This is a genomic window from Tardiphaga sp. GW822-FHT04G09 (assembly GCF_058800725.1).
In genome coordinates, this window is sequence record NZ_JBXAMO010000001.1 from 559,409 (window position 1) to 780,810 (window position 221,402).

214 protein-coding genes and 2 pseudogenes are annotated in these 221,402 nt (G+C 62.3%); 129 read left to right on the plus strand and 87 right to left on the minus strand.

The genetic code is table 11. The features are described from left to right. Positions 1-446: 446 nt before the first annotated feature. Positions 447-1,940, plus strand: a complete 1,494-nt coding sequence (locus AC1RLZ_RS02670; RefSeq protein ID WP_493187355.1) for a porin — start codon at positions 447-449, stop codon at positions 1,938-1,940. Positions 1,941-2,088: 148 nt separating this feature from the next. On the opposite strand, the gene AC1RLZ_RS02675 is transcribed toward AC1RLZ_RS02670, so the two are convergent. Beyond that, on the minus strand, positions 2,089-4,311 hold the full coding sequence (locus AC1RLZ_RS02675; protein WP_493187526.1) for a lytic transglycosylase domain-containing protein: 2,223 nt from the start codon (positions 4,309-4,311) through the stop codon (positions 2,089-2,091). Positions 4,312-4,603: 292 nt separating this feature from the next. On the opposite strand from AC1RLZ_RS02675, the gene dapA reads away from it, so the two are divergent. The 4 genes from dapA to AC1RLZ_RS02695 all read left to right on the plus strand — a co-directional run bounded on the left by dapA (position 4,604) and on the right by AC1RLZ_RS02695 (position 7,167). Continuing rightward, complete coding sequence (gene dapA / locus AC1RLZ_RS02680) at positions 4,604-5,497, plus strand: 4-hydroxy-tetrahydrodipicolinate synthase (protein WP_493187356.1); 894 nt, start codon at positions 4,604-4,606, stop codon at positions 5,495-5,497. Between the two features lie 99 nt (positions 5,498-5,596). Continuing rightward, the gene (gene mscL / locus AC1RLZ_RS02685) at positions 5,597-6,013 is read left to right on the plus strand and encodes a large conductance mechanosensitive channel protein MscL (RefSeq protein WP_371422749.1); all 417 of its coding nucleotides are present in this window, start codon (positions 5,597-5,599) and stop codon (positions 6,011-6,013) included. Between the two features lie 66 nt (positions 6,014-6,079). Then, on the plus strand, positions 6,080-6,553 hold the full coding sequence (gene smpB / locus AC1RLZ_RS02690; RefSeq protein WP_068732465.1) for an SsrA-binding protein SmpB: 474 nt from the start codon (positions 6,080-6,082) through the stop codon (positions 6,551-6,553). Positions 6,554-6,591: 38 nt separating this feature from the next. Further along, positions 6,592-7,167, plus strand: coding sequence for a peroxiredoxin (locus AC1RLZ_RS02695; RefSeq protein WP_371422748.1), 576 nt, complete (start codon positions 6,592-6,594; stop codon positions 7,165-7,167). Here the strand turns inward: AC1RLZ_RS02695 and AC1RLZ_RS02700 are convergent. Both AC1RLZ_RS02700 and AC1RLZ_RS02705 read right to left on the minus strand, forming a co-directional pair. Continuing rightward, positions 7,164-7,874: a uracil-DNA glycosylase gene (locus AC1RLZ_RS02700; RefSeq protein ID WP_493187357.1), complete on the minus strand. Its 711-nt coding sequence runs from the start codon at positions 7,872-7,874 to the stop codon at positions 7,164-7,166. The two genes, AC1RLZ_RS02695 and AC1RLZ_RS02700, sit on opposite strands and share 4 nt — an antisense overlap. After that, positions 7,855-8,481 (minus strand): LabA-like NYN domain-containing protein, encoded by a 627-nt coding sequence (locus AC1RLZ_RS02705; RefSeq protein ID WP_068732474.1) that lies wholly within the window; start codon positions 8,479-8,481, stop codon positions 7,855-7,857. Before AC1RLZ_RS02705 ends, AC1RLZ_RS02700 begins: the two co-directional genes overlap by 20 nt. 72 nt (positions 8,482-8,553) lie before the next feature. Here AC1RLZ_RS02705 and AC1RLZ_RS02710 point away from each other — a divergent pair, with 72 nt between their 5' ends. The 17 genes from AC1RLZ_RS02710 to parC all read left to right on the plus strand — a co-directional run bounded on the left by AC1RLZ_RS02710 (position 8,554) and on the right by parC (position 25,004). After that, positions 8,554-8,715 carry a hypothetical protein gene (locus tag AC1RLZ_RS02710; RefSeq protein ID WP_493187358.1) on the plus strand — a complete coding sequence of 54 codons (162 nt, stop codon included), beginning with the start codon at positions 8,554-8,556 and terminating at the stop codon, positions 8,713-8,715. A gap of 135 nt (positions 8,716-8,850) precedes the next feature. Beyond that, positions 8,851-9,243 (plus strand): DNA-directed RNA polymerase subunit omega, encoded by a 393-nt coding sequence (gene rpoZ, locus AC1RLZ_RS02715; protein ID WP_068732476.1) that lies wholly within the window; start codon positions 8,851-8,853, stop codon positions 9,241-9,243. Positions 9,244-9,396: 153 nt separating this feature from the next. Then, complete coding sequence (locus tag AC1RLZ_RS02720) at positions 9,397-11,718, plus strand: RelA/SpoT family protein (protein ID WP_493187359.1); 2,322 nt, start codon at positions 9,397-9,399, stop codon at positions 11,716-11,718. Positions 11,719-11,749: 31 nt separating this feature from the next. Then, positions 11,750-12,514 carry a pyridoxine 5'-phosphate synthase gene (locus tag AC1RLZ_RS02725; RefSeq protein WP_493187360.1) on the plus strand — a complete coding sequence of 255 codons (765 nt, stop codon included), beginning with the start codon at positions 11,750-11,752 and terminating at the stop codon, positions 12,512-12,514. After that, entirely contained in the window at positions 12,511-12,930 is a 420-nt protein-coding gene (gene acpS, locus AC1RLZ_RS02730; RefSeq protein ID WP_371422743.1) for a holo-ACP synthase, read from the plus strand. Before AC1RLZ_RS02725 ends, acpS begins: the two co-directional genes overlap by 4 nt. Positions 12,931-13,237: 307 nt before the next feature. Then, a complete protein-coding gene (gene lepB, locus AC1RLZ_RS02735) occupies positions 13,238-13,996 on the plus strand; it encodes a signal peptidase I (RefSeq protein WP_371422742.1) in 759 nt (252 codons plus the stop codon). Beyond that, positions 13,993-14,814: a ribonuclease III gene (gene rnc, locus AC1RLZ_RS02740; protein ID WP_371422793.1), complete on the plus strand. Its 822-nt coding sequence runs from the start codon at positions 13,993-13,995 to the stop codon at positions 14,812-14,814. The genes lepB and rnc overlap by 4 nt, the downstream gene beginning before the upstream one ends. Further along, entirely contained in the window at positions 14,804-15,757 is a 954-nt protein-coding gene (gene era / locus AC1RLZ_RS02745; RefSeq protein ID WP_371422741.1) for a GTPase Era, read from the plus strand. The genes rnc and era overlap by 11 nt, the downstream gene beginning before the upstream one ends. A 33-nt stretch (positions 15,758-15,790) precedes the next feature. Beyond that, the gene (locus AC1RLZ_RS02750; protein WP_371422740.1) at positions 15,791-16,183 is read left to right on the plus strand and encodes a hypothetical protein; all 393 of its coding nucleotides are present in this window, start codon (positions 15,791-15,793) and stop codon (positions 16,181-16,183) included. Positions 16,184-17,161: 978 nt separating this feature from the next. Continuing rightward, the gene (gene recO, locus AC1RLZ_RS02755; protein ID WP_371424957.1) at positions 17,162-17,914 is read left to right on the plus strand and encodes a DNA repair protein RecO; all 753 of its coding nucleotides are present in this window, start codon (positions 17,162-17,164) and stop codon (positions 17,912-17,914) included. 81 nt (positions 17,915-17,995) lie between these two features. After that, complete coding sequence (locus AC1RLZ_RS02760) at positions 17,996-18,469, plus strand: hypothetical protein (protein ID WP_493187361.1); 474 nt, start codon at positions 17,996-17,998, stop codon at positions 18,467-18,469. A gap of 164 nt (positions 18,470-18,633) precedes the next feature. Then, the gene (locus AC1RLZ_RS02765) at positions 18,634-18,840 is read left to right on the plus strand and encodes a hypothetical protein (RefSeq protein WP_493187362.1); all 207 of its coding nucleotides are present in this window, start codon (positions 18,634-18,636) and stop codon (positions 18,838-18,840) included. Between the two features lie 9 nt (positions 18,841-18,849). Further along, complete coding sequence (locus AC1RLZ_RS02770) at positions 18,850-20,313, plus strand: TolC family protein (protein ID WP_493187363.1); 1,464 nt, start codon at positions 18,850-18,852, stop codon at positions 20,311-20,313. Positions 20,314-20,326: 13 nt separating this feature from the next. After that, positions 20,327-21,712, plus strand: a complete 1,386-nt coding sequence (locus AC1RLZ_RS02775) for a multicopper oxidase family protein (protein ID WP_493187364.1) — start codon at positions 20,327-20,329, stop codon at positions 21,710-21,712. A 50-nt stretch (positions 21,713-21,762) separates the two neighbouring features. Then, a complete protein-coding gene (locus AC1RLZ_RS02780; protein ID WP_493187365.1) occupies positions 21,763-22,224 on the plus strand; it encodes a cupredoxin domain-containing protein in 462 nt (153 codons plus the stop codon). A gap of 39 nt (positions 22,225-22,263) precedes the next feature. After that, a complete protein-coding gene (locus AC1RLZ_RS02785; protein ID WP_493187366.1) occupies positions 22,264-22,566 on the plus strand; it encodes a copper-binding protein in 303 nt (100 codons plus the stop codon). A 179-nt stretch (positions 22,567-22,745) separates the two neighbouring features. Beyond that, positions 22,746-25,004, plus strand: a complete 2,259-nt coding sequence (parC, locus tag AC1RLZ_RS02790) for a DNA topoisomerase IV subunit A (protein WP_371424951.1) — start codon at positions 22,746-22,748, stop codon at positions 25,002-25,004. 146 nt (positions 25,005-25,150) lie between these two features. Here the strand turns inward: parC and AC1RLZ_RS02795 are convergent, their stop codons facing one another. Both AC1RLZ_RS02795 and AC1RLZ_RS02800 read right to left on the minus strand, forming a co-directional pair. Continuing rightward, positions 25,151-26,452 (minus strand): hemolysin family protein, encoded by a 1,302-nt coding sequence (locus tag AC1RLZ_RS02795; protein WP_493187367.1) that lies wholly within the window; start codon positions 26,450-26,452, stop codon positions 25,151-25,153. 124 nt (positions 26,453-26,576) lie between these two features. Continuing rightward, complete coding sequence (locus tag AC1RLZ_RS02800; protein WP_493187368.1) at positions 26,577-26,804, minus strand: hypothetical protein; 228 nt, start codon at positions 26,802-26,804, stop codon at positions 26,577-26,579. 436 nt (positions 26,805-27,240) lie between these two features. Between AC1RLZ_RS02800 and AC1RLZ_RS02805 the strand changes: the two genes are divergently transcribed. Genes AC1RLZ_RS02805 through AC1RLZ_RS02815 form a run of 3 tightly spaced genes read left to right on the plus strand, consistent with a single transcriptional unit; the run spans position 27,241 to position 32,936 of the window. Beyond that, a complete protein-coding gene (locus AC1RLZ_RS02805; protein WP_493187527.1) occupies positions 27,241-28,458 on the plus strand; it encodes an efflux RND transporter periplasmic adaptor subunit in 1,218 nt (405 codons plus the stop codon). Further along, entirely contained in the window at positions 28,455-31,622 is a 3,168-nt protein-coding gene (locus AC1RLZ_RS02810) for an efflux RND transporter permease subunit (RefSeq protein WP_493187369.1), read from the plus strand. The genes AC1RLZ_RS02805 and AC1RLZ_RS02810 overlap by 4 nt, the downstream gene beginning before the upstream one ends. Positions 31,623-31,673: 51 nt before the next feature. After that, positions 31,674-32,936 carry an adenylate/guanylate cyclase domain-containing protein gene (locus tag AC1RLZ_RS02815; RefSeq protein ID WP_493187370.1) on the plus strand — a complete coding sequence of 421 codons (1,263 nt, stop codon included), beginning with the start codon at positions 31,674-31,676 and terminating at the stop codon, positions 32,934-32,936. On the opposite strand, the gene AC1RLZ_RS02820 is transcribed toward AC1RLZ_RS02815, so the two are convergent. The 3 genes and pseudogenes from AC1RLZ_RS02820 to AC1RLZ_RS02830 all read right to left on the minus strand — a co-directional run bounded on the left by AC1RLZ_RS02820 (position 32,933) and on the right by AC1RLZ_RS02830 (position 35,733). Continuing rightward, on the minus strand, positions 32,933-34,159 hold the full coding sequence (locus AC1RLZ_RS02820) for a multidrug effflux MFS transporter (protein ID WP_493187371.1): 1,227 nt from the start codon (positions 34,157-34,159) through the stop codon (positions 32,933-32,935). The two genes, AC1RLZ_RS02815 and AC1RLZ_RS02820, sit on opposite strands and share 4 nt — an antisense overlap. A 97-nt stretch (positions 34,160-34,256) precedes the next feature. Further along, a pseudogene (locus tag AC1RLZ_RS02825) lies at positions 34,257-34,417 on the minus strand (TRAP transporter large permease subunit); the annotation flags it as partial. Between the two features lie 41 nt (positions 34,418-34,458). Further along, positions 34,459-35,733 carry an MFS transporter gene (locus AC1RLZ_RS02830; RefSeq protein WP_493187372.1) on the minus strand — a complete coding sequence of 425 codons (1,275 nt, stop codon included), beginning with the start codon at positions 35,731-35,733 and terminating at the stop codon, positions 34,459-34,461. A 202-nt stretch (positions 35,734-35,935) separates the two neighbouring features. Here AC1RLZ_RS02830 and AC1RLZ_RS02835 point away from each other — a divergent pair, with 202 nt between their 5' ends. After that, the gene (locus tag AC1RLZ_RS02835; RefSeq protein WP_493187528.1) at positions 35,936-37,282 is read left to right on the plus strand and encodes an Nramp family divalent metal transporter; all 1,347 of its coding nucleotides are present in this window, start codon (positions 35,936-35,938) and stop codon (positions 37,280-37,282) included. Between the two features lie 348 nt (positions 37,283-37,630). Here the strand turns inward: AC1RLZ_RS02835 and AC1RLZ_RS02840 are convergent, their stop codons facing one another. The 5 genes from AC1RLZ_RS02840 to hemB all read right to left on the minus strand — a co-directional run bounded on the left by AC1RLZ_RS02840 (position 37,631) and on the right by hemB (position 44,493). Next, a complete protein-coding gene (locus AC1RLZ_RS02840) occupies positions 37,631-38,311 on the minus strand; it encodes a peroxiredoxin-like family protein (RefSeq protein WP_371424942.1) in 681 nt (226 codons plus the stop codon). A 19-nt stretch (positions 38,312-38,330) separates the two neighbouring features. Further along, the gene (locus AC1RLZ_RS02845; protein ID WP_493187373.1) at positions 38,331-41,657 is read right to left on the minus strand and encodes an adenylate/guanylate cyclase domain-containing protein; all 3,327 of its coding nucleotides are present in this window, start codon (positions 41,655-41,657) and stop codon (positions 38,331-38,333) included. A 185-nt stretch (positions 41,658-41,842) separates the two neighbouring features. After that, a complete protein-coding gene (locus AC1RLZ_RS02850; protein WP_320444493.1) occupies positions 41,843-42,619 on the minus strand; it encodes an arginyltransferase in 777 nt (258 codons plus the stop codon). Positions 42,620-42,709: 90 nt separating this feature from the next. Next, positions 42,710-43,291 (minus strand): RDD family protein, encoded by a 582-nt coding sequence (locus tag AC1RLZ_RS02855; protein WP_493187374.1) that lies wholly within the window; start codon positions 43,289-43,291, stop codon positions 42,710-42,712. A 143-nt stretch (positions 43,292-43,434) separates the two neighbouring features. Beyond that, a complete protein-coding gene (gene hemB / locus AC1RLZ_RS02860) occupies positions 43,435-44,493 on the minus strand; it encodes a porphobilinogen synthase (protein ID WP_493187375.1) in 1,059 nt (352 codons plus the stop codon). A 230-nt stretch (positions 44,494-44,723) separates the two neighbouring features. Between hemB and AC1RLZ_RS02865 the strand changes: the two genes are divergently transcribed. The 6 genes from AC1RLZ_RS02865 to AC1RLZ_RS02890 all read left to right on the plus strand — a co-directional run bounded on the left by AC1RLZ_RS02865 (position 44,724) and on the right by AC1RLZ_RS02890 (position 48,948). Next, on the plus strand, positions 44,724-45,218 hold the full coding sequence (locus tag AC1RLZ_RS02865; RefSeq protein WP_371424939.1) for a DUF6163 family protein: 495 nt from the start codon (positions 44,724-44,726) through the stop codon (positions 45,216-45,218). Between the two features lie 57 nt (positions 45,219-45,275). Further along, positions 45,276-46,841 carry an AMP-binding protein gene (locus AC1RLZ_RS02870; RefSeq protein WP_493187376.1) on the plus strand — a complete coding sequence of 522 codons (1,566 nt, stop codon included), beginning with the start codon at positions 45,276-45,278 and terminating at the stop codon, positions 46,839-46,841. Positions 46,842-47,180: 339 nt separating this feature from the next. Beyond that, on the plus strand, positions 47,181-47,693 hold the full coding sequence (ldtR, locus tag AC1RLZ_RS02875; RefSeq protein ID WP_371424937.1) for a transcriptional regulator LdtR: 513 nt from the start codon (positions 47,181-47,183) through the stop codon (positions 47,691-47,693). A gap of 201 nt (positions 47,694-47,894) precedes the next feature. Next, positions 47,895-48,251, plus strand: coding sequence for a hypothetical protein (locus AC1RLZ_RS02880; RefSeq protein ID WP_493187377.1), 357 nt, complete (start codon positions 47,895-47,897; stop codon positions 48,249-48,251). Positions 48,252-48,460: 209 nt separating this feature from the next. Next, entirely contained in the window at positions 48,461-48,691 is a 231-nt protein-coding gene (locus AC1RLZ_RS02885; protein WP_493187378.1) for a hypothetical protein, read from the plus strand. A gap of 35 nt (positions 48,692-48,726) precedes the next feature. After that, positions 48,727-48,948 carry a hypothetical protein gene (locus AC1RLZ_RS02890; RefSeq protein WP_493187379.1) on the plus strand — a complete coding sequence of 74 codons (222 nt, stop codon included), beginning with the start codon at positions 48,727-48,729 and terminating at the stop codon, positions 48,946-48,948. Positions 48,949-49,665: 717 nt separating this feature from the next. Here AC1RLZ_RS02890 and AC1RLZ_RS02895 read toward each other — a convergent pair. Next, the gene (locus AC1RLZ_RS02895) at positions 49,666-50,034 is read right to left on the minus strand and encodes a nuclear transport factor 2 family protein (protein WP_493187380.1); all 369 of its coding nucleotides are present in this window, start codon (positions 50,032-50,034) and stop codon (positions 49,666-49,668) included. A 237-nt stretch (positions 50,035-50,271) separates the two neighbouring features. Between AC1RLZ_RS02895 and AC1RLZ_RS02900 the strand changes: the two genes are divergently transcribed. From AC1RLZ_RS02900 to AC1RLZ_RS02960, 13 genes are all read left to right on the plus strand, one after another. Then, positions 50,272-50,898 carry a glutathione S-transferase family protein gene (locus AC1RLZ_RS02900; protein WP_493187381.1) on the plus strand — a complete coding sequence of 209 codons (627 nt, stop codon included), beginning with the start codon at positions 50,272-50,274 and terminating at the stop codon, positions 50,896-50,898. A 54-nt stretch (positions 50,899-50,952) separates the two neighbouring features. Then, entirely contained in the window at positions 50,953-51,201 is a 249-nt protein-coding gene (locus AC1RLZ_RS02905; RefSeq protein WP_493187382.1) for a BrnT family toxin, read from the plus strand. A gap of 20 nt (positions 51,202-51,221) precedes the next feature. Further along, positions 51,222-51,506 (plus strand): BrnA antitoxin family protein, encoded by a 285-nt coding sequence (locus tag AC1RLZ_RS02910; RefSeq protein ID WP_493187383.1) that lies wholly within the window; start codon positions 51,222-51,224, stop codon positions 51,504-51,506. A gap of 202 nt (positions 51,507-51,708) precedes the next feature. Next, positions 51,709-53,010, plus strand: coding sequence for a serine hydroxymethyltransferase (glyA, locus tag AC1RLZ_RS02915; RefSeq protein ID WP_371424200.1), 1,302 nt, complete (start codon positions 51,709-51,711; stop codon positions 53,008-53,010). 182 nt (positions 53,011-53,192) lie between these two features. Continuing rightward, on the plus strand, positions 53,193-53,669 hold the full coding sequence (gene nrdR / locus AC1RLZ_RS02920; RefSeq protein ID WP_371424199.1) for a transcriptional regulator NrdR: 477 nt from the start codon (positions 53,193-53,195) through the stop codon (positions 53,667-53,669). Next, on the plus strand, positions 53,666-54,826 hold the full coding sequence (gene ribD / locus AC1RLZ_RS02925; protein WP_493187384.1) for a bifunctional diaminohydroxyphosphoribosylaminopyrimidine deaminase/5-amino-6-(5-phosphoribosylamino)uracil reductase RibD: 1,161 nt from the start codon (positions 53,666-53,668) through the stop codon (positions 54,824-54,826). The genes nrdR and ribD overlap by 4 nt, the downstream gene beginning before the upstream one ends. A gap of 151 nt (positions 54,827-54,977) precedes the next feature. After that, entirely contained in the window at positions 54,978-55,589 is a 612-nt protein-coding gene (locus tag AC1RLZ_RS02930) for a riboflavin synthase (RefSeq protein ID WP_493187385.1), read from the plus strand. A 91-nt stretch (positions 55,590-55,680) separates the two neighbouring features. Further along, positions 55,681-56,172: a 6,7-dimethyl-8-ribityllumazine synthase gene (gene ribH / locus AC1RLZ_RS02935; RefSeq protein WP_371424196.1), complete on the plus strand. Its 492-nt coding sequence runs from the start codon at positions 55,681-55,683 to the stop codon at positions 56,170-56,172. Positions 56,173-56,175: 3 nt separating this feature from the next. Further along, positions 56,176-56,679: a transcription antitermination factor NusB gene (gene nusB / locus AC1RLZ_RS02940; protein WP_493187386.1), complete on the plus strand. Its 504-nt coding sequence runs from the start codon at positions 56,176-56,178 to the stop codon at positions 56,677-56,679. Between the two features lie 178 nt (positions 56,680-56,857). Continuing rightward, positions 56,858-57,841: a thiamine-phosphate kinase gene (thiL, locus tag AC1RLZ_RS02945; protein WP_493187387.1), complete on the plus strand. Its 984-nt coding sequence runs from the start codon at positions 56,858-56,860 to the stop codon at positions 57,839-57,841. 412 nt (positions 57,842-58,253) lie between these two features. Beyond that, the gene (locus AC1RLZ_RS02950; RefSeq protein ID WP_493187388.1) at positions 58,254-60,374 is read left to right on the plus strand and encodes a sodium-translocating pyrophosphatase; all 2,121 of its coding nucleotides are present in this window, start codon (positions 58,254-58,256) and stop codon (positions 60,372-60,374) included. A gap of 213 nt (positions 60,375-60,587) precedes the next feature. Then, the gene (locus tag AC1RLZ_RS02955; protein WP_493187389.1) at positions 60,588-61,121 is read left to right on the plus strand and encodes an REP-associated tyrosine transposase; all 534 of its coding nucleotides are present in this window, start codon (positions 60,588-60,590) and stop codon (positions 61,119-61,121) included. A 90-nt stretch (positions 61,122-61,211) separates the two neighbouring features. After that, positions 61,212-61,634 (plus strand): hypothetical protein, encoded by a 423-nt coding sequence (locus tag AC1RLZ_RS02960; RefSeq protein ID WP_493187390.1) that lies wholly within the window; start codon positions 61,212-61,214, stop codon positions 61,632-61,634. Between the two features lie 130 nt (positions 61,635-61,764). On the opposite strand, the gene AC1RLZ_RS02965 is transcribed toward AC1RLZ_RS02960, so the two are convergent. Continuing rightward, the gene (locus tag AC1RLZ_RS02965; protein ID WP_493187391.1) at positions 61,765-64,137 is read right to left on the minus strand and encodes a xanthine dehydrogenase family protein molybdopterin-binding subunit; all 2,373 of its coding nucleotides are present in this window, start codon (positions 64,135-64,137) and stop codon (positions 61,765-61,767) included. Between the two features lie 206 nt (positions 64,138-64,343). Here AC1RLZ_RS02965 and AC1RLZ_RS02970 point away from each other — a divergent pair, with 206 nt between their 5' ends. Next, positions 64,344-65,423, plus strand: a complete 1,080-nt coding sequence (locus AC1RLZ_RS02970) for a Ppx/GppA phosphatase family protein (protein WP_493187392.1) — start codon at positions 64,344-64,346, stop codon at positions 65,421-65,423. A 90-nt stretch (positions 65,424-65,513) separates the two neighbouring features. Then, positions 65,514-66,224 carry an RlmE family RNA methyltransferase gene (locus tag AC1RLZ_RS02975; protein WP_493187393.1) on the plus strand — a complete coding sequence of 237 codons (711 nt, stop codon included), beginning with the start codon at positions 65,514-65,516 and terminating at the stop codon, positions 66,222-66,224. Positions 66,225-66,302: 78 nt separating this feature from the next. Here AC1RLZ_RS02975 and AC1RLZ_RS02980 read toward each other — a convergent pair whose 3' ends face one another. The 3 genes from AC1RLZ_RS02980 to AC1RLZ_RS02990 all read right to left on the minus strand — a co-directional run bounded on the left by AC1RLZ_RS02980 (position 66,303) and on the right by AC1RLZ_RS02990 (position 69,158). Further along, on the minus strand, positions 66,303-66,617 hold the full coding sequence (locus AC1RLZ_RS02980) for a hypothetical protein (RefSeq protein WP_493187394.1): 315 nt from the start codon (positions 66,615-66,617) through the stop codon (positions 66,303-66,305). Between the two features lie 3 nt (positions 66,618-66,620). Beyond that, the gene (locus tag AC1RLZ_RS02985) at positions 66,621-68,096 is read right to left on the minus strand and encodes an MFS transporter (RefSeq protein ID WP_184517596.1); all 1,476 of its coding nucleotides are present in this window, start codon (positions 68,094-68,096) and stop codon (positions 66,621-66,623) included. A gap of 168 nt (positions 68,097-68,264) precedes the next feature. Then, complete coding sequence (locus tag AC1RLZ_RS02990; protein WP_493187395.1) at positions 68,265-69,158, minus strand: LysR family transcriptional regulator; 894 nt, start codon at positions 69,156-69,158, stop codon at positions 68,265-68,267. Between the two features lie 109 nt (positions 69,159-69,267). Between AC1RLZ_RS02990 and AC1RLZ_RS02995 the strand changes: the two genes are divergently transcribed. From AC1RLZ_RS02995 to curA, 4 genes are all read left to right on the plus strand, one after another. Further along, entirely contained in the window at positions 69,268-70,107 is an 840-nt protein-coding gene (locus AC1RLZ_RS02995; protein WP_493187396.1) for an SDR family oxidoreductase, read from the plus strand. A gap of 219 nt (positions 70,108-70,326) precedes the next feature. Next, the gene (gene guaB / locus AC1RLZ_RS03000) at positions 70,327-71,814 is read left to right on the plus strand and encodes an IMP dehydrogenase (protein ID WP_371424185.1); all 1,488 of its coding nucleotides are present in this window, start codon (positions 70,327-70,329) and stop codon (positions 71,812-71,814) included. A gap of 258 nt (positions 71,815-72,072) precedes the next feature. Next, on the plus strand, positions 72,073-72,699 hold the full coding sequence (locus tag AC1RLZ_RS03005; protein ID WP_493187397.1) for a hypothetical protein: 627 nt from the start codon (positions 72,073-72,075) through the stop codon (positions 72,697-72,699). 88 nt (positions 72,700-72,787) lie between these two features. Beyond that, positions 72,788-73,810 (plus strand): NADPH-dependent curcumin/dihydrocurcumin reductase, encoded by a 1,023-nt coding sequence (gene curA / locus AC1RLZ_RS03010; protein WP_493187398.1) that lies wholly within the window; start codon positions 72,788-72,790, stop codon positions 73,808-73,810. A 24-nt stretch (positions 73,811-73,834) separates the two neighbouring features. Here curA and AC1RLZ_RS03015 read toward each other — a convergent pair whose 3' ends face one another. Next, entirely contained in the window at positions 73,835-74,686 is an 852-nt protein-coding gene (locus tag AC1RLZ_RS03015) for a metallophosphoesterase family protein (RefSeq protein ID WP_493187399.1), read from the minus strand. A gap of 69 nt (positions 74,687-74,755) precedes the next feature. Beyond that, positions 74,756-75,397, minus strand: coding sequence for an acriflavin resistance protein (locus AC1RLZ_RS03020; RefSeq protein WP_493187400.1), 642 nt, complete (start codon positions 75,395-75,397; stop codon positions 74,756-74,758). 220 nt (positions 75,398-75,617) lie between these two features. Between AC1RLZ_RS03020 and AC1RLZ_RS03025 the strand changes: the two genes are divergently transcribed. Both AC1RLZ_RS03025 and AC1RLZ_RS03030 read left to right on the plus strand, forming a co-directional pair. Further along, entirely contained in the window at positions 75,618-75,968 is a 351-nt protein-coding gene (locus AC1RLZ_RS03025) for a hypothetical protein (protein ID WP_371424180.1), read from the plus strand. Between the two features lie 40 nt (positions 75,969-76,008). Continuing rightward, positions 76,009-77,316 carry an RsmB/NOP family class I SAM-dependent RNA methyltransferase gene (locus AC1RLZ_RS03030; RefSeq protein ID WP_493187401.1) on the plus strand — a complete coding sequence of 436 codons (1,308 nt, stop codon included), beginning with the start codon at positions 76,009-76,011 and terminating at the stop codon, positions 77,314-77,316. A 108-nt stretch (positions 77,317-77,424) separates the two neighbouring features. Here AC1RLZ_RS03030 and AC1RLZ_RS03035 read toward each other — a convergent pair whose 3' ends face one another. Beyond that, positions 77,425-77,799: a nuclear transport factor 2 family protein gene (locus AC1RLZ_RS03035; protein ID WP_493187402.1), complete on the minus strand. Its 375-nt coding sequence runs from the start codon at positions 77,797-77,799 to the stop codon at positions 77,425-77,427. 128 nt (positions 77,800-77,927) lie between these two features. Between AC1RLZ_RS03035 and guaA the strand changes: the two genes are divergently transcribed. Then, positions 77,928-79,535, plus strand: coding sequence for a glutamine-hydrolyzing GMP synthase (gene guaA, locus AC1RLZ_RS03040; protein WP_493187403.1), 1,608 nt, complete (start codon positions 77,928-77,930; stop codon positions 79,533-79,535). Between the two features lie 128 nt (positions 79,536-79,663). Here the strand turns inward: guaA and AC1RLZ_RS03045 are convergent, their stop codons facing one another. Continuing rightward, positions 79,664-80,569, minus strand: coding sequence for a LysR family transcriptional regulator (locus AC1RLZ_RS03045; RefSeq protein ID WP_493187404.1), 906 nt, complete (start codon positions 80,567-80,569; stop codon positions 79,664-79,666). Positions 80,570-80,692: 123 nt separating this feature from the next. Here AC1RLZ_RS03045 and AC1RLZ_RS03050 point away from each other — a divergent pair, with 123 nt between their 5' ends. Both AC1RLZ_RS03050 and AC1RLZ_RS03055 read left to right on the plus strand, forming a co-directional pair. Next, positions 80,693-81,115 (plus strand): DoxX family protein, encoded by a 423-nt coding sequence (locus AC1RLZ_RS03050; protein WP_493187405.1) that lies wholly within the window; start codon positions 80,693-80,695, stop codon positions 81,113-81,115. Positions 81,116-81,160: 45 nt separating this feature from the next. Further along, positions 81,161-82,033 carry an NmrA family NAD(P)-binding protein gene (locus AC1RLZ_RS03055; RefSeq protein WP_493187406.1) on the plus strand — a complete coding sequence of 291 codons (873 nt, stop codon included), beginning with the start codon at positions 81,161-81,163 and terminating at the stop codon, positions 82,031-82,033. Positions 82,034-82,167: 134 nt separating this feature from the next. On the opposite strand, the gene AC1RLZ_RS03060 is transcribed toward AC1RLZ_RS03055, so the two are convergent. Then, on the minus strand, positions 82,168-82,767 hold the full coding sequence (locus AC1RLZ_RS03060; RefSeq protein ID WP_493187407.1) for an NADPH-dependent F420 reductase: 600 nt from the start codon (positions 82,765-82,767) through the stop codon (positions 82,168-82,170). A gap of 109 nt (positions 82,768-82,876) precedes the next feature. Then, a complete protein-coding gene (locus tag AC1RLZ_RS03065) occupies positions 82,877-83,611 on the minus strand; it encodes an SDR family NAD(P)-dependent oxidoreductase (RefSeq protein WP_493187408.1) in 735 nt (244 codons plus the stop codon). 268 nt (positions 83,612-83,879) lie between these two features. Here AC1RLZ_RS03065 and AC1RLZ_RS03070 point away from each other — a divergent pair, with 268 nt between their 5' ends. From AC1RLZ_RS03070 to AC1RLZ_RS03080, 3 genes and pseudogenes are all read left to right on the plus strand, one after another. Next, positions 83,880-84,776 (plus strand): LysR family transcriptional regulator, encoded by an 897-nt coding sequence (locus AC1RLZ_RS03070; RefSeq protein WP_493187409.1) that lies wholly within the window; start codon positions 83,880-83,882, stop codon positions 84,774-84,776. A gap of 313 nt (positions 84,777-85,089) precedes the next feature. Beyond that, the gene (locus tag AC1RLZ_RS03075) at positions 85,090-87,876 is read left to right on the plus strand and encodes a bifunctional aconitate hydratase 2/2-methylisocitrate dehydratase (protein WP_493187410.1); all 2,787 of its coding nucleotides are present in this window, start codon (positions 85,090-85,092) and stop codon (positions 87,874-87,876) included. Positions 87,877-87,949: 73 nt separating this feature from the next. Next, positions 87,950-88,012, plus strand: a pseudogene (locus AC1RLZ_RS03080) (GMP synthase (glutamine-hydrolyzing)); the annotation flags it as partial. A 146-nt stretch (positions 88,013-88,158) separates the two neighbouring features. Here AC1RLZ_RS03080 and AC1RLZ_RS03085 read toward each other — a convergent pair. Further along, positions 88,159-88,812: a glutathione S-transferase family protein gene (locus AC1RLZ_RS03085; protein ID WP_493187411.1), complete on the minus strand. Its 654-nt coding sequence runs from the start codon at positions 88,810-88,812 to the stop codon at positions 88,159-88,161. A gap of 369 nt (positions 88,813-89,181) precedes the next feature. On the opposite strand from AC1RLZ_RS03085, the gene AC1RLZ_RS03090 reads away from it, so the two are divergent. From AC1RLZ_RS03090 to AC1RLZ_RS03115, 6 genes are all read left to right on the plus strand, one after another. Continuing rightward, positions 89,182-90,435, plus strand: coding sequence for a serine hydrolase domain-containing protein (locus AC1RLZ_RS03090; RefSeq protein ID WP_493187412.1), 1,254 nt, complete (start codon positions 89,182-89,184; stop codon positions 90,433-90,435). A gap of 108 nt (positions 90,436-90,543) precedes the next feature. After that, positions 90,544-91,200, plus strand: coding sequence for a phospholipase A2 family protein (locus AC1RLZ_RS03095; RefSeq protein WP_493187413.1), 657 nt, complete (start codon positions 90,544-90,546; stop codon positions 91,198-91,200). Between the two features lie 107 nt (positions 91,201-91,307). Further along, a complete protein-coding gene (locus AC1RLZ_RS03100; RefSeq protein ID WP_493187414.1) occupies positions 91,308-92,465 on the plus strand; it encodes a substrate-binding protein in 1,158 nt (385 codons plus the stop codon). A gap of 94 nt (positions 92,466-92,559) precedes the next feature. Then, positions 92,560-92,904 (plus strand): Lin0512 family protein, encoded by a 345-nt coding sequence (locus tag AC1RLZ_RS03105; protein ID WP_493187415.1) that lies wholly within the window; start codon positions 92,560-92,562, stop codon positions 92,902-92,904. Between the two features lie 10 nt (positions 92,905-92,914). Continuing rightward, complete coding sequence (locus AC1RLZ_RS03110; protein WP_493187416.1) at positions 92,915-93,574, plus strand: TenA family protein; 660 nt, start codon at positions 92,915-92,917, stop codon at positions 93,572-93,574. A gap of 27 nt (positions 93,575-93,601) precedes the next feature. After that, a complete protein-coding gene (locus AC1RLZ_RS03115; RefSeq protein ID WP_493187417.1) occupies positions 93,602-94,201 on the plus strand; it encodes a YdeI/OmpD-associated family protein in 600 nt (199 codons plus the stop codon). Between the two features lie 22 nt (positions 94,202-94,223). Here the strand turns inward: AC1RLZ_RS03115 and AC1RLZ_RS03120 are convergent, their stop codons facing one another. After that, complete coding sequence (locus AC1RLZ_RS03120) at positions 94,224-94,862, minus strand: Vgb family protein (protein ID WP_493187418.1); 639 nt, start codon at positions 94,860-94,862, stop codon at positions 94,224-94,226. A 31-nt stretch (positions 94,863-94,893) separates the two neighbouring features. Further along, positions 94,894-96,114, minus strand: a complete 1,221-nt coding sequence (locus tag AC1RLZ_RS03125) for a helix-turn-helix domain-containing protein (RefSeq protein WP_493187419.1) — start codon at positions 96,112-96,114, stop codon at positions 94,894-94,896. Between the two features lie 122 nt (positions 96,115-96,236). Between AC1RLZ_RS03125 and AC1RLZ_RS03130 the strand changes: the two genes are divergently transcribed. Next, complete coding sequence (locus AC1RLZ_RS03130) at positions 96,237-96,986, plus strand: DUF899 domain-containing protein (protein WP_493187420.1); 750 nt, start codon at positions 96,237-96,239, stop codon at positions 96,984-96,986. After that, the gene (locus AC1RLZ_RS03135) at positions 96,979-97,254 is read left to right on the plus strand and encodes a hypothetical protein (RefSeq protein ID WP_493187421.1); all 276 of its coding nucleotides are present in this window, start codon (positions 96,979-96,981) and stop codon (positions 97,252-97,254) included. Before AC1RLZ_RS03130 ends, AC1RLZ_RS03135 begins: the two co-directional genes overlap by 8 nt. Before the next feature lie 30 nt (positions 97,255-97,284). Here AC1RLZ_RS03135 and AC1RLZ_RS03140 read toward each other — a convergent pair whose 3' ends face one another. Together AC1RLZ_RS03140 and AC1RLZ_RS03145 are read right to left on the minus strand one after the other, a co-directional pair. Beyond that, on the minus strand, positions 97,285-97,776 hold the full coding sequence (locus AC1RLZ_RS03140) for a peptide deformylase (protein ID WP_493187422.1): 492 nt from the start codon (positions 97,774-97,776) through the stop codon (positions 97,285-97,287). Further along, entirely contained in the window at positions 97,773-99,353 is a 1,581-nt protein-coding gene (locus AC1RLZ_RS03145) for a winged helix-turn-helix domain-containing tetratricopeptide repeat protein (RefSeq protein WP_493187423.1), read from the minus strand. Before AC1RLZ_RS03145 ends, AC1RLZ_RS03140 begins: the two co-directional genes overlap by 4 nt. Positions 99,354-99,608: 255 nt before the next feature. On the opposite strand from AC1RLZ_RS03145, the gene AC1RLZ_RS03150 reads away from it, so the two are divergent. Next, positions 99,609-100,607 carry an alpha/beta fold hydrolase gene (locus AC1RLZ_RS03150; RefSeq protein ID WP_493187529.1) on the plus strand — a complete coding sequence of 333 codons (999 nt, stop codon included), beginning with the start codon at positions 99,609-99,611 and terminating at the stop codon, positions 100,605-100,607. A gap of 12 nt (positions 100,608-100,619) precedes the next feature. Then, positions 100,620-101,126 carry a cytochrome P460 family protein gene (locus tag AC1RLZ_RS03155; protein ID WP_493187424.1) on the plus strand — a complete coding sequence of 169 codons (507 nt, stop codon included), beginning with the start codon at positions 100,620-100,622 and terminating at the stop codon, positions 101,124-101,126. Between the two features lie 9 nt (positions 101,127-101,135). On the opposite strand, the gene AC1RLZ_RS03160 is transcribed toward AC1RLZ_RS03155, so the two are convergent. Continuing rightward, on the minus strand, positions 101,136-101,798 hold the full coding sequence (locus tag AC1RLZ_RS03160) for an HD domain-containing protein (protein WP_493187425.1): 663 nt from the start codon (positions 101,796-101,798) through the stop codon (positions 101,136-101,138). 162 nt (positions 101,799-101,960) lie between these two features. Between AC1RLZ_RS03160 and AC1RLZ_RS03165 the strand changes: the two genes are divergently transcribed. After that, positions 101,961-103,541, plus strand: coding sequence for an ABC-F family ATP-binding cassette domain-containing protein (locus tag AC1RLZ_RS03165; RefSeq protein ID WP_493187426.1), 1,581 nt, complete (start codon positions 101,961-101,963; stop codon positions 103,539-103,541). A 26-nt stretch (positions 103,542-103,567) separates the two neighbouring features. Here the strand turns inward: AC1RLZ_RS03165 and AC1RLZ_RS03170 are convergent, their stop codons facing one another. The 3 genes from AC1RLZ_RS03170 to AC1RLZ_RS03180 form a co-directional block, all read right to left on the minus strand. Next, positions 103,568-104,116, minus strand: coding sequence for a disulfide bond formation protein B (locus AC1RLZ_RS03170; protein WP_493187427.1), 549 nt, complete (start codon positions 104,114-104,116; stop codon positions 103,568-103,570). 7 nt (positions 104,117-104,123) lie between these two features. Then, positions 104,124-104,282 (minus strand): DUF5993 family protein, encoded by a 159-nt coding sequence (locus tag AC1RLZ_RS03175; protein ID WP_493187428.1) that lies wholly within the window; start codon positions 104,280-104,282, stop codon positions 104,124-104,126. Between the two features lie 72 nt (positions 104,283-104,354). Further along, on the minus strand, positions 104,355-104,828 hold the full coding sequence (locus AC1RLZ_RS03180) for a MarR family winged helix-turn-helix transcriptional regulator (RefSeq protein ID WP_493187429.1): 474 nt from the start codon (positions 104,826-104,828) through the stop codon (positions 104,355-104,357). A gap of 179 nt (positions 104,829-105,007) precedes the next feature. Between AC1RLZ_RS03180 and AC1RLZ_RS03185 the strand changes: the two genes are divergently transcribed. Together AC1RLZ_RS03185 and AC1RLZ_RS03190 are read left to right on the plus strand one after the other, a co-directional pair. Continuing rightward, positions 105,008-105,583 carry a DUF308 domain-containing protein gene (locus tag AC1RLZ_RS03185; RefSeq protein WP_493187430.1) on the plus strand — a complete coding sequence of 192 codons (576 nt, stop codon included), beginning with the start codon at positions 105,008-105,010 and terminating at the stop codon, positions 105,581-105,583. A 141-nt stretch (positions 105,584-105,724) separates the two neighbouring features. Then, a complete protein-coding gene (locus AC1RLZ_RS03190) occupies positions 105,725-106,072 on the plus strand; it encodes an ArsC family reductase (RefSeq protein WP_493187431.1) in 348 nt (115 codons plus the stop codon). Between the two features lie 3 nt (positions 106,073-106,075). Here the strand turns inward: AC1RLZ_RS03190 and AC1RLZ_RS03195 are convergent, their stop codons facing one another. Continuing rightward, positions 106,076-106,678, minus strand: a complete 603-nt coding sequence (locus AC1RLZ_RS03195) for a PAS domain-containing protein (RefSeq protein WP_493187432.1) — start codon at positions 106,676-106,678, stop codon at positions 106,076-106,078. A 405-nt stretch (positions 106,679-107,083) separates the two neighbouring features. On the opposite strand from AC1RLZ_RS03195, the gene AC1RLZ_RS03200 reads away from it, so the two are divergent. The 9 genes from AC1RLZ_RS03200 (at position 107,084) to AC1RLZ_RS03240 (ending at position 115,655) form a co-directional block, all read left to right on the plus strand. Next, the gene (locus AC1RLZ_RS03200; RefSeq protein ID WP_371425069.1) at positions 107,084-107,839 is read left to right on the plus strand and encodes an ABC transporter ATP-binding protein; all 756 of its coding nucleotides are present in this window, start codon (positions 107,084-107,086) and stop codon (positions 107,837-107,839) included. After that, complete coding sequence (locus tag AC1RLZ_RS03205; protein ID WP_493187433.1) at positions 107,832-108,578, plus strand: ABC transporter ATP-binding protein; 747 nt, start codon at positions 107,832-107,834, stop codon at positions 108,576-108,578. The genes AC1RLZ_RS03200 and AC1RLZ_RS03205 overlap by 8 nt, the downstream gene beginning before the upstream one ends. A 71-nt stretch (positions 108,579-108,649) precedes the next feature. Continuing rightward, positions 108,650-109,870, plus strand: coding sequence for an ABC transporter substrate-binding protein (locus AC1RLZ_RS03210; protein ID WP_493187434.1), 1,221 nt, complete (start codon positions 108,650-108,652; stop codon positions 109,868-109,870). A 51-nt stretch (positions 109,871-109,921) separates the two neighbouring features. Then, on the plus strand, positions 109,922-111,142 hold the full coding sequence (locus AC1RLZ_RS03215; protein WP_493187435.1) for an ABC transporter substrate-binding protein: 1,221 nt from the start codon (positions 109,922-109,924) through the stop codon (positions 111,140-111,142). Between the two features lie 66 nt (positions 111,143-111,208). Beyond that, positions 111,209-112,084 (plus strand): branched-chain amino acid ABC transporter permease, encoded by an 876-nt coding sequence (locus AC1RLZ_RS03220; RefSeq protein ID WP_371425065.1) that lies wholly within the window; start codon positions 111,209-111,211, stop codon positions 112,082-112,084. A 1-nt stretch (position 112,085) separates the two neighbouring features. Further along, positions 112,086-113,054: a branched-chain amino acid ABC transporter permease gene (locus tag AC1RLZ_RS03225; RefSeq protein WP_493187436.1), complete on the plus strand. Its 969-nt coding sequence runs from the start codon at positions 112,086-112,088 to the stop codon at positions 113,052-113,054. A gap of 7 nt (positions 113,055-113,061) precedes the next feature. Next, positions 113,062-113,736, plus strand: coding sequence for a class I SAM-dependent methyltransferase (locus AC1RLZ_RS03230; RefSeq protein ID WP_493187437.1), 675 nt, complete (start codon positions 113,062-113,064; stop codon positions 113,734-113,736). 243 nt (positions 113,737-113,979) lie between these two features. Further along, positions 113,980-114,624, plus strand: a complete 645-nt coding sequence (locus AC1RLZ_RS03235) for a DUF47 domain-containing protein (RefSeq protein WP_493187438.1) — start codon at positions 113,980-113,982, stop codon at positions 114,622-114,624. A 14-nt stretch (positions 114,625-114,638) separates the two neighbouring features. Continuing rightward, positions 114,639-115,655 (plus strand): inorganic phosphate transporter, encoded by a 1,017-nt coding sequence (locus AC1RLZ_RS03240; RefSeq protein WP_371425062.1) that lies wholly within the window; start codon positions 114,639-114,641, stop codon positions 115,653-115,655. 120 nt (positions 115,656-115,775) lie between these two features. Here AC1RLZ_RS03240 and sugE read toward each other — a convergent pair whose 3' ends face one another. Next, positions 115,776-116,090: a quaternary ammonium compound efflux SMR transporter SugE gene (gene sugE / locus AC1RLZ_RS03245; RefSeq protein ID WP_371425061.1), complete on the minus strand. Its 315-nt coding sequence runs from the start codon at positions 116,088-116,090 to the stop codon at positions 115,776-115,778. Between the two features lie 181 nt (positions 116,091-116,271). Between sugE and AC1RLZ_RS03250 the strand changes: the two genes are divergently transcribed. Then, positions 116,272-117,891 (plus strand): peptide chain release factor 3, encoded by a 1,620-nt coding sequence (locus tag AC1RLZ_RS03250; protein ID WP_493187439.1) that lies wholly within the window; start codon positions 116,272-116,274, stop codon positions 117,889-117,891. A gap of 378 nt (positions 117,892-118,269) precedes the next feature. Continuing rightward, complete coding sequence (locus AC1RLZ_RS03255; protein ID WP_493187440.1) at positions 118,270-119,490, plus strand: GGDEF domain-containing protein; 1,221 nt, start codon at positions 118,270-118,272, stop codon at positions 119,488-119,490. Between the two features lie 52 nt (positions 119,491-119,542). Here the strand turns inward: AC1RLZ_RS03255 and AC1RLZ_RS03260 are convergent, their stop codons facing one another. Together AC1RLZ_RS03260 and AC1RLZ_RS03265 are read right to left on the minus strand one after the other, a co-directional pair. After that, positions 119,543-120,004: an SRPBCC family protein gene (locus AC1RLZ_RS03260; protein WP_493187441.1), complete on the minus strand. Its 462-nt coding sequence runs from the start codon at positions 120,002-120,004 to the stop codon at positions 119,543-119,545. Between the two features lie 45 nt (positions 120,005-120,049). Then, positions 120,050-120,715 carry a VOC family protein gene (locus AC1RLZ_RS03265; protein WP_493187442.1) on the minus strand — a complete coding sequence of 222 codons (666 nt, stop codon included), beginning with the start codon at positions 120,713-120,715 and terminating at the stop codon, positions 120,050-120,052. 196 nt (positions 120,716-120,911) lie between these two features. Here AC1RLZ_RS03265 and AC1RLZ_RS03270 point away from each other — a divergent pair, with 196 nt between their 5' ends. Then, the gene (locus tag AC1RLZ_RS03270) at positions 120,912-121,517 is read left to right on the plus strand and encodes a UCP034077 family protein (protein ID WP_371422901.1); all 606 of its coding nucleotides are present in this window, start codon (positions 120,912-120,914) and stop codon (positions 121,515-121,517) included. Continuing rightward, a complete protein-coding gene (locus AC1RLZ_RS03275) occupies positions 121,517-121,957 on the plus strand; it encodes a hypothetical protein (RefSeq protein WP_493187443.1) in 441 nt (146 codons plus the stop codon). The genes AC1RLZ_RS03270 and AC1RLZ_RS03275 overlap by 1 nt, the downstream gene beginning before the upstream one ends. A gap of 59 nt (positions 121,958-122,016) precedes the next feature. Here AC1RLZ_RS03275 and AC1RLZ_RS03280 read toward each other — a convergent pair whose 3' ends face one another. After that, positions 122,017-123,012: a Bug family tripartite tricarboxylate transporter substrate binding protein gene (locus AC1RLZ_RS03280; protein ID WP_493187444.1), complete on the minus strand. Its 996-nt coding sequence runs from the start codon at positions 123,010-123,012 to the stop codon at positions 122,017-122,019. Positions 123,013-123,162: 150 nt separating this feature from the next. On the opposite strand from AC1RLZ_RS03280, the gene AC1RLZ_RS03285 reads away from it, so the two are divergent. From AC1RLZ_RS03285 to der, 6 genes are all read left to right on the plus strand, one after another. Further along, complete coding sequence (locus AC1RLZ_RS03285) at positions 123,163-123,747, plus strand: NnrU family protein (protein ID WP_371422904.1); 585 nt, start codon at positions 123,163-123,165, stop codon at positions 123,745-123,747. Positions 123,748-123,751: 4 nt separating this feature from the next. Next, on the plus strand, positions 123,752-124,600 hold the full coding sequence (panB, locus tag AC1RLZ_RS03290) for a 3-methyl-2-oxobutanoate hydroxymethyltransferase (RefSeq protein WP_371422905.1): 849 nt from the start codon (positions 123,752-123,754) through the stop codon (positions 124,598-124,600). A 95-nt stretch (positions 124,601-124,695) separates the two neighbouring features. Continuing rightward, positions 124,696-124,950, plus strand: a complete 255-nt coding sequence (locus tag AC1RLZ_RS03295; RefSeq protein WP_493187445.1) for a hypothetical protein — start codon at positions 124,696-124,698, stop codon at positions 124,948-124,950. Positions 124,951-125,121: 171 nt separating this feature from the next. Continuing rightward, on the plus strand, positions 125,122-125,775 hold the full coding sequence (locus AC1RLZ_RS03300) for a tetratricopeptide repeat protein (RefSeq protein ID WP_493187446.1): 654 nt from the start codon (positions 125,122-125,124) through the stop codon (positions 125,773-125,775). A gap of 81 nt (positions 125,776-125,856) precedes the next feature. Then, entirely contained in the window at positions 125,857-126,408 is a 552-nt protein-coding gene (locus AC1RLZ_RS03305) for a hypothetical protein (protein WP_493187447.1), read from the plus strand. Positions 126,409-126,461: 53 nt separating this feature from the next. Beyond that, positions 126,462-127,847 (plus strand): ribosome biogenesis GTPase Der, encoded by a 1,386-nt coding sequence (der, locus tag AC1RLZ_RS03310; RefSeq protein ID WP_493187448.1) that lies wholly within the window; start codon positions 126,462-126,464, stop codon positions 127,845-127,847. A gap of 24 nt (positions 127,848-127,871) precedes the next feature. Here the strand turns inward: der and AC1RLZ_RS03315 are convergent, their stop codons facing one another. The 5 genes from AC1RLZ_RS03315 to radA all read right to left on the minus strand — a co-directional run bounded on the left by AC1RLZ_RS03315 (position 127,872) and on the right by radA (position 133,988). Continuing rightward, complete coding sequence (locus AC1RLZ_RS03315) at positions 127,872-129,005, minus strand: NHL repeat-containing protein (RefSeq protein WP_493187449.1); 1,134 nt, start codon at positions 129,003-129,005, stop codon at positions 127,872-127,874. 218 nt (positions 129,006-129,223) lie between these two features. Then, a complete protein-coding gene (locus tag AC1RLZ_RS03320; RefSeq protein WP_493187450.1) occupies positions 129,224-129,964 on the minus strand; it encodes an SDR family NAD(P)-dependent oxidoreductase in 741 nt (246 codons plus the stop codon). A gap of 164 nt (positions 129,965-130,128) precedes the next feature. Continuing rightward, positions 130,129-131,622: an amidophosphoribosyltransferase gene (purF, locus tag AC1RLZ_RS03325; protein ID WP_493187451.1), complete on the minus strand. Its 1,494-nt coding sequence runs from the start codon at positions 131,620-131,622 to the stop codon at positions 130,129-130,131. 35 nt (positions 131,623-131,657) lie between these two features. Beyond that, a complete protein-coding gene (locus AC1RLZ_RS03330; protein WP_068731040.1) occupies positions 131,658-132,290 on the minus strand; it encodes a CvpA family protein in 633 nt (210 codons plus the stop codon). A gap of 237 nt (positions 132,291-132,527) precedes the next feature. Next, entirely contained in the window at positions 132,528-133,988 is a 1,461-nt protein-coding gene (gene radA, locus AC1RLZ_RS03335; protein ID WP_493187452.1) for a DNA repair protein RadA, read from the minus strand. Positions 133,989-134,380: 392 nt separating this feature from the next. Here radA and AC1RLZ_RS03340 point away from each other — a divergent pair, with 392 nt between their 5' ends. The 3 genes from AC1RLZ_RS03340 (at position 134,381) to AC1RLZ_RS03350 (ending at position 137,013) form a co-directional block, all read left to right on the plus strand. Continuing rightward, on the plus strand, positions 134,381-135,157 hold the full coding sequence (locus AC1RLZ_RS03340) for a hypothetical protein (RefSeq protein WP_493187453.1): 777 nt from the start codon (positions 134,381-134,383) through the stop codon (positions 135,155-135,157). Between the two features lie 3 nt (positions 135,158-135,160). Beyond that, positions 135,161-136,387: a glycosyltransferase family 4 protein gene (locus AC1RLZ_RS03345; RefSeq protein WP_493187454.1), complete on the plus strand. Its 1,227-nt coding sequence runs from the start codon at positions 135,161-135,163 to the stop codon at positions 136,385-136,387. A gap of 263 nt (positions 136,388-136,650) precedes the next feature. Further along, positions 136,651-137,013, plus strand: a complete 363-nt coding sequence (locus AC1RLZ_RS03350; protein ID WP_493187530.1) for a hypothetical protein — start codon at positions 136,651-136,653, stop codon at positions 137,011-137,013. An 89-nt stretch (positions 137,014-137,102) separates the two neighbouring features. Here the strand turns inward: AC1RLZ_RS03350 and AC1RLZ_RS03355 are convergent, their stop codons facing one another. Continuing rightward, positions 137,103-140,579 (minus strand): bifunctional diguanylate cyclase/phosphodiesterase, encoded by a 3,477-nt coding sequence (locus AC1RLZ_RS03355; protein ID WP_493187455.1) that lies wholly within the window; start codon positions 140,577-140,579, stop codon positions 137,103-137,105. A 328-nt stretch (positions 140,580-140,907) separates the two neighbouring features. Next, positions 140,908-141,636, minus strand: a complete 729-nt coding sequence (locus tag AC1RLZ_RS03360; protein WP_493187456.1) for a sulfite exporter TauE/SafE family protein — start codon at positions 141,634-141,636, stop codon at positions 140,908-140,910. Positions 141,637-141,712: 76 nt separating this feature from the next. On the opposite strand from AC1RLZ_RS03360, the gene AC1RLZ_RS03365 reads away from it, so the two are divergent. After that, entirely contained in the window at positions 141,713-142,099 is a 387-nt protein-coding gene (locus AC1RLZ_RS03365; protein WP_493187457.1) for a tautomerase family protein, read from the plus strand. Here AC1RLZ_RS03365 and alr read toward each other — a convergent pair. The 4 genes from alr to AC1RLZ_RS03385 form a co-directional block, all read right to left on the minus strand. Further along, positions 142,096-143,283: an alanine racemase gene (alr, locus tag AC1RLZ_RS03370; protein ID WP_493187458.1), complete on the minus strand. Its 1,188-nt coding sequence runs from the start codon at positions 143,281-143,283 to the stop codon at positions 142,096-142,098. The genes AC1RLZ_RS03365 and alr overlap by 4 nt on opposite strands. 99 nt (positions 143,284-143,382) lie before the next feature. After that, entirely contained in the window at positions 143,383-144,882 is a 1,500-nt protein-coding gene (locus tag AC1RLZ_RS03375) for a replicative DNA helicase (RefSeq protein ID WP_371422918.1), read from the minus strand. A 328-nt stretch (positions 144,883-145,210) separates the two neighbouring features. After that, complete coding sequence (locus tag AC1RLZ_RS03380) at positions 145,211-145,453, minus strand: hypothetical protein (RefSeq protein ID WP_493187459.1); 243 nt, start codon at positions 145,451-145,453, stop codon at positions 145,211-145,213. A 9-nt stretch (positions 145,454-145,462) separates the two neighbouring features. Then, positions 145,463-146,713: a cyclopropane fatty acid synthase gene (locus AC1RLZ_RS03385; protein ID WP_493187460.1), complete on the minus strand. Its 1,251-nt coding sequence runs from the start codon at positions 146,711-146,713 to the stop codon at positions 145,463-145,465. Between the two features lie 256 nt (positions 146,714-146,969). On the opposite strand from AC1RLZ_RS03385, the gene AC1RLZ_RS03390 reads away from it, so the two are divergent. After that, positions 146,970-148,172, plus strand: coding sequence for a hypothetical protein (locus AC1RLZ_RS03390; protein WP_493187461.1), 1,203 nt, complete (start codon positions 146,970-146,972; stop codon positions 148,170-148,172). Positions 148,173-148,262: 90 nt separating this feature from the next. Here AC1RLZ_RS03390 and rplI read toward each other — a convergent pair whose 3' ends face one another. The 4 genes from rplI to rpsF all read right to left on the minus strand — a co-directional run bounded on the left by rplI (position 148,263) and on the right by rpsF (position 150,704). Next, the gene (rplI, locus tag AC1RLZ_RS03395) at positions 148,263-148,847 is read right to left on the minus strand and encodes a 50S ribosomal protein L9 (protein ID WP_089263933.1); all 585 of its coding nucleotides are present in this window, start codon (positions 148,845-148,847) and stop codon (positions 148,263-148,265) included. 45 nt (positions 148,848-148,892) lie between these two features. Further along, entirely contained in the window at positions 148,893-149,861 is a 969-nt protein-coding gene (locus tag AC1RLZ_RS03400; protein WP_493187462.1) for a hypothetical protein, read from the minus strand. A 124-nt stretch (positions 149,862-149,985) separates the two neighbouring features. Then, positions 149,986-150,225 carry a 30S ribosomal protein S18 gene (gene rpsR, locus AC1RLZ_RS03405; RefSeq protein ID WP_002711478.1) on the minus strand — a complete coding sequence of 80 codons (240 nt, stop codon included), beginning with the start codon at positions 150,223-150,225 and terminating at the stop codon, positions 149,986-149,988. 5 nt (positions 150,226-150,230) lie between these two features. Then, the gene (gene rpsF / locus AC1RLZ_RS03410; protein WP_493187463.1) at positions 150,231-150,704 is read right to left on the minus strand and encodes a 30S ribosomal protein S6; all 474 of its coding nucleotides are present in this window, start codon (positions 150,702-150,704) and stop codon (positions 150,231-150,233) included. Positions 150,705-151,073: 369 nt separating this feature from the next. On the opposite strand from rpsF, the gene fabD reads away from it, so the two are divergent. From fabD to gmk, 7 genes are all read left to right on the plus strand, one after another. After that, positions 151,074-152,033, plus strand: coding sequence for an ACP S-malonyltransferase (fabD, locus tag AC1RLZ_RS03415; protein WP_371422923.1), 960 nt, complete (start codon positions 151,074-151,076; stop codon positions 152,031-152,033). A 21-nt stretch (positions 152,034-152,054) separates the two neighbouring features. Next, complete coding sequence (gene fabG / locus AC1RLZ_RS03420) at positions 152,055-152,792, plus strand: 3-oxoacyl-[acyl-carrier-protein] reductase (protein WP_371422924.1); 738 nt, start codon at positions 152,055-152,057, stop codon at positions 152,790-152,792. 296 nt (positions 152,793-153,088) lie between these two features. After that, positions 153,089-153,328, plus strand: coding sequence for an acyl carrier protein (locus tag AC1RLZ_RS03425; protein WP_006020277.1), 240 nt, complete (start codon positions 153,089-153,091; stop codon positions 153,326-153,328). Positions 153,329-153,469: 141 nt separating this feature from the next. Next, positions 153,470-154,735 carry a beta-ketoacyl-ACP synthase II gene (fabF, locus tag AC1RLZ_RS03430; protein ID WP_493187464.1) on the plus strand — a complete coding sequence of 422 codons (1,266 nt, stop codon included), beginning with the start codon at positions 153,470-153,472 and terminating at the stop codon, positions 154,733-154,735. 114 nt (positions 154,736-154,849) lie between these two features. Further along, positions 154,850-156,130, plus strand: a complete 1,281-nt coding sequence (gene mltG / locus AC1RLZ_RS03435) for an endolytic transglycosylase MltG (protein ID WP_493187465.1) — start codon at positions 154,850-154,852, stop codon at positions 156,128-156,130. A gap of 119 nt (positions 156,131-156,249) precedes the next feature. Next, on the plus strand, positions 156,250-157,137 hold the full coding sequence (locus AC1RLZ_RS03440) for a YicC/YloC family endoribonuclease (RefSeq protein WP_371422927.1): 888 nt from the start codon (positions 156,250-156,252) through the stop codon (positions 157,135-157,137). A 2-nt stretch (positions 157,138-157,139) separates the two neighbouring features. Continuing rightward, positions 157,140-157,814, plus strand: coding sequence for a guanylate kinase (gene gmk, locus AC1RLZ_RS03445; RefSeq protein WP_493187466.1), 675 nt, complete (start codon positions 157,140-157,142; stop codon positions 157,812-157,814). 151 nt (positions 157,815-157,965) lie between these two features. Here gmk and AC1RLZ_RS03450 read toward each other — a convergent pair whose 3' ends face one another. Continuing rightward, on the minus strand, positions 157,966-159,024 hold the full coding sequence (locus AC1RLZ_RS03450; RefSeq protein WP_371422934.1) for an alcohol dehydrogenase: 1,059 nt from the start codon (positions 159,022-159,024) through the stop codon (positions 157,966-157,968). A 234-nt stretch (positions 159,025-159,258) separates the two neighbouring features. On the opposite strand from AC1RLZ_RS03450, the gene AC1RLZ_RS03455 reads away from it, so the two are divergent. Further along, positions 159,259-159,537, plus strand: a complete 279-nt coding sequence (locus tag AC1RLZ_RS03455) for a hypothetical protein (RefSeq protein WP_493187467.1) — start codon at positions 159,259-159,261, stop codon at positions 159,535-159,537. 200 nt (positions 159,538-159,737) lie between these two features. On the opposite strand, the gene rsmA is transcribed toward AC1RLZ_RS03455, so the two are convergent. The 6 genes from rsmA to lptF all read right to left on the minus strand — a co-directional run bounded on the left by rsmA (position 159,738) and on the right by lptF (position 167,447). Then, on the minus strand, positions 159,738-160,610 hold the full coding sequence (rsmA, locus tag AC1RLZ_RS03460) for a 16S rRNA (adenine(1518)-N(6)/adenine(1519)-N(6))-dimethyltransferase RsmA (protein ID WP_493187468.1): 873 nt from the start codon (positions 160,608-160,610) through the stop codon (positions 159,738-159,740). Beyond that, on the minus strand, positions 160,607-161,611 hold the full coding sequence (gene pdxA, locus AC1RLZ_RS03465; RefSeq protein ID WP_493187469.1) for a 4-hydroxythreonine-4-phosphate dehydrogenase PdxA: 1,005 nt from the start codon (positions 161,609-161,611) through the stop codon (positions 160,607-160,609). Before pdxA ends, rsmA begins: the two co-directional genes overlap by 4 nt. Positions 161,612-161,652: 41 nt before the next feature. Beyond that, positions 161,653-162,582, minus strand: coding sequence for a SurA N-terminal domain-containing protein (locus AC1RLZ_RS03470; protein ID WP_493187531.1), 930 nt, complete (start codon positions 162,580-162,582; stop codon positions 161,653-161,655). A 94-nt stretch (positions 162,583-162,676) separates the two neighbouring features. Further along, on the minus strand, positions 162,677-165,079 hold the full coding sequence (locus tag AC1RLZ_RS03475) for an LPS-assembly protein LptD (RefSeq protein WP_493187470.1): 2,403 nt from the start codon (positions 165,077-165,079) through the stop codon (positions 162,677-162,679). A 104-nt stretch (positions 165,080-165,183) separates the two neighbouring features. Beyond that, positions 165,184-166,281, minus strand: coding sequence for an LPS export ABC transporter permease LptG (gene lptG, locus AC1RLZ_RS03480; RefSeq protein ID WP_116662414.1), 1,098 nt, complete (start codon positions 166,279-166,281; stop codon positions 165,184-165,186). Beyond that, positions 166,278-167,447 carry an LPS export ABC transporter permease LptF gene (gene lptF, locus AC1RLZ_RS03485; protein ID WP_493187471.1) on the minus strand — a complete coding sequence of 390 codons (1,170 nt, stop codon included), beginning with the start codon at positions 167,445-167,447 and terminating at the stop codon, positions 166,278-166,280. Before lptF ends, lptG begins: the two co-directional genes overlap by 4 nt. 528 nt (positions 167,448-167,975) lie before the next feature. On the opposite strand from lptF, the gene AC1RLZ_RS03490 reads away from it, so the two are divergent. The 3 genes from AC1RLZ_RS03490 (at position 167,976) to AC1RLZ_RS03500 (ending at position 170,617) form a co-directional block, all read left to right on the plus strand. Beyond that, positions 167,976-169,478, plus strand: a complete 1,503-nt coding sequence (locus AC1RLZ_RS03490) for a leucyl aminopeptidase (protein WP_493187472.1) — start codon at positions 167,976-167,978, stop codon at positions 169,476-169,478. A gap of 9 nt (positions 169,479-169,487) precedes the next feature. Continuing rightward, positions 169,488-169,940, plus strand: a complete 453-nt coding sequence (locus AC1RLZ_RS03495; RefSeq protein ID WP_493187473.1) for a DNA polymerase III subunit chi — start codon at positions 169,488-169,490, stop codon at positions 169,938-169,940. Positions 169,941-170,107: 167 nt separating this feature from the next. Then, the gene (locus tag AC1RLZ_RS03500) at positions 170,108-170,617 is read left to right on the plus strand and encodes a hypothetical protein (RefSeq protein WP_371422943.1); all 510 of its coding nucleotides are present in this window, start codon (positions 170,108-170,110) and stop codon (positions 170,615-170,617) included. Positions 170,618-170,655: 38 nt separating this feature from the next. Here the strand turns inward: AC1RLZ_RS03500 and AC1RLZ_RS03505 are convergent, their stop codons facing one another. The 3 genes from AC1RLZ_RS03505 to AC1RLZ_RS03515 all read right to left on the minus strand — a co-directional run bounded on the left by AC1RLZ_RS03505 (position 170,656) and on the right by AC1RLZ_RS03515 (position 173,219). Beyond that, on the minus strand, positions 170,656-172,518 hold the full coding sequence (locus AC1RLZ_RS03505) for an ABC-F family ATP-binding cassette domain-containing protein (RefSeq protein ID WP_371422944.1): 1,863 nt from the start codon (positions 172,516-172,518) through the stop codon (positions 170,656-170,658). A 78-nt stretch (positions 172,519-172,596) separates the two neighbouring features. After that, positions 172,597-172,782: a hypothetical protein gene (locus AC1RLZ_RS03510; protein WP_493187474.1), complete on the minus strand. Its 186-nt coding sequence runs from the start codon at positions 172,780-172,782 to the stop codon at positions 172,597-172,599. 173 nt (positions 172,783-172,955) lie between these two features. Continuing rightward, positions 172,956-173,219, minus strand: coding sequence for a sulfur globule protein precursor (locus AC1RLZ_RS03515; RefSeq protein ID WP_493187475.1), 264 nt, complete (start codon positions 173,217-173,219; stop codon positions 172,956-172,958). A 279-nt stretch (positions 173,220-173,498) separates the two neighbouring features. Here AC1RLZ_RS03515 and ndk point away from each other — a divergent pair, with 279 nt between their 5' ends. Next, positions 173,499-173,921, plus strand: coding sequence for a nucleoside-diphosphate kinase (ndk, locus tag AC1RLZ_RS03520; protein WP_371422947.1), 423 nt, complete (start codon positions 173,499-173,501; stop codon positions 173,919-173,921). Between the two features lie 102 nt (positions 173,922-174,023). Next, on the plus strand, positions 174,024-174,857 hold the full coding sequence (locus tag AC1RLZ_RS03525) for a TerC family protein (protein WP_493187476.1): 834 nt from the start codon (positions 174,024-174,026) through the stop codon (positions 174,855-174,857). 73 nt (positions 174,858-174,930) lie between these two features. On the opposite strand, the gene AC1RLZ_RS03530 is transcribed toward AC1RLZ_RS03525, so the two are convergent. Next, positions 174,931-175,905 carry an autotransporter outer membrane beta-barrel domain-containing protein gene (locus AC1RLZ_RS03530; protein ID WP_493187477.1) on the minus strand — a complete coding sequence of 325 codons (975 nt, stop codon included), beginning with the start codon at positions 175,903-175,905 and terminating at the stop codon, positions 174,931-174,933. A 660-nt stretch (positions 175,906-176,565) separates the two neighbouring features. Here AC1RLZ_RS03530 and AC1RLZ_RS03535 point away from each other — a divergent pair. Beyond that, positions 176,566-176,769: a cold-shock protein gene (locus tag AC1RLZ_RS03535; RefSeq protein WP_115029019.1), complete on the plus strand. Its 204-nt coding sequence runs from the start codon at positions 176,566-176,568 to the stop codon at positions 176,767-176,769. A gap of 119 nt (positions 176,770-176,888) precedes the next feature. On the opposite strand, the gene AC1RLZ_RS03540 is transcribed toward AC1RLZ_RS03535, so the two are convergent. Next, complete coding sequence (locus AC1RLZ_RS03540; protein ID WP_493187478.1) at positions 176,889-177,272, minus strand: hypothetical protein; 384 nt, start codon at positions 177,270-177,272, stop codon at positions 176,889-176,891. A gap of 285 nt (positions 177,273-177,557) precedes the next feature. Here AC1RLZ_RS03540 and AC1RLZ_RS03545 point away from each other — a divergent pair, with 285 nt between their 5' ends. Together AC1RLZ_RS03545 and AC1RLZ_RS03550 are read left to right on the plus strand one after the other, a co-directional pair. Continuing rightward, complete coding sequence (locus AC1RLZ_RS03545) at positions 177,558-179,480, plus strand: adenylate/guanylate cyclase domain-containing protein (RefSeq protein ID WP_493187479.1); 1,923 nt, start codon at positions 177,558-177,560, stop codon at positions 179,478-179,480. Positions 179,481-179,582: 102 nt separating this feature from the next. Then, positions 179,583-180,164, plus strand: coding sequence for a TetR/AcrR family transcriptional regulator (locus tag AC1RLZ_RS03550; protein WP_493187480.1), 582 nt, complete (start codon positions 179,583-179,585; stop codon positions 180,162-180,164). Here AC1RLZ_RS03550 and AC1RLZ_RS03555 read toward each other — a convergent pair whose 3' ends face one another. After that, complete coding sequence (locus AC1RLZ_RS03555) at positions 180,165-181,115, minus strand: fatty acid desaturase (RefSeq protein ID WP_493187481.1); 951 nt, start codon at positions 181,113-181,115, stop codon at positions 180,165-180,167. A 19-nt stretch (positions 181,116-181,134) separates the two neighbouring features. Next, positions 181,135-182,172, minus strand: a complete 1,038-nt coding sequence (locus AC1RLZ_RS03560) for an alpha/beta fold hydrolase (RefSeq protein WP_493187482.1) — start codon at positions 182,170-182,172, stop codon at positions 181,135-181,137. Between the two features lie 324 nt (positions 182,173-182,496). Here AC1RLZ_RS03560 and AC1RLZ_RS03565 point away from each other — a divergent pair, with 324 nt between their 5' ends. Beyond that, a complete protein-coding gene (locus AC1RLZ_RS03565) occupies positions 182,497-183,321 on the plus strand; it encodes an alpha/beta fold hydrolase (protein WP_493187483.1) in 825 nt (274 codons plus the stop codon). Positions 183,322-183,377: 56 nt separating this feature from the next. Here the strand turns inward: AC1RLZ_RS03565 and purN are convergent, their stop codons facing one another. Together purN and purM are read right to left on the minus strand one after the other, a co-directional pair. Further along, positions 183,378-184,031, minus strand: a complete 654-nt coding sequence (gene purN / locus AC1RLZ_RS03570; RefSeq protein ID WP_493187532.1) for a phosphoribosylglycinamide formyltransferase — start codon at positions 184,029-184,031, stop codon at positions 183,378-183,380. Between the two features lie 4 nt (positions 184,032-184,035). Beyond that, positions 184,036-185,109 (minus strand): phosphoribosylformylglycinamidine cyclo-ligase, encoded by a 1,074-nt coding sequence (purM, locus tag AC1RLZ_RS03575; RefSeq protein ID WP_493187484.1) that lies wholly within the window; start codon positions 185,107-185,109, stop codon positions 184,036-184,038. A gap of 168 nt (positions 185,110-185,277) precedes the next feature. Here purM and AC1RLZ_RS03580 point away from each other — a divergent pair, with 168 nt between their 5' ends. The 4 genes from AC1RLZ_RS03580 (at position 185,278) to ppx (ending at position 190,429) form a co-directional block, all read left to right on the plus strand. Further along, positions 185,278-185,832, plus strand: coding sequence for a CDP-alcohol phosphatidyltransferase family protein (locus AC1RLZ_RS03580; protein ID WP_493187485.1), 555 nt, complete (start codon positions 185,278-185,280; stop codon positions 185,830-185,832). A gap of 46 nt (positions 185,833-185,878) precedes the next feature. Then, positions 185,879-186,556: a P-loop NTPase family protein gene (locus AC1RLZ_RS03585; protein WP_493187486.1), complete on the plus strand. Its 678-nt coding sequence runs from the start codon at positions 185,879-185,881 to the stop codon at positions 186,554-186,556. Positions 186,557-186,709: 153 nt separating this feature from the next. Then, complete coding sequence (locus AC1RLZ_RS03590; RefSeq protein ID WP_493187487.1) at positions 186,710-188,911, plus strand: RNA degradosome polyphosphate kinase; 2,202 nt, start codon at positions 186,710-186,712, stop codon at positions 188,909-188,911. Positions 188,912-188,923: 12 nt separating this feature from the next. Then, positions 188,924-190,429 (plus strand): exopolyphosphatase, encoded by a 1,506-nt coding sequence (ppx, locus tag AC1RLZ_RS03595; RefSeq protein WP_493187488.1) that lies wholly within the window; start codon positions 188,924-188,926, stop codon positions 190,427-190,429. A 135-nt stretch (positions 190,430-190,564) separates the two neighbouring features. Here the strand turns inward: ppx and AC1RLZ_RS03600 are convergent, their stop codons facing one another. The 4 genes from AC1RLZ_RS03600 to AC1RLZ_RS03615 form a co-directional block, all read right to left on the minus strand. Further along, positions 190,565-191,467, minus strand: a complete 903-nt coding sequence (locus AC1RLZ_RS03600; RefSeq protein ID WP_493187489.1) for a fumarylacetoacetate hydrolase family protein — start codon at positions 191,465-191,467, stop codon at positions 190,565-190,567. Between the two features lie 164 nt (positions 191,468-191,631). Then, on the minus strand, positions 191,632-192,780 hold the full coding sequence (gene rnd, locus AC1RLZ_RS03605; protein ID WP_371420991.1) for a ribonuclease D: 1,149 nt from the start codon (positions 192,778-192,780) through the stop codon (positions 191,632-191,634). 101 nt (positions 192,781-192,881) lie between these two features. Then, complete coding sequence (locus AC1RLZ_RS03610; protein ID WP_493187533.1) at positions 192,882-194,357, minus strand: protein adenylyltransferase SelO; 1,476 nt, start codon at positions 194,355-194,357, stop codon at positions 192,882-192,884. A gap of 50 nt (positions 194,358-194,407) precedes the next feature. After that, positions 194,408-196,087, minus strand: a complete 1,680-nt coding sequence (locus tag AC1RLZ_RS03615; protein ID WP_493187490.1) for a methyl-accepting chemotaxis protein — start codon at positions 196,085-196,087, stop codon at positions 194,408-194,410. A gap of 507 nt (positions 196,088-196,594) precedes the next feature. Between AC1RLZ_RS03615 and aspS the strand changes: the two genes are divergently transcribed. After that, positions 196,595-198,367: an aspartate--tRNA ligase gene (gene aspS / locus AC1RLZ_RS03620; RefSeq protein WP_493187491.1), complete on the plus strand. Its 1,773-nt coding sequence runs from the start codon at positions 196,595-196,597 to the stop codon at positions 198,365-198,367. 18 nt (positions 198,368-198,385) lie between these two features. Here the strand turns inward: aspS and AC1RLZ_RS03625 are convergent, their stop codons facing one another. Next, positions 198,386-198,601 (minus strand): aq_1923 C-terminal domain, encoded by a 216-nt coding sequence (locus AC1RLZ_RS03625; protein WP_493187492.1) that lies wholly within the window; start codon positions 198,599-198,601, stop codon positions 198,386-198,388. A 297-nt stretch (positions 198,602-198,898) separates the two neighbouring features. Between AC1RLZ_RS03625 and AC1RLZ_RS03630 the strand changes: the two genes are divergently transcribed. Further along, a complete protein-coding gene (locus tag AC1RLZ_RS03630; RefSeq protein ID WP_493187493.1) occupies positions 198,899-201,205 on the plus strand; it encodes an NADP-dependent malic enzyme in 2,307 nt (768 codons plus the stop codon). 196 nt (positions 201,206-201,401) lie between these two features. Further along, positions 201,402-201,857, plus strand: coding sequence for a DoxX family protein (locus tag AC1RLZ_RS03635; protein ID WP_371420985.1), 456 nt, complete (start codon positions 201,402-201,404; stop codon positions 201,855-201,857). Between the two features lie 7 nt (positions 201,858-201,864). Here AC1RLZ_RS03635 and AC1RLZ_RS03640 read toward each other — a convergent pair whose 3' ends face one another. The 4 genes from AC1RLZ_RS03640 to AC1RLZ_RS03655 form a co-directional block, all read right to left on the minus strand. Continuing rightward, complete coding sequence (locus tag AC1RLZ_RS03640; protein ID WP_493187494.1) at positions 201,865-202,422, minus strand: dihydrofolate reductase family protein; 558 nt, start codon at positions 202,420-202,422, stop codon at positions 201,865-201,867. Positions 202,423-202,444: 22 nt separating this feature from the next. Next, a complete protein-coding gene (locus AC1RLZ_RS03645; RefSeq protein ID WP_493187495.1) occupies positions 202,445-203,380 on the minus strand; it encodes a polysaccharide deacetylase family protein in 936 nt (311 codons plus the stop codon). A 150-nt stretch (positions 203,381-203,530) separates the two neighbouring features. Continuing rightward, positions 203,531-204,106 (minus strand): glutathione peroxidase, encoded by a 576-nt coding sequence (locus tag AC1RLZ_RS03650; RefSeq protein WP_493187534.1) that lies wholly within the window; start codon positions 204,104-204,106, stop codon positions 203,531-203,533. A gap of 96 nt (positions 204,107-204,202) precedes the next feature. Then, positions 204,203-205,819 carry a L,D-transpeptidase gene (locus AC1RLZ_RS03655; RefSeq protein WP_493187496.1) on the minus strand — a complete coding sequence of 539 codons (1,617 nt, stop codon included), beginning with the start codon at positions 205,817-205,819 and terminating at the stop codon, positions 204,203-204,205. A 195-nt stretch (positions 205,820-206,014) separates the two neighbouring features. Here AC1RLZ_RS03655 and AC1RLZ_RS03660 point away from each other — a divergent pair, with 195 nt between their 5' ends. The 4 genes from AC1RLZ_RS03660 to AC1RLZ_RS03675 all read left to right on the plus strand — a co-directional run bounded on the left by AC1RLZ_RS03660 (position 206,015) and on the right by AC1RLZ_RS03675 (position 208,739). Continuing rightward, positions 206,015-206,563: a CreA family protein gene (locus AC1RLZ_RS03660; RefSeq protein WP_493187497.1), complete on the plus strand. Its 549-nt coding sequence runs from the start codon at positions 206,015-206,017 to the stop codon at positions 206,561-206,563. A gap of 671 nt (positions 206,564-207,234) precedes the next feature. Next, complete coding sequence (locus AC1RLZ_RS03665) at positions 207,235-207,564, plus strand: hypothetical protein (protein WP_493187535.1); 330 nt, start codon at positions 207,235-207,237, stop codon at positions 207,562-207,564. Positions 207,565-207,729: 165 nt separating this feature from the next. Continuing rightward, complete coding sequence (locus AC1RLZ_RS03670) at positions 207,730-207,903, plus strand: hypothetical protein (protein ID WP_493187498.1); 174 nt, start codon at positions 207,730-207,732, stop codon at positions 207,901-207,903. Beyond that, positions 207,903-208,739 carry an SDR family NAD(P)-dependent oxidoreductase gene (locus tag AC1RLZ_RS03675; RefSeq protein WP_493187499.1) on the plus strand — a complete coding sequence of 279 codons (837 nt, stop codon included), beginning with the start codon at positions 207,903-207,905 and terminating at the stop codon, positions 208,737-208,739. Before AC1RLZ_RS03670 ends, AC1RLZ_RS03675 begins: the two co-directional genes overlap by 1 nt. A gap of 30 nt (positions 208,740-208,769) precedes the next feature. Here AC1RLZ_RS03675 and AC1RLZ_RS03680 read toward each other — a convergent pair whose 3' ends face one another. The 3 genes from AC1RLZ_RS03680 to pdxR all read right to left on the minus strand — a co-directional run bounded on the left by AC1RLZ_RS03680 (position 208,770) and on the right by pdxR (position 210,794). After that, positions 208,770-209,015, minus strand: coding sequence for a DUF6719 family protein (locus tag AC1RLZ_RS03680; protein ID WP_371420979.1), 246 nt, complete (start codon positions 209,013-209,015; stop codon positions 208,770-208,772). A gap of 13 nt (positions 209,016-209,028) precedes the next feature. After that, entirely contained in the window at positions 209,029-209,181 is a 153-nt protein-coding gene (locus AC1RLZ_RS03685; RefSeq protein ID WP_165826841.1) for a hypothetical protein, read from the minus strand. A 119-nt stretch (positions 209,182-209,300) separates the two neighbouring features. After that, positions 209,301-210,794 (minus strand): MocR-like pyridoxine biosynthesis transcription factor PdxR, encoded by a 1,494-nt coding sequence (gene pdxR / locus AC1RLZ_RS03690; RefSeq protein WP_493187500.1) that lies wholly within the window; start codon positions 210,792-210,794, stop codon positions 209,301-209,303. Positions 210,795-210,900: 106 nt separating this feature from the next. Between pdxR and AC1RLZ_RS03695 the strand changes: the two genes are divergently transcribed. Beyond that, positions 210,901-211,623, plus strand: a complete 723-nt coding sequence (locus AC1RLZ_RS03695) for a pyridoxamine 5'-phosphate oxidase family protein (protein ID WP_493187536.1) — start codon at positions 210,901-210,903, stop codon at positions 211,621-211,623. 42 nt (positions 211,624-211,665) lie between these two features. Here AC1RLZ_RS03695 and AC1RLZ_RS03700 read toward each other — a convergent pair whose 3' ends face one another. Next, positions 211,666-212,448, minus strand: a complete 783-nt coding sequence (locus AC1RLZ_RS03700; RefSeq protein WP_493187537.1) for a cobalamin-binding protein — start codon at positions 212,446-212,448, stop codon at positions 211,666-211,668. Positions 212,449-212,561: 113 nt separating this feature from the next. Here AC1RLZ_RS03700 and AC1RLZ_RS03705 point away from each other — a divergent pair, with 113 nt between their 5' ends. After that, the gene (locus tag AC1RLZ_RS03705; RefSeq protein ID WP_371420976.1) at positions 212,562-212,960 is read left to right on the plus strand and encodes a PaaI family thioesterase; all 399 of its coding nucleotides are present in this window, start codon (positions 212,562-212,564) and stop codon (positions 212,958-212,960) included. A 173-nt stretch (positions 212,961-213,133) separates the two neighbouring features. Continuing rightward, on the plus strand, positions 213,134-213,766 hold the full coding sequence (locus AC1RLZ_RS03710) for a GNAT family N-acetyltransferase (protein ID WP_493187501.1): 633 nt from the start codon (positions 213,134-213,136) through the stop codon (positions 213,764-213,766). 88 nt (positions 213,767-213,854) lie between these two features. Here the strand turns inward: AC1RLZ_RS03710 and AC1RLZ_RS03715 are convergent, their stop codons facing one another. Next, positions 213,855-214,154, minus strand: a complete 300-nt coding sequence (locus tag AC1RLZ_RS03715) for a hypothetical protein (protein ID WP_089263988.1) — start codon at positions 214,152-214,154, stop codon at positions 213,855-213,857. Between the two features lie 126 nt (positions 214,155-214,280). Further along, positions 214,281-214,964, minus strand: a complete 684-nt coding sequence (locus AC1RLZ_RS03720; protein ID WP_493187502.1) for a DUF2161 domain-containing phosphodiesterase — start codon at positions 214,962-214,964, stop codon at positions 214,281-214,283. Between the two features lie 129 nt (positions 214,965-215,093). Here AC1RLZ_RS03720 and AC1RLZ_RS03725 point away from each other — a divergent pair, with 129 nt between their 5' ends. Both AC1RLZ_RS03725 and AC1RLZ_RS03730 read left to right on the plus strand, forming a co-directional pair. Next, positions 215,094-215,573, plus strand: coding sequence for an MgtC/SapB family protein (locus tag AC1RLZ_RS03725; protein WP_493187503.1), 480 nt, complete (start codon positions 215,094-215,096; stop codon positions 215,571-215,573). A 264-nt stretch (positions 215,574-215,837) separates the two neighbouring features. Further along, the gene (locus AC1RLZ_RS03730) at positions 215,838-217,934 is read left to right on the plus strand and encodes a DEAD/DEAH box helicase (protein ID WP_493187504.1); all 2,097 of its coding nucleotides are present in this window, start codon (positions 215,838-215,840) and stop codon (positions 217,932-217,934) included. Between the two features lies 1 nt (position 217,935). Here AC1RLZ_RS03730 and fabG (AC1RLZ_RS03735) read toward each other — a convergent pair whose 3' ends face one another. The 3 genes from fabG (AC1RLZ_RS03735) to AC1RLZ_RS03745 form a co-directional block, all read right to left on the minus strand. After that, entirely contained in the window at positions 217,936-218,616 is a 681-nt protein-coding gene (gene fabG / locus AC1RLZ_RS03735) for a 3-oxoacyl-ACP reductase FabG (RefSeq protein WP_493187505.1), read from the minus strand. A 12-nt stretch (positions 218,617-218,628) separates the two neighbouring features. Then, entirely contained in the window at positions 218,629-219,846 is a 1,218-nt protein-coding gene (locus AC1RLZ_RS03740; protein ID WP_493187506.1) for a multidrug effflux MFS transporter, read from the minus strand. Between the two features lie 106 nt (positions 219,847-219,952). Further along, positions 219,953-221,128 (minus strand): MFS transporter, encoded by a 1,176-nt coding sequence (locus AC1RLZ_RS03745; protein ID WP_493187538.1) that lies wholly within the window; start codon positions 221,126-221,128, stop codon positions 219,953-219,955. Positions 221,129-221,402 lie beyond the last annotated feature (274 nt).

The following is a 221,402-nucleotide window of genomic DNA, read 5'->3' on the forward strand; positions in this document are numbered from 1 at the left end:
GCGAGACGATTCGGCCCATGGACCGGAAAGTCGGTCCGTTACGTGGCATGCGAGTGTGAGCGTGTTTCTGCTCGTTACGGGCGTGACCGCCGACCGGAAATGTGGCGTCCTAAATTCCTACGTTGAAGCAATGGCTTGCCAGGAATGCCCATTCACGAGTCCGTGTGATTTAAGCAACACAGGCTGGGAAACGGCCGAATGGAGGCGGCTTTGAGGCGTTCCATTGTTGCGAAGCGAGACACCTTGGGAGATGGTCTCGGTGCGACGGAGGGGGGCATCCCGAGGTCGTCCCGTAAAGTGGTTCGTCCTGAATCTCGTCGGCACGTTTTGTGCGACGGGTTTTGCGATTCGGAGCGTTTGCGGGTTGTCAGGGATTAAGGGGACTTGTCTTCAGGGTGGCCTCCACCCCGTTGCAGAACCTTCCCTAAAGCAACTTGGAGGTTTACATGAAGACGATTAAGGGCCTTATCCTCGGCTCGACGGCAGCTCTGCTCGCCGTTGGCGGAGCTCAGGCAGCCGATCTTCCCGTCAAGGCCAAAGCGGTCGAATACGTGAAGATCTGCTCCCTCTACGGCGCGGGTTTCTACTACATCCCGGGCACCGATACCTGCATCAAGATCGGCGGCGCGATCCGTTTGGACACGTCGTTCAACGCGAACGCCTACGACACCCCGTTCTGGCAGGGTGGTGCTGGCGGCGCCGGCGTGTGGACCAAGGACTTCTACCTGACCCGTGAACGTATCAACCTGACCACCGATACGCGCACCGCGACCGAATACGGCGTCGTTCGTACCTACGCGAACATCCAGTTCGACTTCTCGCAGAACCGTGAATCGATCGCTGGCGGCTTCACCGAAGTCGACTACGCCTTCATCCAGTTCGCCGGCTTCACCTTCGGTAAGGCCGTCTCGCAGTTCGACCCGCAGTGGGCGCTCTCGAAGCCGTACATTTCGTCGGGCTTCATGGCGGGTTCGAACAACAGCACCGGTCTGCCGCAGATCGCCTATACCGCTTCGTTCGGTAACGGCGTGTCGGGCACGATCTCGCTTGAGAACGCCTCGCCCTACCGCAATGCCGGTCTCTACAACAACGCGAATCCGATCCTGGCTCCGTTCGGCTCCAACACCCCCGGTGCCTACGGCGTGTCGTCGAACACCTTCGTCGGCAACTCCTACGGCGGCAACCATATTCCTGACGTGGTCGGCAACCTCCGCCTCGACCAGGCCTGGGGCACGCTGCACTTCGGCGCTGCGATGCACTCCATCACCCCGGGATTCTACGGCGCGAACGAAGCCAGCGGTCACCCGGATGACTCGTATGGCTTCGCGGTCAACGGCGCTGTCGAATTCAAGAACCTCCCGACCGGCGCTGGCGACAGCCTGAAGCTCGAAGCCACCTACGCCAAGGGCGCAGCCAAGTATGCTATGGCTGGAGGCACCACCGACACCTCGGGCGGCGGTCGTTTTGCCGCGGCTTCGGGTAACACGCTCGCCTTCGGCTACGTGCTCGACGGTGTGTTCGGCACGAACGGTCAGATCCAGCAGAGCGAAGCTTGGTCGGTCGTCGGCTTCTACGAGCACTACTGGAACCCGGCATGGCGCACGTCGCTGTTCGGCAGCTACAGCAGCATCTCGTATGGTGACGGCGGCAACGCGCTGCTCGCCGCCGCCTTCGCTGCGGGCCGTCCGAACAACGGTGGCACGCTCACCGGTTCGACTGGCAACTTCGACTTCGCGGTCGCCCAGATCGGTACCCGTACCGCCTGGACCCCCGTCAAGAACCTGACCCTGTCGGCTGAATTCACCTACAGCCGCCTCGAGCAGAAACTCGGTGGCTTCTGGAACGGTGCAGTGACCGGCAAGGCGACCCCGGTCGGCGGTTACGCGGTCCAGGACCAGAACATCTACAACGGTTCGGTGCAGATCCTGCGCTCGTTCTAATATCGACTGCCTCAGGGCATTCGCTATCTGAAACAAAGACCCCCGGCAGGAAACTGCCGGGGGTTTTTGCTTGCGTGGATGACGTTTGACCGCGACGCTGCGAGCTCTCCTCGCACTGACGGTGGTGAGTTCGTGCTGTTGTCGCGTGCTATTCGACGCTCGTGCTGCCGCGATGCAGGTCGGCCTCGATCTGCAGCCGCGAGCCGCCGCCGAAGCGGGCGCGATAGACCTGCAGGTTCTCCATGATGCGTTGGACGTAGTTGCGCGTTTCCGAGAACGGAATCGACTCGACCCAGTCGACCGGATCGACCTTGGGGTCACGTGGATCACCGTAGCGTTCGATCCACTTGCGCACGCTACCGCGTCCGGCGTTATAGCCGGCGAAGGTCATGATATAGGAGCCGCGATAGTCCTCGAGCAGGCCACCGAGTTCCGCTGCGCCGAGTGCCGCATTATAGGTCGAGTCGCTCTTCAGGCGCGCGAGGTCATAGGTGGCGCCGTGTCGCTTGGCGACATATTGCGCCGCGCTCGGCGTCACCTGCATCAGGCCATAGGCCTGGGCCGGCGACACGACGGCCGGATTGAAGGCGCTTTCCTGCCGCGCGATCGCATAAACGACGGCAGCTTCGACTTCGGGGCCGACCGGGCGATAGCTCGGAATGCCGTTGGTGGGATAGGCATAGTGATCGAAGGGCAGGCCGCGATTGAGCGCCGCCTTGCCGACCAGCAGCATGCCGCGCGCGTCCTTGTTCTGTTGCGCGAGTTCGCTGAGGCCGAGCACTGCTTCCGGATCGCCGTTCTCGCCCACGTCTGCGAAAATCGGTACCGCGATCTCGCGCTCGTCGAGCGCATAAAGCAGTTGCACCGCGCGGACGATTTCCAGTCGATCGAGCCCGCGCGCGCGGGCGGTCAACGCGCCGCTGATGTCGAGCTGCTGCAGGCCGAGCTTCGCGCGCGCGAGCTGGCCGTAATAGCTGGTGGATTGCTCTGCCGCGCGCGTATAGGCGGCACGCGCTTCCTGGCTGCGGCCTGCGGCCTCTGCGGCGCGGCCCTGCCAGTAGCCGGCGCGGGCGAGGGCTGTCGGATTGACGCTGCCGACGCCGATCCGCGCGAAATGCTGCGCGGCAGTTGCGGGATCTTTCAGGAAGCGCAGCGCGATCCAGCCGGCGGTGAATTCCTGTTCGGTCTTGTAGATATCGCGCGCGGGCAGGGCGGCATCGCGGGCCACGAGATAGGCCGAGCGATGTTCGCCGACGTCGAGCAGCTTGCGCGCCGTGAGCCGTCGCTCGATCCACCATTCGTCGAGATTGTGCAGGCGCTGCGGCTCGCGCGGCGCTGCAATCATCAGGCGCGCCGCTTCGCCGAATTTCTCTTCGCGGCGCAGCTGCTGAATACGGCTGAAGATGTAGCCGGGGTCGCTATGCAGCTCGGACGGCACTGCAGCGAGCAATGCGTTGGCATTCGACGCCTTCCTGGTGACGCCGATGCGCGCCCGGGCCAGGGCCATCTGCGCGCCGCCGAGGCGCTTGGCAGAGCGCAGCGCCGCATCGGAATCGCTGCCATAGAGCAGCATGTCCATACGGGCCTTGTGATCGCCGGGCGTGATGAGCGGGCCGAACATGTCGATGGCCAGGTTCTCGGTATCGCTCGATATCGGATCGCTGCGCCATGCGTCGCGGATCAGCCGCTCCGCGCCGGCGCGGTCGCCGCGTGCGAGCAGCGACTTGGCGAGCGCGAACTTGCCCTTGGCAGAAATCGGCTTCTCGCTTTCGAAGTAGGACTGGATCGCGGAGTCCTCGCGCTTGTCGTCCCACAGCGCCGCTTCGATGCGGCGGCGCAGGAAGGTCTGCGACGGCCAGCTCGGATTGGCGGCGACGAAGGCGCGGTAGCGCTCGACCGAAGCGCCATTGTCATCGCTGCGCAGATATATCCATTCGCCGAGCTTGCGCGCCACCGGATCGCCAATCGTCTGCACCAGCTGTGCGGCTTCCGAACCCTTGCGCTTGCGGATCAGCTCGATGACGTTTTCGAGCGTTTCGGCATCCGCCTGCGGGGTCGACGTCGTCGCAGCGACGGCGGCACGGGCGACCGGCTTCTTGATGACAGGAGGAATGGCCGCGTGCTGGCGGGTGGCGGGCTGGATCGCTGGAGCCGGGCTCGCGGCATCCGGCGCCAGCGGCTTCGCGGGGGCAGCTATGGCCGTTGGGGCCTGTGTGGCACTGCGCGCGATCGGACGCGCTTTCGGCAATGGTACCTTGGTGGCCGCCCAGGCCTCGACGGCCAGCACCGATACCCCGACCGCCAGCGCCAGACCGGAGCCCAAGGCTGTCCGTTGCAAGGCTGTCCGCCGCGCAGTTGTGGTGAGGAGCAGGTGCTTCACGGCATTCCCCCGCGGCGAATCAGACAATCGCACGCATTCCCATGATGTATTTGATTGAAACGGTGACCAAATCGTCAATTTCTGTGACCGCACGCTCCTCTCTGCCCGACCACGGCGGCGAAATCACGGCTGAATAGCCGGCAAACCGCGCTGAAACCGGCCGGAAACCGACCTGAAACCGCCCTCGGCGGTCTTTCGCCGCAGCCGCAGACTCGATAAGACTTGCAGTTCAATCAATCGGTTCAAGCAGACGGCTAAAGCCGCATCGCGTTCGGAGCAGACCATGGCAGCCACCAAGACGAATTTCCGGGGGTCTTACACAGCTCTGGTCACGCCGTTCAAAAACGGTGCGCTGGACGAGGCAGGCTTTCGCGCGCTCGTCAGCTGGCAGATCGCGGAAGGCAGCAACGGTCTTGTTCCGGTCGGCACCACGGGCGAGAGCCCGACGCTGAGCCACGAAGAGCATTACAAGGTCGTCGAATGGTGCATCGACGAAGCCAAGGGCCGCGTGCCGGTGATCGCCGGCGCCGGGTCGAACTCCACCAAGGAAGCGGTGGCACTGGCAAAGCACGCCGAGAAGGCCGGCGCTGATGCCGTGCTGGTCGTGACGCCGTATTACAACAAGCCCACGCAAGAGGGCATGTATCAGCACTTCAAGGCGGTGAACGATGCGATCGGCATTCCGATCATCATCTACAATATTCCGCCGCGGTCGGTCGTCGATATGTCCGTCGACACAATGGCGCGCCTGTATGAGCTGAAGAACATCGCCGGCGTGAAGGATGCCACTGCCGATCTCGCGCGCGTGTCCAAGCAGCGTCACGCCATGGGACCGGATTTCATCCAGATGTCCGGCGAAGACATGACCGCGCTGGCCTATATGGCGGCGGGTGGCCATGGCTGCATTTCAGTGACGGCGAATGTTGCGCCGAAGCTGTGCGCCGAACTGATGTCGTTGGTGCTCAAGGGCGACTATGCGGGGGCGCTCAAGATCCAGGATCGCCTGACGCCGCTGCATGACACGATCTTCAAGGAGCCTGGTCTTGCCGGCGCCAAGCATGGGCTCGGGTTGCTGGGCCGCATCACGGAGGAGGTGCGTCTGCCGCTGCTGACGGTGACGCCGCCGACCGGCAAGGTGATCCGCGACGCCATGGTCTTTGCCGGCCTCATCAACTAGGCATCTGCATCAGTCAGATATCGAGTGACTTTGGCTGCGTCATCGTTCCTTATTTGTAAGTGCGTCCCCGTCGTTCGTTGAAAACAAGAGGAACTGCAGATGTTGAAGGAATTTCGCGATTTTGCAATGAAGGGCAACGTGGTCGATCTCGCCGTCGGCGTGATCATCGGCGCAGCCTTCGGTGCCATCGTCTCGTCGATGGTCGCCGACATCATCATGCCGGTCATCGGCGCCATCACCGGCGGTCTCGATTTCTCGAATTACTTCACGGGTCTTTCCAAAACCGTCACGGCAACCAATCTGGCCGATGCCAAGAAGCAGGGCGCCGTGCTCGCCTGGGGCAACTTCCTGACCCTCACGCTGAACTTCATTATCGTCGCCTTCGTCCTGTTCATCGTCATCCGCTTCATGAACCAGCTGAAGCGCAACGATGCCGCCAAGCCGGCTGAACCGCCGAAGCCGACCCGCCAAGAAGAATTGCTGACCGAGATCCGCGATCTGCTCAAGAAGGCCTGAGCCCAGAGCTTGGGCCGGGCGTTTGCGGTACTTATATTCGGTCAGGTACGCTGAAAGTATTGGACGATGGCCGAGAAGAACGAACGCCCGATCAAGGTGATCGCAGAAAACCGCAAGGCGCGGTTCAACTACGCCGTCGAGGACACGGTCGAGGCGGGCATCGCCTTGACCGGTACCGAGGTGAAGTCGATCCGCAATGGCAAAAGCACGATTGCGGAATCCTATGCCGATCCAAAGGACGGCGAGATCTGGCTGATCAACTGCAACATCCCTGAATATCTGCAGGCCAATCGCTTCAATCACGAGCCGAAGCGACCGCGCAAGCTGCTGCTGCATCGCAAGCAGATCAACAAGCTGATGGGTGCGGTAGAACGCCAGGGCATGACCCTTGTGCCGTTGAAGATGTACTTCAACGAACGCGGCCGGGTTAAGCTGCAGCTGGCGCTGGCCAAGGGCAAGCAGCTCCACGACAAGCGTGCGAGCGAGAAGGACCGCGACTGGGGCCGCGAGAAGGGCCGTCTGCTCCGCGCGAGAGGCTGAGGCTGGGCGTCGCCCATCCCCGCAGACAAGAGGATGAGATGACGCAAGGTAACCTGCTCGAAGTCGACTGGAGCAAGATCCCGGCACCGGAAGACGATGGCGCCGCCAATCATCTGATCGGTATGACGATCCCGCCGGTCAGCCTGCGTGCCACCAACGACACAGCGGTGATACTGTCCGAACTCAAGGGCCGCACCGTGGTGTTCGGCTATCCGCGCACGGGCGAGCCCGGCAAGATTGCTCTCGTGGACGACTGGGACATGATCCCCGGCGCGCGCGGCTGTACGCCGCAGACCTGTTCGTTCCGCGATCTGTTTGCGGAGTTGAAGGCTGCAGGCGCAAAGCATGTGTTCGGCCTGTCGACACAGAGCAACGAATATCAAACGGAAATGGCCGGGCGGCTGCATCTGCCGTTTCCGGTGCTCTCGGACGAGCAGCTTGAACTGAGCGATGCGCTCAGGCTGCCGACCATGGTGGTCGCCGATCTCACGATGATCAAGCGCATGGCCATGATCATCGACGACGGCAAGATCACCCATGTGTTCTATCCGGTGTTTCCACCGGACCGGAACGCAGGCGACGTGCTGGAGTGGCTGAAGGCCAACCCGGTCTAAGCCTGCGCCAGATCCGCCTTCACCCGCGCGAACACCGCCCGGAACATCTCGGGTGTCAGCACGCGCGTGTTCGTGTTGTAGCGTGAGCAGTGATAGCTATCGTAGAGCTTGAAGCGGCCGACATCATGGACGGCGCCGTGCGCAAAAGGCGCTGTCACGGCGCGAATGCCAAGCGTCCTCAGCATCGTGTCATGGGCGACGCGGCCGAGGAGGACGATGGCCCGCAATCGTGGCATCGTGTCCATGGTCGCGATCAGGAACGGCCGGCATGTCGTGATCTCGACGGGCAACGGCTTGTTCTGCGGTGGCACGCAGCGCACCGCATTGGTGATCCGGCAATCCTGCAGCGTCAGCCCGTCGTCGGGGCGGGCTTCATAGGTGCCCGAGGCAAATCCGAAATCGAGCAGGGTCTCGTAGAGGAGGTCGCCGGCATAGTCGCCGGTAAAGGGGCGCCCGGTGCGGTTGGCGCCCTGCACGCCGGGGGCGAGGCCCACGATCAGGAGGGCTGCATCGGATGTGCCGAACGACGGCACGGGTCCGTTGTAGCCGTCAGGGTCGCGCGCGCGCACCTCTAGCCGATACTCGACGAGGCGGGGGCACAGTGGACAATCGCGCCCGGGATCGGTGGAAGTACCAGCGGAAATCGTGGTTGCGACCACCGCCGGCTGTTGTCGGCTGAGTTGCGTCTTAGTCTTCGAAATCTTCATCGCCTCGTGGCGCCATGGTGGTCGCGCGCTGCAGGAATTGCGGCGTCTGGTGACGCGGTTCGCGCGGAGCAGGGCGCTCTGCCGGATCGCGGCCAAGCTTGCTCTGCAGCTCCATGAGATCGGTAAACACGTCTGCCTGCCGGCGCAACTCGTCGGCGATCATGGGCGGCTGGCTCGAAATCGTGGATACGACAGTCACGCGGACGCCGCGGCGCTGCACGGCCTCGACCAGGGAGCGGAAGTCGCCGTCGCCCGAGAACAGCACGATCTGGTCGACATGTTCGGCCAGTTCCATGGCATCGACAGCCAGCTCGATGTCCATATTGCCCTTCACCTTGCGTCGGCCCGACGCATCGATGAATTCCTTCGTGGCTTTGGTCACCACCGTATACCCGTTGTAGTCGAGCCAATCGATCAGCGGGCGAATCGACGAGTATTCCTGATCTTCGATGATGGCGGTGTAATAGAAGGCCCGGACAAGGGTGCCGCGGCTCTGAAATTCCTTGAGGAGGCGCTTGTAGTCGATGTCGAAGCCAAGCGTCTTGGCGGTCGCATACAGGTTGGCGCCGTCAATGAAGAGAGCGATCTTGTTAGACGTGAGGGACATCAAGTTTTCTCATGTGGTTTGTTGTTGTTAGCGTTTTTGGCGCGACTTCGTCGTTGCGCATTTGAATCACATTTGTCGTCCGCTCTGCGTCGGATCGAGCTTATTGACGCCACGCAATCAGCTGGTCTGGAACTGCCCGAATATGCCGATCCATCTGCCCTTGCAATGAAGCCTTTTGGTGTCGAGATATTTGCTTCTGGCCCGATGGATGCCGCCGCTTCTGCGGCTTTTTGAGGGTACCATAGTGAGGCAGAAAACCAAGCCAAGAAGGGCCAATTCCAAATTGGTCCTTGCGGATGCCGCAAAGCCCCTATACCTACGGCACTTAATCATCATTATTCGGTCCCACAACAAACGGAGCGACATTTTATGGCGCGCGTAACCGTCGAAGATTGCATCGATAAGGTCGACAACCGGTTCGACCTGGTGTTGCTGGCAGCACACCGGGCGCGAATGATTTCGTCCGGTTCACAACTTACGATTGATCGCGACAACGACAAGAATCCCGTTGTTTCGCTGCGCGAAATCGCCGATCAGACCATCTCCCCGGAAGATCTCCGCGAAGAACTGGTCCATTCGCTGCAGAAGTTCGTCGAAGTCGATGAGCCCGAGCCGGATACGATTCCGCTGATCGGCTCTGCCGGCGCCAGCGTCGATGCCGACGATACCGAAGTGGCTGTCGAGCGCATGACCGAAGAAGAGCTGCTCAAGGGCCTCGAAGGCCTGGCTCCGCCGGAAGAGCAGCCCGAGGAAGACGAGTAAAACGGGACACACGGTTATTTGCTTAACCGTTTTGATCATCGGCTATCACAAAGGCCCGGACATGCGTCCGGGCCTTTGCTTTTGCAGTCCATTTCAGGGCAAACTTGAGATGAAGAATCCAGGTCGCTGCTGACCGGATCGAACGAGGCTAGGATGGCGACTTCGCGCCGTAATAAACGGCAGATGCAGGCTGCGAACGACACGGTCGCCGCGGTCTCGCCAGTTTCGCCTGAAGCCCAGTCCGCAGAGACGCCAATTCCGGCCAAGGTGCCGCGCACGTCCCGTGTCCGGATGATGCGGCAATATGATCTGGTGGACCGCGTCCGGGCCTATAACCCGAATACCGACGAGGACCTGCTCAACCGCGCCTATGTCTATGCCATGGTGGCCCATGGCGAGCAGACGCGGGCCTCGGGCGACCCGTATTTCTCCCATCCGCTGGAAGTGGCGGCGATCCTCACCGACCTCAAGCTCGACGACGCCACCATCGTGGCGGCGTTGCTGCACGACACGATCGAGGACACCGAGGCGACCCGGACTGAAATCGACAAGCTGTTCGGCGCCGAGATCGGCGCCCTGGTCGAGGGGCTGACCAAGCTGAAGCGGCTCGAACTGGTGTCGCGCGAGGCCAAGCAGGCCGAGAACCTGCGCAAGCTGCTGCTGGCGATCGCCGACGACGTCCGCGTCCTGTTGATCAAGCTTGCCGACCGTCTGCACAATATGCGGACGATGGAATTCATGCCGCCGGCCTCGCGCCGCCGCATCGCCGAGGAAACCCTCGACATCTATGCGCCGCTCGCCGGCCGCATGGGTATGCAGGCGATGCGCGAGGAGCTCGAGGAACTGTCGTTCAAGGTGCTCGATCCCGACGCCTATCTGGTGGTGATGCAGCGCCTGGACTCGTTGACCGAGCGCAATCAGAACCTCATCGACATGATCGAAAGCCATCTCTCCACGAAGCTGGAGAAGAACGGCATCACGGCGCGGGTCACCGGCCGGCGCAAGAAGCCGTTTTCGATCTGGACCAAGATGAAGCGCAAGTCGGTGGGCTTCGAGCAGTTGTCGGACATCTACGGCTTCCGCGTCGTGCTGAAGGACATGGAGGCGTGTTACCGCGCACTCGGGGTGGTGCATACCACCTGGCCCGTGGTGCCAGGCCGCTTCAAGGACTACATCTCGACGCCGAAGCAGAATGATTATCGCTCGATCCACACCACCGTGATCGGCCCCGGCAACCAGCGCGTCGAACTGCAGATCCGCACCGAGGACATGAACAGCATCGCCGAATACGGCATCGCGGCGCATGCCTTCTACAAGGACGGGATCGGCTCGCCGACCGAGATGCTCAAGCGCGAATCCAACGCGTTTTCGTGGCTGCGCCACACCATCGGCATTCTCTCGGAAAGCACCAATCCGGAAGAATTCCTCGAGCACACCAAGCTCGAACTGTTCCACGATCAGGTGTTCTGCTTCACCCCGAAGGGCAAGCTGATCGCGCTGCCGCGCAATGCCAATGTGGTCGACTTCGCCTATGCCGTGCATACCGACGTCGGCAACAGCGCGGTGGGTTGCAAGATCAACGGTAAATTCGCGCCGTTGTCGTCCGAACTGCAGAACGGCGACGAGGTCGAAGTGCTGACCTCGGCCGCACAGCAGGCGCCGCCGTCTGCATGGGAAGGTCTTGCGGTCACCGGCAAGGCGCGCGCCGCGATCCGCCGCGCCACGCGAACGGCGGTGCGTGATCAATATGCCAGCCTTGGCCGGCGTATCGTCGAGCGCCTGTTCGTGCGCGCCAAGATGGAATATTCGGACGACCAGCTGAAGGGCGCGCTGCCGCGTCTGGCGCGCACATCCATCGATGACGTGATGGCCTCGGTGGGGCGCGGTGAGCTCCGCGCCGCCGACGTCGCGCGTGCGATGTATCCCGACTACAAGGAAGAGCGCATCGGCCGCTTCTCGGCCAACAACAAGAAGTCCACGGCGGACAAGGTGAGGACGCCCGATGGCGCGGCGCGCTTCACCTCGATCATCTCGATCGGCGGCGTCAATTCCGACCTGCCGGTGAAGTTCGCGCCGAACGGTGGCGCCGTACCGGGCGACCGCATCGTCGGCATCGTCACGCCGGGCGAAGGCATCACGATCTATCCGATCCAGTCACCGGCCTTGAAAGACTTCGAGGAAGAGCCGGAGCGCTGGGTCGATGTGCGCTGGGATATCGATGAATCCTCGCCGCAGCGTTTTCCGGCGCGATTGTTCCTGCAAAATGTCAACGAGCCCGGCAGTCTGGCGCAGATCGCACAGGTGATCGCCGACCATGACGGCAATATCGACAATATCAGCATGCACCGCCGCTCGCCCGATTTCACCGAACAAACCATCGATCTCGGTGTCTACGACCTCAAGCATCTCAGCGCGATCATCAACCAGTTGCGCGCCAAGGCCGTTGTGGCGAAGGTCGAACGGGTCAATGGTTAGCGTCTCACCCTAGGTCTTCTGGAATTCCGTCATGTCCTCTTCCTCGCTGCGCCTCGGCGTCAACATCGATCACGTCGCGACCTTGCGCAATGCGCGGGGCGGCAAGCATCCCGATCCCGTCCGCGCGGCGCTGGAAGCCATTTCCGCAGGGGCCGATGGCATCACGGCGCATCTGCGTGAGGATCGTCGCCATATCCGCGACGCCGACATGGAGCGGTTGAGGGCGGAGATCTCCAAGCCGCTGAATTTCGAGATGGCGGCGACGCCGGACATGGTGCGGATTGCATTGTCGGTGAAGCCCCATGCGGTCTGTCTGGTGCCGGAGCGGCGCGAAGAACTGACCACCGAAGGCGGGCTCGATGTGGTCGGCCAGCGGGAATCGCTGGAGCCATCGATTGCGCGCTTCACAGAAGCCGGCGTGCGGGTGTCGCTGTTCATCGCGGCGGACCCGAAGCAGATCGAGATGGCGGCGCAGCTCAAGGCGCCGGTTATCGAATTGCACACGGGTGCCTGGTGCGATGCCATCACCGATGGCGATACGGCCAAGGCCACCCACGAGTGGCAGCGCATTGTTGCCGGCGCGAAGCTGGCGAAGTCCGCGGGGCTCGAAGTGCATGCAGGACACGGGCTCGACTATGCCACCGCGGAGGCGATCTCGGCGCTGCCCGAAATCATGGAGCTGAACATCGGCTACTATATGATCGGCGAGGCACTGTTTATCGGTCTGTCCGATACCGTGCGTCTGATGCGCGCGGCGATGGATCGCGGGCGGATGCAATCCAAGAGCGCCTCATGATCATCGGCATCGGCTCCGACCTGATCGATATCACGCGCGTCGCCAAGGTGATCGAACGCCACGGCGATCGCTTCCTCGATCGCATCTTCACCGAAGCCGAGCGGGCGAGGGCGCAGCGCCGCGCCAAGAGCGAGAAGATGGTGGTCGCGACCTATGCCAAGCGTTTTGCCGCCAAGGAGGCCATGTCCAAGGCCCTTGGCACCGGCATCCGGCAGGGGGTCTGGTGGCGGGATATGGGCGTCGTCAATTTGCCCGGGGGGAAGCCCTCCATGAAGCTCACCGGCGGGGCGCTGGCCCGTCTGCAGGCCCTGATACCGCCCGGCCACGAGGCCCAGATCGACCTGTCGATCACGGACGATTGGCCGCTGGCGCAGGCTTTCGTCATAATTTCGGCCGTCCCTTCGCCCAAATCCTGAGCCAAGTGTTGGGCCAAGTCCTGATGGCAGGCCGAGAGGCCGCCGGAGCGGCGAGACGACCGACCGGCACGCCGGACCGACGGGACATGGCGGCTTTTCGGGGCGGTTCATTGCACCGTTACCAACAACCGTTTAAACCAGCGACGACACCGAACAGACGCCAATTCTCGTTGATGCCGCTCGAGGCTTTTGCAAGACCTTGCCGTAACTGTATGAATTCAATGCATTTTGAGCGCCGGGCGTGACGCCGCGCGGTTCCGAAATGCGCTACCAGCCGCGCGGTGACGCTGCGGGAATCGGGAAAGCGATGAGCGTGACATCCGGGACTAAGACTGAAAGCGGCGTCGGCGAGACTATCCGTGTTGTCATCAACGCATTGCTGATCGCGCTGGTGATCCGGACCTTCCTGTTCCAGCCCTTCAACATCCCGTCTGGCTCCATGAAGGCCACGCTTCTGGTCGGCGATTACCTGTTCGTCTCGAAATATTCCTACGGCTACAGCCACTATTCGATCCCGCTCTCGCCGAATATCTTCTCCGGCCGCATCTTGGGTTCCGAGCCGTCGCGCGGTGACGTCGTGGTATTCCGTCTGCCGAAGGACGACTCCACCGACTACATCAAGCGCGTGATCGGGCTGCCCGGCGACCGTGTCCAGATGAAAGAGGGGCTCCTCTACATCAACGAGAAGCCGGTGCAGCGCGAACGCATGAGCGATTTCGTCGGCGAGGATCCGTGCGGCTCCGACGCCACGGCGCGGGTGAAACGCTGGAAGGAAACGCTGCCGAACGGCGTCACCTATGAGACGCTCGATTGCGTCGACAATGGATTCTACGACAACACCAATGTCTACACCGTGCCGCCCGGTAATTTCTTCATGATGGGCGACAACCGCGACAATTCGACGGACAGCCGCGTGCTGTCGGCCGTCGGCTATGTGCCGTTCGAGAATCTCGTCGGTCGCGCGCAAATGATCTTCTTCTCGATCGCCGAGGGCGAACACGCATGGCAGATCTGGCGCTGGCCGACCGCCGTACGCTGGAATCGAATTTTTTCTATCGTGCGATGACCGACGACTCCAGAAATCCCATCGAGACCGCGCCGAAGACCGACGAACCTAGCTCGACGACCGAGGCTGCGCCGGAGACGGCTGCTGCCCGGAAGAAGAAGGCACGCGCAGCGGCGAAGGTCGCCGCAGCCGAGATCGAAACGCGTATCGGCCACAGCTTCAAGGATCCCCTGCTGCTGGCGACAGCCTTCACCCATGTGTCGGCCCTGAAGTCGCAACGCAGCCGGACCGAGAGCTATCAGCGCCTCGAATTTCTCGGCGACCACGTGCTCGGGCTCGTGGTCTCCGACATGCTGTTTCGCGCCTTCCCGAATGCGGATGAAGGCGAGTTGTCGAAGCGGCTTGCCGACCTCGTGCGCAAGGAAGCGTGCGCCGATGTGGCGCGGTTGCTTGGCCTTCTCGAGGGCATCAAGCTTGGCACGGTCGGCGCGGGTGCCGGTCAGCGGTTGCGCAAGTCTGTGCTCGGCGATATCTGCGAAGCCGTGATCGGCGCGATCTTTCTCGATGGCGGCTATCCGGCCGCGGAAAGCTTCGTGCAGCGTAACTGGACCGAGCGCATGCGCAAGCCGGTGCGTCCGCTGCGCGATCCCAAGACGGTGCTGCAGGAATGGGCCCAGGGCCGTGGCCTGCCGACACCTGCCTATCGCGAGGTCGAACGCTCCGGTCCGCACCACGATCCGCATTTCAGGATCGAGGTGGATGTGAAGGGTTTTGCGCCTGCCGAGGGCGAGGGCGGCAGCAAGCGCGCCGCCGAGAAAGCCGCGGCGCAGGCGATGATTGCGCGTGAAGGCGTCAGCAGTGGCGGCAATGAAGGATGATGTCGTGAACGATGCTGAACCAGACCATGAGTCCGAAGGAACACCTGCCGAGACCCGCTGCGGCTTCGTCGCACTGATCGGCGCGCCCAATGTCGGCAAGTCGACGCTGGTCAATGCGCTGGTCGGCTCCAAGGTCACCATCGTCTCGCGCAAGGTGCAGACCACCCGTGCGCTGATCCGCGGCATCGTGATCGAGAACCACGCCCAGATCATTCTGGTCGATACGCCCGGCATCTTCCTGCCCAAACGACGACTCGACCGCGCGATGGTCAAGACGGCGTGGAGCGGCGCGCATGATGCCGACGTCGTCTGCGTGCTGCTCGATGCCAAGGCGGGCATCAACGAAGAGGCCGACGCGATCTTCAACCAGCTTGCATCAGTCAATCACCCGAAGATCCTCGTGATCAACAAGGTCGATATCGTCTCGAAGGAGAAGCTGCTCAAGCTGGCGCAGATGGCCAACGAGCGCATGAAGTTCGAAGAGACCTTCATGATCTCGGCGATGACCGGCGACGGCGTCGATGACCTGCGCCGCAGGCTCGCGGCCGACGTGCCCGCCGGGCCGTATCATTATCCCGAAGACCAGATGTCGGATGCGCCGATGCGGCATCTCGCAGCGGAAATCACCCGCGAGAAGATCTTCCGCCAGTTGCATCAGGAATTGCCGTATCAGTCGACGGTGGAGACCGACAGCTGGACCGAGCGCAAGGACCATTCCGTGCGCATCGAGCAGACGATTTTCGTCGAGCGCGACAGCCAGCGCAAGATTGTGCTCGGCAAGGGCGGCGCCACCATCAAATCGATCGGCGCTGATGCGCGCAGGGAAATCACCGAGATCGTCGGGCATCCCGTGCATCTGTTCCTGTTCGTGAAGGTGCGCGAGAACTGGGGCGACGATCCCAATCGTTATCGCGAAATGGGCCTCGAATTTCCTCACGAGTAGTCGAGGAGCGATGATGGAAGTGCAGCCGACACGATGACCGCTCCCGCCGACCTTCCGAAGAACGTCTTCTATTTCGAAGTGCTGCTCTACACGTCGCTGATCCTCGACGCGCTGTCGATCGCGTTCCAGGATCGCACGCCGGACCTCACAATGTCCGACAGCACCATCATGGCGGCGAACCTCGTCGCCGCCGGCATGTTGTTGTTCTTCGTCTGGCTGGTCTGGTTCGCAGCCTATCGCCGCAAGAGCTGGCCGCGCTGGGTGCTGACCGTGTCGCTGGCCTTCTCGGTACTGTCGCTGTTCCAGGTGCTCGGCGTCTACGGGCTGCAGTTCGACAGCGCGATCGAGATCGTGTCCTGCATCCTGACCGGGCTCGGACTATATTGCGCCTTCACCGGAGACGCGCAGGACTGGTTCAAGGCATAGGCGACCACAGGCGTCTCGCAAGATGATCGCGCAGCTTGCTTGGCCTTCGATTACATTTCAAACATTTTTTCCTATATGTATTGACAACATCCCCATCTTGATTATTTTCCCTCTCGTCCTGCCCCACCGAGAGGGGCGATCGCGATCGTCACGATTGCGGGGCGGGAGGCGGTGGACGCCGGAGATGCGGCGTCACGGGATGTGTGGGTAACGGCTGTCTGCGGGCAGGCCGCATCGCCTGTGGTCAGGATACCACTGGGACAGGCGGGACGGTTTGCTGGCGGATGGAACGAGCCCGCAGATCAAGTGACGGACGACCAGATTCGAAACGCGTCCGGCCCAGTAGCTGCGCTCCCCCGGCCCTGTCGCGCAGGGCCAAACAAGGGTGACCTTGATCGGTCGCCTGGGCAAGCATTCAGCAAGCCGACAAAACACCGCAGGCGGAACGTCGGGCACTGGCCCGTGCTTTCCGAAAGTCCTGATGCATACCCTTGCGGAAGACCGCATCGGCATCAGGCCCAGGGGTGCATCGGGCACCCGGCGTTCCGCACGCCCTCTCACAAGGGGGCGGGAATGCAAGAGACGACGGCGCCCCCGCGCCGCAAACAACAGGGGCGATCACGCATGTCTGAAGGGCACGTGTTGTCTGAAGCAGTGGCTGTTTGACAGTTGAATCCGATGAGGCCGTAGGATGGGTAGAGTGCAGGCGCGCTTGCGCCGGAGCGAAACCCATCATTCACGCGCACGAAAGCGATGGGTTTCGCTGCGCTCTACCCATCCTACGCTGCGCACCGTCATGCCGTTAACGCAGAAACAAGTCCGGCCATGACGACCGAGAGCGTTACGCATGCTCGTAGGATGGGGTGAGCGCAGGCGCATCTTGCGCCGGAGCGAAACCCACCAACTGCACGAAGAAAGCGATGGGTTTCGCTGCGCTCACCCCATCCTATCTTTCGCGTTTTCCTGTATAATCCCGTCATGGAATGGACGGACGAAGGCATCATTCTCGGTGTGCGACGACATGGCGAATCCAGCGCCATCGTCGAACTGCTGACGCGCAGCCATGGCCGCCATCTCGGCCTGGTGCGCGGTGGTGCGGGGTCAAAGATGCGGCCGCTGCTGCAGCCCGGCAATAGCGTGCAGGCGATATGGCGGGCGCGGCTGGATGAGCAGCTCGGCTATTACCTGATGGAAGGCACGCTGATGCGCGCCGCGACGCTGCTGGGCTCGTCCCATGCGGTCTATGGCATCACCCATCTCGCCTCGCTGGCGCGGTTGCTGCCGGAGCGCGATCCGCATGAGGACATCTACGAGATGCTGGAGCGCATTCTGGATGATTTCGATGGCGTGAGCGAGGCCGCCATCCATATGATCAGGTTCGAACTGGCGATGCTCACCGAACTCGGCTTCGGCCTCGATCTGGAAAACTGCGCGGCGACCGGCGCCACCACGGACCTGATCTACGTGTCACCTAAATCCGGTGGCGCAGTGTCACGGCAGGCCGGCGAGCCGTGGCGCGACCGCTTGATGCGGTTGCCGCCATTCCTGCGCGACAGTGAGGACGGCCAGAACAGCTGGTCCGATCGCGATCTGCAGGACGGTTTCGATCTGACCGGCCGCTTCCTGCTGCGCAATGTGCTGGAGCCGCGTGGGCAGCGCCATTCCGACGCCCGCGAGGGGTTCATCAATGCGGTGACGCGGCATCTGGCACGGATCACATCTCCGTCCTGAGTCGAGTTCGACATTGGCGAGTGGCGGATTCGCGTCTATGGTCCGTGCATTGATGGGTTGATAGGAAGATATCGCGTCCGGATGCTGGTTCGTCTGACCAGAGTGAATAGGCTGAGAGCAGGGTGGTTCGTCGCCCTGGTCTATCTGTTGTGCGTGCTCGCGCCGACGATCTCCTTTGCATTGCCGGGACAGTACCCGGTTGCGCCGTGCCTGACCGGCGAAAGCCATATGACCGGCATGGTGCATGTTAACAGCAGCACGTCTGCGCACATGCATGGCGACGGTCACGCGCATGATCATTCCGTCGCGCACGCATCAGCCGCACACGCCGCTATCGATCACGCATCGATCGCGATCGACGATACATCCGGCCCGCACAAGGTCCCGCACTCACCGAGCGGTCCTTGCTGCGGCCTGATGTGCGTTTCCGCGCTGCCGGCGACGCTGACTGACATCGTGACCCCTGCGGTGCCGACGGCGCTCCGTGTCGCCGAAGGCTATCGCGCGGTCGCCGACAGCGCACCCGCCCGGCTCTACCGCCCTCCCATTTCCTGACCTGATCGTATCGACGCGGCATCGCGCCCGTTAAGGGCACGCGCGCCTGTGATTCATCGTCATGTCAGGAAAATAACATGCTTGCGCAGCTTGGGGCGAAGCTCGCCGCCGTTTGTTCGGTGGCCGGGAAACTATGTGATATCAGATCAGGAATATTCGCGGCGATGACCGCTGCTGGGATGGCGCTCGGTGGCTGCATCCCAACGACCATGCCCTTGGCTGGCGCCGATCCGGCAGATCCCGGCGCCAGGGTCGCTGGTGTCGGCTATCGCTCCACGGTGGCTCCTTACAACAGCCTTCGGCCGGTTGCTCCGTCATCATGGCGCGAGCAGAACGACCGTGTCGCTCCCAAGCCGAAGTCCGGCCAGTAGGAGCACGCGATGTTCAACAGGGATCACAAATCGCTCACGCGAGTGCACCGACCCGGCTCAAGGCCTGTCGCGGGCATCACACTCCTGTCGATGCTGCTGCTGGCGGGATGTGCATCGTTCTCGCCTGATGGCGGCATGGGTGTCGTCGCCGGCGTCGCAAGCGAGACCATCAACAAGGACGTGATGGCGATCCGGACGCCGGATGACGCACAGCGTGCCGATGCGACCGTCAAGGCTCTGCTGCGGCGGCCGCTGACAGTCGACAGCGCGGTCCAGACCGCGCTGCTCGGCAATCGCGGCCTGCAGGCTGCGTATAACGAGCTGGCTCTGGCCGAGACAGACCTGGTCGGCGACAGCCTGCCGCCCAATCCGACATTCTCGATCTCGCGCATTTCCGGCAACGGCGCGCTGGAAATCGAGCGGCAGGTGGTCGGCGATATTCTTGCGCTGGCAACGCTGCCGTTCCGCTCGGAAATCGCCCGCCAGCGTTTCCAGAGGGCGCAACTGCGCGCGGCAGAAGAAACGCTGCGGCTCGCAGCCGATGTTCGACGCGCCTATTACAGGGCGGTGGCCGCCAACGAGCTTGTCGGCCTTCTGACCGATGCCAAGTCGACGGCCGAGTCCACCGCGCAGCTTGCGCTGAAGCTGGGCGAGACCGGGTCGCTGAACAAACTCGATCAGGCCCGCGAGCAGGTATTCTACGCGGAGACGACGGCCGATCTGGCGACGCTGCGTCAGGATGCGGCAAGTTCGCGCGAGGGCTTGATCCGTCTGCTCGGTCTCTGGGACGGCGACATCAGCATCAGACTGCCGCAGAAGCTTCCGGTGTTGCCGCGCCAGCCGCTGTCGCTGCCGGGGATCGAGGTCGATGCCGTGGCACACCGCATCGACCTGCAGGTTGCACGTATCGAACTGGCCGCACTGGCCCGGTCACTCAACCTGACCGAGGCCACTCGCTTCGTCACGCTGCTCGATGTTGCCGGCATTGACAGCAAGAAGCGCGAACCCGGGGGGCCTCCGTTCCGCGAGCGCGGCTTCGACATCCAGTTTCAGATTCCGCTCTTCGATGGTGGTGAAGTCCGCGTCCGGCAGGCGTCAGAGACCTACAATCAGGCCTTCAACCTGTTGACCGAGAAGGCCGTGAACGTTCGCTCGGAAGCGCGCGATGCTTTCAGGGTCTATCGCTCAACCTACGACATCGCCGGTCACTACCAGCGCGAGGTGTTGCCGCTGCGCAAGATCATCTCGGAGGAGATGCAACTGCGCTTCAGCAGCATGCAGGTCGATGTATTCGCGCTGCTCACCGAGGCCCGCCAACGGATCGCGGCGCTGCGCGCGGCCATTGAAGCCAAACGCAATTTCTGGCTCGCGCAGTCCGCGCTGCAGACTGCGATCAATGGCGGCGGCCGCGGCGAACCATCCGAAACAAGAACCGCGACGGCCGCTCAGGCGTCGAGCGGAGGAGGGCACTGAAATGGAGAAAACCATGTTGTCCCGACGAAATTTTCTCGGCACCGCCACGGCGCTCGCCAGCGCGGCTGCGGTCACCGGCCGCGTGCAAGCGGCGAATATTCCCGAAGCGCCGATGATGGACAAGGTAACGATGCAGCCGCCCCTGCATCCGCCGAGCGGGCCCGACTACAATCCGGTGGTCACGCTCAACGGCTGGACCTTGCCGTGGCGGATGAATGGGGACTGGAAGGAGTTCCATCTGGTCGCCGAGCCGGTCGAACGCGAATTTGCCGACGGCATGAAAGCCTATCTCTGGGGCTACAACGGCCAGTCGCCGGGCCCGACAATCGAAACCGTCGAAGGCGACAAGGTTCGTATCTTCGTTACCAACAAGCTGCCGGAACATACCACCGTGCATTGGCACGGCGTGATCCTGCCGAGCGGCATGGACGGCGTCGGCGGCCTGAGCCAGCCGCATATCAAGCCGGGCAAGACCTTCGTCTACGAATTCGAGATGAAGCACAGCGGCACCTTCATGTATCACCCGCATTCGGACGAGATGGTCCAGATGGCGATGGGCATGATGGGGATGATGGTCGTGCATCCCCGCGACAACAGCTTCCGGCCCGTCGATCGCGATTTCGTCTTCATCATGAGCAGCTATCTCATCGATCCCGGCACCTATCTGCCGAAGGTCAACGAGATGACCGACTTCAATATGTGGGCATGGAATAGCCGCGTCTTTCCCGGCATCGATCCGTTGCCGGTTAGGCTTGGCGATCGCGTGCGGATACGGGTCGGCAATCTCACGATGACCAATCATCCGATCCATCTGCACGGCCACAAGTTCGCCGTCAGTTGTACGGACGGCGGCTGGGTGCCCGACAGCGGGCAATGGCCGGAAGTCACGGCCGACGTGCCGGTGGGCGCGATCCGCGCATTTGATTTTGTCGCCGACAATCCCGGCGACTGGGCGTTCCACTGCCACAAGTCGCACCACACCATGAATGCGATGGGCCACGACGTCCGAAACCTGATCGGTGTCTCCAAAAAGGATCTGGCGAAGGCCGTCGGCAAGCTCGCACCGGATGCGATGGTGATGGGATCCACCGGCGGTGCCATGGGCGAGATGGAGATGCCGGCGCCGGATAACACGCTGCCGATGATGACGGGATCAGGTCAGTTCGGTCCGATCGAGATGGGCGGCATGTTCAGCATCATGAAGGTGCGGGAGGGGCTCGCGCGCGACGATTACCGCGATCCCGGTCCTTACGATTTCCCGAAGGGCACCGTGGCCTATGAGATCGAGACACCGCAGAGCGAAGCTCCACGACAGACCGGCGTGAAGGATAAAGCCATCAAAGACCACGGGTCGAAGCCGATGGGCATGAAGAAGGGCATGAAAATGAAGGGAATGTAGGGGCAGGGACCGCTCATCGTCATCAGACAACAAGCAACATGGAAACTGAAATGAACAACACCCGGAAATACATCAGCCGCGCCGTCATGCTGGCCGCGATGGCTTATTCGGCTGCTGCGGCGGCCCATGACAAGCATGGAGTATATTCGGCCGGCGAACCCGGCGATCCCAGGAAGCCGGCGCGGGAGATCGTCGTCAGCATGAACGAGATGGACTATTCGCCTGCTGTCATCGAGGTCAAGCGCGGCGAGCAGATTCGCTTCATCATCCGTAACATAGGGACTGAAGCACATGAGTTCCTGCTGGCGACCACGACAGAAAATCTGAAGCATGGGGAAGCGATGAAGAAAAATCCCGATATGGAGCATGACGAGCCCAATGGCCTGCGTCTTGCCGCCAAGAAGTCCGGGGAAATTCTGTGGAAATTCTCGAAGGCAGGGACGTTCGAATATTCGTGCCTGATCCCGACGCATCGTGAGTTGGGGATGACCGGCAAGGTCATCGTGAAATAGCCCGATGCAACAGCTCAATCTCAAGCAAAGGACTGCACCATGAAGACCAATGGATTTGTCGCGCTTGTCGCGTTTGTTGCGATCTTGATGTTCAGCGTCGCGGGTTACGCGCAGGACGCTGCGGCACGCGGAGAAGTGAAGAAGATCAACGAAGCGGCAGGCAAGATCACGCTGAAGCACGGCCCGATCAAGAGCCTCGATATGGACGAGGGCATGACCATGGTGTTTCGCGTCAAGGACCCGGCGATGCTGAAATCGGTCAAGGTCGGCGACAAGGTCAAATTCGATGCCGGCCGCATCGATGGCCAGATCGTGGTGACCTCCATCCAGAAATCCAGATAGCGCCGGCCGAGGGCGTCCCGGCGGAGCCTGGAACCGCGATCGATCGGATCGCCTGATGGTTGACGCAACGATATGGGGGCCCCTCTCGACGCGAGGGCACCCCCATATCCGCGGAACTTGATCGCTGGCTTCCGATTCATTTCTTGCCCGATTCGTCGGGAGGCGCTAACCCCTCCGCCATGGGAAAAAGACTGATTCCGCCGGAGCCGGCTGAAATTCACGAAGTGCAGCTGCGGGACGCGCTCGAGGAGCGCTATCTCGCTTACGCGCTCTCCACGATCATGCACCGGGCGTTGCCGGATGCGCGGGACGGCCTGAAGCCGGTTCACCGCCGCATCCTCTATGGCATGCGCCTCTTGCGGCTCGATCCGGGCACGCCGTTCAAGAAGTCCGCCAAGATCGTCGGCGACGTGATGGGCTCGTTCCATCCGCATGGCGACCAGTCGATCTATGACGCGCTGGTGCGCCTCGCGCAGGATTTCTCGTCGCGCTACCCGCTGGTCGACGGCCAGGGCAATTTCGGCAATATCGACGGCGATAGTGCGGCTGCCTATCGTTACACCGAAGCCCGCATGACCGATGTCGCGCGGCTGCTGCTCGAAGGCATCGACGAAGACGCGGTCGAGCTGCGCCCGAATTACGACGGCCAGACCAAAGAGCCCGCCGTGCTGCCGGGCGGCTTCCCGAACCTGCTGGCCAATGGCGCGCAGGGCATCGCGGTCGGCATGGCCACCTCGATCCCGCCGCATAACGTCGCCGAACTTTGCGACGCCGCGCTGCATCTGATCGACAAGCCCGACGCCAAATCGAAATCCTTGATGCGCTGGGTGAAGGGGCCTGACTTCCCGACCGGCGGCATCATCGTCGATTCCAAGGAAAGCATCGCCGAAGCCTATATGACCGGACGCGGCTCGTTCCGCACCCGCGCCAAGTGGCATGTGGAAGAGGGCGCCAGGGGCGCCTGGAATGTCGTCGTCACCGAGATTCCGTGGCTGGTGCAGAAGTCGCGGCTGATCGAGAAGATCGCCGAGCTCCTGAACGACAAGAAGCTGCCGCTGATCGGCGATATCCGCGATGAGTCTGCTGAAGACATTCGCGTGGTCATCGAGCCGAAGACGCGCAATGTCGACGCCGGTCTGGTGATGGAGTCGCTGTTCAAGCTCACCGAGCTCGAGAGCAAGATTCCGCTGAATCTCAACGTGTTGGTCAAGGGCCGCATCCCCAAGGTACTCGGCCTTGCCGAATGCCTGCGCGAATGGCTCGACCATCTGCGCGACGTGCTGCTGCGGCGCTCCAATTATCGCAAGGGCCAGATCGAGCACCGCCTGGAAGTGCTCGGCGGTTACCTGATCGCCTATCTCAATATCGATGAAGTCATCCGGATCATTCGCACCGAGGATGAGCCGAAGCCGGCCTTGATGAAGGCGTTCAGCCTCACCGAATTGCAGGCCGAGTCCATCCTGAACATGCGGTTGCGCAGCTTGCGCAAGCTCGAAGAGTTCGAGATCAGGAAAGAAGACAAGGAGCTCCGCGCGGAGCTCAAGGGCATCAACGCGATCCTGAAGTCCGAAACCGAGCAGTGGGCCAAGGTCGGCGAGCAGGTCCGCAAGGTGCGCGACATCTTCGGGCCGAAGACGCCGCTCGGCAAACGCCGCACGGTGTTTGCTGACGCGCCGGAGCATGATCTCGCTGCCCTCGAAGAGTCGCTGGTCGAGCGCGAACCTGTGACCGTCGTGATTTCCGAAAAGGGCTGGGTTCGTACGCTGAAGGGCCAGGTCGCAGATCTCTCCAACCTGACCTTCAAGACCGACGACAAGCTCGACAAGGCGTTCTTCGCCGAAACCACCTCGAAGCTGATGCTGCTGGCCACCAATGGCCGGTTCTATTCGCTCGACGTGTCGAAGCTGCCGGGCGGTCGCGGTCATGGTGAGCCGATCCGGCTGTTCATCGACATGGAAGGCGACGCCGCCATCGTCTCGATGTTCGTGCATAAGGGCGGTCGCAAGTTCCTGATCGCCAGCCATGACGGGCAGGGCTTCCTCGTGAACGAGGATGATTGCGTCGGCACCACCCGCAAGGGCAAGCAGGTGCTGAATGTCGAGATGCCGAACGAGGCGCGGGCGCTGACGGTGGTCGGCGAGGGCAGCGATCAGGTCGCGGTCATCGGCACCAACCACAAGATGGTGATCTTCCCGCTCGATCAGGTGCCGGAAATGGCGCGTGGCCGCGGCGTACGCTTGCAGAAATACACCAGCGCAGGTCTGTCAGACGTCGCCACTTTCGTGGCCAAGGAAGGCCTGACCTGGAAGGACTCGTCCGACCGCGAGCATCGCCTGACCTGGAAGGAACTGGCCGACTGGCGCGGCAATCGTGCCGATGCCGGCCGTCTCGCGACCGGCCTGCCGAAATCGAACAAGTTCGGCCGGGTGATCGAGTAACGATCAACTCGCCAGTCGTAGGATGGGTAGCGCGTCTTCGCGAAACCATTGCTTTGTTATCCACGGGCGATGGGTTTCGCTTCGCTCCACCCATCCTACGACCTGGAAATATCGTCACTGGTAGCCCGGATGGCCGGGCCACAAATTCATCCCAGCGCTTCTTCCTTGATGCGGCTGGCCAGCACCTTGTCGATGCGGCGGCCGTCGAGGTCCATGACCTCGAACCGCCAGGCATGCGAGATGACCTCGTCGCCGACCTCGGGGATCTTGCCGAATTCCTGCAATAGAAACCCGGCGAATGTCTGATAGGGGCGCGACTGCGCGGGCAGTTCGATGCCGAGCAATGCTGCGAATTCCACCGCAGGCATCCAGCCGGAGATGAGGTAGGAGCCGTCCTCGCGCTTGTGGAAGGCGACCTCGGCCGGGCCTTCCTCGGTGTGAAAGGCGCCGACGATCGACTCCAGAATATCTGCTGACGTCACCACGCCCTGGAACACGCCATATTCGTCATGCACGAGGCCGATATGGAATGGCGAGTCACGCAGGATCGCCACCACGTCGCGCGCATCGACCGTGTCGGGAATGACCGGCGCCTCGCGCACCAGCGCGCGGATATCCGGCGTCTTGCCGCTCAAATACACATCGAGCAGATCCTTGGCCTGAACGATGCCGATGGCGGAATCGCCATCGCCGTCGAACACCGCAAAACGCGAATGCGAGCTGCCCGCGAGTTCGGCCTGGATGGTCTCGATGGGATCGGCAAGATCGATCATCGCCACTTCATGGCGCGGTGTCATGACGGCGCCGACGGGCAGGTCGCCGAGGCGCATCACGCCTGCGATCATTTCCTTCTCGCCGGGCTCCAATACGCCGGCGGTTTCCGCTTCGGTCACGAGCGTACGGATTTCGTCCTCGCTGACTTTCTCCTCCGCCTCGCCGCGCTGGCCCAGCAAAAACAGGATCGCCTTGCCGGAGCGGTCGAGCAGCCACACCAGTGGCAGCGAGATTTTCGCGAGCAGCACCATTGCCGGCGCAACGCGCACGGCCACGGCCTCGGGATCGCGCAGCGCGATCTGCTTCGGCACGAGTTCGCCGATGATCAGCGAGGCGTAAGTAATGATCGAGACGACGATGCCGACGCCGAGTGTATCCGCGAGGCCCCTTGATACGCCAAGATCAAGCAACAATGCCGTGAGACGCTGACCCAGCGTTGCACCGGAGAAGGCGCCGGACAACACGCCGATCAGCGTGATGCCGATCTGCACGGTGGAGAGGAACTTGCCGGGATCGGAGGCCAGCGCCAGTGCGCGGCGAGAGCCTGTCACACCTTTTTCGACCAAGGCGGCGAGGCGGGCAGGGCGGGCAGATACGATCGCCAGCTCGGACATTGCGAGCAGGCCATTGACAACGATCAGGACCGCAACGATCCCGAGTTCGAGAGATAACACACTTGATCCTTCGAGCTAATGGACGTGCATCCTACCATGTCTGCCCGCTTTCGGCCATCGCGGCGTGTTCCAAAGCGCAACTGCGGCAGGTGTTCGCGTTTTCAGACCAAACGCGTCATGACACCTACTCGAACTGAGCGCGACAAAGTGGGCTGAGCTTGCTGATGTTCTGCTTCATGCAAGCGGTGATGCGATTCACGTTGGGGATGTAGTCGCGGCAGAATTTCATGGCATCGGCACGACAGGCACGACGTTGCTCAAGCGTGCCCGCGGCTTGTGACTGGTCCGGGATTGCAACAAGGATGGTGACCGTAACACTTGCCGCCGCAATTAGAGTGGGCATTTTGAACATCTTGGTGCCTTTCGTCGAATGATTGAACAGATCCCGCCGGATAGCATGGATAGTTCGGCATTGCATGTATAGTTCGACACTGGATGATGCAGGTCAAGAATGTAGGCGTTTGCAGGCAACCCGGCGTCGATGGAATGCGGAACCTGACAGAGCATGGATGCGATCACGAGATGGTGGTGAGCAAGTACAGGTCATCCGAAACGCGAAGACGTGCTGCGCCGCGGAGGAATAGCAGTCGTTCTGCCCCCGGCTGAGCGATTTAACAAAACCTCCGAATGTAACCAGCTCGTGACGCTCCATTGATCTGCAACTAATTGCTGAGATGGGCGAGTGGGCTTGTCATTCCGCGTTGCAGGATTATTTTGCTTGATGTCGAATTGATATAGCGCATGATGGTGGCGGCATCGGCAGTTGCTGCGGGGGCGTGGTCTTGAAGATTTCAATCACTTTGTCTCGATCACATGGCGGTGAACGGAGCCTGCTGGCGCGTTTGGCGAGTGCAGCACCCGTCATTGCGGTTCTGCTCCTCGCCGGCTGTGGAAAGAAGGAAGAGGCTGCAGCACCTCCGCCACCACCGGTCACGGTCGCCAATCCCACCAAGAAAGTCACGACCGACTGGGATGAATTCACTGGTCGCTTCGATGCTGTCGAACAGGTGCAGGTGCGCGCTCGTGTGACAGGCTTCGTCACCAAGGTCGCCTTCACCGATGGCGCTGTCGTCAAAACGGGCGACCTGCTCTATGAGATCGATCCGCGCCAGTATCAGGCTGCGGCGGAGCAGGCGCAGGGCCAGCTCGACGATGCCAAGGCCAAGGTCGTACTGGCGGAGAAGGAGCTGGAGCGCGCCACCACGCTGATCAAGACCGACGCGATCTCCGAGAATATCGTCGATCAGCGCAATCAGGCGTTGGCTGCGGCACAGGCGGCGACCTTGCAGGCCGAAGGTGCGCTCAAGCAAGCGCAGCTCAATGTCGAATATACTAGGGTGGTTGCGCCGATCGATGGTCGCGTCAGCCGCCATCTCGTCACCGTCGGTAACCTCGTGCAGGGCAGCGAGAGCGGGGCCACGCTGCTGACCTCGATCGTGTCGCTGAGTCCGATCTATGTCTATTTCGATACCGACGAAGCGACTTATGTCCGCAACAGCAAGCTCTGGTTCGAGGGCAAGCGACCGAGTTCGCGCGATACGCCGAACCCCGTGGAAATCACCCTGGTCGGTGAGACCAAGCCGTCGCACGAAGGCAAGATGAACTTTCTCGACAACCGGCTCGACGTCGGCACCGGCACGCTGCGTGGCCGCGCTATTGTCGAAAACAAGGATCTCTCCATCCTGCCGGGCCAGTTCGCCCGCGTGCGGATCATCGCCAGCGGCGAATATGAAGCGCTGTTGATTCCTGATGCTGCCGTGGCAAATGACCAATCGCGCAAGATCGTGATGGTGGTGAAAGCCGATGACACGGTCGAAGCGCGGCCTGTGACACTCGGTCCGCTGGACGGCGGATTGCGGGTGATCAGGGAAGGGCTCAAGCCTGACGACCGTGTCATTGTCGACGGGCTGCAGCGCGCCCGTATTGGTGCCAAGGTTTCGCCGAAGATGGCGGCCGCCACGCCCGCACCAGCCCAAACTCCCGCAAATGCCGGCGCCAAGCCATGAACCTCGGCAGTCTCTCCATTAACCGGCCTATCCTTGCGATGGTCTTGTCCATCGTGATGCTCATTGTCGGTGCGCTCGCTTACACGACCTTGCCGGTGGCGGAATATCCGCAGGTGGCTCCGCCCACCGTGGTCATTACCACGCAATATCCCGGCGCCTCGGCGCAGACGGTGTCAGAGACCGTGGCGACGCCGATCGAGCAGGAGATCAACGGTGTCGAGGACATGCTGTACATGTACAGCCAGGCCACCTCGAACGGCCAGTTGAACATCACTGTGACCTTCAAGCTCGGCACCGATTTGGACAAGGCGCAGGTTCTGGTGCAGAATCGCGTCGCCATCGCGCAGCCGCGGCTGCCGGAAGAGGTGCAGCGCGTCGGCGTCGTGACCCGCAAGAACAGCCCGGACCTGCTGCTCGTGGTGTTCATGCTGTCGCCGGATGACACTTACGACCAGCTTTATATCTCCAACTATGCGCTACGTCAGGTTCGCGACCAATTGCTGCGGCTCGATGGCGTTGGCGATATCACGATCTTCGGCGCGCGCGATTATTCGATGAGGTTGTGGCTCGATCCCGACAAGATCGGCATCCTTGGCATGACTGCCGGCGAAGTGATTGCCGCAGTACGCGCGCAGAACCTGCAGATCGCTGGCGGCCAGATCGCTGAGCCGCCCATATCGGATCGTGCCTTCTCGCCCAATCTCACCTTTACGGGTCGTCTGAAGGATATCGGGCAATTCGAGAACATTGTCATCAAGGCTGGCGCCGATGGCCGCACTGTGCGGCTGCGCGACGTCGCGCGCATCGAGTTGGGTGCGTTATCCTACACGACCAACAGCTTCCTGTTGCAGAAGCCGGCCATCGGCCTCGCGGTGTCGCAGCGGCCGGGATCGAACGCGCTCGGCACCGCCAAGGGCGTCGCCGATACGATGGCGCAGTTGAAGAAGGATTTTCCGAAGGGGCTTGAATACAACATCGGCTACAATCCGACCGAGTTCATCGCGCAATCGGTCAGTGAGCTGATCAAGACCATCTATGAGGCGATGATCCTGGTGGTGATCGTCGTGCTGGTGTTCCTGCAAGGCTGGCGCCCTGCGATCATTCCTATCCTGGCGATTCCGGTATCCCTGATCGGCACCTTCGCGATCATGGCGGCGCTCGGATTCTCCATCAACAACCTCACTTTGTTCGGGCTGGTGCTCGCGGTCGGCATTGTGGTCGACGATGCCATCGTCGTGGTCGAGAATGTCGAGCGGCATCTGGCTGAAGGCAAGAGCCGGCGCGATGCGGCGCTGCTCACCATGCAGGAGGTCGGCGGCGCGCTGGTGTCGATCGCGCTGGTGCTGTGCGCGGTGTTCGTACCCACGGCCTTCATCGGCGGCATTTCCGGGCAGTTCTTCCAGCAATTCGCCATTACCATTGCAGTCGCCACGGCGATTTCGTGCTTCTGCTCGCTAACATTGTCGCCGGCGCTGGCGTCATTGATCCTCGAGCCACACCACGAGAAGAAGCCGCCGGCGAGCTGGAACGTTCTCAGCAGGGTGTGGGGCGCATTTACCGCTGCCTTCAATCGCGGCTTTGACAAACTCTCGCACAGCTATGGCGACGCCGCGGGCTTCGTCATCAGGCACTCCAAATTGATGCTGCTGGTCTATGCCGTGCTGATCGGCTCGGCCGGCTGGCTGCTCTATACCACGCCGCAGGGATTTATTCCCGCGCAGGATCGCGGTTACGTTATTGTCGTCGTCCAATTGCCGGGCGCGTCATCGTTGACCCGAACCACGGAAATTGTCCGCGAGATCGAACGCATTTCCCTGGGGGTGCCCGGCGTTGTGCGCGTACCGTCCTTCGCCGGCTTCAACGGAGCGACCCGCACGCAGGCAATTAACGCGGCAGCGCTGTTCCCGGTGTTTGATGAAGCGGAAGCCCGCGCCAAGAAGGGCATCACCGCGAACGGGATCACCGCCGAGTTGCGCAAGCGCCTGTCAGTCATCGAAGGCGCTGTCGTCATCGTGGTGCCGCCGCCTGCCGTGCCCGGCATCGGAACCGGCGGCGGTTTTGCCATGCGCATTCTCGACAATCAGGGCAGGGGTCCGGACCTGCTGGCGGCAGCGACCGACGAACTGGTCAGCGCGGCGCGCAAGGCGCCCGGCCTTACGGCCGTATTCTCGCCGTTCTCCGCCAACACGCCGCAGGTGTTCGTCGAGGTCGATCGCCAGAAGGCGCAGATGCTCCATGTGCCCGTACAGAATGTCACGGACGCCATCGAGATTTATTTCGGCTCGTCCTATGTCAATGACTTCAACATCCTCGGCCGCACCTATCGTGTCACCGCGCAGGCCGATCTGCCGTTCCGCAAGGAAACTGCAGATCTCGCGCGCCTGCAGACCCGCAACACCGACGGCAATATGGTGCTGCTCGGCAGCGTCGTGAATTTCCATGACACTGCAGGGCCGGATCGCGTGCCGCGCTACAATCTTTATCCGGCAGCTGAATTGCAGGGCGACACCCTTCCCGGCACCAGTTCGGCTACCGCGCTCGCCACCATGAAGAAGTTGGCCGACGAAACGTTGCCGAGCGGCTTCACCTTCGAGTGGACCGATCTTTCGTATCAGCAGGTGGTCGGCGGCAATTCAGGGCTCTACGTGTTCCCGATCTGCGTGCTGTTCGTATTCCTGGTGCTGGCCGCGCAATATGGCAGCTGGACGCTGCCCTTTGCGGTGATCCTGATCGTGCCGATGTGCCTGCTCGCGGCCACCATTGGTGTGCGCATCATGGGACAGGACATCAACATCCTGACCCAGATCGGCTTCGTCGTGCTGGTGGGACTGGCCGCGAAGAATGCGATCCTGATCGTCGAGTTCGCCCGTGACATCGAGCAGGAGGGCCGCGATCAGCTCGAAGCCGTGATCGAGGCCTGTCGGCTGCGTATCCGCCCGATCCTGATGACGTCCTTTGCCTTCATTCTCGGCGTGCTACCGCTTGTGATATCGTCGGGCTCAGGCTCGGAGATGCGCCAGGCGGTGGGCGTCGCGGTGTTTTTCGGGATGATCGGCGTCACGATCTTCGGCCTCGTTTTCACGCCGGTCTTCTACATCCTGATCCGGCGCCTGTTCCCGGGCTCCGTCGAGATCCACGCCAAGGGGCAAAGCGCGCATGTTTAAAGCGCCGCAGGATGGGTTTCGCAAAAGCTCAACCCATCCTACAAGTGTCTCATGGAAACTGCCGCACGCATTGAACTGATGAACTGGCTGGTCGGCGAGGGTCTGACCGGCCTTCCGGAAAACGACCTGATCCGCGGCTTCTGCGAGCGCTGCCGTGCCGGCGGCATCGAAGTATCCCGTGGCCTCGTCTTCATTGACACGCTGCATCCGATCTTCGAGGGTCGCGGCTTCCGCTGGAACGACACGGCCAGCAATGAGAGCGACGTGTTCGAATACGGCTCGACCGAGATCGGCGAGGCTGCCGCGAACTGGCGACGATCGGTGTTCTTCCACATGCTGGAAGAGGGGCACGAGGAATTGCGGCTCGATCTGCACGCGCCCGGGATCGCCGACCGCTTCTCGATGGTCGGCAGCTTGCAGGAAGGCGGTCACCGCCACGGCGCCGTGTTCGTCCACAAGTTCGGCGAGAATGGCTCGATGGGGCAGATGGATTGCCTCTATTCGTATTGGGCCACGCGCCATGAGGACGGGTTCGACGAGCGCCAGATGTCGGCGCTGCGCGAACTGGTGCCGATGCTCGGTCTCGCCATCAAGTCGGCAGCGCAGATGGAGATCGCGCGCACGCTGGGCCGCGTCTATCTCGGCCGCGATGCCGCCGAACAGGTTCTGCGCGGCAAAATCGCGCGGGGCGTCACCGAGCGTATCAATGCGGTGTTGTGGTTTTCCGACCTGCGCAACTCCACGGGGATCAGCGAGGCGATCGGACCGGACGAGATTATCCCGTTCCTTAATGACTATGCCGAAGCCTCGATCGCTGCGATCCATGACGTCGGCGGCGACGTGCTCAAACTTATCGGCGACGGTATTCTGGCGATGTTTACCGGCGACGACATGGTGAAGGCGAAGCGCAACGCCTTGCGCGCCGAACATCAGTTCCGCAAGAATATGGCCAAGCTGAATGCGAAACGATTGGCCGCGAACCGGCCGGTAACGACTGCCTATGTCGGACTGCATGAGGGCGAAGTATTCTACGGCAATATCGGCAGTGACGAGCGGCTCGATTTCACTGTGGTCGGCCCGTCAGTCAACGAGGTGAGCCGCATCGCATCCATGTGCTCGTCGGTCGATAGGCCGCTGTTGACCTCGTCGGCATTTCAGACCGGGCTTGACGCGGCCGGCCGCAAGTATCTGGTCTCCACTGGCCGCTACGCCTTGCGTGGCATCGGCCGCGCGCAGGACCTCTACACGCTGGATCCCGAGATCGACAGCGACGAGGTCGTACGTGGCGGCTACGAGCGCTATCTGGCCCGTTAGGCGACCGCAGTGGTTTGCTGGCGCATCGCGTAAAGTACGATAGCGATCAGGCAGGCCGCACCGAGAACGATGCCGAGTGCCAATGCCGCCTGCGGCACGATAGTGGCCGACAGGGATACGCCGATCGCCGCCCCCATCATCTGCCAGAAGCCGAGCAGTGCGGAGGCGGCGCCGGCATGGGTGCCGAATGGCGACAGCGCCTGCGCCGTGCCGAGCGGATTGACCACGCCCATGCCCAGCAGGAACACGCAGGTCGCGGCGATGAAGGTGACGACGTTGCCATGGAAATAGGCGGTCGCGAGCACTGCAATGCTGCCGATGAACGCGATTAGCAATCCATAGCGAATGGCCCGATCCAGTCCGAAGCGGGGGGCGAGGCGGGCGGCCAGCATGCCGGAGCCGAACACAACCAGCACGGTGCCCGCAAAGAACAGCCCGAGCGCAATCGGTGTGAAGCCGTAACCCTCAATGAGAACGCGAGGTGCTGCGGAGAAGATCGAGAATAGTCCGCCCATGATCAGGCCAACTGTAGCGGCTGGGATCAGGAAGTGGCGGTTCACAGAAAGTTTGAGATAGGTTGCGCTGACAGCGAGCGGATTGAGCGGGATACGCGTCGTATTGTGGGTTTCACCGAGCACCAGGATATAACTGAGAGCCGACAACACCGCGAAAGCGCCGACGAAAACAAATTCTGAGCGCCATCCGAAAAAATAATCGAGCCCGCCGCCGAGCAGCGGAGAGAAGCCGGGAGCTGCGGCCTGCGCGATCATCACCAGGGTGAGTGCGCGTGCCAGCGCTGCACCGCTGAACAGGTCGCGGGCGATCGCGCGCGAGAGAACCGAGGTCGAACAGGCGCCAGCGGCCTGGATCGCGCGGCCGATCAGCAGCGAAGGAAGGTCAGTCGAGACGCCGCACCAGATGCTGCCGATGATGAAGACAGCGAAACCGGCCAGCACCGGCATGCGCCGTCCGTAACGGTCGGAGATCGGCCCGACCAGCAATTGCCCAAGCGCGAAGACGAGCAAGAACACCGTGATCGATGCTGTGACCGCGGGCGTCGTCACCTTCAGCGAGGTCGCCATCTGCGGCAGCGAGGGCAGCAAGATGTTAGTCGCCAGGGTGCCCATCGAGGCCAGCCCCGCGAGGACGGCGATCTGCAGCGCGGTGGAGGATGCTTCCTGCGGGGAGGTGTCTGCCACGGTGTCAGCGGTACGGTCAGTCATGCGATGGCCCTCATTTTATAAATGAGGTACATCATATAAAGAGAACTGCAAAGAGCGGAGCAGTCATGCGGTATTCTGGGACGATATGGTGCCGCCGCCCCCGGAGGATCGGGTCTATGCCGAAATGTTCCAGCATCGGCAGGAAGATCGGCACGAAGATCACGATGATCTCGGTCCATTCCAGCGGCCAGCCGAGGATGAAGATGATCGCCGCAACAGGATCATGAACTGGACCGGCGTCAGGTTCAGCGACAGCACCCGGCTCATGTATGAGTCCCGGAAGTGAACTACATGACCAGCTAACCGGCTGTCGGTTGGGGCGCTCGCGGCAATGTTGCGGCAGTATCGCCGACCATGTCCGGCTGCCTTTCCAAAGCCACTGCAGGCGAGGTCAGGATCACCACAGCCTGCCAGGCAAAACCGGCGACCGCGAGATAGAGGCAGGCCTCCGCGTGATAGAGCCCGCCGATAACGGCCGCGATGCCGGTTCCGATCGGACGGGCGCCATAACTCAAAATGTTGATGGCCGACACGCGTCCGAGCAGGCTGGGCGGCGTTACCGATTGCCGCAACGTCGCGGTGGAGATCACCCACAGGATCGGGCCGACGCCGAGCAGGAAGAAGCTCACGCCCGCCAAAGCCGGAGAAGGGATCCATGTGGTCAGTGCCATCACGACGGAGGCGACGAAGCCGGTGACGGGGCCAAGCGCGATCACGGTGCCGAACGGCAACCGCTTCATCACACGGGTGGCCAGCAGTGCGCCGATCACCATGCCGACGCCATACATCGCGAGTGTCATGCCGACGCCCGACGCGGAGAGGCCGAGATGGCGAACGGCATAGGGCACGAACACTGCCAGCACCATGAAGGACGCGGCACTGAAGATGAATTGCGTGATGAAGACCGGCCGCAAATATTGATGATGTGCGACGAAGGACAGACCTTCGGCGATGTCCTGCATCGGATTGCGTCGCTGTACTGTCGTCCGCGTGGGCTCATGGATGCCCGATAGCAAGGCGACAGCGATGATCGACAGTGCTGCGGCAAAGCCAAAGGCGGGCGCGGCGCCGACGAAACCGACGAGCGCGCCGCCGATGGCAGGACCACTCGCAAAGGCCACGGTGCGCGCGAGTTCGATCCGCGCATTCGCAGCGCCCAGCAATTGTGGCACGACCAGCGACGGCACCAGCGACGGCGCGGCGACGCTATAGACCACGGTACCGCACACCGCGACGAAGCCGAGCAAAGCGAGCAGCGGCATCGTCAGCGCGCCGAACCAGATCAGTGCCAGCGTCAACAGCAGCGAGACAGCGCGCAGCGCCTCGGCTCCGGCCATCAAGATGCGGCGCGACATGCGGTCGGCGAGCAGGCCGGCGGGAATGGCGAACAGCACGAAGGGCAGGGTCAGCGCGGTCTGCAGCAATCCTGTCTGGCCTTCGCCGACGCCGAGCAGCAGCACGGCGACGATGGGCGCCGCAGCCAGCGCGATCTGCTCCGCTGACTGCGCCGCGAGGTTCGACCAGGCGAGGCGGTTGAAGGTCGGGGGCAGTCGGTCGGTGGACGCGTGGGTCATGGCGATTCCTGTCTGTGACAGCCACCATGGTGTCCGGACGAGCACACAGCCACCCGATTGCCGAGAGCGCGCCGTGACAGGCAGGGCCCACCAACCAACTAGATGCAGTTGCAAATGAGTTGCAACAAGGGAGGGATTGCTCTATGCAGCTCTGATGGATGCACTTTCGCCGAAAACCTCGCCCGATTCGTCAACGTCTCCAATGCCCGGCAGCGTTCCAGACGCGGCCGGTTGGCGCTCCGGCCTTGGCGGGGATTTCCGGCGCAGCCTTTCGGAGGTCAATTCGTCGATCCCGGTTCCGATCGGCGGCCACTGGTTTCGCCGGCTGCTGGCATTCGCGGGACCGGGTTACATGGTCTCGGTCGGCTATATGGACCCCGGCAACTGGGCGACCGATCTCGCAGGTGGCTCGAAATTCGGCTACACGCTGCTCTCGGTGATCCTGCTGTCGAACGTGATGGCGATCCTGCTGCAGGCATTGGCCGCGCGTCTGGGCATCGTCACCGACCGCGACCTGGCGCAGGCCTGCCGCGACAGCTTTTCCCGGCCGGTCAACATCTTGCTGTGGCTGGCCTGCGAGACGGCGATCATCGCCTGCGATCTGGCGGAAGTGATCGGTACCGCGATTGCGCTGCAGCTGCTGTTCGGTATTCCGCTGATTGGGGGCGCGCTCATCACTGCGCTGGATGCCTTTCTGCTGCTGTTGCTGATGAACAAGGGTTTTCGTTTTCTCGAAGCTTTCGTGATCGCGCTGCTCATCGTCATCGCGGTCTGTTTCACGGTTCAGATTGTCGCTGCGGCGCCGCCCGTGGCTGCCGTGTTGAGCGGCTTCCTGCCGTCCACCGCGATCGTGACCAATCCCGAAATGCTCTACATTGCGATCGGCATTATCGGCGCAACCGTGATGCCGCATAACCTCTATCTGCATTCATCGATCGTGCAGACCCGTGACTATCCGCGCACCGATGCAGGCCGCCGCGACGCGATCAAGTGGGCGACGGCGGACAGCACCATCGCGCTGATGCTCGCGCTGTTCATCAATGCGGCGATCCTCATCGTCGCCGCGGCGTCCTTCCATACGTCAGGTCATGCCGATGTGGCCGAGATCGGTCAGGCTTACGAGTTGTTGTCGCCGTTGCTCGGTCTCGGCATCGCATCGACGCTTTTCGCGATCGCACTGCTGGCATCCGGTCTCAACTCGACGGTAACGGCAACGCTGGCCGGCCAGATCGTGATGGAGGGCTTTCTCCGGCTGCGTCTGCCGAACTGGGCGCGCCGGCTCGTGACTCGCGGCGTCGCGATTGTCCCGGTCGTGGTCGTCACCGCGCTCTATGGTGAACGCGGCACCGGACAACTCCTCGTCTTCAGTCAGGTCATCCTGTCGATGCAGCTGCCATTTGCGATCATCCCGTTGGTGCGGTTTGTCTCGGATCGGCGAAAGATGGGTGACTTCGTAATCTCGCGGTCGGTCGCCACGGCGGCATGGATCATCGCTGGCATCATCGTGCTTCTGAACTGCAAGCTGCTTTACGATTCCCTTTTCGGCTGAAGCCTTGAAATTTAAGGCAGCTGCAGATGATGCCACCAGACTTTGGTGAAGGGGACTGGCCTTTGTGGCTATGTGCGACGTAATCCTGCCGCGCTGGATTTCGCGATCTCCCGCGTGAGCTCGATGACAGTCCGGCATGCCAGCGTCAGGCTTCCGTGACGCGACATCGCCTGAGCAATGTGGCGCGTGACGGCCGAATCGACCGATTTCGACGATTGCAGACGGCACATCCTTCGATGCCGCGGCAACTGCATAGGGTCCCAGCAAAGCGTAGATGCTTCCTTCGGCGACAATATGCGTTTGCAGGCTGAGTGAATCGGCCTCCAAGGCGACGTTGAGCGAAATGCCTTAGCCTGCAACCTCGGAAGCCGCCGACATCAGCTCTCGCGGAGTGGGAGCCCCGAACATGCGATGGCCACCCTCAGGAACTTCGGTAAAGCTCCAACGTACGATGCCCTCCCGGTCAAGCAGGAATTGGCCAAAGAGCTGACCCTGGCCAGTTGCCAGCATGTGCTCGTCGGCTTCGGTTATTTCGTAGCCGTCCTTCGTGTTGAGAAGATCGGCCGCCGCCATCGGGTTCATCGGCTCGGGCAGTTCGCCCGGCATGTCCATCCGCATGCTCATCACGGCGTTCATACCCAGCTTGCGCGGCCATTCGGTTTCGCTCTCCGTGAACTCGAGATTGGGCAAGCCGAACGCGCGGTGCGAGACGCGCTCGGGGTCGGACGCGGCGAGCAGATTGGGCAAGGGATGATACCGGAAATAGAGCCGCGCACGGTCGATAGGCGTGTTGACCACCACGAGACTCTCGACGCCTTTCTCGCGCAGGGCCGGGTCAAGTTGCGCCTGGGCCGCGAGATGGCGCCGGCAGAACGGGCAGTGCAGACCTCGAAACAAGCCGACCAGTACTGGGCTGTGGCCGCGAAAGTCATCAAGCGCGATCTTGCCGTCACGTGTGATTGCATCCAGCACAATGTTCGGTGCGCGGTCGCCCGGGTGGAGTAACCCATCGACATGATGCTCAGACATGGTCAACCTCCTCTACTTGCTAATCAAGAAATGGCAGTACGACCAGCGCTTCGGGATTAAGCCCGTGCCGGGCGCAGACATCGTGCGCCAGAGCAAAATACCGCTCGGCCTCAGGCATGTCGCCTCGATCGAGGTTCAGCGTCGCGAGACCATCATAGCATGGAAAGAGCTGCTGGGGCTCGCCCGTTTCCTGCGCCACCTCAATTGCTTCATTGTAGCAGCGGGCGGCGAGTTCCGGCTGGCCATGGCATTGATGAATTTGCCCGAGCACAATCAATGGCACAGCGAGATGTTCGCGCTGATCAAGCGAGCGGTCGAGTTCGATCGCCTTTTCGGCCGCCGGCACGCCTTCGTCGGCACACCTGTCCGTGAAGGTGCAACAGGCGACAGCGAGATTGACAAGGAGACGCGCCTGAAAACCGAGATCGCCGATCCGGCGGGCGACATCAAGACCGCGCCGGCATACTTCCATGGCTTGCGCCGGATCGACCATCGTGTAGAGCACGCCAAGATTGGTGTAGCCGCGGCAGGCTGCGCTGAGAAGGCCAGCGGCTTCGGCAACTGCGACGCTTCGCTCCACTTCGCGAACGGCCTCCTGGCTTCGGCCCAGCCGCGCCAATGCAACCCCCTTGGTATTAAGCGCCTCCGCGGTGGCGCGAGCCGCTTCCAGTCCGGCCTGCTTGTCTACCTCCGGCGGCACGGATTGAGCGTAGCCAAGCGCATCGTCTGCCCATCTAGCGGCCGCAGCATGATCGCCGATGCGAAACGCGAGGTGGCCGCGCTCCTGTAACAGGTGCGCCCACTCGATCGGCGCGTCCGTTCCTTCGAGCAACGCAGCCGCCTCGGCGTAATGCGCCTCCGCCCCGTTTCGTTTGCCGGCGTCCCACATCAAACGGCCAAGCTTGCGAAGTATCCGCGCTCCGGCGGCGCGGTCCCCGGCCGCGCGGTGGGCCTCCAATACCGTCTGGTAATGTTCGTCGGCCGTGTCACGCCGGCCCGCCGCTCCACACAGGTCGGCAATTCGTTCGTATAGCACAAGCCGTTCCGGTCCTTGATCGCCAGCGGTCAACAAGACGGCGAGGGCCTGCTGATAGAGGCGGATGGCGTCGTCGTTGGCATAGATCGCGCGCGCGCGATCGCCGGCCGCGCTCAGGTAATGTGCACCCTTCGGCTTGCTCGCACTGAGGCTGAAATGATGTCCCAGTAGGGAGAGGTCTTCGAGCCGCTCCGGATCATCTCCGCACAGCCGCTCCAGGGCAGCACCGATCCGCCCATGCATCTCAATGCGCCGTTGCAGAAGGAGGTTTTGGTAGATCACATCCTGAAGCATGGTTTGCGTGAAACGATACGATTGCAGCGAAATCGAGTTTGCGCCCGCGATCTCCTCGATGATCTCGGCGTCGCATAGCAGTTCAAGCCCTGCCTCTACTTTCGCCGGGTCGGTCGCTGTGGCGCCGAGAAGGGCCGCATCAAAGCGCGGCCCGATGACCGCTGCCTCCTGAGCCAACCTGCGCACGCCGTGTGGCAGTCGGTCCACTCGTGCGAGCAGCAGCGCCTGAATGCTCGCCGGGATGTCAGCGGCCGCTTCATCTGACTTGATCTGCCAATGCGAGCCGTCACGTTCCAAAATGCCAGCTTCGATGAGACCGCGTATGATTTCTTCAACGAACAGCGGATTTCCGCTTGCGCGTTCAAGAATTCGATTGAACAGATTGCCGGATGATCCATTCCAACCGTCACCGAAGAATGCCGCGAGCAGCTTTTGTGCGTCGGCGATGCCAAGGGGTACCAGCCGCAGTGTTGTATGGCTAATTCGACTTGAGTCGAGCTGATCCATTTCAAGTGTCGGCCGGTGTGTGAACAATAGCATCAGCCGCCCGCGCTCCAGCCGATCCATCACGAACCGCAGCGCCTCAAGCGATACGGCGTCGGCCCAGTGCAGGTCCTCGACAATGATCAGGAGGGGCGATAGGGCCAGACGTCGTTCGAAGACGGTGCGGATCGCGAAAAAAATCTGCCGTCGAAGCTGTTCCGGTTCAACGTGCTGCAGGGCGTCGTCGGGGTCGCAGAGACCAAGAACATAAAAATAGAGGGGCATCAGCCGCTCGACCTCTTCGGTCGCCATGCCCAGCCCCGACAACGCTTCGGCTAGCTTGGCTTGCGTCTCTGCCGCCGAAGCCTTGTGCGCGATGCCGTAGGCGCTACGCAGCACTGCGGCAAGGGTACCGTAGGATTGCTCGCCCAGCGGCGAACAAGCGGCCCGCCGGATCGCCACGCCTGCGAAGCGATCCTCATCGCGAGCGCGGGTAACGAATTCATCCACCAGGCGCGATTTTCCGATGCCGGCTTCGCCAATCAGCCGCATCAGCTGGGCAGCTCCGCCACACGCCAGATCAAGGCACCCCATCATACGGGCCATCTCCGCGTCGCGCCCGATCAGCGGCGCGCTCAGGCCCAGTATCTCAAGTCCGCGTGCCGCACGCGGTGTCTCGAGCGGCCCCCTCAGACGATGGACCAGGACGCTGCCTGTCTTGCCGCGCAGCGCAACGTCGCCGAGCGATTCATACGAGAATGCATGCCGGGTGAGGCGGTAGGTCAGCGGTCCCACCAGCACGTCACCCGGGGGGGCCATCGACTGCAAGCGTTGAGCGGTATTCACCGTGTCGCCGGTCACTGAATAGGATTTGGCAACGCCTGCGCCCAATCCACCCGCAACCACGTGCCCGGTGTTGATTCCGACATGAAGCATGAGCGGCAAACCGGCAGATATCTTCGAGCGTTCGCTCAAGCACGCCGTGCGCTTGATCATGTCGAGGGCCGCGCGGAGCGCCCGCTCAGGGTCGTCCTCGTGCGCGGCCGGCGCACCAAACAGAGCGAGTAGCGCATCGCCGATGAATTTGTCTACGAAGCCGCCGAAATTTTGCACCGCTGCGGTCAGTTCCTCGAATAATTCGTTCTGAAACGCCTGCACGACTTCCGGGTCGAGCCGTTCGCTCATCGTGGTGAAGCCGCTGAGGTCGGCAAACAGCACCGTGATGGTGCGGCGGTTAGCTTCGCTGTCGACCTTATGGAGCGTCCGCCGGGGTGCGCGCTCGGGCTCGACAAGCATCAGCGCCGGTGAACGGGCGCCAGTCGCGACCGTCGCCGGAATTGTTGGCGATGACGGCTCCCGCTGGTTGCCGGCCTTGGGGGTGTGATCGACGCGGGCGCCGCATTTCGGGCAATACGCAAAATCCGGTGCGCACGCGTAGCCGCAACTGGGGCATGGGTCCGGCTGCTTCGCGCCGCATTTTGGGCAGAACGCAAAGCCGCTCTGAACCTCGAAACCGCAACATGAGCAGTTCATGGATCAAGACCCCGCGGAAGCCGCGATGGCACGATCTAATCCTGGACCTCGTCGAACAGGCCCTGGATCCTTGGTAACAATGGGCTTGTGGCGCCGGAAGAGCAAGCCATGGCTGCGGCCCTGCCAGCGCGCATGCGCGACCGCGGTCGCGGATGATGCCGAAGACGGATCGTCAGCCGGACCAGCTAATCCTGCGGCTCGGGCATCGTCTCGCCCGTCGCGTCCACGCGCAACCATCCTGATGGCGCAAGCCGCTGCTGCGGCAGATAGCGGCCCTTGTAGTCCATCTTCTTGGAGCCTTCGATCCAGTAGCCGAGATAGACGTAAGGCAATCCCAGCCGGCGTGCGCGGGCGATGTGGTCGAGGATCATGAAGGTGCCGAGCGAGCGGCTTTCCTCGCCGGGCTCGAAGAACGAATAGACCATCGACAGCCCATCGCTCAGTACATCGGTCAGCGCGACCGCGAGCAGGTCTTCGCCGCGTCCGGTGATGCCTGTGTCGGGACCGCGGCGGCGATATTCGATGATGCGGGTTTCGACGTGGCTGTCTTCGACCATCATGGCGTAGTCGAGCACGGTCATGTCGGCCATGCCGCCGTGACGATGACGCTGATCGAGATAGGCGCGGAACACCGAATACTGCTCCGACGTCGGGACCGCATTGCGCTGCTCGCCGATCACGTCGGCATTGCGCGCCATGATCTTGCGGAAGTTGCGCGACGGCTTGAACTCGTTGGCGATGACGCGGACGGAGACGCAGGCGCGGCACTGGTCGCAGGCCGGGCGGTAGGCGATCGACTGGCTGCGGCGGAAGCCGCCATGGGTGAGCAGGTCGTTGAGATCACCGGCCTTGTCGCCGACCAGATGGGTGAAAACTTTCCGTTCGTGCCGGCCCGGCAGATAGGGGCACGGCGACGGGGCCGTCAGGTAGAATTGCGGAGTGTCGCGGGAGTGCTGGGTCACGGGTTGCCGTCGGTCTCCGAAGCAGTTTGATGTAACATCGCGCCGACCGGGCAAACGGTCAATCGCTTTGCCCGGCCGAGTTGGCGGTTGTTAGTAGGCGCGGCCGGGCGGCTGGGCGTAAGCGGCGCGGACCACGGAATTGTTCACCACCACGGTTCCCAGAACGAGGTCGTGCAGCAACTGACGGCGGCCATTGAGCAGGCCGACCACCAGCACCAGCGGCGTGAGCAGCGACACCGAGGCCCAGAAAAGCACGGCATGCGCCGCGCCGAGCACGAAGTAGCCTGGCGTGCCGCTGAAGGTGCGCATCTGCAGATCCATCATCCGCATGCCGACGGTGGCGGAGTGCGGACCGCCCAGCGACATGCCGTAATAGACGACCGGCCAGATCACCGTCGCCGGCGAGATCAGCCAGAACAGGGCCCAGCCAAGGCCAAGGGTGACGACACCGAATACCGCGATGAAGATCACTGCGAGTACGATCGGAATCGACAGCACCACGAGATCGATCAGGAAGGCGACAACGCGCCGCATCAGCACGCCGCGGAACAAATCGGGCTGCGCATAGGGATCGAAGGCATGGACGCGCGGCGGCGTGCCGGCACTGCGCCAAGTGTCACCCTGCCAGCTTCCGTTGTTGGGGCCGCCGGCATTCGGGCCGGTATCAGACATGACGCATCCCTCCGTTTGCATCCTCACGATCCATCACATGGATATCACCGGACCGCGCAACAAGTGCGCGGAATCGTTACAGGCCGTCCATGATCTAAATCAGGCGAGGATATAAATCAGGCAAGAGCCGAGCGCGGATGCGCTCAGCGGGATGCCTTGATGCGTTCCGCAGCGTGCGGTGCGAAATAGGTGAGCACGCCGTCGGCGCCGGCGCGCTTGAAGCCGAGCAGGCTTTCCATGATGGCGCGGTCGCCGTCGATCCAGCCGTTATTGGCGGCGGCCATGATCATCGCGTATTCGCCGGACACCTGATAGGCGAAGGTCGGAACCGCAAACGTATCCTTCACGCGGCGGATAATGTCGAGATAAGGCATGCCGGGCTTGACCATGACCATGTCCGCGCCTTCGGCGAGATCGAGTTCGACCTCGCGGATCGCCTCGTCGGAATTGGCGCTGTCCATCTGATAGGTACGCTTGTCGCCGGTCAGCGTCTTGGCCGAGCCGATGGCGTCGCGGAACGGGCCGTAGAAGGCCGAGGCATATTTCGCGGCATAGGCCATGATCTGCACGTCGAGGAATCCGGCGTCGTCCAGCGCCTCGCGGATCGCGCCGACACGGCCGTCCATCATGTCCGATGGCGCAATGATATCGCAGCCGGCTTCGGCCTGGACCAGCGCCTGCTGGACCAGCACGGCGACGGTCTCGTCGTTGAGGATCTTGCCGTTCTGGATCAGCCCGTCATGGCCGTGGCTGGTGAACGGATCCAGTGCCACGTCACAGAGCACGCCGAGATCCGGGAATTCCTTCTTGATGGCGCGCACGGACTGGCAAACCAGATTGTTGGCGTTGCAGGCCTCGGTGCCCATCTCGTCGCGCAGCGACGGGTCTGTATAGGGGAATAGCGCGATGCAGGGGATCTCCAGCTTCATGGCGCGCTCGGCATCGCGCACTGCCTGATCGACGCTGAGGCGCTCCACACCGGGCATGGAGGCGATCGGCGCACGCTGGTTGTCGCCGTCGATCACAAAGAGCGGCCAGATCAGGTCGTCGGCGGTCAGCACGTTCTCGCGAACGAGGCGCCGGGCCCATTCGGACTTGCGGTTACGGCGGGGGCGGGTGGTCAGGCCGAGGGAAGGGGCGTCATAAGCGGCCGGGCGGGGGGCATCGCGCAATTCGATAGGACGCCCGAACTTGATTGCCATAATACCGTCTCTCCCGCGGGCCTTCGTGAGGTCGAAAGCCCCTTAAATTCGACCTGTTCCGAGTCTAGCACTTTGACATCGCCGCGTCACCGCGATCATGCACGTTCTGCGCGCATGAGGTGATGGGCTGGGTCATTGATTTTGCAGGCCCGAAGGCCCACAAAAAGCCCCCATGAATCATCCAGGTCATCGTTTGAGCTTTCAGGTCCAATTTACGAGATTGCATTCGCATGTCTGAGCAGATGCCGCGCGACCTTGGTTCAAGAGAGCTGGGGTCGAGAGACCCTACGTCGCGGGACCATGCCATGTCGGTTGCGGCGATCTCGTCCGGGCGCATCGAATCCGACGAAAACATCTGGACCCGGCGTCTGGTCCTGTTCCTGCGCGTGATGGCCGTCGTCTCGATGATGCAGGGCCTCTATCACTGGGCGCAGGTCACCGGCTTTGTCGGCACCGAGGATGATGCGTTTGAGGTCCAGACCATGGCCTGGCAGACCGCCACGGTCTATTTCGCCGTCATCGAACTGGTCAGCGCCGTCGGACTCTGGCTCGCCACGCCGTGGGGCGCCGTCGTCTGGCTGACGACCGTGGTGTCCATGGCGGTTATCGAGCTGATGTTTCCGACCATCTATGGCGGCAACCTGCTGATCGTCGGTATCCAGGCTGCGTTTCTCGCAGGCTACCTTGCGCTGGCATGGATGGCGGCGCGCGAACGGCCGCCATAGGCTGCGATCATCAAGGCAGAGGCCTCGCAGAAGGCCGTGCCAATCAGGGAGGATATCTTGAACCAGCTCTATTCCGGCGGCACCGCCGGCAGCCTCATCGTCAGCGCCATCGCCCGCTATGGTGATCAGCCCGCGCTCGCGGACGGCAATATCCGCTGGAGCTATCGCGAATTCGGCGATGTGGTCGCGCGTTTCATCAGCCTGTTCCGCAGCCTTGGCCTCAACAAGGGCGATGCGCTGTCCATTCTCTCCGGCAACCGCGCCGAGAGCTGGGCTGCGATTTGCGCCGCCACCGTGATGGGCCTGCGCTACACGCCGCTGCATCCGATGGCCGCGGAGGACGATCACGCCTTCATTCTCGAAGACGCCGAGATCTCCGCGCTGATCGTGGAGGCCGGCAAATTCGCCGCGCGGGGCCTCACGCTGCGCAGCCGCGTGCCGGGCCTGAAACACTTGCTGTCCTTCGGCGCGCTCGATGGCGCGCGCGATCTGCTGGCCGAACTGCCCAATGCGACGCCGGCGCCGCTGGTCGACGAGAGCAGTGTCGGCGATATCTGCTGGCTGGCTTATACCGGCGGCACCACGGGTCGTTCCAAGGGCGTGATGCTGCCGCATCGCGTGATCGTGGCGATGGCGCTGGCGATCTATGCGGATTGGGACTGGCCGGCCGATATCCGCTATCTCGCGGCGACGCCCATCAGCCACGCCGCCGGCATCACGCTGTTTCCGGTGATGCTGCGCGGCGGCTTCGCGCGGCTGGTGCAGGGCTTCGAGGCGGAGACCTATTGCCGCGTGGTGCATGAGGAGAAGATCACCGCGACCTTCCTGGTGCCGACGCTGATCTATGCGCTGATCGACGCGCCGGATCTGCGCGCCAAATACGACATGTCGTCATTGCAGATGATCGTCTATGGCGCGGCACCGATGTCGCCGGACCGGCTGCGCGAGGGCGTCGGCATCTTCGGCCAAGTGTTCGTGCAGCTCTACGGCCAGACCGAAGCGCCGCAGATCATCACCACGATGCGCAAGATCGATCACGACGACAGCAAGCCGGGCCGCCTCGGTTCCTGCGGCCGCGCCAATCCGATGGTTGAGGTGAAACTGTTCGACGCCGAGATGCGCGAAGTGGCGACTGGGGAACCCGGCGAGATCTGCGTGCGCGGCTCGCTGGTGATGGACGGTTACTGGAAACGGCCCGATGCCACCGAAGAAGCGTTTCGCGGCGGCTGGCTGCACACCGGCGATGTCGCCGTAAAGGATGCAGACGGCTTCTTCTATATCGTCGACCGCACCAAGGACATGATCATCTCCGGCGGTTTCAACATCTATCCGCGCGAAGTCGAGGATGCATTGATGGCGCATCATGCGGTGGCGTCCGCCGCGGTGATCGGAATTCCCGACGCGAAGTGGGGCGAGGCAGTGAAAGCCTTCGTCGTGCTCAAAGCCGGCGCGAATAACTCCGCCGAGGAACTGCAGGCGTATGTGAAAGACAAGCGCGGCGCGCCGTGGTCGCCGAAGACCATCGATTTCGTCAGTGAGATCCCAGTGACGGGGCTCGGCAAGATCGATCGCAAGGCTTTGCGCGCGCCATATTGGGAAGGGCGAACGCGCGGAGTTGCGTAAAATTGTCGAATTAATTTTCGGGGCGTTGGCGGTAAGACTTCGGTCACCCTAACGCCCCGGTTACGAGTCTTACGCGAGTGTTTCGAATTTTACGCAAGCTGTTTCGCTATGCGACAGATCGGGCGGACAAAGCTGGAACATGGGCTTTGCAGCGTGAATCAAACCTTGCGAAAAGCCCTTTATTCACCGGCTTAATATGAGATTCACTCTCGCAAATTCATGATCTCTTTATTGTCTTATTTAAGCGGTTCTTCAAACGCTCCCCCTTAAGTTGGCCCTATCAGGCGGAACACAAGTTTCGTCGAATAAGTCGATAAAAACGACAACAGGGGTAGTGTCATGATCAAGACCGTTGCGACGGTGGAAAGCGTCGATCTCGTTCCAGGCCAGGCGCCGGTTCAGCCGCTTTATCTGGAAGCTTTGACGCTGGTGGAACGGCTGCACCGCCGTCTGCTCGACGTCATCAAGGATGAATTCGATCGCCGCGGCCGTGCTGATATCAATTCGGTGCAGGCGCTGCTGCTCTACAATATCGGCGACAAGGAATTGACCGCCGGCGAGCTGCGCACCCGCGGTTACTATCTCGGCTCCAACGTGTCCTATAACCTGAAGAAGCTTGTCGAACTCGGCTTCCTCGATCATCAGCGCTCGCGCGTCGATCGTCGTTCGGTTCGCATTCGTCTGACGGCGCAGGGCCAGGAAATTCGCCACATCGTCGACGCGCTCTATCAGAAGCACGTCAAGACGGTCGAGCAGGTCGGCGGCATCTCCAACGAGGAATTCGCGACCCTCAACAAGTCGCTGCATCGCCTCGAGCGCTTCTGGACCGACCAGATCCTGTATCGTCTCTGAGACTTTCGACCTCCAAGTCGCCGAACCATTGCCGACGGATTGCCCTCCGAAAGCACATCGAAATGCGCGCAAGACGCATGCGACACTGAAATTGATCAAGGCGCCCTCGCAGGGCGCCTTTTTCTTTGGCCTCATGCCCATCCTGCGCTTGCTGAACGAAAACGCCTCCAAGACAGACCAAGCGATATTGGAGATGATTTCATGAAGCGGTTCCTGATCTTTTTGCTCTTCTTTCCTGCCGTTGCCACTGCCTCGTTCTACGCGGTGCTGTACATCCTGACGGGCGCAGCGATGGATAGCGGTACAGGGCCGGTAGTCATGTATCTCGTCCTTATTGCGCCGGGGCTCTTGGTCGCTGTGCTCGACTGGCTGATTGCCAGGACGTCCATGCCTGCGGTCATGACGACGACACTTCTTGCCTACGGTCTATCGGTGTTGGCGATGGCCTTGCTTCTCGGGTCCAGTAAACAGATCGTGGCACTCGGCCTCATCGGTGCAATTCCGGCCGCGATATGTTCATGGCTGTCAAATAAGCCCAGGGACAGCATGCATGCGTGAGCGATTCACCGCTCGTGCCAAGCCTTGACGGGTTTCGCGGAGTTTATCATCGGCTGCGCTTCGCGCGACCTGTTGACGCTCCCCATCCTGCGCTTGCTTGTCGTCGGAGAGCGTAGAGCTACGTGATGCCTTCTCGCGAAATTTCCGTCTTCTTTCGATGGAACCAGTTCCAGTCTCGCGGCTTATCGCTTCGTCAGAAGGGGCAAGCCATGCTGGTCGAACGCGGTCTGAAAGTGATGAATGTCGAGGTGGTGGGCGAAGCCTATGCCATTGCTTCGAACTACCTGCGCAAGTCCGGCGCGATGCCCGATACCTATCTCACCAACGATCGGCTGCTCGAAATCATCGTCCGGATGTTTCACCGCGGTGAGGGCAACAAACTCCGCCTTGCGAACAAGGCCATCACACAGTTCCAGGCTGCACGGCCGGAAGCCGAGTAGCCGGTTTTCTGGTGTCCAATGGGGAAAACGACGACATGCAGACTGCCATCGATCGCATCATGCACACCTATGACATGATGGCGAGCCGGACCCAGGCGGCATCGGATGAAGCCCGCACCAAAGTCACCGATTACATAAAGTCGCTGTTCGATGGCGGCGAAACCGATCCGCATCGCCTGACGGTATGCGGCTTGACCTATCTGCGTGAGCTCGATGGCAACAACGATCCGGTGAAGGCCGGATTTACCGGGCTGTAGTTTCGTCGTCCGCCGGCCCCCGCGGCGCTTCGCTTGGAGGAGAATACTTCTCGCGCCGGCGCGTCGCTTCAGATTCAGATATCAAACAGCCACGCCTCCGCAGTCTCGCGGCTCAATGAGCCCGAGGTGTTCGGATAGTCTCCCCTCAAACGATGAGGGGTGGCAGCGCGCCATGAGGCGCAAAGGGTGGTTTCTGTCGCGATCCGCTCCGCCGGAACGCCGGCAAGCTGCAACCGCGCAACGCCTCACGGCGCGCCACACCGCAGACAAGTTTACGCAGTCTGCGACTGCTATGGGCGATTTCTGTCCCCGGGACCGTTCTTCCGGGCAAAGGGCAGAGCTCCGCACTCCGCTTATCCCGGCGGTTTCCCGCCGTTCACCAATGCCACGTCCAGCCAGCATGAGTGGCAGACCCCCGTAGTGGGGCCGGACGGTGACCCAGGACCTCCCGAGTGCGCAGGGTACGTCGCCCCACGCCCGCAGGCGCCGCATCCTGTCCCACTTCAAGACGCCTCTAGAAGCGCCCCTCGCGAACCGGACGAACGGAAGATAATCCTTGTGGGCATATTGTCGATAGTTGATAGGAAAAAATATTTGGCGGATGTGTCGGTCCGCCGTTGTCATGTTTGGCGCGACAGGGAATGACGAGCGGGAGGCAATGCGCTCATCGCATGTAGGCTCATCGAAGCACTGTCATCGCGGTTCTGCGGCCTCGAACTATCGCTCGACAAGATGCGCGCGCGAGACTGCAGGTTCAAACCGATCGGCGAAATACTGCGTTTCGTTGGCCACCCGTCCGTCGTGGAACTCCATGATGCTCACCGCATAGGATGGTATGCCGTCATAGGTCAGGATGAATTCGGTGACCCATAATTCGCCGCTGCCGATAATCCGCCGAACGGTAAAATGTTTCTCGTTCGGCTGGACAAGTCGGCTCATCTGAATGTTGCGCCGACCGCGGATGCGTTCCCCCGATTGGGGATAATAAAGCATCGCATCCTCATGGTAGATATCATGTTCGATATTTAAATCGTTCGCGTCCGATGCAGTCCAGTGACGCTCCAGGGCGGCCCGTACATCGTCCATCTCAACCTCCTGCGACAAACCTCAGGTTGGCGGCCTGGTCTGGTGCAGAGGGGACGGAGAGCCGAACCTCTCCACAACGACAGTCAGTCGCCTTTCCGGCAAACTAGCATGGAAAAGCTCCCGAAGATTTTCTTGTTCGCTGTATGATCGCAATCGATGGGGTTTCCGAGCGATCATCCTCGGGGAATGCTCTCACGCCGACGGTCTACAGATCGGGCCAGGGACAAGGAAACGCCGATGCTCACGCTCCATCATCTCAACGACTCGCGCTCGCAGCGGATCATCTGGCTGCTGGAGGAGCTCGGCACACCCTATGATCTGAAAACCTATCAGCGCGATGCGCAGACGCGGCTGGCGCCGCCGGAACTGGAAGCGGTGCATCCGCTCGGCAAGTCGCCTGTGATCGTCGATGGCGACGTGACCATCGCGGAATCCGCAGCGGTTGTCGATTACATCATCCGCCGCTACGGCCGCGGCGCGATGCGGCCGGCGGAGGGCAGCGCGGAGTACGAGGCCTATCTCGAATGGCTGCATTACGCCGAGGGTTCGGCGATGTTGCCGCTGATGCTCAATCTCTACGTGTCCCGCCTGAAGGAGGCCGGGGCGCCGCTGCAGCCGCGGATCGACAGCGAGATGGCCCGGCATCTTGGTTATGCCGACCGTGCCCTGAAAGGCCGCGCGTTCTTCGTCGGTGACAGCCTGACCGGCGCAGACATCCAGATGAGCTTCGTGGCCGAGGTCGCCGGCAGTTTCAACCGGCTGGCGGCCTATCCCGATCTGGCCGCCTGGATCGGCCGGATGCATGCCCGCCCGGCATTCCAGCGCAGCGTGGAGAGGGGCGGGGCATACCGGCTGGCGAAATAGGTGCGGAGCGCTTCGGACGTTGACCGATGATTATAATGTAGCTACATTATAATCGTGAAAATCCTCTGGGACGAGCCGAAGCGTCTTGCCAACCTAGACAGGCACGGGTTGGATTTCGCCGATCTCGATGAGGCCTTTTTCGAAACCGCTCTGGTTCTGCCGTCACGGGTGAAAGCCAATCGTTGGATTGGCATCGGCCGGAATATCCGCGGCGGCATTGTGGTGGTGTTCGTGGTTCTCGGAAAAGAGGCCTTGGGCGTGATTAGCATGTGTCCCGTCAGTAAGCATGCGTCCCGCCAGTAAGAATGAGAGGAGGCTCTACAATGACCGTTAAAAAGCGGGTTTATGGCGTTAAAGATATGCGCGAGGTCAGCGACACCCCGGAATTGACGCGGGAAGATTTTGCGAAGGCCAGGCCATTTGCGGAGACTTTTCCCGGTCTGGCCAAGTCGATCCGCAAAGGCCGTGGCCCCAACAAGTCACCCACCAAAACGCTCGTCTCGCTGCGGCTCAGTGCGGATGTCCTGACCCATTTCAAGTCCAAAGGACCGGGCTGGCAATCGAGGATCGACGAGGTTCTGCGCAAGGCCGCAGGCGTCAAACGATAGGGCCGCATGTCGTTTTTACTTGGCCATAGGCCCGATCGGCATGTGCAATCGCCGCATTTGCGCGGCTGCCTAAATATCGCGCCTCGAGCCGCAAAACCTTGGCCTTGCCAGCCAGATATGGTATCCGGAGCACCGTTTCCTGATCGCCACTCGTGACCGTCCGTACGCTGAATGAAGGCCGCGGCGGTGGAGATATTTCCCTATGACCACTTCGGCCCAAACCGGCTCCGCGCCCGACTCGTTCTTCTCCGCCACGCTTGCCCAGGCCGATCCCGAGATTGCCGACGCGATCAAGGGTGAACTCGGTCGCCAGCGTCACGAGATCGAGCTGATCGCTTCGGAAAACATCGTCAGCCGCGCCGTGATGGAAGCGCAGGGCTCGGTGATGACCAACAAATATGCCGAGGGCTATCCAGGCGCGCGCTACTATGGCGGCTGCGAATTCGTCGATATTGCCGAGAACCTCGCCATCGAACGCGCCAAGAAGCTGTTCGGTGCCGGCTTCGCCAACGTGCAGCCGAACTCGGGCAGCCAGATGAACCAGGCGGTATTCCTGGCGCTGCTGCAGCCCGGCGACACCTTCATGGGTCTGGATCTCGCGGCCGGTGGTCACCTGACCCATGGCTCGCCCGTCAACATGTCCGGCAAGTGGTTCAAGCCGGCGCATTACACCGTGCGCAAGGAGGACCAGATCCTCGACATGGATGCGATCGCCAAGCAGGCGGAAGAGGTGAAGCCGAAGCTGATCATCGCCGGCGGCTCGGCCTATTCGCGGTCGTGGGACTTCAAGCGCTTCCGCGAGATCGCCGACAGCGTCGGCGCCTATCTCCTCGTCGACATGGCCCACTTTGCTGGCCTCGTCGCCGGCGGCGTCCATGCCTCGCCGGTGCCGCATGCCCATGTCACCACGACGACCACACACAAGTCGCTGCGTGGTCCGCGCGGCGGCCTGATCCTCACCAATGACGAGGCGCTGCACAAGAAGCTGAACTCTGCGATCTTCCCGGGCTTGCAGGGCGGTCCCTTGATGCATGTGATTGCGGCCAAGGCCGTGGCCTTCAAGGAAGCGCTGCAGCCGGACTTCAAGGTCTATGCCAAGAACGTCGTCGAAAACGCCAAGGCGCTGGCCGAGACGCTGCGCGCACAGGGCTTCGACATTGTCTCGGGCGGCACCGATAACCACCTGATGCTCGTCGATCTCCGGCCGAAGGGCCTGAAGGGCAACGTGTCGGAGAAGGCGCTGGTGCGCGCCGGCATCACCTGCAACAAGAACGGCGTGCCGTTCGATCCCGAAAAGCCGTGGATCACCTCGGGCATCCGTCTTGGCACGCCTGCCGCGACCACGCGTGGTTTCGGCATTGCCGAATTCAAGGCGACCGGCGAGATGATCGCCGAAGTGCTGAGCGCGGTGGCGCAATCCGGCGACGGCAGCGCGCCGCTGGTGGAAGCGGCCGTGAAGGATAAGGTCAAGGCGCTGACGGATCGTTTCCCGATCTATCAGTAAGGAAAGTCGTAGGATGGGCAGAGCGCAGCGAAACCCATCATTCCGTGGTTGCTGCAAGCTCGGCTGATGGGTTTCGCTTCGGCGCTTCGCGCCTCTGCTCTACCCATCCTGCATGCTGACGACGAGAAGGCCTGCGCGGTCAGAAGGTCGCGCAGTAACGAGTGTCTGGAAGGTTGTCGGGAATGCGCTGTCCGAACTGCAATAGCCTCGATACGCAGGTGAAGGACTCGCGTCCCGCGGAAGATTCCGCCGTGATCCGCAGGCGGCGCGTGTGCGTCGCCTGTAACTTCCGCTTCACCACCTTCGAGCGCGTGCAACTGCGCGAACTCACGGTGATCAAGCGCAACGGCCGCCGCGTGCCGTTCGATCGCGACAAGCTGGTGCGCTCGCTCTCGATCAGCCTGCGCAAGCGCCCGGTCGATCCCGAGCGCGTCGAGACCATGGTCTCGGCCATCGTGCGCGAGCTGGAAAGTGGCGGCGAGGCGGAGATTTCGTCGGAGACCATCGGCGAGATCGTGATGGAGCATCTGCGCGGACTCGACGACGTCGCCTATGTGCGCTTCGCCTCGGTCTATCGCAACTTCCGCGAGGCCAAGGATTTCGAGGCGGTGCTCGGCGAACTGCATGACGACGAGCGACCGGTGGTGGTCCGAAAATGATCTTCCGGATCCTGGAAGATCAATACGCGCAGAAATCTGCTGACGCCAAAGCGACCGATCTGCGCTTCATGCAGCTGGCGCTGACGCTCGGCCGGCGCGGGCAGGGGCGGACCTGGCCCAATCCTGCCGTCGGTGCGGTCATCGTCAAGGATGGCGTGATTCTCGGCCGTGGCTGGACCCAGCCCGGTGGCCGCCCCCATGCCGAGCCTGTCGCGCTGGCACAAGCCGGCGAAGCCGCACGCGGCGCTACGCTCTATGTGACGCTGGAGCCGTGCTCGCATTTCGGCAAGTCGCCGCCTTGTGCCGATGCGATCGTCGCAGCGGGCATCGCGCGCGTCGTTGCGGCGATCGAGGATCCCAATCCGGAGGTCGCAGGCCAGGGGCATGCGCGGCTGCGTGCCGCCGGCATCAGGGTCGATGTCGGACTCTGCGCCGAACAGGCCGCACGCGATCATGCCGGGCATTTCCGCCGTATCCGCGACAAGCGCCCGCATGTCGTGTTGAAGCTTGCGGTCTCGCCGGACGACAAGATCGCGGCAGCCGGTCACAAGCCTGTCGCCGTCACCGGCGAGATGGTGCGGTCGCGCGTGCATCTCTTGCGCGCGCAATGCGACGCCGTGCTGGTTGGCATGGGCACCGTGATCGCTGATGATCCCGAACTCACATGTCGCTTGCCCGGCATGGCGAAGCGCTCGCCGGTGCGCGTGGTGCTGGATCGCGCACTGCGCATTTCGGGCGACAGCAAGCTCGTGCATTCCGCGCGCACGACACCGCTCTGGGTGATGACATCGAGCCTGTCGGAAGCGCCCGCCGCGATGGCGCTGGGCGCCGCAGGCGCACAGGTGCTGCGCGTGCCGGTGACGACAGCGCCGCCGCCGGGGCTGGATTTGCCAGCCGTGCTGCAGTGCCTGTCGGAGAAGGGCATTACGAAGCTGCTGGTCGAAGGCGGATCGAAAGTGGCGTCGTCGTTCGTGGCGGCGGGGCTGGTGGACGAAGTCTGGCTGTTTCGCGGAGCGAAAGAAATTGGCGACGATGGCATCGCCGCGCTGGATGCATTGCCGCTATCGGCGATCACCGCGTCGCCGGATTTCGTGCAGCGTGCTAGCGAGACAATCGAGAACGACACTTTGACGATTTATGAGAGAAGCACCATTTAGCTAAGCCCCTCATGGTGAGGAGGCGCTTTTTCAGCGCCGTCTCGAACCATGAGATCGCTGGGCTCGATATTTGCCGCCATCCTTCGAGACGCGACCAAGTGGTCGCTCCTCAGGATGAGGGCGGAGTGATTTGGTAGGAAAGAGACCGAACATGTTCACCGGCATTGTCACCGATATCGGCGTGATCGAGAGCCTGACGCAAGTGGCGCAGGGCCAGCTGCACCGGCTGCGCATTCTCTGTGACTACGACCAGACCACCATCGCCGATGGCGCCTCGATCGCCTGCAACGGCGTCTGCCTCACGGTGGTCGGCTCCGGCGTGGCCAATGGCAAGACCTGGTTCGACGTGGACGCTGCCGCCGAGACGCTGGGCATGACCACGGCGAAGCACTGGAAGCTCGGCACCCGGCTCAATCTCGAGCGTGCGCTGAAGATCGGCGACGAACTCGGTGGCCATATCGTCGCCGGCCATGCCGACGGTATCGCCACCATCGTGTCGCGTGAGAACCTGCCGGACATGGCGCGGATCACCTTCCGTACCACGCGCGAACTCGCCCGGTTCATCGCCGCCAAGGGCTCCATCACGCTGGATGGCGTGTCGCTGACGGTGAATACCGTCGATGACGTCCAGTTCGCCGTGCTGATCATCCCGCACACGCTGAGTGTCACCACGCTGGGCACCACGTGGCATGAAGGCAGTGAGGTCAATATCGAGGTCGACCTGATGGCGCGCTATGCGGCGCGGCTTTCGGAAATGAAGTAATCCGGAGCTCTATCAGCCCTTGGCATATGGCGCCGCTGCGCCTAAAACCCTGCGCAATCAATCAATTTTCGCAATTTTCGATGGAATACCGATGGCAGACGCGCGACGCGCTCATTTGCAGGACCAGACCGACATCACGGGCGCACGCGTCCTGATCGTCGAGGCGCGGTTCTATGACGACATTCAGGATGCGCTGCTGGAAGGCGCGATCGTCGAGCTGAAGGCAGCCGGCGTCAGTTACGACGTGTTGACGGTGCCGGGCGCGCTGGAAATTCCCTCGACCATCGCGATTGCGGTGGATGCTGCTGCGAAAAGCGGCAAGCCTTATGAAGCGGCAATCGCGCTTGGCTGCGTGGTGCGTGGCGAGACGTTCCATTTCGAGATCGTCTCGATGGAGTCCTCGCGCGGACTGATGGATCTGTCCGTCGACCTGCGGCTGCCCCTCGGCAACGGGATCATCACGGTGGATACCGACGAGCAGGCCTGGGCGCGCGCGCGCGCCGGCGAACTGAACAAGGGCGGGGATGCCGCCCGCGCTGCGCTGTCCGTGCTGCGCCTCAAGCGCCGTCTGGCGAAGGCCTGAGTGATGGCTGACAAGAAAGCCGACTTCAAGAAGCCCGTGCCCAAAGGCGATCGCAAGGCCAACCGCCGCGGTGCCGCGCGTCTTGCCGCCGTGCAGGCGCTGTATCAGATGGATGTGGGCGGCTCCGGCATCAACGACGTCTTCGCCGAGTTCGAGAGCTTCTGGCTCGGCAGCGAGATCGAGGGCGACCAGTATCTTCCCGCCGAAGAGGCGTTCTTCCGCGACATCGTGTCCGGCGTGGTGCGCGATCAGAACAAGCTCGATCCGCTGATCGACGACGCTCTCTCCAGGGGCTGGCCACTGCAGCGCATCGAGGCGATCCTGCGCGCGGTGATGCGCGCCGGTGCTTATGAGCTGGAACATCGCAAGGACATTCCGGGCCGTGTCGTGGTGTCGGAATATGTCGACGTCGCGCATGCCTTCGTCGAAGGCGACGAGACCGGCATGGTCAATGCGGTGCTCGACCAGATCGCCCGGCAGTTTCGCGCGGAAGAGTTTTCGCGCTAGCATCAGCCGTCATCGCGAGGAGGCGCGTAGGATGGGCAGAGCGCAGCGAAACCCATCACTTTCCCGCCGCGTGGTCGATGGGTTTCGCTCCGGCGCGGTGCGCCTCGCTCTACCCATCCTACGCACCATGCGCTCTTGCTCAACCCGGCGATGACTGACTGAGGTGGAGACGTTGAGCATGACCTCCGGCGAAGACACCCTGATCTTCAGCTACTTCAAGCCGCTCGCGACTGATCCCGGCGCGTTCGGGCTGACCGACGACTCCGCAGTGCTGAAGGCTGACGGCGAGGATATCGTCGTCAATACCGACGCCATTGTCGAAGGCGTGCATTTTCTCCCCGACGATCCCCCCGACACCGTCGCACGCAAGGCACTGCGGGTGAACCTCTCGGACCTCGCCGCCAAGGGCGCGACGCCGGCCGGCTTCGTGCTGACCCTGGCGCTGCGGGCGCATGATGAGGCATGGCTCACCGAATTCGCGCGTGGACTGGGCGAAGACATTGCGACATTCGGATGCGCGCTGCTTGGCGGCGATACTGTCTCGACGCCGGGACCGCTGATGGTTTCCGTGACTGCGTTCGGCCGCGTGCCGGAGGGACGCATGGTCCGACGCCAGGGAGCAGCGGTCGGTGACCGCGTGATCGTGAGTGGCACGATCGGCGATGCCGCGCTCGGCCTTGGGGCGCTGAAGGGCGGCGCGGTCGCGACGGCGCTGGCTGATGACAGCAAGGCGCGTGACGCGCTCGTGACGCGCTATCGCGTTCCGCAGCCGCGCAACGCGCTGGCTTTGGCGGTGCGCGATTTCGCGACGGCATCGATGGATGTCTCCGACGGATTGGCCGGCGATCTCGCCAAGCTGTGTGCCGTGTCCGGTGTGTCGGCCGTCATCGATGCATCGGCCATTCCGCTGTCGGCTTCGGCCAAGGTGCTTCTGGATCGCGGCGTGGTTGGTCTCGAAACCCTCGTCGCCGGCGGCGACGACTACGAAATCCTCTGCACCATTGCCGAGAATCATATGCCTGCCTTCGCGCAGGCTGTACAGCAAACGGGCGTGCCGGTCACTGTCATCGGGACGATTGTTGCAGGTGCGTCGCCGCCGCGCCTTGTCGACCAGGCGGGCAGGGACATCGTCTTGAAGCGCCTGTCCTACAGCCACTTCTGACTAGCCTCACCGTTCCTGCAAGCGCGGAGCTAACCTCTCCCCGCATCTTGCGCGGGGAGAGGTCGCCGCGTCTTCGCGGCGGGTGAGGGGCGGGGCAAGAGGGGGCGGCGAACGCGGACTATCGGTTCCGAAGGTGGCGATCCGACACTGCCGCGTTTGGAGAGCGGCTATTGCCATGCCCCTCACCCGACCCGGCTTCGCTGCGCTACGCCGGATCGACCTCTCCCCGCGCAGAGCGGGGAGAGGTTAAGAGCTCCTCCAAAAATCCTGCATTAGCCCTTTGGCAGCGTTGCACGCAGGTACCGATTTTGCCATGCTCGTCAAACGAGAGGCCGTCCTCACGTGCTGGGCAGGCCTCCTTTTTATGCGCCAAATAACAAGGCGCCGGGCAGGAAGGACTGAGGCAGATTCCATGACAGCATTGTGGGTGATCGTGCTCTGCGGGGCACTGTCGATCGTTTACGCGATCTGGGCGACGAGTTCTGTGTTGAAGGCCGATGCGGGTAACGCACGGATGCAGGAAATTGCAGAGGCCGTGCGGGAGGGCGCACAGGCCTATCTGAAGCGACAATATCTCACCATCGGCATCGTCGGCGTCGTGATCTTTGCGCTGCTGGCCTACTTCCTCGGCACGCTGGTCGCATTCGGCTTTCTGATCGGCGCCGTGCTGTCGGGTGCAGCCGGCTTCATCGGCATGAACGTGTCGGTGCGGGCCAATGTCCGCACCGCGCAGGCGGCGACCATCTCGCTGGCCGGCGGCCTCGAACTCGCCTTCAAGGCCGGTGCCATCACCGGCATGCTGGTGGCGGGTCTGGCGCTGCTCGGCGTCACCATCTACTTCGCCTATCTCACGCACTTCCTGGGCCTCGCGGCCAACAGCCGCACCGTGATCGATGCGCTGGTGGCGCTCGGCTTCGGCGCGTCGCTGATCTCGATCTTCGCGCGTCTTGGCGGCGGCATCTTCACCAAGGGGGCTGACGTCGGCGGCGATCTCGTCGGCAAGGTCGAAGCCGGTATTCCCGAAGACGATCCGCGCAACCCGGCGACGATCGCCGACAATGTGGGCGACAATGTCGGCGACTGCGCCGGCATGGCCGCCGACTTGTTCGAGACCTATGCGGTGACCGCGGTCGCCACCATGGTGCTGGCCGCGATCTTCTTCGCGAGCTCGCCATTGCTGGTCAACATGATGACGCTGCCGCTCGCCATTGGCGGCATCTGCATCCTGACCTCGATTGCCGGCACGTTCTTCGTCAAGCTCGGTGCCAGCCAGTCGATCATGGGGGCGCTGTACAAGGGCCTGATCGCCACCGGCGTGTTGTCACTGTTCGGCGTTGCCGCCGTGATCTACTGGCTGATCGGTTTCGGTCCGCTGGCCGGCGTGAAATATACGGGTCTGGCGCTGTTCGAATGCGGCGTCGCCGGCCTCGTCGTCACGGCACTGATCATCGTGATCACCGAATACTACACCGGCACCGACTATCGGCCGGTGAAGTCCATCGCGCAGTCGTCGGTCACCGGCCACGGCACCAATGTGATCCAGGGTCTGGCGATCTCGATGGAGGCGACGGCGGGTCCGGCGATCGTCATCATCGCCGGCATTCTCGTCACCTACAGCCTCGCGGGTCTGTTCGGTATCGCGATTGCCACCACGACGATGCTGGCGCTGGCCGGCATGATCGTGGCGCTCGACGCCTTCGGTCCGGTCACCGACAATGCCGGCGGCATTGCCGAAATGGCCGGTCTGCCAAAGGAAGTCCGCAAGGCCACCGACGCGCTCGACGCTGTCGGCAATACCACCAAGGCCGTTACCAAGGGTTATGCCATCGGCTCGGCGGGTCTCGGCGCACTGGTGCTGTTCGCGGCCTACAATGAAGATCTCAAATTCTTCATCGCCAATGCCGCGAAGTATCCCTACTTCCAGGGCGTGCTGCCGGACTTCTCGCTGAACAATCCCTATGTGGTGGTCGGTCTGCTGTTCGGCGGTCTGCTGCCATACCTGTTCGGTGCGATGGGCATGACGGCCGTGGGCCGTGCGGCCTCGGCCATCGTCGAGGAAGTGCGTCGTCAGTTCCGTGAGAAGCCGGGCATCATGCAGGGCACCGACAAGCCGGATTACGGCCGCGCGGTGGATCTGCTGACCAAGGCCGCGATCAAGGAAATGATCATCCCGTCGCTGCTGCCGGTGCTGTCGCCGATCGTCGTGTACTTCATCATCTACGCCATTGCCGGGGGCGGCGCCGTCGGCAAGTCGGCGGCATTCTCGGCGGTCGGCGCGATGCTGCTCGGCGTGATCGTCACGGGTCTGTTCGTGGCGATCTCGATGACCTCGGGCGGCGGCGCCTGGGACAATGCCAAGAAGTATATCGAGGACGGCCATTTCGGCGGCAAGGGCTCCGACGCCCATAAAGCCGCGGTGACCGGTGACACTGTCGGCGATCCCTACAAGGACACGGCGGGCCCTGCGGTGAATCCGATGATCAAGATCACCAATATCGTGGCGCTGTTGCTGCTGGCGATCCTGGCGCATTGAAGGGCGCAGGATGGGCAGAGCGCAGGCGCGGAGCGCCGGAGCGAAACCCATCCTCGCTTTTGTCTAGCTCTGATGGGTTTCGCTTCGCTCTACCCATCCTACAATCGCATCATCCCGCGGCGCCTGCCGCGGGATTTTTCTTTCTGCGAACTGTTGGCCTTGTGTAGGATGGGTAGAGCGTAGCGAAACCCATCACCTCACGGCAGTGCTGCGATGACGGAGTATCGACGTAATTTCCAGCACGGCGGCTGTTATTTCTTTACGGTCACGCTCAACGACCGTCATTCATCGCTGCTGATTGACCGTATCGATGCGCTCCGCAACGCTTTTCGCGACGTGCAGCAACGGCATCCATTCGTCATGGATGCCGTTGTAATTCTGCCTGAACATCTCCACGCAATCTGGACATTGCCGGAGAATGATTCAGATTTTTCAACACGCTGGCGGCAAATCAAGGCTTCGTTCTCGCGGGCGTTGCCGGCAGATGAAATGATCTCGAATAGCCGCATCGCCAAAGGCGAACGGGGCATCTGGCAGCGGCGTTTCTGGGAGCACACGCTGCGGGACGAAACCGATTTCGAGCGCCACTGCGACTATATTCATTTCAATCCGGTCAAGCACGGTCATGTACGTCGTGTTCGCGATTGGCCGTATTCGTCTTTCGCACGTATGGTTCGTTCGGGAGTGTATCCGGACGATTGGGGTGGAGAGGGCACGAGCGCTGAACATGATTTTGGTGAGCGTTGATCGTGCGGTGATGGGTTTCGCTTCGCTCTACCCATCCTGCGGCATCTTGCTATGTTGCGGCGTCAGATGTTCGCTCAGGGGCTAATCGGAATGATCAGGGTCACCAGTTTCTCGGCAATTGCAGCTATTTTAATTGCCTTCACCGCACCGGCCTCGGCCGCCGAACGATGCCCGGTCTCCGATGCCGCCATCACGAAAGCCGGCGGTTACGCCCAGGCCGTCACCGCTGCCATGAACACCGAGTTCAGCTGCGAAGGCGCATACCGGCTTCTCGAACTCTGCCAGCTCGGTTCGTCCGGCGATAATGCGCTGTCCGACATTGTTCTGTCGAAATGCGAACCGCGCTTCTTGCCCAAGGCGGCCGTTGCCACGAAGGCCGCCTATGAGAAGGCCCGCGCCAAGTGCAACAAGATCGCGGAGAAGAATGAAGGCTCGATGTATCAGGGGCAGGCTGCAGTCTGCATCGCGCGCTCCGGGCGGGATTTCGCGCGGAAATACGGGACGAAGAGCTAGGGTGTCGGATGGGTAGAGCGGAGGCGCATCGCGCCGGAGCGAAACCCATCAACGACATCGAATGCCATTGATGGGTTTCGCGAAGACGCTCACCCCATCCTACGGCTGCCTTGCTCGACATGTCCGACTTTTACGCCGCCTTGCTCTGCTTGCCGTCCTGGATCGCGCGCCAGATGCGTTCCGGGGTCAGCGGCATGTCGATATGGGTGACGCCATAGTCGCTGAGCGCGTCGACCACCGCATTGACGATGGTGCAGAGTGAGCCGGCGCAACCGGCTTCGCCGCAGCCCTTGGTGCCCAGCGGGTTGGTCGTTCCCGGCGAGGGATGATCGCCGACCAGCATCAGCGGAATGTCGCCGGCGCGCGGCATGGCATAATCCATGAAGGAGCCGGTGATCGGCTGGCCCGACGCGTCGTAGCTGACCTTCTCCATCAGCGCCTGGCCGAGGCCCTGGGCGACGCCGCCATGCAACTGGCCGGCGACGATCATCGGATTGACGATGGTCCCGAAGTCGTTGACCGCCGCGTAATTGACGATGGTCAGCACGCCGGTGTCGGGATCGATCTCGACTTCGGCGACATGACAGCCATTCGGGAAGGTCGAGGGCACATCCGATGAGGTGTGGTCGACGTCGAGCGATGACGGCACGCCGTCCGGCATCTTGCCCTCGCGCACACGCTGCGACAGTTCCATGATGTCGATGGAGCGGTCGGTGCCGGCAATGGTGAAGCGGCCGGCCTTGAATTCGATATCGGCTTCGGATGCCTCTAACAGATGCGCGGCCGCGGCCTTGCCCTTGGCGATGACGAGATCTGAGGCTTCGACGATGGCCTGGCCCGATGCAGTGATCGAACGCGAGCCGCCGGTGCCATTGCCCATGCGGACGAGGTCGCTGTCGTTCTGTTGGAGCCGGATGGCGTCGAACGGCACACCGAGCTGCGCCGACAGCACCTGCGCGAAGGGCGTCGCGTGGCCCTGGCCGTAATCCAGCGTGCCGGTGGTCAGCGTCACGGTGCCGTCTTCGCCGAATGTGACCTTGCCGAGTTCGCCTGAGGGGGGCGCGGTGACTTCGAGATAGGAGCCCACCGCAATGCCGCGCAGCTTGCCGTTCTTGCGGCTGTCCTTCTTGCGTTTGGCAAAGCCGGCGTGATCGGAAATTGCCAGCGCCTTCTCGAACACGCCCTGGAAATCGCCGCTGTCATAGGTAACGCCGGAGGCCGCCGCGAAGGGCAGTTGTGATGGCTTGATGAAGTTGCGCTTGCGCAGTGTGAAGCGGTCAATGCCCATCTCGTCGGCGGCGCGGTCGATCAGCCGTTCCATGAAGTAGTTCGCTTCGGGGCGTCCGGCACCGCGATAGGCGCCCATCAGCGTGGTGTTGGTGAGCACGCATTTGATGTCGACTGACAGCAGCGGCGTCTTGTAGACGCTGGCGAGATTCTTGCCGGTGTTGAGCGACAGCGGGCTCGGCGAGACGCCGGTGATGTAAGCGCCGAGATTGCCGTAGCCTTTCAGGCGCACGGCGAGAAACCTGCCGTCCTTGTCGAGGGCGAGTTCGGCGTGAATGTCCTGGGCGCGGCCCTGACTGTCGGAGAGGAAGCTGGAGGAGCGCTCGTCGAGCCACTTCACCGGTTTGCCCAGTTCCTTCGCGGCATGCAGCAGGCAGATATATTCGGGATAGCTGATATTCTTCATGCCGAACGATCCGCCGACATTGCCGGTGAGGATGCGGACCTTGTCGGGGGCGACATTGAGCTGCTTGGCCAGCGTATTGCGGTTGCCGGCGACACCCTGGGTCGGCACCTGGATCACGTAGCGGCCGGCGGACTTCTCATAGGTGGCGAGCGCGCAGCGCGGTTCCATCGACACCACGGCGACGCGGGTATTCTCGATGTCGAGCTTCGTGACATGCGCAGCCGACGCAAAGGCGGCCTCGACGGCAGCCGTGTCGCCATAGTGATAGTCGAGCGCGACATTGTCAGGGATGTGGTCGTAGAGCTGCGGTGCGCCGGGCCTGGTCGCGGCCTCGCAATCGGTGACGGCGGGCAGCGCGTCGATGTCGAGGACGACGGCTTCGGCAGCATCGCGCGCCTGGGCGACTGTCTCGGCCACCACGAAGGCGACGGGGTCGCCGACATAGCGCACCTTGTCGGTCATCAGTGCATGGCGATTGGTCTGGAACAGCGGGGTGCCGTCCTGGTTCTTGAGCGGCAGGCCGCAGGTGAAGGGGCCATAATTGGCGGCGTCGAGATCCCGTCCGGTCCAGATGCCGCGGACACCGGGCATCGCCCTGGCGGCCTCGGTGTCGATGCCGCGGATCACGCCATGGGCATGGGGACTGCGGACGATCCAGGCATAGAGCTGGCCGGGCAGGTTCATATCGTCGGTGTATTTACCTTTGCCACGAACGAGGGTGTCGTCTTCCTTGCGCCGCACCGGCTGGCCGACCCCGTATTTCTGCATGGCGATCGTGTTGTCGACGGGCGAGCCGGTAAAATCTTGCATGGTGAATCCGTCAAATATGGATGATTTCAGGATTTGGCGCGGTCTGGCGTCTCTGCGGCCCCCTCAGATAAGGCGGCGTTAGCTGTAGGACAACGGACGTTTGGGCATGGGGCTGCGCCAAGGTTGCGCCGATCCTGTGCCCTGCTAAACTTTCCGTGAAAGAATATTTCCATCTCGGCCGGAGCGGTCGCGGAAAGACAGATTGAATGGATGATGACACGCGGCTTCGCGGCGGCCATGAAGTGGACAACGCTCGGCCGGGCGAGGGTGTGCAGGGATTGGTTGCAGCTATGGCCGACGGCGCGCGCGAAGCCGCATGCGCCAACACCTATGCCGCGCTCGATCTCGGAACCAATAATTGCCGCCTGCTGATCGCCTGTCCCACGGGCGACAGTTTTCGCGTGGTCGATTCGTTTTCGCGGATCATCCGGCTGGGCGAGGGCGTCTCGACCTCCGGCGTCATCAGCGACGCGGCGATTGCCCGGGCGATCTCGGCGCTCAGCGTCTGCCGCGACAAGATTCGCGCCCGTGACGCGCAGCGGCTCCGGCTGATCGCGACGGAAGCCTGCCGCGCGGCGTCGAATTCGGACGCTTTTCTCGACCAGGTGGCGCGCGAGACCGGCATCACGCTGGAGATCATCGACCGCGAGACCGAAGCGGCCCTGGCCGTTATCGGCTGTTCGCCGCTGATTGATCCGCAAGGGCGCGGTGCCATCCTGTTCGATATTGGCGGCGGCTCGTCGGAACTGGTGCGCATCGAGCGCGATCCGACGGATCCCAATGGCAAGCCGCTGATCAAGGCGTGGATGTCGATCCCGCTCGGTGTGGTGACGCTGGCAGAGAAATTCGGCGGCAAGCATGTCACCCGGGACAGCTACACGCAGATGATCGCGGAGGTCGCCAAACACGTGGCGCCATTCGCGGCGGAACATGCGGAGGATCTCGACGGGATGCACATGCTGGGCACCTCCGGCACGGTGACCACACTGGCCGGCGTCTATCAGGGACTCGCGCGCTACGATCGCCGCCGCATCGACGGCATCTGGCTCAGCAATGGCGAACTCGACGAGACCATCGCGAGGCTGCTCGACATGACCTATGCGGAACGCGCCGCCAACCAGTGCATCGGCCCGGACCGGGCCGATCTGGTGCTGTGCGGCTGCGCCATTCTGGACGCCATCCGCAACGCGTTCCCGTTGCCGCGGCTGCGCGTCGCCGACCGGGGGCTGCGCGAGGGCATGCTGGTGGAAATGATGCGCGAGGACGGCGCGATCCGCGCGTCCTGAGCCTGATTTTCGCGATTGAGCACGAATATTCGGGTTTCCCGCCATGCCGTGCTAAGGGAAGCGCGAATAGCTGAAAGCAAGCACGAGACCATGGCCAAAGACACCACCGGACGCCTGCGGATCCAGGTCAAGAGCGCCGGCAGAATGAAACTGTCGTCGAAGCTCTGGCTCGACCGTCAGCTCAATGATCCCTATGTGCAGCAGGCCAAGAAGGACGGCCTGCGTTCGCGCGCGGCCTACAAGATCATCGAGATCGACGACAAGTACCGCTTCCTGAAGCCCGGCCTGTCGGTGGTGGATCTCGGCGCGGCCCCGGGTGGCTGGAGCCAGATCGCCGCGCGGCGCGTCGGCTCCGCCGAAGGCAAGGGGCAGGTGGTGGCCATCGATCTCCTGGAAATGCCGGAGATCATCGGCGTGACCTTCGCCCAGATGGACTTTCTCGACAATGATGCGCCCGACCGACTGAAAGCGATGATGGGCGGGCTCGCCGACGTCGTGATGTCCGACATGGCAGCCAACACCACCGGTCACCGCAAGACCGATCAGCTGCGTATCGTCGGGCTGGTCGAGGATGCTGCGGCCTTCGCCGCCGACGTACTCAAGCCCGGCGGCACATTCGTCGCCAAGGTGTTCCAGAGCGGCGCCGACGCCACGCTGATGACGCAGTTGAAGCGCGACTTCGCAACGGTGAAGCATGTGAAGCCGGCCGCGAGCCGCAAGGACTCGTCGGAGCGCTACGTGCTGGCGATGGGCTTTCGCGGGGTGGCAGGTGATCACCGGCTCGGTGAGCACGACAACTAATAAGTAGGATGGGTAGAGCAAAGCGAAACCCATCGTGACTTACACATAGAGGATGGGTTTCGCTTTGCTCTACCCATCCTACGGTTTGGCGCCCTTGCTCCCGTTCTCGCATTTCGGCGACAGCATTGGCACGTTCGGCCACGACCAGTTGCGCCACGATCCATCACGCTCGACACAGGCGCTTGCAGGTTTAGTGGGGGCGGGAACGGGCTCGGTGGTCGGAGCAGGCGCAGGAGCGTCGTCGGTCTGTTTGCGGGTTTCCTGCGCGGTCGCTTGTTCAGTCGGCGCAGGCTTTTCCGGAAATCGCCTGTTCACATAATCGAACGACATGACGCCTGCGATGATCGCGAGAACGATCGCGGCGAGACCTATGGCCCATTGCAAGCGCGTCACAACTCACCCCAGCTTTTGATCCCTGGCATCCGCGGTGCCTTCGCTGGCCGCTTTGACGGCGGCTTTTGCCTCGCCCTTGCGGCTGGCGATATCGATCACCTTGCGGCCGGAGATTTCATGGCCGGCGTCGTCCGGCATCTGCCAGAAGAACCAGGCCGAGGCTGCCGAGATCACGGACACCACAAGGAAGGCCGGTGCAAAATCGGCGGCCGACAATTCGGTCATGCCGCGCATCAGCATGGTGGATTCCACCGAGAATGCACCGATCGCGACGCCGGCGGAGATCGACAGCTGCTGGTTGACGCTGACCAGCGTGGTGGCGCGGCTCATCTGTGCCGTCTCCACTTCGGCATAGGCGACCGTGTTGATCGCGGTGAATTCGAGCGAGCGGAAGAAACCGCCGACCACCAGGATAATCAGGATCAGCATCAGCGGCGTGGTCACCGTGAACAGCGCACAGGCGGCGAGAAACACTGAACTCACCACGGCGTTGACGGTCATCACATTGCGGAAGCCGAAGGCGCGGATGATACGCGCCGCAAGCGTCTTCATGCCCATGGCGCCCACCGCCGAGCCGAAGGTCACCATGCCCGACTGGAACGGCGACAGGCCGAAGCCGACCTGCATCAATAGCGGCAGCAGGAAAGGCAACGCGCCGATGCCGAGCCGGAACAGGAAGCCGCCGATGATGGCGGCGCGCAAGGTCACCAGCCGCATCAGCGAGAAATCCAGCACCGGGGACGCGGTGCGCCGGGCGTGGATCACGTAGAGGGTCATCGACACCGTGCCGATGCCGACCAGCGCGGCAACGATGGGCCATGGCAGCAGATTGAGGCCGGCGACCGAGAGGCCGAAGGCGATGCCGGCGAGGCCGACGCCGGCCAGCACCAGACCCAGCAGATCGAAGCGCTCCGGATCCTCCGAGCGGATCGGATCGATAAAGCGCAACGCCAGATAAATGCCGAGGCAGCCGATCGGAATATTGATCAGGAAGATCCAGTGCCACGAGAAATAGGTGGTGATGAAGCCGCCCAGCGGCGGTCCGATCACCGGGCCGATCAGCGCCGGCACCGTCATCCAGGCCATGGCACTGACGAGCGCGCTCTTGTCGATGGAGCGCAAGAGCACGAGGCGTCCCACCGGCGTCATCATGGCGCCGCCGAGGCCCTGGATGATGCGGGCGATGACGAAATGCGTGACCGATTGCGACAGCGCGCAGCCAATCGAGCCGATCATGAACACGCCGATGGCGATGGAGAACACAGCGCGTGCGCCGAACCGGTCGGCGGTCCAGCCGGAGGCCGGAATGAACACCGCGAGCGAGAGCAGGTAGGAGGTGATCGCCAGCTTCAGCGTCAGCGGACTGGTGCCGATATCGGCGGCAATCGCCGGCAGCGAGGTCGCGATCACCGTGGAGTCCATGTTTTCCATGAACAAAGCGGAGGCGACGATGAGCGGGATCAGGCGTTCTTTGGTCATCAGATCTCTGGTTCCCGATCATTTCGGCAGGCGAAATCGTCGCGACTCTGTCGGTGGCTTATGCAGGCGGGCTTTAACATCATGTCGCCGGAGCGGCCATCGGGCAGGGGGAGAGGGGTTCTAAAACGTCCGTGATGGCCGCTGCGGTCGGCAATAGCGCGCAAGGGCCTAGCCAACCTCCTTGAGCACGTCGATGAAGGCGCGCAGTCCCGGCGGGACGAGGCGGTGACCGGGATAGTACAGAAACACGCCGGGGATCGGCGGGCACCAGTCGTCGAGCACGGCGACCAGGCGGCCGCCGTCGAGATGGCGCTGCGCGGAATGGATCGGGACATAGGCGATGCCGAGGCCGTCGATTGCGGCCTCGATCAGCAGCCCGACATTGTCGAGCGTTAGCGCGCCCGGCACATCGATCTCCAGCTCCTGGCCGTGTTTTTCGAATTCCCAGCGATACAGTTTGCCGCTCGGCAACCGCAGCCGGATGCAGCTGTGGTCCTTCAGATCGTCCGGCGTGCGCGGTAGCGGGCGTTTTTTCAGATAGGCTCTCGAGGCCACCGCGACGAAGCGCGTTTCGCCGCCGACCCGCACTGCGATCATGTCCCGTGGCACCGCTTCGCCGAGCCGGATGCCGGCATCGAAGCGCTCGGCGACGATATCGACGAGCCTGCCTTCGGTGACCAGATCGAGCGCCATCTCCGGATGGCGCGCCAGAAAGGTCGGCACCACCTTTTCCATCAGCTTGCGGGCCGCCGGTTCGCTGCTGTTGATGCGCAGGGTACCGCTCGGGCGGCCGCGGAAATCGTCGATTTCCTGCAGGGCCGCGTCGAGGTCGCGCAGCACCGGCTGTAGCCGGGACACGAGCCGTGCGCCCGCTTCCGTCGGAGAAACGCTACGGGTGGTCCGGTTCAGCAGCCGCACGCCGAGATTCTGCTCCAGCACCCGCATCATGTGGCTGAGCGTCGAGGGCTTGAGGCCGAGCTCGTCCGCCGCCTTGCGGAAACTGCGATGGGCCGTGATGGCGGCGAGCGCTGTCAGGTCGCCCAGCGAGGGCTTTTCATTCATGGGCAATTCTCACCAAGTCATACAAAATTGATGGTATATACCCATGAAATGAGACGTCTACCTTGATCGGGAAGGCCGCCGCACCGGCGCCCGTCTCCAAGGAACTTCCATGACGCATTCCGCCGCGACCTGGTTCATCACCGGCACCTCATCCGGCTTCGGCCGCGCGCTCACCGAACAATTGCTGGCGCGCGGTGACCTCGTCGCGGCGACGCTGCGCAAGGTCCACGCACTGGACGATCTGAAGGCGCGATACGGCGACCGGCTCTGGACCGCCACGCTCGATGTTACCGACACTGCCGCCGTGCGCGGCACCGTGGACCGCGCTTTTGCCGAACTCGGCCGGATCGACGTCGTCGTCAACAATGCCGGCTACGGGCTGGTGGGAGCCGGCGAGGAAGTCAGCGACGACCAGATCCGGCACCAGATCGATACCAATCTGATCGGCTCGATCCAGGTGATCCGCGCAGCGCTGCCGCATCTGCGGGCGCAGGGCGGCGGCCGGATCCTGCAGCTGTCGTCGGCCGGTGGGCAGATCGCGTTCCCGGCGCTCGGCCTCTACCATGCCAGCAAATGGGGCGTTGAGGGCTTCGTAGAAGCCGTCGCGCAGGAAGTAGCCCCGTTCAACATCGCGCTGACGCTGGTTGAGCCGGGAGCGACCCGGACCGGGTTCGGCAGCAGCCTTGTCGCTGCGGCGCCGAAGCCGGCCTATGACGCCACGCCGGCCGGCGAGATCCGGCGGGCCTTCGCGGCCAATATGTTTCCGGTGGTGGGTGACGCATCGAAAATGGCGCAGGCGATGATCGACTGCGCGGCGCGCAGCCCGGCGCCGCGGCGGCTGGCGCTGGGCAGCGACACCTACACCATGGTTCGCGCTGCGCTGGTGGAGCGGCTTGCTGCGCTCGATGCCCAGAGGGACATCGCGCTGTCGACCGACGCTGGCGCATGACGAAGTCGTGACGGGCGGCGGACCAATACCCGGTGCCGCCGGTCCCAAAAAGCCTGCGCATGGCTGCCAAACGCTTTGATTCCGCGGGGCAGCATGCTATCGACCACCGCCAATCCTACTTGTGGGTTCAGATTCGACGACGGTGTCCCGCACCGCCGTCGAATTGGTGCATCCAGAGGTTTCTACCGCGATCCCTGAGGTCGCCGCATGGAGTTGGCAATGGCAGTCGTTCACAAGATCCGCGAAGCATTCACGTTCGATGACGTCCTGCTGAAGCCCGGCCTGTCGGACATCCTGCCTTCCGACGCCGATATCCGCTCGTTCGCGACACGCGCGATCCCGCTCAACATTCCAATCATCGCCTCCGCGATGGATACCGTCACCGAAGCCAAGATGGCGATCGCCATGGCGCAGGCCGGCGGTCTCGGCGTGATCCACCGCAACTTCGATCCGGAAGGCCAGGCCGCGCAGGTCCGGCAGGTGAAAAAATACGAATCCGGCATGGTGGTGAATCCGCTCACCATCGGTCCCGACGCCAAACTTGCCGAAGCGCTGGCGCTGATGAGCGAGCACGGCTTCTCCGGCATTCCCGTCGTCACCGGCGCGAGCAAGGACGTTCCCGGCAAGCTGGTCGGCATTCTCACCAATCGCGACGTGCGCTTCGCCAGCAATCCGAACCAGAAAATTTCCGAACTGATGACGCACGAGAATCTCGTCACCGTGCGGGAAGGCGTCAGCCAGGACGAAGCCAAGCGCATGCTTCACAAGCATCGCATCGAGAAGCTGCTGGTGGTCGACGATCAGTATCGTTGCGTCGGCCTGATCACCGTGAAGGACATGGACAAGGCTGTCGCGCATCCGCTGGCCAGCAAGGATGCGCAGGGCCGTCTGCGCGTCGCCGCTGCGACCACCGTGGGCGAGGGCGGTTTCGAGCGCACCGAGCGCCTGATCGATGCCGGCGTCGATGTGGTCGTCGTCGACACGGCGCATGGTCATTCCATGCGCGTGCTGGAAGCCGTCACGCGCATCAAGAAGATCTCCAACTCCGTGCAGGTGATCGCGGGTAACATCGCCACCACCGAAGGCGCGCAGGCGCTGATCGATGCGGGCGCTGACGCCATCAAGGTTGGTATCGGCCCGGGCTCGATCTGCACCACGCGCATCGTCGCCGGCGTCGGCGTGCCGCAGCTCACCGCGATCATGGATGCGGTGGAAGCGACCAAGAAGCACAACATTCCCGTCATCGCGGACGGCGGTATCAAATTCTCCGGCGATCTCGCCAAGGCGCTCGCCGCCGGTGCCGATATCGCGATGGTCGGTTCGCTGCTCGCGGGCACCGACGAAACCCCGGGCGAAGTGTTCCTGTGGCAGGGCCGCTCCTACAAGGCCTATCGCGGCATGGGGTCGGTGGGCGCCATGGCGCGCGGGTCGGCGGATCGCTACTTCCAGCAGGACATCAAGGACACGCTGAAGCTGGTGCCGGAAGGCATCGAGGGCCAGGTGCCGTACAAGGGTCCGGTGGCCAATGTGATGCACCAGCTCGCCGGCGGCCTGCGCGCCGCCATGGGCTATGTCGGTGCCAAGACGCTGACCGAATTCCACGACAAGGCCGAATTCGTCCGCATCACCAGCGCAGGACTGCGCGAAAGCCACGTGCATGACGTGACGATTACCCGCGAAAGCCCGAATTATCCGGGCGGAGCTTAACTATATGCACGATATGCGGCGTTATCGCAGTGCCGCATAGGCATAGCTGCCTAAATTGAGCCCCACAGATCGGCGAAAACGCGCTATTGTTCGCGCGTCACGTGCGCTGTCGGCCATGTCTTCCTTAAGGACAGTTCTCCCAGGGCCGGACAGACCCGGCGCTGGGGCGTAGCCTCGCGCGACGTCCGTGACGCTGTTTCCGAGAATGATCTCGATACGTCGTTGACGTAACACCTGCAGAAAAGAACGTTGGATACCATGGCCATTGAATGGACGGACGAACGCATCTCGGCTCTCGACACTGCGCAGCTGAAAAACCTGCGTGAGAACGCCACACGCCGCGAGGTCACCGCATTGGTCGAGCTCTGCACCGCCGAACTCGCCAAGCGCAATGCCGACAAACCGCGCCGTATCGGCCAGCCGCGCAGCGAGGCCAAGCAGTTCGAACACGACATGTCTGCCGAGCTCGCCACCGTCGGCAAGGCGATGGCCGAAAAATACGATCTCTCCGAAGCGACCGCCAAGGCGAAGTCCGAAGGCGTGAAGGGCTTCAAGGCGCACAAGCTGCTCGGCTCCGATGGCCATGCCAAGCTCGGCGGCATGCAGCGCGACGGCTCGGTCGCAGTGGATCGCTACATCTCCTATCGCCGCGGTACGGATATCGCGTCGCTTAGCGTGTTCCTGCTCAAGGACCAGCCGATCGAGGCGCATGAATTTCAGGTGATCGCACCGCTGACGATGCTCGACGGCGGCAAGCCGGTGGCTGAAATCCGCCCGACGGCAACGGCGGCGCAGAAGCAGTCGGCCGACGGCGGGCTGTCCTTCAAGGATCTCGACAGCGCAGCTGCAGCATTCGACAAGGTCTTGGCGAAGATCACTGCCTGATATTTGCCGGTTTACGTTTTGAGTGCGGCGCGCGATCATCGCGCGCCGCATTTTTTTGCGATCAAGAAAAGCAAACGGAGAAGTACCCATGTCAGCAGCCAAACGCGTCGTTCTCGCATCGCGCCCACACGGTGAACCCGGCCCATCGAATTTCCGTGTCGAGGATTATGTGCTGCCGACGCCGGGTGAGGGCGAAGTGCTGCTTCGCACGATCTGGCTGTCGCTCGATCCCTATATGCGTGGCCGCATGAATGACGGTCCGTCCTATGCCGCGCCGGTGCCGGTGGATGGCGTGATGGAAGGCGGCACGGTGTGCGAGGTGATCGCCTCGAACAATCCGGGCTTTGCCAAAGGCGATATCGTGCTCGCCCATGCCGGCTGGCAAACCCATGCGATCTCCGACGGCAAGGGTCTGCGCAAGCTCGATCCGAAGCTGGCGCCGATTTCAACGGCTGTCGGCATTCTCGGCATGCCGGGTATGACCGCTTATACGGGTCTGCTTGCTATCGGAAATCCACAGCCCGGCGAGACCGTGGTTGTGGCCGCAGCCTCGGGCGCGGTGGGCTCCGCTGTCGGCCAGATTGCGAAGATCAAAGGTGCACGCGCGATCGGCATCGCCGGCGGTGCCGACAAGTGCCGCTATGTGAAGGAAGAGCTCGGCTTCGACGAATGCCTCGATCATCGCGATCCGGATTTTCCGGCGAAGCTGAAGGCCGCATGTCCGGGCGGCATCGATGTGTATTTCGAAAATGTCGGCGGTGCGGTGTTCGAGGCGGTGTTTCCGCTGCTGAATTTTTTCGCGCGCATTCCGGTATGCGGGCTGATCGCGCAATACAACGACACGACATCGGAAGTGCCGAAATGGGCCGGCGCGATGATGCGCAACGTTCTCACCAAGCGCCTCAACATTCGCGGCTTCATCGTGCGCGACTTCGCGTCGATGCATGGCGACTTCCTGCGCGACATGTCGCAATGGGTGCGCGAGGGCAAGGTGAAGTACAAGGAACACGTCACCGAAGGCCTCGACAACGCGCCGACGGCGTTCATGGGCCTGCTGAAGGGGAAGAACTTCGGCAAGCAGCTCGTGCGCGTCGGCCCAGACAAGGCATAAGCCGACACGGCTTTCAGGTCGTCATCACTGCGGGCGCGCTGTGCCGTCCGCAGTGATGACGGTGAACAGATCGATATCGGTTTGCCCTGGCGCGCGGCGGTGACGAACTTCAAAGCCGCCGGGCCGGAAACTGTATTCCACGAGCCCGACTTCCTTGACGCCGATCGTCTCCTGCTTGTCCTCCGCACGAATGATGAAACTGCTCGAGGGCGCCCAGATGTGCCGGGTGCTGCGCCATCGGTAGTCGCGCCGCTGGTGCACATGGCCGCAGGCGACGAGCCGCAGATCGACAGGGTCGAGCAGGTCGATGAGACGGCGGCGCGCCGGCATCGGGACATAGCGGATCGACGTCGCGGCCAGTTCCGGATCGTCCGGGGCATTGAGAAAGAGCGGCTTGTGGATGAACAGCGCCAGCGGTCGTCCGTTCAGGCCCGCCAGTTGCGAGGCGAGCCAGTCGAACTGCTCCTCTTCGCAGGCGAGCCCGCTGTTCATGATCAACGAGTTCAGACCGATGAAACACCAGCCGGCCGCGTTGAAGCGCCAGTGATCGTGACCAAAGACGGACACGAAGGCCTGCCGGTTTTGCTCGGAAATCAGCTGGCTTGGCGGCGGGGCAACCAGAGTCGGATTGTCGCCAATGTCGTGATTGCCCGGCAGGTAGCGGCAGGCGATGGATAGTGCGTCATGCTGTGATCTGGCGAAGGTGAGGTCATCGGGGTGGCCCGGACCATCGAAGGCAACGTCGCCACTATTGATGACGAGGTCTGGCTTTGCCGCGTCGATGAACGCGCTGACGCGCTGGAAATTTGCGACGAATTGCGGAAAGCCTGCGCTGAGATGCGTATCGGTGATCTGGATCAAGCGGAATTCGGACATGGCGGGAACTCCTTGGCGGGGAGTGTAGCCGTCTCGGATGTCAGTCAGATGGCTCGCGCGACCAAAAGGTCAGATCACGCGATACCTGATCGCATAGCCGTCGTCGGTGCGGGCCGTCCTGCCTGCACTGGCTGAGGCGATCGCCTGATCGACCAGATGCCACGGGCTGAATTCAGCTTGATGGCTCGGGCTTGCGGCGAGCCGCAGCTTGAAGATCAATGGCGCTTCGCCGGCTACATTCACGATCATCACGCGCTGTGTGGTGCGAAATTTCAGCGGCACCGTACCCTTGAGAATGCTCTCGCCTTTGCTCGTGAAAGTCGGGCCTTCGCTGATGGCCGCGAGCGCCTGATTGCGGTCGGTATGCAGCTCGATCTGCGTGGCTTCCGCGTTGATCTTCGCGGCGACGGCATCGGGCAGGCGGATTTCAAACTCGACGGCGGGCCTGGTCGGATTGATGCCGAGATAGCCCAGCGCCGTGTGGCGCATGTCGGTGGCGGCGAAGGCCAGCAGGCCCAGCACGGCGAGCGTGGCGACACCATGTCGGACCACGTCATGGACCGAGCGATACCGCGCCCGGAAATAGAGATTCAGCAGGATGGCGACGGCCAGGGCCGCAGCGGCGCCGGCCAGCGCCGACGTGGTGAGTCCGGCCCAGCTGTCCGGGTCGCCGGGCGTCAGCATTGCAAAGAGGTCATCGAGATAGGCCATGGCAGGGCTCGCGGGCAGAACTCTTGAGGGTGGCGCGCCGCCAGGCAGCGCCTGCAAATGGGTGTCGAGGGCCGCTCAGCCGGTTCAATGGAACCAGATGGGGCCGGCATGGAACCAGGACGGAACTCTTGGGCCGGTTAATCGTCATGTTCCAGGGGGCGGGTCTGTAGCGCGAGCGGGTGCCGCGCGGCCCTGAACCCTCATGGCTGAGGAAATTTCAATGTCGATTCAATGGGTTTTGTTGCCGGTCTTCGTGCTGGTGGCGATTACGCTGGGCATGTTCTTCTGGACCGGCCGGCGCGGCGGCGTTCTGAGCCGCAATGATGCCGGCGACTTGCCGAATACCGCTCCGCAGCTCGATCTGCTGTTTTACAGCCTGATCGCCATCGGCCTGCCGCTGCGCAAGATCGACCTGGTGCTGGTCTGCCTGTCCTGGGTGTTCGTGATCGCCCGCTTCGTGGGCGCCGGATTCATCGCCAATAGCCGGGGATCGCAGGCCTGGCTCGCCAGCGCGCTTGTGTTGTTGGCGATGTGGTTCTACTTCGCGCTACGGATGCTTCTTCTGATCTGATCGGGGGCGGCGTCGCGCCTCTCTCCGTCGAAAGATTGCCATGACTCCCGCCGCACGCCTCTCCGCCGCGATCGAAGTGATCGAGGCCATCGACACCCAGCGTGTCCCCGCCGCCAAGGCGCTGAAGGAGTGGGGCACCGCGCACCGCTTCGCCGGCTCCGGCGACCGGGCCGGGATTTCCGGGCTGGTATGGGACGTGCTGCGGCGGCGGGCGTCCAGCGCCTGGATCATGGATGACGACACGTCACGCGCGCGGGTGCTCGGCATGCTGAAGGCCGAGCGCGGCATGGATGTGGAGACGATTGCAGCGCTCTGTGATGGCAGCCGCTTTGCGCCGGAGCCGCTGTCCGACGCGGAGCGCTCGGCACTGGCGTCGCGCACGGTGGCAGATGCGCCGGCGCATATCGCCGGCGATTATCCGGAATGGCTCGACGGCCATCTGGCCGAAGTGTTTGGCGACGACCGCGTTGCCGAGGCCACTGCGATGGCCAGCCGTGCGCCGCTCGACCTGCGCGTCAATACGCTGAAGGCCAAGCGCGAGAAGGTGCTGGGCTCGCTGCGGCATCTGGGCGCCGTGGAGACGCCGTGGTCGCCGCTGGGCCTGCGGATCGATCTCGGTGCCGATGCGCGCAATCCCGGCATCCATGCCGAGGAGGACTTCATCAAGGGGTCGATCGAAGTGCAGGACGAGGGGTCGCAGCTTGCGGCGCTGCTGTCCGGCGCCAAGCCCGGCGAGCAGGTGATCGATCTCTGCGCGGGTGCCGGCGGCAAGACGCTGGCGCTGGCAGCGATGATGCAGGGCAAGGGCCGGCTGATCGTAACGGACGCCGACAAGCGCCAGCTTGCGCCGATCCACGAGCGCCTGTCGCGCGCTGGCGTCCACAATGCCGATATCCGCACGCCCAAGGGTCCGGACGACACATTGTCCGACATCCACAACTCCGCCGATCTGGTGCTGATCGACGCGCCGTGCACCGGCACCGGCACCTGGCGCCGCAATCCCGACGCCAAATGGCGGATGCGGCCCGGCGCCCTCGAGGTCCGGATCAAGGACCAGCAGGAGGTGCTGGATCGTGCGGTGGCGCTGGTGAAGCCGGGCGGCCGGATCGCCTATGTGACCTGTTCGGTGCTCCCCCAGGAAAATCGCGACCAGATCCGCGCCTTTACGGCCCGCCAGCCTGAGTTTTCCGTGGTGCCGCCGGAGCAGGTGATGTCGGTGCTGTGGGACAAGTCGGAGGATTTCGCGGCCGCGACGTATCAGAGCCCCGAGGGCCTGCTGATGACCCCGCGGAAGACGGGAACGGACGGGTTTTTCGTCAGTGTTTTGAAGCGAGCGATGGTGGCGTAGGGGTAGAGCTGGACGGCGCGTGAGCGCGGGCCGGCGAAAGCCATCTGCCCGCGGGAGTGATGGGTTTCGCTACGCTCTACCCATCCTGCGACCGAGATTCAGCCGCGCTCAATGCGCGAGATGATTGGCGGAGCCCTGGACGATTTTCCCGGCTGCATCGAGGCGCAGATATTCGCAGATCTGCGCGCCGCGCTGGTTGCTGTAGAACACGATGACGCTATCGGGGCTGGTGAATATCTCGATCAGGTCAAAATGCAGGTCGGGAAGGCTGGCGAGCGCCTTGCTCCAATAAGCGCGCAGGCTGGATTTGCCGCGCACCGTGCCGTTCGGATCGACGCCGAGCCGCACGATCACCTCCGACGTCATCTCGCAGTCTTCGGCATAGAGCGCGAGAACCCGGTCGAGATCGCGGGCATTCCAGGCTGCGACCCATTCGTGGCCGAGTGTGGTCAGGTGCCTGATGTCGTGAGCTGCGGCTTGCATTTATTCCTCCCCCGATGTATTTAGGTCAACAATGCTTACCTATTTTGAGTTGTCCAGATAGTGGAGAAGCATGGGCGCCAGTCGTTTCGACAGTTGCCGATGCGCGCCTTGTCGCGTAATTCCTCGCTATGACAGCCCCCAGCAAAACCTCCGCTTCGCCCGCCGATCCGTCACCCCATGTGGCTTCGGCGCATGACAAGATTCTGATCGTCGATTTCGGCTCCCAGGTGACGCAGCTGATCGCGCGCCGGGTGCGCGAAGAGGGCGTCTATTCGGAAATCGTGCCGTTCAACAAGGCGGAGGCCGCCTTCGCCGAGATGAAGCCGAAGGCCGTGATTCTGTCCGGCGGTCCGGCTTCGGTGCTCGACGACAACGCACCGTCGGCGCCGCTGTCGATCCTCACCGCAGGCGTGCCGGTGCTCGGCATCTGCTACGGCGAACAGACCATGGCGCAGCAGCTCGGCGGCACCGTCGAAGCCGGCCATCACCGCGAATTCGGCCGCGCCGCCATCGAGATCACCGATACCTGCGCGCTGTTCGACGGCGTGTGGGAAGTGGGCGGCAAATATGACGTGTGGATGAGCCATGGCGACCGCGTCACCAGGATGCCCGACGGTTTTCGCGCCGTCGCCAAGGCGCCGGGCTCGCCGATCTCGATCATCGCCGACGATATCAGAAAGTTTTATGCGATGCAGTTCCACCCCGAAGTGGCGCATACGCCCGACGGCGCGAAACTGATCCGTAACTTCGTGCGCAACATTGCAGGTTTCACCGGCGACTGGACCATGCGTGCCTTCCGCGAGGAAGCGATCGAGAAGATCCGCGCCCAGGTCGGCAAGGGCAAGGTGATCTGCGGTCTCTCCGGCGGCGTCGACTCTGCGGTGGCCGCCGTACTGATCCATGAAGCGATCGGCGACCAGCTCACTTGCGTGTTCGTCGATCACGGCATGCTGCGCAAGGACGAGGCCAAGACCGTCGTCGACCTGTTCCGGCACCACTACAATATCCCGCTGGTGCATGTGGATGCGTCGAAGACGTTCCTCGGCGAACTCGAAGGGGTTACCGATCCCGAAGTGAAGCGCAAGACCATCGGCCGCCTGTTCATCGACGTGTTCGATGCCGAAGCGAAGAAGATCGGCGGCGCGGACTTCCTCGCGCAGGGCACGCTGTATCCCGACGTGATCGAGAGCGTGTCCTTCACCGGCGGGCCTTCAGTGACCATCAAGTCGCATCACAATGTCGGCGGCCTTCCGGCCCGCATGAACATGAAGCTGGTCGAGCCGCTGCGCGAACTGTTCAAGGACGAGGTCCGCGATCTCGGCCGCGAACTCGGCCTGCCGGACATCTTCGTCGGCCGCCATCCGTTCCCCGGTCCCGGCCTCGCGATCCGCTGTCCCGGCGAGATCACGCCGGAGAAGCTCGACATCCTCCGCGAAGCCGACGCGGTCTATATTGATCAAATTCGCAAGGCCGGTCTCTACGACACGATCTGGCAGGCCTTCGCCGTGCTGCTGCCGGTGAAGACCGTCGGTGTGATGGGCGACGGCCGCACCTATGAATACGTCGTCGGCCTGCGCGCCGTGACCTCCACCGATGGCATGACCGCCGACTTCTACGCCTTCGACATGAAGTTCCTCGGCGAGACCGCGACGCGCATCATCAACGAGGTGAAGGGCGTCAACCGCGTGGTGTATGACATCACCAGCAAGCCGCCCGGGACGATCGAGTGGGAGTGAAGGGGATACTGCGGAGTAAGGCAGGATAGCAACGCGTATGATGTGATGTTGCCGCGGCAATGGTAGTCGATATTTCTCGTATACCGCGTTCTTTTGGAAAGACGCGGCGGACGAAGCAATTCGTTTCGCTATTCCAGATACGGCGTCAGCACATCTTCGATCCATTTCATGAATGCGCGGACTCGGCGTGACAGATTGCGCCGATGCGCTACGACGAGGGAGACAGGGAGCGCCCGGCGACGAAAATCGGGTATGATCTCCACAAGCGCTCCACTCTTCAGGTATTGGCCAACGCCCAAGAGCGGCGCCTGAATCAGGCCAAGGCCGGCGAGGGCTGCGGCTTCGTAGGTCTGCGCGCTGTTGACGTGCAGTGCACCTGGCAATTGAAGGGTCGCGTAGCTGTCGCCATCGGGATATTCCCATCCATGGGGTCTTGCGCCCAGCATCGTTGAAAAATGAATTGTTCGATGTTCCTGACGCTGGAGGTCTTCCAGCGATCGAGGGACGCCATAGCGCGCCAGATAGGCGGGACTGGCGACGTTGACCATGCGCAACAGGCCCAGTGGGCGGGCAATCAGCGTCTCGTCCCGTATGGGTCCAAGCCGCAATACGCAGTCGAACCCCTCTTGAACCAGATCGACTTGCCGATCCGTGCTCGACACCTCCAGCTCCAGCTCGGGGTGAGCCGCCATGAAATCCGGCAAGGCCGGCACGATCGTTGTGCGCGCCACCTCGGTCGGAAGATCGACCCGTAAACGCCCGCGAAGTGCGACGCGATCCCCTGCGAACATCGCGTGCAGGTCATCGACTTCAGCAAGCAGATCGCGGGCACGGGCATGAAATGCGCGTCCGTCCTCCGTCAACTGCACGCTGCGCGTCGTCCGGTGCAGGAGCCTGACACCAATATCCTCTTCCAGCTTCCGCACCGCCGTTGAGGCTCTTCCCTTTTGGATGCCCAGGCTATCGGCTGCGCGGGTGAAGCTCCCCATTTCCGCGACCGTCAGGAAAATGAGGATGGGCTCGAGATTCTGCATTTTCGCGCCTCGGTATTGTTCATCATAGAGAGAACAGTGCGTTCGCCTTGGCAGCGTTTATCACGTCCAAGAGGCACAATAGGGTAGGCGTCGAGATCAGGTAACCCCATCGGAGGACGACAAGTGTCCCAAACCATGAACCTGCATCACGTGCCTGAAGCCACGACCTCGCATCGCAGCCTGTGGGCCGGCCGGGTAATAAGCGCGTTTGTCGTGATCGCTCTGGTGGCAGACGGCACAATTCAGCTTTTCGCGCCGGCGCAGATCGCGAGCATGTTGCAGGAAACCGGGTTCGCGATGGACCTGACCCGGGTCGTAGGTCCGATCATCCTCGCCTGCGCCATCCTTTACGCGATTCCGGCCACCGCCGTCCTCGGCGCAATCCTGATGACGGGCTTTCTGGGAGGCGCCATCTGCGCCCATGTCCGCGTCGGTGAGTTGGGGGCGCCGCCGGAAATCGTTTCCCTGCTTCTGGGCGCGATGACATGGGGCGGCCTCTATCTGCGGGATCCCCGTATCCGGGCCATTCTGCCGCTCATCCGTTGAACCAACAGGGGCAGTGCTCTGTCCTTCAAGATCAGGAGAAAACACATGTTTTTAGTCATGGGAATCACGGGAAAAGTCGGCGGCACAACGGCAAAACATCTGTTGGCACAAGGCAAGGAGGTACGCGCGCTCGTCCGCAATCGCGAGAAGGCGGCTAACTGGGCGAAGCAGGGCGTCGAGCTGGTAGACGGCGATTGGAATGATCCGGCAGCCATCGAGCAAGCGCTCAAAGGCGTCGAAGGCGCGTTCGTCATGTTGCCGGCTGTCTGGGCGCCGTCGCCCGATTACAAAGAAGCCAAGGGCGTGATTGCGAACTATGTCGAGGCACTCGCCAAGGCTGCGCCGCCGCGGGTGGTCGCGCTTTCGTCGATGGGTGCGAACAGAACCAGCGGACTCGGAATGATCACGGCCTTGTCGCTTCTGGAGCAAGGTTTTCGCGATCTGATATCGCCAATCGCATTTGTGCGCGCAGGTGGATTCTTCGAAAACTTCCTCTACGGCTTGCAGGTCGCCCAGGGCGGAACGCTACCGGTCTACTACAATCCGACAAACCGGAAATCGACCATGGTCGCGACGAACGACATCGGCGCGGAGGTCGCAACTCTTTTGACTGGGCCGGCGTGGTCAGGGCAGCGCGTCGTCGAACTTGGTGCGATGGTCAGCGCGGATGAAGTCGCGGAGCAATTGGGTGAAGTCCTGAACCGTGACGTGAAGGCCTTTGCAGTCCCGCGTGCAGGGTGGGCGGAAGCATTCGAGCAATTCGGCATCCCGAAGGGCCACACCGGACCTGCCGAAGAAATGTTTGAAGCCGTGAATGCAGGATGGATGGACCTCGGCGTCGAGGGTACGGAGCACGTAGCGGGTACGACGTCCGCACGCGATGTATTCGAGGCTGCACAGAACGCCGCCAAGGCGTAAGGCCTGGGCGGATCAGGCATGAGAGGAGCCGCCTGCTTGCGCGACTTTGTGGCCTCCAAATATTCGGTCGCGCGCGGCTCGCAGAAGTTGGCGCGCGACCGGTTCTCGGTGTCGATCACACGGTCGTCGATCGATTACTGCTCCTTCTTGAACAAATCCTGGAAGATGAGCTGGCCCCACCTGCGGCCGCGTGCGTGCACCAGCGCGCCACCCTCGTTGAGCTTTCCCAGCTTCACGGGCGCGAAGCCGAGCTGCTTGGCCAAATCCGCCACGGGAGCGATCGCGTCCTCGTCGTCACCAGACAGAAAGACGACCCGGTGGCCGCCCGCGACCACCGGGTCGGTCGCCAGTGTGGCTGCGCCCAGGTGATTGAAACCTTTGACGAGCCTGGCGCCGGTGAATGCCTTCGCGACGACCGCGGAGCCCGGGAGAGCGTCGGGCTCGTCGGGGCCCGGAAACAGGTTCATCGCGTCGATGACCGTCTTGCCTTCCCAGCTCGGCAGGATCTTCGCAACCTCGCGATGCTCGCCGAACGGGACCGCCAGGATGATGGTGTCGGCCTCAAGCGCATCCCGCAGCGACCTGGCGACGACCGTGGGTCCGATCGCCCGGGCTTGCTGCGCCAAAGCCTCGGGCGGCCGGCGGCTCGCGACGGTCACGTCGATGTTTTTGCGGGCGAAGGCGTAAGCGAGGGCCTGGCCGATCTTGCCGAATCCGATAATTGCGTAACTCATAATCTTCTCCGATTTGTTCTGATATCGATTCACGACCTTCGAGGGCGCCGGGTTGTCCGGTTCGCCGCGGCGCCCGCGTAGAGGTCCTTGTGGTGAACGAGGCGCGATTTCAGATCGCCGAGAAGCCGCCGTCGACAGACAACTCCACCCCGTTCACGAAGCTGGAATCGTCCGAAGCAAGAAACAGCGCGACCGCCGCAATTTCCTCAGGTCGTCCCATCTTTCCCCGCGGGATCAGGGATTCGAACATCTGCTTCGCTTCTTCGGTGAGAACCTGGTCCTGCATCGGTGTGGCGATCGGCCCCGGATGCAGCACGTTCACCCGGATATTCCTGCTCTTGAGTTCGTTGAGCCATCCGCGTGCGAATGCGTGCAGCGTCGCCTTGCTCGCCGCATACACGCTATAGCCGGGAAAACCTTTGATCGAAGCAACTGAGCCAGTCATGAAGATCGATCCGCCATCGTTGAACAGCGGCAACGCCTTCTGAACAGTAAAGAGCGTACCGCGCACATTCAGGCCGAAGGTCGCATCGAAATGCTGCTCGGTAATCTCGCCCAGCGGGACCGCTTCGCCCGTGCCTGCGCTCGCATACAGCACGTCGATCCTGCCCTTTTCCCGCTTGACCGTAGCGAACAGGCGGTCGAGGTCGTCGAGATTGGCCGCGTCGCCGCGTATGCCGGTCACGTTCCGGCCAATCAGCGTCACCGCCTCGTCGAGCGCCTCCTGCCTCCGGCCAGTGATGAAGACATAGGCGCCTTCTTCGACGAACCGCTTGGCGCTCGCCAGCGCCATGCCGCTCGATCCGCCCGTGATGACTGCAACCTTACCGTCAAGCTTTCCCATAACTTCTCCTGTCGTGGTGTCGGGACAGCATCTGCCCCCGAGAACCTCGACATAGGTCCCCCGGAGTCAGGCGTTGAGTGCGGAAGCGCGCACATCGGTGGTGCAAAATCGATCCGGATCGACGATTGACGCCAGCCCCGACGATCGGCGTCCGCGTCCGGAATTGAAGCCTTGCTCGTCGGTGTAGGCTATGATGACCGCCCGTATTGCTATTCGATGTGTTAGACACCGGCTTTGGAAGGCGCACCTGATGGTGCGGGATTGCACCATGATCGACTGGGACGACGTTCGATACTTTCTTGCCGTCGCGCGCGGAGGCTCGGTGCGGGCTGCCGCCGAGCGCCTCGGTGTGAACCACGCAACCGTGCTGCGACGCATTGCCCAGCTTGAGGAACGCCTCGGCGTCCAAATGTTCGAAAAGCTGCCTTCGGGTTATCGCCTGACGGCTGCGGGCGAGGAGGTTCTCGAGTTCGCGGACCAGATGGAAGCGTCGTCACATCTGCTGGAGACGCGCGTCTTCGGGCGCGACCAGAGCGTGCGCGGGCTTCTGCGCGTGACACTGGCTCCGACCCTTGCGACACATCTGCTGATGCCGGACTTCGCCGATTTCGCGCGTCTGCATCCGGACATCGAGATGGAAATCTTGTCGTCCGGCGAGCTGGCAAATCTGACCAACCGAGAGGCCGACGTGGCAATCCGCGTCGTCTACGACCGCAAAACCCTGCCGCTCAATCTGCACGGCTTGAAGGGAGCGGATCTGTTCGGCGGCGTCTACATCTCCCGCGAGCGACTGGCCGCGTGGCAAGCGGGTGCGCCGGACCCCATCCGGTGGATCGTCATCAGCATGCATGGTGTCCCGGACTGGGCCCGCGAGAGCGAGGTTCGAACCTCAGGAGTTCCGTTCAGGACCACGGATGGCGAGGCGCAGATCGCTGCAGTCCGGCAAGGGCTCGGAATGACCGTACTGCCGTGCTTCGTCGGAGATGCGGATCCCCTGCTGGCGAGGGTGCCGGGCACCGACCTGCACATGCATGGAACGCTCTGGCTTCTCACACAGGGGGAGACACGCAAGACGAAGCGCGTGCGGCTCTTCACGGAGTTCGTATCCGGAAGGCTCGCCGCCTACGCGCCGTTGCTCGCGGGGCTGTCCGTATCGCGCGACTGACGCGCGGCGGGTCGCCGACCCACCAATTTGCTGACGGTGGCGGGTCAGACCGACCTTTCGGACGTGTCTTCGGAGAGCTTCTTTGCGACAGGTCGGGTGAGAACCAGCATTTCAGCCCGGCCAGCATGCCTGCCGTCACATTTTGACCGTTGAGCGCTGAATCTAAAGGGCTATTTTTACTGCAATGCGGTATCTTGTCAGTCGGTCGCGATTGACGTACTCGAAGCCGAATTCGCCTTTAGACCGGTTTTAACAATAACGGTTGGTGGCGCTGCGTTTCCAGCGTCAACCACCTCATGACGTTGGGATGACGATGAGCCTCTATTCAGATTACCTCGCTGAAATCGAAAGCAGAAAAGCTCAAGGCCTCGCTCCCAAACCGATCGACGACGGCGCGCTCACCGGCGAAATCATCGCCCTGATCAAGGACACCGGCAGCGAATACCGCGCTGACGCCCTGAAATTCTTCATCTACAACACTCTGCCGGGCACCACGAGCGCCGCAGGCGTCAAGGCCGCGTTCCTGAAGGAGATTATCCTCGGTGAGGCGATCGTCCCGGAAATCACGCCGACCTTCGCGCTGGAACTGCTGTCGCACATGAAGGGCGGCCCCTCGATCGGCGTGCTGCTCGACGTCACGCTCGGCAGTGATGCCGGGCTGGCGAAGCAGGCCGGTGAAGTTCTGAAGACCCAGTTCTTCCTCTACGACGCCGACATGTTCCGGCTGCGCGATGCCTTCAAGGCGGGCAATGCCGTCGCCAAGGGCGTGCTCGAGAGCTATGCCAAGGCCGAGTTCTTCACCAAGCTTCCGGATGTCGAGGACGAGATCAAGGTCGTGACCTACATCGCCGCCGAAGGCGATATCTCGACCGACCTGCTGTCACCCGGCAACCAGGCGCATTCGCGTTCGGACCGTGAGCTGCACGGCCAGTGCATGATGACGCCGCAGGCGCAGCAGGAAATCGTGGCGCTGCAGAAGCAGCACCCCGACAAGCGCGTGATGATGATCGCCGAGAAGGGCACGATGGGCGTGGGTTCGTCGCGCATGTCCGGTGTGAACAACGTGGCGCTGTGGACCGGCAAGCAGTCCAGCCCTTATGTGCCCTTCGTCAACTTCGCGCCGATCGTCGCGGGCACCAACGGCATCTCGCCGATTTTTGCGACCACCGTCGACGTCACCGGCGGCATCGGCGTCAATCTCAAGAACTGGGTCAAGAAACTCGACGCGGACGGCAAGCCGATCCTGAACAACGACGGAAACCCGGTCCTCGAACAGAAATTTGCGGTCGATACCGGCACCGTCCTGACGCTCGATGCCAAGGGCAAGAAGCTGCGCGACGAAAACGGCAAGGAACTGGTCGACGTCGCTGCCGCCTTCACGCCGCAGAAGATGGAGTTCATGAAGGCCGGCAGCTCCTATGCCATCGTGTTCGGCAAGAAGCTGCAGACCTTTGCCGCCGAAACGCTGGGCGTCGAGCCGACCCCGGTTTTCGCTCCGAACAAGGAGATCTCGGTCGAAGGGCAGGGCCTGACCGCGGTCGAGAAGATCTTCAACCGCAACGCCGTGGGCGTGCTCGGCGGTAAGGTCTTGCATGCGGGCTCGGACGTGCGCGTCAAGGTCAACATCGTCGGCTCGCAGGACACCACCGGCCTGATGACCGCGCAGGAGCTGGAAGCGATGGCGGCCACCGTCATCTCGCCGATCGTCGACGGCGCCTATCAGTCGGGCTGCCACACGGCATCGGTGTGGGACAAGAAGGCGCAGGTCAACATTCCGAAGCTGATGAGCTTCATGAACAATTTCGGCGTGATCACCGCGCGCGATCCCAAGGGCAGCTATCATGCGATGACCGACGTCATCCACAAGGTGCTGAACGACATCACCGTGGATGACTGGGCGATCATCATCGGCGGCGACAGCCACACCCGCATGTCCAAGGGCGTGGCCTTCGGTGCCGATTCCGGCACCGTTGCGCTGGCGCTGGCGACGGGCGAGGCGACGATGCCGATCCCGCAATCGGTCAAGGTGACGTTCAAGGGCGCGATGCAGCCGCATATGGACTTCCGCGACGTGGTGCATGCGACCCAGGCGCAGATGCTCAAGCAATGCGGCGACAATGTTTTCCAGGGCCGGATCATCGAGGTCCATCTCGGCACGCTGCTCGCCGACCAGGCCTTCACCTTCACCGACTGGACGGCCGAGATGAAGGCCAAGGCGTCGATCTGCATCTCGCAGGACGACACGCTGATCGAGTCGCTGGAGATCGCGAAATCGCGGATCCAGATCATGATCGACAAGGGCATGGACAATGCCGCGGGCACGCTGAAGGGCCTGATCGCCAAAGCCGATGCGCGCATCGCCGAGATTCGTTCGGGCGAGAAGCCTGCGCTGACGCCGGACGCCAATGCAAAATACTTCGCCGAAGTCGTCGTCGATCTTGATATCATCGACGAACCGATGATCGCCGATCCCGACGTGAACAACGCCGATGTGTCTAGGCGCTACACCCACGACACCATCCGTCCGATTTCTTATTACGGCGGCACCAAGAAGGTCGATCTCGGCTTCGTGGGCTCGTGCATGGTGCACAAGGGCGACATGAAGATCGTCGCCCAGATGCTCAAGAACATCGAGAAGGCCGAAGGCAAGGTCGCGTTCAACGCGCCGCTGGTCGTCGCGGCTCCGACCTACAACATCATCGACGAGTTGAAGGCTGAAGGCGACTGGGAAATCCTGCAGAAGTATTCCGGCTTCGAATTCGACGATGTGAAGCCGAAGACAGCGAACCGAACCGCCTACGAGAACATCCTGTATCTCGAGCGCCCGGGCTGCAACCTGTGCATGGGCAACCAGGAAAAGGCGGAGAAGGGCGACACGGTTCTCGCGACCTCGACCCGTCTGTTCCAGGGCCGCGTGGTGGAAGACACCGCCGAGAAGAAGGGTGAATCGTTGCTGGCCTCGACCCCGGTCGTGGTGCTGTCGGCGATCCTCGGTCGCACGCCGAGCGCCGAGGAATACAAGGCCGCGGTCGAAGGCATCGACCTGACCAAGTTCGCACCGCCCAAGATCGGTGCGATGGGAGCGTCCGTCCACTACTAGGGCGGAGAGAGCTGTTCAAAGACCGGCGTTGGCAGGTGAACACCTGCCGCGCCGCGGGGCTGGTACGCGAGCGGGCATCAATCGCGTGGTGTATGACATTACGAGCAAGCCGCCGGGGACGATCGAGTGGGAGTGACGGGGCGTAGTTTTGAACGCCGCTCGGCACGGAGGTTAGTCGATTAGTCGCTAATGTCAGAAGCGACAGATCTAAGCCTTCTAGACCTCTACAAACCAAGCCTGCGCCGCTTCTATGAAAGGCTCGAGTTAGTCTAGAGCGGCCCTTTACTCGCCGGTCGGTGGCGTGCCGGTGAAGACCGCCAGTTGATCGGCGAAGGCGCGCTTGTAGGCGGGGCGCGCTTCGCCGCGGGCGATGTAGGCGCAGAGGTTCGGATAGGCCTCCAATAGTCCTGATCCATTCAATCTGCGCAGTACCGTCACCATCAGCAGGTCACCGGCGCTGAACCTGCCGTCGAGCCAGTCGGCATTGCCAAGGCGGATGGAAAGGTCTCCCAGTCGGGCACGGACGCGATCGTCGAGGATCGGCAGGCGCGTCGCGTACCAGGGCTTGTCGCGCTCCGTGAGTATGGCGGTTCCGCGCTCCACGATCGGCGGCTCCACGGTGCTGAGTGCGGCGAACATCCAGGCGATCGCACGCGCGCGGGCATGCGCATCGTCTGGCAGCAGGCCCGGATGGCGCTCCGCGATATGGAAGACGATCGCGCCCGACTCGAATAGCATGAGATCGCCGTCTTGGTAGGTCGGAATCTGTCCGAAGGGATGAAGCCTGCGATGCGCGGGCTCCTTCATCGCGGTGAACGACAGTAGACGGACGTCGTAAGGCTGGCCCACTTCTTCGAGCGCCCAGCGAACGCCCATGTCGCGCGCCAATCCCCTTCCGCGATCGGGAGATCGTTCAAAGGCGCTAATCGTGGGCATTGTTTCTCTCCACCCGGGTGTTTCGCATCCACAGGACGAACGACCGGCGCGTCTCCCGACAACCGACTTCTATTTTGGACCACGGAATTTCGCGGGCCGAACCCGTCATCGAACCTCGCCGGACCACGATATTCTTCGAAACCGAGAGCATTGACCATCGGGCGAGCTGCCAGCTTGGAGATGAAACTACGGCGCCACACGCTCGATTCAGAGTGATCAAGGATGAGGTGGCAGTTCAAGTGAAGGACGGTCGCGTGCAGTAGCCGCGCCAGACGACATGCGACTGATCAATGCACCCCCGCTCAAACGCGGGATGTGCGTCATGCTCCGCGATGTTACGACTGGCTCACCATCCTCCGGAGAGCCTTGATGTCTGACGCGCCTGCACCGAGCCAAGCCCCCACCGCCGCCGAGACCGATCCGAACACGCTTGGCTTCATGCAAGGCTTTCCACCGCCGCAAGACAAGCTCATCACTTTCCACGACGGCTCGTTCCGCAACTTCCCCGAGCTGCGCTGGGCCTGGAGCAATATCCGCCAGCTGGTGCCGACCGTGAATGTCTGGCGCGGGGCGGGGCCTGCATCCACGCTGCCGCGCGCGGAGCGCGATATCGCTGCGTCGAAATCGGTCACGATGGATGGCCGGCCGATGACCTTCGCCCGCATGTTCGATGAGACCTATGCCGACGGCATCGCGGTGCTGCACAAGGGCAAGCTGATTTACGAGCGCTATGCCGGCGCGCTGAAGCCGCACAAGCCGCATATCGCCATGTCGGTGACCAAGTCATTTACCGGCACGCTGGCCGGCATTCTGGTTGCCGAAGGCAAGATCGATCCGCAGGCGCCCGTCACCGATTATGTGCCGGAGCTGAAGGACAGCGCATTCGGCGATGCTCGGGTGCGTGAGGTGATGGATATGACCACTGGGCTCACCTATACCGAGGTCTATACCGACAAGAATTCCGATGTGTGGGGATTGCGGCGCGCCAACGGCATGGCGCCGATTCCGCCGGACTATGGCGGCGCGACCGACATCTTCAGTTTCCTTTGCACGCAGACCAAGCAGGGAGAGCACGACAAGGCTTTCGCCTACAAGACCGTGAACACCGATGTTCTGGCCTGGATTTGCCGCCGTGCCAGCGGCATGACGCTGTCCGATCTGTTGTCCGAGCGCATCTGGGCGCCGATGGGCGCGGAGGAGGACGCGCATTATCATGTCGACCGCATAGGCACCGAGAGCGGTGGCGGCGGCCTCTCGACGACGCTGCGCGATCTTGCGCGCTTCGGCGAGGTGATGCGCAATCACGGTCGCTTCAATGGTCGCCAGATCGTGCCGGCTGCGGTGGTCGAGGATATCGAGAAGGGCGCTGATCCCGCGAAATTCAAGCCGGCCGGCTATACCACGCTGCCCGGCGCGTCCTATCGCAACCAGTGGTGGGTGACCCACAATGCCCATGGCGCCTACATGGCGCGCGGCGTCTATGGTCAGGGGCTTTATATCGATCCCAAGGCCGAGATGGTAATCGCACGCTATGCGTCGCATCCGGTTGCCGGTAATGCCGCCAACGATCCAGCAACGCTGCCGGCCTATATGGCGCTGGCGAAGGAGCTGATGGCGGGCTGAGGGCAATGATCTGCGGAACCCGGAAATCCCGGTCGGGAACCTAAGGCCGCGCCGCGCGTATGCTTGGCGGCCGACATCTTGCGTCGGTGCCAGGCGGACCCCTCCAAAATGATCAAGCCTTCGTCCATCGCTCCGTGGCTGCGCTGCTGCTCTGCGGCGCTGCTGATGTCATGCACCGTCCTTGCAACCGCGTCGTTGCATGCGCAGGAGAGGGTGTCTGGCGGTCGCGCCGCCGGCAACAACCCTGCTGTCGCCACCGACGGCGCGACGCTGATTCACGGCAATTACTGCGGTGCCGGCAATCGGCCGGGGACGCCCCCCATCGACGCCCTCGATCTCGCCTGCATGAATCATGATGCCTGCACGCCGACCAGTGGCATACCTACCTGCGACTGCAACGAGCGGCTTCGCGACGAAGCGGCCGCGGTGGCACGCGATCCGCGACAAGCGCCGGAGCTCCAGAGTCTGGCGTCACTGACCGCCGCGGCTGCGGCCGTGATGCTCTGCAAGCCGATGATGAATGTTGCAGTGCCTCCGGCGGCTGCACCTGCTCCTGTGGCTCCGGCCGCTCCTGCGCCGGCCACCGCAGTGGCAGTCCCTCCGGCTCCCGTGGCCGGGGCACCAGTCTCCATCGTCCCGGACAGCGTCGCGCCAGTGGCTGCAGCTCCCGCAACGGACGTATCCGAACCCCCTGTGCCTGTTGCGCCGGTCACGGACGCGCCCGCGCGTGCTGTACCCGGACCAAGGTCGACCACGTTGCCCTGAGCAGACAGAGCCTTGATCGGCTCTTGCGCGCTGCGATCTTTCCGGGGCAATCATGACGGCGAGCTCGGGGGCGCCGACAGCGCAACCCATGGCAGAGGGAAGCGCGCATGAAACTGCTTGTCACACGAGTCATGACGCTCGCATTCCTGCTGGGGTCTTTGGCGCTCAGCTCCGCTGCGAATGCTGCCGATGCCATTCGTGTCGGCGCGGTCCTGCCGTTTTCCGGCGGTGTCGAACTTTATGGCCAGCAGGCAAAACTCGGGCTCGATCTCGCCGTCAGGGAGATCAACGCGGCGGGCGGCATTCTCGGCAGGCCCGTCGAGGTCATCTATGCCGACGACAAGACCCGGCCGGCCTCTGCCGAGAGCGCGATGCGGTCGGTGATCGACAGCGGCGTCGTTGCGGTGGTCGGCCCCGTCACCTCGGCCAATTTCAATGCCATCGCGCCACTCGCCGAGAGCTCGAAGACGCCGCTGCTCTACGCCACGAATTTCGAAGGCGGCACATGCAGCCGCTATGTGTTTTCGTTCAGCACGGTGCCGAACCAGGATCTCGGCCAGCTGCTGCCCTATGTGAACGAGGCCGTCGGCAACAGCTATTTCCTGCTCGGCGCCGATCGCGTCTGGCCGCACCAGATGTTCGACATGGCCAAGCCGCTAATCGAGAAGCTCGGCGGAAAAATCGTTGGCACGCAATATACGCTGGGGACCGAAAAGGATTTCACGCCGCTGATTGCGCAGGTGGCGGCGAGCAAGGCGAAGGTGTTGCTGTTCGCGCTGAAGGGCGACGGCATGGATTTCATCCGGCAGGCGGACGATCAGGGATTGTTCAAGAACACGACGGTCGCATTTCTGGGCTTGTCCGAGGTCGATCTCGGTGTGTTTCGCGGCAAGGGCCAGAACATGATCGCGGTGGTGCCGTCGGTCGCGACGAGCGACGCGCCGGAGATGAAGGCATTTGTCGCCAAGGTGCGCGCTGAAGGTGACGCCGACGCGGTGGTATCGAACTATGTCATGACCCACTACAACACGCTGATCGCGCTGAAGGCTGCGATCGAGAAAGCAGGGAAGGTCGACAAGGAGGCCATCGTCGATGCGCTGGCAGGAATCACCATCCCGTCGCCAACGGGTCCCGTCACCATCGATGCGAACCACTATGCGGCCATGAACATGTTCATCGCCAGGACGCAGGGGCAGGAGCTCGTCTCCGTTCGCGGATTGGGCGAGATCGCGCCGCAGCCAGGCTGCACCATGGCCGGTCGCTGATCGCGCGGGCGTGACGGCAACGGACTGGCGCGCGATGCAGGAGATTGCTTAAGTTCGCCGCAATGCAATTGAGAATAAATGGAGAGTACAACACATGGCAAAGGTGCGCTGTATCACCGAGATGGGCATGGGCGTCGACGTCCACGGCCGCGACGCCACCAAGGCTGCGAAACGCGCGGTGTCGGACGCGATCCGCCATTCCAGCGTCGGCTTCTTCAGGATGGTCGGCAAGACGCCGCACGACATGTTTGTCGACGTGACCATCGCGGTGCCCAATCCGGATGAGGTCGACACATCGGCGGTCGCCAAGGAATTGCCCTACGGCACGGTGACCGTCACGGCTGTCAAAGGCGGCCTCGACATTCCCGCCGAGAGCGGCGGCGACGGCATCCTCATTGCCAATGCGGCGGTGCTGGTGAGCCTCGACGACGGCAAGTGAGATTCGACACATGGACATCTTTGACCGCCTCAAGGCCGCAGCCGCTGACGACTGGTCTGCTTATGTCGATCACAGCTTCGTCCGCCAGCTCGGCGCCGGCACGCTGCCCGAGACCGCTTTTCGAACCTACCTCGTGCAGGACTATCTTTTCCTGATCCAGTTCGCGCGGGCTTATGCGCTGGCGACCTATAAGAGCCGGACGCTCGACGACATGAAAGCGGCGCAAGGCGGGCTTGCGGCCATTCTCGGCGAGATGGAGCTTCACGTAAAACTGTGCGGGCGCTGGGGATTGTCGCCGGCCGATATCGAGGCGGCGCCCGAGCTGCAGGCGACGGTGGCCTATACGCGCTTCGTGCTGGATTGCGGTGCTGCCGGCGATCTGCTCGACCTGCATGTGGCGCTGGCGCCCTGCGTGATCGGTTATGCGGAGATCGGCCGCAAGCTGGCGCCGGGTGGTGCCGATGCACTGGGCGATCATCCGTATCGCGACTGGATCGGCGAATATGCCGGCGACGCCTATCAGGATATCGCGGTGACAGCGCGCCGCCATCTCGACGATCTCGCGGCGCGCGCGATGACCGAGCGCCGCTTTACGGAGCTCGCCAAACTGTTCGGCCAGGCGTCGCGCCTGGAAGCTGACTTCTGGCAGATGGGGCTGGACGCGCGCTAGTGCGACGCGCAGCTGTCAGGACAGAGCATGGCACCCGTCAAAGTCGATCCCGCGAATGTGCGCGAGTTCAAGAGCGCCGACGCCTTCTATAAATGGCTCGGCAAGAACCACGACAAGGCCGGTGAGGTCTGGATCAAGATTCACAAGCTGAAATCTGGTCTCGCCTCGATCACGCCGAAGGAGGCGATCGATGTTGTGCTGTGCTGGGGCTGGATCGACGGCATCCGCAAAGGGGTGGACGAGACCAGCTTTCTGCAGCGCTATTCACCGCGCGGCAAGAAGAGCGTGTGGAGCAAGATCAATGTCGACAATATTGCGCGCCTCATTGAAGAGGAGCGCATGACCGAACACGGCCTCGTCCTTGTAGAGGCTGCGAAAAGTGATGGTCGCTGGGATCGCGCCTATGGCAGCGGCAAGGATATGGCGATCCCCGCCGATCTGCAGGCCGCGATCGACGCCGAGCCGAAGGCCCGTGCGATGCTGGCCAAGCTCAGCGCTCAGAACCGCTTCTCGCTGGCATTTCGGGTGCACAACATGAAGACCGAAGCCGGCCGCAAAAAGCGGATTGCGGCCTTCGTCGAGATGTTGAAGAAGGGCGAGACGATCTATCCGCAGGGGAAGAAGTAAGCACGGCGCCGCTCGTTGCTTTTCACGTTCGCTTCGGTCGCCTGATCGCGCGCACCTTGCCGCTGGCTCCGCCGCCGGCGAAGAACTGATCGGCGCCATCTGACTCGAGGCCGGAGACGCCACTGCCTGCCGGCAGTGCGAGCTTCTCCAGCGCTTCGCCGGTTTGCGGATCGATGCGCCTGATGTCGCTCTCGTCGTTTTCCCAGGTACCGTGCCAGAGTTCGCCATCGACCCAGGTCACGCCGGTGACGAAGCGGTTGCTCTCGATGGTGCGCAGGATTTTGCCGGTGTCGGGATCGATCTGGTGGATCTTGCGCTCGCGATATTGCCCGACCCAGAGTGTGCCCTCCGCCCATGCCATGCCGGAGTCGCCGCCATTGCCCGGCGCCGGGATGGTGTTCAGCACGCGGCCGGTTTGTGGATCGATCTTCTGGATACGGTCCTCGGCGATCTGGAACAGATGCTTGCCGTCGAACGCGGTACCGGCATGGGCCGCGATGTCGATGGAGCGCTGCGTTTTTCCGGTCTCGGGGTCGAGTGCGTTGAGCTTGTCGCCCGATGCGAACCATACCTGTGTGCCGTCATAGGTGACGCCATGCACGCCGTCGACACCCTCGAAGGGTCCATATTCACGGATAATTTCTGCTGCCGATGTTTTCATGAACGTTTCCCTCGTGACGATGGCGACGACCCTAATGATCCGGTAGCGGCGGCGGGAGTAACAACATGGTCGCGAGTCCCGGCAGGGATGGTGACATCCAGCGGCGCGCCCGTCCGCGGCCGAATGGTTGCACCTTATTTGCCACCGCCAGTTCGTCCAGTGCCCGCTGAACGCTGCGCTGGCTGGTGTCGAGCGCCAGCGCCAATGCCGAACTCGACCAGGCTTCTCCGTCGGCGAGAAGCGCGAGCACTGCGGCGTGTTCTTCCTCGACCGGCCGCGCCAGCACGACGACGTCGCGGGCGCGGCGTAACACCAGCGCAAAACCGGGCTTGGTCGCGTTCACCTCGGCCAGCGGCGCAAGCAGTTTGCGCAGCCGTCCCATCTCGACGCGGAGCCGTGCGCGATGGGAGTCATCGGCATGTCTGGCGCGGAATGCGCGTACCAGCAGCGTTTCGCGCGAAACATCCGCAGGCCATGCTTCGCCAAGTGCGCGGGCGAGGGCGAACAGGACAGGCCGGGTAGCCAGCGACAGCTCGGTCTTCTGGCAGCGGATGACGTGCCGGCAGGCATCGATGACGACGGATTTCGAATTCTGCAGCGCCTCGACGTCGTCGAGCAGCAGCATGCGTTCGCCGCCGCGTGCGATCAGACGCGCAGCGGGCGCGTCGAGGAGCCGGGATGCACTGTCGACCTCAGCCGTCAGCGCGGGGATACGGGCGAGGCGGGCGGCACGCTGCGCGTCGGCAATGGCGGCGCGTGACTTTTTCGCCTGCAGGCGGCGCATCGCGATGCCGGCGACGATCAGCGCGTGAGCCGTATGCAAGGCGGGCGGCAGAGGCGCGAGATCGAGGGCGCCGAGTTTTCGTTCGGCTTCGTCGAGACGTCCGATGAGCAGAAGGCGCCTCACGTCGAGATAGCCGCCATAGGCCGCATTCACATGGTCGCCATGGGCGTCGAGTGTCAGCCGTGCGGCGTCGAGCGTCTTGCTGGGCCAGTTCAGATCGCGCGAGACAAGCGCAATCTCCGCCTCGGCGACGATGCACCGCGCACGCGCCACTGGTTCCTTCGCACCGAAGGCGCGCGCGGCTCGTTTCACGAGATCCTTCGCGCGCGCGAAATCGCCGAGCTGAGCCATCGCGATGCCGCGCAGCGCAAGTGCCGGCGCGTCATCGCGCAATGCAACACGCTTCAATGCGCCCAGCGGATCACCCGCGGCGAGCGCATGACCTGCGGCGGTGATCAGGGAGTCCATTCAAATCCCGCCACACTTGTCACTCCCACCCGTCCATTGCCGGGTCCTAATCTACCTCACGACGATCAACCGGCAAGTCGTGTCGGCAACGCATGACGATGGACGACAGTGGAGAGAAGACCATGACGGCACCGATAAAAACACCACCGATTGTGTCACCGCAGGCATGGGAAGCAGCGCGCGCGGACATGCTCGTGAAGGAGAAGGCTGTGATGCGCGCGCGCGATGCGCTGGCGGCCGAACGCCGGCGGATGCCGTGGATGGCGGTGGAGAAGGCCTATGCGTTCGAAGGGCCCGATGGCAAAGCCAGCCTGCTCGACCTGTTCGACGGCCGCCGTCAATTGATCGTCTACCGCGCCTTTTTCGAGCCCGGCGTGTTCGGCTGGCCCGATCACGCCTGCCGCGGCTGTTCGCTCGGGGCGGATCAGGTTGCGCATCTCGCACATCTGAATGCCCGCGACACCACGCTCGTCTATGCCTCGCGGGCACCGCAGGCGGATATCGCCCGCCTGAAAAAGCGGATGGGCTGGGAGATGCCCTGGGTCACCATCACGGACAGTTTCGACGCCGACTTCGGCGTGGACGAGTGGCACGGCCACAACGTGTTCTTCCGCGACGGCGACCGCGTGTTCCGCACCTATTTCATCAACAGCCGGGGCGACGAGGCGATGGGGACCACCTGGAGCTATCTCGACGCGACGCCGCTCGGCCGCCAGGAGGTCTGGGAGGACTCGCCGGAAGGCTATCCGCAGACTCCGACCTACAAATGGTGGAACTGGCACGACAACTACGTCGCCGGCGCCGCACCCGACAAGAAATGGGTCGAGGTCTCGGCCGCCGGAGAGGCGACGTTCCGGAAGACCGATGAGTAGCGCCATCGACGACGTCGATCGTGCGAAGGCCTATCGCTGGAAAATGGGTAGCCTTGCGCCGGCCGCCGACTGGCTATGCCTTGCGGCCGCACCGGCCTTCGCACTGATGGCGCTGCTGACGGGTGTGCTCGATGGCAGTTCGCCGGACCTGCTCTGTTCAACGTCGCATTCATCGCCGTGGAGTGGCATGGCGGTGATGTATGCCTTCATGAGCTTGTTCCATACCGTACCCTGGCTCAGGCTGATTTCCGGCCGATGCCGCCAATAGCAGTGGCGGACGTGACGGTTGTCGCGCGCTTCAGGCGCGTGACAACTTCTCGAACCGCTTGATCAGCCGCTCGCGCTTGAGGCGCGACAGGCGTTGAAGCCAGAACATGCCGTTGAGCTGATCGATTTCGTGCTGGTGACACACCGCGCGCAGGCCGTCGGACTCCTCCGTCTGCATCTGACCGTCGAGATCCTGATAGCTGATCCGGATGCGCGCGTGACGCTGGATGTCATCATTCACACCGGGCATCGAGACGCTGCCTTCCTGATGCATGATCAGTTCGGACGTGGCCCATGTGATCTCCGGGTTCACATAGGTCTTGGCGCCATCGCCGAGATCGAGCACGACCACGCGGAGGGACACGCCGATATGCGGCGCGGTGATGCCGATGCCGGGAGCGGCATGCATGGTGTCGCGCAGATCGTCGGCGAGAGCGCGCAGCGCATCGTCGAATACCGTGACAGGTGCGGCCGGCTGCGCGAGGCGCGGATCGGGATAGCGGACGAGCGGGCGGACGGTCATTCCGGCAGCCCAGCGGCTTTGAGGGCGGCGGCATAGGTTTGCGCCATTGACTCCACGGGGACGGGAATCCGCGCAAAGAAAGCGGAGACCGTCAGCTCCGGCTCGATGGTGAGCAGTTCCTCGACCACCTGCGCCGCGCGTTCATGCTCGCCGGTCTTAACCAGTGCCACCGCCAGCGCCCGCAGCGCGACGGCGAAGCGGCGGTTTTGCAGCAAGGCTTTATCGGCCCACGCGATCGCTTCGTGATAGTTCTCGTCGATGATCGCCGCGATCGCGAGCGCACCGGAAACGAACCAGCCGTGCGGATCGAGCGGGTTCAGCCGCCGAGCGCGATCAAGCAAGGCGCGACCGGCTTGCTGCTGGCCGCGCATGGTCTCGATCCATCCGGCGAGCGCGAGTGCAGTGGCGGAGTTGGGATTGATGGAGAGCGAGCGGCTGAATAGCTCAATGGCCGCGTCCTTTGCGCTTTGCGTCTCTGCCAGATTCCAGATCGCGAAGGCGGCCATCCAGAGGATTTGCGGGTCGTTCGGCATGCGTTCGATGGCGCGATGCGCGAGCGCAAGGCCTTCGCTGCGATGGGCGTCGTCCGAGCCGATCCAGCCCTGGAAATGGCGCTGCGCATGGCAATAGGCGGCGGCCGCCATTGCCGGGGCGTAGGTCGGATCGATGACCAGAGCCTGATGCAGGCAATCCAGCGCGGCGGTCATGCTTTCAGGGGTGAAATCGTGTTCGTAGCCGGAGGCGCGCAGCAGCAGGTCATAGGCATCGGGCGCGTTCGGCCGGCTGTGTTTGCGCCGCTCGATCTCGGCGATGCGCAACGTGGGCTCGATGGCGGCGACGGCGCGCTCGGTGATGCGGTCCTGCAGGTCGAACACGTCGCTGCGCTCGCCATCGAAACGATCAGCCCACAGATGCGCGCCGGAGCGGGCGTCGATCAATTGCGCGATGATGCGGAGCCGCTCGCCGGCGCGGCGGACGCTGCCTTCAAGCACGTAGTTGACGCCAAGCGTGCGGCCGACCTCGCGGAGATCGACCGGCTTGTTCTTGTAGGTGAAGGACGAGTTGCGCGCGATCACGAACAACCCGCTGCAGCGCGACAGCGCGGTGATGATTTCCTCGGCGATACCGTCACCGAAATAATCCTGCTCGGGGTCCGCGCTCATATTGTTGAAGGGCAGCACCGCGATCGACAACCCTTCGGGGGTGGCGGCTTCCGGCAGGAGCGTAGTGGAGGGCGCAGTCGCCACGAGCGGAGAGGGGCTGTTGGTCTGTTCGATGACCTCGCCGACGAAGCGAAACCCCTTCCGCGGTAACGTGCGGATCAACCGTTGCTGCTCGCCATTGTCGCCGATGGCCGTGCGCGCGGCATTGACCCGGCTGCTGAGCGTCGCCTCGGACACGATGCGGCCGTGCCAGACCTCGGCCAGAAGCTCGTCGCGGCTGACCACACGATCGCGTGAGCGGATCAGGAATGCCAGTACGTCGAATACCTGCGGCTCGACGGCCACCGCATTGGTCCCCCGCCGTAATTCCCGCCGGTCAGTGTCGAGGCTGAATTCGTCGAACCTGAACAGCAAGATAGGGGGTCCAATACCTGTTGTCGTGCCAAGGCCTTGTGCGCAGGACCGTCCCCTAGCACACCCCGTCTCAACGACAAATCATGGCGTTCTCAAGAGAAAACCCACGAATTCTTCAAGCGGCGCTGCCGGCGCGGGGGCATGGTCCGGACACCGACGGCCTCAACCGTCATAGCCCGGAGGATCTGCACCATGACGAATGACAAGCGCGACACCAGCCACTTCAACCGCCGCAGTCTGCTGGGCGCGGCCATCATGGGTCTGGCAGCGGTGCCGTTCGCTGGCATTGGCCCGGCGGCAGCGCAGAAGGCCGGCAAGCAGCTCCCGGCCGTCACGCGCGGCACGCACACCTCGTTCAAGCCGCTGAAGCAGATCAATGCTGGCGACCTCAGTGTCGCCTATGCCGAGGACGGCCCGGCCAACGGCCCCGTGGTGCTGCTGCTGCACGGCTGGCCCTATGACATCTACAGCTATGTGGACGTCGCGCCGCTGCTGGCCGCGGCCGGCTACCGCGTCATCATCCCGTATCTGCGCGGCTATGGCGCGACACGTTTCCTGTCCGATGCGACAGTGCGCAATGGCCAGCCTGCGGCACTCGTCACCGACATGATCGACTTCATGAATGCCCTGAAGATCGAGAAGGCCGTGGTCGGCGGCTATGACTGGGGCGGCCGCACGGCCGACATTCTCGCTGCGATCTGGCCAGAGCGCGTCAAGGCGCTGGTCGCCGTCAGCGGTTATCTGATCGGTAGCCAGGAGGCGAACCGCATGCCGCTGCCGCCGAAGGCGGAGCTGGAATGGTGGTACCAGTTCTACTTCACCACGGAGCGTGGCCGGCTGGGCTATGACAAGTACCGGCACGACTTCGCCAAGCTGATCTGGAAGCTCGCCTCGCCGAAGTGGAATTTCGACGATGCCACCTATGACCGCTCGGCCAAGGCGTTCGAGAATCCCGATCACGTCGCGATCACGATCCATAATTATCGCTGGCGGCTTGAACTCGCCCAGGGCGAGGCGAAGTATGATGAGCTGGAAAAGCGGCTGGCGCAGGGACCCGTGATCGCCGTGCCGACCATCACCATGGAAGGCGACGCCAATGGCGCGCCGCATCCCGATCCCAAGGCCTATGCGAAGAAGTTCACCGGCAAGTACGAGCACCGCACGGTGAATGGCGGCGTCGGCCACAACCTGCCGCAGGAAGCGCCGCGCGAATTCGCCCAGGCGATCATCGATGCCGACGCGATGGCGCGCTGAGGGGGATCCGCGATGCGATGGATTCTTGCAGCGAGCTTCGCCGCAGGCGTGGTGTCATCGGCGGTAGCGGCGGCCTTTGCCGCCAATACCGCCAATCCGGACAACGCGTCGCCGATCTACGGCGTCACGATTCCCGATGGCTCCCGCAAATGGGAGTTGATCGCGCCCGCGCAGGAGGCTGAGCCTCTGAACGAGCTGCGCGCCGTGGTCGGCAACGACATCGCGGTCAGGGCCTATCAGGATGGCAGGCTGCCCTTTCCCGATGGCACGGTGCTGGTGAAGCTGGCCTGGAAGCACACCCAGTCGCCTGAATTCGAATCCGCCTCGATCCCCGGTGCCGCCACAACGGTTCAGGTGATGGTGAAGGATTCGAAGAAATATGCGGCGTCAGGTGGCTGGGGCTTCGGCCGCTTCATTAACGGCAAGCCGGTGGATCAGGCGCAGCACGAAACCTGCTTTGCGTGCCACGAGGCACGCGTGAAGGAGCGGGATTACGTGTTCACGAAGTGGGCGCCGTAAGCGCCCATTTCACGAAACGCCGACCTCGGTCAGAAACGCCGTCAGGAAAGCCTCGGTCCGCGCGTGGCGTTCCTGCGCCATGCGTTTGCCTGTAGCCGTATTGAAGCCGTCCGCGAGCGTCAGCAATTTTGCCGGAAGATGATCGATTGCAAAATTGCGATCGTCGAAGGCGCGATGGCGGGCGGCGGGATCCTCGGGATCGTACAGGAAGGATTGCATCCGCCCGGCGGTGTAGAAACAGCGCGCGATGCCGACGGCGCCGATGGCGTCCAGCCGATCTGCATCCTGCAGGATCTTTGCCTCGAGCGTTTCAGGCGTGATCCTGGCCGAGAAACTATGCGCCGCGATGGCGTGGGCGACGCGGTCCAGCCGATCGCTGGCCCAGCCCAGCGGGGCCAGAAGGGTGAGTGCATGTTCGGCGGCAAGGCGTGAGGCACTGGCGCGCAGCGGCGAGCTCTTTTCGACGGAGACGCAGTCGTGGAGCAATGTGGCGGCAGCCAGGATTTCCGGATCGCCGCCTTCGATTTGCTGGATCGAGCGGGCATTGGACCACACGCGTGCCAGATGCGCGACGTCATGCGAGCCGTCGTCGGTCTTGACGTGATGCAGAAGCGAAGAGGCCAGCGTTTCGAACGGAGCGAAGGCGGCAGCGATAGCGGTGATCTCGGTCATGGTGTCGTTGTTAGAGGGGTCGGGCGATTTTGCCAACGCCACAAGCGCGCCGCAGTTGGCGATTAGTCAGCCGCCATCGTCATTTCAACAGGATGTGTGCTTCGATGGATTTCGCCCAGGTCACAACGCCGCTTCGCTTTGTTTCCCGGGAGAATTTCGTCCATGCCATCGCATATCGCTGTATCCGATCTGTCTGTCGCGACGCCTGACGGCCGCTCGCTTTTCACCAATCTCAATCTCGGTTTCGGCGCCGAGCGCGTCGGCCTGGTCGGCCGCAACGGCATCGGGAAGTCCTCGCTGCTGCGCGTGATATCCGGCGATCTCGCGCCTCATCAGGGCAGTGTGGGCGTTCATGGGAGGCTGGCGGTGTTGCGGCAGGCGCTGCAGCTCCGTCCTGGCGAGACAGTCGCCGATCTGTTCGGCGTCACCGATGCGCTCGATCTTCTCGCCCGCGCGGAAGGTGGCACGGCCACGGCCGAAGAGCTGGCGCAGGCCGACTGGGACATTGAAGCCCGGATGGCAAGATCATTGGGGCGCGTTGGACTCGATGTTCGCCATGATACTGCGCTGTCAGCACTTTCCGGCGGCCAGCGGACGCGCGTCGCGTTGGCCGCGCTGGTCTTTGCCGATCCGGATTTTCTGCTGCTGGATGAGCCGACCAACAATCTTGACCGTGACGGCCGACGGGCGGTTATCGATCTGCTGGCCGGCTGGCGTGCGGGAGCCATTGTCGTCAGCCATGATCGCGAATTGCTCGATACGATGGATGCAACCATTGAGCTGACGTCGCTCGGCGCCACGCGTTACGGCGGCAACTGGACACACTATCGCACCCGCAAGGCGCACGACCTAGCAGCCGCGCAGCATCAGCTTGCCGATGCCGAGAAGCGCGTGGATGCGCTGGCACGACAGGCGCAGGCTACGGCGGAGCGCCAGGCGCGCCGGGATCAGGCGGGGCGTCGCAAGAGCGCGGAGGGTGGCATCCCGCGGATCGCGCTCGGCGGTTTGAAAGATCGCAGCGAAGACACCGGCGGCGAGCATGCGCGGCTGGCGGAACGTCGGCAGGCGCAGGCAAAGGATGGGCTGGCTTCCGCGCGAGAGCACATCGAAATTCTGCAGCCGTTGTCAGTCACCGTTCCGCCGACAGCACTTGCGGCTCGCAGGGGAGTTCTGCAGATGGACGATGTGAGCTTCAGTTATGCAGCGGAGGCGGCGCCGATCATCCATAATCTGTCGTTCGTCATCACTGGTCCGGAACGTGTGGCGGTGACCGGTCCGAACGGCTCCGGCAAGACGACACTGCTAGGCCTCATCACCGGCGCGATCCAGCCGATGGCCGGCGCGGTACGGATGATGGTCCATTTCGCCATGCTCGATCAGCAGGTCAGTCTGCTCGATCCGTCGCGAACGATCCGCGATAATTTTCGACGGCTTCATCCGCAAGCGAACGAGAATGCCTGCCGCGCCGCGCTGGCGCGATTCATGTTTCGCGCCGATGCTGCGCTTCAGATGGTTGGCAAGCTGAGCGGAGGGCAGATGCTGCGCGCCGGTCTCGCCTGTGCCATGGGCGGCATGACGCCGCCGCCATTGCTGATCCTCGATGAGCCGACCAATCATCTTGATGTCGATTCCATCGAAGCCGTGGAAGCCGGCCTGCGGGCCTATGATGGCGCGCTCGTGATCGTCAGCCACGACGAGACGTTTCTGGAGAATGTCGGGATTACACGGCGACTGGAATTATAGCCGTTGGTGATTCTGTGTCGCGGTGGCTATCGTTTCAACAGCTCATACACCATGGGATCATCCGCGCAGGCCTTGAAGCCGCATTCGAGCAGGGTCGAGGCGACATTCGCGGCGGTCAGGCCGATCACGAGCCAGACGGCAACATGCGCGATAACACTGGGCGTCGAGTGAACGGCGGGGTCCTTCTCGAATTGCCGATCAAACAGCAGCACAAGCGACAGCAGAACGATGGCCGCGATGAAGCCGATCAGTGCCCAGGTGTAATAGTGATAGCCGAGCAGTGCCGTGCCATAGCCGGCGTCGCCGGGCATGATGTGCAGCAGCACCTGCCGGGTCGAGACGGCGGCGCCAACCACGGCTGCAAGCAATGACAGTGCATAATGGCTGGGACGCGGGCCGAAGCGAATGTTGAGGATCGGGCCGATGGCAAGCAGTGCGAACATGATCCGCTGCAACAGGCACAGCGGACAGGGTAACTCGCCGAGCAGCAGTTGCGCAGCAAAGGCGGCCGCGAGCAGCGCGGCGAGGGCGTAGAGTGCGAGGACGTTGAGGGCGATCGCGCGCTGTGAGGTCATGATGGCCTCAGAACGACAGTTTCAGCGCGTTGGTGGCGTGGTGCAGGAAGGTTGCCACGCAGGCGATCAGCACAACGGCGAACAGAGATAGCGCGAGCGTGCGGCCGCCGTACCAGGCAACGAGCATCGTGATGAGGATCGCCAGAAAGAGGGCGGTAAATTCCATGATCGCTCCGGCGCTGAATGGGTGCGGTATCTTACGTCAGATTCGCAGGCGACCTGTCGTGGGTCATCTGCGTCAGTCGGCGGGCTCCGTCGCGGTTGCGCCTGTCTTGCCGGTGTAGTTGGCCACGGCATCGCGAAAGGCATGGACCTCGCCGTTCAGGGCGATCAACCGCTCCGGCGTCATGCCGGCCGCGGCGAACAACGTCTCGCCAAGGCAGCGGGATTTTTTGCGCAGACCCATGCCCTTGGCAGTGAGGCTGACGACGACCTGCCGCTCATCTTCCGGGTTGCGTTTGCGCGCGACGAAGCCGGCCTGTTCGAGCCGCTTCACCAGCGGCGTGACCGTGCTCGATTCCAGCGCCAGCCGGTCGGCGATGCCGCCGACGCTCTGCGCGCCGCCCTCCCACAGCGTGCTCAGCACGAGATATTGCGGGTAGGTGATCTCCAGTGCGTCGAGCAGCGGCTTGTAGGCCCTGCCGATGGCCATGCTGGCGCTATAGAGCGAAAAACAGAGCTGGTGATCCAGCGGAATGTCGGCGGGCACCACGGAAATTCTCCTCACGTCAGTATCACAATAATGTATATCGCGATAAATAGTTCTGGACAAGGCGGTCGGTCTGGCTCGATAAACATATCGCGATATTAGTTATCGCAATATTTAATTTGACCGAGTTCATTCGCCATGCCGGTTGCGGGTGCCCGGTCCCAGCTTCGATGGAGACCAACATGACCGTCCCACAGGGAACCGCCAGCCTGCAGTCCGCGGCAACCAGCGATCTCTCACGTTACTATCTTGTCCGCGGCATCGTCGCGGCAGCCTGGGTGGCGGCTGCCGCCACGGCTGGCGTGTCATCTGCCGGAGCGGCGGCTGTCCTGCTTGTCAGCTATCCCGCCTGGGATGCGCTGGCGAACTGGTTCGACGCCAATGGCAGCGGCGGGCTACTGGCCAATCCTCCGCAGGCGCTCAATGTGGTGGTCAGCCTCATCGCCGCATTGGCGGTAGCGATCGCCTTGCGGACGGGGATGAATGCGGTACTGGCGGTGTTCGGCGTCTGGGCGGCGCTGGCAGGCCTCGCGCAGCTCGTGACGGGCGTTCGACGCTGGCGCGCATTCGGCGCGCAGTGGGCGATGATCCTGAGTGGCGCACAATCGACTGCGGCCGGGCTGTTTTTTATCAAGCAGGCTGGCGGCGCGGCAGTGCCCACGATCCTGGACATCGCGCCTTATGCGGGCTTCGGCGCCTTCTATTTCCTGGTGTCGGCGCTGTGGCTGATATTCGCGAACCGCAGACGTGCTGTCTGAGATCTGAAGGAGGAGCCGATGATGCGTGCCAGCATCGTCGGCGGTCTCTGTGGATGATCCCGGATTGCGGTCAGCCGGGGCTGTCTGATCTGCTAGTCAGGTCAGAACGGCGATCACTCCTGGCAGGCACGGCGACATCTCATGGCCATCACCATCTACGGCATCAAGAATTGCGACACGATGAAGAAGGCGCGCGCCTGGCTCGATGGCCGCGGCGTCGCCTATAGTTTCCATGACTACAAGGCCGAGGGTATCGACAGAGCGCGGTTGCAGCGCTGGGCCAAGGAGGTCGGCTGGGAAACGCTGCTCAATCGCGCTGGCACCACATTCCGCAAGCTCGATGACGCTGCCAAGGAAGGTTTGAACGAGAGCAAGGCAATCGCGCTGATGCTCGAGCAGCCCTCGATGATCAAGCGGCCTGTGCTCGATCTTGGCGGCAAGCTCGTAGTCGGCTTCAAGCCGGAGATTTACGCAAAAGACGTAAAATAGCGATCAGTCGATCTCGACGACGTCGCCGGCCGCGAGCCGGTGCGGCGCACGATAGGAGAGGCTGCGATCGATCACGGCCCGGAGTTTCGGCACCGGCGCGCTGTGATGGCCGCGCATCAGATTTTTGATTTCGAATCCACCGTCCTCGCTGATGGTTTTGAGAGATGCGATGATATGTGTGACGCCATCACCTGATGAGAACGGCATCAACATCCGCTCATAGGCGACAACGCGGCCGTTGACGTCGTCGATCATCGACACCGTATAGGTCGGCAGTTTGCGCGCGATACATTCATGATAGGCCGGCAGCACGACAGGACCGAGGATCGGACCGAGATAGTCGTCGAGATAGCGGCCCTTGCCGGTGGTGCCATAGGCGCTCGCCATGCGGGTGCCGTTGCTGTCGATGATGAGCCGCGGCGGTGCCGTGCTGTGATCCACGATGTAATCGACAAGATCAGGACGTTCCTCGTCCATCCGCTCCGGGCGATAGTCTGTGATGTCGGGCAGGGCCTGTCGCGCCGCATAGAGCCGCAGCCAACAGTTCAGCAGATCGCGCTGCCGAATGGACTTCACCACGGACGCGTCGGCGCTCTGGAGGTCCACGGCAACGATCTCCCTGATATTGATTGAGGCAGTATGGGCGCAGCGAGCAAATAATCAGTGAATGCGGGAAGTCACCTCGCAATACAATTAACAGGCGATTTTTTGAGGGTCGTTTGCGGCGCAAACGGGTGGTGCGTTCTGCACAATGGACCGATCACAGCCAGGCTCTGCTCTGTGCATGTGCGCAGGCCTAACTGCCTACGACTAAGGACGAAGTCGGTGCGACAGGCGGTCCACGCAATTGTGCCGCATTGCACCTTGCGTTCATCGTCGCGTTGACGGCATATTCGCGCCACTCGATGTGGCCGCGCGGGGACAACTTTCAGTTTTCCCCGAAATGCGGACGCGCAAAAAATTGGCCACTGGTGGAGACACGCGCCAGGAAGGTCGATGGGGGAAATTTGCTTGACCGATGAGTTCATTCTCGAAACCAACGGATTGACCAAGGAATTTGCGGGCTTTTTCGCAGTCCGCGATGTCAGTCTCAAAGTTCGCCGCGGTACCATTCACGCATTGATCGGCCCTAACGGCGCCGGCAAGACGACCTGTTTCAATCTGCTGACCAAGTTCATGCAGCCGTCAGCCGGACAGATTTTCTACAAGGGCAAGGATATCACCGCGACGGCGCCCGCCGACGTGGCGCGCCTTGGCCTGGTGCGGTCGTTCCAGATCTCGGCGGTGTTTCCACATCTGACGGCACTGGAAAATGTCCGTGTTGCACTGCAGCGTCAGCACGGGTCGTCATTCGACTTCTGGCGCTCCAAGACCGTGCTGGATCAGTACAATCACCGCGCGGCCGAGTTGCTCGACGATGTCGGCCTCAGCGAATTCGCCAATACGCCGGCGGTGGAGATGCCCTATGGCCGCAAGCGGGCATTGGAGATCGCCACCACCCTGGCGCTCGATCCCGAGATGATGCTGCTCGACGAGCCGATGGCCGGCATGGGCCACGAGGACATCGACAAGATCGCCGCGCTGATCAAGCGCATCTCGGCGAAGTACACCATCCTGATGGTCGAACATAACCTCAGCGTCGTGTCCAACCTGTCGGACATCATTACCGTTCTGACTCGCGGAAAGGTTCTTGCGGAAGGCAGCTATGCCGACCTGACCAAGGACGAGCGCGTCAAGGAAGCTTATCTGGGAGCCGGGCATGGCTGAGATCACAATGGCCACACCGGCAAAAACGGCAGCGACAGGCAATCCCGTTCTCACGGTCGAGAACCTCGAAGCCTGGTACGGCGAGTCGCATATTCTCCACGGCATCAATTTCAACGTGAAGCCGGGCGAAGTCGTCACGTTGCTCGGTCGCAACGGCGCCGGCAAGACCACGACGCTGAAGTCCATCATGGGCATCATCGGCAAGCGCACCGGCTCGATAAAATTCGAAGGCAACGAGATCATCAAGACCTCGTCGGACAAGATCGCGAAGCAGGGCATCGCATTCTGCCCGGAAGAACGTGGCATCTTTTCCAGCCTCGACGTCAAAGAGAACCTGATGCTGCCGCCGACGATCCGGCCGGGCGGGTTGTCGCTGGATCAGATCTTCGAGCTGTTTCCGAACCTGAAAGAGCGTCTCAACAGCCAAGGCACCAAGCTCTCCGGCGGCGAGCAGCAGATGCTGGCGATCGGCCGTATCCTGCGCACGGGTGCGCGCTTCCTGATGCTGGACGAGCCGACCGAGGGTCTGGCGCCGGTCATCATTCAGCAGATCGGCCACACCATCGCGCGGCTGAAGTCGGAAGGCTTCACGATCCTCCTGGTCGAACAGAACTTCCGTTTCGCGGCCACGGTGGCGGATCGCTACTACATCGTCGAACACGGCAAGATCATCGATGGTTTCGCCAATTCTGAGCTTTCGGCGAACATGGACAAGCTGCATACGTATCTCGGCGTCTAATTATCGAATAACGGACCGAGCCAACGGTCCGACGATAGACACAACCATCAATACGGGTAGGGAAGCACAGAATGAAAAAAGTCGTTTCGACGTCGCTGCTGGGTTTTGCGCTGATGATGAGCGCAAGCTCGCTTGCGTTCGCCCAGGACAAGACCGCCAAGATCGGCGTGCTGAACGACCAGTCCGGCCTCTATGCCGATATCACCGGGCAGGGCTCGGTGCTTGCCGCGCAGATGGCGGTCGAGGACTCCGGTCTCGTCGCCAAGGGCTGGAAGATCGACGTGCTGGTCGGTGATCACCAGAACAAGCCTGATATCGGCGTCAACATCGTGCGTCAGTGGTACGATCGCGACAAGCTCGACGTCGTCGTCGACGTGCCGACCTCGTCGGTCGGTCTCGCCGTCAACAACGTGGTCAAGGAAAAGAACGGCGTCTACCTGAATTCGGGTTCGGGAACGTCGGACCTGTCCAACGCGCAGTGCTCGCCGAACACCATTCACTGGGCTTACGACACCTATCAGCTCGCCAACGGCACCGGCACCGCGCTGACCAAGTCCGGCGGCGATACCTGGTTCTTCCTGACCGCGGACTACGCCTTCGGGACGGCGCTCGAGCGCGACACCACCAACGCCGTCAACGCTGTCGGAGGCAAGGTGCTCGGCAGCGTCCGTCCGCCGCTCAACACCGCCGACTTCTCGTCGTTCCTGCTGCAGGCACAGACATCCAAGGCCAAGGTCATTGGCCTCGCCAATGCCGGCGGCGACACCATCAATTCGATCAAGCAGGCGTCGGAATTCGGCATCGTCAAGGGTGGCCAGAAGCTGGCCGGCCTTCTGATGTTCATCACCGACGTCCATTCGCTCGGTCTGCCCGTTGCCAACGGCCTGAACCTGACCGAGACCTTCTATTGGGATCTCAACGACGGTACCCGTGCATTCTCCAAGCGGTTCCAGAACCGCGCGAAGAACAAGGCCATGCCGACCACGGTGCAGGCTGGCGTCTACTCATCGCTGATCCACTACTTCAAGACCCTCGACGCGATGGGCGGCAACTCCCATGACGGATTGAAGATCGTCGACAAGATGAAGGCGACCCCGACCGACGACATCATCTTCGGCAAGGGTACGATCCAGCCGAACGGCCGCAAGCTGCACCCGGCCTATCTGTTCGAGGTCAAGAAGCCCGAAGAGTCGAAAGGACCTTGGGATTACTACAAGCTGGTGGCAACCATTCCCGCCGACCAGGCCTTTACGCCACTCGACAAGAGCAGCTGTCCGCTCCTGAAGAAGTAAGTGAACCTTCGCGCCTTTTCATGTTGTTGAATTGTCTATTGTGAGGAAGTCATGAGAAATACGATCTCTACTGCACTTCTCGGTACGGCGCTTTCGCTGGCCATGGCGGGTATCGCCATGGCACAGGACAAGACCGTCAAGATCGGCGCGCTCAGCGATCAGTCCGGCCTCTACGCCGATCTCGGCGGGCCGGGCTCGACGCTCGCCGCCCAGATGGCTGCCGAGGATTCCGGTCTGATGGCCAAGGGCTGGAAGATCGACATCATCTCCGGCGATCACCAGAACAAGCCGGATATCGGCTCCAACATCGCGCGGCAGTGGTTCGATGTCGACAAGGTCGACACCATCGTCGACGTGCCGAATTCCGGCGTGGCGCTGGCGGTGAACAACATCGTCAAGGAGAAGAACGGCGTCTACATCAATTCGGGTGCCGCGACGTCGGATCTCACCAACGCGCAGTGTTCGCCGAATACCGTGCACTGGACCTACGACACCTATATGCTGGCGCATTCGACCGGGCAGGCGATGGTGAAGGCCGGTGGCGACAGCTGGTTCTTCCTGACCGCCGACTACGCCTTTGGTGCCGCGCTTGAGCGCGATACCTCGGAAGTCGTCAAATCCTCGGGCGGCAAGGTGGTCGGTGGCGTCAAGCATCCGCTCAACACCGCCGACTTCTCGTCCTTCCTGCTGCAGGCGCAGTCGTCGAAGGCGAAGGTCATCGGTCTGGCCAATGCCGGCGGCGACACCACCAACTCGATCAAACAGGCGGCTGAATTCGGCATCGCCAAGGGCGGTCAGAAGCTCGCGGCATTGCTGCTGTTCATCACGGACGTCAAGGCGATCGGTCTCGAAACCGCGCAGGGCCTCAGTTTCACCGAGACCTTCTACTGGGACCTGAACGACAAGACCCGCGACTTCTCCAAGAAGTTCGCGGCGCGGATGAAGAACGGCGCTCCGCCGTCGATGGTGCAGGCGGGCGTGTATGCCGGCCTGATCCATTACTTCAAGGCGCTGGAAGCGCTCGGCGGCAATCCGCATGATGGCGCCAAGATTGTTGCCAAGATGAAGGAATTGCCGACCGACGATCCGCTGTTCGGGCAGGGCAAGATCGAAGCCAATGGCCGCAAGATTCACCCGGGCTATCTGTTCGAGGTGAAGAAGCCGTCGGAATCGAAGGCGCCGTGGGATTTCTACAAGCTTGCTGGTACCGTGCCGGCCGACCAGGCGTTTACGCCGATCGAAAAGAGCACCTGTGCGCTGCTGAAGAAATAAGATCGTTGGCCCGGCGGCGTCACGCTGCCGGGCCAATACTTTCCTGCGATAAGAGTTGAGAACAACATGTCGATCAATCTACAGGCCCTGTCTGCGCAATTGCTGGTCGGACTCATCAACGGCTCGTTCTATGCGCTGTTAAGTCTCGGCCTCGCCGTGATCTTCGGCATGCTGAACATCATCAATTTCGCCCATGGCGCCGTCTATATGATGGGCGCGTTTGCGGCATACTTCCTGCTCAATCTGGCCGGCATCGGCTACTGGCCGGCACTGATCCTGGCGCCGCTGGCGGTCGGCCTGTTCGGCATGGTGATGGAACGCACCATGCTGAAGTGGATCGCCAATCTCGACCATCTCTACGGCCTGCTGCTGACCTTCGGTCTGGCGCTGATCATCCAGGGCGTGTTCCAGAACTATTTTGGCTCGTCGGGTCTGCCTTATGCCATCCCTGATCAGCTCAAGGGCGGCATGAATCTCGGCTTCATGTTCCTGCCGATCTATCGCGGCTGGGTCGTCATCTTCTCGCTGGTGGTCTGTATCGCGACCTGGTTCCTGATCGAGCGCACGCGGCTCGGCGCCTATCTGCGCGCCGCGACCGAAAATCCGACGCTGGTCCGTGCCTTCGGCATCAACGTGCCGCTGATGATCACGCTGACCTATGGTCTCGGTGTCGGTCTGGCTGCGCTCGCCGGCGTGCTGTCGGCGCCGATCAACCAGGTGCGCCCGCTGATGGGCGCCGACCTCATCATCGTCGTGTTCGCCGTCGTCGTGATCGGCGGCATGGGCTCGATCATGGGCTCGATCATCACCGGTTTCACCCTCGGCATCATCGAGGGTCTCACCAAGTATTTTTACCCCGAGGCCTCCAATACCGTCGTCTTCGTGCTGATGGTGCTGGTGCTCCTTGTGAAACCATCCGGACTGACGGGACGGGCTGCCTGATATGACAACGATCACCGAAAATGCGATTCCCGGACCCCGCCGCACCGTCAGGGACGAGATGGTCGCCTTTGCGATCATGACCGCGCTGTTGCTGGTCGTGCCGCTCACCGGCGTGTACCCGTTCTTCGTGATGCAGGCGCTGTGCTTCGCGCTGCTCGCCTGCGCGTTCAATCTCCTGATCGGCTATGGCGGTCTGTTGTCTTTCGGCCACGCGATGTTCCTGGGCACCGCCGGCTACTGCACCGCGCATGCGCTGAAAGTGTGGGGCTTGGCGCCCGAGCTCGGCATCGTCGTCGGTGTCGTCGCCGCTGCCGCGCTGTCAGTCGTCACGGGCCTCATCGCCATCCGCCGTCAGGGCATCTACTTCGCCATGATCACGCTGGCGCTGTCGCAGCTGTTGTTCTTCGTCTATCTGCAGACGCCGTTCACCCATGGTGAAGACGGCATCCAGGGCATTCCGCAGGGCACGCTGTTCGGCCTGTTCAATCTCTCGAAGCCGATCACGCTGTATTACGTGATCCTGGCCGGCTTCACGCTGGGCTTCCTGATCATCTATCGCGCCATCAACTCCCCATTCGGCGAGGTGCTGAAAGCGATCCGCGAGAACGAGCCGCGTGCAGTGTCGCTGGGCTACAAGACCGACCAGTACAAGCTGCTGGCCTATATCCTGTCGGGTACGCTGGCAGGCTTCGCGGGCTCGCTGAAGGTGTTCGTGGCGCAGAACGCCTCGCTCACCGACGTGCACTGGACCATGTCCGGTGAAATCGTGCTGATCACGCTGGTCGGCGGCCTCGGCACGCTGTTCGGGCCGGTGGTTGGCGCCTTCGTCATCATCGCCATGCAGCAATATCTTGCCGGCTTCGGTCAGTGGGTGACGGTGATCCAGGGCGTGATCTTCGTGGTCTGCGTGCTGACGTTCCGCCGCGGCGTCATTGGCGAAATCGCGCATTACTTCAAGCGGTCGCTGTAGTTCACCATTGTCATACTTCTCCGATCCGGAGGCGGTGGCACGCTATGCAGAAGGCCCGGTGCGGCAGGTGCCGGGCTTCCTCGGCCTGCTGCAGATGGCGGGTATTCTCCTCGCTGAACGGGCACCGGATGACGCCCATGTGCTCGTGCTGGGCGCGGGCGGCGGGCTGGAGCTGAAGGCATTCGCCGAGACACAGCCCGGATGGCGCTTTTGCGGCGTCGATCCATCGGCCGAGATGCTGGGACTGGCCGGGCGCACGCTGGGCCCGCTCGCATCGCGCGTCGATCTCCATGAGGGCTATATCGACGGCGCGCCCGGCGGGCCGTTCGACGCGGCGACGTGCATCCTGACCCTGCATTTCATCCCGGAAGAGGAGCGTCGACGCACGCTGGCCGAGGTGCACCGGCGGCTCAAGCCGGGCGCTCCCTTTGTCGTCGCCCACCATAGCTTTCCCCAGGGCGAGGGGGAGAAGGCCAGGTGGCTGTCCCGCTACGCTGCTTTTGCGGTGGCATCGGGCGTACCGGCCGGCAATGCGGAGAACGCGATCTCGGCGATCGGCGAACGCTTGCAGCTGCTGTCGCCGGAGCAGGACGAAGCCCTGTTGCGAGATGCAGGCTTCACCGACGTCGCCCTTTTCTATGCGGGGTTCACGTTCCGGGGCTGGGTCGCCTACAGGACGTAACCGTCGAGGGCTGCGATCGACCTTCTTTCGCAGCACGAATGGCGAAATCGCCTGTGAATTCAATTACTCGCTCTAAATCCGGGCACTGCCTCAGGAAAAGCAGGCTGTCATAAAGCGGTGGATGACCGGGTCTAGAAGGTGTGCGATTGCTCGCCTTGGCCGGAAATGCTTTATGACGTCCGTGTGACGGGAGCCGCGAGCCGGGTCCGGTCCCTGCGTTTTCCCGAAGACCTGGATGATCCTATGCTGCGCTGGTTCCGCTCCTTTCTGCCCCGGGAGGAGAGGTTTTTCGACCTGTTCGCCCGTCACTCCGTGGCGGTGGTGCATGGCGCGGAAGCGCTGGCGGGGATGATGGAAGGCGGCGATGAGACGCCGGTCTATTGCCAGCGCGTCAACCAGTTCGAGAATGACGCTGACGCCATCACCCGCGAGGTGCTGACCGCCGTCCGCCGCACCTTCATCACGCCGTTCGACCGCGTCGACATCAAGAACCTCATCACCGCGATGGACGACTCCATCGACCAGATGCAGCAGACGGCGAAGGCTGTGATGCTGTTCGAGGTGCGCCAGTTCGAGCCGCCGATGCGGGAGATCGGCATCCTCCTGGTGGAATGCGCCAACCTTGTGGGCCGCGCCGTGCCGCTGATGAGCGCCATCGGCGACAATGTCGGCCTGCTTACCGCGATCACCGAGGAGGTCGGCAAGCTCGAGGGCCGCGTCGACGATCTGCACGATATCGGTCTCAAGGAGCTCTATCTCAAGCACCGCGATGCCAACGCCATGGATTTCGTGGTCGGCGCCGAGATCTACAAGCACCTTGAAAAGGTGGCCGACCGCTTCGACGACGTTGCGAACGAGATCAACAGCATCGTTATCGAACAAGTATAGGGCAGGGCTATCAGGTGGACGCCACGCTCGCCTTTCCGGTGCTGATCGGCCTTATCGCCATCGCACTGCTGTTCGACTTTCTCAACGGCCTGCATGACGCTGCCAATTCGATCGCGACGATCGTCTCGACCCGCGTGCTGCGGCCGCAATATGCGGTGCTGTGGGCGGCGTTCTTCAACTTCATCGCTTTTCTGGTGTTCGGCCTGCATGTCGCCAACACCATCGGCACCGGGATTATCGAGCCCAGCGTCATCGATCCCGCGGTGATCTTCGCGGCGCTGATGGGCGCCATCGTCTGGAACGTGATCACCTGGGGACTCGGCATTCCCTCGAGTTCGTCGCATGCGCTGATTGGCGGTTTGCTGGGGGCAGGCGTCGCGAAAGCGGGGCTGTCCGCCGCGCTGTGGAGCGGATTGACCAAGGCGTTGCTCGCCATCGTGCTGTCGCCGCTGGTAGGCTTTCTGCTGGCGCTGGTGCTGGTGGCTATCGTGTCATGGGCTTCGGTGCGCTCGACGCCCTTCGCCGTGGACCGCGCCTTCCGCATCCTGCAATTCGTTTCGGCCTCGCTCTATTCGCTCGGCCATGGCGGCAACGACGCGCAGAAGACCATGGGCATCATCGCGGTGCTTTTGTATTCGCAAGGCCATCTCGGCACCGAGTTCTCGGTGCCGTTCTGGGTGGTGCTGTCATGTCAGGCGGCGATGGCGCTGGGCACGCTGATGGGCGGCTGGCGCATCGTCCGGACCATGGGCCTGCGCATCACCAAGCTCACTCCGATGCAGGGCTTCTGCGCCGAGACCGGCGGCGCGGCGACGTTGTTCGCCGCGACGTTCCTGGGCGTGCCGGTGTCGACCACGCATACGATCACCGGCGCCATCGTCGGCGTCGGCGCGGCGCGTCGTGTGTCAGCGGTACGCTGGAATGTGGCGAGTTCGATCGTCTATGCCTGGGTCATCACGATCCCGGCCGCGGCGATTGTCGCCGCCGCGACCTGGTGGATCGTGAAGCTGCTGCATCTGAGCTTTATTTGACAAGACGCAGTCATTCCGGGGACGGACCGACGCCGTAGGCGGCAGGACGGAGCCCGGAATCCCCCATGTGTGAGCCGCAGGATGGGTTTCGCTGCGCTCTCCCCATCCTGCGGGATCACGTCACGACACCAGCTTCAGCCCGGCAATTCCCGCCACGATCAACCCGATACAGGCGATCCGCGCTACGGTGGCCGGGTCTCCGAACAGGTACATGCCCAGGGCGGCTGTGCCGACCGCGCCAATGCCGGTCCACACGGCATAGGCAGTTCCCATCGGCAGTTCCTTGAGCGCGAGGGCAAGCATGCCGACTGACGCGGTCATGCTGATGAGGGTGAGGACGGAGGGGACGAGGCGGGTGAAGCCTTCGGTATATTTGAGCCCGACGGCCCAGCCGACTTCGAGCAAACCCGCAACGAACAACAATAGCCAAGCCATGGGATGACCCCCTGAATACAGGCAGGGCCGTCCCTGCAGATGATGATTTGGAGGTCGTCCTCGCAGAGGTTATATGGTGGCGACGCAGCCGGATCGCAACGCGGCCGATGGTCGCCACTTCGGCCAGTTTCCCGCCCAAAAACCCTTGATTGCGCCCGTTTTCCCTGCCACAGGCACCTTTATGTCCGATATCGCCCTTTCCGTCGATTCAGCCGCGCGTTCCCCGCTTGCCGCTGAAGTCGCCCGCCGCCGCACCTTCGCGATCATTTCGCATCCTGACGCCGGCAAGACCACGCTGACCGAAAAGCTGCTGCTGTTCGGCGGCGCCATCAATCTGGCCGGGCAGGTCAAGGCCAAGGGCGAGCGCCGCAATACGCGCTCGGACTGGATGAAGATCGAGCGCGACCGCGGCATCTCCGTCGTCACCTCGGTGATGACCTTCGAATTCCAGGGTCATGTTTTCAACCTCCTGGACACGCCTGGCCACGAGGACTTTTCGGAAGACACCTATCGCACACTCACCGCGGTCGACTCGGCCGTCATGGTGATCGACGCCGCCAAGGGCATCGAGGCGCGGACGCTGAAGCTGATCGAAGTCTGTCGTCTGCGCGACATCCCGATCATCACCTTCGTCAACAAGATGGACCGCGAGAGCCGCGACGTGTTCGATCTCCTCGACGAGATCGAGAAGACGCTGGCCCTCGACACCACGCCGATCAACTGGCCGGTCGGCCGTGGCCGCGATTTCATGGGCACCTATGATATCGAGACCGGTGGCATCCGTTTGCTCGAAGGCGGCGGCGCCAAGACGGGCGCGGCCGAGAAGATCAAGATTTCCGATCTGGCCGGCCGCAACGCCAATCTCGATGCCGGCGAGATCGCCGACGAACTCGAACTGGTCAAGGAAGCCTCCAAGCCGTTCGACCTGCAGTCGTTCCGCGAGGGCCACATGACGCCGGTCTATTTCGGCAGCGCGCTGCGCAATTTCGGTGTCGGCGATCTGCTCGAAGGTCTTGGCCGTTTCGCGCCGTCGCCGCGCGCGCAGGAGAGCAATCTGCGCAAGGTCGAGGCCGACGAGCCCCGGATGTCTGCCTTCGTGTTCAAGATCCAGGCGAACATGGATCCCAACCACCGCGACCGCATCGCCTTTGCGCGGCTATGCTCCGGCAAGCTCACGCGCGGCATGAAGGCCAAGCTGGTGCGCACCGGCAAGAATATGTCGCTGTCGTCGCCGCAATTCTTCTTCGCGCAGGACCGCGCTATTGCCGACGAAGCCTATGCCGGCGATGTGGTCGGCATTCCCAATCACGGCACGCTGCGGATCGGCGACACGCTGACCGACGGCGAGGACATCACCTTCATCGGCGTGCCGTCATTCGCGCCTGAAATCGTTCGTCGCGTCCGCCTCGGCGATGCCATGAAGGCCAAGAAGCTGAAAGAGGCTTTGCAGCAGATGTCGGAAGAGGGCGTCGTGCAGGTGTTCCGTCCGCGCGACGGAGCGCCGGCGTTGGTCGGCGTGGTCGGCCCGCTGCAGCTCGACGTGCTGAAGGCGCGGCTCGATGCGGAATATCAGCTCCCGGTGAGTTTCGAAGTCTCGGAATTCTCGCTGGCGCGCTGGATTTCGTCCGAGGACAAGAAGAAGCTCGAGACCTTCATGTCGAACAACAATTCCGGTGTCGCCGACGACGTCGACGGCGATCCGGTGTTCCTGGCGAAGAACGACTTCTATCTGAACTACACCAAGGAACGCGCTGAAGGGATCGTGTTCTCGGATATCAAGGACGTGAAGAAGCAGGGGTGAGGACGCTTTCCTTTTCTTGACGCCGCGTAAAGATGGATACGCGGGTCAAGCCGCGTGTGCCGGCTGAATGTGAGGCGACACTCACTGCCACGTCGTGGCCGGGCCTGACGCGGCCATCCATCTTGGCCCAACGCGGGCCTTTGGCGCCGCACGATGTCTCAATGCGTCGGCGTTCACGCTTTCTTGAAACTGCCGGGATCCTCAAGCTGTTCAATCATCCACGGGGTGAGGATCCTGCTTCCGGTGGATCGATTCCAATTTGAGGCATTTCTGCTCAAATTTGATAGCGTTTTCTGGCTACGAGGCACTCGGTGTTGAGGCGTCGGTGTTGAGGCAGTCGCGCCACGACGGCCTGGCCTATGGGAAGGTTTGAGTGAGATGGACGGGGTCGTCGTCAAGACTACGCTCCAACTGATTGCGCCCGGCATATTGGTCGTCTTCGGGATTGCCTTCGTCTGCGCGTGGCTCATCGAGAAGAAGCGCAACTACCTGTTCTTGCTGGCCGGCGCGTGCGTCCTGTTTGCCCTCGGCGCGATGTCGCAGATTCTGGGTTGGCCGCCCGGGGCAGGGCCCAATGCCATCGTGTCGGGCGCGCTCTACACCGCGGCGGTGATCGCCGCCGTGGAGGGCATCCTGCTGCGTTCGGGTAAGCCCCTCGGCCCTGCCATCGATATGGCGATCCTTGCCGCCTTCGTGCTTCTGCTCGCCTATTTCTTCTATATCGACCGTAATCTCATCGCCCGGGTCTACATCCAGAATTTCGGTTACGGCCTCCTGATGGTGATCGCAGCGTGGCGGCTCACCGCTTTGGCGCGGGGGCGATATGTGGACAGGGCTCTGTTCTGGGTGCTGCTGCTGTTCGGCTTGCATTTCTTTCCGCGAACCCTGCTCACGGTCGGATTTACCGCGCCGACCGACAAGACCGCTTTCGCCAATTCGATGTTCTGGCAAGCGCTCCAGTTGTCGCTCGCCGTGCTTGGCGCCGGCCTGGCGTTGGCCATCCTCGCTGCAGCAGTGTCCGACATGATTGACGATCTCCGTCGCGAACGCGACCTTGATCCGTTGACCGGCATCCTGAATCGGCGCGGCTTTCAGGAACGGGTATCCGCCCATCTGCACAAACACAGAGCGAGCCATGCTGCGCTCGCTCTGTGCGACATCGACCACTTCAAGAACGTCAACGATACCCTCGGTCATGACGTCGGGGACGATGTTCTCGGAGAGGTGGGACGCATGCTGCGCAGCGCGTCGCGCAAACGCGACATTGTCGGGCGGCTGGGCGGTGAGGAATTTGCGGTGTTCCTTCCGGACACCAATGAACAGGATGCGGTTGATTACGCCGAACGGCTGAGGATCGCGATCGCGCAGAACAGATTTGTCATCCCGGGCGGAGCAAGGCACGTCACTGTGAGTTTCGGCGTGGGGACGCTGCAGCCGGGCGATAGCTGGCTGAGCCTGTACAAGCGGATCGATGGGCGACTTTACGAAGCGAAGCGAGGCGGTCGTAATCGCACGATTTCCCATGCACTATCGAGCGTCTCTGCCGATGTGCCGGCCGGTATATCGGACCGGCGCGCCGGAGAGCTATCCCTGGGATAGGCGGAACCGCGGCGCCTTCGCCAATTTCACGGATGACACTGCGCCATCCGCTCTAGGTTCTTTGCCCCTCCACATTCCTCTTGATATTACCCAGTCCCAGCACCGCTTCCTCATCCATGCGCTGAACCATCTCGGCCGTCGGCGGCTTCGGCCGCGCGGGGTTGCGCATGGTGCGGATGAACTTGGTGCCGTCGTCGGTCGGCTCGCAGATATACTGCACCACGATCGGGCCCATGAACGGCGTGTGCGTCAGGCCGATCCACAGTTTCGGGTGTTCGCAGGCGATCACCAGCCAGTCGAGATTCACCGGGCCGGTGCGCGTCGACCAGTGTTCGTGAAAGGTGTCGCCGAAGCCCATGGGGCGGTCGTCGCAATCGATCTGGTGCGAGGAGGGCAGCCATTCCGGCCATGATTTCGGATTGGTGACGTAATCGAACACGGCTTCGGGCGCAGCCGCAATCACGATGGAGTGGCTGCGCTCGAACGGAGTGGTCGGTTCTGCGTTGGTGGTCATACATTCCCCTTGTCGTGTCTTCCCATGTGCCTTGCAGTACGTCCGCTATGTCGGCAACGGCTCGCCCGTCTGCTCGCGCACCAGGTAGTCGGCATACCAGTCCGGCCAGTTCTCGTCATGTTGGCCGCCGCTGCGCTTTTCGTGCTCGCCATGCGCTATGGCCGCGCGCCGCAGGGCGGCTGCGAGGTCAGCCGGAGACTTGAACGTCGTGGCACTGGCATCGATACGTCCGGGCAACCGCGTTGTGATTTCCTGAAACAGCCAGCCGTTGCCATCGGGATCGCTGAATGACGCGAAGGAACGATAGCTGGCCCGCGCGGGATCCGGGCCATTCACCCGCAGCCGTCCGAACAAATAGGGTTCGTCCGGCCCGTTATTGACATCTCCGGCGTGGAAGGCGTCGCTCACCTGGATGCCGCGGCCGAGCAGGTCCGCACGGGCGGCCTCGATGTCGGAGACGATCAGATACAGACCCTGCGCCGAGCCCGGCGTCGCGGCGGTGACGTTCTTGCCGAAGATGACCGAGCAATCCGACCCTGGCGGCGTGAACTGGATCACGCGATAGTCGTCGCCGGCCACGAAGTCAGCATCGAACCTCCAGCCAAGGCTTGCGTAAAAATTCTTGGCCTCGTCGACATCCGACACGGGAACGACGACGATTTCGAGCTTCATGGTCGTGGAAATATCACGATGTACCTGAGGACTGCTCATGTTGGTCTCCTGAGGTTGGGGGTGTGATGACGACGTGTGGTGCCGGACTGCACGCAGGCGCAACAATCTCTGCGATGAGCCGTTCGACAGGCGCTCCCGTTGCTGGTCTGCTCGTGCGGTTGTGACCCATCCGATCTTGATGACGCCACACGCCCGTATCATTTCAGGCGAGGGCGTATTTGCAAGGATTGTTCCGATGGCAGGACGGCTGTTGTCGCTTCTGATCGCCGGCGTCCTGACGGCATTCGCCGGGCAGGCCGAGGCGCGGCGGCTGCGCGCCGGCGATGCGGTGCCGTTTTCGCACCGGCCGTGCAGCGTGCTGGATGGCCGGCCGTGCACGCCATACACGTGCAGCGTGTTCGATCATGGGCCGTGCATTCCGGAGATCAATTATCCGATCGGCCAGAACCTGCAGGTCACGGTGATGAGCGTGCCGCCTGAGGATCAGCAGGATCGCTATCGCAAGCCCGATCATGACCTCGACAATCTTGGCGACCTGTTCGCGGCGTTGCGATCGTGCTGGTCGCCGCCCGCGGTGGATCATGCACGTGCGGGAATGCAGATGTCGGTGATGTTCTCGTTCAACAGGTCTGGCAGGCCCATCGCATCGCCGCGCGTGACCTTTGCCAGCAAGGATGCGCCGCAGGACATGCGCGACACCTATCTCAAGGCTATCAACACTTCGCTCGACGGTTGCCTGCCACTGAAGCTGACCAAGGGCCTCGGCGGCGCGCTCGCGGGGCGGCCGATCATGATCCGCTATGTCGATAACCGGGATCTTGAGGGGCAGTCCGGGAAGTAATGCGCGGCATGAACCGCTGTGCCATCCGCCGCGACGAAGGGGAAACCATCTCGGAGACGGCGATGCTCAAACGCAGGTTCGTAGTGATTGCGACGATTGTTGGCGCGGTCGGCGCGCTCACCGGCGGCAGCGCCTTGTTGTTCTGGCCTGACGCCGACAACTGGACCGAGGAAGCCAAGGCCTGCGTTGCCAACAAATATGCTGGCTACTGGGAAAGCAGCGGCAAATACTCGTTCAAGCTGGATTACGAGAACGGTTGCGACCGCAAGGTCTCGTGCGCGATCGACGTCCAGATCAACAACGCCAAACAGTCGATCAAGCAACATGGCGTGCTCGTCTTCGCCCCGCGGGGCCAGACACCAACAACGAACAGCTACAGCGTTCCCGTGACGTCGCTGGTCGGCTCGGCACAGGCGGACCGGAACTGCAGGTTCGTGTGAAGGGGTCCTAACCTCTCCCCGTTTTGCGGGGAGAGGTTAGGAACCGGGTGCCTTCGCTCTCAATCGATCCTGATCTTCGCCGCCTTGATCACGTCGGACCACAGCGCCTTCTCGCCGGCCATCCGCTTGCGAAGCTGGTCCGGCGTGGTCGGCGACGGCGTGATGAGTTGCAGCTTCAGCTTCTCGATCACGCCGGGCTCTGCCAGCGTCTGCGTCACTTCCGCATTGATCGTCGCCACCACATCTCCAGACAGCCCGCCCGGGCCGACCAGTGCATTCCACGCATCGGACTGCACGTCGATGCCGCTCTCGGTGAGCGTCGGCACATCCGGCAGAAATGGCGAGCGCTTCGCGGTGGTGACGGCGAGGATCTTGACGGCCCCCGTCGAAAGCTGGGGCGTGACGCCGATGGCGGGGAGGCATGCGACCTGCACATCGCCGCGGATCAGCGCGGTGGTCGCCGCGGGTGACGATGGATAGGGGATGTGCACCATGTTGGCGCCGGCCTTCTGCGCGATCGCTTCCATGCAGAGCTGAGACAGCGTGCCGACGCCAATAGAGCCGTAGCCGAGGCCCTTCGGATCGGCTTTGGCCTTGGCGAGGAATTCCGCGACGGTGTTGACGCCGAGGCTGGTCGGCACCGCGAGCACGCTCGGCAACTGCGTCAGCAAGGTGATCGGCGCGATGTCGGTGTCGGGATTGTAGGGCAGCTTGGCAAACAGCAGCGTGTTGATGGCGAGGGGACCGCCGAGCGAGATGCCGATGGTCGAACCATCCGGCGTGGATTTTGCGATGGCGTCGGTGCCGATATTGCCGGAGGCGCCGGGCTTATTCTCCACGACGAAATTGGTGCCGGGATGCCGCGCCTGCAGACTGTCGGCGAGCACGCGGCCGACGATGTCCGGGCTCGCGCCGGGGCCGAAGGGCACGATGATGCGCACCAGCTTGGGTGGCCAGACGGGCGCCTGCGCGTGCGCTGCGAAGGGCAGCGTCGCGAACAGCAGCGCTGCGAGCGCAAGGCGAAACCGGGCAGATGTCGTGTCGTTTCGCAGCATTGCGTGCGTCCCCTGAAAAGTGATACCCGGAAACCGTCTGACCGGCGCCAAAGGCGGCTAAAATCCGCTGGCCGGGCGGGACCATAGTGGGAATTTCAGGGCGGGCAACCCATCCGGCACGCAACCGCCCGGGCGAGAGGACTGAACATCATGGGACTGATCGTGATGATCCTCGGCCTCGTGCTGTTTCTCGGCATTCACCTGTTCATCATCAGGCGCGAGGCGCGCGCGGAGTTGATCGCGCGTCTGGGCGAGAGCGTCTACAAGCTCGGCTTTGCGCTGATCTCCGCCGTCGGCCTCGCGCTGATCATCTGGGGCTTCGCGGAATATCGCGCGACCGGCTGGATCAATGTCTGGACGCCGCCGCCGGCGATGAAACACATCACCGTCGCGCTGATGCTGCCGGCGGTGATCCTGGTCGCCGCGTCCTATATCCGCGGTCGCATCTACACCACGCTGAAACATCCGATGCTCGCCGGCATCAAATTGTGGGCCGCCGCGCATCTGCTCGCCAATGGCGATCTCGGCTCGATTATCCTGTTCGGATCTTTCCTGGCCTGGGCGGTGATCGATCGCATCTCGATGAAACATCGCGCCGACGCCGGCGGTCCGCCGATCCCGGTGGGCGGTCCGATGAATGACGCGATTGCGGTCGCGGTCGGTATCGTCGCCTATATTGCTTTGGGTTTCGCCTTTCATCCGGTGGTGATCGGCGTCCCCGTGTTCGGAGCTTAAGTTCATGTCAGTTCAGTCGGCCATCAAGCGCAAGACCGCACCGGATATACTCGCGCGCAAGAACGGCGAGCCGATCGTGATGCTCACCTCCTATCATGCGCATACGGCCTCATTGGTCGATCGCTATTGCGACGTCATCCTGGTCGGCGACTCGCTCGGCAATGTGATGCATGGCTTCGAGACGACAATCCCGGTGACGCTGGAGATGATGATCCTGCAGGGCCATGCCGTGATGCGCGGCTCGCAGCATGCGCTAGTCGTCGTCGACATGCCGTTCGGCTCCTATGAAGCCTCGAAGGAGCAGGCGTTTCATTCTGCCGCGCGCATTCTGAAAGAGACCCATTGCGGCGCCGTGAAGCTGGAAGGCGGCGCGCGCATGGCCGAGACCATCGCGTTCCTCACCGAGCGCAGCATTCCGGTGATGGCCCATATCGGTCTGACGCCACAGTCGATCGCAGCCCTTGGTTCGTTCCGCTCGCAGGGCAAGGAAGAAGCCGAAGCACTCGCGCGCGGCGAGAACCTGCCCGGTCCGATCCAGAACGATGCAATCGCCGTCGCGCAAGCCGGCGCGTTCTCCGTCGTCATCGAAGCGGTCGCCGAACCACTGGCGCGGAAAATCACCGAGACGATTGCAATCCCGACGATCGGCATCGGCGCGAGCGCGGCCTGCGATGGTCAGGTGCTGGTGCTCGAAGACATGCTCGGCCTGTCGGCGCGGGTGCCGAAGTTTGTGAAGCGCTATGGCAATCTTGGCCCGATGATCGAGGCGGCCATCGAGGGTTACGCCACCGATGTGCGCTCGCGCGCATTTCCGGGACCGGAACATGTCTATGGCGGCAAGCCGAAGGGCTGACGCAGGTTTGACGCGAGGCGGCCGCAGGATTTCCGCAGGAATTTTGTGGGTCTGTCGGGGTTGAAATGCAGGGGCAGATGCGAAGGATGATAACTATGAAGACGTTGAAATTCCTGAGCTTTGTCGCCGTGCTGGCGCTGCTTCCCGCGATTTCGCAGGCGGAGCCGGTCAAGAAGGAGCGGAAGCCCCATTACCGTCTCGAGGAACCCCGTCCGGTCGCAAACCCGCTCAACGATACCCGCGGCAATGCCGCGCTCGGCGGTAACAATGCCAATTCGGCCTTCGGCGACAACAGTGCCGGGTCTAACGCCAATGGCCGCACCAGCGGCGGCGCCGGGGGCATGAACTGACGCCCCGGAAAGGTATCGGTTCGAATTAAGCATTGCGGGATAACGCTTTGATCGCGCTGGCTTTGCCTTGCCAGCGCCATAACGCTAGGGTATCGCCGCCGCCATGCCGGAGCGCATATGCCCGGCGCCGCTCGGGGTGAGCGCGGCCCATCGGGGACAGGATACCTTTAAGTGTCTGAATTATTTAATGAAGTCGACGAAGACCTGCGTCGCGAGCAGCTCAAGAAGATCTGGGAAAAGTATTCGCTCCTGATCATTGCAGTCGCGATTCTGATCGTGGTCGGTGTCGGCGGCTGGCGCGGCTATACCTATCTCGAGGCCAAGAAGGCCGGAGAGGCCGGTGCGGCGTTCGATCGCGCGGCTGAACTGGCCGAGCAGAACAAGCATGCCGAGGCCGAAGCTGCCTTCACCAAACTGGCTTCCGAGGCGCCGTCCGGCTACCGCACGCTGGCCCGTCTGCGCGCCGCTGCCGAGGCCGCTTCGCGCGATCCGCAGGCCGCGGTGAAGCTGTATGACGACATCATCGCAGATCGCACCGTTCCTGCGCCGGAGCAGGATCTGGCGCGTATCCGCGCCGGCAGCCTGTTGCTGGAGACCACGCCCTACGAGGCGATGCAGACGCGCCTGGAGCCGGCGACGACCAATACCAGCACCTATCGCCATTCGGCGCGCGAGCTGCTGGCGCTGTCGGCCTGGAAGGCCAACAACGCCGTGGCGACGCGACAGTGGCTCGACATGATGTCCAACGATGCGGAGACGCCGGCGAGCCTGCGTACTCGCGCCGAAGCGCTGCAGGCGCTGTTGCCGCCCGCAGCCAAGAGCTAAGCGAGAGCCGAGCAAGACAAGCTGAATTAGAGCCGACCTGAAGCCGATCGTTCAGATCACGAGTTGAGTGAGAAGTCGTCCATGCGCCCGATGCAACGCCTCGTTTCCGCCGCCGTCCTGATCGCGCTGTCCAGCGCGCTCTCGGGCTGCGGCAGCATGTCCGGCTGGGATCCTGCTGATTTGCTCGACTTCCTGGACACCAAGAAGAAGCTGCCGGGCGACCGCAAGCCGGTGTTCCCCGATGGCGTCCCTGGCCTTGAACAGGGCGTGCCGAAGGATCTCTACAAGGAGAATGTCGAGCGCCAGCGCGCGCAGGACGCCGCAACGGCAACGCCACAGCCGACGGCGCCTGCGCCGGAGCCCCAGGGCCGCAAGTCGCGCAATCGTGGCTCGGTTCAGGTCGGCACCGTTCGTCAGGATGGCGCAGCGCCGGCCGCCGAGCCCGATGCCGCCGCCGCCGAAGAAGGCAGCACCGCCGCCGCGCCGCCGCCGCCGAAGGGCAAGAAGGTCGCCCGTCGTCGCAGCACCACCGCGCCGCCGGCGGACGAGCCGGCAGCAGCAACGACAGCACCTGCCCAGCAGGCCACCACACCATTCCCGGCACCAGTGCCGTCGGGTAGTTTCTCGCGCTGAGATCGCGCGCCCTCTCATTGACAGGCTGTCCGTAAAGGGCGCACGGATCACCTATGTCTTACACCATTGCGATCATAGGCCGACCCAACGTCGGCAAATCCACGCTGTTCAACCGTCTGGTCGGGCAGAAGCTTGCGCTGGTCGATGACACCCCCGGCGTCACCCGCGACCGCCGCGAGGGCGAGGGCAAGCTTGGCGATCTCGAATTCACACTGGTGGATACCGCCGGTCTCGATGAAGGCCCGAAGGGCTCGCTGACCGCGCGCATGCAGGAGCAAACCGAGACGGCGATCGCGCTGGCCGATGCGCTGTTCTTCGTCATCGATGCGCGTGCGGGGCTCACGCCGAACGATCGTGCCTTTGCGGATTTCGCGCGCCGCGCCAACAAGCCGGTGCTGCTGCTCGCTAACAAGAGCGAAGGCAAGCATGGCGAAATCGGCGCGATGGAATCCTATGCACTGGGCCTCGGCGATCCCATCCAGATCTCCGCCGAACATGGCGAAGGCCTTGGCGAGCTCTATGATGCGCTGCGCGTGCTGATGCCGGAGCCGGTCGAAGAGCCCGAAGAATTCGACGATGACGACGTCATCATTCCCGAAGAAGAGATCGAGACGCGGCCGATCCGTGTCGCCATCGTCGGGCGGCCCAATGCCGGCAAGTCGACGACGATCAATTATCTGCTCGGCGAAGAGCGCCTGCTGACCTCGCCGGAAGCGGGCACTACGCGCGACAGCATTTCGGTCGAGCTCAACTACAAGGGCCGCGACTTCCGCATTTTCGACACCGCCGGCCTGCGTCGCCGTTCGCGCATCGAGGAGAAGCTCGAGAAGCTCTCCGTCGCCGATACGCTGCGCGCCGTGCGCTTTGCCGAAGTCGTCGTGCTGATGATGGACTCGCAGAACAAGTTCGAGGAACAGGATCTGCGCATCGCCGATCTGATCGAGCGCGAAGGCCGTGCATTGGTGATCGCGGTGAATAAATGGGATCTGGTCGAGAAGCAGGGCGGCCAGATCGGTCAATTGCGCACCGATGCCGATCACTGGCTGCCGCAGGTCCGGGGCGTGCCGATCGTCGCGATTTCCGGCCTGATGGGCGAGGGCGTCGATCGCCTGATGAAGGCGATCGAGGACTCCTATTCGATCTGGAATCGCCGTATCCCGACGGCCGGCCTCAATCGCTGGTTCGAGGATGCCATCGGCAACAATCCGCCGCCGGCCGTGTCAGGTCGTCGCCTCAAGCTGAACTACGTCACCCAGGCCAAAGCACGTCCACCGAGCTTCATAGTGTTCTGCTCGCGCGCCGACGCGGTGCCGACGAGCTATCTGCGCTATCTCACCAACACGCTGCGCGAGGCCTTCAACCTGCCGGGTACGCCGATCCGCATCACGCTGCGCGAAAAGGCCAATCCGTTCGCGCATAAGCGGAAGCGGCCGAACTGAGTTCGACCGCTTCGCACGGCTTGGCTATTTCAACGCATCCGAGACCAGCTTGAATTTCTGGATGCGCTTTCCGGTGTCGACTTCGGCCGTATAGACGTTGCCCTTGGCATCCACTGCCATGGCATGAATCCAGTGGAACTGGCCGGCCTGGCGGCCGTTGCGGCCGAAGGTGCCGACAACCTTGCCGTCGTCGCGATTGATGACGCGGATTTCGTTGTTCTCGCCATCGGCAGTCAGGAGCCAGCTCTGTTTCGGATCGGGCCAGACAGCGAGATCCCAGACAGCGCCATTGCCGAGGGTGGCCTTCTCGTAGAACCACTCCTTCACGAATGAGCCATCCTTCTTGAACACCTGCACGCGGTTGTTGATGCGGTCGCAGACATAGACGAGGCCGTCATTGGTGAGCTTCACGCAATGAACGGGATTGGCGAATTGCTGCGACACCGGCGCGTTCGGGTCATAGGGCGCCTGCTTGTCGTCATTCGGCTTGTTGCCATAGGCGCCCCAGTGCCGCTTGTAGGCGCCGGTTGTGGCGTCGAACACGATGACGCGGCGATTGCCGTAGCCATCGGCCACATAGATCTCGTTGGCATCCTTGTCGATGGCGGTCTCGGCGGGCTTGCCGAGCTGCGTGGTGTCGTTACTGCCTTTCGATGGCGCGATTGCGCCAATCTGCATCACGAACTTGCCGTCGAGGGTGAATTTCAGGATCGCGTTGTCGTTGGCCTCGTTGCCGCCGACCCAGACGAAGCCATCGTCGCTCACTTCGATGCCGTGCTCGCGGCCGACCCATTCATAACCGGTGCCGGGGCCACCCCACGAACGCAGCAGATTGCCATCACTGTCGAACTCGAGCACCGGCGGCGCGGACACGCAGCACTTCGAGCGCGGCGGATTGAGCGCTGCGCCTTTCTCGTCATCGGTGAGCGAGCGCGGGCGATGGATCACCCAGACATGGCCATTCTTGTCGGTGGTGATGCCGCCGACCTGGCCGAGGATCCAGTTGTTCGGCAGCGGCTTCGGCCAGGATGCTTCGACCTCGAAGCGCGGGATATCGGCGGCGCGGGACGGAGGAGGTGACAGGGAGAGCGCGGTGAGCGTGAGTGCGGCTGTTGCAAGTATACGCAGCGACCACGCGCGATGAGTTGGCGACGCCATGACGACCTCCCTGATTGTCGGTGCGGGTTGTCCCGCTTGGGAGGAAGTGAAGTCCGGCGATGGGGAAGAGTCAATCTTGCGGCGCGGTGAAGACGCGCGGCGTTCCGCATTGTGCAGGATGGGTAGAGCAGAGGTGCATGGCGCCGGAGCGAAACCCATCACTCATAGGAAAGACAGCGATGGGTTTCGCTTCGCTCTACCCATCCGACTGATCGGCACTACGACGGTGCGTGGAAGCTCATGACCTTGCCGGTCTTGTAATCGACGAACTTCCCGGTCTCCGTCCAGGACGGCAGGCACAGCGGCACGATGGTCTCGGCAACCTGCGCCGGCGTGTCGAGTGTTTCGGGATCCTCGCCGGGCATCACGATGGCGCGCATATGCGTGCGCACGGGACCGGGGTTGAACAGGTTGACGCGGATATTCGTCGTCGCGGTCTCGTTGGCCCAGACGCGCACCAGTGTTTCCAGCGCCGCCTTGGAGACGGCATAGGGCCCGCGATAGGCGGAGGCCTTGTTGGCAGTACCGGATGTGATGAACACGGCGCGGCCGGCATCGGACTGCTGCAGCAGCGGCTCCATGCAGCGGATGAGCTGGAAGTTCGCGGTGAGGTTGGTGGCCATGGTGTCGTTCCATGGCTTCATCTCGATATGGCCGAGCGGCGACGAGGGACCAGCGACGCCGGCATTGCCGACCAGAATGTCGAGCTTGCCATGGCGTTCGTGCAGGGCTGCGCCGAGGCGTGAGACGCCGTCGAGATCGGTGATGTTCAGCGGCACCAGCGTGGCGCTGCCGCCCTCGGCACGGATCGCGTCATCGAGTTCTTCGAGGCCGCCTTGCGTGCGGGCCACCGCGACGATGTGCGCACCGGCTTTGGCCAATGCGAGGGCAGTGGCATAGCCGATGCCGCGCGAGGCGCCGGTGACGAGGGCGATGCGGGAGGCGAGGGATTTGGTCATGGGCAGCTTCACTCCGTCATGCCCGGACTTGTTCCGGGCATCCACGTCTTTAGTGCGTGGTTTTATAGACGTGGATGGCCGGGACATCTAGCGAAGCCGCGCTTCGCGCTTTGCCCGGCCATGACGGCGTTTAGTCGATAGTGGCGATAGCCGTTTTTTCTGGCTCAGCTCGCTTCGGCCAGCAGAGAGAGCTGCCGCGGGGCGTCGATCTCGCTCATGTCGGTGAGCGGGGTCGGATAGTCGCCGGTGAAGCAGTGGTCGGCGAATTTCGGATGGGCGGGATCGCGGCCGGGTTCGCCCATGGCGCGGTAGATGCCGTCGACCGAGACGAAAGCCAGCGTGTCGGCGCCGATCAGGTCGCGCATTTCTTCGAGGGTGTGGGTGGCGGCGAGGAGGCCGGCGCGATCCGGCGTGTCGATGCCGTAATAGTCGGGATGGGTGATCGGCGGCGAGGCGATGCGGAAGTGGACTTCGCTGGCGCCGGCGTCGCGCATCATCTTGACGATCTTCTTCGACGTGGTGCCACGCACCAGACTGTCGTCGATCAGCACGATGCGCTTGCCTTCGATGGCGGCGCGGTTGGCAGAATGTTTCATGCGTACGCCGAGTTCGCGCACGCTCTGGGTCGGCTGGATGAAGGTACGGCCGACATAGTGATTGCGGATGATGCCGAGTTCGAACGGCACGCCCGACGCGCGGGAGTAGCCGATCGCAGCAGGGACGCCGGAGTCCGGCACCGGCACGATGACGTCGGCTTCCACATGGGTCTCGCGGGCGAGCTGTTCGCCCATCGCCTTACGGGTGTCGTAGACCGAGCGTCCGCCGACGATCGAGTCAGGGCGCGCGAAGTAGATATATTCGAAGATGCAGGGGCGCGGTGCTTGCGGCGCGAATGGCTTGTGGCTCTGTGCGCCGTTCTCATCGAACACGATGACTTCGCCAGGTTCGATGTCGCGGATGTACTTGGCACCGATGATATCGAGCGCGCAGGTTTCCGAGGCGAGGATCGGGGAGCCGTCGAGTTCACCCAGCACCAGCGGACGGATGCCGAGCGGATCGCGCGCGCCGACCAGCTTCTTGTTGGTCAGCGACACCAGCGCATAGGCGCCTTCGATGGCGCGCAGCGCTTCGATGTAACGGTCGATGAAACGGTTGCGCTTGGAGTGCGCGACGAGGTGCAGGATGACCTCGGTGTCGGTGGTCGACTGCATCATCGCGCCGTTCTTCACGAGTTCGCGGCGCAGGGTCAGACCGTTGGTGAGGTTGCCGTTATGGGCCACCGCAAAACCGCCGGCATTGAGTTCGGCGAACAGCGGCTGGACGTTGCGGAGAATGGTTTCGCCCGTGGTGGAGTAGCGGGTGTGGCCGACGGCGGCGGTGCCGGGCAGGCGCTCGATCACTTCGCGGCGGGAGAAGGTGTCGCCGACGAGGCCGAGGCGACGTTCGGAGTGGAAGCGTTTGCCGTCGAAGGCGACGATGCCGGCTGCCTCCTGTCCGCGATGCTGGAGGGCGTGGAGGCCGAGCGCGGTGATCGCCGCCGCATCGGGATGTCCGTAGATACCGAATACTCCGCATTTTTCGCGGAGCATGTCGCCGTCGAGGTCGGGATTTCGCATGGTGGTGCTCGCGTCGTCGGAAGGGCTCTGCATTGGATCCATCGCGCCTTTCAGGTGTCGCGAGAAACTAAGAACGCCTAGCGTCCCGCCGGTTTGCCATCGATCAGCTTTTTCAGGCTGTCGCGGGCAGGTTTCGAATAGCCATCCGCGGCGCCGGGCGCTGCGGGCTCGGCGTCGGTCGTATCCTCATCGGGTTTGTTTTTCTTGAACCTCTTCAAGATGGTGTTTTCAGGGTCATCCGGCAAGAGCGCCATCAACCAATCGCCGGTTCCCTGCAGAACAACACGTGATTTTGCACCCGTGACCCAGTCCGGACGCTGCTTGTCCGGCACCAGCCATGAGAAGAACAGAAAGGCGACGACCACGATCAGGAGGCCGCGGGCGAGGCCGAACAGGAAGCCCAGGGTGCGGTCCAGCGCGCCGATGCGCGAATCCAGGATCATGTCGGAGATGCGGACGGTGATGATCGAGACCACAATCAGCGTGCCGATGAACACGCCGGCCACCACCACGATGCTGGCGACGGTATCGTTGTTGAAATAAGTTTTAGCCGTCGGGAGCAGTTTCTGGAAAGCAAACAGGGTGACCAGCGCCGCCGCGCCCCAGGCCGCGATCGACAGGATCTCGCGCATGAAGCCGCGGACCATGGCCAAGAGGCCGGAGATCAGCATGACGCCGAGCAAGACAAGGTCGAGAATCGTGATCGGCATCGGCTGGTCAGGTCCGCTCGTGAATCAGAAACCGCGAATCGGCACAGGCGGCCGCTTCAGGTGACGGTGATATGGCATGTCTCGCAAGGCCGGAAAACCGCTATCGGCCGCAAGAGTACACCAGATCACACCATTGTTCCGCTTTGAGCAAAATGCCTTAACGGAGCGTGTGGAGGTTTGCGCAGTCATCTGCGCCTGATTTGTATAGCGGGCGTGACGGCGCAGGTCACCCGCGTGTCAGCCATCCTGGCGCTTGAATCGCGCCGGTGCGGTATTTTTCCCGGCATCTGTGCTTTTGCTGTTGTCGCGCGTGGGTTTGACGCCGCGCGCAGCGATATCGGCGACCAGCGAGGTGAGGCCGCCGATGGTATTGAGGGACAGTCCGGCATCGCCGCCGGGGTCGCCACGCGCCGATTCCGGCAGCACCGCGCGGCCGAAGCCGAGCTTGGCGGCTTCCTTCAGCCGTGCCGAGGTCTGAGCCACCGGGCGTACGGCGCCGGACAGCGAGATTTCGCCGAAATAGACCGCGTCGGTGGGCAGTGGCGCGTTGCAGAGCGACGAGACCAAGGCAGCGGCAGCGGCCATGTCGGCGGCGGGCTCGTTGATGCGCAATCCCCCGGCAACGTTGAAATAGACGTCGTAGCCCGACAGCTTGACGCCGCAATGGGCTTCCAGCACTGCCAGCACCATGGACAAGCGCGATGAATCCCAGCCCACCACCGCGCGCCGGGGGGTACCCAGGGTCGTTGGTGCAACCAGAGCCTGCAGTTCCACCAGCACCGGGCGGGTGCCCTCCATGCCGGCGAAGACGGCTGTGCCCGGCGAGCCGAGATCGCGGTCGGACAGGAACAGCTCGGACGGGTTGGAGACCTCGCGCAGACCCAAACCTGTCATCTCGAACACGCCGATTTCGTCGGTTGGGCCGAAGCGGTTCTTCACCGCACGCAGGATGCGGAACTGCTGCGAGCCTTCGCCCTCGAAGGACATCACGGCATCGACCATGTGCTCGACCACGCGAGGCCCGGCGATCTGGCCGTCCTTGGTGACATGGCCGACCAGGATGATGGTGGCGCCGGATTTCTTGGCGAAGCGAATAAGCGCCTGCGCCGAGGCGCGGACCTGGGTCACGGTGCCCGGCGCGGATTCCACCGTGTCGGTCCACATGGTCTGGATCGAGTCGATCACGATCAGCCGCGGTATCGTGCCTTCCGACAGCGTGGCGACGATATCCTCGACCGAGGTTTCCGACGCGAGCTGCACCGAGGCGTCCGCGAGGCCCAGGCGCGACGCGCGCAGCCGCACCTGCGCCACGGCTTCTTCGCCGGAAATGTAGACCACGCGGTGGCCGGCCCGCGCCATCAGGCTGGTGGCCTGCGTCAGCAAGGTCGATTTGCCGATGCCGGGATCGCCGCCGATCAGGAGCACCGAGCCGCGCACGAAACCGCCGCCGGTGACGCGGTCGAGCTCGCCCATCCCCGAGGCAATGCGCGGGGCATCGTTACTCTGGCCGGTCAGGCTTTCGAGGTTGAAGGTGCGTCCCTTGCGCTTGGAGCGCGCACTGACGGGGATCGTGGTGACGCCGGTGGTGTCCTCCTCGGCCAGCGTATTCCACTCGCCGCAGGCATCGCACTTGCCCTGCCACTTGTTATAGGCGGCACCGCAATTCTGGCAGACGAAGGACAGGAGGTTTTTGGCCATGGGGGAGGGAATCGCTATGGGGAGTTCAAACGTCGTAGATAGCATGGAATGCCGCACGAAGCGGTCGTTTCATCGTAGTGCGGGGGCACTCTGTATGATCGGTTACTGCACCCCGACGACAGATGCCGGCCATCCCGCGGGAATCTCGAATGCCTGCTCCGAAGCTGCGGCGCTTGCGTCGGTGGAGGCCCGCGCAGGAGGTGCATTTGCCATGTCAGCGATTATAGGCCACCAAGCCCTGGATGGTTTCGTTGTTTCGCCATGATCGGGATTCATCTGTTTTTGCTTGATTCCTATTAGCGCAGCGATCATTTGGCCGCGCCCAGCTGGAACTGGCGATGGTTTGATCGCCAGTCCACCGTTCGGCGGCGTTTTCGAGGATTTCAATAATAATGATGATTTCAACCAGTTCGGCATTTTTCTCCGCGCATCCGGGTCACGAACTTCGAATCCATGGATGGCTGTCCCGACAGAAACCGCTCTGCTTCGTTCTGACCACGGGCGCGCGCTCCGGCACCGATGGCGCAAGATTGGCGGCCACGTCGGATTTGATCGAGTCTCTGAGCGGGCGGCGCGCCAGCATATTTGGCAATCTTTTGGATCGCGAGTTTTATTCACAGGTCCTGGCAGGCGATGCATCGCGAATAGAGCATCTCATCAGGGTGACCGTTGATACCTTGATTGCAAATGAGGTCACGGTTCTGGTTGTCGATGGATGGCAGCTTTATTCGGTGAGCCATGATCTGGCTCATGTCATCGGGCGGATCGCGGCGCAGCACGCCTCGCTAGCTTTGAAAAGAGAAATAGCTGTGCTCCAGTATATGGTTGTTCCAAACGCAATCTCTGGCACCAGAGATATGGGAAAGTGTGTCGGTGTCGTCGAACTATCGGAGGACGAACTCCGTGCGAAGCAACGCTCCATCGAGGGATATCCCGGGATAGATGGAGAGAGAGAGGAGATCGCGAAAATTGAAGGTCCGCATGCTTTGGGGGCGGAGTATTTCTTCGCGCCTCCGGATCTCAAACTCTTGCTGGAGAAACCGCAGATCAAGCCGCTTTATGAGCAGTATGGCGAAGAACGCGTTCACAGAGGGGTTTACCGCGAGGTCATCCGGTGGAGGCATGTTGAAGCTATCCTCGCCCAGTTGGCGAAGAGCTTCGAAATTTAAAGAATGAAGATCCTCTTCACAAATATCCAGCTCTCGCACAGGTCTGGCACCGAAATTGTCGTCCGGGATCTGGCTCAAAGGTTTGGTGAGGCAGGTCACGACGTCACCGTATATGCTCCTGCGTTAGGCGAATTCGCGAATGAGGTGCGATCTGACAAGATCCGGGTGATCGACGATTTGCGGGAATTCGATGGCGTTCCCGATATCATCCATGGACATCACACGCTGCCGACAGCTGAAGCTATCATCGCGTTTCCCTCCGTGCCCGCAATATGGGTCTGTCACGATGCGCAGTCCTGGTTTGATCAGCTTCCTCGCTTTGCGCAGGTGAGGCGCATTTTTGCTGTTGATGACACGTGTCGTTCCCGCCTCGTAACCGAAGGGGTGGCGCCCGAGAGGATCGACATTTTGCCCAATGCGGTCGATCTGGGACGATTTCAGACGCGCTCCACGTCTCTGCCGGTGCGGCCGGCGCGTGCCGTTTCCCTGGTCAAGCATAGCGGCCCGATTGAGCTGATCGTTGAAGCCTGCCGGGCCAAAGGCATCCCGCTCGAATTACACGGACACGGAGTTGGCCGGCCAATCGGCGATATCGAGCGAGTCTTTGCAGAAAACGATCTCGTTTTCGCGACAGCGCGAACGGCGCTGGAAGCGATGGCGGTCGGTGCAGCCGTCGTACTGGTCGATGGTCGCGGTTTCGGCGGGCTCGTGACGTCCGGGAATTTCGAAAACGGACGTCGCCTGAATTTCGGTCTGGGTCTGCTGAAACGCGAGCCGACGCTGGAATTGTTGACCGGCGCAATAGATGATTACGATCCACTGGATGCAGCGGTCGTCAGCAAAAAGGTGCGCTCCGAGGCAGACCTAGATTGCCTGGTAGTTCGGCTTGAAGGCATCTACTCATCGACGATCTCCCAATGGCGACCTGAGCGGGATTTTAACCGGGAGATGTTTCGCGCCGAGCTGATCAAATTCAACAGTGATTGGCTACCCCGGACGCAAGCCGGAATCCCCTGGATGGAAGAGATGCAGCGATTGCGAAACCATGCGGCGGAGCTGGATGATGTATTAGCACGTTGCGCGATCGAGTTATCTGATCGTTCCATCGAGCTAGCTGATCGTTCCATTGAGTTATCCGAGTGTAAAAGAGTGGTTCAATCATACGAATCCGCGCGCTCTGTTCGATTTGCGAGAAAGTTGCGTCAATGGGCGAGATTTTGGCGTGGTTGAGCCATCTGTGTGAGATGCATTGGTACCGCGTGTGCATAGTTCCAGATCCATCCTCTGAACCTGATGTCTGAAAGAGCCTCCATCATCTATTCTTAAGCACGTTCATCAAGGTAAATATCAGGTCTGAATTGACCGGTGATGGTGCTTGGCTAAGTGTCGTGCATCTGAGCGATACGAATTGATTTCAAACAAGCTCGCCACGGGGTCCCGTCATGAAAAAAATGATTGCCGCAGCACTGTTCGCCACTGTCGCCGGAATGGCGATGCCCGGTGTTGCCTCGGCAGGCTGCTATAACTGCTACGCACCGCCGCCGCCGTGCCAGACCTGCTATCAGCAGCAGGTGGTGCCGCCGCAGTACCGCACCGTCGAAGAGACGGTCATGGTCGCTCCCGGCCGCACCGTCCGACATCGCACGCCGGCCCAGTATGAGACCGTGATGGTGCCGAAGACCGTGATGGTTGCGCCTGCGCGCGTCGACTACGAGCACATCCCGGCGCAATATGCCACCCAGCAGCGCGTCCAGATGGTTGCTCCGGCGCAGGTCTATTACGCGCCGGTGCCGCAGGGTTGCTCGACCTGCAATCGCGGCTTCAGCTTCGGCTCAAGCTACGGATACGGCTACTAAGCCGCGGATCGCCCGGATTTCAGGACTGCCATCGGCCGCCCCAGGGTGGCCGATTTGCGTTTGGGGGAGGCCGCCGCTGGCGGTGGCGGTCATCTCCCTGCCGTGATGACCCCTGCGCAGGACTTGCCGTCAGCAGCACTGTCTCCAAATGAACCTGCCGCATCGAGGTCGAGCTCGGAGAGCGGGACTGGCCGGCCGAACAGAAAGCCCTGGACAAGGTCGACGCCTGCAGCCTGCAGATATTGAAATTGCTCTTCGGTCTCGACACCCTCGGCCGTCGTTGCGATATCAAGACCGCGGGCCAGCGCAAGCACCGAGGACACCACCGCTGCGCAATCGCGGCGATTGGGAGCGCCTTGTGCGAAGGACTTGTCGATCTTGATCCTGTCGAACGGGAAATTGGTCAAATAACTCGCCGTTGAGTAACCCGTGCCAAAATCATCGAGCGCCATGGAGATACCGAGATTTTTCAGCTGCCGTATCGTCCCCAGATGCGCCGTCGCGTTCTCAAGAAGGGCTGTCTCCGTAATTTCCAACTCCAGCCGTTCAGGCGAAAGACCCGTCTCCATCAGAGTATCCAGCATGACATCGAGCAGTTTTCCCTTGCTGACTTGAACCGCGGAGATGTTGACCGTGATCTTGAGATGAGCCGGCCACGACGCTGCATCCGTGCAAGCCTGATGCAGGATCCACTCGCCAAGAGGGAGGATCAGCCCCGTCGCTTCCGCGAGCGGAATAAACTTATCGGGAGCGATGAGTCCTTTCGACGGATGCCGCCAGCGGACCAGCGCCTCGGCACCGCAGATCTGCCGCGTCCTGGCATCAACCACCGGCTGATAGTGCACCTCGAATTCGTTTCTCGCGATCGCGTCTCGCAGTTCGTTTGCCAATATCTTCTGCGAGTGGGCAGCCTCGATCATTTCGGACTGGAACAGGCGGAAATCATTTCGCCCGCCCGTCTTGGCGTCGTAGAGCGCAAGATCCGCTTTTCTCAACAGGTCCTCAGGATTGACGCCCTGTTCCGGAGCGAGCGAAATTCCAATGCTGATCCCGATGCTGGCCTGGTGGCCGTTGAGATCAAACGGCTGAGCAATGGCATCGATGATCCTGAGGGCAAGCACGATTGCACCCTCTTCCGGATTGGGTCCTCCGTCCTGGATGATTGCAAACTCGTCACCACCAAGGCGGGCCAGTACGTCGGTTTCGCGAGTCGACGACTTCAGCCGTTGTGCGAACTCAACAAGCAAACGATCCCCGGCGAGATGTCCCAGCGTGTCGTTGACGGTCTTGAATCTATCGAGGTCGAGCATGACCACGGCAAAGCCACTGTCATGGCGGCCAAGACGCTTGCTCGCCTCCTCAAGTTTCTCGGTAAACAGTGTTCGGTTGGCAAGTCCGGTGAGCGCATCGTGACGCGCCAGGTGAACGATCTCGGCCTCTGCGCGCCGCCGTTCGGTGATGTCTTCGTGCGTTGCAACCCACCCGCCGTCCTTCATCGGCTGTCGGGTGACGAGTATCAATCGTCCATCCGCAAATTCATCGACCCTGGCCGAGCTTGAATCCGTCGAATGCTGACCCAATTCAGCTATCTTTTTCCTGATCGCCGGTTCGCTTGTCCCGCCCTTGAGAATGCCACGGGAGACGCGATCGGCGATGACGGCCTCATGAGGCGTCCCAACTTTCAACAAAGCGGCAGGCAACTGGTATAATTCCGCATAACGATCATTCCAGACAACGAGCCGTTTCGCTCCGTCGAACATGCAGAGACCCTGCGACATGTTGCTCAGCGCAATGTCGAAGCGTTCGTTCGTCTGCTCCAGCTCCGCGGCTTTCGCGGCCAGCAATTGCTCCCTGTGTTTTTGCGCAGTGACATCTTCATGCGTCGCCAGCCACCCTTCGTTCGGCATCAGATGGCGCGTCATCGAAATGAGGCGTCCGTCGACAAGCTCCTGGACCTCCTTCTCCAGTTTCAGCTTGGCATCGACAAGGACGTCCGTTGCCATTTCGCAATTCGTTCTCTTCGCCCGGCGGTATTCAATGATTTGCCGCAGCGTTGTCCCCGGCTTCACCTGTTCTTCGCTCAGGTGATAGATTTCCGCATAGCGTGCATTTGAAAGAATGATCCTCTGCTCGCCATCAAACAGCGAAAGCCCCTGCGACATGTTGTTCATCGCGGCGTCGAAGCGCATGTTGATTCGCTCGAGTTCAGCGGCTTTATCAGTCAACAATCGCTGTGCGCGCTTCTGCTCGGTGATGTCTTCATGGGTTGCGACCCATCCGCCATCCGCAATCGGCCTGCGTTGAATTAATATCACGCGACCGTCGGGAGACATATAAACTTGCTTTTGCTTCGTCGGGATCTCCTGAACGTCCCCGTCGATGGTCAAATCGTGCTTTCCACGATCTTTGAGGGCCTGCAGCATGTGAGGCAGGGGTGTTCCGGGCCTGACGAATTCTTCCGGGAAACCGTACATCTCACGGAAGCGGCCATTCGAAACCACAAGATTCTTATTTGCGTCGAACAGACAGAGCCCTAGCGACATGTTGCTCAAGGCGGCGTCGAACTGCATGTTCGTTCGTTCCAGAATTCTTGTTTTCACGGCAAGACTATTTGTCTGGCGCACGATCCGAAACGTGCCGAACAAGATGACGCCAACGATCAAGGCGACGAGCGGGCCCACCATGTAAAGGTGCTGTCGCCATGGTCCCAGCACTTCGCTGCGGGCGTATGTGATGACCAACACTAGCGGCAGTCCGGGCACAGCCTTGTATCCCGCGACCCGCGCGATGCCGTCGATAACGCCTATCGTTTCGTAGGAGCCCGCTTCCGATTGTGGCAGATATTCGGAGACGAGCGGGCTATCCGCGAAAGATTTTCCGATGGATCCTTTGATCGCGGGCACTCGCGCAAGAACGCGCCCCGTGCCGACGCGATGCAGTAACAGCACGGATCCACCCTTGCCGACATCGATCGCGCGATAGACCTGCGTGAAATGGGTCGGGTCGAGCGGTGCAGTTACAATTCCTGCGAAGCTGCTGTCGGCATTGTTTAGCCGGCGCGACGCCGCCGTCAGCCATTTGTCGGTGAAAGCCGAGGGATAGGGCGGCGCAATGAACAGCCGGCCATCGGCCTGATCGCGTTGAGCGGTGAAGTGCAACATGTCGGAGATATTGCTTCGCGGCGGCGTGCCATCGTAGGAATGCGCCAGAAGGCGACCGGCGGCATCTGTCCAGCCGACGGCAATGACGATCGATGAGGCCTTCTTGAGAAGACGTAGGGCGGCATTTGCGTCTTCGGGCGTTGCATACTTTCCTGAAAGACTATCTTTCCGAATTCTCTCGGCCTCGATCAGTGTTCGATCGATCCCCTCAAATGTCAGCGCCGTGTGTTCGGCGAGAATCTCGGCGATGTTCAGTGCCGCCTTTCTGGCCTCAGAGAGCGCCGCATGATGGCGCGCCTGCAGATCCACCAAAAAGACAACGATGATCGACGTCGCAAAGAAGACGCCGAGCACCACCAATGAAAACCCTGGCAGCCGGGCCAGTCTTCCATAGAACGCGCGCATGAAGCGTCCACGCAGTCGTTACAAAGGAAACAGATGAAGTTCCGGACTTTAGCGTGGATTACGAACCTTAATAATAGGTTGGAAATATTGGCATTACTGTACGCGGCGAGGCAAAGGATTATGTTGCACTGCGCACGTTGGAAATGCGGATTTGCGACATATTGATACCCGTTGCTCGTTGATCGCCTTCTATGAACCTCCGTCGCGCGTACTTGTAAGTAATAGATACAACTTTAATCAGCGCCAGTTTCCAGAGGGGCTGCTGTCCGGCTTGAGCCAGCAATTCGCGGGGAGCGGACATACCTACCGCAATTAATGAGTACACGCCCTAGATCAGCGCCGTGCCCGACAGCACCATGCTTACGCCCGCCAGAAGCATGATCCCGTCCATGACCAGGCGGAACGTCTCGACGCTCAGTTTCAGTACGTAGCGCTTGGCGATGAACGCGCCGGCCATCAGCGAGGCGCCGGCGATCAGCCCTTTTACAAGCACATCCATATCGAGCGCGCCAAAGCGCTGGAAGGTGACAGACTTGCTGAGATACAGGCCGAGGGAACTTGCGGCCTCGGTGGCGAGGAAGGCGCCCTTGGCGAGGCCGTAAAACAGAAACAGCGGCACGCTGAGTGGACCGCTGGAGACGACGATGCCGGTGAGATAGCCGATGATCGCGCCGCCAAGCGCAAGTTGCCACAGGCCGATGGTGAAGGAGCGCCGCGCTAGCCAGTGGCGCAGCGGCACCATCGCAATGAAGAACAGTCCGATGGTGAGATCGACCACATGCGACGGCAACACCAGCAGCGTGCGTGCGCCCAGGGCTGCGGCTGGAATGCCGGTGAGCGAATAGGCTACGGTGGCGCGCCAGTCGACCTCGCGCCACCAGGCCATGATGCGCGAGAGATTGGACATCACGGCGGCGATGGCCATGATCGGCACGGCCTGCTTGGGGCCGAATTCGTAGACCAGCACCGGCATCAGCATGATCGACGAGCCGGTGCCGACGATCCCGGAAATGGTGCCGGCGAGCAGGCCGACCGTGCAGACGAAGATGAAGTTCACGGCGTGACTCTCCGGAGCGGGACGTTACAAGAGCGCTCCAGTCGTGTAGGTGCAACCGATCCGATGGGAGAGGGCGATGCCAGTCACAAGAATTGTCACCGGAGATTGGGCGCGGGGCCGCGAGATCGAGATCATCGAGGCCGTGCAATCGGCCATGCTGGCGACGCTCAAAATTCCCGACTGGGACCGCGATGTGACGGTGGACACCTATAGCGAGACGCAGCGCATCGTGCCGACCGGGCGCTCGCAGCGCTTTACCCGGGTCGAGATCACGATGTTTGCCGGCCGCTCGATTGAGGCCAAGCGCGGTCTCTACAAGGGGATCGTGCAGAACCTGACGGCGGTCGGCGCGCCGGAACTCGAGATCAAGATCGTGTTGAACGAGCAGCCCTTGGAAAACTGGGGCGTACGCGGCGGCGTGCCGGCCTCCGAGATCGAACTCAGCTTCAAGGTCGACGTCTAGGACGCGGAGACGGGCTCCGCAACGGCCGCGTCGCCGCCCTTATAGACCCGCAGATAGCGCCGGCCGAGGCTGGTCAGTACCTCATAGGCGATGGTGCCGTAGTGATGCGCGAGTTCGTCGACGGTGATGCCGTCGCCGATCAGCGTCGCGAGATGGCCGCGGCGGGCGGCGTTGTGGGGCAGGTCGGTGATATCCACCGCAAGCAGGTCCATGGAGATGCGGCCGGCGATCTGGCAGCGCTGGCCGGCGACGATGACCTCAGCGCCGCGGGTGCCGTCGCTGCTGCCGGCGGCGCGGAAATAGCCGTCGGCATAGCCGGCCGCGACGATTGCCAGTTTGGTGGGCCGCCGCGCGATCCAGGTGGCGCCATAGCCGACGCTGTCGCCGCGCTCGACGCTGCGCGTCTGCAGGATGCGCACCTTGAGATCGACCACGGGTGCCATCGGATTGTCGGCTTCCGGCGTCGGATTGACGCCGTAGAGTGCTGCGCCCGGACGCGTCAGGTCGAACTGATAGGCCGCGCCGAGAAAGATGCCTGACGAATTCGCGAGGGATGCCGGCACGCCGGAGAACAGTGACGAAGCCTCGCGGAAACTGGAATATTGCCGCGCGTTCATCGGATTGTGCAGTTGTTCGGCGCAGGCAAGGTGGCTCATCACCAGCGTGAAGCCGTGATCGCCCGAACCGAGGCGCGGGATCAGTCCCTGGACATCGACAAGGCTGAGGCCGAGCCGGTTCATTCCGGTGTCGACATGCACGGCCGCGCCACCCTTCCAGCCGGTGCGGCGGCAGAACATGTCCCATTCTGCGAGTTCGTTAAGATCGCCGATCACGGGCTGCACGTTGATGGCGGCCAGCGCATCGCCGGAATTCGGCGGGAAACCGTTCAGCAGATAGATCGCCGCATCGGGCGCAGCGGCGCGCGCAGCACGGGCTTCCTCGAAGGTGGCGACGAAGAAGGTCTTGCAGCCGGCTTTCGCCAGGGCGCGCACCACGGGCGTGATACCGCAGCCATAGGCGTCGGCCTTCACCGCCGCGCCGCATTCGGCTGGCACGCCATGCTTTTCGAGCTTGCGCCAGTTGGCGACGATGGCATCGAGATCGATGGTCAGGATGCCACTGGCGTCTGCGGGCAACTCCATGTTGGCGGGAGTTGTCGGTTTCGGGTCGGCGACGCTGTTCATCAGAATGTCCTGGCGCAGGAATCGCGCGAAGGGCTCACGCGATCGATATTCTGCGCCGCACAATATGCCCGCCTCAGTGCCCGTTCAACTGCGTGCGCCTCACTCCTCGGGGGCGCGGAACTGGGAGCCGCCGGCGAGATCGCTGAAGCGCGTGAACTGGCCTTCGAATTGCAGATCGACGGTGCCGGTCGGTCCGTGACGCTGCTTGGCGATGATGACTTCGGCCTTGCCGTGCGCAAGATCCATATCGAGCTGCCATTTCTCGTGCTCGGGCGTGCCGGCCCGCGGCTCTTTGGCCTGCAGGTAGTATTCCTCGCGATACACGAAGACCACCACGTCGGCGTCCTGCTCGATCGATCCGGATTCACGCAAGTCGGAGAGCTGCGGATGCTTGTCTTCACGATTTTCGACCTGACGCGAGAGCTGCGACAGGGCCACCACCGGGCAGTTCAATTCCTTCGCCAGCGCCTTGAGGCTGGTGGTGATCTCGGTGACTTCCTGCACGCGGTTGTCCGAGCGCTTACCGGAGCCCTGCAAGAGCTGGATGTAGTCCACCATGATGACGTCGAGGCCCTTTTGCCGCTTCAGGCGGCGGGCACGGGCGGTGAGCTGCGAAATCGACAGGCCGCCGGTTTCGTCCACATAGAGCGGCAGGTTCTGCAGCTTGATGGTGTAGTCGCGGATCTTGTCGAATTCGGCTTGCGTGATGCCGCCGCGGCGGATCGCGCTTGAGGAAATCTCGGTCTGCTCGGCGAGAATACGTGTGGCGAGCTGTTCGGCGGACATTTCGCAGGAGAAGAAGCCGACGACGCCGCCATTGATGGTCTTCATGCTACCGTCGGGCTGCACTTCGGACTGGTAGGCCGCGGCAATATTGTAGGCGATGTTGGTGGCGAGCGAGGTCTTGCCCATGCCGGGACGGCCGGCGAGCACGAGGAGGTCAGAGCGCTGCAGGCCGCCCATGCGGGCATCAAGGTCGCGCAGGCCAGTGGAGATGCCGGACAGTTTGCCCTCGCGCTGATAGGCATTGGCCGCCATGTCCAGCGCGGTGGTCATCGCCTGGGAGAAGCGCTGGAAGCCTCCGTCATAGCGGCCGGCTTCGGCGAGTTCATAGAGCCGGCGCTCGGCGTCCTCGATCTGGGCGCGGGGTGCGAAGTCGACCGGCGCGTCATAGGCGACGTTGACCATGTCTTCGCCCACGCCGATCAACTGCCGGCGGATTGCCAGCTCATAGATCGTGCGTCCGTAATCCTGCGCGTTGATGATGGTGGTGGCTTCGGCGGCGAGGCGGGCGAGGTACTGACCCACGGTCATGCCGCCCAGATCCGTATCGGTCGGCAGGAAGGTCTTCAGCGTGACAGGTGTGGCGATCTTGCCGGCGCGGACGATGGCGCTGATGGTCTCGAAAATGGTCTGATGGATCGGCTCGAAGAAATGATCGGGCTTCAGGAAGTCCGAGACGCGGTAGAACGCGTCGTTATTGACCAGCATGGCGCCGAGAACGCCCTGTTCCGCCTCGATATTGTGGGGCGCGGTTCGGTAGGCCGGGGTGCCGGCATCGGGCGCTAGCTTGAGAACGTTCGAATCAAATGCGGCCATGGTCTTTATTGGGTCTTCTGAATTGGGCGGATGAGCGGCGTCGTAACGCGCGGCGCTGGACTAAGCGCTTCGCATGCGGCGAACGAAAGGATGCGGTCAGCCCTTATGCACGATTCCCACATTGGTCCGGCGCGATTTGCGGCTGAACCAAGCATTGCGCTTGACGCCCTGGTGGCAACAAGGGGGAGGGTCCTGAATCATTGCTTACGGAACCCGGAAAAATTGCCCCGCGCGCCTGAACCGGATGGCGATCTCTCGCACTTACAAGAGAGCCAACCGTTCGCAGGAATGGCGATACCGGAACCCCTCGGGGACTTCGGCGTTGGCTTCATAACGATGAGAGGCGAAGGATAGATCGATGGGCCAGCGCCACCAGCATCCTGATGCCGGACCCGATGGTTCTGCGTGGTTGTCCACGCTGATCGATACGTTCGAGCGCACCGCGCAGCTTGAAAATGTCCCATGCGATACGAAAGCGCTGTCCGCCGCCAAAGCGCGCCTCCAGCGCCCCGCCGTTTTGCAGCCGCGGCCTGTCTTGCGCCGCCGAAAGGCGACGCTCCTCTTCCAGCACTAGGTCCGCCTATTCGCCGGCAATCTGCAGGCGCGGTTGCTGAGCGAGCTCCACGCCACGCAGCCGATCTTCCTCCCGTTTGATATAATCGCGCGTGAACGGCACCACGTCCTGACGTTTGGTAAGTTGGATCTGGAAATTCATCACGTTTTGCATGCGGAACGACATTTCCGACGCCGCTAGATAAAACTCCCACATCCGCGCGAAGCGCTCGTCATAGAGCCGCACGGCTTCCTCGCGTCGTGCCATGAAGCGCTCACGCCATGCCTTGAGCGTCTCGGCATAATGCAGCCGCAGGATCTCGATGTCCGAGACCAGCAATCCGGCCCGCTCGATCGCCGGGAGGACTTCCGACAGGGCAGGGATGTAACCGCCGGGGAAAATGTACTTGGCGACCCATGGATTGGTGATGCCGGGTCCCTCGGGGCGGCCGATGGAGTGCAGCACCATCACGCCGTCCTCGGTCAGGAGTTCAGCGCATCGCTTGAAGTAGGTATCGTAGTGGTCGACGCCGACATGTTCGAACATGCCGACGGAGACGATGCGATGAAATGGACCGGGGACGTCGCGATAGTCCTCGAGCAGGAATTTAGCGCGGTCCTTGAGGTTTTTCTCGTCGGCCCGGGCATTGGCGACCTGAAGCTGTTCGGTGGACAGCGTAACCCCGGTAACATTGGCGCCTGTCATCTCCGCCAGATAGAGCCCGAGCCCGCCCCAGCCGGAGCCGATATCGAGCACGCGCTGGCCTTTTTCGACCAGCATCTTGGCCGCGAGGTGGCGCTTCTTGGCGAGCTGGGCGTCGTCCAGCGTCGCATCCGGCCCCTCGAAATAGGCGCAGCTATATTGCTTGTCGGCATCCAGAAACAACGAGTAGAGCCGGGCGTCCAGATCGTAGTGATGGGCAACGTTGTTGCGGGAGCGCTTGCGGGGATTGAACTGCTGGGCGTGGCGCAGCACGTAGCGGAGCCACCATTGCAGCCTGGCCCAGCGCGGTGCCATGTCCGGCTGGTTCAGGGCGATGGCGAGCAGGTCGGCGATGGTGCCGCGCTCCATAACGAGCAGCCCGTCCATAAAAATTTCGCCGAGGGCCAGTTCGGGATCTAGAAGTAGTCGGCGTTGGGCGGCTTTGGTGACGAAGCGGGCGGAGACGGGGGGGCCGGAGCCATCTCCGAAGGTGAATTGCTGGCCGGAGGCGGTGGTGAAGGTTATCGCCCCTCGGCGAACGTACCGACTCAGGAAGAATCGCAACAGACGGTCCATCGAAATCACCCCAATGATCCGATCACGCGCAAACTGAAGCAACAGCGTAACTTCCCGCCGTGCACGAGATCAACTGTCTTCCTAGCTCTCAGGTAGATGATAGTAGCCGTGCACCGCCTGTGCCAATGCGCACGCTGCAATGCCGCTATCCCGATTGTTCCGATCACATCGTTGCGATATGTCGATACTTCCATTCACGTCACAATCGGATACAAGGTGATCCGCGTGATTAAGCTAGCCACATCAGGAGATTGAAATGTTGAGCCGAGCGCTCAGTTTAGCGACGGTGATGCTCCTGGTTAGCTTCGCAGCAGTCCCGGCACAGGCCCAAAACCTCGAAGCCGGAAAATCACCCTCCCAGATTTTCGCGGGCGGCTGTGCCGTTTGCCATAAAAGCCCGCGCGGGCTGTTAAAGACGGTGGCGCCGGGGGCGCTGCCGGCCTTCCTGCGCCAGCACTACACGACGAGTACCGATATGGCGGCCTCGATGGCCGCTTATGTCGTGTCCAACGGGGCGGCCGACCGTCGTCCAGCCGGGGATAACCTGACGCGTCAGGGCCGGGAGCTGACAACCGAGCAGAAGCCGGCCCCGGCCGATGCGAAGCCGGGTGCAACACCGTCGCCCGAGGCAATGCCGCCGGGCCGTCGATCCCGTTCGCAGGAAGCGGCAAAGCCCGAGGCCGATGTTGCGCCAGCTCAGGCCGAGCCCGGTACGCGCCGGGGCCGCAATGCCAAGCGGCTGGCCCATCCTGCTGCAGATAATCCCGAAGCCAGGCCCGCTGACGCCCAGTCGCCGGCTGCCGCCGAAACGGAGCGTCCCGCCGCGAAGCAGAAGCTCGGCAAGAAAGGGCGTCGCCATCAGGAAGAGCCGCCGAAGGCCGAACCCGTGAAGGATGAGCCCAAGGTCGAACCCAAGACCGATCCGAAGCCTGAACCCAAGGCTGAACCCAAGCCTGAACCCAAGGCCGAACCGAAGGTCGAGCCGAAGCCGGAGCCGGCGAAAACCGAGCCAGCGAAGCCTGCTGAAGAGAGCAAGCCCGAGGCGAAGCCGGAGCCCAAGCCCGAAGTTAAGCCCGAAGCCAAGCCTGAGACGCCGGCACTACGTCCGGATCCGGTCCCGCCGGTGACGCCGGCACCGAAGGCCCCCGAAGGCGAGAGCCGTCCGGTGCCATCCGCCCCCGCGACTCCGGCGACTCCGACTCCTGCACCCGCAGAGCCTGCTCCGGCAGCTCCTGCGTCTCCGCCAGCAGCAACGCCTGCACCGGCACCTGTGGCACCGACGCCTCCGCCAGCGGCCACACCTCCAGCAATTCCGTCGGCACCTGCGCCGGCCCCTGCAGCCCCGACGCCCGCAGCGCCTTCGCCAGCACCGGCCGCGCCGCCACCGCCTCCGGCGTCGGCTGCACCACCGGCGCCTCCGGCCTCGTCAGGCTCGCCGGTGCCGCCGATCTCGCAGTAGAAGGTCAACCGTCGTTTCAACGACGGAACAAAAAGCCCGGCCAGATTGGCCGGGCTTTTCTCGTTTGAGCAGAAGCTCTGTCCTGTGGATTTAGCCGTTGTCTTCTTCGGCGTTGCCCTGTGCGTCCGGATCGAAGAACTCGCCAGCGGCGGCCAGTGCTTCGGCAGCTGCGTCCTGATCTTCCTGACGGCTCGAGATGTCTTCGCCGCGGTTGATGCGCTCGGCTTCGTCGGCCGAACGGGCAACGGTGACGCTGACGCTGACTTCGACTTCAGGATGCACGGCGATCGAGATCTTGTGCTGGCCGATGGTCTTGATCGGCGCGTCGAGCAGCACCTGGCTGCGGGCGAAGGTGACGCCGTCAGCTTCGAAGGTGGCGATGATGTCACGCACCGACACCGAGCCGAACAGCTGGCCGGTTTCCGATGCCTGACGGATGATGACGACGTTGCGGCCGTCGATCTTCTCGGCAACCGTGGTGGCTTCCGCCTTGGCCTTGATGTTGTTGGCTTCAAGGTCAGCCTTCATGCCGTCGTACTTGGCGCGGTTGTCGGCAGTGGCGCGCAGCGCCTTGCCACGCTTCAGCAGAAAGTTGCGGCCGTAGCCGTCCTTGACGCGGACGACTTCGCCCATCTGGCCGAGCTTGGCGACGCGTTCGAGCAAAATGACTTCCATGATCGTTCTCCTTTAGGTGTTGAGCAGGTGTTGAGTTGAGGTGAGTCAGGCCACCGTCGACGAAGGTGGCTTGCGTGCGAGAAAACGTTGGCGAAATCCGAAGAAGGCATCGGCGAGGCCGAGGCCAACCATGGTGAGGATGGGCCAGCCGAGGACGAGCACCATGGCGTAGGTCAGACCCAGCACCATCACGCGGCTTTTCATGCCCATGGTCAGCGTATGCAGCGCGGCGAAGCCGGTGAGGGCATAGGCCATCATCAGCGCCGAGGTGACGATCTGCGAAAAGATGCCGACGATGCCGCCCATGAAGGACAGCGCGATGGCCAGACACAGCGCAACCATCGTCATCGGCGGCAGTGCTGCGGATTTCAGCTCGGGCCACGGCCGATTCAGCCGGCCTGATGTCACGATGATCCGACCGGCAAGCCAGAGATTGAGCGTCAGCGTCATGATCGCGACGATGGCGGCGGCAGCCGGCGCGATCGTCACCAGCGCATTGATGATCTGTTCGGAGTCGCCGGCGCCGTCGCGCGATCCCAGGATGCGGGTCAGAGCGCGTCGCAGCGATGAGACGATGGTGTCGCTGTCTGTGCCGAGAGTCAGCAATGCGCCCATGGTCGTGAAAGCGGCGAAGCCCGCGGTCCACAGCAACATGCGGCCGACCGGATACCATTCGACCACGGGCGGTGTCGCGGCGGTGCCATTCGCACCGGGCACCTCGGCCGCGACGGGGCGGCCGAGCAATGCGAGATGGCCGAGCCACCAGGCGGGCAGCGCCACGGTGAAGACGAAGGCGGCGAGATAGGGCATGCCGAACAGCAGGCCGAGCGAGGTGCCGGCCGCGATGCCGCCGATGGCAGCAGTGACTGGACCCCAGCCGAGAGCGGCCACCATCAAGGGCAGCGGCGCGAGATAGAACAGCAAAAGGGAAATCAACGCGCCCGAAATGATCGAGGCGAACATCAGCGCTGAGGCAGCGCCGGCGGCAAACGCGATGAGAAGACTTGCGATCATCAGCTGTCCCGCCCCCTTTGAGCGGTTAGAGGCACTTGCCCCAACCATCGGCGACCGGACGACCCGGAAGCCTTATGAGAAATAGAAACGACCGGCGGCACGAGGCCACCGGTCGAAAACCGCCTTAGCGGATAACGTAGGGGAGCAGGCCGAGGAAACGCGAGCGCTTGATGGCGCGGGCGAGTTCACGCTGCTTCTTGGCGGAGACGGCCGTGATGCGGCTCGGCACGATCTTGCCGCGCTCGGAGACGTAACGCATCAGCAGCTTGGAATCCTTGTAGTCGATCTTCGGCGCGTTCGGACCCGTGAACGGGCAGGTCTTGCGGCGGCGGAAAAACGGACGACGTGCACCAGCTTCAGCCATTATTCTTACTCCTCAACCGATGCTGCTTCGTCGTCACGCGGACGACGCGGACCACGATCACCACGGAAGCCACCGCCTTCACGGTCGCCACGGAAACCGCCGCCTTCGCGGTCGCCACGGAAGCCACCACCACGGTCATCGCGTTCACGATCACGGTCAGCCTTGCGCATCATGGCTGATGGGCCTTCCTCGTGCTCTTCGACGCGGACGGTCAGATAACGGATGACGTCTTCGCTGATGCGCTCCTGGCGCTCGATCTCGGTGACCGCCGCGGAGGGGGCATCGAGGTTCATCAGCACGAAGTGCGCCTTGCGATTCTTGTTCATGCGATAGGTCAGGGAGCGCACGCCCCAGTTTTCCATCTTCACGACCTTGCCGCCGAGACCTTCGACGATGCCGGTCATCTGGGCGGTGAGGTCTTCGACCTGCTGTGCGCTCGCATCCTGACGTGCGAGAAATACATGCTCATAAAGAGGCATGGCTGTCCTTTCCAAGGTTAGCGCGTTTCCCGGCGGCAAGCCCTTCGAACCCTTATGGAAAGGACTCGATATTGCTCAGAAGGCGGGAGCACGGGACGACGGACCAACTGGCCCTATCGCAACAAACCTGTGTGTGATTTTGCTGTGACCGTCCGTTCAGCTCCCGGCCGGGATCTGCGGATCGGGGCCTTATACGGATTTTCCCAGTAATGGCAAGCGAAACAGGGGGCAAATGAGCGGATTCCGGGAGCGGGCGGGGATCCGGATCGTGGTGTATCCTGGGCGTTGCAGCTTGACATTCCCCGTCGTGCCAGTGTCTTACGGCGCACGTTTGAACGAGTTTAAGCCAAAAAACATGACGGGGCGTCAATGACCGCAGCATTTACCTTTCCGGGGCAGGGTTCCCAGGCGGTCGGCATGGGCAAGGCGCTGGCGGATGCGTTTCCCGCCGCCAAAGCCGTGTTCGAGGAGATCGATTCGGCTCTGAACGAGAAGCTCACCAGCATCATCTGGGATGGGCCGGCCGAAACCCTCCAATTGACCGAGAATGCCCAGCCCGCGCTGATGGCGGTGTCGCTGGCGACCATGCGGGTGCTCGAGGCCGAGGCCGGCATTTCGCTGGCCAGGGACGCAGCCTTCGTGGCGGGCCATTCGCTCGGCGAATATTCGGCGCTGGCAGCGGCCGGAAGCCTCTCGGTCACGGATGCGGCCCGCTTGCTGCGGACCCGCGGTCTGGCCATGCAGAAGGCCGTGCCGGTGGGCGTCGGTGCCATGGCGGCGTTGCTCGGCCTCGATTACGAGACCGCCGTGGCCGTGGCGGAAGAAGCTGCACAGGGCGAAGTGTGCCACGCGGCCAACGATAATGGCGGCGGGCAGGTCGTGGTGTCCGGCAACAAGGCTGCGGTCGAACGCGCGCTGGAGATTGCCAAGACCAAGGGCGCCAAGCGTGCGATGTTGCTGCCGGTGTCGGCGCCGTTCCATTGCAGCCTGATGCAGCCCGCCGCCGACGTGATGGCAGAGGCGCTGGCCAAGGTCACGATCAACAAGCCCGCGGTGCCACTGGTGTCCAACGTGCTGGCCGCGCCGATCACCGATCCCGATGAAATCCGCCGCCGTCTGGTCGAGCAGGTCACCGGCACCGTGCGCTGGCGTGAATGCGTGGCCTATATGGCAGGCCAGGGCGTGACGCGTTTCCTCGAGGTCGGCTCCGGCAAGGTGCTGAGCGGCCTCGTTAAACGCATTGCCGAAGGCGCCGTCGGCGTTGCCGTCGGCGGACCCAATGACATTGCCGCCGCCAAGGATGCGCTCGCAGCAGCGCGTTCGGCGTAAGCGGCCAGAGGAGAAGACGAAATGTTCGATTTGACGGGACGTACGGCGCTGGTCACCGGCGCGACCGGTGGCATCGGCGGCGCGATCGCTACTGCATTGCATGCGCAGGGCGCTACGGTGGCCATCTCAGGCACGCGCCGCGAGGTGCTGGAAGCCCTTGCCGCCAAGCTCGGCGACCGCGTCCATGTGCTGCCGTGCAATCTGTCCGATGCAGCGGAAGTCGAAGAACTCGTGCCATCCGCCGAGAAGGCGATGGGGCAGCTCGACATCCTCGTGGCCAATGCCGGCATCACCAAGGACAATCTGTTCGTGCAGCTGCGCGACGAAGATTGGGACAGCGTGATCAACGTCAATCTGACCGCGACCTTCCGCCTCGCGCGCGCCGCGACCAAGTTGATGATGCGCAAGCGCTTCGGTCGTATCATCGCGATTACTTCGGTGGTCGGCGTCACCGGAAATCCCGGGCAGGGGAATTACACGGCCGCGAAAGCCGGCCTGATTGGGATGATAAAGACGCTGGGGGCGGAATACGCCAAGCGCAATGTGACGGCCAATTGCATTGCACCCGGTTTCATCGCAACGCCGATGACCGATGTGCTGAACGACAAGCAGCGCGAAACGATTCTGACCAAGGTGCCGGCAGGACGTCTTGGATCGCCGGAAGATATTGCGGCAGCGGCCGTCTATCTGAGCTCAAATGAGGCGGCTTACGTCACCGGACAGACGATTCATGTCAATGGCGGCATGGCGATGATCTAAGCGTGGGGGAACCCCAACGTCGTGATTTAATTGAGGTTTGGACGGTCACCGGGTTATGTGGCCAAGCCAAGTGAAGTATGGTAACCGAACCTCCAACGGTGGGGCAAAGAAGGCCATTGCAGGAATTTGAAACCCTGTATATTGGCGGGGACGAGCCTGCCGTTTTCGCGAGGCTCCGTCCGGGACGACGGGGTCAATCCAGAGACGCGCAACTGCGCAAGGTTTAACGAGTTAAACGCTCCACGATGGCTCGTATCGTCTGCGGACGGGCCCAATGTAACAAGCACGAGGTTGATATGAGCGAGATTGGCGAGCGAGTGAAGAAGATCGTGGTGGAACACCTTGGTGTTGAACCCGAGAAGGTGGTCGATGCCGCGAGCTTCATCGATGATCTCGGCGCCGACAGCCTCGACACGGTCGAGCTCGTGATGGCGTTTGAAGAAGAGTTCGGTTGCGAAATTCCGGACGACGCCGCCGAGACGATTCTGACCGTCGGCGACGCAACCAAGTTTCTCGAGAAGAACGCAAAGAGCTGACGTCTTCGCGCGACACATTTTGAAGCCGGCCGGATCGCGTTTGTGCGATCCACCGGCTTCTTGCTGTGACGCGTAGGCATTTGCTCAAGAGACTTTAGCTCAAGACACATCGGCTCAAGGATGGGCCGTGGAGGTACGACAATGAGGCGGGTGGTCGTCACAGGCCTTGGCATGGTGTCGCCACTTGGCTGCGGCGTCGAGCCGACCTGGAAGCGCATCCTCAACGGTGAGAGCGGCGCAAAGCGGATCGATACATTCGATGTATCCGATCTCACCAGCCAGATCGCCTGTGTGATTCCACGCGGCGACGGCACCCATGGCACCTTCAATCCCGACCTGTGGATGGAGCCGAAAGACCAGCGCAAGGTTGACGACTTCATCATCTATGCGATGTGCGCCGCCAAGCAGGCGCTCGACGACGCCAACTGGCACCCGGACAATGAAGACGATCGCTGCGCCACCGGCGTGATGATCGGCTCCGGCATCGGCGGCCTGTCAGGCATTGCCGATACAGCATTGCTTCTGAAAGAACGCGGCCCGCGCAAAGTGTCGCCGTTCTTCATTCCCGGCCGGCTGATCAATCTCGCTTCGGGCTACGTCTCGATCGAGCACGGCCTCAAGGGCCCCAATCACTCCGTCGTCACGGCATGTTCGACCGGCGCGCACGCGATCGGCGATGCCGGCCGTCTGATCGCGCTAGGCGATGCCGATGTCATGGTCGCCGGCGGCACCGAGTCGCCGATCAGCCGTCTCGCGATGGCCGGCTTCGCTGCGGCGCGCGCGCTGTCGACCAATTTCAACGATGCACCCGAGAAGGCGTCGCGGCCTTACGACAAGGACCGCGATGGCTTCGTCATGGGCGAAGGCGCCGGCGTGGTCGTGCTCGAAGAGTACGAACACGCCAAGGCGCGCGGCGCACGTATCTATGCCGAGATTATCGGCTACGGCATGTCGGGCGACGCCTATCACATCACGTCGCCGACGCCTGATGGCGATGGTGCGTTCCGAAGCATGAACGCTGCGATGAAGCGGGCCGGCATTTCCGCGGCTGACATCGACTACATCAATGCGCACGGCACTTCGACGCCGCTTGGCGACGAGATCGAGCTCGGCGCGGTTCAGCGCCTGCTCGGTAATGCCGCGTCGAAAGTGTCGATGTCGTCGACGAAGTCGTCGATCGGCCACCTGCTCGGCGCGGCCGGTGCGGTCGAGGCCATCTTCTGTGTCCTTGCGATTCGGGATAACATCGCGCCGCCGACGATCAATCTCGACAATCCGTCGGTGGAAACCGCGATTGATCTTGTCGCATTGACCCCGCGCAAGCGCGAAATCAATATTGCCTTGTCGAATTCATTCGGTTTCGGCGGTACTAATGCGTCCGTGATCCTGCAGCGCGTGGTTGGTTAGAGAACCTCCACCGTTTCGCCGTATTCCGCGCTAATTCCTACACTGGGCGTATGCTATTGACGGGTATCGTGTTTGTACCCGTCACGATTGAACCGACAGGATCAGGTACTATCGATGAGTGAGAGGCCGCCCATTTCGCCCAGGAGTCCGCGTGCCGCGCTGGAACCGGAGCAGGTTCCGCCGCCGCCGAAGCGTTCCGACCATGCGCGCAATCCGCTCGTGGTTGCCGGCAATGCCATCATCACCATCATCATCATCGCCATGCTCGGTGCTGGCGGCGCCTATGTCTATGGTCGCCAGGCGCTGGAAGCGCCGGGACCGCTGCAGGAAGAAAAGGTCGTCAATATCCCCGCGCGTGCGGGCAAGGGCGACATTGCCGAAGCGTTGCTGCGCGAAGGCGTGATCTCCGCCAATCGCTGGGTTTTCATCGGTGCCGTGTTTGCGCTGAAGGCCAGCTCAGAACTGAAGCCTGGCGAATATCTGTTCCAGAAGAACGCCAATCTGCGCGACGTCATCGGCACCATCGTCGAAGGCAAGGTCGTGCAGCACTCCATCACGATTCCCGAAGGCCTGACCTCCGAGCAGATCGTCGCGCGCCTGACCGAGAACGATATCTTCACCGGCTCGATCCGCGAAATGCCGCGTGAGGGCACGTTGCTGCCAGAGACCTACAAATTTCCGCGTGGCACGCCGCGCGACCAGGTGATCCAGCGCATGCAGCAGGCGCAAAAGCGCGTGCTTGCCGAAATCTGGGAGCGTCGCAATGCCGATATTCCCGCGAAGACGCCGGAGCAACTGGTGACGCTCGCATCCATCGTCGAGAAGGAGACAGGCCGTGCCGACGAGCGCAGCCGTGTGGCCGCCGTATTCGCCAATCGCCTGCGCCAGAAGATGAAGCTGCAGTCGGATCCGACGATCATCTATGGCATCGTCGGGGGCAAGGGCACGCTCGGCAGGCCGATCAAGCGCAGCGAGATCCAGCAGCCGTCGCCTTACAACACCTATGTGGTTGAAGGCCTGCCGCCGGGGCCCATCGCAAATCCGGGCCGTGCGTCGCTCGAAGCGACCGCCAATCCGGCGCGCACGCGTGACCTGTTCTTCGTGGCCGATGGCACCGGCGGTCATGCCTTCACCGAGACCTACGACGCGCATCAGAAGAACGTCAGCAAGCTGCGCGCAATGGAGAAGGCCGTCCAGAACGACGCCGTCGAACCGCCGGAAGAGACTGCCGCTACGCCTGCCGGAGCGGCTACAGATCCTGCCGCCGCGACGGGTACAAGCCCGGCCAGGCCCGCACCGGCCAAGCAGCGGGCCCGTACAGCGCCTGCGCCAGCCGCGCCGGCTCGTCAGGGGGCTGCGCAGTCGACGGGTACACCGCCGGTTGTTCAGCAATAGGCCTTACCACCGAGCCCGCGCTGGCCTGTGCTTCGAATTCCCCTTGGCCTGAAAAGGCCCTAACCTGAGCCGGTTCGCACCTTGCGAATCTTACTCGTATTCTTTGGAGAGTTTCCGCGATGGCGTTGTCGAGCATGACCGGCTTTGCGCGAAGCCATGGCACCAGCGGACCTTACAGCTTCGAGTGGGAGCTGAAGTCCGTCAACGCCAAGGGCTTCGACCTGCGCTTCCGGATGCCTCCGGGTTTCGACGAGGTCGAGGCGGTCGCCCGCAAACGCGCCGCCGAAGTGCTGTCGCGCGGCACTGTTTACGCGAACCTCACCGTTAAGCGCAGCAACGCGGCCTCGACCGTGCGGATCAACGAAGAGGTGCTGAATTCGGTGCTGCGTATTGCTGCCGAACTGGCCAGCAGGATCGACGCCGTCGCGCCGAGCGTCGATGGCCTGATGAATATCAAGGGCGTGATCGAAGTGGTCGAGCCCGAGGCGGACGAGGCCGAGGACAAGGCGGCGAAGGCGGCCGTGGCCGCAGCGTTCGAAGAGGCCCTCACGGCGCTGGTCGCGATGCGCAAGCGCGAGGGCATGACGCTCGGTGACATCCTGTCGCAGCGCCTCGACGAGATCGAGACGCTGTCGAAGAAGGCTGAGGCTGCACCGGGCCGCAAGCCGGAGGCCATTCGCGCGCGCCTTGCTGAACAGATCGCGACGCTGCTGGAAGCCTCGGATCGTTTCGATTCCGATCGGCTGAGCCAGGAAGCGCTGATGATGGCGACCAGGGCCGACATTCGCGAAGAGCTAGACCGCATTGCATCCCACATCTCGCAATCGCGCGAGATGATCAACAAAGGCGGCCCTGTCGGCCGACGGCTTGATTTCCTGTCACAGGAGTTCAACCGCGAGGTCAACACCTGCTGCTCGAAATCCAACGATCTGGAATTGACCAGCACCGGCCTCGAGATGAAGAACGTGGTTGAGCAATTCCGTGAACAGGTACAGAATCTGGAGTGACCATGTCCGGGGGCAGCCGAAATTCCGAGGAAGCTGGCTTTGATGGAGTCGAACGGCGCGGATTGATGTTCGTGCTGTCATCGCCATCCGGTGCCGGCAAGACGACACTGACGCGGCTGCTGATCGACCGGATGCCGGGGCTGCAATTGTCGGTCTCGGCGACGACGCGTCCGATGCGGCCCGGTGAGGTCGACGGCAAGGACTATATGTTCGTCGACAAGCCGCGCTTCGAAAAAATGGCCAAGAGCAACGAATTGCTCGAATGGGCCACCGTGTTCGACAACCGCTACGGAACGCCGCGCGCGCCGGTAGAAGCGGCGCTCTCCGCCGGCAATGACGTGTTATTCGACATCGACTGGCAGGGTACGCAGCAACTGCGTGAGAAAGCCCGGGCCGACGTCGTCAGCGTCTTCATCCTGCCGCCCTCGGCGGCCGACCTCGAAAAGCGCCTGCATACGCGTGCGCAAGATTCCGACGACGTGATCCGCGGGCGCATGAGTCGCGCCAGCCATGAGATGAGCCACTGGGCGGAATACGACTACATTGTCATCAACCACAATGTGGAGGAGGCCTATGGGGAGGTGCAGTCAATCCTCAAGGCCGAACGCCTGAAGCGCGAACGCCGCACCGGACTGACGTCGTTTGTGCGGAAACTGCAGCAAGAACTCGAAGGCTGACTTCATGCAGGCATTGTTCTGGAACCAGCGCACGCAGCGGCTGGCGCGCGGGGCGGCGTGCGTCTTGCGGCGCGTATTGTCACGCTGATGCCGATCGCTGTGCCCGAATGCCAGATGACGCCAAGCGCCATCTGGCCAACGGTTCCTCAGCTCAGTTGGTCAGCATGATCCTGCCGACGACCTTGCCGGCACGCAATTCGTCGATCCATTTCTGTGCATCGCCCATCGGCTCCGCCTTCATCGGCGTGGGCTTCAGCTTGCCGGCGCGGGCCAGCGCCATCAACTCTTTAGCCTCCTCGAGGGTGCCGACCATGAAGCCCTCGATGGTCATGCGCTTGTAGATCCACTGCACCATGGGCAGGCTGAAATTGCCGCCCATCAGGCCGGATACGACGACCTTGCCGCCGCGTGCCACCGTGGCCACCGCGAAGTTCATGGACTTGTCGTTGCCGGCAAAGTCCACGACGCCATCGAAGCCACCGTCGTTCTCCTTGACCATGCGCTTGGCGACGTCCGGCTCGGCCGGATCGTAGGCGAAGGCGGCGCCGTTCTTCAGCGCGGCTTCGCGCGCGGCCGGATTGAGATCGGCGACCGAAATCGGCTGCTTGAACATCGCCTGTGCCAGCGCGAGACCGGCCATGCCGACGCCGCCGAGACCGACGAGCAGCAGGTTGCGCTGTCGCGGGCGATCGACAAGACGCTTGAGAGCGCCGTAGGCCGTAATGCCCGAGCACATCAGAGTCGCCGCCATGTTGATCGGCAGTGGATCGTAATCGAGCAGATATTTCTCGTCCGGCACCAGCACATGGGTTGCGAAGCCACCGTCGAGTGAAACGCCGAGGAAGCGGTTCTTGGCGCAGAGGTTCTCGTCGCCAGCGAGACAGTCGCGGCATTTGCCGCAGCCGATCCACGGGAAGACGGCCTTCTTCTTGCCAATCAGCGATTGATCGCCATCGGGACCGACTTCATCGACAATCCCGGCGATCTCGTGGCCGAGCGTAAAGGGAAGCGTCATGCCGCGCGTGGTGTCGAGCTTCTTGCCGCCGCCGAGATCCGCATAGCCGTCCTGTATGTGCAGATCCGAATGACAGAGACCGCAGCATTCGATGCGGACCAGCACCTCTTTGCCTTGCGGCTTCGGCGTGTCGACGATGGTTTCGCAGAGCGGAGCGTCGAATTTCACCAGCGACTGGCGTTTCATAAGAGCCATTTTTTTTATAATTCCCTAGACTTTACTTATCCTTAGCAACCACAAGTTCATTGGAAGTTCAATAGCCAGTTCAAGCTCTGTTCTTGGATCGGAAATATGGGCTCCATCGCGTTCGGGCGCGCCCAGCAGCCTTTGTCGCCATTGCGACCAGGAATAGATTGAGAACGCGTTCCCGGATTGTAAGGTTGATGTAATCCTGGCGTCCTAAGACCCCCCGAAAGAGGGGATTCACAAGTGACGCAGGTCATCGCCACAATGACTCGCAACAAAAAGAGGGTGGATGTCGACGAGCTTATCTGGCTGATCCACCAAGAATTACTCGCCCGGGTTGGTAAAGGTAAGTCGTTCTCATTCTCCATCTCTCCGGACAAAGAGCATGGCTGGGCCGTGCGTACTCGTGTGGGCGGTCGTCGACTCCATCCGATTGTCCAGACTGCTCTGAGTGAGATTGAACTCGAGTTTCAAGAAAAATATTCGATCCCTCGCGACTTGCTCTTATTTGAGGGTGAGTAATCTGTAGACCGTCGGTGCGGGTAGCAATGGAGTGCCGACGCTCATGGCGTGCGGATATGAGTCCTTGCTGCGCGGCGGATGCTGATCCGCCTGAGGCGCGACCGGTCCGGAGATGCTTGCTCCGGGATGGGTTCGACCACCACCTGCAGCAGCGCACGCCTGCTCCATGTGCGCGGCGATTTACAGTCCTGCGCGGGACATCACGGCGCCGGCGTGATGCTCTTTGTCTTTCTGATCTCTGACAATTCGCGCGCCATCGCGACAAAGCCCGACACCGGAACCGTCTCGGCGCGCCGGGTAACGTCGACATCGGCAGCTGCGGCGAGCCGCTCCGGATCGACGCCGAGGGACTTCAGGCTCTGCCGCAGCATCTTGCGGCGCTGATTGAACGCCGCAGCCGCCACCTGTTCCAGCAAACGGCGTTCGCAGGCCTCGGGCGCCGCACGGGGAACGAGGCGTACGACGGATGAGGTGACCTTTGGCGGCGGCGTGAAGGCGGCCGGCGAGATGTCGAACAGAATTTTGGTTTCGGCGCGCCAGTTCGACAGCACGCCGAGCCGGCCATAGGCTTCGTCATCTTCGACGGCGACGATGCGTTCGGCGACCTCGCGCTGGAACATCAACACCATCATGTCGTACCAGGGCGGCCACGGTTCGGTGCACAGCCAGTCGATCAAGAGCTGAGTGCCGATATTATAGGGCAGGTTGGCGACGATTTTGGCACGCTCGCCTGATAGCATCGGGCGCGGATCGAAGGTCTGGGCGTCGCCGATGACGATCTCGAGCCGACCAGGATAGTGCGCGGCGATTTCCTTGAGCGGGCCGAGTGCGCGCTCGTCACGTTCGACCGCGATAACGCGTTTGGCGCCCGTCGCCAGCAATGCGCGGGTGAGGCCGCCAGGACCAGGGCCAATCTCGATGACCGTGCAATCTTCCAGCGGGCCGGCGGCGCGTGCGATGCGTGCGGTGAGATTGAGATCGAGTAGAAAATTCTGGCCGAGCGATTTGCGCGCCTGGAGATCGAAACGTTTGATGACGTCACGCAGCGGCGGCAGATCGTCGATCCCGCTCATGCGGATTGTGTCGCTGCCATGCGGGCTGCGAGTTTCAGCGCCGCAATCAGGCTCGACGGATTGGCGCGTCCGGTGCCGGCGATGTCGAAGGCCGTGCCGTGATCCGGTGAGGTGCGGATGAAGGGAAGGCCGAGCGTGACGTTGACGCCGTGATCGAAGGCGATCGTCTTGATCGGGATTAGTGCCTGGTCGTGATACATGCAGATCGCGCAGTCATAGGTCGAGCGGGCCGCCGGATGAAACATCGTATCGGCCGGCAACGGACCGCGCACGTCAATGCCCTCGTTCTGCAGCACCGTGACCGCATGCATGATGATTGTCTGTTCCTCGGTGCCCAGCGATCCGTCTTCGCCGGCATGCGGATTGAGCCCGGAGATGGCCAGCCGCGGGCGACGGATCCCGAAGCGGGTCTTCATGTCGTTGACGACGATGCGCGCGGTGGCGGTGATCAGTGGGGCGGTCAATTGTGCGATGGCGTCACGCAGTGAGACGTGGATCGTAACCGGCACCACGGCCAGTTCCGGTGACCACAGCAGCATCACCGGAAGCGGCACCTTGCCGTCGCGCGCGGCGAGTTCGGCGAGAAATTCGGTGTGGCCAGGGTGGGTGAAACCCGCGCGGTAGAGCACACTCTTGGCGATCGGATTGGTGACGACGGCGCTGGCGTGGCCGGCTTCGACATCGGCGACGGCCTGGCGGATCGAGGCAATGGCTGCAGGCGCGCTGGAGGCGTCAGGCCGACGCGGAGGCGCCGTAACGGTCTGGCCGATCGACACCACCGGCAATGCGTCAGCGAATATCTCGGTGGCCCGAGCGGGCGTTGCATCGGCCAGCTTGACGTCGAGGCCGAGTGTCCTCGCGCGGTCCGCCATGAAGGCGCAGTCACCACGCAAATAGAACGGGGGCAGGTCGAACTCGCGCCGACGGAGCCAGGCGGCGATAGCGATGTCCGGGCCGATGCCAGCCGGTTCGCCCAATGTCAGCGCAAGAGGTTTGGTCATGGTGCCGCCCTAAGCCAGTCGCGGCCTAAGCCGGATCGGAACTAGCGATATTCGATCATCGCCGCCTTGCGCAAATCCTGCAGGTAGGATTTCGATTTCGCCTCGAATTTTTCGGCGAACATCTTGTCTCGGACTTCACGTTTCTTCGGCGTATCGACCTTGGTCGGCTTGCGCGCGCACAGGGCGACCATTTCGACGCCCTGGCGGGTCACTTCCGGGGGCGTGAGACGTCCGATCGGGGTCTTGTCCAGCAGTTCTCGCAGCGATGGCGGCAGATCGGCAGAGGTCTTGACGACCGTATCGCGGATGGTCGCATTCTGCATCGACTTGAAGGTACGGTTGGCGTCTTCGCAGCTCTGGATGCGCTCGCGCAGCCCTTCGGCTTCCTTGTGCCGCGCTTCCATCACGCCGGACGCCGCACCGCGGGGCACGACCAGCACAACAGGCCGCATCTGATATTCGAATGCTTCGGTCGTGGCATCGCCACCGGCGCTCTGGACGGCCGCATCGACTTCCTTTTCACCGACCTGCAGGCTCTGCTTGAAGCGCCCACGGACGATCGCGTTCCAGACCATGTCGGCCTTCAAACGGCTTTTCAATGTGTCGGGGCGGATGCCTTTGGACGCCAACGACTGCACCAGCTGATCTGGCGTGAGGCGCATGCGCGAGCTCATGTTCTGAAACGCACCATCGACTTCCGAGGCGGCCGGATCGACGCTGTATTTCTTGCCTTCCTTGATCTTCACCTTCTCGTTGATCAGTTCGTCGATCACGTCCTGGCGGCTGTTCGTCTTCGCGCCTGACAGCGCATTCAACTTGGTGCGCTGTTCGATATCGAAATTGGTGATGGGCTCGCCATTGACCATGACGGCGACGGACTGGGCCTGAGCCGGTGATCCCGCGCATATGAGAAGGGTAACTGCCGTCGCCAAAGTGGCTTGCAGAACGCGTCCGGAAATCATCGTACCCATCATTGTCAAAACCGCGGTGTCAAAGCTCTCTTGAAAGCAGAATTCGCATACATCGCGACGGAAAACGGAGATTTCACGGCACAGGGAGCCAGGATCAGTAAACGGTGCCGTTACCGCCAGCAGCCGTGGTATTTCCGAGCGTCCGCAGGCCAATCTGGAACATAACGGAGTGGCTCAGAACTGGCGGCGTGCTCAGGTTACTCACGTAGTTGTAGGACGTGACATAATTGAGGGCGAGTACGAAACAGTCGTCCACATAGCCTGCGCCGACCGTGTACTGGTTGATCTTGTTGGCTTCAAGGTCCCAGCGTGCGCCACCGGTGACCACCCAGTTAGATGCCAGTTTGATCGAACCGGTGCCAAGGAGGCCTTCGCGGCGGGTGAGGTAGCCCAATTCCGCCTGTGGGGCGTAATTGCCATACATCAGACTGACGGACCAGCGGTCGAAGCTGGCGCGACCTTCAGCCTCAAAGCGGGAGACATTGCCGGTCGCTTCGTCGATCCGCGCGCGCGTGCTGACCGTGTAGGTGCGGTTCGGCGAATAGGCCAGGCTGGCGACGTAGTCTGACCGCGAGGTGGCCAGTCCGGAGTTCACGCCAGTGTTGGTCGTATCGGCGACTGCGAACGAGTTCAGGCCGAAGAGTTGATAGGACTGGCCGAACAGGACCTTGACCGAACCGCCACGATCGAACTGCGTGGTGGCCTGCACGCCTACGTTGGCGCGGCCGCCGCCTTCGACACGGTCATAACCGGAGAACTTGTTGACGCTGAAGAGATTGCTCGCATCGAAGCTCATGCTCTGCGCGTCTTCATTCGGCAACTTGCCGGCGTAGGTTTCGTTCGGACGAATGATCACCTGAGCGATGGGCTCGAGTGTCGTGGTGCCCCACGGCTGAACGTTGATGAAGGGATAGCGATATTCGAGGCCTACGGTCGGCATCACCCGCAACGCGGTCGTGTCGCCGGTCGGCAGGAAGTTGGAGACGCCGGGCTGGTTCGAGATCGAGGCATCGATCGCATCGACGCGCAGGATCGCGAACGGCGTGAAGATCTGGCCGAACGAGTCGGTATAGGAACGGCGCCACTGTGCCTCACCAGTCACGCGGGTATAGGTACCAGGAACGCCATTCATCAGGCAATTTTGAGGTGTCCGCAGAGCCACGTCTGCGGACTGCAAAAGACATGGGTTCAAACCGGCGCTGATGCTGGTGGATGGGTTTACTGCGGTATTAATCGGCGTGAACGCTGCCTGATCACGGCTCAGGCTGGTCATGTTGAACTTGTAGCTGAACTCGCCGCCAAGAATGTTCTGGTTCAGGACGTTGTTGTAGTCGATCACCGGATGGATGACCGGGACCTGGCTCTGATTACCGGAGAAGCTCAGGTAGTAGATTGTGCGGGCATCGAAGAAGCTGCGCTTGCCAACGCCCGTCAGATAGAGCTGCGAAACGGCTTCCGTTTGCAGGTTCAGGAATGAGGCATAGGGATCCCGGTACATCGACAGCCGGTAGTCCTGCAGGAAGTTGTAATCGCTCAGTGCGACCGCATCCCAGCCCCAGACCCACTTGTCGTTCAGCGCGAATTGGCCCTTCGATTCGACACCGCCGCGCCAGTCCTTCTGGCCAACCGTGCCGGCGTATGCATTCGGATCCTGCTGATTGATGCCGTAGGCGCGGATCTGGTAGGCGCCATCCATCAGGCGCTGCCGGAACTCGCCCTGCATCAGCAGGCCCTGCCGGGTGGTGTAACGTGGCGAGATCGTCGCGTCGTAATCAGGTGCGATCGCCCAGTAGAACGGCGTTTCGATGCCAAAACCATAATTGGTGTTCTGCGAGGGCGACGGCATCAGGAAGCCGGTCTTGCGCTTCACCGTCGGATCGGGCGTCGAGAAATACGGGATGTAGGCAAGGGGCACGCCGAAGAACTCGATCCGGGCATCCTCGAAATACATCATTTTCTCGGTCTGGTCGTGGATGACACGGGCACCCTTGACCTGCCACAGTGGCGGCTTCTTCGGATCTTCCTTACAGGCGGCGCAGGCAGTGTAGACACCGTTCTGGAACACGGTGTAGTTGCCGGCGGTGCGCTCGGCACGTGTCGCGGCCATGCGAGTCGCATCCGCGGTGTCGACACGGAGCGAATCGACGAAACCGTCGCGGTAGTCGTCGCTGAGGTCGAGCAGGTTGGCGTAGGTGATCTTGCCGTCCGCGTCCGTCATCCGGACATTGCCTTCGGCATGCAGGCGCTTGGTCTTCTGGTCGTAGATGACCTTGTCGGCCTCGACCGAGGTGCCATTGTAATACATCTGCACGTTGCCGACGGCGGCGACGCGCGAGTTGTTGTAGTCGTAATTGACCTCGGTGGCCTGCACCAGCATCTGCCCGGTCTGGGCGGCCGGCGGCGGCTTCGGCCGGGTGGCCGGGCGGTTATAGGTGAAGCTCTGGGCGTGGACAGGCGTCGTCGCAGCGGCGCCAAGCGTCACGGCGACACACATCATAGTTGCAGCGATCGACGTAATCGCGCGAGACGCACGTCCGCAATCTGCACAAATGTGCAGTTTCGAGATCATTTTCCGCGCACGGAGGGCGGCAAACACAGCCACTACCCGTCCTCCTGGTACAACAAGGCCAAAAAGCCGGTGAGACCGCCCACACACACAGGCAGCCACGCCGCAGCAATCGGATGCATCAACTCAGCCTTGCTCAAATCTTCCGTAACTTTCGACAGAACGTAGAGCAGAAAGCCTGCGCCCACGCCACTCAAAACCATCTTCTGGACACCGCCCATCCGAAAGAACCTCAGGCTCACAGAAGCGGCCAGCATCACCATCGCAACCAGCAAAAATGGCTGTGCGATAAGCTTATGATACTGCAAGCGATACCCCGCCGTCGCGAAACCCGAACTTTCGGAGGATTTGATATACGAAGGAAGTTGCCAAAATGACACTGTTTCCGGGGTCGAAAAACTGTTTCTGACCTGCAGCGGGGTCAGGGTCGTGGCCAGGTACATGCTGTCCTGTTCGACCACGGGCGAATCGAGGGTGTAGCGCCGCACCCCTTTGAACAACCAGCGGCCGGGCTCCAGCGATGCCTCGCGAGCCTCGATCCGTTCCTTGAACTGGGATTCGGTGTCGAAGCGGAACACGGTCAGGCCGGTCAGACGGACGCCCTGCTGCTCGCTGCGGGCAGCATTGATGATGGATTGGCCCTCGCGGTTGACCTGGTTGATCCAGAAGCCGGAGGCGTCCTGGACGCCGCCGCCCGGGGCATCGCCGAACATCTGGGCCTCCATCCGCTTCGATTCCTCGCGAAGGTTGGCCGACAGGGGGTTGTAGCCCACGGTCGCCAGCACGCCCAGGATGAGGGCGCTGGCCAGCGCAGGGGAGATAAACTGCCAGGCCGAGACGCCGGCTGCGCGGGCGACCACCAGTTCGAGCCGTCGCGACAGCGCGAGATAACAGGTCATGGCGCCGATCAGGATGCAAAACGGCATCATCTTCTCAAGCAACTGCGGCACCCGGTACAGTGATGTCTGCGCCACCATCAGAGCGGAGGCCGATGCCAGCCCGGAGGTGCGCCTGACCATCTCGATATAGTCGACCAGCACCAGCAGCATGAAAATGCTGATGAACACGCCAAGAGCTGCCACCAGGAAGCGACCGGCGAAATACCTGCCGATGGTGTTGGTGATCATGCTCATGCGGTGGCTGGCCGTCGGAAGAGGCGCAACAACCGTTCGTTGGATCTGTTGATTGCTTCAACCAGCTTCGCCGGCGGTTCCACCACGATGCCGGCAGAGATGATCCAGAAGCTGACGCCGATGGTTGTCGCCAGCAGGGCATATTGAAGCGGTGCCGCGAAGTCCGACTTCGCTGCCACGACGGAGCAGGCAAAGCCTGCCATGCGCAGGCCGAACACCGCAGCAATCGCGCTGCCCATCGAGAAGTTGCGGCTCTGCCGCGTAGTCCGTGGCGAGCCCAGGAATGCAAAGGTCAAGGCAGCAAAGGCCAGCGGATAAATCGGCGCCATCAAGCGGTCGTGCATCTCGGCGCTGAACTGCCGCGGCACCTGCTTGTAAAGCGGGTCATCGACAGGGGGCGCCATCAATTCCCAGAGATAGCGTTCACGAATTCCGTAGGTGACGTCCTGACTGCGATTGGAGAACTTCGACATATCGAAAGCATAGCGGCCGAACGCCACCATGGCGGGGTCGGTCTTGCCTGTCTCGAAACGCTGCAGATTGCCGTCTTCCAGGATCAGGAATGAGCCGTCGCCATTCTTCAGCACCGTGCCGTGGTCCGCAATGATGGTGACGCGCTCTTTGGGATCGCGACGATCATCCACGAAGATGCCCACCAGCAATCCGCCGGGCTGGCGCTCCCGGACCCGGATGGTCAGGTTCTGGTCGAGCTGCGCGAAGCGGCCTGGCTGCAGGATATTCGCCAGCACGTCGGCCGTGATCTCGGCGTCCCAGCGCTTCAGCCGGCGCATACCATCCGGTGCCAGATATGAGCCGATGAAAGCCACGAGCAGCGAAACGACCATTGTCGCGAACAGAAAGGGACGAAACAGCCGTCGCGGCGACAGGCCGGCGGCATTCATGACGATGATTTCGGAATCGGTCGCGAGCTTGGTCAGGGTGTGGGACACCGCGATCATCAGCGCGATCGGAGCAATGATCAGAACGAGAACGGGAATCGCAAGGCTGGTGACGCCGAGGAAGGTCAGAATGGTCTGACCCTGGCTCGTCATCAGGTCGATTCCGCGCAACGCTTGCGTGATCCAGATCACGCCTGTCAGACTGACCAGAACCACCGCAAACGACGCCAGCGTCGTGCGGAAAATATACTTATCGATAGACCCCATCGGTCCGATCAATCCCCGTTCCGGCCGCTAAAGTCGCCCGCATGCCCAATCCCGCAAGGAGAGCCCCGAGGACATGCTGCGCTCTTCAGAAGCCCACTCTCTCACTTAGCATCCCTTTGATTGGTCAACAAAATGGCCGGGGGATGGCTCGCTCAAGATATGGTTAATTATGTGCCCGATGTGGCCCTTGGGCCACTGAAAGGGCCTTTCCACACGGGTGGTAGCTGGAACAGAGGAGCTGGCGGGGCGCATTCGTTGGCAAGGTCTGTGCGTACGGGCGCTGCGGACACATCCGGACACAGGCAATGTCCGAATCGGAGATGTCGGGTCTCCTCGATTTCTCTCCGGGGAAACACAAGAAAACTATCAATAAAACTATCAATAAAACTATCGATCCTTGGCGGTTTCGGTCAGAACCTGTCTTGACGGTTCACGCTCTGACGACAACAAAACACTTGAACCCCGCCGCACCGACCGGATTCCGCGCCGACCCCTGCGACAGCCCTGATCTTTCTGGAGGAATTTGCCATGCCCGACGCCGTCAAGGTCGGCTTCGTTCCGTTTGCCACTGCCGTGCGCGGTGCTCTCGTGGTGTTCTGTGACGAAGCATTGAAATTCGGCCCAGCCGCGACCAAGGCTCTCGGAGACGCAGCGGCGATCGTGAAACGCGCAGCCGCGACCAGCAAGTTCAAGGGGAAGAGCGCATCGGTGCTCGACATCCTGGCCCCCGACGGCATCAAGGCGTCGCGTCTCATCGTGATCGGTACTGGCAAGCTGACCGATCTGAAGGAAACCGATTTGCTTAAATTCGGCGGCGTGCTCGCCGGGAAGGCCGGCGGCAGCAGTGATGCGGTGACCATCATTGCGGAATTGGCGTCGGGGGCGATGACGCCAGAGCAGGCGGCATCGGTCGCTTCCGGCGTATTGCTGCGCGCTTACAAATTCGATCGTTACAAGACCAAGAAGAAAGATGCCGACGAGGCGTCCGGCAATGTCACGTTTTCGTTGGCTGTCAGCAACGTCGCCGCAGCCAAGAAGGCCTTCGCGCCGGGCAATCATATCGTCAACGGCGTTGTGCTGGCCCGTGAGCTTGTGAACGAGCCGCCGAACGTGCTGTTTCCCGCCGAATTCGCGCGCCGCGCCGGTGAGTTGAAGAAGCTCGGTGTCACGGTCGAAGTGCTCGACGTCAAGGCGATGACCAAGCTTGGCATGGGTGCGCTGCTCGGCGTGTCCCAGGGATCTGTACGTCCCGGCCGCATGGTGGTGATGCGCTGGAACGGTGGCAAGAAGGGCGAGCAGCCCGTCGCCTTCATCGGCAAGGGCGTGACCTTCGATACCGGTGGCATCTCCATCAAGCCGGCCGGCAGCATGGAAGACATGAAGGGTGATATGGGCGGCGCAGCCTGCGTCGTTGGCCTGATGCATGCACTCGCGGGCCGCAAGGCCAAGGTCAACGTCGTCGGCGCCATCGGCATCGTTGAGAACATGCCGGACGGCAACGCGCAGCGTCCGGGCGACATCGTAACGTCGATGTCCGGTCAGACCATCGAAATCATCAACACCGACGCTGAAGGCCGCCTCGTACTGGCCGATGTGCTCTGGTATGTGGCGAAGAAGTTCAAGCCGAAATTCATGGTCGATCTGGCGACGCTGACCGGCGCGATCATGGTCGCGCTCGGTACCGAATATGCCGGCATGTTCTCCAACAACGACGAACTCGCAGAGCGTCTGTCCACCGTCGGACAGGCCACCGGCGAACGCGTCTGGCGGATGCCACTCGGTCCGGAATATGACAAGCAAATCGACTCGCAATTCGCCGACATGAAGAACACCGGCACGCGCAACGGCGGCTCGATCACTGCGGCGCAGTTCCTGCAGCGTTTCGTCGACGATACGCCGTGGGCGCATCTCGATATCGCCGGCACCGCCATGGGTGCGCCGAAGACCGAGATCAATCAGAGCTGGGGCTCGGGTTACGGCGTGCGGCTGCTGGATCGGCTTGTTGCCGACTATTACGAGGCGAAGAAGTAGTCCGACACGATGACCGAGGTCCTGTTCTATCACCTACAGAACATGACGCTGGAGAGCGTGCTGCCGCCGTTGCTCGAGAAGTCGCTCGAGCGCGGCTGGCGTGTTGTCGTGCAATCCACATCGGAAGAACGCGCCGATGCGCTCGATGCGCATCTGTGGACCTATCGTGACGATTCATTCCTGCCGCATGCCACCTGGCGTGTGGCAGACGCGGCGGATCAGCCGATCGTTCTCGCGATCGAAGAGGGCAATCCGAATCGTGCCCAGGTCCGGTTCCTTGTGGACAGCGCGCCGGTGCCGGCGGATGCCGACAGCTATGAGCGCATGGTGCTGGTATTCAACGGCGATGATGCCGATGCACTCGCTGCAGCGCGAGCAGCCTGGACTGACTGCAAGGCAAAGGGCTTTACCGCCACTTACTGGCAGACCGATGAACGCGGCCGGTGGCAGCGCAAGAACTAGCCGGCGATTGGCGATCCGCTGCAATTAATGATAATTGCAGATTTCCTCACCGGTATCTGCCGCTGTGTCATGGTGGTGCCGCAAATGAATGATGTTACAGGCGCTTATCGCCTGTCTGGGGTTGCGTAATCGTGCGACAAGAAAAGCTTCATCGAAACGGACTGCTCGTGCTGCTGCTTGCTGCGCCATTGCTCGCTGGCTGCGCTGGTGTGGGCGGTGACGCATTCTCCACGGATCTGCTGTCCAAGGATGCCGACTGGTTCTCCAAGCCGGGCCGCGTGTTCATCAAGAACGTTTCGATCGAGACACCGCCACTCTCACCTGAGCAGGCCGTCAGTCCGCAGGATCTCATCAGCGCGGACGGCGCGTGCCCGGGCATGGCGCCACGTGATGCCAACGCGCTTGCGGATGGTACCGCAGGTGCACCGGCTCAAACCGGTGTCGTGGCGCTCGGCCATACCGAATGCGACGTCGCGCGTGGTGCAGGCGCACCCGACAGTGTCAATCTCTCGACCAACCCGCGCGGCGATCGCGTCGCCGTGCTGACCTATCTGCGTGGTCCGCGCGCCGGCATCTATACATTCACGGCAGGCCGTCTGACTGTTGTCGAACGCGGGCCGGAAGTCGAGCAGCCGAAGACCGCGCGTCCTAAAGCCAAGAAGCGCGCCGCGACCTGATCCCCTTGAAGATTTAGGAGCAAGCGACGACTGTGCTCTCAGCCGTTCGCTCCCTCATGGAGCGAACTTGCAGTGAGCCATTGCTCTTCGGCGCGTTGCAATGCGTCTGCCGCAGCCGCGCGCGCTTTGCTGAGCTGGGTGGCCTGCTTCGGATCCTTCTTGAAGAGGTCGGGCAATGCCAGGGCGGTATCGATCTTGGCGATGATGCCGGTGATGCGTTCCATTTCGGCTTCCGCCTCGGCGACCTGCTGCTTGAGCGGAATCTTTTTCTCTTTGGGCTTCACCAGCTTTTCGCGATCCGTACCGGTGCGGTCGCGCGTCGGCGTGCGCATGCCGCGGGCCTGCATGACGACCTTGCGATAGTCGTCGAGATCGCCATCGAAATTGGTGACGGTGCGGTCGGCCACCACCCAGAGCTGGTCTGCGCAGGCCTCGATCAGATAGCGATCATGCGAGACCATGATCACCGCACCTGGGAATTCGTTGATCGCTTCGGCGAGCGCCGCACGGCTGTCGATATCGAGATGATTGGTCGGTTCGTCCAGGATGATCATGTTCGGACCGTAGAAGGTCGCGAGCCCCAGCAGCAGGCGCGCCTTCTCGCCGCCGGACAGGCTCTTCACGACCGTATCCGCAGCCTTGCCGGAAAAGCCGATATTGCCGGCGCGGGCGCGGATCTTTGATTCCGGCATGTCCGGCATCAGCTTGCGCACGTGATCGTAGACGGAGTTGTCCATCACCAGCTCGTCGAGCTGATGCTGGGCAAAATATGCGATCGACAATTTGTCGGCCCGGGTGATCGATCCCGAAAACGGCTGCAGCTTGTTCGCCAGCAGCTTGACCAGCGTCGACTTCCCGTTGCCGTTGGAGCCGAGCAGGGCGATACGATCCTCGGTGTCGATGCGCAGTGTCACCTGAGTAAGCACCGGCTTGCCGGGCTCATAGCCGACCGACACATTGTCCACCGCAAGGATCGGCGGTGACAGGATCTTTTCGGGCGCAGGGAAGACGATCTCGCGCACGTCTTGCGTCACCAGCGCTGAGATCGGCTTCATGCGCTCCAGCATCTTTACGCGCGATTGTGCCTGACGTGCCTTGGAGGCCTTGGCCTTGAAGCGATCGACGAAGTCCTGCAACCGCTTGCGCTCGGCTTCCTGACGCTTGACGTTCTTGGCGTCGAGCGCCTCCTTGTTGGCGCGGAATTCTTCGTAATTCGAATAGGTCCCGCGATAATGCACGAGCTTGCCGCGGTCGAGATGCAGGATCTCGTTCACGGACGTATCGAGCAGGTCACGGTCATGGCTGATGACGATGACTGTGCGCGGATAGTTGGCAAGATGGTCTTCGAGCCACAGAGTGCCTTCGAGATCGAGATAGTTGGTCGGTTCGTCCAGCAGCAGCAGGTCCGGCGCCGAGAACAGCGTCGCTGCAAGCGCAACGCGCATGCGCCAACCGCCGGAGAATTCGGAACAGGAGCGCAACTGGGCTTCAGCCGAGAAGCCGAGGCCGCTCAGGATCGCCGCGGCACGGGCGGGCGCGGAATGGGCATCGATATCGACAAGGCGGGTCTGGATGTCGGAAATCCGCTCCGGATCGGTGGCTGTGTCGGCTTCCTTCAGCAGAGCATCGCGCTCGAGATCAGCTTTCAGCACGACGGAGATCAGGCTCTCGGGACCGTCAGGTGCTTCCTGGGCGAGGCTGCCGATGCGCCAGCGCGGCGGAATCGAGATACTTCCGGTTTCGGTAGCCAGATCGCCACGGATGGCATGAAAAAGGGTCGATTTGCCGACTCCGTTGCGGCCAACGAACCCCACGCGGGCCCCTGGCGCGATCTGTACCGTGCTCTCGTCAATGAGCAGGCGTCCGGCAATCCGGATCGAAATGTCTGTGATGGAAAGCATGCGGGGTTGTCACCGCTGCGACGCACAAAGGCAACCCCGATTTGGTCGCTAACGGTGCCTAGCAGATCAATTCTGCCGTTAACGGCTTCTGGTGCTCTCATCCTGCTGCCGCATCTGGTCGATCAGCATCTGCAGATGGGAGGGCAGAGCCTCGTCGTCCGGACCGATGTCCCGGCGCAGCCGTTCGCCGATGGCATTGCAAATCGCCGCGCTGGTGGTGCGGTCGATGTGATCTTCGCCATCATTGGTGAACTGGTTTTGCATTGTCTTCCCGGTGCTCGTGGCAGTTGAATGACACCAAGGCAAGTCGCGCGGGCCGAAATTGTTTCAAGATTTACGGATTTGAGGCTGTTTGAGACAAAAATCGATGAATCGTCCACAGATCTACAGAAAGCCCGGCCGTGGGAGCGGCCGGGCGGTATCATCTGCAGTGGGCGTCAGTAGCAGCGATTGACGAGCCGCCAACGCGGCCCCCACGGGGTCGGAACGACCCGGCGAACGAGGCATCCGCCACCGCCATAGCCGTAAACCGGCCCGCCGATGAAGCGTGGTCCGCCCCAGCCGTGATGCCACCCGCCTCCATGCCAGCCCCCACCGTGCCATCCGCCATGGCCGCCCCAGGCGGAAGCCGAGGTCGGAGCCAGCGCCGCGGCACCCAATGAGGCCGCTGCAACCAAAGTCAGTGCGATCTTGCGGAACATTTTAATCTCCTCTGGTTCGGCGCGTCTTGCGCCTGCGGTGAACATGGCGCCCGGGGAAAATGCCGTTGACCGGGGTCATTGCAGGCAGTCTAGGCCGGGAAACCTGAACCGGATCGTGCCAGTCCTGTCAGGAATGGTTCATGTGGATGACATCTCGGTAATTTCGAGCGCGGGATCTGCCAAAATGGGGCCTGCGACATTTGGACGGATCGCTTGCCGTTCCCAGATAGCGTCGATATAAGCCGCCATCTTCCAGCGACTGTTATTCAAGGAAAAATCATGGCTATCGAGCGTACCTTTTCGATTCTGAAACCCGACGCGACCGAGCGCAATCTGACCGGTGCGATCAACGCGTTGATCGAAAAGGCCGGCCTGCGGATTGTCGCGCAGAAGCGCATCCGTATGACCCGCGAACAGGCCGGCATTTTCTACGCCGTTCACAAGGAACGCCCGTTCTTCGGCGAACTGGTGGACTTCATGACCTCGGGTCCCGTCGTTGTGCAGGTGCTGGAAGGCGAGAACGCCGTCCTCAAGTATCGCGACGTGATGGGCGCAACCGACCCTTCGAAGGCCGCCGACGGCACCATCCGCAAGCTTCACGCCAAGTCGATCGGCGAGAATTCGGTGCACGGTTCGGACGCTCCGGAAACTGCAGCGATCGAGATCGCACAGTTCTTCTCGGGCAACGAGATCGTCGGTTAACTCAGACTGACATTGCGACAAGGTTGCGGGGCGCGGGGGCGCGCCGCAACCAAGCCGGCCAAGGCCGGATGAACCATCACCAACACTAGACGGGGGCACGCTGTGGACTGGATGCTGCAAATTTTCGATCCGGCGACGATCAAAACGGTCTTCGCTCAGTTCCAGCTTGAAATGCAGCAACCTGCGTTCTGGCTTGCCGTCGGCAAGATCATCTGGATCAACGTATTGTTGTCGGGAGACAACGCGCTGGTGATCGCGCTGGCCTGCCGCGGCCTCGAGCCGAAGCAGCGCATGTGGGGCATGATCCTCGGTGCAGCTGCGGCCGTAATCCTGCGTATCATTTTCACCGGCATCGTCGCCACATTGATGGAACTGCCCTACCTCAAGCTGGTGGGTGGTCTCGCGCTGATCGTGATCGCGGCCAAGCTGCTGGTTCCCGAGCAGGAAGAGGAGGACGGCGTCAAGGCGGCTTCGCATCTGTGGGCCGCTGTGCAGATCGTCGTCGTCGCTGACATCGTCATGAGCCTGGACAACGTCATCGCCGTGGCCGCCGCAGCCAATGGCAGCGTGCCGCTGTTGATCCTTGGCCTCGCCATCAGCGTCCCGTTGATCGTCGCCGGCGCTGCCCTCATCATGGCGCTGCTCACCCGTCTGCCGGTTCTGGTCTGGCTCGGTGCGGCTCTGCTGGGCTGGGTCGCGGGCGAAGTCATCGCGACCGATCCAGCGATTCTGCCGCTGCTGCACAGCTTCTTCAGCGGCTCGCTGGGCACCGGCCTCGACAGCCTGATGTCTTCGCTGGGCCTTGGCGTTCGCTTCGCCAACGGCGGTCACGGCGGCGAGATCGTCTGCGGCCTGATTGGTGTCGCTGTGGTGCTCGCTGTCGGAACGCTGTGGCGCCGCCGCAGTATGTCTGCACATGCTGAGCAAGCAGCCTAACTGAACGAAAGCTCAAAGCGGGCGAGGGGCTATGCCCGTCGCCCGCTTTTTTGTTTCTAGAATCTGGTCATTTCTAGAACTTGAATTCGACGCCCAGCGCCCCCTGATGGGACTGCGAATAGGCGCGGAACTTGCCATCGTAATTGAGATAGAGACGTACGGTGTTGCTGAGGCTCAGCGACGCTGATGCGCCGGCATCTGCGCCGTACTGGCTTTCGCCGATCCCCTGAACGGTGATGCTCTCGGCACCGAGGCTAACGGTAACGGCACTGAAGCTCTGATGCACGTTGTCGACGAATTTGGCATAGCCCGACAGATCCAGAATCTTCTGGTCGAAGATCCAGTAGCGCCCGACTTCGGCGCCAATCAGGATACGCGCGCGCTCCGCTGACGCGCCGCTCGCATTGACAGGGTTGAGGCCGCCAAGCTCCTGCATCGATCCGGTTGTGGCACGGGTATATTCGAAAGCAGCCTTGGGCACGATCCGCGCCTGCTCATAGCTCCAGTAGTAGCTCAGTTCCGTGAGGGCGCCGTCGATCCGCGCATTGTAGCCGGCGCCGGCGAGCCCCAGGCCCGTATCGCGGCGCGAGTTGATGTCGCCGAAGCCGTGCACCAATGCGATTGCCCAGGTCCATGCGCCCTCGTCCACCGAGGCATTGACGCCGATCTGTGTGAGGTCGAGCGTCGCAGATTGCAACGCGAGCGGGACGTCGATCGCGGTGTGGCTCTGATCGACCGACAGTCCGACATTGACGCCCGGCATCAGTTGCGCACCGATCCCGGCGACGCCGCCAATGGTCCGGCGCTTGTCGCCGACGAAATCCCCGATCGCGCTGGTATGCGCGCCAACGCCGTAGAATTCGGCCCAGCTTCGGAAGCGGGGCGTCTCGGCGGTTTCCGATGCGCCGCCGCCGCCGGGATTGGTGCGCGACGCCCTGCTGAAGCCGTAGCTTGCCTGATCGCCGATGCGCCGCAGGAACTGGCTACCGAGATCGCTAATGGCAATGCCGGCGGATTGTCCGGCATTAAAGTCCGTCGATGAGGGCACCGGTGCGACTGCTGGCGGTGGTGTCGTCGGTGGCGGTGTGGTTGGGGGCGGCGTGGTAGGCGGTGGTGCGACCTGGGCAGATGCGAGCGAAGGCGCGACAAGAAGCGCGGCTGCGAGGCCGAGCAGGATAGTCCGAGGTTGCCAGCCGGCAGCTGGGGTCCTGTCCGTTCGGGCGTATCGCGATGGATCGCGCATCATGACTCTTTTCGAAATTGCCGCGGCCGGCCGTTCGATTACGGCGAAGCATACGCGATCCCTTCAGCGTTGCCGCTGCGCATTGGACGCCTCCTGTGGCGATTGACGCCTATTGTTGTGCGATTGCCACAGCAGATTCGTATCGTTTTTCAGCGCGTTATGGTCATTCGCGCAATCTGGCCGATGATGTTTCATTCCGGCTGGCCGGGTCAGAGATCGGGCATACGGCATCTCGATGAGCGCGACCGACGCGCGGTTGCGCTGGTATCAAAACTTCGGTCGCAAGAAGCCGGAGACTTGCCTAGCCGAAATTTTCATGTTGGAATTCTTGCACAATCGGATCTAGGCCGTTCGACTGTGCGTTTTGAGAGCAGGACATTCAGCAGACACCGGGAAGCCCGCTTGTGGCGTGGCACGCATGATGCGTGGCCGCGTCTTTTTTGTATCTAGATCGGGAGACAGACGATGCAGAAGGGCACCGTCAAATGGTTCAACCCCACCAAGGGTTATGGCTTCATCAAGCCGACTGTAGGCGACAAGGATGTCTTCGTGCACATCTCCGCCGTCGAGCGCGCGGGCCTCAGCACCCTCAATGAAAACCAGACCATCGAATACGACCTGGTGGAAAATCGCGGCAAGACGTCCGCCGAGAACCTCAAGGTCTCATAACTGAGTTTTGGTCTGCCGGCCTTGATATACGAGCCGGCCGACTGCTGTTGCCCCGGGGCAAGCCGGCCCTTTTGTAACTCCGGTGCGGATTGCACCGAGCCGGAGGGGCTTTGCCCGCATCAGCCTTTCTTCGGCTTCTTTGCCTTTTTGGCCGTTTTCTTGGCGGGCGCAGCCTTCTTCGGGCCCTTGTCCTTCTCGGCGCTCTGAGCCTTCATCGCCTGGGCTGCTTCTGCGATCTGAAGAGCTTCAACGGCCTTACGCATCGCTCGCGCATAGCTATCGGCAGCATTGTCAGCGGACATTTGAAGGCGCTTTGCGGCGGCCATCCCTTGCTCCGTCGCGTCCTTTGCCAGTTGCTTGAAGTGATCCTTGGCGGTCTTGTCCTTGGCCTTGGCGGCCAGGCCAGTATAGCGATCGCGTCGTGCCTTGACGGCTGCCATCAGTGTCTTGTTTTGCTGCTTAGCAGTCTGCCGGATGATCACATCCAGATCGGCGCCCGTCATTCTTGATTTCCTTAAGTGACAACCAGAATAGTCAATTGTTTCAATTATGCAGTTGCCATTGAGGCATTGCAATCGTCGCAGCTCGTGGCGCTTGCCAACGCACTGGACGAGGGGAGTTCATTGCCGGATGTCGTAAGCACGGATCGGGTTTCTTTACCGTAAAGATACTCGCCAATTGCGTTTGCCTGACGGAATCATGATACCGCGAGACTTCCCGTCCGGCGCAGCCAGATCCGGCCTGTCGATATGCGGTGCCAGATTGGCTGGCGTGTGGAGCATCCTGCGATGACGGTGCCGGCGAGATCGCGTTTCCGGATTGGCTTCAGGACGTCGATCATTGCGTTGTTCGTCGGCGTCGTCCTCACGGTCGGCCTGGTGCTGGTCTATCTCAGCTTCAGCAGGGTGAATACGATCATCCGGACGGCGGCGTCGTCGTATCTCAGTGTGGTCGCGCAATCCGCGACCGATCGCATTGATGCGCAGCTCAAGAGCGTTCACGACAATCTGGATATTCTGCGCGGTATCACGTCGGTCCAGTCCGCCGAGCTCAAGAATAATCCGCGGCTGAACATCCTGCTGGCGTCGATGCTACGTAACAACAAGCAGCTCTACGGCCTGTATATGGGATATGAGGACGGCTCGTTCCTCGAAATGGACCTGATCGACCGAACGGGAGCCGAGGTGAAGGCTCGTTTCGGGGCACCGAACGGAGCCAGATTTCGCCTGTTCACGATCGTGAAGGCGGGCGATTTCGGGCCGCTTCAGACGACAACGACGTTTCTCGACGATGCGCTGCAACCCTTGGCAAGTCTGTCCGGTCCCGTCGATTTCGATCCGCGCGCCAGGCCATGGTATCGCGGCGCCTTCGAGGCCAATGCCAGTCTGTTGACGGAGCCCTATATTTTCTATGAGACCGGCGACATCGGCTATACGCTGCGAATGCCGATCGCGGGAGGCCAGCAAGGCGTTGTGGCCGGCGATATCCTGCTCAGTGAAGCCGAGGCCATGCTGCGCAAGCAGCAGCTCGGACATTCGGGCATGGCCTACCTCTTTGATGATGCCGACCGGGTGCTGGCGCATCCCGAAATGTCCCGGTGGCTTGAAGCCACGAGTGTGCCGAACAAACTGTCGGAGCTGCCGCGACTGAGCGATGTCGATACGATCGGCGCAACTGCCGCCATCAAGGCGTGGCGCCAGAGCGGCGTTGAGCAGCAGTTCTTCGCTGACAGCAGAGGGCGTGCCTATGCAGCCGCATTCAGGCCCGTAGAGATGGCCGGATCGGCCAATCTTCGTGTCGGCTTCTTCGCGCCGCTCGATGAATTCTATGCCGAGATAGAGCAGGAGAAACGCACCCTTTTCATTCTCGCATTTTGCTTCGTCATCGCCGCCGTGCCGATCGCGTTCTGGATCGGCAACAAGCTGTCGCTGTCCTTGCGGATTCTGGCGCGCGAGGTGGATCGGATCCAGAACTTCCGGTTCTCGTCCATGCCGCAGCTGCATTCGCCGATCCGCGAAATCGACGATCTCGGGCGATCGGTCTTCACCATGCGCACGCTGGTGCAGACATTCTCGAATTTCGTTCCCAAGCGCCTAGTTCAGCAACTGGTGGAAACCGGCACGGCCATGCAACTAGGCGGAGAGCGTCGCGAGGCGACTATCCTGTTCACGGATGTCGAGAATTTCACGGGGATGACGGAGAACGAGGATCCGACACGGGTGATGCTCTACACGTCGCGCTACTTCGCTGCGATCTCGGACGTCATCGCCACCCATCAAGGTACGGTCGACAAATATATCGGCGATGCCGTCATGGGGCTTTGGAACGCACCGATCGAACATGCGAACCATGTAGCGCAGGCCTGTGCCGCCGTACTCGATTGCGTCGAAGCCAATCGCAAGCTCAACGAGGAGTTCGAGCGCGAGGGTTGGCCGGTCTACAAGACCCGGTTCGGCCTGCATGTGGGCGATGTCATGATCGGCAATATCGGGTCACCCGATCGTATGAACTACACGGCGCTCGGAGCTACCGTCAATCTCGCTTCGCGGCTGGAGACGCTCAACAAGGACTACGGGACGAGCGTTCTGGTCAGCGGGGCCGTCAAGGAGCGGGTGGACTCGTTGTTTCTGTTTCGCAGCGTCGCCCTGATCAAGCCGAAAGGGTTCGCGTCGGAAGTTCAGATCTATGAGCTGATCGGGGTGCGAAACTGACATTTCGTCGCATCGCTTGATCAACGTGCAATTTATTTCTCCGATCAGCGGGTGCCGCGATATAGTGAGCGAATGGCAGCCGGTGGAGAAAAAATTGCGACGATGACCGACGTGAACCCGGTACGGCGAGGTCGTCCTCGATCGGTCGAGACCGAGGATGCGATCCTGGAGAGCGCCTATCGCATGATGGCGGCCGAGGGGCTCGCCGCCACGACCATTGATGCGATCGCGCGGGATTCCGGCGTCTCCAAGATGACGATCTACAAATGGTGGCCGTCGCGCGAGGCGGTGCTGATCGACGCATTCCTGCGACAGGCATCGACCATGCTGCCGCTTGCCGAGAGCGGCGATCCACTGACGCGTGTAACCAAGCATGCCGCCGCCTATGTCATGGCGCTGAACGGCGATTTCGGGAAGGTGCAGTTGGCTGTCATTGCCGAATGTATCTCGCGCACCGGTTCTGCGAAAATCTTCTCCGAGCGCTATCTCGCAATCCGCCGGGACATATCGCTGGCGATTATCAAGGACGGCCAGAAGGACGGCAGCATCAATGCCGCGGAAACGGCCGGCGATCTCTATGACCGGATCTATGGCACGCTATTTTATGAGTATGTTTTTGGATTTCGGCCGCTGACTGCCGATTATGCGCGCAAACTCGTCAAATCCGTGCTGTCGGCCCGATAATCAGATGCCGCCCTGCCGCGCGCGGCGAAACCAGCGCCATGTCTCCCGGGTGACGGCCCGGTAGCCCTGACCGCGATGCGCGATACGCTCGTCGATGATCGCATTGAGCCTCGGCAGCGCGTGGAACGGGACCGACGGATAGGCGTGATGCTCGACATGGAATGGCATGTTCCAGGTGAACCACTTGGTCAGCGCGTCGGTATAGGTGGTGCGGGTGTTCTCATAGGCGCTGCGGGTGCGCTCGCAGCCGGTGTGTTCGGCATAGAGATAGGGCCGCAGGAACAGCTGGCCGACATAGAGCGGAACGAGCCAGCACCACAGCAGCATCGTGCTCCCAAATGCGACGGAAGCGATCAGCAGCGCGAGATAGACGAGGGCATAGATGCGCGCCTCGCGCACCACCATGCCCTGCTTGGCTTCAGGGATCCACGGCGCCACGGCGTGCCCGGTTAGGGCACGGCGGAATAGCAGGCGGATCCGGTTCGTCAGCTGCACGATGCCGGTATAGGCGATGGCGAGCTTGGTGTCCGATGACGGGATGGTCGCGGTGACAAGCTCGGGGTCGCGGTCAGGATCCTGCGTGAAGCGGTGATGATCCCAATGAAACAGCGCATAATGTTCATAGGGCAGAACGATCATCAGCGACGAGGCGTGGCCGAGGATTTCGTTGAGGCGGCGGCTTGTGAACACAGTCTTGTGCGCAGCCTCATGCACGGCCATGAACAGGAAGGCTATGAGATAGCCCTGAATGAAGATCAGCGGGGTTGCCCACATCACGCCGTAACGGTTGGAGATCTGCCAGATGAGCGTCCCCACAAGGGCGATCAGGGCGTAGTGGCTGATCGAGCGAATGAGCCCCGGCAGATTGGCGCGCACCGACAGGTGCTTCAACTGTGCAGGCGTCAAGGCGCGGCCTTCGATCTTGCCATGGCTAGCAGCATCCATCGTCATCTGGTCATTGCCTTTCGGTTCAATCGTGAGCGGCCAGCAGCGTTGCGACCTGCGCTTTAATGAAGGCAGCGTCGGCGGGAATCTTGGCCGGATTGCCGGCGCGGTGTCCGTGCAGCGAAGGGATCGGACACAGTTCCGCCGTGCGTGCGTTGGTCAGCAGAGGGAGCTCGTCCTCGTTGTCACCGACCTGAAAATAATTGTCGGTTTGTCCGGGCATCAACAGAACGCGCGCGGTGATCGCAGCCATGGCCTTGCGGAAGTCGCTGCCGAAGGCGTCGCAGCGGCTGATGTCGCCATTCTGCCAGGTCCAGAGTTGGGCCAGCAGGTTGTTGGCGTCGCGATGCGCGAAAGCGACGTCCCACGATCGAGTCAGATAATCTTCCAGCGAGGTGAAGCCGGCCTCGCGCCAGATTTCGTCGCGGTAGAAGCCGTGTGACATCGCCCAGCCGGCATAGACACGCCCCATGGCGCGAAGGCCGACGGACGGTTTCGAAACAAAGCGGCCATCGACAAAGGCCGGATCGGTCGTCAAAGCCGCCCGCACGCTTTCGAGAAACACGGCGTTGAAAGGCGAGCACCGGGCGCTGCCGCAGACGACTGCAGCGCGCGCCACCATGTCCGGGTAGCGGGCGGCCCAGTGATAGGCCTGCATGCCACCCATCGACCATCCGTAGACCAGTGCCAGACGGGTGATGCCGAACTGCTCGGTCAGCAGGCGGTGCTGGATCGAGACAGCGTCATGATAGCTGATGTTCGGATAGGGTGCGCCAGCCAGAACGTCCATGAAATTAGACGGCGATGACGACAGCCCGTTCCCGAACAAATTGGGGATGACGATGAAGTAGCGCTCCGGATCGAGCACGCCACCCGGCGCGATCAGCCATTCGGTGTCGTAATGTTGTGCGGCGAACGAGGTCGGATAGAGGATGACGTTGTCCTTGGCAGCATTGAGTGAGCCGTAGGTCTTGTAGGCGAGTTGCAGGCGAGGGGGCCGGTGGCCGGATTGCAGCAGGACCTCGCGGGCCTCGAAGATCTGGTAGTCGCTCGACGCGTTCATACTGGGCTCCGGAAGATCATTCGACACCTGCGGATCGCGCGACAAGTAACCCGCTCGATAAAATTTAATAACTGTACCGATGGTACATTAAATAAGGGGCAGTGCAATGCCGAAACTTCGGCATTGCCGCCCGGATAACGTGCAGTCGCCCGCCACTCATCTATGCTGGAGCGACATCACGGTTTTGTATTCGAAACGTACAAGAGATCCGCGTCGCGTTAGTCTATGCGTCGGCGCAGTGGCGGACGGACGGATCGGTTATCCGCATTTCCCCGCTGTGCATTCGACGTCATTTGCCCGCAACCCGCTCAAGGAGTCTGCATCATGGGAACCATCACCACCAAGGACGGCACCGAGATTTTCTACAAGGATTGGGGTACCGGGCAGCCGATCGTGTTCCATCACGGCTGGCCGCTGAGCGCGGACGACTGGGATGCCCAGATGATGTTCTTCCTCAACAATGGCTATCGCGTCATCGCCCATGATCGCCGTGGCCACGGCCGTTCGAGCCAGACAGCCACGGGCAACGAAATGGACACCTATGCGGCTGACGTCGCTGAACTTACCGACGCGCTCGACCTGAAAGACGCTGTCCATATCGGCCACTCCACCGGGGGCGGCGAAGTCGCGCGTTACGTCGCGCGTGCCAAGAAGGGGCGCGTCGCCAAGGCCGTGCTGGTCAGCGCTGTGCCGCCGCTCATGCTCAAGACCGAGAAAAATCCCGGCGGCCTGCCGCTCGAAGTGTTCGATGGCTTCCGCGCCGCGCTTGTTGCCAATCGCGCGCAGTTCTACGTCGATGTCCCGGCCGGGCCATTCTACGGCTTCAACCGCCCGGGAGCGAAAGTCTATCAGGGCGTCATCGACAACTGGTGGCGGCAGGGCATGATGGGCGGCGCCAAGGCGCATTACGATTGCATCAAGGCGTTTTCGGAAACCGACTTCACCGAAGACCTGAAGGCGATCGACGTCCCGGTGCTGGTGTTGCACGGTGATGACGACCAGATCGTGCCTTACGCAGATGCAGGCGTGTTGTCAGCCAAGCTGGTGAAGAACGGAACGCTGAAGCTCTATCCGGGATTCCCGCACGGGATGTTGACCACCCATGCAGATGTGATCAATTCGGATCTGCTCGCCTTCATCAAGAGCTGATCGATTGCGTCATGGCGGGCGAGGCGCAGGCTTCGTCCGCCATGCTCCGTTAGTGGCTAGATCACCGATGGCGCAATGAGATTGTCATCGCTGCAGACACCGGCGCTGCTCCGGGTCGCTTCACCCACGATCTGAACGCCTGACGTCGCCAGCAATCGCAGTGCCTGCGGGTAGATCTTGTGCTCGATGTCGAGCACGCGGGCCGCGAGCGTGTCCGGTGTATCGTCGTCGGAGACCGGCACGGCACCCTGCATCACGATCGGGCCGGCGTCGGTTTCCGGAATCACGAAATGCACCGTGGCGCCGGAAATCTTCACGCCTGCGCGCAGGGCCTGGCCATGCGGATCGAGGCCGGGGAAGGACGGCAGCAGTGACGGGTGGATGTTCAGCATCCGGCCGTACCAGTGCCGAACGAATTCCGCCGTGAACAGGCGCATGAAGCCGCCAAGGCAAATCAGCTCGATCTGGTGGTCGTCGAGGGCGGCCTGCAGCAGCTTCTCGAAACCGGCGCGGTCCTTGCCGAATGGCTTGCTCTCGATCACCAGCGTCTTGACGCCGTTGGCTTGCGCGGTGGCGAGGCCCGGCGCGTCGGCCTTGTTGGAAATTACGAGGGCGATTTCGGCGGGGAAGCTTTCGGCTGCGGCCGCCTCGATCAGCGCGGTCATGTTCGACCCGCGTCCGGAAATCAGGATGGCGACGCGACGCATCACGGCCTCACAGTTCGAGTTCGAGATGCCCATCATAGACGACGCGCTCGTCGCCTGTGGCCTCTATGACGTCGCCGAGCAACGACACGGTTTCGCCGCCCTGGCGCAGGACGTCCATCACCTCCTGCACGGCCTCGCGTTTGACGATGGCGATCATGCCGACGCCGCAGTTGAAGGTGCGCAGCAGTTCGAGTTCGGCGATGTCGCCTTCGGCAGCCAGCCACTTGAAGACCGGCAGAACGGTGAGGGCGGGCAGGTCGATGCGAACGCCGAGGTTCTTCGGCAGCACGCGCGGGATGTTGTCGGTGAAGCCGCCGCCGGTGATATGGGCGAGGCCCTTCACGGCACCGGTCTCGCGGATCGCGCGCAAGCAGGATTTCACATAGAGCCGGGTCGGGGTCAGCAGCGCACCGCCCAACGTCATCACCGGCGAGAACGGGGCCTTGTCGGCATAGGACAGACCTGTGCGCTCGACGATCTTGCGGACCAGCGAGAAGCCGTTGGAGTGGACGCCGGAGGAGGCCATGCCGATCACGGCATCGCCGGGGGCAATGTCCTTGGTCGGCAGCAGTGTGCCGCGCTCGGCAGCGCCGACCGAGAAGCCGGCGAGGTCGTAGTCGCCGTCCTTGTAGAGACCGGGCATCTCGGCGGTCTCGCCGCCGATGAGGGCACAGCCAGACTCGCGGCAGCCTTCGGCAATGCCGGCAACGATCGAGGCGGCGGCTTCCGGGTCGAGCTTGCCGCAAGCAAAATAGTCGAGGAAGAACAGCGGCTCGGCGCCCTGGACGACGAGATCATTGACCGACATGGCGACGAGGTCGATGCCGATGCCGTTATGGACGCCGGCCTCGATGGCGATCTTCACCTTGGTGCCGACGCCGTCTGTGGCAGCGACGAGAACAGGGTCCTTGAAGCCGGCGGCCTTGAGGTCGAACAGCCCGCCGAAGCCACCGATCTCGGCGTCAGCGCCGGCACGGGCGGTTGCGCGAACCATCGGCTTGATGAGGTCCACCAGACGGTTGCCGGCATCGATATCGACGCCCGCGTCCGCGTAAGTGAGGCCTTTTTTCTGATCGGTCATGCCGGGTATCCTGGCGAAGCTGCGAAACTGTGTATTTTCGGCTGGTTACGTCGGAATCCCCGCCTGCGCAATGGCTCGTAAACGCTATCCCGATTACTATGTAGCCGGTAAGCCGGTCGGAGCTCCCAAGCTCGGATTGCGAAACAGGCCGGAGCCGGGAAGCGCCGCGTGAGTATCCCCAATTTAATCACCCTCGGGCGCATCCTGCTGGTGCCCGTAATCGTCTGGGCGATTGCGTCGAGCCAGATGGAGGTCGCCTTTGCAATCTTCGTGATTGCCGGGGTCAGCGATGCAATCGATGGTTTTCTTGCCAAACGCTTCAACATGGCCAGCGAACTCGGTGCGCTGCTTGATCCTTTGGCCGACAAGGCGCTGCTGGTCTCGATCTATGTGTCCCTGGGGATATGGGGGGCAGTTCCGCGCTGGATCGTGATTCTCGTGGTGTCGCGGGATATCATGATCGTCGGCGCCGTCATTGTGTCGTGGTTGTTTGGCAAGCCGATCCCGATGAAGCCGCTGATGGTATCGAAGCTCAATACGGTGGCGCAGGTGGCCTTCGCAGCCCTGGTCCTTGCCGCCCTCGGATTTGGTTTCAAATCCTCGCCTTACGATTTGATTTTAATGGGTTTTGTGACCGTCTTGACGTTGCTCTCTGTGTCCTTTTATCTCGTCGAGTGGATGCGGCACATGAGCACCATCGAACCCGGCCAAGAGCCCCAGTAACCAGTATTTCGTGACATTCGCCGGCGCCGCCGGCAGGAGTATTTGCGTGGTCGCCCGCGTCCAACCCCGTCAATTGGCGTTCGCGCTGCCCCATGCGGAGAGTCTGTCCCGCGACAATTTCCTTGAGGGCCCGGCCAATGCCGAGGCGCTGGGGTTGGTCGACTGCTGGCCCGATTGGCCGAACCGGGTGATGCTGCTGGTGGGCCCCGAGGGCTCCGGCAAGAGCCATCTGGCGGCGATCTGGGCCGAGGAGGCCGGGGCGCGCTCCACCATGGCGCACAGTCTGACCGCCGCGACGGTTCCGGCCGAGCTGGTGACCAACGCGCTGGTGGTGGAGGATCTCAACGCCGGCACTTTCGATGAGCGGGCGATGTTCCATCTGCTGAATCTGGCACGTCAGGACAACGCCTATGTGCTGATCACGGCTCGGGTCGCCCCCGCCGCGATGGAGGTCGAATTGCGCGATCTGCGGTCGCGGCTTCGGGCAATCCCGGTGGTCAATCTGATGCCGCCGGATGACGGGCTGTTTCGGGCGCTAATCGTGAAATTCTGCGCCGACCGCCAGCTCAGCATCGATGAGGGGGTGGTCAGCTATGTCGCCAGCCGCATCGAGCGCACATTCGCCGCCGTCCGCAATACCGTGGAGTTGCTGGATAGCGAGGCGCTTCGGCTCGGCCGCCCGGTAACGCGCGCATTGGCCGCGGAACTGCTTCGCGACGCCTGACTTAGCCTTTGAACTCACGAAGCGCGTCAAACCATGCTTGACGGCGAAGCGGGCTGGTTCCTCAATGTCATTGAAGTGTCACGCGATTGACGCAATGTCCGCTGTGATTTGCCGGCACTATAGCGCTGCTTGAACTGGATGGATTGCTGTCTCATGGACTCTGCAGAAGAGATTGTTATTGAAGAGAAAAAGGGCGAAGCGAAACCGGCAGACGTGGTCGCATCAGGTCCCGAGCGCTTCATCAATCGCGAGCTGTCCTGGCTGCACTTCAATCGTCGCGTCCTTGAGGAGTCCGTTAATCCGGGCCATCCGGCGCTGGAGCGCGTCCGCTTCCTGTCCATTTCCGCAAACAACCTTGATGAATTCTTCATGGTCCGTGTCGCCGGCATCAAGGCGCAGGTCCGCGAGGGAATCAGTGAGCGCAGCCCGGACGGCCTGACCCCGGCCGAGCAACTGGTGCTGATCAACAGCGCGGTCTCCAAGCTCGGTAGCGACCAGCAGGCGATCTGGCGCGACCAGCGCGGCATGCTGGCCGATGTCGGCATCGTGCTGCTCGACGGCAAGGAGGTCAGCAAGGCCGACCGGACCTGGATCGAGGATCATTTCCTCCACAATATTTTCCCGCTGCTGACGCCGTTGGCGATCGACCCGGCGCATCCGTTCCCGTTCATCCCCAGCCTCGGCTTCACCATCGCGCTGCATCTGTCGCGGGTGTCCGACGGCAAGACGATGAACGCGCTGATCCGCATGCCCGGCAAGATCGATCGGTTCATCCGCCTGCCGACCCCCGGCAAGGATGGCGCGGTTCGCCTGATCACGCTGGAGCAGGCGACAGGCCTGTTCATCGCGCGGCTGTTTCCGGGTTACACCGTGCAGGGGCAGGGTGCCTTCCGCATCATCCGTGACAGCGAACTTGAAGTCGAAGAAGAGGCCGAGGATCTGGTCCGGCTGTTCGAGACGGCGCTCAAGCGTCGGCGCAGGGGATCGGTGATCCGGCTCGAAATCGAAGCCAGCATGCCGGCCGAACTGCGTGCCTTCGTGCAGCGCGCGCTGGCGACGTCTGACGACGAAATCCTGCTGGTCGATGGCATCCTCGCCATGAACGAGGTCTCGCAGCTCACGCGCCTCGATCGGCCCGATCTGGAATTCGTGCCCTATGTGCCGCGCCACCCGGAACGTGTCCGCGACCATGGCGGTGATATCTTCGCGGCGATCCGCCAGAAGGATCTCATCGTCCATCATCCCTATGAGTCCTTCGACGTCGTCGTGCAGTTCCTGCAGCAGGCCGCGCGCGATCCGGACGTCGTTGCGATCAAGCAGACGCTGTATCGGACCTCCAACAACTCGCCGATCGTGCGCACGCTGGTCGAAGCCGCCGAAGCCGGCAAGTCGGTGACGGCGCTGGTCGAGCTGCGTGCGCGGTTCGACGAAGAGGCCAATATCCGCTGGGCGCGCGATCTCGAACGCGCCGGTGTCCAGGTAGTCTACGGTTTCCTCGAATTGAAGACCCACGCGAAACTGTCGCTTGTGGTGCGCCGCGAGGGCGGCTCGCTCACGACCTATGTCCACACCGGCACCGGCAACTATCATCCGGTCACCGCGCGTATCTACACCGATCTGTCATATTTTACGTCCGACCCGATCATCGGCCGCGATGCCGCGCGCGTGTTCAACTACATCACCGGCTATGCCGAGCCGAGCGACATCGAGAAGATGGCCGTGTCGCCGCTGACCTTGCGTGGACGCATGCTCGAACACATCCGCGGTGAGGCCGCGTTTGCCCGAAACGGCAAGCCCGGTGCGATCTGGCTCAAGATGAATTCGCTGGTCGATCCGGAAATCATCGACGCGCTCTATGAGGCGTCGAATGCCGGCGTATCGGTCGAACTGGTCGTGCGGGGTATTTGCTGTTTGCGGCCCGGTGTGCCCGGTCTGTCCGAGAACATTCGCGTCAAGTCCATCATCGGCCGCTTCCTCGAACACGGTCGAATCTACTGCTTCGGCATGGGCCATGGCCTGCCGAGCCCGAAGGCGGCGGTATATATCTCGTCGGCCGACATGATGCCGCGCAATCTGGATCGCCGCGTCGAGGTTCTGTGTCCACTACAGAACCCCACGGTGCATACCCAGGTGCTTGAGCAGATCATGGTGGCCAATCTGAAGGACACGGAACAGAGCTGGCAATTGTTGCCGGATGGATCGTCAACGCGTATGAAGGCAGCGAAGGGCGAGGAACCCTTCAATGTGCACAATTACTTCATGACGAATCCGAGTCTGTCTGGCCGTGGAAAGTCGCTTGAGAAATCATCCCCGCGCCGGCTCACCCGCCGTTCGGAGCGTCACCAATCCTCGTAAGGAACCAGCAGCGTGGTAGCGCGTGTCAATCAACGCGCGACCAGCGTCGCCGTCATCGATATTGGCTCCAACTCGGTGCGTCTCGTTGTCTACGAGACGCTGACGCGAAGCCTTGTCACGCTTTTCAATGAAAAGGCGCTGTGCGGTCTCGGTCGCGAAGTGCAGAGCACCGGGCTGCTGGCCAAGGATGCCGTCGACAAGGCGCTGACGGCCCTTCGGCGCTTCCATGCGCTGTGCAGGGTCATGAAGGTTGGTCGCGTCTATGCGATCGCAACCGCTGCGGCGCGCGATGCGAGCAATGGACCTGCTTTCATTGCAGCAGCGGAAAAAATCTGTGGCTGCGAGATCCAGATCATATCGGGGCCGCGCGAAGCGAAGCTCTCGGCGCTGGGCGTGATTTCGGGTGTGCACAAACCCGACGGCCTTGTCGGCGATCTCGGGGGCGGTTCGCTCGAATTGATCGATGTCAAAGGCAATGCGGTTCGGCAGGGCGTGACGCTGCCGCTCGGTAGTCTCGCATTGCAGGACGCCTCACAGAAATCACCGAAGAAGGCCGAACGCATCGTCAGGCTGGCGCTGGCTGACGTCGCGCAACTCAAGGCGGGTGTGGGCCGCAATTTCTATGCGGTCGGCGGTACCTGGCGTGCATTGGCGCGGCTGCACATCATCCAGAGCGGCTACCCGCTTCGTGTGATGCATGGCTATTCGATCCCGGCCAACGAGGCGCTCGATTTCGTGCGCCGCTTGCGCCGGCTCGCAACAGCCAACATTCTCGCCAATATCGAAGCCATCGCAGAACAGCGCCAGCCGCTGCTGGTCTACGCCGCGCTCGTACTTGAATATGTCATTCGCACTGCCAAGCCGAAAACCATCGTGTTCTCGACCTATGGCGTCCGTGAAGGCTTGCTGTACGAAATGCTGCCGCAAGCGCAGCGTATGCAAGACGGTCTGGTCGGCGCCGCGCAGACCATGAACGAGTTGTTGTCGCGTTCGGCGCGCCACGCGCAGGAGCTGAGCGACTGGAGTGATCGGTTCGTCCGTGTTGCCAAGCTCAAGGAGACCGACGAGGATCGTCGGCTACGCCGGGTGGCATGTCTGTTGTCTGATATCGGCTGGCGCGTCCATCCGGATCATCGCGGCGAGCAGACGCTCAGTCTGATCACTAACGGCAATTTCGGTTCGGTCGATCATCACGGCCGCGCATTTCTCGCGCTCTGTGTGTACTACCGCTACGCAGGATTCAGCACCGAGAACGAGCCCCCGGAGCTGGTCCGCTCGCTTGTCTCGCCGGCACAGGTTGAACGTGCGCGCTTGCTCGGTGCGCTGTTCAGGGTCGCGCATCTCATTTCGGCGGCGCGGCCGGGCGTGCTGCCCGCCACGCATTTCGCCACCAAGGATCGCAAGATGATGCTCGTCTTCGAGCATCGCATGGTCGATCTCGTCGCCGACCGTGTCGGCAGCCGCTTCAAGCAGCTGGCGCGACTGGTCGGGAAGTCCGGTTCGATCGTCAGGCGATAGCCACCGCCGCTCGTTCTGAATGATGCTACTGATTGCAGCGCGGCGCTCCCATCGCCGGTGCGCGTCTGACGAGTTTGAGCGCCCGTGCTGCTTCGCCGAACAATTTGCGGAGCCACCTACGTGCAGGGCGCCGAGTTACTGACTAACGCGATTTTCCAGCGTGCCGATCGCCTCAATCTGACATTTCACCACATCACCGGCCTTGAGCGGCTGCGGTGGCGTCATGGCGTAGCCGACGCCAGAGGGCGTACCGGTCGCAATGACGTCGCCAGGTTCCAGGGTCATGCCGAGGGAGAGATCGTGGATGATCCGCGCGATCGGGAAGATCATGTGTTTGGTGTTGGAGTTCTGACGCAGTTCGCCATTCACCGTCAGCGAGATGTCGAGGGCCTGCGGGTCCGGGATATCGTCGCGGTGCACGACCCACGGTCCCATCGGGCAACTGCCGTCGAGGCCTTTACCCTTGAACCATTGGTCGTGACGGCGCTGCAGGTCGCGGCCGGTCACGTCATTGATGATGGTGTAACCAAAGATATGGTCGAGTGCATCGTCCATGGAGATATTGACGCCGCGACGGCCGATCACCACGGCCAGCTCGACCTCATAGTCGAGCACCTCGGTGATCCCGGCATGCAGCGGAATATTGGCGCCGGGGCCGATCACCGCAGTCGGCGGCTTCGTGAAGATCTGCGGATATTCCGGCAGCTTCACCTCGGTGCCGCGCGCACGGTAACCCTCTTTGACGTGCTCGATATAGTTTCTGCCGACGCAGAAGACATTCTTGCGCGGTGAGGGGATCGGCGCCAGCAGTGTCGCATCTGCCGCGCTGATGACTGCATTCGGCAACTCGCCGCTGTCAGCTGAGGCGACCAGTCGCTCTGCAGTCTTCAGTCCAACGTCACCCGCCTCGATCAAGGCAATCAGATCCTTGAAAGTGGCATCGCCCGCTGCTGCTTTCGCCAGATCGAGGATGCGGCCGTCTTTCAGGACGGCGCCCAGATGTGCTGCGTTACCAACAGAGATCGTGACGAATTTCATGACGCTTCCCCAGAACAATGGCCGTTGACCGGCTGTAGCGCATTTCTGCACTACTTCGGCGGTCGTTGGAAAGGGGAGAGTCCACATGGTGAGGAGCGCGGCTTCGCGCGTCTCGAACCATGAGATGTTTGGCGCATCCTCCGGATGAGGGATGGATGAGAATATTAGGGGCGATCCACCCGGATCACCCGGCCTTTTTCCATCGCCAAGGCAAGGCGGCCATGCTTGAGCGCCAGTGCAGCCTCGCCGAACAGCTCACGCCGCCAGCCGTGCAGGGCGCCCACATCGGCGTTGTCATCGGTAGCGATCTGCTCGAGATCATCGACGGTCGCAATGACCTTGCTGGCGACGGCGTGACGCTCAGAGGTCATCCGCAGCAACACCTTCAGCAGTTCGACGGTGGCTGCGCCGTTGGAATTGCCGCGCGGCTTCTCGATCTTTGGCAATGTAGCGGGGTCGCGGGCGACGCCACGCTGGACGGCGGCGACAATGTCGCTGCCCCATTTGGAGCGATCAAAGCCCTTCGGCAGCGAACGCAGATTGGCCAACTTCTCCAGTGAGGTCGGCGCGTGGGTTGCGATATCGCCGACGGCATCGTCCTTCAGCACGCGCGAGCGCGGTACATCGCGGCTCTGCGCTTCCTGTTCGCGCCAAGCCGCGACTTCCATCAGCACCGCGAGCTCTTTCGGCTTGCGGACACGGGTCTTCAACCGCTCCCAGGCGCGCTCGGGATGGAAATCATAGGTCTTTGGCGAGGTGAGAATTTCCATTTCCTCGCTGACCCAGTCGCTGCGGTCGCGCTTCTTCAGATCGGCATCGAGCTTGGCGAAGACGTCGCGCAGATGGGTAACGTCGGAGACGGCGTAATGCAGCTGTTCCTCGGTCAGCGGGCGGCGCGACCAGTCGGTGAAACGGTGGGTCTTGTCGGGGCGGTGGCCGGTGACGCGTTCGACGAGCTGGTCATAGGCGATGCTGTCGCCATAACCGAGCACCATGGCCGCGACCTGGGTGTCGAAGATCGGATGCGGGACCACGCCGGCGCGGTGCACGATGATTTCGATGTCCTGCCGGGCAGCGTGGAAGACCTTCAGCACGGCCTCGTTGGCCATCAGGTCGAAGAACGACGTGAGGTCGATGCCCTCGGCGAGCGTATCGACCACCACAGCGTCTTCCGCGCTGGCCATCTGAACCACGCAGAGCAGCGGGTAATAAGTGGTCTCGCGGAGGAATTCCGTATCGACCGTAATGACGGGGTGCTTGGCAAGTCGCTCGCAGGCGGCGGTCAGCTGGGCAGTGGTCGTGATCAGTTCCATGGATGGTCCATAACGCTTTTGCCAAGGCGTTCGGCCGAAAAACCTGTTGAGTCAAGGTGTTTCGGGCAGATTGAAGGTCTGCTCGGATAGAATAAGGGTGTTTAGGTGCCGCAGAAGGTCTTCAGCACGCGCTGACCCGGCTCCGGCGGCTCGGCGTAATCCGCCATCTCCGGTTGATCTTCATAGGGTTTCGCCAGCACGGCCAGAAATTCTTCGAACGGCGTGTAGTTGTCGGCCAGCGCCGCCTGGATCACCGCCTCGACGCGATGATTACGGGGGATGAAGGCCGGATTGACTGTCTGCATCGCCTGATAGCGGGTACCGGCGTCTTGCGGCTCCTGGCTGAGTCGCTGCCGCCAGTTCGCCGCCCAGGCGTCGAACGCTGTCGGATCGATGAACAGGCCGCGCACGGCTTCGTCGTTGTCTGCGTCAACCGCGGCGCTGCCGAGGCGGCGAAAGGTCAGCGTGAAATCGGCCTGATTGGCACTCATGGCGGTTAGCAGATCCTGCGCCAATGCAGCATCGTCCGGCCGACTGGTGAACAGCCCGAGCTTCCGGCGCAGACCGGCCTGATAGGCCGTGTCGAAAATATCGGGGAATTTGCCCAATGCGGCCTGCGCAATCTCGATGGCGGTCTTCTCGTCGCTGTCGATCAGCGGCAGCAGCGTCTCGGCGAAACGATTCAGATTCCACAGCGCGATGCGCGGCTGGTTCGCATAAGCGTAACGGCCCATCTCGTCGATCGAGCTGTATACGGTTGCCGGATCGTAGGCGTCCATGAAGGCGCAGGGGCCGTAATCGATGGTCTCGCCGGATATCGAGCAGTTATCGGTGTTCATCACCCCGTGGATGAAGCCCACATGCAGCCAGCGCGCGACGAGTTCTGCCTGACGGCGGATCACCGCATCGAGCAGCGCGCGAATGGGGTACTCGGCTCTCGCCGCATCGGGATAGTGCCGCGCGATCACGTGGTCGGCGAGCTGCGTCACCCCGGCGATATCCTCGCGCGCGGCGAAGAATTGGAATGTCCCGACGCGGATATGGCTCGACGCCACACGCGTCAGCACAGCGCCGGGCAGCATGGTCTCACGCTGGACGCGTTCGCCGGTGACAACCGCGGCGAGGGAGCGTGTGGTGGGAATGCCCAGGGCCGCCATGGCTTCACTGACGATGTACTCCCGGACCACCGGCCCGAGTGCAGCGCGACCATCGCCGCGGCGCGAGAAAGGCGTCGGACCGGAGCCCTTGAGCTGGATATCGCGGCGTATGCCGTCGCGGTCGATGACTTCGCCAAGCAGGATCGCGCGGCCGTCGCCGAGTTGCGCCACGAAATGCCCGAACTGATGTCCGGCATAGGCCATCGCGAGAGGATCGGCACCATCGGGCACGCGCTTGCCGGCAAGCACGTCGACGCCCTCGGGGCTGGCCAGCCAGTCCGGATCGATGCGGAGTTGTTCAGCGAGGGCGCGATTCAGCTTGATCAGCCGCGGCGCCGCCACCGGCGTCGGCGCGACGCGGGCAAAGAAATTCGCGGGCAGGGCGGCATAGCTGTTGTCGAACGGAAAGTGGACTGTCATGGCCCCAAGATGGGGGGCCATGACGCGTTAGGCAACTGCTGAAAGCGGTCTCAGGCGGCGCGAACCGTGTCGAGGAACCGGTCGACTTCGCCCTTCAGGCGATTGCTCTCGAGCGATAGCGACTGCGCTGCAGCAAGCACCTGCGTGGAGGCCGAGCCGGTCTCGCTGGCGCCGCGATTGACCTCGGTGACCTCGTTGGCGACCTGGGTGCTAAGCTGCGCCGACTGCTGGACATTGCGCGCGATTTCCTGCGTTGCGGCACCCTGTTCCTCGACGGCCGCTGCGATCGCCGACGAGACTTCGGAAATCAGCGTGATGGTCGAGCCGATCTCCTTGATGGTCTCGACCGTCTCCGCACTGGCCGCCTGCATGCCGGCGATCTGCATGCTGATTTCATCGGTGGCCTTGGCGGTCTGCGAGGCCAGTGCCTTCACCTCGGCGGCGACGACCGCAAAGCCGCGACCGGCTTCGCCGGCACGTGCCGCTTCGATGGTGGCATTCAGCGCCAGCAGGTTGGTCTGTTCGGCGACGGCGGTGATGAGCTTCACGACGTCATCGATCCGTGCGGTGGCCTGCGAGAGCTTGGCGATGCTCTCATTGGTCTTCTCGGCCTGCAATACGGCGGTGGAGGCGATGCGGTTGGACTCGTGGACCTGGCGGCCGATTTCATTGACCGAGGACGTGATCTCTTCCGTCGCCGCAGCCACCGACTGCACATTGTCCGACACGACCTGCGATGCTGACGCCGCCGAGCCCGACAGGGTCATGGTGATATCCGACGTGCGGGTCAGCGTGGTGGCGGAGGCTTCGAGTTCGGTGGAGGCGGACGAAAGCGAACCAACGAGCTCGCTGATCATCGACTCGAAGTTGCTGGTTGCCTTCGTGATGGTTTCCGCACGCGCGGCCTTGACGGCGGCTTCGGCACCGGCGGCCTGATCCGCAGCACGCTTGGCGATAAGGGCGTCCTTGAATATCTGCAGCGCGCTGGCGATGCGGCCGATCTCGGTGCTCTCGCCCTGATGCGGAATGACGGCCTCGAGCTGGCCACCGGTCAGTTGGCCCATCGGCTTCAGGATCGAAGCGATGCCGCCGGAGATGTCGCGCACCAGATACATGGCAGCGCCGAGGCCGAGCACGGCCGAGGCGCCGAGAATGATCACCATCATCCAGATCGCGTTGGCATAGGTCGCGTTCGCATTGCTGCCGGAAGCTTCGGCGCCCTTGTCGTTCAACTCGACGAGCTTGGCCAGCGTGCCATCCATGGCGCGGCCGGTCGGGACCACCTTCCTGGCGTTGATCTCCTTGGCTGCCGTCACGTCGCCCTTGTTGGCGAGGGCCTGGACGTCATTGCCTGCGGCAATGAAGGCCTTCCATTCGGCGTCGAGCTTGTCGGCCAATTCGCGTTCGGCCGGCGACGATACGAGCGGGGCGTAGGCCTTCGCGGCCTTGTCGAAGTCCGACTTGCGGGCGATGAGGTTCTTGTCGACATCCGGACGGTCGGCATCGGCGACGATCAGGTGGTCGCGCAGCACGGCGCGATAGCGCGCCGACTGAACGCGCATTTCGCCAATCCAGCGGACGCTGGGGAGCCACTGTGTCTGGATGTCCTGGGTCGCTGCGTTGATGGCTCGCATCTGCATGAAGGCGAGGGCGCCGATGCCCGCGATCACCGCGAAGAGAAAAGCGACGATGACAAACAGCTTGGTACTGATCGAGTATCTTGCGAGCACGAATGTATTCCTCGGCGGTTCTAAGGCTGCGACGCTGGTCAGCCGAAACGACGGCTGCCTTGGGTTGCGGCATGGCATAAGCAGCAAGTTCCAGTTGAAGAGCCTGCCTTCAAAACGGGCAGGGTTCACGACATGACAGTGAATGGCGGTCGTCAACGTTCAGTAAATATTGACGTAAATACCACCCTAAGTAATTGAGATTGGTGCGAAAATACCGACGCGGTATGCCGTGTTACCTGTTGTGCACGGTCTGGGGTGGCTGATTATTTCTTGTACAATCATGTAGTTCCCGCGCTGCGGGAGGTCTTCTTGTCGCCCGATTGCGTTTGGAAATAAGGATCTCAAATTTCTCGGCTGGCCCCCTCCGGTGACGCAGTCGCGGTCCGCAAATTCGGGCGGTCCGATCACCGAGCTTTGGTTGCCGCGTCGGGTGCGGTCGGGTAAACCCTGCGCTTCGCGCTTGATCGCGAACCCGATTCCGCCCTCTGACGTATTTCCAGGATACCCATGCATCGCTACCGGTCTCACACCTGCGGCGCGCTCCGCGACAGCCATATCGACCAGACCGTTCGCCTGTCGGGGTGGTGCCATCGTATCCGCGACCATGGCGGCGTGCTGTTCATCGATCTGCGCGACCATTACGGCCTGACGCAATGCGTCGCCGACCCGGACTCGCCGGCGTTCAAGGTGGTCGAGACGCTGCGTTCGGAATGGGTGGTCAAGATCGACGGTCTGGTGCGACGCCGTCCCGGCGGCACCGAAAACGCCGACCTGCCGACCGGCGACGTCGAAATTTACATCAACGCCATCGAGGTGCTGGGCGCGGCTGCAGAATTGCCGCTGCCGGTATTCGGCGATCAGGAATATCCGGAAGACATCCGCCTGAAGTATCGCTTCCTCGACCTGCGTCGCGAGAAGCTGCACCAGAACATCATGACCCGCGGCGCCATCGTCGACTCGATGCGCAAGCGGATGAAGGAGCAGGGCTTCTTCGAATTCCAGACGCCGATCCTGACGGCGTCGTCGCCGGAAGGCGCGCGCGACTTTCTGGTGCCCAGCCGCATTCATCCCGGCAAGTTCTACGCGCTGCCGCAGGCGCCACAGCAGTACAAACAGCTGTTGATGATGTCGGGCTTCGACCGCTACTTCCAGATCGCGCCATGCTTCCGCGACGAGGATCCGCGCGCGGATCGTCTGCCCGGCGAATTCTACCAGCTCGATCTCGAAATGAGCTTTGTCGAGCAGGAAGACGTGTTCGCGGCCGTGCAGCCGGTCATTACCGGCGTGTTCGAGGAATTCGCCAAGGGTAAGCCGGTCAACAAGGATTGGCCGAAGATCCCTTATGCGGAGTCGCTGCGTAAGTACGGCACCGACAAGCCGGACCTGCGTAACCCGCTGGAGATGCAGAACGTCGCCGAGCACTTCCGTGGCTCCGGCTTCAAGGTGTTCGCGCGCATGCTCGAGGACGACAAGAACCAGGTCTGGGCGATCCCCGGCCCCGGCGGCGGCAGCCGTGCATTCTGCGACCGCATGAACTCCTGGGCGCAGGGCGAAGGCCAGCCGGGCCTCGGCTACATCATGTGGCGTGAAGGCGGCGAAGGCGCTGGTCCCTTGGCCAACAATATCGGACCGGAGCGCACCGAAGCGATCCGTCAGCAGCTCGGCATGAAGGCCGGCGATGCCGCGTTCTTCGTCGCGGGCGATCCCGAGAAGTTCTACAAGTTTGCAGGTCTCGCGCGCACCAAGGTGGGCGAAGAGCTCAACCTGATCGACAAGGAGCGCTTCGCGCTGGCCTGGATCGTCGATTTCCCGATGTACGAGTACAACGAGGACGACAAGAAGGTCGACTTCTCGCACAACCCGTTCTCGATGCCGCAGGGGGGCATGGATGCGCTGGTCGGGCAGGATCCGCTGACGATTAAGGCGTTCCAGTACGACATCACCTGCAACGGCTATGAGATCGCCTCGGGCGGCATCCGCAACCACAAGCCGGAAGCCATGGTGAAGGCGTTCGAGATCGCCGGCTATGGCGAGGAGACTGTGGTCGAACGCTTCGGCGGCATGTATCGCGCCTTCCAGTATGGTGCGCCGCCGCATGGCGGCATGGCAGCGGGCGTCGATCGCATCGTGATGTTGCTGTGTGGCACCAACAACCTGCGCGAGATCTCGCTGTTCCCGATGAACCAGCGCGCCGAAGATCTGTTGATGGGCGCGCCTTCGGAGGCGACACCTAAGCAGCTGCGTGAGGCACATATCAGGCTGAACCTGCCGGAGAAGTAATTTCCGGCAGGCGCGCGCTTACTTGGTGCTCTGCACGTCGATCTGGAACAGCGACAGCACCACGGCGGGGTCGCTCTTCAGCAATTGAACCAGCTGCATCACTGGCAGCTTGGCGCGGGACGTGATCTTCACGGTCAGCGTGCCGTGCGGCGTCTCAACGAAGTTTGCCGCTGCATCGGCGATCTTGATCGCCGATCCAGAAATATCGGAGATCGCGACGGGGAGCGTTGCCACACAGGCTGAAGGCGAAATCGCAGGCGCCGCGGCGCCGGCGGAGGCCATCTGGCTGTGACGGCATCAAATTACCCCCTTTTCGCGCGACCGGGCAAGGCAGCTCATCCCCTTGAGACGGCACCTCGCACCGATCGGTTCGAGGCGGAAGCCGCTAATTTGCAGCTGGAGAGAGCGTCTGACATGCCATGGAAGCGGTTGCGTCCAAGGCCCCCCGCACGATAGACATCCCACTGAATCTGTCGAACAACTCATCCGTCCAGCCCTTCACATGTTCGGTTTCGACGCGCGGGAGTACGCATGTCATCATCCTCAGAAGATCTCTCGCGCGCGGCGCTTGCCTATCACCGTCTTCCCAAGCCGGGTAAGCTCGAAATCCAGGCCACCAAGCCGCTCGCCAACCAGCGTGATCTGGCTCTGGCCTATTCGCCGGGCGTAGCTGCGCCGTGTCTCGCGATTGCTGCTGACCCCAATGAAGCGGCGTCACTGACCTCGCGCGCCAATCTTGTGGCCGTCGTCTCCAACGGTACGGCGGTGCTTGGTCTCGGCAATATCGGCCCGCTGGCCTCGAAGCCGGTGATGGAAGGCAAGGCGGTTCTGTTCAAGAAGTTCGCCGGCATCGACGTGTTCGACATCGAGATCGCCGCCGACACCATCGAGCGCGTGGTTGAGGTCGTCTCGGCACTGGAGCCGACCTTCGGCGGCATCAACCTTGAAGACATCAAGGGGCCGGAATGTTTCGAGATCGAGGCGCAGCTCAAGGAGCGCATGAAGATCCCGGTGTTTCACGACGACCAGCATGGCACCGCCATCATCGTCGGCGCCGCCATCAAGAACGCGCTGCTGCTGAACGGCAAGAACATCAAGGACGTCAAGATCGTCTGCTCCGGCGCTGGCGCTGCGGCGATCGCCTGCCTCAATCTTCTGGTGTCGCTCGGCGCGCAGAAGAAGAATATCTGGGTCTGCGATATCGACGGTGTCGTCCATGAAGGCCGCAACACACTGATGGATCGCTGGAAGGCGGTCTATGCGCAGAAGACCGATGCGCGCGTGCTGGGCGACGTGATCGCCGGCGCCGACATCTTCCTCGGCGTTTCCGCGCCGGGCGTGCTGAAGCCCGAGATGGTCAAGCAGATGGCCGACAAGCCGCTGGTGCTGGCGCTCGCCAATCCGACGCCCGAAATCATGCCGGACGAGGCTCGGAAGGTTCGCCCTGACGCGATGATCTGCACCGGCCGGTCGGACTTCCCGAACCAGGTCAACAACGTTCTGTGTTTCCCGTTCATCTTCCGCGGCGCACTCGATTGCGGTGCTACGGCGATCAATGAGGCGATGAAGATCGCCGCCGTCGATGCCATCGCGCAGCTTGCGCAAGACCCGCCATCGGACGCCGTGACGGCCGGCTTCGACAACGAGACTCAGGGCTTCGGTCCGGGCTCGCTGATCCCGAGCCCGTTCGATCCGCGCCTGATCCTGCGCATCGCGCCGGCAGTGGCGAAGGCTGCAATGGAGTCCGGCGTCGCGTCGCGGCCAATTGCAAACTTCGATGACTACACCGCAGGTCTTGAACGCTTTGCGTTCCGTTCGGGACTGGTGATGAAGCCAGTCTTTGCGAAGGCGAAGACCCAGCCGGTGCGCGTGATCTATGCCGAAGGTGAAGACGAGCGCGTGCTGCGTGCGACGCAGGTCGTGCTGGAAGAGAAGCTGGCGCGTCCGATCCTGGTCGGTCGCCCGTCGGTGGTGGAAGCGCGCATCAAGCGTTTCGGTCTGGCGATCCAGGCCGGCAAGGATTTCGACCTCATCAATCCCGAGGACGATCCGCGTTATCGCTCTTACGTGCAGTCCTACATCGACGTGGCCGGCCGCAATGGCGTGACGCCGGATGCGGCGCGCACGGTCGTGCGGACCAATGCGACGGTGATTGCGGCGCTCGCCGTGGTGCGCGGCGAAGCCGATGCCATGATCTGCGGCGTCGAAGGCCGTTACATGAGCCATTTGCGTCATGTCCGCGAGATCATCGGCTTCCTGCCGGGGGTCACCGACTTTGCAGCACTCGCACTGATGATTACCAGCAAAGGTGCGCATTTCATCGCCGATACGCAGGTGCGGCCGAATCCGAGTGCGGAAGAACTTGCTGAGGTCGCGGCGCTGGCGGCGATTCACGTCCAGCGTTTCGCTATGAAACCGAAAGTTGCCTTCGTGTCGCATTCGGATTTCGGCAGCTACGATACCGATTCATCGAAGAAGATGCGCCGCGCCGCAGCGTTACTGCGCGAGAAGCATCCGGAAATCGAGTCCGATGGCGAAATGCAGGGCGATACCGCGCTGTCGGAAGCGGCCCGCAAGATCGTGCTCCCGCATTCGAAGCTCGAAGGCTCGGCGAATGTCCTCATCATGCCGACGCTCGATGCCGCCAATGTGGCCTATCAGATGATCAAGACGCTGGCCGATGCGCTCCCGGTCGGCCCGATCCTGATCGGCCCGGCGCGTCCGGCGCATATCCTGACGCCGGGGGTGACGGCGCGTGGTATCCTCAACATGACGGCGGTGGCCGCCGTCGAGGCGCAGGAGCGGGCTGGGCGTCCGCAGGCGAGTCTGTTCGGCTAGTACGTTCAGCAGCCTTGCGCTGACTGGACGATTCCTGGCCATTGCGTTTTTGGATAGTTCGCCGATCTGAACGGGCTCGCGATAAATGGATGGCTTGAACGAGGTCATCCATTTGTTCGTTTGAAAAATGCGATGGAATGATCATACTCGTCATCTATTTCGATGAGTATCCATTGCAGTCCAGCGAGGCCGACCAATGCCAGCGTTTATTACTTTTGGGCGCATTCTCTTTGCCGTGATCTTCATTGCGTCTGGCGCATCCAAGTTTCTCGACCTCAGCGCAACGGCAGATGCGATCGCGAACAAGGTTATTCCGACGATCCCTGCGGTCGTGACGCCCTATGCGACGCAGCTCGAAGGGCTGGCGGGCATGGAATTGAAGCAGATCCTCGCGATCGCCGTTGCAACACTGGAGCTGATCGGCGGTATCTTCGTCGCGCTGAACTTCGGCGCGCGCTTCTTCGCGCTGGTGCTGGTGCTGTTCGTGATGGCCGCAACGTTCTACTTCCATGACTTCTGGAACCTGACTGGTCCTGAGGCCAAGAACCAGATGATCCACGCGCTGAAGAACCTGTCGCTGATCGGCGGCCTCTTCATGATCGCCGGTATCGGCCGCAGCGCGCGACTGCCGGGCGGTTACACGGAGGTGTAGTCCTCGTTCAGGACACTCGCCGCCACGCGGTGACGCTGACGTCATGCGCGGCGTCGAGGATCTGAACCTCACTCGCTTGCAAGCCGTGACTGGAGAGAATGTCCTGCGGCGATTGTTCGGGGACGCCGGGGAAGCATCCCTCGCCGCCGGGCAGGCGGATATGCGGCGCCTGCGACAGCCAGAACACGTCCATGCGATCAAGGAACATCTCGAATACGCTGGGGCCGCCGATGACGGCGACGGTGCCGGCATGAATATCAGCATATGCGCAAGCGTCTTCGAAGGATGCGCCGGCCGGATTCCACAGCGTGGCTTTGTTGTTTGCGGGATCGGGCTCTACTGCAACGATGCTGCGGCTGACGACGATGCGCTTCCGCTTCGGTGAGTTCGGCTGATCCTCGAACGAATGCCTGCCGTGCACGATAAGGTCGGCACGGTCGAGACCAGCGGTGAAGAAGGCGAGATCGCCGGGAAATTTGAGGGTATCGGGCATCAAGCCACTGGCGTCGGCGAGCATGCCGTCCGCCGAGACGATGACGTAGCCGTTGAATCGAAATGCGGGCATCAGGGGCGTCGACGAGTCCTCATCATTCCGAGATCGTCTGGACGACGCTGTTCACAGGACGGCTACTGACCGTCGGCAGCTTGGCATCCTTGACGATCGCTTCATCGTAGGACGCGATGGTCTGTACGGGCGCCTTGGCGCGCATATGGACGACCTTGTAACCACCGGCCTTGAGCTTGCGCAGCAGGGTCGGCAGCGCTTCGGCGGTGTGCTTCTGGAAGTCGTGCATCAGGATGATACCCTTGCCGAGCTTGTCGAGCTTGGTCATCACATTGGTCACGACCTGTTCGGACTTACGCGTCTTGAAGTCGAACGAGTCGATGTCGCAGGAGAAGATCGCGATATTTCGGGTGCCGAGATAGGTGACGATTTCGGGCGGGTGCTGCAGCGCCGGCGCCCGGAAGAACGGCGCGGGGGCTGAGCCCAGTGCCCACTTCACAGCGCTGAAGCCCTTTTCGATCTCATCGATGCGCTGCTGTTGGGTCAGCTTCTTGCTGGTCAGCGCGATATGGGCCCAGGTGTGTCCGCCGATGGTGTGGCCGGCGGCCGCGACCTGTTTCAGCACTTCCGGATAATAGGTGGCGTGCTTGCCGATCGGGAAGAACACCGCCTTGACGCATTCGTCGGCGAGCGTCTTCAGCACGGTCGGCGTCGTGGTTTGCCATGGACCGTCATCGAAGGTCAGCACCACTTCCTTGTCGCGCAGGAAGTCGAGCTGCTTGAAATGTTCGAAGCCGAAGCCCGGACCACCCGTCGTGTCGATCTCGACGATACGGCTGACGCCGAGCGCATCGGGATTGGCGCAGGTCGATTTGGCGGGGGCAGGTGCAGCCGCGGGTGGCGGCGCGGGCGTTGCCGCAGCCGGGGCTGCAACACCGGCCTTGGGCGCCTGCGCCTGTGCGCCTGCTGCCCACAATGAAACCGCGCTCGCAAAAATCAGACTTGCCGCACTGCGCATCTTGTTCCCCTTGAACTGCCATCAGCGTCGTCAGCGAAATGGCCGGGCTGATCCAGATGGTTGTGGCCGCAATTCTAGCGCGATTTCCGGCGGTACCGCTATGGCAACGGACCTTATCCCCAGTCAGCGCCAGGATAGGTATCGAACGGCTCAAGCCGCGGTAAGGGCACGTCCGACGGCGGTCTTGATGCGAGTATCGGTCGGTTCGAATTCGGAGGCAAAGGAGTCGGTGAGATAGCCATCACGGCCGACCAGATATTTGTGGAAGTTCCACCGCGGCAGGTCGCGCGGCCGTGCCTCTGCCGCCCATTTGTAGAACGGATGCGCGTTCGGCCCCTTCACGACGGTCTTGGACGCCATCGGGAAGCCGATGCCGAAATGTCCTTCGGCGACATCGGCGATCTCCTTTGTCCCGCCTGGCTCTTGCCCGCCGAAGTCGTTGGAGGGCACGCCGATGATCATCAACCCGCGATCGCGGAACTCGGTCCACAGCGTCTGAAGTCCGGCATATTGCGGGGTGAAGCCACATTGCGAGGCGGTGTTGACCACCATGATCGGACGACCGGCGTAATCGGAGAGCTTGATGTCGCCGCCCTTGAGGCCGGGAAACGAGAAGCCATAGGCGGTCATGCGGCTTACGGCGCCTTGCGCCGATGCATGGCGCGACAAGGCGGCAGCACTCGCTGCGCCGAGCACCGTCGTCAGTATCTGCCTGCGATTGATCATCGCCATTTGTCGTAGCCCATCCTGTTTCGCGAGCAGAGTAGCGGCATCTCGCCGATGACGCACTCAACAAGCTGTTACAGGGCGGGAGCTGCGAGGCTAGCGCAGCGGCACCACGAATTCGGTGCCCTGGCCAGTTTCGCCGCCGGCGGCGATGCCCTGATCTGACACAACGATGGAGCCGCCGGTCGCCAGCGCTTCGGTAATCTGCGCCATGGCGTCCGCAGGGATCGTCAGGCGGTCGAGCGCTTCGGCAGCGCTGTTCGGCAGCGGCCGGGTTTTGACCTCAACCGCACCGGTGGATTTGCGGCGACGCGAGACGTTGTCGTCCTCGTCGGCGCGACGCGGGACCGCAGGCAGCGATACCGCGGTCCAGTGGAACGCCTTGGCGTCATCCTTGTCGATGCGGGCCGTGAACACATGGGTGCCGAGGGGGCGGTCGCTGGGCTTGATCGCGATCGGTATCTCGAACAGCGGCGCGAAATTCTGCCGCACATAGAGCTTGCCGTCCTTGCCGCTGACCAGCACGGCGATCTGACCGATACGCTTCGGCTGCGCATCGGCGGCAGGCGCCGCAGGCATCTCGGCCCTGGCTGAATCGGCGGGGCGCGTTTCGTCCTTTTTGGCGTCGGGCGCAGAGGCGGCTACCGGTGCCGTGCTAGACATTGCGACTTCAGTCTTCGGTGCTTCTGTCTTGGCAGCTTCAATCTTGGCCGGTGCTTCCGCGACGGCCTCAGCCGATTTGACCTCGGGCGTCGGCAGTTCGACCACTTTGGCAATGGCGGCGTCGAGATCGCGGCGCGTCATGATTTCGGGTTCGGCGGCCTTGACGGTGCCTTCGACCTTTGCCGGTGTTGCGTCCGTCATTACGGTCTTTGGCGCCGGTTTTGCCAGCGCATTGCTGGCATCGGCGGTCTGGGTCTTGGCGCGGTCGGTGGCAGACGGTTTCAGGCCGAGATCCTCGGGCTTCGCATCCACAGAGACCTTGTCGACCTTCGGCGTCGTCTGGACGTCCTGGGGTGCCGCAGCTGCGACCGGAACCGGTGCAGGCTTCTGCGCGGCGAGGAGGGGGTGGGAAAATTCCGCAGGCGAGATTTCGCCGGGTGTGATGATCACGCGGGCGCCCATGCGGGTCCAACCCCAGATCTTCGTCGCAAAGGCCATCGGCATGCGGATGCAGCCGTGGGAGGCCGCATAGCCCGGTAGGGCGCCGGCGTGCAGCGCGATGCCCGACCACGTGATACGCTGCATGTAAGGCATCGGCGCGCCGCTATAGATATTGGAGCGGTGCCATTTGTTCTTCTGGATGATGCTGAACACGCCCATGGGGGTGGAATGGCCGCGCATGCCGGTGGAGACCGGCGTCTCCGCGAAAAGGCCGTTGGCGTCGAATACCCGCAGCGTTTGCCGCTCGATCGAGATGTTGATCACCAGCGGGCCGACTGGCTTGGCGTGTTCCTTGACCTGTTTTTCAAGTTTGGCGCCGAGCCGCTTCAGCTTTTTCTGGCGCTGCTGCGGTTGTGGCGCCGGGGGCTCGATCTCCCGCATGATCATCGGGTTTTCGTCGGTCCAGAACACCGCGGCATCGGCAGGCGCTGCAGCGGCAATGCCGGCCATGGCGACGAGCGCGATCCGCAGGAGGCTGCCGGAAAAAATCGTGCTGCTCAGAAGACGGCTCCAATCCGCTGGTTCACGCGATAAATGAAATGCGGCCACGCCAGTATCCTCGAATCCATCTCAAAACATTAGTCTCGCAGACGCGAGATGGGTTCACCAGCATGAGTGATCTGGCTACCGCTGAGTCGGGATCAGGGTAGCAAAAAAGCCTCACATTGAATTAACAACGGCCCATCGCGGCTTCCGAATCCGGTTGGAATGCCTACATATTTCGGATCGCTCACGGAGAGTTGCATGACATTTAATGGATCTGGCGCACGTGCCAAGGCGCTGCGGCGCAGCGTTCTGGTGCTGTCGGCACTGACGGTGTTCGCTTCGATCCCGGCACAGGCTGCGGATGAGCCGGATCTGATCTTCCGGCGCTCCACCGTGTTCAAATGGCTCAGCCCCAACGACAAGCTGGCGACCTACGGAGTCGATGATCCGGAAGTCGAAGGTGTCGCCTGCCACTTCACGGTGCCTGAAAAGGGCGGCTTCAAGGGATGGCTCGGTCTGGCCGAAGAGGTCTCGGACATCTCGCTGGCCTGCCGGCAGATCGGCCCCATCAAGTTCAGGACCAAGAGCGATCAGGGCGAGGACATGTTCCGCCAGCGCCGGAGCCTTTTCTTCAAGAAAATGCAGATCGTCCGTGGCTGCGACGCCAAGCGAAACGTGTTGGTCTATATGGTCTATTCGGACAGGATCATCGAAGGTTCGCCGAAGAACTCGACGTCATCGGTCCCGATCATGCCCTGGGGGCAGACAGATACCGCCATCGAGAAGTGCGGCGACTTCATCAAATAACAGCGTCGGTCGATCCGGATCGATCCGCTGCCGCTATTCGACCGGGTGAGTAATCGCACGCTTCGTGCGAAGGCGGTCCCAGGACTGTTGGGGCTGCGGGTCTCGGTGGCCCACGAGCTGGACCAGCTGTTGCGGATAGCACTCGTTGCCGTGCGAGCCGTAGCCCTGCTGCGACATGGCGCCTTGGCATTTGGCGCGCGGGCGGACTGTGGAGATCAGTGGCCGTCCGGGTGCGCTGATCGGGGTATCCTTGCCAACGTCGTTGTTGCCGGTTCCCACGACTGCATTCCTTCTCTTCGAGGTGAACAGAAACGCGCAGTCGCCTGAAAAGGTTGCATACGCTCTCCTGAAGTCGCTTTAGCCGCGTTTCGGTTCAGTTTTGTTAAGGGCGTGCGACAGCCAGACGATCTTTCAAAGCATCCTTTCCAAGACGTTCGCAGATTTGCCGCCCGGATTGTGTCGTCGGCATGGGCGCCACGAAACAATTCAGCAGGGCGACGAAACCATTTTCCTCTTGGGCCGCAGACGTGCCGAAACCCGCATTGGGTATCCATGGGCCAACGACGCGGCGGGCAGCGGGCGGACAACCGAGAAACGAAAAGAAAAGTTTTGAAATGACTCGACTGCGTGTTCTGACCGGCATTGTTGTCGCTGCCACCCTTGCAGGTTCCATGACGGGACGTGCGGCGCAGGCGCAGATCTGGTCGTGGCGGAAATTGCCGGACCAGCGCGGCGAATTCGTACGTCTGTGCTCACCACATATGGTCGGACGCTGGGCGCATCCGGAAGAGGTGTGTGGCTGCCTGCATGACCATGCCATAGCGACCGTGGAAGACGCCGATCTGCGCGAAGCACTGTTGCGGGGCATCAGCGAGCGCGGCGTGCCTACCATCGAGAAGGACTGGATCCCGGCATCGAAGCAGTCGATGATCAGCGCAACCTTCACGCAGATCGCCAAGCCGACCCTGCAATGCATGTATGATCCGGCACCGTTGGATTAGTACCGATCGATATCCAGCAATGGTTGATATCAAGTGATCGTTTTGCGTAGCATTGTCGCGCTGAAATGATCACGGATTTCTGTCTTTCCCTCTCGTCATCCCATCACCGCTGATGATACCGTTTAGCTGCGTCATCGTTAGTTCGGCGGGGAACGAGGGGTTTTTATGCGATTTGTCTCGATCTGTTTTTCTTGTGTATCAATATTTCTTTCCGGCGCGGCGTTGGCCGCAGACACCAGCAACCGAGACACAAACAAGAAAATTGTCATCATTATCGAGCATGGGGATGCCGTTCAGCCGATCCCGGAACAGTCCGCCAACAGCAACGGCATGTTCTGATGGATATGGCCCGGCCCCAGCGTGACGATCGATTGAAAGGCAAGGTCGCCATCATCACCGGCGCGGGGTCCCGCGGCGATGGTATCGGCAATGGTCGTGCCGCAGCAGTGCTGTTGGCGCGGCATGGTGCGCGCGTCGCTCTGGTTGATACCGACGTAGACGCCGCCGAGGAAACAGCGCGTTTGATCGCCGCGGAAGGCGGCGTCACGCAGATTTATGACGGCGATGTCAGTGACCGGGCGTCATGTGAGGCGATCGTCGAACGGACAGTCGAAGGCTTCGGACGGCTGGATATCCTCGTCAATAATGTCGGCCTCACCGGGCCGCGCGGCGACGCCGTCGAGGTCGACGATCTCGCCTGGGACAGCGCCATGCGCGTCAACGTCGCCTCGATGATGCTGATGGCGAAATATGCCATTCCGGAAATGATGAAGTCCGGCGGCGGCTCTATCATCAATTTGACATCGATCGCCGGTCTGCGCGGTGGCCATCCGAGCCTGCTGTATCCGACGTCGAAATCGGCGGTGATCGGCCTTACCAGGGCGATGGCGGCACATCACGGTCGCAGCGGCATTCGCGTCAACTGCATCGCGCCCGGCACGGTCTATACGCCGATGGTTGCGTCGCGTGGCATGAGCGATGAGATGCGTAAGGCGCGCGCAGCGGGCACGCTGCTCGGCACAGAAGGGACCGGCTGGGATATCGGCTATGGCGTCTTGTTTCTTGCCAGCGATGAAGCGCGCTGGATCACGGGGATCACGCTGGCGATCGATGGCGGTGCGAGTGTGGGCCAGACCGGGTCACCGGTGCCGCCAAGCGAGCCGCTGCGGCATTGATGAGCATGTCTTAGACTGGCGTGTCCTGGACTAGCGTGACTTGGTGCCGGCGCGGGGAACGCATTTGCGAACGCGCGTCACACCGGACGTGGTCAGCGTTGTGCCGGACACTTCCTTGATCTGGCCGGTGGGGCAGGAGCCGTCATCGACCAGAATGCGCTGGCCGAGGCGGACGTCAACGATATCCTGTTCGCGATTGACCTGATCGATCGCCAGCGCCGGCGTGGCCACCACAAGAGAAGCCAGAAGTCCTGATAGCCAGATTGCCGAGCGCATTGTGTGACCTTTGTTACTTGTTCTGGATCTTGAGACCGTCGGGGCCGACATTGATCTGCAGCCCGCTCGGTTCTTTCTTGGTCTGGTAGAGATTGTAGCCGAGGACGCCGATGCCGACGATGAGCGCGCCGATGATCAGATAGAGCACGTTGCGATTGCCGGACATGAGGTCTCCGTTGGGGCAGATAAGCCTGCGGGCATTTTGTTGGCCCGAAGTGTAGGGATGCGCGTCCGATTCTAGAAGCGCAGCGGTCGCCGGCCTCACGTGCCAGCCAGCCTCAAGTGCTAGCCCCCCGCGCGGGTTCCACGCGGTTTGGCCGCAGCGTGGCGATGGGCGCGTAAACTTGCCGCGGAAGCTTTCGCCAGCCTCTCGGCCGATGTGACAAGCTGACGAACGGGATGGCCTGCGAAGCCGAGCACGAAGCCCGGCGCGGGGCGGGCGCGCAGATAGGTATCGGCGAGCAACCAGCCCTCGACGCCGGCCGCCGCCCTGGCCTCTGCGGCGATTTCGAGCGGCGTCCTGGCTGCGAACTTCGCCACCAGATGCAGGCCTTGTGACGGCACCGGGACAGTGAGTTGACCATCCGAGGCGCGGGTCAATGTCGTTGCCAAGGCGTCGCGTGCCTCACGATAGACGTTGCGCATCTTGCGCAGGTTGGCTGCAAAGGCGCCGGAATTCAGCATGTCGGCGACGGCGCCTTCCATCAATGTGCCGGGAAAGCGGTCCATCGCCGCGCGCGCCGTCGTGACCGGGCCGATCAGGCGCTCGGGCAGGGCGCAGTAGCCGATGCGCAGACCGGGAAACAGCGTCTTCGCAAACGTGCCCATATAGATCACGCGCTGCAGGTGATCGATGCCGGCGAGCGAGAGCAACGGCGCGCCGTCATAGCGAAACTCGCTGTCGTAGTCGTCCTCGAAGATCCAGGCGCCCGCGTCCTTCGCCCAGTCCAGCAGTTCGAGCCGGCGCGGCATCGCCATTTGTACCCCAAGCGGAAACTGGTGCGATGGCGTGACATAGGCCGCGCGCGCATCTGGTGCGGCCGTGCGGCCCTTGGCGACGATCAGGCCGAAGTCATCGACCGGCACGGAGACGGGCCGCGCGCCGCAATGTTCGATCGATTTTCGTGCGGCGGGGTAACCGGGGTCCTCGCACCAGATCTGTTCACCCGGCTTGAGAATGGCTGACAGCACGATGCGCAGCCCATGCTGTGTGCCCGATGTCAGCATGATCTGATCGGGATTGCAGCGCAGTCCGCGCGCCGACAGAAGGTGATTGGCAATGGCGGTGCGTAGTTCATGGCTGCCGCGCGGATCGCCATAATGCAGATGCTCGGCGCCGAAAGCGCGCAGGCGGCGGCCGGCGAAAGCGCGAAAGCGGCGCAGCGCTTGCTCGTCAATATGGGTGCAACCGAGCGCCAGCGTGCCACGTTGCGGCGCTTCGATGGCGATCGCTTTGCTCGGTCTGCTGTCGACCCGCGCTGGGATTCGCGCCGCGACGAAGGTGCCGGAGCCGACGCGTGCGACGGCGAAGCCATCGGCGATCAGACGCTCATAGGCATTGGTGACGGCATTGCGCTGAAAGCCGGTTTGTTTTGCGAGACTACGCGACGGCGGCAGCGCTGCGCCGGGCTTGGCGACACCGCCGGTGATCGCATGACGGAGCGCCTGATAGAGACGGTCCTGCGACGAAGCGCCCTCAGCGATATGCGCGCCGGCGAGAGCGAGCGGCAGCTCGCTCTTCGAAATTGGCCTCGCCGAATTGGTCGGAATTTTTCGCATGGAATTGGCACTATCGCAGGCCAAATGGGCGGGTACAACAGTTTCGAACACTGCCAATCGACAGGGAATTACCGTGAGCACAGCCGAATTGAAGACCACTGAATCGATGGGGATTGACACCACGCCGTCCTATCCGCTCACAGCGCGCAACCGCGTGAAGCGACGCCACGATCGCGGATTTTACGACCACGAGACCGTGCATAAAATTCTCGATGCCTCGATGATGTGCCATGTCTCCTATGTGATCGACGGTCAGCCCTATTGCACGCCGACCTTTTTCTGGCGCGAGGGCACCAGGCTCTACTGGCACGGCAGCAGCGCCAGCCGCATGCTGAAGAACCAGACGGCACAGCAGCGCGTCTGTCTGACGGTGGCTTTTCTCGACAGCCTCGTGCTGGCACGCTGCGGCTTCAATCACTCGGCGGACTACCGTGCGGTGATGGCATTCGGAAATGCCTATCTCGTCACCGATCCCGACGAGAAGGAGCGGGCGGGCATCGCGATGGTCGACCGGTTTTTCCCGGATCGCACGGCCAGTCTGCGTGAAACCACGGCGCAGGAGATGAAGGCGACGTCGTTCATCGCCATGGAGATTGAGGAAGCATCGGCGAAGATCCGCGCCAAGGGTGTCGCCGACGACGACGAGGATTACGAGCTTCCGATCTATGCCGAACGTATTCCGGTGAAGACGGTGATTGGTGCGCCGGAGCCTTGCCCGCGGCTGTTGCCAGGTGTCGAACGACCGGCGTCATTGCAAGCCTATTCGGAAGGCCGGCTGCTCGAAGACGCGCTGACAGATGCCTATTTTCTGCAATACCCAAAGGGGTGAGGGGCGAGGATCTCAGGATGACGCCGTCGGTGCTCGTGCCGATTACGGCCACAACGCCGCAACGATCGCGTCCAGTCCATCCGTCAACGCCGCTGGTCCTGGTTGCAGGATCAGCGGCGATTTGATCTCATAGATGCGATTGTCGCGTATCGCGGGAATCTCGCTCCAGCCCGGACGCTGCCGGATTTTATCGGGCACGACTTTCTTGCCGCACCACGACGCGAGGATCACGTCCGGTGCTGCGGCAATCACGTCGGCTGGCATCACGATGCGATCCTTTGCGGCTTTCTGAAAGCGCAACTGCGGAAAAGCGTCTTCACCGCCGGCAATCTCGATCAGTTCGGACACCCAGCCGATTCCGGTGATCAGCGGATCGTCCCATTCCTCGAAATAGACGCGCGGTTTGGTCTGCCGCAAGTTTGCCGCAGCCTTGACGCTGGAAAGTCGCAGCTCAAAATGCGTTGCGAGCTGATTTGCGCGCTCACTCGCGCCGACCATGGCGCCGAGCATGCGGATCATCGCCAGAATGCCGGCGATGTCGCGTTGGTTGAACACATGGACGGCAACGCCGGCGCGTATGAGCTCTGCGGCAATCTCGGCCTGCAGATCGGAGAAGCACAACACAAGATCTGGATCGAGTGCGAGGATCTTCGGCATATCGGCCGAGATGAACGCAGACACCCGCGGTTTCTCGCGCCGCACCTGCGGCGGTCTTACCGCATAGCCGGAAACGCCGACGATGCGATCCTGTTCGCCGAGCAGATACAGCGTCTCCACGGTCTCTTCCGTGAGGCAAACGATCCGGCGTGGCGGGAAGTGGCGCATGATGCCGATATGCCTGTTAACAAAGGACTTGTCACGGCATGGTGTTGTGTCGTGAAGTTTCATCAAGCCCGCACGACGATGGGTAAGACAGGTTGCAGGGAGACGATGCCAGCATGACGCCACTCGACAAGATCCACAGCCTCGCGATGCCATTTTCCGTATCGATGGGCGTGACCTTTACCGATGCTGATCTGGAGCGCGTCGTTGCCACCATGCTGGTGCGCGAGGACCTGTGCACACTCGGCCATACGATCCATGGCGGGGCGGTGATGGCGCTCGCCGATGCGGTTGGTGCGGCGGCCACCGTTATCAATCTGCCGGAGGGCGCCAAGGGAACGACGACCATCGAGAGCAAGACCAATTTCACAGGCGGGGCGAAAGCTGGAAGCACCGTGCGTGCAATCGCAACGCCGGTTCATCGGGGGCGCAGAACGCAGGTGTGGCAGACCCGGATCGAGACCGAGGAAGGTAGACTGGTGGGCGTCGTGACGCAGACCCAACTAGTGCTGTAAGGCGGCGCTTGGCGCCTTAAGACTTTGTTAGTCTTGGGAAAATTGCATGGCTTACCTGCGGTCAGCGCTGGCAGGTGCGACATCAGCGCCCTTGTATTTTATGCTGCGACGCACAATATGGGGTGTCTAGGGAATTGACGCCTTTCCTCGAGGGCAACTTGAGGATTTGAACCATGTTAGACGCCGCCACTACCATCGCTATTTCGACCAGGGCTCCCGCCCGCGGACATGTGCGTGTCCTTGCAGCCCGCGAACTGCCGCTGTTCCGCGACCATCTTCTGAGGCTGGATCGCGAGAGCCGCCGCGATCGCTTCAACGGTTCGCTCGACGATGAATGGGTTGCGCGTTACGCCGAAAAATCCGTCAATACAGGCACCGTCATTCTCGTTTACTTCGAGGATGGCATCGTGCGCGGCGCCGCCGAACTGCATCAGGCCGATCTGTCGCCGGACTCGCTTCCCGAAATCGCCTTCAGCGTTGAGGCGTTGGTGCGCCGCAAGGGCGTCGGCAGCATCCTGTTCACCAAGCTGATCGCGAAGGCGCGGTCGATGGGCTACGCCAAGCTGCGCATCACCACTGGCGCACAGAACGACGCGATGCGTGCACTGGCCAACAAGTTCGGTGCGCACCTGTCATTTCGCCACGGCGAATCCACCGGAATCATAGACCTGCGCGACCCCACGGGCGCTGGCGTTGTGGCGCAGCCGAAGACGTCGGCGCTGGATGTGGCGCGCGCGGTGGCCGATTATAACCGGGCCTATTGGGGTCTATGGTTCAAGCTGGCGGGATGGGGCAAATCGTCCTGAGCCGAAAAACATTGCGACAAAGAAAAAGGCCTCGTGATGAAGGAGGCCTTTTTTGCGTCTGCGGGGAGGGCTGTAAGCGCCCTCAAAATCAGATGCGCTTGTCGTTGCCGAATTTGCGCGTCACGCGACGCTCCACGACCACCGAGCGCTGAGCGCCTTGTTCGCCTGCAATGACACGGGTCACGCGCAGCGTACCGGTCGAGCGATTGGCCTTCTTCACTTCGGCCTGCACGGCGTCGAACGGCATGCCCATCAGCGACGCAGCGATCTCTGCCTGCTGATCGAGATCCTCGGTGATACCCATCGCGGCGAAGATGGCTTCTTCAAGGGTGGGGGGATCGCGTCGCACACGCCGCGTTCCATATTTTGTATTCCAGTCTTCGCTCATCGCTCGCCTCAGTGTTGATTTGCGATACCTACGGGAGCAATTGTTGCATTGCAATATGGAACTTCTGCGACAAAGCAGCCATGCAAACTTGTTCCCACGAGATGGAAAAGAGTTCGCTTAGTAGCTTTATGACAAAGTGGACGGCGGGGCGGTATCTCGCTGGGGTTGCGGCCAGCGTTTCAGCGCTGCGTGGCCAGCGTCGGTCAGCGCATAAGTCCCGCGCGCGGGACTTTCGAACCAGCCATAGACATTGCGATGCAGGATTTTCTGCGCATCCGGATAGTCCGACGTGAGCTCACGTACCTTGCGCGGGCCGACGACGAGCATCGCCGCGCAGGCCAAGGCTTGCTGACGATAGGCCGTCATGATCGGGGCGCGCGTGCTGCCTCCAAGCGCTGGATCGCCCTGTCGTTTCTTGTGCTCGGTGATCAGGCGTGAACGTTTCTTCGGATTGCGTCGCGGCGCGACGGTGGCAGGCGCGACCAGAACTTCGACGCCGCCGGCTTCGGTAATTCCCAGCATGCCGAAACCGAGTCTGCGGCACAGGTTGCGGTAGCGCGCATCGCTTTCGCGGCCCTTGCCGCGGATGGAGAGTTTGGCCGCAACCCAGACTTCGTCGCAGGCGCCGGCGCGGTCGACAGCCTGCAGGATCAGCTCGAGATTGAAGCTGAGCTTGAGCTCGCCGATCACAACGAGCGGCGGATCGTCGCCATTCAGCGCCACAAGATCGCAGCCTGATATCTCGCCTTTGACCATAAAGCCAAGGCCTTCGAGGAAGCGTTTCACCGGAAGATAGAGCGAGGTTTCCAAAATCGAACTTCCGAGTCGAGGTCCATGAGACGATGCGCCGCTGCAACCGCGACTCACCGGCCGAGTTTATCCGGGTTGGCCCGCGGCGACACCCGAGGCGCCCAATCCCTTTGAGCGATCGGAGACTCGGTGAAGACCCTTCTGGAAATGTCGGACAGCTTTCATCTGTTGCCGCATCTGACCGCCATGTCGATCGCCTATGTTCTGGCGCTCCCTATCGGCTGGAATCGCGAGCGTGCCGAGCGCAGCGCCGGGCTGCGCACCTTTCCGCTGGTGGCGCTCGCCACCTGCGGCATTGTTCAGGCCACCGAAGGCGTTCTGAACGGTCATCCCGAAGGCACGGCGCGCATCATCGAAGGCCTGATGACCGGCATGGGCTTTATTGGCGGCGGCGCCATTCTGAAGGATAACGGTTCGGTGCGCGGTACCGCCACAGCGGCCAGTCTATGGGCGACCGGCGCGACCGGTGCAGCGGTCGGCCTCGGTGCTTACGATGTGGCGGTCGTCATCTCGCTGTTCACGTTCCTCACATTGTGGCTCCTGGTGCCTTTCAAGCAGGAGGGTCTGAAGACCGAAGAGGGCACCACGAAGCCTCACAGTGAAATATGAGCGACAAAATACCGGTGCTGGCGCAATTCTGTGAGGGTTAACCTCGAATCGCCCGATTTCGCCGGCACATGGCAGCAATGATTGGCCTTTTGCTGCGAAGCAGCGTAAAGCTCCTTCGATCCCGATACGCACCGGACTCCTGGACCCGACGTGACCGCCAACTGAAGGGCGGCAGATTCGTTTCCGTTTGGTCCCAAGTATTGATCCCGTGGATCCCAATGAGTCCGACCGCGACGCGGTCCGCTGCAACCAAGGTTTATATCTGTGTCATTTCTTTCGACTGGTCCGTCGCTCGCCCGCGCGTTGGCTGAGCGCAACTACAATGAATCCACCCCCGTCCAGGCCGCCGTCCTTGCTGACGATGCTGTTGGCCGCGATCTTCTCGTGTCGGCGCAGACAGGTTCCGGCAAGACGGTCGCCTACGGTCTGGCGATCGCCGACAATCTGCTCGAAGGCGCGGAGAAGCTGCCGAAGGCCGGATCGCCGCTGGCGCTGATCGTCGCGCCGACGCGCGAGCTTGCGCTGCAGGTTCATGGCGAACTGACCTGGCTCTATCAATATGCCGGCGCACGTGTCGTTTCCTGTGTGGGCGGTATGGATCCGCGCAAGGAGCAGCGCGAACTGGCGGCAGGTGCGCATATCGTTGTCGGTACGCCTGGCCGCCTGTGTGACCATCTGCGTCGCAACCGTCTCGACGTCTCCGAGCTGAAGGCCGTGGTGCTCGATGAAGCCGACGAAATGCTCGACATGGGCTTTCGTGAGGACATGGAGTTCATCCTCAAGACGACGCCTGCAACCCGTCGCACGCTGCTGTTCTCGGCAACGCTGCCGCGCGGCATTGCCAATCTGGCCAAGCAATATCAGCAGCAGGCCTTCCGCGTCGAAGTCGCTGGCACCGAAGGTGGCCACTCCGACATCGAATATCGCGCGATCCGGATTTCGCCGAACGATGTCGAACATGCCGTCGTCAACGTGCTCCGTTATTTTGAATCGCCGAGCAGTATTGTGTTCTGCAACACGCGCAATGCGGTGAACCATCTGCAGACGGTGCTGCTGGAGCGCGGTTTCTCGGTCGTCGCACTCTCGGGCGAACTGTCGCAGAACGAGCGCACCCATGCGCTGCAGGCGCTGCGTGACGGTCGCGCGCGTGTCTGTGTCGCTACCGACGTGGCTGCGCGCGGCATCGATCTTCCCAATCTCGGTCTCGTCATTCATTCCGATCTGCCGAACGATCCCGAAGTGATGCAGCATCGCTCGGGCCGTACCGGCCGCGCCGGCCGCAAGGGCGTCAGCGTTCTTTTGGTGCCGCCGTCGCGCCGTCGCCGGGCCGAGATGCTGCTCAATCTCGCCGGCACCGATGCAGTCTGGGGATCGGCACCGACCGTCGAGGAAATCCGGGTGCTCGATCAGCAGCGCATGCTGCAGGACACGCTGTTCACCGAAGAGTCCACCGAGGACGATCTGACGCTGGCGCGCGCGATGCTGGCCGAACGTTCGGCCGAGGAGATCGCAGCGGCGCTGGCGCGGCTGTATCGTTCGCGTCTGCCGTCGCCTGAAGACGTGCAGGATCCCGGCACGTTCCGTGGTCGCGAGGATCGCCCTGGCAGCCGTCGCCGGGACGAGGAAGGCGCGCCGGTCCGCAAGACCCCGAAGAAGAGCGAACCGATGGGCGAGGGCGCCAAGTGGTTCCGCGTCGCCATCGGCCGGCAGAAGAATGCCGAAGCGCGCTGGCTGCTGCCGATGATCTGCCGTCGCGGCGGCATCGAGAAGGCGGATATCGGCGCGATCAAGATCTATGACGGCAATTCGGAGTTCGAGATTTCGGCAGCCGCGGCCGAGAAGTTCGCGACCATGATCAAGCGTCCGGACAAGGAAGACAATATCCACATCGAGCCGCTGGCGAACGGTCCGGAAGGCGCGGTCGCATCGAGCCGCACGGCCCCGGAAGATCGCGACTATTCCAACAAGCGCCCGCGCAAGCCGAGCTTCAGATCCGATGGCGACCGTCCGGACTTCAAGGACAAGGGTGCCTATAAGGAGAAGTCCTGGAAGGACAAGCCGAAGAGCGACAAGCCTTATCAGGGTGACAAGCCGCGCTACGAGGGCAAACCGCGTTTCGACGACAAGCCGAAGTATGAAGGCAAGCCCAAGTTCGACGGCAAGCCGAAATACGATCCGCTGCGCGCCGACAAGCCGGCTTATGCAAAGCCGCGTAGCGAAGACACGCGTTACGAAGGCAAGCCGAAGTTCGAAAAGAAACCACGCGCGGACAAGCCGCCCTACGTCGCCAAGGCCAAGCGCGATGGCGGTGCGAATTTCTCCAAGCCTGCATTCGGCAAGAAGAAAAAGGCCCAGGCGTAAGTCAGACGCGCCCGCTCACCGGCAGTAATGCGCCGGTGACGGCGCTGGCGGCGTCGCTGGCCAAAAACAGGATTACGCTGGCGAGTTCATCCGGCGTGACCCATTTCGAAAAATCTGCAGTGGCCATGTCGCGCCGGTTTGCGGGCGTATCGATGGTCGAAGGCAATACGGCATTGACCGTGACCTTGCCCTTCAGTTCGGCGGCGAGCGTTTCCGTCAGCCGATGCACGCCAGCCTTCGAGGCGGCGTAAGGCCCCATGCCGGCGCCGGCCTGCAGCGCACCCATCGCACCGATATTGATGATCCGTCCGGCCTTCGACGACGTCAGATGCGGGATTGCCGCGCGCGACGCATTGAGGGCGGTGAGCAGGTTGAGCCGATGCATCGTCTCCCAGCTCTTGTTGCTGCCGTCGGCAACATTCTCGAAAGCGAACGCGCCGGCGATATTGATCAGCACATCGATCTTGCCGAACTGCTTGATCACCGCGGCGATGGCCGCGTCGGCTTGCGTGGCATCGGAGAGATCGACACCGCCGATCTGGAAACGATCTGGCGTTGACGCTGGCGTGTTGGCGGAATGGTCGATGGCGGCTACCGTTGCTCCGCCTGCGACGGCGCGTTCGAGCACGACCTGACCCAGCGCACCGGACGCTCCGGTGATGACGACGATCTTTCCGTTCATGGGCAACTCCTGTTACGCGCGATGATTCTGCCCGGAACTGGCCTTGGGCAATAGCCACAGATAGATCGCGCCGGCGGCGAGCGCCATACCGGCCATCAGGCCGGTCATGACCAGCGCCGGATGTCCGAAAGGCTCGAAAACGGCGATCATGGCGCTGGCGAAAGCGCCCATGACCATCTGCGTACATCGCATCACGCCGGCTGCCGCACCTGCGACATGCGGCAGGTTCTGCAAGGCTTCGTGGTTGGTGCTCGGCGCGAGCAGGCCGAAGGCAAAGATCGTGAGCGCCATCAGCGGCGTCAGCGACAGCGTGGTGACGGCGCCTGCAGGCACCAGAGCGAGTGCTGCAATAGCGCTCGCGATCATCACCAGCAGGCCAAAGGCGATGATCTTGCGCGAGGCGACATGACGACGGCTGAGTTGCCCTGATATCAGCGATGCCACCAGCACGCCGCAGGAGGTCAGACCGAACAGCAGCGAGAAGCTGGTCGTCGACAGGCCAAGGCTGCCGATCAAAACCGACGGCGCGCCGGAAATGAAGGCGAACATGCAGGCAAAGGCGCAGGCATAGAGCAGGGCATAACCGACAAAGCCGCGGTCGCCGAGAACGAAGCGATAGCTCTCGGCGAGCTGCCGCGGATTGAGGGAGCGGCGGTTCTCCACCGGCTGGGATTCCGCAAGACCGAAGCCGCCGACGATGAGGAGGGCCAAGCCGATGGCAGCCTGCACGGCATAGATGCTCCGCCAGTCGCTCACCGCCATGACCCAGCCGCCCAGCACCGGCGCCATCATCGGTGCGATGCCGAGCACCGCGGCGATCTGCGATAATTTCTGCCGTGCGATGGTGTGCTGGAAGAGATCGCGAACGATGGCAATCGGCAGGATGGCACAGGCGCCGGCGGCGAAGCCCTGCAGCAATCGAAACGCAAGCAGCACGGTGAAGGACGGCGCGAGCGCGCAGGCACCGGCCGCGATCGAGAACAGCAGCAGCCCATCCAGCAGGGTTGCGCGACGCCCGAAGCGGTCAGCCAAGGGGCCGCAAATCAGAGGTGAGATCGCAAAGCCCGCCAGGAACAGGCTGAGCGTCAGCGGCCCGCGTCCCGCGGCGTCGGCGAAACTCGCCTCGATCGCCGGAAGGCCCGGCAATCCCATGTCGATGGATAGCGGTGGCAGTGCGGTCAATGTGCCCAGAAAGGCGGTGAAGGCGAAACTGTCGCGCCTGAGGGCCAAAATCGATTCCTTGAAAATGCGAAAAATGCTTATGCGGTCGCGGCATTTGTCTCTACCGGAGCATGATCTTAGCCGAAAACCGGCATCCACTTTTCGGGATCATGCTCTATTCTGCCGGACTGATCTGCGCCGGCAAGATCCGGCGGTCAATGAGACTGCTCAGCGTGAGCCCAAGGCCGACTGTGGCGACGAGTGCTGCGAGCAGCGGCAGTTGCGCATAGTGCATGCCGGCATTGAGAGCGACGCCGCCGATCCATGCGCCGGTGGCGTTGCCGAGATTGAATGCGCCCTGGTTCAGGGTCGAGGCCAGGTTCGGCGCATCCGTGGCCGCATCGACCACCCAGATCTGCAGCGGCGAGACCAGCGCGAAAGCGATGCCGCCCCACAGGATCAGCAGCACCAGCGTCGGGAGCGCCATGTGCACCACAAGCGCGAGTGCGCCGAGCACGACGACGAGGCAGATGAAGGCGCCGATGATGGTCGAGAGCAGGTTGCGGTCCGCGAGGCGACCGCCGATCAGATTGCCGATGGTGAGGCCGACGCCGATCGCCAGCAATGCTCCCGTGACGCCATGCGGCGTGAGTCCGGTGACCTCTTCAAGCAGCGGCGTGATGTAGGTGAAGAGGCTGAACATGCTGACCGACGCGATGGTTGAGATCAGCATCGGCAGCAGCACAGGCCAGCGGCCGAGTGCGCGAAACTCTTTCGCCAGTCCGCCGCGTGTGCCCGGCATGCCCGATGGAACGAAACGCGTGATGGCGAGGAACGCGATGATGCCGATCGCCACCACGGCCCAGAACGCCACGCGCCAGCCTGCGGCCTGTCCGAGGGCTGTGCCGAACGGAACGCCCAGCACATTGGCCAGCGTCAGGCCGGCGAACATCAATGACACTGCTTGCGTTCGCTGTTCACGCGGCACCAGATTGCTCGCCACGACCGCGCCAATTCCGAAGAACGCGCCATGAGCGAAAGCCGTGACCACGCGCGCCAGCATCAGCAGCCAGTAATCCGGCGCAAGGGCGCAGCCGAGATTGCCGATGGTGAACAATGTCATCAGCGCGAGGAGAGCCGTCTTGCGCGGGATGCCCGCGGTCGCCATCGCCACGATCGGTGCGCCGATCACGACGCCCATGGCGTAACCCGAGACAAGATAGCCGGCCTGCGGAATGGTCACGGACAGGTTGCGCGCGACGTCCGGCAGCAGACCCATGATGACGAATTCAGTCGTGCCGATGCCGAAGGAAGCCGCAGCCAGCGCGAGAATAGGAAGGGAAAGTCGGATGGGTATTCTCCTGAGCGGAAATATTGCGATGCAATATCAGGAGATGTGTCACGACCTCAGCGATTTGGCGACCGCCTTGCGGGGGAGGCAGCATTGCGCGTCTCGGTCATCAAACTGTTGAGAGGCGATTCGATGGAACGGCTGTCAGCCCAAAATACGCTGACTGTGCGATCTCGGCGCGAATGCGGGAGGACGGCCTAGGGCCGATCGACATTCAGGATTCCCAAGAGGTTCAATCGCTGATTCATAGGGTTCCGTGATTTGCACGGAGCAG

Excerpts from the sequence above, each read along its gene's own strand:
- AC1RLZ_RS02670 (WP_493187355.1), top strand. The coding sequence starts at position 447 with ATGAAGACGATTAAGGGCCTTATCCTCGGCTCGACGGCAGCTCTGCTC.
- dapA (WP_493187356.1), top strand. The coding sequence starts at position 4,604 with ATGGCAGCCACCAAGACGAATTTCCGGGGGTCTTACACAGCTCTGGTC.
- mscL (WP_371422749.1), top strand. The coding sequence starts at position 5,597 with ATGTTGAAGGAATTTCGCGATTTTGCAATGAAGGGCAACGTGGTCGAT.
- smpB (WP_068732465.1), top strand. The coding sequence starts at position 6,080 with ATGGCCGAGAAGAACGAACGCCCGATCAAGGTGATCGCAGAAAACCGC.
- AC1RLZ_RS02695 (WP_371422748.1), top strand. The coding sequence starts at position 6,592 with ATGACGCAAGGTAACCTGCTCGAAGTCGACTGGAGCAAGATCCCGGCA.
- AC1RLZ_RS02700 (WP_493187357.1), bottom strand. The coding sequence starts at position 7,874 with ATGAAGATTTCGAAGACTAAGACGCAACTCAGCCGACAACAGCCGGCG.
- AC1RLZ_RS02705 (WP_068732474.1), bottom strand. The coding sequence starts at position 8,481 with ATGTCCCTCACGTCTAACAAGATCGCTCTCTTCATTGACGGCGCCAAC.
- rpoZ (WP_068732476.1), top strand. The coding sequence starts at position 8,851 with ATGGCGCGCGTAACCGTCGAAGATTGCATCGATAAGGTCGACAACCGG.
- AC1RLZ_RS02720 (WP_493187359.1), top strand. The coding sequence starts at position 9,397 with ATGGCGACTTCGCGCCGTAATAAACGGCAGATGCAGGCTGCGAACGAC.
- AC1RLZ_RS02725 (WP_493187360.1), top strand. The coding sequence starts at position 11,750 with ATGTCCTCTTCCTCGCTGCGCCTCGGCGTCAACATCGATCACGTCGCG.
- acpS (WP_371422743.1), top strand. The coding sequence starts at position 12,511 with ATGATCATCGGCATCGGCTCCGACCTGATCGATATCACGCGCGTCGCC.
- lepB (WP_371422742.1), top strand. The coding sequence starts at position 13,238 with ATGAGCGTGACATCCGGGACTAAGACTGAAAGCGGCGTCGGCGAGACT.
- rnc (WP_371422793.1), top strand. The coding sequence starts at position 13,993 with ATGACCGACGACTCCAGAAATCCCATCGAGACCGCGCCGAAGACCGAC.
- era (WP_371422741.1), top strand. The coding sequence starts at position 14,804 with ATGAAGGATGATGTCGTGAACGATGCTGAACCAGACCATGAGTCCGAA.
- AC1RLZ_RS02750 (WP_371422740.1), top strand. The coding sequence starts at position 15,791 with ATGACCGCTCCCGCCGACCTTCCGAAGAACGTCTTCTATTTCGAAGTG.
- recO (WP_371424957.1), top strand. The coding sequence starts at position 17,162 with ATGGAATGGACGGACGAAGGCATCATTCTCGGTGTGCGACGACATGGC.
- AC1RLZ_RS02760 (WP_493187361.1), top strand. The coding sequence starts at position 17,996 with ATGCTGGTTCGTCTGACCAGAGTGAATAGGCTGAGAGCAGGGTGGTTC.
- AC1RLZ_RS02765 (WP_493187362.1), top strand. The coding sequence starts at position 18,634 with ATGACCGCTGCTGGGATGGCGCTCGGTGGCTGCATCCCAACGACCATG.
- AC1RLZ_RS02770 (WP_493187363.1), top strand. The coding sequence starts at position 18,850 with ATGTTCAACAGGGATCACAAATCGCTCACGCGAGTGCACCGACCCGGC.
- AC1RLZ_RS02775 (WP_493187364.1), top strand. The coding sequence starts at position 20,327 with ATGTTGTCCCGACGAAATTTTCTCGGCACCGCCACGGCGCTCGCCAGC.
- AC1RLZ_RS02780 (WP_493187365.1), top strand. The coding sequence starts at position 21,763 with ATGAACAACACCCGGAAATACATCAGCCGCGCCGTCATGCTGGCCGCG.
- AC1RLZ_RS02785 (WP_493187366.1), top strand. The coding sequence starts at position 22,264 with ATGAAGACCAATGGATTTGTCGCGCTTGTCGCGTTTGTTGCGATCTTG.
- parC (WP_371424951.1), top strand. The coding sequence starts at position 22,746 with ATGGGAAAAAGACTGATTCCGCCGGAGCCGGCTGAAATTCACGAAGTG.
- AC1RLZ_RS02800 (WP_493187368.1), bottom strand. The coding sequence starts at position 26,804 with ATGTTCAAAATGCCCACTCTAATTGCGGCGGCAAGTGTTACGGTCACC.
- AC1RLZ_RS02810 (WP_493187369.1), top strand. The coding sequence starts at position 28,455 with ATGAACCTCGGCAGTCTCTCCATTAACCGGCCTATCCTTGCGATGGTC.
- AC1RLZ_RS02815 (WP_493187370.1), top strand. The coding sequence starts at position 31,674 with ATGGAAACTGCCGCACGCATTGAACTGATGAACTGGCTGGTCGGCGAG.
- AC1RLZ_RS02820 (WP_493187371.1), bottom strand. The coding sequence starts at position 34,159 with ATGACTGACCGTACCGCTGACACCGTGGCAGACACCTCCCCGCAGGAA.
- AC1RLZ_RS02830 (WP_493187372.1), bottom strand. The coding sequence starts at position 35,733 with ATGACCCACGCGTCCACCGACCGACTGCCCCCGACCTTCAACCGCCTC.
- AC1RLZ_RS02835 (WP_493187528.1), top strand. The coding sequence starts at position 35,936 with ATGCCCGGCAGCGTTCCAGACGCGGCCGGTTGGCGCTCCGGCCTTGGC.
- AC1RLZ_RS02840 (WP_371424942.1), bottom strand. The coding sequence starts at position 38,311 with ATGTCTGAGCATCATGTCGATGGGTTACTCCACCCGGGCGACCGCGCA.
- AC1RLZ_RS02845 (WP_493187373.1), bottom strand. The coding sequence starts at position 41,657 with ATGAACTGCTCATGTTGCGGTTTCGAGGTTCAGAGCGGCTTTGCGTTC.
- AC1RLZ_RS02855 (WP_493187374.1), bottom strand. The coding sequence starts at position 43,291 with ATGTCTGATACCGGCCCGAATGCCGGCGGCCCCAACAACGGAAGCTGG.
- hemB (WP_493187375.1), bottom strand. The coding sequence starts at position 44,493 with ATGGCAATCAAGTTCGGGCGTCCTATCGAATTGCGCGATGCCCCCCGC.
- AC1RLZ_RS02865 (WP_371424939.1), top strand. The coding sequence starts at position 44,724 with ATGTCTGAGCAGATGCCGCGCGACCTTGGTTCAAGAGAGCTGGGGTCG.
- ldtR (WP_371424937.1), top strand. The coding sequence starts at position 47,181 with ATGATCAAGACCGTTGCGACGGTGGAAAGCGTCGATCTCGTTCCAGGC.
- AC1RLZ_RS02880 (WP_493187377.1), top strand. The coding sequence starts at position 47,895 with ATGAAGCGGTTCCTGATCTTTTTGCTCTTCTTTCCTGCCGTTGCCACT.
- AC1RLZ_RS02885 (WP_493187378.1), top strand. The coding sequence starts at position 48,461 with ATGCTGGTCGAACGCGGTCTGAAAGTGATGAATGTCGAGGTGGTGGGC.
- AC1RLZ_RS02890 (WP_493187379.1), top strand. The coding sequence starts at position 48,727 with ATGCAGACTGCCATCGATCGCATCATGCACACCTATGACATGATGGCG.
- AC1RLZ_RS02895 (WP_493187380.1), bottom strand. The coding sequence starts at position 50,034 with ATGGACGATGTACGGGCCGCCCTGGAGCGTCACTGGACTGCATCGGAC.
- AC1RLZ_RS02900 (WP_493187381.1), top strand. The coding sequence starts at position 50,272 with ATGCTCACGCTCCATCATCTCAACGACTCGCGCTCGCAGCGGATCATC.
- AC1RLZ_RS02910 (WP_493187383.1), top strand. The coding sequence starts at position 51,222 with ATGACCGTTAAAAAGCGGGTTTATGGCGTTAAAGATATGCGCGAGGTC.
- glyA (WP_371424200.1), top strand. The coding sequence starts at position 51,709 with ATGACCACTTCGGCCCAAACCGGCTCCGCGCCCGACTCGTTCTTCTCC.
- nrdR (WP_371424199.1), top strand. The coding sequence starts at position 53,193 with ATGCGCTGTCCGAACTGCAATAGCCTCGATACGCAGGTGAAGGACTCG.
- ribD (WP_493187384.1), top strand. The coding sequence starts at position 53,666 with ATGATCTTCCGGATCCTGGAAGATCAATACGCGCAGAAATCTGCTGAC.
- AC1RLZ_RS02930 (WP_493187385.1), top strand. The coding sequence starts at position 54,978 with ATGTTCACCGGCATTGTCACCGATATCGGCGTGATCGAGAGCCTGACG.
- ribH (WP_371424196.1), top strand. The coding sequence starts at position 55,681 with ATGGCAGACGCGCGACGCGCTCATTTGCAGGACCAGACCGACATCACG.
- nusB (WP_493187386.1), top strand. The coding sequence starts at position 56,176 with ATGGCTGACAAGAAAGCCGACTTCAAGAAGCCCGTGCCCAAAGGCGAT.
- thiL (WP_493187387.1), top strand. The coding sequence starts at position 56,858 with ATGACCTCCGGCGAAGACACCCTGATCTTCAGCTACTTCAAGCCGCTC.
- AC1RLZ_RS02950 (WP_493187388.1), top strand. The coding sequence starts at position 58,254 with ATGACAGCATTGTGGGTGATCGTGCTCTGCGGGGCACTGTCGATCGTT.
- AC1RLZ_RS02955 (WP_493187389.1), top strand. The coding sequence starts at position 60,588 with ATGACGGAGTATCGACGTAATTTCCAGCACGGCGGCTGTTATTTCTTT.
- AC1RLZ_RS02960 (WP_493187390.1), top strand. The coding sequence starts at position 61,212 with ATGATCAGGGTCACCAGTTTCTCGGCAATTGCAGCTATTTTAATTGCC.
- AC1RLZ_RS02965 (WP_493187391.1), bottom strand. The coding sequence starts at position 64,137 with ATGCAAGATTTTACCGGCTCGCCCGTCGACAACACGATCGCCATGCAG.
- AC1RLZ_RS02970 (WP_493187392.1), top strand. The coding sequence starts at position 64,344 with ATGGATGATGACACGCGGCTTCGCGGCGGCCATGAAGTGGACAACGCT.
- AC1RLZ_RS02975 (WP_493187393.1), top strand. The coding sequence starts at position 65,514 with ATGGCCAAAGACACCACCGGACGCCTGCGGATCCAGGTCAAGAGCGCC.
- AC1RLZ_RS02985 (WP_184517596.1), bottom strand. The coding sequence starts at position 68,096 with ATGACCAAAGAACGCCTGATCCCGCTCATCGTCGCCTCCGCTTTGTTC.
- AC1RLZ_RS02990 (WP_493187395.1), bottom strand. The coding sequence starts at position 69,158 with ATGAATGAAAAGCCCTCGCTGGGCGACCTGACAGCGCTCGCCGCCATC.
- AC1RLZ_RS02995 (WP_493187396.1), top strand. The coding sequence starts at position 69,268 with ATGACGCATTCCGCCGCGACCTGGTTCATCACCGGCACCTCATCCGGC.
- guaB (WP_371424185.1), top strand. The coding sequence starts at position 70,327 with ATGGCAGTCGTTCACAAGATCCGCGAAGCATTCACGTTCGATGACGTC.
- AC1RLZ_RS03005 (WP_493187397.1), top strand. The coding sequence starts at position 72,073 with ATGGCCATTGAATGGACGGACGAACGCATCTCGGCTCTCGACACTGCG.
- curA (WP_493187398.1), top strand. The coding sequence starts at position 72,788 with ATGTCAGCAGCCAAACGCGTCGTTCTCGCATCGCGCCCACACGGTGAA.
- AC1RLZ_RS03015 (WP_493187399.1), bottom strand. The coding sequence starts at position 74,686 with ATGTCCGAATTCCGCTTGATCCAGATCACCGATACGCATCTCAGCGCA.
- AC1RLZ_RS03020 (WP_493187400.1), bottom strand. The coding sequence starts at position 75,397 with ATGGCCTATCTCGATGACCTCTTTGCAATGCTGACGCCCGGCGACCCG.
- AC1RLZ_RS03025 (WP_371424180.1), top strand. The coding sequence starts at position 75,618 with ATGTCGATTCAATGGGTTTTGTTGCCGGTCTTCGTGCTGGTGGCGATT.
- AC1RLZ_RS03030 (WP_493187401.1), top strand. The coding sequence starts at position 76,009 with ATGACTCCCGCCGCACGCCTCTCCGCCGCGATCGAAGTGATCGAGGCC.
- AC1RLZ_RS03035 (WP_493187402.1), bottom strand. The coding sequence starts at position 77,799 with ATGCAAGCCGCAGCTCACGACATCAGGCACCTGACCACACTCGGCCAC.
- guaA (WP_493187403.1), top strand. The coding sequence starts at position 77,928 with ATGACAGCCCCCAGCAAAACCTCCGCTTCGCCCGCCGATCCGTCACCC.
- AC1RLZ_RS03045 (WP_493187404.1), bottom strand. The coding sequence starts at position 80,569 with ATGCAGAATCTCGAGCCCATCCTCATTTTCCTGACGGTCGCGGAAATG.
- AC1RLZ_RS03055 (WP_493187406.1), top strand. The coding sequence starts at position 81,161 with ATGTTTTTAGTCATGGGAATCACGGGAAAAGTCGGCGGCACAACGGCA.
- AC1RLZ_RS03060 (WP_493187407.1), bottom strand. The coding sequence starts at position 82,767 with ATGAGTTACGCAATTATCGGATTCGGCAAGATCGGCCAGGCCCTCGCT.
- AC1RLZ_RS03065 (WP_493187408.1), bottom strand. The coding sequence starts at position 83,611 with ATGGGAAAGCTTGACGGTAAGGTTGCAGTCATCACGGGCGGATCGAGC.
- AC1RLZ_RS03070 (WP_493187409.1), top strand. The coding sequence starts at position 83,880 with ATGATCGACTGGGACGACGTTCGATACTTTCTTGCCGTCGCGCGCGGA.
- AC1RLZ_RS03075 (WP_493187410.1), top strand. The coding sequence starts at position 85,090 with ATGAGCCTCTATTCAGATTACCTCGCTGAAATCGAAAGCAGAAAAGCT.
- AC1RLZ_RS03085 (WP_493187411.1), bottom strand. The coding sequence starts at position 88,812 with ATGCCCACGATTAGCGCCTTTGAACGATCTCCCGATCGCGGAAGGGGA.
- AC1RLZ_RS03090 (WP_493187412.1), top strand. The coding sequence starts at position 89,182 with ATGTCTGACGCGCCTGCACCGAGCCAAGCCCCCACCGCCGCCGAGACC.
- AC1RLZ_RS03095 (WP_493187413.1), top strand. The coding sequence starts at position 90,544 with ATGATCAAGCCTTCGTCCATCGCTCCGTGGCTGCGCTGCTGCTCTGCG.
- AC1RLZ_RS03100 (WP_493187414.1), top strand. The coding sequence starts at position 91,308 with ATGAAACTGCTTGTCACACGAGTCATGACGCTCGCATTCCTGCTGGGG.
- AC1RLZ_RS03105 (WP_493187415.1), top strand. The coding sequence starts at position 92,560 with ATGGCAAAGGTGCGCTGTATCACCGAGATGGGCATGGGCGTCGACGTC.
- AC1RLZ_RS03110 (WP_493187416.1), top strand. The coding sequence starts at position 92,915 with ATGGACATCTTTGACCGCCTCAAGGCCGCAGCCGCTGACGACTGGTCT.
- AC1RLZ_RS03115 (WP_493187417.1), top strand. The coding sequence starts at position 93,602 with ATGGCACCCGTCAAAGTCGATCCCGCGAATGTGCGCGAGTTCAAGAGC.
- AC1RLZ_RS03120 (WP_493187418.1), bottom strand. The coding sequence starts at position 94,862 with ATGAAAACATCGGCAGCAGAAATTATCCGTGAATATGGACCCTTCGAG.
- AC1RLZ_RS03125 (WP_493187419.1), bottom strand. The coding sequence starts at position 96,114 with ATGGACTCCCTGATCACCGCCGCAGGTCATGCGCTCGCCGCGGGTGAT.
- AC1RLZ_RS03130 (WP_493187420.1), top strand. The coding sequence starts at position 96,237 with ATGACGGCACCGATAAAAACACCACCGATTGTGTCACCGCAGGCATGG.
- AC1RLZ_RS03135 (WP_493187421.1), top strand. The coding sequence starts at position 96,979 with ATGAGTAGCGCCATCGACGACGTCGATCGTGCGAAGGCCTATCGCTGG.
- AC1RLZ_RS03140 (WP_493187422.1), bottom strand. The coding sequence starts at position 97,776 with ATGACCGTCCGCCCGCTCGTCCGCTATCCCGATCCGCGCCTCGCGCAG.
- AC1RLZ_RS03150 (WP_493187529.1), top strand. The coding sequence starts at position 99,609 with ATGGGTCTGGCAGCGGTGCCGTTCGCTGGCATTGGCCCGGCGGCAGCG.
- AC1RLZ_RS03155 (WP_493187424.1), top strand. The coding sequence starts at position 100,620 with ATGCGATGGATTCTTGCAGCGAGCTTCGCCGCAGGCGTGGTGTCATCG.
- AC1RLZ_RS03160 (WP_493187425.1), bottom strand. The coding sequence starts at position 101,798 with ATGACCGAGATCACCGCTATCGCTGCCGCCTTCGCTCCGTTCGAAACG.
- AC1RLZ_RS03165 (WP_493187426.1), top strand. The coding sequence starts at position 101,961 with ATGCCATCGCATATCGCTGTATCCGATCTGTCTGTCGCGACGCCTGAC.
- AC1RLZ_RS03170 (WP_493187427.1), bottom strand. The coding sequence starts at position 104,116 with ATGACCTCACAGCGCGCGATCGCCCTCAACGTCCTCGCACTCTACGCC.
- AC1RLZ_RS03175 (WP_493187428.1), bottom strand. The coding sequence starts at position 104,282 with ATGGAATTTACCGCCCTCTTTCTGGCGATCCTCATCACGATGCTCGTT.
- AC1RLZ_RS03185 (WP_493187430.1), top strand. The coding sequence starts at position 105,008 with ATGACCGTCCCACAGGGAACCGCCAGCCTGCAGTCCGCGGCAACCAGC.
- AC1RLZ_RS03190 (WP_493187431.1), top strand. The coding sequence starts at position 105,725 with ATGGCCATCACCATCTACGGCATCAAGAATTGCGACACGATGAAGAAG.
- AC1RLZ_RS03205 (WP_493187433.1), top strand. The coding sequence starts at position 107,832 with ATGGCTGAGATCACAATGGCCACACCGGCAAAAACGGCAGCGACAGGC.
- AC1RLZ_RS03210 (WP_493187434.1), top strand. The coding sequence starts at position 108,650 with ATGAAAAAAGTCGTTTCGACGTCGCTGCTGGGTTTTGCGCTGATGATG.
- AC1RLZ_RS03215 (WP_493187435.1), top strand. The coding sequence starts at position 109,922 with ATGAGAAATACGATCTCTACTGCACTTCTCGGTACGGCGCTTTCGCTG.
- AC1RLZ_RS03220 (WP_371425065.1), top strand. The coding sequence starts at position 111,209 with ATGTCGATCAATCTACAGGCCCTGTCTGCGCAATTGCTGGTCGGACTC.
- AC1RLZ_RS03225 (WP_493187436.1), top strand. The coding sequence starts at position 112,086 with ATGACAACGATCACCGAAAATGCGATTCCCGGACCCCGCCGCACCGTC.
- AC1RLZ_RS03235 (WP_493187438.1), top strand. The coding sequence starts at position 113,980 with ATGCTGCGCTGGTTCCGCTCCTTTCTGCCCCGGGAGGAGAGGTTTTTC.
- sugE (WP_371425061.1), bottom strand. The coding sequence starts at position 116,090 with ATGGCTTGGCTATTGTTGTTCGTTGCGGGTTTGCTCGAAGTCGGCTGG.
- AC1RLZ_RS03250 (WP_493187439.1), top strand. The coding sequence starts at position 116,272 with ATGTCCGATATCGCCCTTTCCGTCGATTCAGCCGCGCGTTCCCCGCTT.
- AC1RLZ_RS03255 (WP_493187440.1), top strand. The coding sequence starts at position 118,270 with ATGGACGGGGTCGTCGTCAAGACTACGCTCCAACTGATTGCGCCCGGC.
- AC1RLZ_RS03260 (WP_493187441.1), bottom strand. The coding sequence starts at position 120,004 with ATGACCACCAACGCAGAACCGACCACTCCGTTCGAGCGCAGCCACTCC.
- AC1RLZ_RS03265 (WP_493187442.1), bottom strand. The coding sequence starts at position 120,715 with ATGAGCAGTCCTCAGGTACATCGTGATATTTCCACGACCATGAAGCTC.
- AC1RLZ_RS03270 (WP_371422901.1), top strand. The coding sequence starts at position 120,912 with ATGGCAGGACGGCTGTTGTCGCTTCTGATCGCCGGCGTCCTGACGGCA.
- AC1RLZ_RS03275 (WP_493187443.1), top strand. The coding sequence starts at position 121,517 with ATGCGCGGCATGAACCGCTGTGCCATCCGCCGCGACGAAGGGGAAACC.
- AC1RLZ_RS03280 (WP_493187444.1), bottom strand. The coding sequence starts at position 123,012 with ATGCTGCGAAACGACACGACATCTGCCCGGTTTCGCCTTGCGCTCGCA.
- AC1RLZ_RS03285 (WP_371422904.1), top strand. The coding sequence starts at position 123,163 with ATGGGACTGATCGTGATGATCCTCGGCCTCGTGCTGTTTCTCGGCATT.
- panB (WP_371422905.1), top strand. The coding sequence starts at position 123,752 with ATGTCAGTTCAGTCGGCCATCAAGCGCAAGACCGCACCGGATATACTC.
- AC1RLZ_RS03295 (WP_493187445.1), top strand. The coding sequence starts at position 124,696 with ATGAAGACGTTGAAATTCCTGAGCTTTGTCGCCGTGCTGGCGCTGCTT.
- AC1RLZ_RS03305 (WP_493187447.1), top strand. The coding sequence starts at position 125,857 with ATGCGCCCGATGCAACGCCTCGTTTCCGCCGCCGTCCTGATCGCGCTG.
- der (WP_493187448.1), top strand. The coding sequence starts at position 126,462 with ATGTCTTACACCATTGCGATCATAGGCCGACCCAACGTCGGCAAATCC.
- AC1RLZ_RS03315 (WP_493187449.1), bottom strand. The coding sequence starts at position 129,005 with ATGGCGTCGCCAACTCATCGCGCGTGGTCGCTGCGTATACTTGCAACA.
- AC1RLZ_RS03320 (WP_493187450.1), bottom strand. The coding sequence starts at position 129,964 with ATGACCAAATCCCTCGCCTCCCGCATCGCCCTCGTCACCGGCGCCTCG.
- purF (WP_493187451.1), bottom strand. The coding sequence starts at position 131,622 with ATGGATCCAATGCAGAGCCCTTCCGACGACGCGAGCACCACCATGCGA.
- AC1RLZ_RS03330 (WP_068731040.1), bottom strand. The coding sequence starts at position 132,290 with ATGCCGATCACGATTCTCGACCTTGTCTTGCTCGGCGTCATGCTGATC.
- radA (WP_493187452.1), bottom strand. The coding sequence starts at position 133,988 with ATGGCCAAAAACCTCCTGTCCTTCGTCTGCCAGAATTGCGGTGCCGCC.
- AC1RLZ_RS03340 (WP_493187453.1), top strand. The coding sequence starts at position 134,381 with ATGATGATTTCAACCAGTTCGGCATTTTTCTCCGCGCATCCGGGTCAC.
- AC1RLZ_RS03345 (WP_493187454.1), top strand. The coding sequence starts at position 135,161 with ATGAAGATCCTCTTCACAAATATCCAGCTCTCGCACAGGTCTGGCACC.
- AC1RLZ_RS03350 (WP_493187530.1), top strand. The coding sequence starts at position 136,651 with ATGCCCGGTGTTGCCTCGGCAGGCTGCTATAACTGCTACGCACCGCCG.
- AC1RLZ_RS03355 (WP_493187455.1), bottom strand. The coding sequence starts at position 140,579 with ATGCGCGCGTTCTATGGAAGACTGGCCCGGCTGCCAGGGTTTTCATTG.
- AC1RLZ_RS03365 (WP_493187457.1), top strand. The coding sequence starts at position 141,713 with ATGCCAGTCACAAGAATTGTCACCGGAGATTGGGCGCGGGGCCGCGAG.
- alr (WP_493187458.1), bottom strand. The coding sequence starts at position 143,283 with ATGAACAGCGTCGCCGACCCGAAACCGACAACTCCCGCCAACATGGAG.
- AC1RLZ_RS03375 (WP_371422918.1), bottom strand. The coding sequence starts at position 144,882 with ATGGCCGCATTTGATTCGAACGTTCTCAAGCTAGCGCCCGATGCCGGC.
- AC1RLZ_RS03385 (WP_493187460.1), bottom strand. The coding sequence starts at position 146,713 with ATGGACCGTCTGTTGCGATTCTTCCTGAGTCGGTACGTTCGCCGAGGG.
- AC1RLZ_RS03390 (WP_493187461.1), top strand. The coding sequence starts at position 146,970 with ATGTTGAGCCGAGCGCTCAGTTTAGCGACGGTGATGCTCCTGGTTAGC.
- rplI (WP_089263933.1), bottom strand. The coding sequence starts at position 148,847 with ATGGAAGTCATTTTGCTCGAACGCGTCGCCAAGCTCGGCCAGATGGGC.
- AC1RLZ_RS03400 (WP_493187462.1), bottom strand. The coding sequence starts at position 149,861 with ATGATCGCAAGTCTTCTCATCGCGTTTGCCGCCGGCGCTGCCTCAGCG.
- rpsR (WP_002711478.1), bottom strand. The coding sequence starts at position 150,225 with ATGGCTGAAGCTGGTGCACGTCGTCCGTTTTTCCGCCGCCGCAAGACC.
- rpsF (WP_493187463.1), bottom strand. The coding sequence starts at position 150,704 with ATGCCTCTTTATGAGCATGTATTTCTCGCACGTCAGGATGCGAGCGCA.
- fabD (WP_371422923.1), top strand. The coding sequence starts at position 151,074 with ATGACCGCAGCATTTACCTTTCCGGGGCAGGGTTCCCAGGCGGTCGGC.
- fabG (WP_371422924.1), top strand. The coding sequence starts at position 152,055 with ATGTTCGATTTGACGGGACGTACGGCGCTGGTCACCGGCGCGACCGGT.
- AC1RLZ_RS03425 (WP_006020277.1), top strand. The coding sequence starts at position 153,089 with ATGAGCGAGATTGGCGAGCGAGTGAAGAAGATCGTGGTGGAACACCTT.
- fabF (WP_493187464.1), top strand. The coding sequence starts at position 153,470 with ATGAGGCGGGTGGTCGTCACAGGCCTTGGCATGGTGTCGCCACTTGGC.
- mltG (WP_493187465.1), top strand. The coding sequence starts at position 154,850 with ATGAGTGAGAGGCCGCCCATTTCGCCCAGGAGTCCGCGTGCCGCGCTG.
- AC1RLZ_RS03440 (WP_371422927.1), top strand. The coding sequence starts at position 156,250 with ATGGCGTTGTCGAGCATGACCGGCTTTGCGCGAAGCCATGGCACCAGC.
- gmk (WP_493187466.1), top strand. The coding sequence starts at position 157,140 with ATGTCCGGGGGCAGCCGAAATTCCGAGGAAGCTGGCTTTGATGGAGTC.
- AC1RLZ_RS03450 (WP_371422934.1), bottom strand. The coding sequence starts at position 159,024 with ATGGCTCTTATGAAACGCCAGTCGCTGGTGAAATTCGACGCTCCGCTC.
- rsmA (WP_493187468.1), bottom strand. The coding sequence starts at position 160,610 with ATGAGCGGGATCGACGATCTGCCGCCGCTGCGTGACGTCATCAAACGT.
- pdxA (WP_493187469.1), bottom strand. The coding sequence starts at position 161,611 with ATGACCAAACCTCTTGCGCTGACATTGGGCGAACCGGCTGGCATCGGC.
- AC1RLZ_RS03470 (WP_493187531.1), bottom strand. The coding sequence starts at position 162,582 with ATGGGTACGATGATTTCCGGACGCGTTCTGCAAGCCACTTTGGCGACG.
- AC1RLZ_RS03475 (WP_493187470.1), bottom strand. The coding sequence starts at position 165,079 with ATGATGTGTGTCGCCGTGACGCTTGGCGCCGCTGCGACGACGCCTGTC.
- lptG (WP_116662414.1), bottom strand. The coding sequence starts at position 166,281 with ATGAGCATGATCACCAACACCATCGGCAGGTATTTCGCCGGTCGCTTC.
- lptF (WP_493187471.1), bottom strand. The coding sequence starts at position 167,447 with ATGGGGTCTATCGATAAGTATATTTTCCGCACGACGCTGGCGTCGTTT.
- AC1RLZ_RS03490 (WP_493187472.1), top strand. The coding sequence starts at position 167,976 with ATGCCCGACGCCGTCAAGGTCGGCTTCGTTCCGTTTGCCACTGCCGTG.
- AC1RLZ_RS03495 (WP_493187473.1), top strand. The coding sequence starts at position 169,488 with ATGACCGAGGTCCTGTTCTATCACCTACAGAACATGACGCTGGAGAGC.
- AC1RLZ_RS03505 (WP_371422944.1), bottom strand. The coding sequence starts at position 172,518 with ATGCTTTCCATCACAGACATTTCGATCCGGATTGCCGGACGCCTGCTC.
- AC1RLZ_RS03510 (WP_493187474.1), bottom strand. The coding sequence starts at position 172,782 with ATGCAAAACCAGTTCACCAATGATGGCGAAGATCACATCGACCGCACC.
- AC1RLZ_RS03515 (WP_493187475.1), bottom strand. The coding sequence starts at position 173,219 with ATGTTCCGCAAGATCGCACTGACTTTGGTTGCAGCGGCCTCATTGGGT.
- ndk (WP_371422947.1), top strand. The coding sequence starts at position 173,499 with ATGGCTATCGAGCGTACCTTTTCGATTCTGAAACCCGACGCGACCGAG.
- AC1RLZ_RS03535 (WP_115029019.1), top strand. The coding sequence starts at position 176,566 with ATGCAGAAGGGCACCGTCAAATGGTTCAACCCCACCAAGGGTTATGGC.
- AC1RLZ_RS03540 (WP_493187478.1), bottom strand. The coding sequence starts at position 177,272 with ATGACGGGCGCCGATCTGGATGTGATCATCCGGCAGACTGCTAAGCAG.
- AC1RLZ_RS03545 (WP_493187479.1), top strand. The coding sequence starts at position 177,558 with ATGACGGTGCCGGCGAGATCGCGTTTCCGGATTGGCTTCAGGACGTCG.
- AC1RLZ_RS03550 (WP_493187480.1), top strand. The coding sequence starts at position 179,583 with ATGACCGACGTGAACCCGGTACGGCGAGGTCGTCCTCGATCGGTCGAG.
- AC1RLZ_RS03555 (WP_493187481.1), bottom strand. The coding sequence starts at position 181,115 with ATGACGATGGATGCTGCTAGCCATGGCAAGATCGAAGGCCGCGCCTTG.
- AC1RLZ_RS03560 (WP_493187482.1), bottom strand. The coding sequence starts at position 182,172 with ATGAACGCGTCGAGCGACTACCAGATCTTCGAGGCCCGCGAGGTCCTG.
- AC1RLZ_RS03565 (WP_493187483.1), top strand. The coding sequence starts at position 182,497 with ATGGGAACCATCACCACCAAGGACGGCACCGAGATTTTCTACAAGGAT.
- purM (WP_493187484.1), bottom strand. The coding sequence starts at position 185,109 with ATGACCGATCAGAAAAAAGGCCTCACTTACGCGGACGCGGGCGTCGAT.
- AC1RLZ_RS03590 (WP_493187487.1), top strand. The coding sequence starts at position 186,710 with ATGGACTCTGCAGAAGAGATTGTTATTGAAGAGAAAAAGGGCGAAGCG.
- AC1RLZ_RS03600 (WP_493187489.1), bottom strand. The coding sequence starts at position 191,467 with ATGAAATTCGTCACGATCTCTGTTGGTAACGCAGCACATCTGGGCGCC.
- rnd (WP_371420991.1), bottom strand. The coding sequence starts at position 192,780 with ATGGAACTGATCACGACCACTGCCCAGCTGACCGCCGCCTGCGAGCGA.
- AC1RLZ_RS03610 (WP_493187533.1), bottom strand. The coding sequence starts at position 194,357 with ATGACAGTCCACTTTCCGTTCGACAACAGCTATGCCGCCCTGCCCGCG.
- aspS (WP_493187491.1), top strand. The coding sequence starts at position 196,595 with ATGCATCGCTACCGGTCTCACACCTGCGGCGCGCTCCGCGACAGCCAT.
- AC1RLZ_RS03630 (WP_493187493.1), top strand. The coding sequence starts at position 198,899 with ATGTCATCATCCTCAGAAGATCTCTCGCGCGCGGCGCTTGCCTATCAC.
- AC1RLZ_RS03635 (WP_371420985.1), top strand. The coding sequence starts at position 201,402 with ATGCCAGCGTTTATTACTTTTGGGCGCATTCTCTTTGCCGTGATCTTC.
- AC1RLZ_RS03640 (WP_493187494.1), bottom strand. The coding sequence starts at position 202,422 with ATGCCCGCATTTCGATTCAACGGCTACGTCATCGTCTCGGCGGACGGC.
- AC1RLZ_RS03645 (WP_493187495.1), bottom strand. The coding sequence starts at position 203,380 with ATGCGCAGTGCGGCAAGTCTGATTTTTGCGAGCGCGGTTTCATTGTGG.
- AC1RLZ_RS03650 (WP_493187534.1), bottom strand. The coding sequence starts at position 204,106 with ATGATCAATCGCAGGCAGATACTGACGACGGTGCTCGGCGCAGCGAGT.
- AC1RLZ_RS03660 (WP_493187497.1), top strand. The coding sequence starts at position 206,015 with ATGACATTTAATGGATCTGGCGCACGTGCCAAGGCGCTGCGGCGCAGC.
- AC1RLZ_RS03665 (WP_493187535.1), top strand. The coding sequence starts at position 207,235 with ATGACGGGACGTGCGGCGCAGGCGCAGATCTGGTCGTGGCGGAAATTG.
- AC1RLZ_RS03670 (WP_493187498.1), top strand. The coding sequence starts at position 207,730 with ATGCGATTTGTCTCGATCTGTTTTTCTTGTGTATCAATATTTCTTTCC.
- AC1RLZ_RS03675 (WP_493187499.1), top strand. The coding sequence starts at position 207,903 with ATGGATATGGCCCGGCCCCAGCGTGACGATCGATTGAAAGGCAAGGTC.
- AC1RLZ_RS03680 (WP_371420979.1), bottom strand. The coding sequence starts at position 209,015 with ATGCGCTCGGCAATCTGGCTATCAGGACTTCTGGCTTCTCTTGTGGTG.
- AC1RLZ_RS03685 (WP_165826841.1), bottom strand. The coding sequence starts at position 209,181 with ATGTCCGGCAATCGCAACGTGCTCTATCTGATCATCGGCGCGCTCATC.
- pdxR (WP_493187500.1), bottom strand. The coding sequence starts at position 210,794 with ATGCGAAAAATTCCGACCAATTCGGCGAGGCCAATTTCGAAGAGCGAG.
- AC1RLZ_RS03695 (WP_493187536.1), top strand. The coding sequence starts at position 210,901 with ATGGGGATTGACACCACGCCGTCCTATCCGCTCACAGCGCGCAACCGC.
- AC1RLZ_RS03700 (WP_493187537.1), bottom strand. The coding sequence starts at position 212,448 with ATGCGCCACTTCCCGCCACGCCGGATCGTTTGCCTCACGGAAGAGACC.
- AC1RLZ_RS03705 (WP_371420976.1), top strand. The coding sequence starts at position 212,562 with ATGACGCCACTCGACAAGATCCACAGCCTCGCGATGCCATTTTCCGTA.
- AC1RLZ_RS03710 (WP_493187501.1), top strand. The coding sequence starts at position 213,134 with ATGTTAGACGCCGCCACTACCATCGCTATTTCGACCAGGGCTCCCGCC.
- AC1RLZ_RS03715 (WP_089263988.1), bottom strand. The coding sequence starts at position 214,154 with ATGAGCGAAGACTGGAATACAAAATATGGAACGCGGCGTGTGCGACGC.
- fabG (WP_493187505.1), bottom strand. The coding sequence starts at position 218,616 with ATGAACGGAAAGATCGTCGTCATCACCGGAGCGTCCGGTGCGCTGGGT.